The organism is Pseudomonas sp. P97.38 (assembly GCF_001269745.1).
Taxonomy (GTDB): domain Bacteria; phylum Pseudomonadota; class Gammaproteobacteria; order Pseudomonadales; family Pseudomonadaceae; genus Aquipseudomonas; species Aquipseudomonas chlororaphis_E.
The window spans coordinates 229,341-419,717 of the sequence record NZ_LHVJ01000014.1; the positions used below are offsets into that span (position 1 = coordinate 229,341).

Annotated in this window: 181 protein-coding genes, 5 tRNA genes, 1 rRNA gene and 4 pseudogenes (1 of these 191 cut by a window edge); 123 read left to right on the forward strand and 68 right to left on the reverse strand. The window is 62.8% G+C overall.

The features are described 5' to 3' along the window. The 5 genes from lpdA to AD664_RS09400 all read left to right on the forward strand — a co-directional run. Positions 1–211 carry the 3' portion of a dihydrolipoyl dehydrogenase gene (gene lpdA, locus AD664_RS09380; protein ID WP_053146083.1) on the forward strand. 1,226 nt of this gene lie to the left of the window's left edge, so the window shows 211 of its 1,437 coding nt (coding positions 1,227–1,437); the start codon falls outside the window, past its left edge; it ends in the stop codon at positions 209–211. Positions 212–408: 197 nt separating this feature from the next. Continuing rightward, positions 409–1,575: an ADP-forming succinate--CoA ligase subunit beta gene (gene sucC, locus AD664_RS09385; protein WP_003179235.1), complete on the forward strand. Its 1,167-nt coding sequence runs from the start codon at positions 409–411 to the stop codon at positions 1,573–1,575. Next, positions 1,575–2,459: a succinate--CoA ligase subunit alpha gene (gene sucD, locus AD664_RS09390; RefSeq protein WP_003179236.1), complete on the forward strand. Its 885-nt coding sequence runs from the start codon at positions 1,575–1,577 to the stop codon at positions 2,457–2,459. The genes sucC and sucD overlap by 1 nt, the downstream gene beginning before the upstream one ends. 391 nt (positions 2,460–2,850) lie before the next feature. Continuing rightward, positions 2,851–4,164 (forward strand): branched-chain amino acid transport system II carrier protein, encoded by a 1,314-nt coding sequence (brnQ, locus tag AD664_RS09395; RefSeq protein ID WP_053146084.1) that lies wholly within the window; start codon positions 2,851–2,853, stop codon positions 4,162–4,164. A gap of 276 nt (positions 4,165–4,440) precedes the next feature. Next, positions 4,441–5,178, forward strand: a complete 738-nt coding sequence (locus AD664_RS09400) for a DUF599 domain-containing protein (RefSeq protein ID WP_053146086.1) — start codon at positions 4,441–4,443, stop codon at positions 5,176–5,178. 73 nt (positions 5,179–5,251) lie between these two features. Here AD664_RS09400 and AD664_RS09405 read toward each other — a convergent pair whose 3' ends face one another. After that, a complete protein-coding gene (locus AD664_RS09405) occupies positions 5,252–5,503 on the reverse strand; it encodes a hypothetical protein (RefSeq protein ID WP_041024944.1) in 252 nt (83 codons plus the stop codon). Between the two features lie 157 nt (positions 5,504–5,660). Here AD664_RS09405 and AD664_RS09410 point away from each other — a divergent pair, with 157 nt between their 5' ends. The 4 genes from AD664_RS09410 (at position 5,661) to AD664_RS09425 (ending at position 9,385) form a co-directional block, all read left to right on the forward strand. Next, positions 5,661–6,137 carry a PaaI family thioesterase gene (locus AD664_RS09410; protein ID WP_042732019.1) on the forward strand — a complete coding sequence of 159 codons (477 nt, stop codon included), beginning with the start codon at positions 5,661–5,663 and terminating at the stop codon, positions 6,135–6,137. Further along, entirely contained in the window at positions 6,134–6,595 is a 462-nt protein-coding gene (locus AD664_RS09415) for a PaaI family thioesterase (protein WP_053146088.1), read from the forward strand. Before AD664_RS09410 ends, AD664_RS09415 begins: the two co-directional genes overlap by 4 nt. Before the next feature lie 87 nt (positions 6,596–6,682). Continuing rightward, positions 6,683–8,587, forward strand: a complete 1,905-nt coding sequence (gene htpG, locus AD664_RS09420; RefSeq protein WP_053146324.1) for a molecular chaperone HtpG — start codon at positions 6,683–6,685, stop codon at positions 8,585–8,587. 69 nt (positions 8,588–8,656) lie between these two features. After that, complete coding sequence (locus tag AD664_RS09425) at positions 8,657–9,385, forward strand: dienelactone hydrolase family protein (protein ID WP_042732021.1); 729 nt, start codon at positions 8,657–8,659, stop codon at positions 9,383–9,385. A 134-nt stretch (positions 9,386–9,519) separates the two neighbouring features. Here AD664_RS09425 and AD664_RS09430 read toward each other — a convergent pair whose 3' ends face one another. Next, on the reverse strand, positions 9,520–10,380 hold the full coding sequence (locus AD664_RS09430; RefSeq protein ID WP_053146090.1) for a pirin family protein: 861 nt from the start codon (positions 10,378–10,380) through the stop codon (positions 9,520–9,522). Between the two features lie 142 nt (positions 10,381–10,522). Here AD664_RS09430 and AD664_RS09435 point away from each other — a divergent pair, with 142 nt between their 5' ends. Together AD664_RS09435 and AD664_RS09440 are read left to right on the forward strand one after the other, a co-directional pair. Next, complete coding sequence (locus AD664_RS09435; protein WP_172679714.1) at positions 10,523–11,515, forward strand: amidohydrolase family protein; 993 nt, start codon at positions 10,523–10,525, stop codon at positions 11,513–11,515. Positions 11,516–11,591: 76 nt separating this feature from the next. Beyond that, positions 11,592–12,056, forward strand: a complete 465-nt coding sequence (locus AD664_RS09440; RefSeq protein ID WP_042732938.1) for a DUF3859 domain-containing protein — start codon at positions 11,592–11,594, stop codon at positions 12,054–12,056. A 223-nt stretch (positions 12,057–12,279) separates the two neighbouring features. Here AD664_RS09440 and fabB read toward each other — a convergent pair whose 3' ends face one another. From fabB to AD664_RS09465, 5 genes are all read right to left on the reverse strand, one after another. Further along, a complete protein-coding gene (gene fabB, locus AD664_RS09445; protein WP_053146094.1) occupies positions 12,280–13,500 on the reverse strand; it encodes a beta-ketoacyl-ACP synthase I in 1,221 nt (406 codons plus the stop codon). Positions 13,501–13,511: 11 nt separating this feature from the next. Continuing rightward, entirely contained in the window at positions 13,512–14,027 is a 516-nt protein-coding gene (gene fabA / locus AD664_RS09450) for a 3-hydroxyacyl-[acyl-carrier-protein] dehydratase FabA (RefSeq protein WP_003204400.1), read from the reverse strand. Positions 14,028–14,263: 236 nt separating this feature from the next. Next, a complete protein-coding gene (locus AD664_RS09455; RefSeq protein WP_053146096.1) occupies positions 14,264–16,165 on the reverse strand; it encodes an ATP-binding protein in 1,902 nt (633 codons plus the stop codon). Then, the gene (locus AD664_RS09460; protein ID WP_053146098.1) at positions 16,162–17,094 is read right to left on the reverse strand and encodes an ABC transporter substrate-binding protein; all 933 of its coding nucleotides are present in this window, start codon (positions 17,092–17,094) and stop codon (positions 16,162–16,164) included. Before AD664_RS09460 ends, AD664_RS09455 begins: the two co-directional genes overlap by 4 nt. Next, positions 17,095–19,221: a TonB-dependent siderophore receptor gene (locus tag AD664_RS09465; protein ID WP_157061559.1), complete on the reverse strand. Its 2,127-nt coding sequence runs from the start codon at positions 19,219–19,221 to the stop codon at positions 17,095–17,097. It abuts the gene before it with no gap. Between the two features lie 200 nt (positions 19,222–19,421). Between AD664_RS09465 and AD664_RS09470 the strand changes: the two genes are divergently transcribed. The 8 genes from AD664_RS09470 (at position 19,422) to AD664_RS09505 (ending at position 25,629) form a co-directional block, all read left to right on the forward strand. After that, entirely contained in the window at positions 19,422–20,447 is a 1,026-nt protein-coding gene (locus AD664_RS09470; protein ID WP_053146101.1) for an NAD(P)H-dependent glycerol-3-phosphate dehydrogenase, read from the forward strand. 28 nt (positions 20,448–20,475) lie between these two features. After that, positions 20,476–20,823 (forward strand): DUF4389 domain-containing protein, encoded by a 348-nt coding sequence (locus AD664_RS09475; RefSeq protein WP_042732571.1) that lies wholly within the window; start codon positions 20,476–20,478, stop codon positions 20,821–20,823. Then, positions 20,820–21,272 (forward strand): phosphohistidine phosphatase SixA, encoded by a 453-nt coding sequence (gene sixA / locus AD664_RS09480; protein ID WP_053146103.1) that lies wholly within the window; start codon positions 20,820–20,822, stop codon positions 21,270–21,272. Before AD664_RS09475 ends, sixA begins: the two co-directional genes overlap by 4 nt. A gap of 73 nt (positions 21,273–21,345) precedes the next feature. Next, on the forward strand, positions 21,346–21,789 hold the full coding sequence (locus tag AD664_RS09485; protein ID WP_042732569.1) for a hotdog fold thioesterase: 444 nt from the start codon (positions 21,346–21,348) through the stop codon (positions 21,787–21,789). Between the two features lie 151 nt (positions 21,790–21,940). Continuing rightward, positions 21,941–22,735: an alpha/beta fold hydrolase gene (locus AD664_RS09490; protein ID WP_042732568.1), complete on the forward strand. Its 795-nt coding sequence runs from the start codon at positions 21,941–21,943 to the stop codon at positions 22,733–22,735. After that, entirely contained in the window at positions 22,732–23,583 is an 852-nt protein-coding gene (locus AD664_RS09495) for an alpha/beta hydrolase (protein ID WP_053146105.1), read from the forward strand. Before AD664_RS09490 ends, AD664_RS09495 begins: the two co-directional genes overlap by 4 nt. 129 nt (positions 23,584–23,712) lie before the next feature. Further along, the gene (locus AD664_RS09500) at positions 23,713–24,531 is read left to right on the forward strand and encodes a DUF4892 domain-containing protein (RefSeq protein ID WP_047736448.1); all 819 of its coding nucleotides are present in this window, start codon (positions 23,713–23,715) and stop codon (positions 24,529–24,531) included. Positions 24,532–24,591: 60 nt separating this feature from the next. Next, positions 24,592–25,629: an AI-2E family transporter gene (locus AD664_RS09505; RefSeq protein WP_047736447.1), complete on the forward strand. Its 1,038-nt coding sequence runs from the start codon at positions 24,592–24,594 to the stop codon at positions 25,627–25,629. Between the two features lie 138 nt (positions 25,630–25,767). On the opposite strand, the gene xopAW is transcribed toward AD664_RS09505, so the two are convergent. The 3 genes from xopAW to AD664_RS09520 form a co-directional block, all read right to left on the reverse strand. Continuing rightward, positions 25,768–26,502: an EF-hand domain-containing protein gene (gene xopAW, locus AD664_RS09510; protein WP_042729945.1), complete on the reverse strand. Its 735-nt coding sequence runs from the start codon at positions 26,500–26,502 to the stop codon at positions 25,768–25,770. Between the two features lie 143 nt (positions 26,503–26,645). Then, positions 26,646–27,689, reverse strand: a complete 1,044-nt coding sequence (locus tag AD664_RS09515; protein WP_042729944.1) for a cell wall metabolism sensor histidine kinase WalK — start codon at positions 27,687–27,689, stop codon at positions 26,646–26,648. After that, positions 27,689–28,447, reverse strand: coding sequence for a response regulator (locus AD664_RS09520; RefSeq protein ID WP_042729943.1), 759 nt, complete (start codon positions 28,445–28,447; stop codon positions 27,689–27,691). The genes AD664_RS09515 and AD664_RS09520 overlap by 1 nt, the downstream gene beginning before the upstream one ends. Positions 28,448–28,737: 290 nt before the next feature. Between AD664_RS09520 and pyrF the strand changes: the two genes are divergently transcribed. Then, positions 28,738–29,436 carry an orotidine-5'-phosphate decarboxylase gene (gene pyrF, locus AD664_RS09525; protein WP_161796108.1) on the forward strand — a complete coding sequence of 233 codons (699 nt, stop codon included), beginning with the start codon at positions 28,738–28,740 and terminating at the stop codon, positions 29,434–29,436. A 125-nt stretch (positions 29,437–29,561) separates the two neighbouring features. Here pyrF and AD664_RS09530 read toward each other — a convergent pair whose 3' ends face one another. Further along, entirely contained in the window at positions 29,562–30,566 is a 1,005-nt protein-coding gene (locus tag AD664_RS09530; protein ID WP_047736445.1) for an NADP-dependent oxidoreductase, read from the reverse strand. 224 nt (positions 30,567–30,790) lie between these two features. On the opposite strand from AD664_RS09530, the gene AD664_RS09535 reads away from it, so the two are divergent. The 4 genes and pseudogenes from AD664_RS09535 to AD664_RS28170 form a co-directional block, all read left to right on the forward strand. Further along, the gene (locus AD664_RS09535) at positions 30,791–31,552 is read left to right on the forward strand and encodes an SDR family oxidoreductase (RefSeq protein ID WP_042729940.1); all 762 of its coding nucleotides are present in this window, start codon (positions 30,791–30,793) and stop codon (positions 31,550–31,552) included. 205 nt (positions 31,553–31,757) lie between these two features. After that, positions 31,758–33,155: a PLP-dependent aminotransferase family protein gene (locus AD664_RS09540; protein ID WP_053146107.1), complete on the forward strand. Its 1,398-nt coding sequence runs from the start codon at positions 31,758–31,760 to the stop codon at positions 33,153–33,155. Between the two features lie 149 nt (positions 33,156–33,304). Beyond that, positions 33,305–34,321: pseudogene (locus AD664_RS28165) on the forward strand (methyl-accepting chemotaxis protein); the annotation flags it as partial. 315 nt (positions 34,322–34,636) lie between these two features. Then, positions 34,637–35,230 (forward strand): annotated as a pseudogene (locus tag AD664_RS28170) (methyl-accepting chemotaxis protein); the annotation flags it as partial. Positions 35,231–35,372: 142 nt separating this feature from the next. Here AD664_RS28170 and AD664_RS09550 read toward each other — a convergent pair. Further along, entirely contained in the window at positions 35,373–36,131 is a 759-nt protein-coding gene (locus AD664_RS09550) for a hypothetical protein (RefSeq protein WP_042729937.1), read from the reverse strand. Positions 36,132–36,502: 371 nt separating this feature from the next. Here AD664_RS09550 and AD664_RS09555 point away from each other — a divergent pair. The 4 genes from AD664_RS09555 to AD664_RS09570 all read left to right on the forward strand — a co-directional run bounded on the left by AD664_RS09555 (position 36,503) and on the right by AD664_RS09570 (position 36,917). After that, a tRNA-Glu gene (locus tag AD664_RS09555) sits at positions 36,503–36,578 on the forward strand. 2 nt (positions 36,579–36,580) lie between these two features. Continuing rightward, positions 36,581–36,656 (forward strand) — tRNA-Gly (locus AD664_RS09560). Between the two features lie 106 nt (positions 36,657–36,762). Continuing rightward, a tRNA-Glu gene (locus tag AD664_RS09565) sits at positions 36,763–36,838 on the forward strand. Between the two features lie 3 nt (positions 36,839–36,841). Beyond that, positions 36,842–36,917: transfer RNA gene (locus AD664_RS09570), tRNA-Gly, on the forward strand. A 194-nt stretch (positions 36,918–37,111) separates the two neighbouring features. Here the strand turns inward: AD664_RS09570 and AD664_RS09575 are convergent. Together AD664_RS09575 and AD664_RS09580 are read right to left on the reverse strand one after the other, a co-directional pair. Further along, entirely contained in the window at positions 37,112–37,519 is a 408-nt protein-coding gene (locus tag AD664_RS09575; protein ID WP_024776930.1) for a PA2817 family protein, read from the reverse strand. A gap of 140 nt (positions 37,520–37,659) precedes the next feature. Beyond that, positions 37,660–40,107, reverse strand: a complete 2,448-nt coding sequence (locus tag AD664_RS09580; RefSeq protein ID WP_053146109.1) for an acyl-CoA dehydrogenase — start codon at positions 40,105–40,107, stop codon at positions 37,660–37,662. Between the two features lie 275 nt (positions 40,108–40,382). On the opposite strand from AD664_RS09580, the gene AD664_RS09585 reads away from it, so the two are divergent. From AD664_RS09585 to AD664_RS09600, 4 genes are all read left to right on the forward strand, one after another. After that, a complete protein-coding gene (locus AD664_RS09585) occupies positions 40,383–41,042 on the forward strand; it encodes a transglutaminase family protein (RefSeq protein WP_053146111.1) in 660 nt (219 codons plus the stop codon). A 46-nt stretch (positions 41,043–41,088) separates the two neighbouring features. Continuing rightward, entirely contained in the window at positions 41,089–41,712 is a 624-nt protein-coding gene (locus tag AD664_RS09590; protein ID WP_053146112.1) for a glutathione S-transferase family protein, read from the forward strand. 132 nt (positions 41,713–41,844) lie between these two features. Continuing rightward, on the forward strand, positions 41,845–42,777 hold the full coding sequence (locus tag AD664_RS09595; RefSeq protein ID WP_053146114.1) for an ABC transporter ATP-binding protein: 933 nt from the start codon (positions 41,845–41,847) through the stop codon (positions 42,775–42,777). Beyond that, on the forward strand, positions 42,774–43,553 hold the full coding sequence (locus AD664_RS09600) for an ABC transporter permease (RefSeq protein ID WP_042728805.1): 780 nt from the start codon (positions 42,774–42,776) through the stop codon (positions 43,551–43,553). The genes AD664_RS09595 and AD664_RS09600 overlap by 4 nt, the downstream gene beginning before the upstream one ends. 93 nt (positions 43,554–43,646) lie before the next feature. On the opposite strand, the gene AD664_RS09605 is transcribed toward AD664_RS09600, so the two are convergent. Next, entirely contained in the window at positions 43,647–44,162 is a 516-nt protein-coding gene (locus AD664_RS09605) for a DUF2062 domain-containing protein (protein WP_042728806.1), read from the reverse strand. Between the two features lie 144 nt (positions 44,163–44,306). Here AD664_RS09605 and AD664_RS09610 point away from each other — a divergent pair, with 144 nt between their 5' ends. The 12 genes from AD664_RS09610 to AD664_RS09665 all read left to right on the forward strand — a co-directional run bounded on the left by AD664_RS09610 (position 44,307) and on the right by AD664_RS09665 (position 55,801). Next, entirely contained in the window at positions 44,307–46,553 is a 2,247-nt protein-coding gene (locus AD664_RS09610) for a DNA internalization-related competence protein ComEC/Rec2 (RefSeq protein ID WP_053146116.1), read from the forward strand. A gap of 95 nt (positions 46,554–46,648) precedes the next feature. Continuing rightward, the gene (locus AD664_RS09615; RefSeq protein WP_161796100.1) at positions 46,649–47,284 is read left to right on the forward strand and encodes a MotA/TolQ/ExbB proton channel family protein; all 636 of its coding nucleotides are present in this window, start codon (positions 46,649–46,651) and stop codon (positions 47,282–47,284) included. Continuing rightward, positions 47,281–47,709: a biopolymer transporter ExbD gene (locus AD664_RS09620; protein WP_042728809.1), complete on the forward strand. Its 429-nt coding sequence runs from the start codon at positions 47,281–47,283 to the stop codon at positions 47,707–47,709. Before AD664_RS09615 ends, AD664_RS09620 begins: the two co-directional genes overlap by 4 nt. Further along, positions 47,709–48,719 (forward strand): tetraacyldisaccharide 4'-kinase, encoded by a 1,011-nt coding sequence (gene lpxK / locus AD664_RS09625; protein ID WP_053146118.1) that lies wholly within the window; start codon positions 47,709–47,711, stop codon positions 48,717–48,719. The genes AD664_RS09620 and lpxK overlap by 1 nt, the downstream gene beginning before the upstream one ends. A 25-nt stretch (positions 48,720–48,744) precedes the next feature. After that, on the forward strand, positions 48,745–48,930 hold the full coding sequence (locus AD664_RS09630; RefSeq protein WP_042728811.1) for a Trm112 family protein: 186 nt from the start codon (positions 48,745–48,747) through the stop codon (positions 48,928–48,930). Then, positions 48,927–49,691, forward strand: a complete 765-nt coding sequence (kdsB, locus tag AD664_RS09635) for a 3-deoxy-manno-octulosonate cytidylyltransferase (RefSeq protein WP_053146120.1) — start codon at positions 48,927–48,929, stop codon at positions 49,689–49,691. The genes AD664_RS09630 and kdsB overlap by 4 nt, the downstream gene beginning before the upstream one ends. Then, positions 49,691–50,155: a low molecular weight protein-tyrosine-phosphatase gene (locus AD664_RS09640; protein WP_042728813.1), complete on the forward strand. Its 465-nt coding sequence runs from the start codon at positions 49,691–49,693 to the stop codon at positions 50,153–50,155. The genes kdsB and AD664_RS09640 overlap by 1 nt, the downstream gene beginning before the upstream one ends. Then, positions 50,152–51,171, forward strand: a complete 1,020-nt coding sequence (gene murB / locus AD664_RS09645; protein WP_053146122.1) for a UDP-N-acetylmuramate dehydrogenase — start codon at positions 50,152–50,154, stop codon at positions 51,169–51,171. Before AD664_RS09640 ends, murB begins: the two co-directional genes overlap by 4 nt. Positions 51,172–51,436: 265 nt before the next feature. After that, positions 51,437–51,907 carry a (2Fe-2S)-binding protein gene (locus AD664_RS09650; RefSeq protein ID WP_053146124.1) on the forward strand — a complete coding sequence of 157 codons (471 nt, stop codon included), beginning with the start codon at positions 51,437–51,439 and terminating at the stop codon, positions 51,905–51,907. Beyond that, positions 51,904–54,219, forward strand: a complete 2,316-nt coding sequence (locus AD664_RS09655; RefSeq protein WP_053146126.1) for a xanthine dehydrogenase family protein molybdopterin-binding subunit — start codon at positions 51,904–51,906, stop codon at positions 54,217–54,219. The genes AD664_RS09650 and AD664_RS09655 overlap by 4 nt, the downstream gene beginning before the upstream one ends. Beyond that, positions 54,219–55,190, forward strand: a complete 972-nt coding sequence (locus AD664_RS09660; RefSeq protein ID WP_053146128.1) for an XdhC family protein — start codon at positions 54,219–54,221, stop codon at positions 55,188–55,190. The genes AD664_RS09655 and AD664_RS09660 overlap by 1 nt, the downstream gene beginning before the upstream one ends. Before the next feature lie 20 nt (positions 55,191–55,210). Then, positions 55,211–55,801, forward strand: coding sequence for an NTP transferase domain-containing protein (locus AD664_RS09665; RefSeq protein ID WP_053146130.1), 591 nt, complete (start codon positions 55,211–55,213; stop codon positions 55,799–55,801). Positions 55,802–56,061: 260 nt separating this feature from the next. Here AD664_RS09665 and rne read toward each other — a convergent pair whose 3' ends face one another. Next, a complete protein-coding gene (gene rne, locus AD664_RS09670; protein ID WP_053146132.1) occupies positions 56,062–59,286 on the reverse strand; it encodes a ribonuclease E in 3,225 nt (1,074 codons plus the stop codon). Positions 59,287–59,984: 698 nt separating this feature from the next. Here rne and rluC point away from each other — a divergent pair. The 3 genes from rluC to AD664_RS09685 are packed head-to-tail and all read left to right on the forward strand — an operon-like array spanning position 59,985 to position 62,602. Then, the gene (gene rluC, locus AD664_RS09675; protein ID WP_042728826.1) at positions 59,985–60,941 is read left to right on the forward strand and encodes a 23S rRNA pseudouridine(955/2504/2580) synthase RluC; all 957 of its coding nucleotides are present in this window, start codon (positions 59,985–59,987) and stop codon (positions 60,939–60,941) included. Beyond that, on the forward strand, positions 60,931–61,593 hold the full coding sequence (locus AD664_RS09680) for an HAD-IIIA family hydrolase (RefSeq protein WP_053146134.1): 663 nt from the start codon (positions 60,931–60,933) through the stop codon (positions 61,591–61,593). The genes rluC and AD664_RS09680 overlap by 11 nt, the downstream gene beginning before the upstream one ends. A gap of 19 nt (positions 61,594–61,612) precedes the next feature. Beyond that, positions 61,613–62,602, forward strand: coding sequence for a S49 family peptidase (locus tag AD664_RS09685; protein ID WP_053146136.1), 990 nt, complete (start codon positions 61,613–61,615; stop codon positions 62,600–62,602). Between the two features lie 76 nt (positions 62,603–62,678). Here AD664_RS09685 and AD664_RS09690 read toward each other — a convergent pair whose 3' ends face one another. Next, complete coding sequence (locus tag AD664_RS09690) at positions 62,679–63,257, reverse strand: nucleoside triphosphate pyrophosphatase (RefSeq protein ID WP_053146138.1); 579 nt, start codon at positions 63,255–63,257, stop codon at positions 62,679–62,681. Between the two features lie 106 nt (positions 63,258–63,363). Between AD664_RS09690 and AD664_RS09695 the strand changes: the two genes are divergently transcribed. The 23 genes from AD664_RS09695 (at position 63,364) to araH (ending at position 83,657) form a co-directional block, all read left to right on the forward strand. Continuing rightward, positions 63,364–63,891 carry a YceD family protein gene (locus tag AD664_RS09695; protein ID WP_003204262.1) on the forward strand — a complete coding sequence of 176 codons (528 nt, stop codon included), beginning with the start codon at positions 63,364–63,366 and terminating at the stop codon, positions 63,889–63,891. Positions 63,892–63,904: 13 nt separating this feature from the next. Then, complete coding sequence (gene rpmF, locus AD664_RS26945; protein WP_003179396.1) at positions 63,905–64,087, forward strand: 50S ribosomal protein L32; 183 nt, start codon at positions 63,905–63,907, stop codon at positions 64,085–64,087. A 3-nt stretch (positions 64,088–64,090) separates the two neighbouring features. Then, positions 64,091–65,101: a phosphate acyltransferase PlsX gene (gene plsX, locus AD664_RS09700; protein WP_083454169.1), complete on the forward strand. Its 1,011-nt coding sequence runs from the start codon at positions 64,091–64,093 to the stop codon at positions 65,099–65,101. Between the two features lie 123 nt (positions 65,102–65,224). Continuing rightward, the gene (gene fabD / locus AD664_RS09705; RefSeq protein WP_042728824.1) at positions 65,225–66,163 is read left to right on the forward strand and encodes an ACP S-malonyltransferase; all 939 of its coding nucleotides are present in this window, start codon (positions 65,225–65,227) and stop codon (positions 66,161–66,163) included. A 15-nt stretch (positions 66,164–66,178) separates the two neighbouring features. Next, positions 66,179–66,922: a 3-oxoacyl-ACP reductase FabG gene (fabG, locus tag AD664_RS09710; RefSeq protein ID WP_042728825.1), complete on the forward strand. Its 744-nt coding sequence runs from the start codon at positions 66,179–66,181 to the stop codon at positions 66,920–66,922. A 191-nt stretch (positions 66,923–67,113) separates the two neighbouring features. Next, positions 67,114–67,350: an acyl carrier protein gene (acpP, locus tag AD664_RS09715; protein ID WP_003175607.1), complete on the forward strand. Its 237-nt coding sequence runs from the start codon at positions 67,114–67,116 to the stop codon at positions 67,348–67,350. 108 nt (positions 67,351–67,458) lie between these two features. After that, positions 67,459–68,703 carry a beta-ketoacyl-ACP synthase II gene (gene fabF, locus AD664_RS09720; RefSeq protein ID WP_047736424.1) on the forward strand — a complete coding sequence of 415 codons (1,245 nt, stop codon included), beginning with the start codon at positions 67,459–67,461 and terminating at the stop codon, positions 68,701–68,703. Further along, positions 68,703–69,518, forward strand: a complete 816-nt coding sequence (gene pabC / locus AD664_RS09725) for an aminodeoxychorismate lyase (protein WP_053146141.1) — start codon at positions 68,703–68,705, stop codon at positions 69,516–69,518. The genes fabF and pabC overlap by 1 nt, the downstream gene beginning before the upstream one ends. 3 nt (positions 69,519–69,521) lie before the next feature. Next, positions 69,522–70,682 (forward strand): endolytic transglycosylase MltG, encoded by a 1,161-nt coding sequence (mltG, locus tag AD664_RS09730; RefSeq protein WP_053146142.1) that lies wholly within the window; start codon positions 69,522–69,524, stop codon positions 70,680–70,682. 19 nt (positions 70,683–70,701) lie between these two features. Continuing rightward, a complete protein-coding gene (gene tmk, locus AD664_RS09735; RefSeq protein ID WP_042730327.1) occupies positions 70,702–71,334 on the forward strand; it encodes a dTMP kinase in 633 nt (210 codons plus the stop codon). Then, positions 71,327–72,313 (forward strand): DNA polymerase III subunit delta', encoded by a 987-nt coding sequence (locus AD664_RS09740; RefSeq protein WP_053146143.1) that lies wholly within the window; start codon positions 71,327–71,329, stop codon positions 72,311–72,313. Before tmk ends, AD664_RS09740 begins: the two co-directional genes overlap by 8 nt. Positions 72,314–72,355: 42 nt before the next feature. After that, the gene (locus tag AD664_RS09745) at positions 72,356–72,712 is read left to right on the forward strand and encodes a PilZ domain-containing protein (protein ID WP_042730325.1); all 357 of its coding nucleotides are present in this window, start codon (positions 72,356–72,358) and stop codon (positions 72,710–72,712) included. An 11-nt stretch (positions 72,713–72,723) separates the two neighbouring features. Continuing rightward, the gene (locus tag AD664_RS09750) at positions 72,724–73,518 is read left to right on the forward strand and encodes a TatD family hydrolase (protein WP_053146144.1); all 795 of its coding nucleotides are present in this window, start codon (positions 72,724–72,726) and stop codon (positions 73,516–73,518) included. A 385-nt stretch (positions 73,519–73,903) separates the two neighbouring features. Continuing rightward, positions 73,904–74,542: a TetR/AcrR family transcriptional regulator gene (locus AD664_RS09755; RefSeq protein ID WP_042730323.1), complete on the forward strand. Its 639-nt coding sequence runs from the start codon at positions 73,904–73,906 to the stop codon at positions 74,540–74,542. 136 nt (positions 74,543–74,678) lie between these two features. Next, a complete protein-coding gene (locus tag AD664_RS09760; RefSeq protein WP_042730322.1) occupies positions 74,679–75,647 on the forward strand; it encodes a GTP 3',8-cyclase MoaA in 969 nt (322 codons plus the stop codon). A gap of 210 nt (positions 75,648–75,857) precedes the next feature. Beyond that, positions 75,858–76,463, forward strand: coding sequence for a DUF4823 domain-containing protein (locus AD664_RS09765; RefSeq protein ID WP_053146146.1), 606 nt, complete (start codon positions 75,858–75,860; stop codon positions 76,461–76,463). Positions 76,464–76,478: 15 nt separating this feature from the next. Next, positions 76,479–77,039: a DUF1285 domain-containing protein gene (locus AD664_RS09770; protein ID WP_053146148.1), complete on the forward strand. Its 561-nt coding sequence runs from the start codon at positions 76,479–76,481 to the stop codon at positions 77,037–77,039. A 175-nt stretch (positions 77,040–77,214) separates the two neighbouring features. After that, complete coding sequence (locus AD664_RS09775; RefSeq protein WP_042730319.1) at positions 77,215–77,961, forward strand: FadR/GntR family transcriptional regulator; 747 nt, start codon at positions 77,215–77,217, stop codon at positions 77,959–77,961. After that, positions 77,958–78,833, forward strand: coding sequence for an SMP-30/gluconolactonase/LRE family protein (locus AD664_RS09780; protein WP_053146151.1), 876 nt, complete (start codon positions 77,958–77,960; stop codon positions 78,831–78,833). The genes AD664_RS09775 and AD664_RS09780 overlap by 4 nt, the downstream gene beginning before the upstream one ends. 236 nt (positions 78,834–79,069) lie before the next feature. Next, the gene (locus AD664_RS09785; protein ID WP_053146153.1) at positions 79,070–79,888 is read left to right on the forward strand and encodes an SDR family oxidoreductase; all 819 of its coding nucleotides are present in this window, start codon (positions 79,070–79,072) and stop codon (positions 79,886–79,888) included. A gap of 175 nt (positions 79,889–80,063) precedes the next feature. After that, entirely contained in the window at positions 80,064–81,068 is a 1,005-nt protein-coding gene (locus AD664_RS09790) for a substrate-binding domain-containing protein (RefSeq protein WP_053146155.1), read from the forward strand. Positions 81,069–81,134: 66 nt separating this feature from the next. Further along, the gene (gene araG, locus AD664_RS09795) at positions 81,135–82,679 is read left to right on the forward strand and encodes an L-arabinose ABC transporter ATP-binding protein AraG (protein WP_053146157.1); all 1,545 of its coding nucleotides are present in this window, start codon (positions 81,135–81,137) and stop codon (positions 82,677–82,679) included. 9 nt (positions 82,680–82,688) lie between these two features. Next, positions 82,689–83,657, forward strand: coding sequence for an L-arabinose ABC transporter permease AraH (araH, locus tag AD664_RS09800; RefSeq protein ID WP_053146159.1), 969 nt, complete (start codon positions 82,689–82,691; stop codon positions 83,655–83,657). Between the two features lie 216 nt (positions 83,658–83,873). Here the strand turns inward: araH and AD664_RS09805 are convergent, their stop codons facing one another. Further along, positions 83,874–84,254, reverse strand: coding sequence for a Rho termination factor N-terminal domain-containing protein (locus AD664_RS09805; RefSeq protein ID WP_053146161.1), 381 nt, complete (start codon positions 84,252–84,254; stop codon positions 83,874–83,876). 32 nt (positions 84,255–84,286) lie between these two features. Then, on the reverse strand, positions 84,287–84,634 hold the full coding sequence (locus tag AD664_RS09810; protein ID WP_042730312.1) for a hypothetical protein: 348 nt from the start codon (positions 84,632–84,634) through the stop codon (positions 84,287–84,289). A gap of 188 nt (positions 84,635–84,822) precedes the next feature. Here AD664_RS09810 and AD664_RS09815 point away from each other — a divergent pair, with 188 nt between their 5' ends. Beyond that, positions 84,823–85,305, forward strand: a complete 483-nt coding sequence (locus tag AD664_RS09815; RefSeq protein ID WP_053146163.1) for a GNAT family N-acetyltransferase — start codon at positions 84,823–84,825, stop codon at positions 85,303–85,305. Positions 85,306–85,310: 5 nt separating this feature from the next. Here AD664_RS09815 and AD664_RS09820 read toward each other — a convergent pair whose 3' ends face one another. Beyond that, positions 85,311–85,943: a glutathione S-transferase family protein gene (locus AD664_RS09820; RefSeq protein WP_053146164.1), complete on the reverse strand. Its 633-nt coding sequence runs from the start codon at positions 85,941–85,943 to the stop codon at positions 85,311–85,313. Between the two features lie 188 nt (positions 85,944–86,131). Here AD664_RS09820 and AD664_RS09825 point away from each other — a divergent pair, with 188 nt between their 5' ends. From AD664_RS09825 to AD664_RS09845, 5 genes are all read left to right on the forward strand, one after another. Then, positions 86,132–87,115 (forward strand): 2-dehydro-3-deoxygalactonokinase, encoded by a 984-nt coding sequence (locus tag AD664_RS09825; RefSeq protein WP_053146167.1) that lies wholly within the window; start codon positions 86,132–86,134, stop codon positions 87,113–87,115. Between the two features lie 19 nt (positions 87,116–87,134). Then, positions 87,135–87,755, forward strand: coding sequence for a 2-dehydro-3-deoxy-6-phosphogalactonate aldolase (locus AD664_RS09830; protein ID WP_053146169.1), 621 nt, complete (start codon positions 87,135–87,137; stop codon positions 87,753–87,755). A 49-nt stretch (positions 87,756–87,804) separates the two neighbouring features. Then, the gene (gene dgoD, locus AD664_RS09835) at positions 87,805–88,953 is read left to right on the forward strand and encodes a galactonate dehydratase (RefSeq protein ID WP_042732129.1); all 1,149 of its coding nucleotides are present in this window, start codon (positions 87,805–87,807) and stop codon (positions 88,951–88,953) included. A gap of 187 nt (positions 88,954–89,140) precedes the next feature. Next, a complete protein-coding gene (locus AD664_RS09840; RefSeq protein WP_042732128.1) occupies positions 89,141–90,451 on the forward strand; it encodes an MFS transporter in 1,311 nt (436 codons plus the stop codon). Positions 90,452–90,510: 59 nt separating this feature from the next. Further along, on the forward strand, positions 90,511–91,314 hold the full coding sequence (locus AD664_RS09845) for an IclR family transcriptional regulator (protein WP_053146171.1): 804 nt from the start codon (positions 90,511–90,513) through the stop codon (positions 91,312–91,314). Positions 91,315–91,369: 55 nt separating this feature from the next. Here the strand turns inward: AD664_RS09845 and AD664_RS09850 are convergent, their stop codons facing one another. Continuing rightward, positions 91,370–92,422 (reverse strand): NAD(P)-dependent alcohol dehydrogenase, encoded by a 1,053-nt coding sequence (locus tag AD664_RS09850; protein ID WP_053146173.1) that lies wholly within the window; start codon positions 92,420–92,422, stop codon positions 91,370–91,372. 179 nt (positions 92,423–92,601) lie between these two features. Here AD664_RS09850 and AD664_RS09855 point away from each other — a divergent pair, with 179 nt between their 5' ends. Continuing rightward, on the forward strand, positions 92,602–93,492 hold the full coding sequence (locus AD664_RS09855; RefSeq protein ID WP_042732993.1) for an AraC family transcriptional regulator: 891 nt from the start codon (positions 92,602–92,604) through the stop codon (positions 93,490–93,492). Between the two features lie 183 nt (positions 93,493–93,675). Here the strand turns inward: AD664_RS09855 and AD664_RS09860 are convergent, their stop codons facing one another. Beyond that, positions 93,676–95,340 carry an electron transfer flavoprotein-ubiquinone oxidoreductase gene (locus tag AD664_RS09860; protein WP_047736412.1) on the reverse strand — a complete coding sequence of 555 codons (1,665 nt, stop codon included), beginning with the start codon at positions 95,338–95,340 and terminating at the stop codon, positions 93,676–93,678. Between the two features lie 542 nt (positions 95,341–95,882). Between AD664_RS09860 and AD664_RS09865 the strand changes: the two genes are divergently transcribed. The 11 genes from AD664_RS09865 (at position 95,883) to AD664_RS09915 (ending at position 103,916) form a co-directional block, all read left to right on the forward strand. Next, complete coding sequence (locus tag AD664_RS09865; RefSeq protein WP_028620627.1) at positions 95,883–96,632, forward strand: electron transfer flavoprotein subunit beta/FixA family protein; 750 nt, start codon at positions 95,883–95,885, stop codon at positions 96,630–96,632. Between the two features lie 2 nt (positions 96,633–96,634). Then, positions 96,635–97,564, forward strand: coding sequence for an electron transfer flavoprotein subunit alpha/FixB family protein (locus AD664_RS09870; protein WP_053146175.1), 930 nt, complete (start codon positions 96,635–96,637; stop codon positions 97,562–97,564). Between the two features lie 179 nt (positions 97,565–97,743). Beyond that, positions 97,744–98,568, forward strand: a complete 825-nt coding sequence (locus AD664_RS09875) for an ABC transporter substrate-binding protein (RefSeq protein ID WP_053146177.1) — start codon at positions 97,744–97,746, stop codon at positions 98,566–98,568. Positions 98,569–98,577: 9 nt separating this feature from the next. Next, positions 98,578–98,937 carry a DUF4398 domain-containing protein gene (locus AD664_RS09880; protein WP_042732091.1) on the forward strand — a complete coding sequence of 120 codons (360 nt, stop codon included), beginning with the start codon at positions 98,578–98,580 and terminating at the stop codon, positions 98,935–98,937. Next, positions 98,934–99,743, forward strand: coding sequence for an OmpA family protein (locus tag AD664_RS09885; RefSeq protein WP_053146179.1), 810 nt, complete (start codon positions 98,934–98,936; stop codon positions 99,741–99,743). Before AD664_RS09880 ends, AD664_RS09885 begins: the two co-directional genes overlap by 4 nt. A gap of 196 nt (positions 99,744–99,939) precedes the next feature. After that, positions 99,940–101,382 carry a PLP-dependent aminotransferase family protein gene (locus AD664_RS09890; RefSeq protein ID WP_014339472.1) on the forward strand — a complete coding sequence of 481 codons (1,443 nt, stop codon included), beginning with the start codon at positions 99,940–99,942 and terminating at the stop codon, positions 101,380–101,382. 86 nt (positions 101,383–101,468) lie between these two features. Beyond that, positions 101,469–101,942 (forward strand): hypothetical protein, encoded by a 474-nt coding sequence (locus AD664_RS09895; RefSeq protein ID WP_053146181.1) that lies wholly within the window; start codon positions 101,469–101,471, stop codon positions 101,940–101,942. Between the two features lie 145 nt (positions 101,943–102,087). Further along, positions 102,088–102,342 (forward strand): YkgJ family cysteine cluster protein, encoded by a 255-nt coding sequence (locus AD664_RS09900; protein WP_042732239.1) that lies wholly within the window; start codon positions 102,088–102,090, stop codon positions 102,340–102,342. Between the two features lie 48 nt (positions 102,343–102,390). Continuing rightward, positions 102,391–102,999 (forward strand): START domain-containing protein, encoded by a 609-nt coding sequence (locus AD664_RS09905; RefSeq protein WP_042732240.1) that lies wholly within the window; start codon positions 102,391–102,393, stop codon positions 102,997–102,999. Between the two features lie 138 nt (positions 103,000–103,137). Continuing rightward, the gene (locus AD664_RS09910) at positions 103,138–103,374 is read left to right on the forward strand and encodes a hypothetical protein (protein WP_042732241.1); all 237 of its coding nucleotides are present in this window, start codon (positions 103,138–103,140) and stop codon (positions 103,372–103,374) included. Positions 103,375–103,574: 200 nt separating this feature from the next. Next, complete coding sequence (locus AD664_RS09915; protein ID WP_042732242.1) at positions 103,575–103,916, forward strand: ribonuclease E inhibitor RraB; 342 nt, start codon at positions 103,575–103,577, stop codon at positions 103,914–103,916. 110 nt (positions 103,917–104,026) lie between these two features. On the opposite strand, the gene AD664_RS09920 is transcribed toward AD664_RS09915, so the two are convergent. Next, positions 104,027–104,833 carry a cytochrome c gene (locus AD664_RS09920; protein WP_053146182.1) on the reverse strand — a complete coding sequence of 269 codons (807 nt, stop codon included), beginning with the start codon at positions 104,831–104,833 and terminating at the stop codon, positions 104,027–104,029. 596 nt (positions 104,834–105,429) lie between these two features. Here AD664_RS09920 and AD664_RS09925 point away from each other — a divergent pair. The 3 genes from AD664_RS09925 to AD664_RS09935 all read left to right on the forward strand — a co-directional run bounded on the left by AD664_RS09925 (position 105,430) and on the right by AD664_RS09935 (position 109,624). Beyond that, on the forward strand, positions 105,430–106,635 hold the full coding sequence (locus AD664_RS09925) for an acetyl-CoA C-acetyltransferase (RefSeq protein ID WP_047736408.1): 1,206 nt from the start codon (positions 105,430–105,432) through the stop codon (positions 106,633–106,635). Positions 106,636–106,659: 24 nt separating this feature from the next. After that, complete coding sequence (locus tag AD664_RS09930) at positions 106,660–108,804, forward strand: 3-hydroxyacyl-CoA dehydrogenase NAD-binding domain-containing protein (RefSeq protein WP_053146184.1); 2,145 nt, start codon at positions 106,660–106,662, stop codon at positions 108,802–108,804. Positions 108,805–108,892: 88 nt separating this feature from the next. Further along, positions 108,893–109,624 (forward strand): amidotransferase, encoded by a 732-nt coding sequence (locus AD664_RS09935; RefSeq protein ID WP_053146186.1) that lies wholly within the window; start codon positions 108,893–108,895, stop codon positions 109,622–109,624. 102 nt (positions 109,625–109,726) lie between these two features. Here AD664_RS09935 and AD664_RS09940 read toward each other — a convergent pair whose 3' ends face one another. From AD664_RS09940 to AD664_RS09950, 3 genes are all read right to left on the reverse strand, one after another. Then, positions 109,727–110,698: a magnesium and cobalt transport protein CorA gene (locus tag AD664_RS09940; RefSeq protein ID WP_053146188.1), complete on the reverse strand. Its 972-nt coding sequence runs from the start codon at positions 110,696–110,698 to the stop codon at positions 109,727–109,729. A gap of 133 nt (positions 110,699–110,831) precedes the next feature. Then, positions 110,832–111,554 carry a 1-acylglycerol-3-phosphate O-acyltransferase gene (locus tag AD664_RS09945; RefSeq protein ID WP_053146190.1) on the reverse strand — a complete coding sequence of 241 codons (723 nt, stop codon included), beginning with the start codon at positions 111,552–111,554 and terminating at the stop codon, positions 110,832–110,834. 248 nt (positions 111,555–111,802) lie between these two features. Beyond that, entirely contained in the window at positions 111,803–112,492 is a 690-nt protein-coding gene (locus AD664_RS09950; RefSeq protein WP_053146192.1) for a crotonase/enoyl-CoA hydratase family protein, read from the reverse strand. 307 nt (positions 112,493–112,799) lie between these two features. Here AD664_RS09950 and AD664_RS09955 point away from each other — a divergent pair. Beyond that, positions 112,800–112,889: transfer RNA gene (locus AD664_RS09955), tRNA-Ser, on the forward strand. Positions 112,890–113,051: 162 nt separating this feature from the next. Here AD664_RS09955 and AD664_RS09960 read toward each other — a convergent pair. Then, positions 113,052–114,704 carry a hypothetical protein gene (locus AD664_RS09960; RefSeq protein WP_053146326.1) on the reverse strand — a complete coding sequence of 551 codons (1,653 nt, stop codon included), beginning with the start codon at positions 114,702–114,704 and terminating at the stop codon, positions 113,052–113,054. Between the two features lie 396 nt (positions 114,705–115,100). On the opposite strand from AD664_RS09960, the gene AD664_RS09965 reads away from it, so the two are divergent. Next, positions 115,101–115,592: a nuclear transport factor 2 family protein gene (locus AD664_RS09965; RefSeq protein ID WP_371260953.1), complete on the forward strand. Its 492-nt coding sequence runs from the start codon at positions 115,101–115,103 to the stop codon at positions 115,590–115,592. Positions 115,593–115,599: 7 nt separating this feature from the next. Here AD664_RS09965 and AD664_RS09970 read toward each other — a convergent pair whose 3' ends face one another. The 3 genes from AD664_RS09970 to AD664_RS09980 form a co-directional block, all read right to left on the reverse strand. Beyond that, positions 115,600–116,415, reverse strand: coding sequence for a DUF1206 domain-containing protein (locus AD664_RS09970; protein ID WP_053146197.1), 816 nt, complete (start codon positions 116,413–116,415; stop codon positions 115,600–115,602). A 138-nt stretch (positions 116,416–116,553) separates the two neighbouring features. Further along, complete coding sequence (locus tag AD664_RS09975; RefSeq protein WP_053146199.1) at positions 116,554–117,612, reverse strand: alpha/beta fold hydrolase; 1,059 nt, start codon at positions 117,610–117,612, stop codon at positions 116,554–116,556. Positions 117,613–117,792: 180 nt separating this feature from the next. Then, on the reverse strand, positions 117,793–118,725 hold the full coding sequence (locus AD664_RS09980; protein ID WP_042730342.1) for an AraC family transcriptional regulator: 933 nt from the start codon (positions 118,723–118,725) through the stop codon (positions 117,793–117,795). A 566-nt stretch (positions 118,726–119,291) separates the two neighbouring features. On the opposite strand from AD664_RS09980, the gene AD664_RS09985 reads away from it, so the two are divergent. The 4 genes from AD664_RS09985 to AD664_RS10000 all read left to right on the forward strand — a co-directional run bounded on the left by AD664_RS09985 (position 119,292) and on the right by AD664_RS10000 (position 123,282). Then, positions 119,292–120,641 carry an MFS transporter gene (locus AD664_RS09985; protein ID WP_042730343.1) on the forward strand — a complete coding sequence of 450 codons (1,350 nt, stop codon included), beginning with the start codon at positions 119,292–119,294 and terminating at the stop codon, positions 120,639–120,641. 99 nt (positions 120,642–120,740) lie between these two features. Next, positions 120,741–121,433 (forward strand): fumarylacetoacetate hydrolase family protein, encoded by a 693-nt coding sequence (locus AD664_RS09990; RefSeq protein WP_047736403.1) that lies wholly within the window; start codon positions 120,741–120,743, stop codon positions 121,431–121,433. A gap of 41 nt (positions 121,434–121,474) precedes the next feature. Next, a complete protein-coding gene (locus AD664_RS09995) occupies positions 121,475–122,233 on the forward strand; it encodes an SDR family oxidoreductase (RefSeq protein ID WP_042731620.1) in 759 nt (252 codons plus the stop codon). Positions 122,234–122,325: 92 nt separating this feature from the next. After that, positions 122,326–123,282: a 2-hydroxyacid dehydrogenase gene (locus AD664_RS10000; RefSeq protein WP_053146201.1), complete on the forward strand. Its 957-nt coding sequence runs from the start codon at positions 122,326–122,328 to the stop codon at positions 123,280–123,282. 49 nt (positions 123,283–123,331) lie between these two features. Here AD664_RS10000 and AD664_RS10005 read toward each other — a convergent pair whose 3' ends face one another. Further along, the gene (locus AD664_RS10005) at positions 123,332–124,285 is read right to left on the reverse strand and encodes a LysR family transcriptional regulator (RefSeq protein WP_053146204.1); all 954 of its coding nucleotides are present in this window, start codon (positions 124,283–124,285) and stop codon (positions 123,332–123,334) included. A gap of 133 nt (positions 124,286–124,418) precedes the next feature. Here AD664_RS10005 and AD664_RS10010 point away from each other — a divergent pair, with 133 nt between their 5' ends. Both AD664_RS10010 and AD664_RS10015 read left to right on the forward strand, forming a co-directional pair. Continuing rightward, a complete protein-coding gene (locus tag AD664_RS10010; RefSeq protein ID WP_053146205.1) occupies positions 124,419–125,156 on the forward strand; it encodes an AzlC family ABC transporter permease in 738 nt (245 codons plus the stop codon). Next, on the forward strand, positions 125,153–125,479 hold the full coding sequence (locus tag AD664_RS10015; protein ID WP_053146208.1) for an AzlD domain-containing protein: 327 nt from the start codon (positions 125,153–125,155) through the stop codon (positions 125,477–125,479). The genes AD664_RS10010 and AD664_RS10015 overlap by 4 nt, the downstream gene beginning before the upstream one ends. Positions 125,480–125,482: 3 nt before the next feature. On the opposite strand, the gene AD664_RS10020 is transcribed toward AD664_RS10015, so the two are convergent. From AD664_RS10020 to AD664_RS10080, 13 genes are all read right to left on the reverse strand, one after another. Then, positions 125,483–126,235, reverse strand: coding sequence for an ABC transporter substrate-binding protein (locus tag AD664_RS10020; RefSeq protein WP_053146211.1), 753 nt, complete (start codon positions 126,233–126,235; stop codon positions 125,483–125,485). Positions 126,236–126,369: 134 nt separating this feature from the next. Continuing rightward, positions 126,370–127,749, reverse strand: coding sequence for a J domain-containing protein (locus tag AD664_RS10025; RefSeq protein ID WP_053146214.1), 1,380 nt, complete (start codon positions 127,747–127,749; stop codon positions 126,370–126,372). Between the two features lie 3 nt (positions 127,750–127,752). Continuing rightward, complete coding sequence (locus AD664_RS10030; RefSeq protein ID WP_053146217.1) at positions 127,753–129,444, reverse strand: Hsp70 family protein; 1,692 nt, start codon at positions 129,442–129,444, stop codon at positions 127,753–127,755. A 238-nt stretch (positions 129,445–129,682) separates the two neighbouring features. Further along, on the reverse strand, positions 129,683–130,789 hold the full coding sequence (locus AD664_RS10035; protein ID WP_053146220.1) for a glycosyl transferase: 1,107 nt from the start codon (positions 130,787–130,789) through the stop codon (positions 129,683–129,685). Next, the gene (wecB, locus tag AD664_RS10040) at positions 130,780–131,889 is read right to left on the reverse strand and encodes a non-hydrolyzing UDP-N-acetylglucosamine 2-epimerase (protein ID WP_053146222.1); all 1,110 of its coding nucleotides are present in this window, start codon (positions 131,887–131,889) and stop codon (positions 130,780–130,782) included. Before wecB ends, AD664_RS10035 begins: the two co-directional genes overlap by 10 nt. Before the next feature lie 13 nt (positions 131,890–131,902). Continuing rightward, positions 131,903–133,477 (reverse strand): GMC oxidoreductase, encoded by a 1,575-nt coding sequence (locus AD664_RS10045; protein ID WP_157061560.1) that lies wholly within the window; start codon positions 133,475–133,477, stop codon positions 131,903–131,905. Then, on the reverse strand, positions 133,467–134,750 hold the full coding sequence (locus AD664_RS10050; RefSeq protein WP_083454170.1) for an NAD(P)-dependent oxidoreductase: 1,284 nt from the start codon (positions 134,748–134,750) through the stop codon (positions 133,467–133,469). The genes AD664_RS10045 and AD664_RS10050 overlap by 11 nt, the downstream gene beginning before the upstream one ends. Positions 134,751–134,752: 2 nt before the next feature. Continuing rightward, positions 134,753–135,160 carry a GtrA family protein gene (locus tag AD664_RS10055; protein ID WP_053146224.1) on the reverse strand — a complete coding sequence of 136 codons (408 nt, stop codon included), beginning with the start codon at positions 135,158–135,160 and terminating at the stop codon, positions 134,753–134,755. Beyond that, positions 135,157–135,948 (reverse strand): class I SAM-dependent methyltransferase, encoded by a 792-nt coding sequence (locus tag AD664_RS10060; RefSeq protein WP_256207091.1) that lies wholly within the window; start codon positions 135,946–135,948, stop codon positions 135,157–135,159. Before AD664_RS10060 ends, AD664_RS10055 begins: the two co-directional genes overlap by 4 nt. Beyond that, positions 135,945–136,958, reverse strand: coding sequence for a glycosyltransferase family 2 protein (locus AD664_RS10065; protein WP_053146227.1), 1,014 nt, complete (start codon positions 136,956–136,958; stop codon positions 135,945–135,947). Before AD664_RS10065 ends, AD664_RS10060 begins: the two co-directional genes overlap by 4 nt. 12 nt (positions 136,959–136,970) lie before the next feature. After that, positions 136,971–139,379: a glycosyl transferase gene (locus AD664_RS10070; RefSeq protein ID WP_256207092.1), complete on the reverse strand. Its 2,409-nt coding sequence runs from the start codon at positions 139,377–139,379 to the stop codon at positions 136,971–136,973. A 54-nt stretch (positions 139,380–139,433) separates the two neighbouring features. Next, complete coding sequence (locus AD664_RS10075) at positions 139,434–141,884, reverse strand: glycosyltransferase (protein ID WP_053146232.1); 2,451 nt, start codon at positions 141,882–141,884, stop codon at positions 139,434–139,436. A 55-nt stretch (positions 141,885–141,939) separates the two neighbouring features. Then, complete coding sequence (locus AD664_RS10080; protein WP_053146235.1) at positions 141,940–142,758, reverse strand: ABC transporter permease; 819 nt, start codon at positions 142,756–142,758, stop codon at positions 141,940–141,942. 478 nt (positions 142,759–143,236) lie between these two features. Between AD664_RS10080 and AD664_RS27840 the strand changes: the two are divergent. The 4 genes and pseudogenes from AD664_RS27840 to AD664_RS10095 all read left to right on the forward strand — a co-directional run. Next, positions 143,237–144,502, forward strand: a pseudogene (locus AD664_RS27840) (ABC transporter ATP-binding protein); the annotation flags it as partial. 93 nt (positions 144,503–144,595) lie between these two features. Then, positions 144,596–145,945 (forward strand): annotated as a pseudogene (locus AD664_RS27845) (polysaccharide pyruvyl transferase family protein); the annotation flags it as partial. Next, entirely contained in the window at positions 145,945–146,631 is a 687-nt protein-coding gene (locus AD664_RS10090; RefSeq protein WP_053146240.1) for a 2OG-Fe(II) oxygenase family protein, read from the forward strand. The pseudogene AD664_RS27845 and the gene AD664_RS10090, both read left to right, overlap by 1 nt. Continuing rightward, positions 146,624–148,756 carry a glycosyltransferase gene (locus AD664_RS10095; protein WP_053146243.1) on the forward strand — a complete coding sequence of 711 codons (2,133 nt, stop codon included), beginning with the start codon at positions 146,624–146,626 and terminating at the stop codon, positions 148,754–148,756. The genes AD664_RS10090 and AD664_RS10095 overlap by 8 nt, the downstream gene beginning before the upstream one ends. A gap of 6 nt (positions 148,757–148,762) precedes the next feature. Here AD664_RS10095 and AD664_RS10100 read toward each other — a convergent pair whose 3' ends face one another. Together AD664_RS10100 and AD664_RS10105 are read right to left on the reverse strand one after the other, a co-directional pair. Beyond that, positions 148,763–149,614 (reverse strand): NAD(P)-dependent oxidoreductase, encoded by an 852-nt coding sequence (locus tag AD664_RS10100; protein WP_053146246.1) that lies wholly within the window; start codon positions 149,612–149,614, stop codon positions 148,763–148,765. A gap of 2 nt (positions 149,615–149,616) precedes the next feature. Then, positions 149,617–150,576 carry a glycosyltransferase family 2 protein gene (locus tag AD664_RS10105; protein WP_053146249.1) on the reverse strand — a complete coding sequence of 320 codons (960 nt, stop codon included), beginning with the start codon at positions 150,574–150,576 and terminating at the stop codon, positions 149,617–149,619. Between the two features lie 418 nt (positions 150,577–150,994). On the opposite strand from AD664_RS10105, the gene AD664_RS10110 reads away from it, so the two are divergent. The 6 genes from AD664_RS10110 to AD664_RS10125 all read left to right on the forward strand — a co-directional run bounded on the left by AD664_RS10110 (position 150,995) and on the right by AD664_RS10125 (position 155,718). Continuing rightward, positions 150,995–153,184, forward strand: a complete 2,190-nt coding sequence (locus tag AD664_RS10110) for a response regulator (RefSeq protein ID WP_042729289.1) — start codon at positions 150,995–150,997, stop codon at positions 153,182–153,184. Between the two features lie 128 nt (positions 153,185–153,312). Beyond that, positions 153,313–153,525, forward strand: a complete 213-nt coding sequence (locus tag AD664_RS10115; protein WP_234407979.1) for a hypothetical protein — start codon at positions 153,313–153,315, stop codon at positions 153,523–153,525. 499 nt (positions 153,526–154,024) lie between these two features. Continuing rightward, on the forward strand, positions 154,025–154,183 hold the full coding sequence (locus tag AD664_RS27635) for a hypothetical protein (protein WP_172679709.1): 159 nt from the start codon (positions 154,025–154,027) through the stop codon (positions 154,181–154,183). A 30-nt stretch (positions 154,184–154,213) separates the two neighbouring features. Next, complete coding sequence (locus AD664_RS27640) at positions 154,214–154,375, forward strand: hypothetical protein (protein ID WP_172679710.1); 162 nt, start codon at positions 154,214–154,216, stop codon at positions 154,373–154,375. A gap of 92 nt (positions 154,376–154,467) precedes the next feature. Then, on the forward strand, positions 154,468–154,839 hold the full coding sequence (locus AD664_RS10120; RefSeq protein WP_053146253.1) for a hypothetical protein: 372 nt from the start codon (positions 154,468–154,470) through the stop codon (positions 154,837–154,839). Between the two features lie 183 nt (positions 154,840–155,022). After that, a complete protein-coding gene (locus tag AD664_RS10125; protein WP_053146256.1) occupies positions 155,023–155,718 on the forward strand; it encodes an HAD-IA family hydrolase in 696 nt (231 codons plus the stop codon). 70 nt (positions 155,719–155,788) lie between these two features. Here the strand turns inward: AD664_RS10125 and AD664_RS10130 are convergent, their stop codons facing one another. Next, positions 155,789–156,535, reverse strand: a complete 747-nt coding sequence (locus AD664_RS10130; protein WP_053146259.1) for a 3-oxoacyl-ACP reductase family protein — start codon at positions 156,533–156,535, stop codon at positions 155,789–155,791. A 125-nt stretch (positions 156,536–156,660) separates the two neighbouring features. On the opposite strand from AD664_RS10130, the gene AD664_RS10135 reads away from it, so the two are divergent. Then, positions 156,661–157,584, forward strand: coding sequence for a LysR family transcriptional regulator (locus tag AD664_RS10135; RefSeq protein WP_047736387.1), 924 nt, complete (start codon positions 156,661–156,663; stop codon positions 157,582–157,584). A gap of 144 nt (positions 157,585–157,728) precedes the next feature. On the opposite strand, the gene AD664_RS10140 is transcribed toward AD664_RS10135, so the two are convergent. The 3 genes from AD664_RS10140 to AD664_RS10150 form a co-directional block, all read right to left on the reverse strand. Next, positions 157,729–158,457 carry an aspartate/glutamate racemase family protein gene (locus AD664_RS10140; RefSeq protein WP_053146262.1) on the reverse strand — a complete coding sequence of 243 codons (729 nt, stop codon included), beginning with the start codon at positions 158,455–158,457 and terminating at the stop codon, positions 157,729–157,731. Positions 158,458–158,513: 56 nt separating this feature from the next. Next, positions 158,514–160,043, reverse strand: a complete 1,530-nt coding sequence (locus AD664_RS10145; protein WP_053146265.1) for an NCS1 family nucleobase:cation symporter-1 — start codon at positions 160,041–160,043, stop codon at positions 158,514–158,516. Positions 160,044–160,510: 467 nt separating this feature from the next. Further along, entirely contained in the window at positions 160,511–161,251 is a 741-nt protein-coding gene (locus AD664_RS10150) for a phosphoadenylyl-sulfate reductase (RefSeq protein WP_042732464.1), read from the reverse strand. A gap of 171 nt (positions 161,252–161,422) precedes the next feature. On the opposite strand from AD664_RS10150, the gene thrH reads away from it, so the two are divergent. Then, positions 161,423–162,040 carry a bifunctional phosphoserine phosphatase/homoserine phosphotransferase ThrH gene (gene thrH / locus AD664_RS10155; RefSeq protein ID WP_042732465.1) on the forward strand — a complete coding sequence of 206 codons (618 nt, stop codon included), beginning with the start codon at positions 161,423–161,425 and terminating at the stop codon, positions 162,038–162,040. A gap of 130 nt (positions 162,041–162,170) precedes the next feature. Here the strand turns inward: thrH and pabB are convergent, their stop codons facing one another. The 4 genes from pabB to AD664_RS10175 form a co-directional block, all read right to left on the reverse strand. Beyond that, entirely contained in the window at positions 162,171–163,514 is a 1,344-nt protein-coding gene (gene pabB / locus AD664_RS10160; protein ID WP_053146267.1) for an aminodeoxychorismate synthase component I, read from the reverse strand. Between the two features lie 270 nt (positions 163,515–163,784). Further along, positions 163,785–164,771, reverse strand: coding sequence for an alpha-L-glutamate ligase-like protein (locus AD664_RS10165; RefSeq protein ID WP_042729215.1), 987 nt, complete (start codon positions 164,769–164,771; stop codon positions 163,785–163,787). Beyond that, positions 164,771–166,303: an inactive transglutaminase family protein gene (locus AD664_RS10170; protein WP_042729216.1), complete on the reverse strand. Its 1,533-nt coding sequence runs from the start codon at positions 166,301–166,303 to the stop codon at positions 164,771–164,773. Before AD664_RS10170 ends, AD664_RS10165 begins: the two co-directional genes overlap by 1 nt. A 5-nt stretch (positions 166,304–166,308) precedes the next feature. After that, complete coding sequence (locus AD664_RS10175; RefSeq protein ID WP_042729217.1) at positions 166,309–166,845, reverse strand: ATP-dependent zinc protease; 537 nt, start codon at positions 166,843–166,845, stop codon at positions 166,309–166,311. A gap of 282 nt (positions 166,846–167,127) precedes the next feature. On the opposite strand from AD664_RS10175, the gene AD664_RS10180 reads away from it, so the two are divergent. The 5 genes from AD664_RS10180 (at position 167,128) to prpF (ending at position 173,924) form a co-directional block, all read left to right on the forward strand. Further along, positions 167,128–167,841 carry a GntR family transcriptional regulator gene (locus tag AD664_RS10180; protein WP_042729218.1) on the forward strand — a complete coding sequence of 238 codons (714 nt, stop codon included), beginning with the start codon at positions 167,128–167,130 and terminating at the stop codon, positions 167,839–167,841. Continuing rightward, a complete protein-coding gene (gene prpB, locus AD664_RS10185) occupies positions 167,838–168,728 on the forward strand; it encodes a methylisocitrate lyase (protein ID WP_047736385.1) in 891 nt (296 codons plus the stop codon). Before AD664_RS10180 ends, prpB begins: the two co-directional genes overlap by 4 nt. Before the next feature lie 55 nt (positions 168,729–168,783). Continuing rightward, the gene (prpC, locus tag AD664_RS10190) at positions 168,784–169,911 is read left to right on the forward strand and encodes a 2-methylcitrate synthase (protein WP_053146270.1); all 1,128 of its coding nucleotides are present in this window, start codon (positions 168,784–168,786) and stop codon (positions 169,909–169,911) included. Between the two features lie 200 nt (positions 169,912–170,111). Beyond that, a complete protein-coding gene (gene acnD / locus AD664_RS10195) occupies positions 170,112–172,703 on the forward strand; it encodes a Fe/S-dependent 2-methylisocitrate dehydratase AcnD (protein ID WP_053146273.1) in 2,592 nt (863 codons plus the stop codon). A gap of 27 nt (positions 172,704–172,730) precedes the next feature. Beyond that, positions 172,731–173,924: a 2-methylaconitate cis-trans isomerase PrpF gene (gene prpF / locus AD664_RS10200; protein ID WP_053146274.1), complete on the forward strand. Its 1,194-nt coding sequence runs from the start codon at positions 172,731–172,733 to the stop codon at positions 173,922–173,924. Between the two features lie 108 nt (positions 173,925–174,032). Here the strand turns inward: prpF and AD664_RS10205 are convergent, their stop codons facing one another. From AD664_RS10205 to soxR, 10 genes are all read right to left on the reverse strand, one after another. Continuing rightward, positions 174,033–174,932: a metal ABC transporter solute-binding protein, Zn/Mn family gene (locus AD664_RS10205; RefSeq protein WP_053146277.1), complete on the reverse strand. Its 900-nt coding sequence runs from the start codon at positions 174,930–174,932 to the stop codon at positions 174,033–174,035. Then, positions 174,933–175,832, reverse strand: coding sequence for a metal ABC transporter permease (locus tag AD664_RS10210; RefSeq protein ID WP_053146279.1), 900 nt, complete (start codon positions 175,830–175,832; stop codon positions 174,933–174,935). Further along, positions 175,832–176,584, reverse strand: a complete 753-nt coding sequence (locus AD664_RS10215; protein WP_053146280.1) for a metal ABC transporter ATP-binding protein — start codon at positions 176,582–176,584, stop codon at positions 175,832–175,834. The genes AD664_RS10210 and AD664_RS10215 overlap by 1 nt, the downstream gene beginning before the upstream one ends. Next, on the reverse strand, positions 176,581–177,510 hold the full coding sequence (locus AD664_RS10220) for a metal ABC transporter substrate-binding protein (protein ID WP_053146281.1): 930 nt from the start codon (positions 177,508–177,510) through the stop codon (positions 176,581–176,583). The genes AD664_RS10215 and AD664_RS10220 overlap by 4 nt, the downstream gene beginning before the upstream one ends. Before the next feature lie 35 nt (positions 177,511–177,545). Further along, complete coding sequence (locus AD664_RS10225; RefSeq protein WP_053146283.1) at positions 177,546–178,121, reverse strand: DUF6162 family protein; 576 nt, start codon at positions 178,119–178,121, stop codon at positions 177,546–177,548. Then, a complete protein-coding gene (locus AD664_RS10230; RefSeq protein WP_053146285.1) occupies positions 178,118–178,444 on the reverse strand; it encodes a hypothetical protein in 327 nt (108 codons plus the stop codon). The genes AD664_RS10225 and AD664_RS10230 overlap by 4 nt, the downstream gene beginning before the upstream one ends. After that, positions 178,441–178,986, reverse strand: coding sequence for a hypothetical protein (locus AD664_RS10235; protein WP_042729229.1), 546 nt, complete (start codon positions 178,984–178,986; stop codon positions 178,441–178,443). Before AD664_RS10235 ends, AD664_RS10230 begins: the two co-directional genes overlap by 4 nt. Continuing rightward, entirely contained in the window at positions 178,983–180,197 is a 1,215-nt protein-coding gene (locus tag AD664_RS10240) for a PepSY domain-containing protein (protein WP_053146288.1), read from the reverse strand. The genes AD664_RS10235 and AD664_RS10240 overlap by 4 nt, the downstream gene beginning before the upstream one ends. 229 nt (positions 180,198–180,426) lie before the next feature. Continuing rightward, positions 180,427–180,885 carry a VOC family protein gene (locus tag AD664_RS10245; protein WP_042729231.1) on the reverse strand — a complete coding sequence of 153 codons (459 nt, stop codon included), beginning with the start codon at positions 180,883–180,885 and terminating at the stop codon, positions 180,427–180,429. Positions 180,886–180,987: 102 nt separating this feature from the next. Continuing rightward, the gene (gene soxR, locus AD664_RS10250) at positions 180,988–181,440 is read right to left on the reverse strand and encodes a redox-sensitive transcriptional activator SoxR (RefSeq protein ID WP_053146290.1); all 453 of its coding nucleotides are present in this window, start codon (positions 181,438–181,440) and stop codon (positions 180,988–180,990) included. Between the two features lie 97 nt (positions 181,441–181,537). Between soxR and AD664_RS10255 the strand changes: the two genes are divergently transcribed. The 5 genes from AD664_RS10255 (at position 181,538) to AD664_RS10275 (ending at position 186,182) form a co-directional block, all read left to right on the forward strand. Then, the gene (locus AD664_RS10255; protein WP_053146293.1) at positions 181,538–181,897 is read left to right on the forward strand and encodes an antibiotic biosynthesis monooxygenase; all 360 of its coding nucleotides are present in this window, start codon (positions 181,538–181,540) and stop codon (positions 181,895–181,897) included. Between the two features lie 116 nt (positions 181,898–182,013). Beyond that, positions 182,014–182,280 carry a hypothetical protein gene (locus AD664_RS10260; RefSeq protein WP_042729234.1) on the forward strand — a complete coding sequence of 89 codons (267 nt, stop codon included), beginning with the start codon at positions 182,014–182,016 and terminating at the stop codon, positions 182,278–182,280. Positions 182,281–182,382: 102 nt separating this feature from the next. After that, the gene (locus AD664_RS10265; protein ID WP_053146296.1) at positions 182,383–182,997 is read left to right on the forward strand and encodes a LysE family translocator; all 615 of its coding nucleotides are present in this window, start codon (positions 182,383–182,385) and stop codon (positions 182,995–182,997) included. 160 nt (positions 182,998–183,157) lie between these two features. Beyond that, positions 183,158–184,324: a cysteine desulfurase family protein gene (locus AD664_RS10270; RefSeq protein WP_053146299.1), complete on the forward strand. Its 1,167-nt coding sequence runs from the start codon at positions 183,158–183,160 to the stop codon at positions 184,322–184,324. A gap of 49 nt (positions 184,325–184,373) precedes the next feature. Beyond that, the gene (locus AD664_RS10275) at positions 184,374–186,182 is read left to right on the forward strand and encodes an aminopeptidase P family protein (RefSeq protein WP_053146302.1); all 1,809 of its coding nucleotides are present in this window, start codon (positions 184,374–184,376) and stop codon (positions 186,180–186,182) included. Positions 186,183–186,191: 9 nt separating this feature from the next. Here the strand turns inward: AD664_RS10275 and AD664_RS10280 are convergent, their stop codons facing one another. Further along, positions 186,192–186,782: a 2-hydroxychromene-2-carboxylate isomerase gene (locus tag AD664_RS10280; protein WP_053146305.1), complete on the reverse strand. Its 591-nt coding sequence runs from the start codon at positions 186,780–186,782 to the stop codon at positions 186,192–186,194. Positions 186,783–186,815: 33 nt separating this feature from the next. After that, a complete protein-coding gene (locus tag AD664_RS10285; protein ID WP_053146308.1) occupies positions 186,816–187,544 on the reverse strand; it encodes an SDR family oxidoreductase in 729 nt (242 codons plus the stop codon). 89 nt (positions 187,545–187,633) lie between these two features. On the opposite strand from AD664_RS10285, the gene AD664_RS10290 reads away from it, so the two are divergent. Next, positions 187,634–188,197, forward strand: a complete 564-nt coding sequence (locus tag AD664_RS10290) for a TetR/AcrR family transcriptional regulator (RefSeq protein WP_042729240.1) — start codon at positions 187,634–187,636, stop codon at positions 188,195–188,197. Positions 188,198–188,202: 5 nt separating this feature from the next. Here AD664_RS10290 and AD664_RS10295 read toward each other — a convergent pair whose 3' ends face one another. Both AD664_RS10295 and rhtA read right to left on the reverse strand, forming a co-directional pair. After that, positions 188,203–188,487, reverse strand: coding sequence for a hypothetical protein (locus AD664_RS10295; protein WP_053146313.1), 285 nt, complete (start codon positions 188,485–188,487; stop codon positions 188,203–188,205). Between the two features lie 167 nt (positions 188,488–188,654). Beyond that, positions 188,655–189,542 (reverse strand): threonine/homoserine exporter RhtA, encoded by an 888-nt coding sequence (gene rhtA / locus AD664_RS10300; RefSeq protein WP_053146316.1) that lies wholly within the window; start codon positions 189,540–189,542, stop codon positions 188,655–188,657. A 683-nt stretch (positions 189,543–190,225) separates the two neighbouring features. Here rhtA and AD664_RS10305 point away from each other — a divergent pair. Beyond that, positions 190,226–190,377: ribosomal RNA gene (locus tag AD664_RS10305) — 16S ribosomal RNA — on the forward strand; the annotation flags it as partial.

Sequence of the window (190,377 nt, forward strand, 5' to 3'; positions counted from 1 at the left end):
CAAGACGGACCGCGTATTGGGCGTTCACGTCATTGGCCCAAGCGCTGCCGAGCTGGTACAGCAAGGCGCGATCGGTATGGAATTCGGCACCAGCGCTGAAGACCTGGGCATGATGGTCTTCTCCCATCCGACCCTGTCCGAAGCCTTGCACGAAGCGGCCCTGGCCGTGAATGGCGGCGCCATCCACGTGGCCAACCGCAAAAAGCGTTAATAAACAATAAGAAACCACGGCGGTACGGCCCGTCGTGAGCCTTGCGAGCAAGACTCACCGCGGAATGTCCGCTGGACGCAGTCTTGCGTAGCTCTGCCGGTTCACCGGAAGGCTACGCGAGCAGCAGTCACAGGTGGTGCGGCACTAAAAATGGTGCAGCACCGAATGCGCAGTACCTAACGAAGACGGTAATAAGCATGAATCTTCACGAGTATCAGGGTAAGCAGCTGTTCGCTGAGTACGGCCTGCCAGTATCCACAGGCTACGCGGTAGACACCCCGGAAGCGGCAGCAGAAGCTTGCGACAAAATCGGCGGCAGCGAATGGGTTGTCAAAGCCCAGGTTCACGCCGGTGGTCGCGGTAAAGCGGGCGGCGTCAAGCTGGTTCGCAGCAAAGAAGACGCCAAAGCCTTCGCACAGCAATGGCTGGGCAAGCGTCTGGTGACTTACCAGACTGACGCCAACGGTCAGCCAGTCACCAAGATCCTGGTCGAGTCGTGCACTGATATCGCTAAAGAGCTGTACCTGGGCGCTGTCGTTGACCGTTCGAGCCGTCGCATCGTGTTCATGGCTTCCACCGAAGGTGGCGTGGACATCGAGAAGATCGCGCACGACACCCCTGAGAAAATCCTCAAGGCCACCATCGATCCACTGGTTGGCGCACAGCCATTCCAGGGTCGCGAGCTGGCTTTCCAGCTGGGCCTGGAAGGCAAGCAAGTCACTCAGTTCGCCAAGATTTTCGTTGGCCTGGCCAAGCTGTTCCAGGACCACGACCTGGCGCTGCTGGAAGTGAACCCGCTGGTGATCAAGGCTGACGGCGACCTGCATTGCCTCGATGCCAAGATCAACATCGACGCCAACGCCATGTACCGTCAGCCTAAGCTGAAGACTTTCCACGATCCGTCCCAGGACGATCCGCGCGAAGCGCACGCTGCCAAGTTCGAACTGAACTACGTGGCCCTGGAAGGTAACATCGGCTGCATGGTCAACGGTGCCGGCCTGGCCATGGGTACCATGGACATCGTCAACCTGCATGGCGGCAAGCCAGCCAACTTCCTCGACGTAGGCGGTGGTGCTACCAAGGAACGCGTGACCGAAGCGTTCAAGATCATCCTGTCCGACACCAATGTGGCCGCGGTACTGGTCAACATCTTCGGTGGCATCGTTCGTTGCGACATGATTGCCGAAGGCATCATCGGCGCCGTGAAAGAAGTGGGCGTGAAAATCCCGGTTGTTGTTCGCCTCGAAGGCAACAACGCTGAGCTGGGCGCTAAAGTACTGGCAGAAAGCGGTTTGAACATCATCGCTGCTACCAGCCTGACCGACGCTGCTCAACAAGTTGTCAAAGCTGCGGAGGGCAAATAATGAGCGTCCTGATCAATAAAGACACCAAGGTTATCTGCCAGGGTATTACCGGTTCGCAAGGTAGTTTCCACACCCAGCAAGCCATCGAATACGGCACCAAGATGGTTGGCGGCGTAACGCCAGGCAAAGGCGGCACCGAGCACCTGGGCCTGCCAGTGTTCAACACCGTGAAAGACGCTGTAGCCGCGACTGGCGCCACCGCCAGCGTGATCTACGTTCCAGCACCTTTCTGCAAGGACTCCATCCTTGAAGCAGCGTTCGGCGGCATCAAGCTGATCGTTTGCATCACCGAAGGCATCCCGACCATCGACATGCTGGAAGCCAAGGTCAAGTGCGACGAGCTGGGTATCACCCTGATCGGCCCTAACTGCCCAGGCGTGATCACTCCAGGCGAATGCAAGATCGGCATCATGCCAGGTCACATTCACTTGCCAGGCAAGGTCGGTATCGTTTCCCGCTCCGGCACCCTGACCTACGAAGCGGTCAAGCAGACCACTGACGCCGGTTTCGGTCAGTCGACTTGCGTCGGCATCGGCGGTGACCCGATCCCAGGCTCGAACTTCATCGACATCCTGAAGCTGTTCCAGGAAGACCCGAAGACCGAAGCGATCGTCATGATCGGTGAGATCGGCGGTTCGGCCGAAGAAGAAGCGGCTGCCTACATCAAGGCAAACGTGACCAAGCCGGTTGTTTCCTACATCGCTGGTGTGACTGCTCCTCCGGGCAAGCGCATGGGCCATGCTGGCGCAATCATCTCTGGCGGCAAAGGCACTGCAGACGAGAAATTCGCTGCACTGCAAGACGCAGGCGTGAAAACCGTGCGTTCGCTGGCAGACATCGGCAAGGCCCTGGCCGAGCTGACTGGCTGGGAAATGAAGAAGTAAGCTTCGGCTGACTGATTCGTTCCAGCAACAAAGGCCACCTTCGGGTGGCCTTTGTCGTTTTCGGCCTTTGAGAATCATGTGCTGTGGCGGCGGGCCCCCGTGGCGCGGGAGCAAGCTCCCTCGCCACGGGGGCGCTGGGTCCTGAAGACTGCGGCGCGAGTCGAAAAATAGATACGTAAACGCGACACAAAAATGTCGTGTATCGGATACTTCGCCCCGTAACAGTGCGTTTGTCGGGCAAATTCGTTAGGCTAGCAGCCATTTTTGCGCTCGCGGCCCACAAGGCAGCGACGCGCTAAACGGGTCGGTCTGATGCGGATCGGCAGCATTTCCCTCTACCCCTAAGGGAAATCCCTCTCTAAATTCCGATTCAGCAGTGTGGTTTCCTTAAATGAAAGTGTTGAAAGGCCAGGACATCCTGGCGCTTGGTTTCATGACATTTGCCCTGTTCGTCGGGGCTGGCAACATCATCTTCCCACCTATCGTCGGTTTGCAGTCCGGGCCTCATGTCTGGATGGCGGCGCTGGGCTTTCTGATCACGGCAGTCGGCTTGCCGGTCATCACCGTCGTTGCCCTGGCCAAGGTCGGTGGCGCGATGGATGCCTTGAGCAGCCCCATCGGCAAGATCGCCGGAGGCTTGCTGGCAGCGGTGTGCTACCTGGCCGTCGGTCCGCTGTTCGCCACGCCGCGTACCGCCACCGTTTCGTTCGAAGTCGGCCTGGCGCCGCTGACCGGCGAAAGCCCATTGGCGTTGTTCCTCTACAGTGCCGTGTATTTTCTGCTGGTGTTCTTCATCTCGCTCTACCCGGGCCGCCTGCTGGACACCGTCGGGCGCTTTCTCGCGCCGCTGAAGATCATTGCCCTGGCCGTGCTGGGCATCGCCGCGTTCGCCTTGCCGGCGGGCGACATCGGCGTGGCGACTCCCGAGTACGTCGCGGCGCCGTTTTCCCAAGGTTTCATCAATGGCTACCTGACCATGGATACCCTGGGTGCGCTGGTGTTCGGCATCGTCATCGTCAACGCGATCCGTTCCCGGGGCGTCGAGTCCCCGGCCCTGATCACCCGCTATGCCATCATTGCCGGGTTGATCGCCGGGGTGGGCCTGGCGCTGGTCTACGTCAGCCTGTTCCGCCTGGGTTCCGGCAGCCATGAAGTGGCGGCGGGGGCGACCAACGGTGCGGCGGTGCTGCATGCCTACGTGCAACATACATTCGGCAGCCTGGGCAGCGGTTTCCTCGCGGTGCTGATTTCCCTGGCATGCCTGGTGACGGCGGTTGGCCTGACCTGCGCTTGCGCCGAGTATTTCAGCCGCGTCCTGCCACTGTCCTACAAGACCCTGGTGGTGATCCTGGCGGCGTTTTCGCTGCTGGTGTCCAACCTGGGCCTGACCAAGCTGATCGCATTCTCGATCCCGGTCCTCACGGCGATCTACCCGCCGTGCATCGCCTTGGTGGCGCTGAGCTTCTGCAAGGACTTCTGGCACGCCCAGGGCCGCATCGTCGGCCCGGTAATGATGGTGTCGTTCCTGTTCGGCCTGGTCGACGCCCTCAAGGGCGCAGGGCTGGCGGACTGGATGCCGGCCCAAATGGCCCACCTGCCGCTGAGCGACCAGGGCCTGGCCTGGCTGGTGCCGTCGGTGATGACCCTGGCGGTGGCCGTGGTCTGCGACCGGCTGCTGGGCAAGCGCAGCGAAGCGCTGGCCTGACCCGGCTTTTGCGCCAATGACGAAATGCCCCGTATCAATCGATACGGGGCATTTTTTTTGTGTGCGGTGTCTTTTTTCGTGGGCTAACGTCGAAGCAGTGTCTCGAAAGGCTTGTACACAACCCTGTGGGAGCGAGCTTGCTCGCGATAGCGCCCGATCAGCCAACATCCATGTGTCTGCTGGACCGCAATCGCGAGCAAGCTCGCTCCCACAAGGTCGGCATTTCAAGACACGTCTGGCTTTAGACGTCATGTTTTTGGACACACAGGAAATCGAATGTCATTCATCCAAGCCAACCTGATCCATCTGCTTGCCGCCGCCTGGTTCATCATCTGCTGGGCCGGCTACACCCGCTATGCCACCTGGAAGGCCCGCGACACGGCGTGCCTGGCCAGCGTGATGCACTTGTACCGCGAGGACTGGATGCGCCGCATGCTGCTGCGCGAGAACCGCATCGCCGATGCCAGCGTGATTGGCAATCTGGAGCGCAATGCGTCCTTCTTCGCCTCCAGCACGTTGATCATCCTCGCCGGCATCCTGACCGTCCTGGGGGCGTCTGACCGAGCGGTGTCGTTGCTGGCGGACCTGCCGATGGTGCAGCAGGCGTCCCAGGGCATGGCGGAAGTCAAGTTACTGTGCCTGGCGCTGGTGTTCGTGTATGCGTTCTTCACGTTCAGCTGGTGCATGCGCCAATACAACTTCGCGGCGGTTTTGGTAGGGTCGGCGCCGATGATCGGCGAGCGTCATGTGTCGGAGCAGGAGCGTAAGGCCTTCGCCCTTCGGGCTGCGCGGGTTATTTCGATGGCCGCCAACCAGTTCAACTTCGGCCTGCGCTCTTATTATTTCGGCATGACCATGTTGGCCTGGTTCGTCAGCCCCTGGTTATTCATGTTGATGAGTGCGGGCGTGGTGTTTGTGCTGTATCAGCGTGAGTTTCACTCCGATGTACTGGACGTCATGGTCTATACACCGACGGAAGTCCCGGCGCCGGAAGTCTTCAAGGACGCGGCATAACGGCTTCGCTCACTGAATGGCAGGCAAAGAAAAACCCGCACCAGGCGGGTTTTCTTTTGCCGCTAAAACCGGATCAGTTGGTTTTAGGCGCTGTCGCGGGGGCTTGTTCCTGCGCGGCGGCTTTGTTCGCTTCGGCCTGATCTTTGGCAGCTTCGGCGTTTTCTTTCGCGGCGTCGTTCACTTTATCCTGTGCTTTGTTCATGTCTTGCTGAGCTTGCTCAGCGTGTTGGTTGGCATCTTGAGCTTTGTCCTCGGATTTTTTATCGCAGGCAGCGAGACCCAGGGAGGCGGCCAACATCAAGGCAATAGCTAAAGTCTTACGCATGGGGTGTTTCTCCTTATGGAAATAACTACTGGCCTTTTGAGCACAGCCCCGGAGATTAAGTTCCAGCGTTGTCACAGATATATAACGTTGCCGTGCAATGGAACTTTATCGGTCACGGCTGATATCAGCTTTCGTCACTTATCCGAGCATTGATCACATGGCCGAAGACCCCGTTTTTGAGCGTGCGACACGTTTTCTGTCGGCGCTGCGGCATTGCCAGGTATTGGGTTTGAAACTGCACAGTGCCAGCCCTGAAGGTTTAACGGTGATCCTGCCGTTCAGCCCCCGAATCGTCGGAAATCCCCTGACCGGCATCATCCACGGTGGCGCATTGACGTCTCTGATGGACACCGCGTGCGGCATGTCGACCCTGTGCGTGCTCCCGCAATTCGAGGTCTGCCCGACCCTGGACCTGCGCATCGACTATATGCACGCCGCCGAACCCCACAAGGACGTCTACGGTTTTGCCCAATGCTATCGGGTGACGCCGGATGTGATCTTCACCCGTGGAATCGCCTACCAGGACGATCCCGAGCAACCTATCGCCCATGTGGTGGGCACGTTCATGCGCCTGGGCCAGCATGCCAGGGGCATCCCCCCGCGCAGCCCGTCCGTCGCGGTGGGCACGCCATGAGCGAGATCACCCGCGAACACCTGCGCCAGGCCTGCGAGCAGGGCGACTACGCGCTGCTGCTGGCCTCGATCCCTTACGCGCAACTGATTGGCGTCGAATGCTCGCGCGAGGGCGAGGGATTGCTGTTTCGCCTGCCGGCCAACCAGGACAACATTGGTAACCCTTTACTCCCGGCGATCCATGGTGGGGTCATCGCCGGCTTCATGGAGCTGGCGGCAGCCGTTCATCTGCTGATCGCCACCGGTGTGCCGAGCGTGCCGAAGATCATCGATTTTTCCCTGGATTACCTGCGCGCCGGCCAGTTTCGCGACACGTACGCCCGGTGCCAGGTCTGGCGCCAGGGACGCCGGGTTGCCAACGTCGCGATCACGGCCTGGCAGGACGTCGAGGCCGAACCGATCGCCACCGCTCGGGCGCATTTCAAGATCCAGGAGCCCGGGAAAGCCGATCGCCCTTGAAATCATCCGGGTTGCCCCCACCTTGTGGACATCCCGCCGCCTATCTCAGCGAGGCGGACACCACCATCCACTTGGAGTTTGATGACCATGAGCGTGGAAACTCAAAAGGAAACCCTGGGCTTCCAGACCGAGGTGAAGCAACTGCTGCACCTGATGATTCACTCGCTGTATTCGAATAAGGAAATTTTCCTTCGCGAGCTGATCTCGAACGCCTCTGACGCCGTCGACAAGTTACGTTTCGAAGCCCTGTCCAAGCCTGAACTGCTTGAAGGTGGCGCCGAACTGAAAATCCGTGTGAGCTTCGACAAGGACGCCAAGACCGTCACCCTCGAAGACAACGGCATCGGCATGAGCCGCGAAGAGGTGATCACGCACCTGGGCACCATCGCCAAGTCCGGCACCGCCGACTTCATGAAGAACCTGTCGGGCGACCAGAAGAAGGATTCCCACCTGATCGGCCAGTTCGGCGTCGGTTTCTACTCGGCGTTCATCGTTGCCGATCACGTGGAAGTGTTCAGCCGCCGTGCCGGCCTCGCCGCGAGCGAAGGTGTGCACTGGTCGTCCAAGGGCGAGGGCGAGTTTGAAGTCGCCACCGTCGACAAGGCCGATCGCGGCACCCGCATCGTGCTGCACCTCAAGTCCGGCGAAGACGAGTTCGCCGATGGCTGGCGCCTGCGCAACATCATCAAGAAGTACTCCGACCATATCGCGCTGCCCATCGAGCTGCCGAAGGAAGTCACCGCCGCCGAGGGCGAAGAGAAGCCTGAAGTGGAGTGGGAAACCGTCAACCGCGCCAGTGCCCTGTGGACCCGTCCACGCACCGAGGTGAAGGATGAGGAATACCAGGAGTTCTACAAGCACATCGCCCATGACTACGAAAACCCGCTGAGCTGGAGCCATAACAAGGTCGAAGGCAAGTTGGAATACAACTCGCTGCTGTACGTGCCGGCCCGCGCGCCGTTCGACCTGTACCAGCGCGAAGCGCCACGCGGCCTGAAGCTGTACGTGCAGCGTGTGTTCGTGATGGACCAGGCCGAATCGTTCCTGCCGCTGTACCTGCGTTTCATCAAGGGTGTGGTGGATTCCAACGACCTCTCGCTGAACGTCTCGCGGGAAATCCTGCAGAAAGACCCGATCATCGACTCGATGAAGTCGGCGCTGACCAAGCGTGTCCTGGACATGCTGGAGAAGCTGGCGAAGAACGAGCCCGAGCAGTACAAGAGCTTCTGGAAGAACTTCGGCCAGGTGATGAAGGAAGGCCCGGCCGAGGACTTCGCCAACAAGGAAAAGATCGCCGGCCTGCTGCGCTTTGCCTCGACCCAGGGTGACGACGGCGAGCAGATCGTGGGCCTGGCCGATTACCTGGCTCGCGCCAAGGAAGGCCAGGACAAGATCTACTACCTGACCGGCGAGACTTATGCACAGGTCAAGAACAGCCCGCACCTGGAAGTCTTCCGCAAGAAAGGCATCGAAGTGCTGCTGCTGACCGACCGCATCGACGAGTGGCTGATGAGCTACCTCAGCGAGTTCGACGGCAAGAGCTTCGTGGACGTGGCGCGGGGCGACCTGGACCTCGGCAACCTGGATTCGGAAGAAGACAAGAAAGCCGCCGAGGAAGTCGCCAAGAGCAAGGAAGGCCTGGTCGAGCGGATCAAGACCGCCCTGGGCGATGCCGTCAGCGAAGTGCGAGTCTCGCACCGCCTGACCGACTCCCCGGCGATCCTGGCCATCGGCGAGCAGGACCTCGGCCTGCAGATGCGCCAGATCCTCGAAGCCAGCGGCCAGAAAGTCCCGGACTCCAAGCCGATCTTCGAATTCAACCCGGCCCACCCGCTGGTGGAGAAGCTCGACAACGAACAGAGCGAAGAGCGCTTCGGCGACCTTTCCCACATCCTGTTCGACCAGGCCGCCCTGGCGGCGGGCGACAGCCTGAAGGACCCGGCGGCCTATGTGCGCCGCCTGAACAAGCTGTTGGTTGAGTTGTCAGCTTAAGCAGTGCAGGAAAAACCCGCTTCGGCGGGTTTTTTCATTTCTGGTGTTCCATTTAAAAAGGAGTGGATCATGAGTCAGGTAACGGTTCGTCCGCTGGTCTATCAGATCGAAGGCCAAACCTATGAAGGTCGCCTGGCCTTCGACGTCAGCCAACAGGGTTCGCGTCCGGGTTTGTTGATGGCGCCCAATTGGATGGGCGTGGGGGCAGGGGCCGAAGAGATCGCCCGGTCGGTGGCGGCCAATGGCTACGTGGTGTTGATTGCCGACCTGTATGGGCAGACGGTGCGCCCGGGCAATGCCGACGAGGCCGGGGCGGCGATGATGCCCCTCAAGAATGATCGCGCCCTGCTGCGCAAGCGCATGCAAGCGGCGTTCGAGCAACTGCAAAGCCAGGGCGAGGCGCAGGTCGACACGTCCAGGCTGGCTGCGTTCGGCTTCTGCTTCGGTGGCTGCTGCGCCCTGGAACTGGCCCGCAGCGGTGCACCGCTCAAGGCCGCCGTCTCGTTCCATGGCTCATTGGATACGCCTAACCCGGCGGATGCGCACAATATCAAGGGCGCGGTCCTGGTGATGCACGGCGCGGCCGACCCGTTGGTGCCGAAAGAGCAACTGCCGGCCTTCGAAGACGAAATGACCGCTGCCGGTGTGGATTGGCAACTGCTGAGCTACGGCGGCGCGGTGCATTCGTTCACCGACCCTCACGCCAACGTCCCGGGCAAGATGATGTACAACGCCAAGGTTGCCGCGCGTGCGTTCAGGTCGATGCATAACTTGCTGGACGAAGTGTTCAAGGGCTGAGGTTGTGCCCGGCTTGGCACATTTTTAGTGTCAAGGCTGGCCCCTTCGCGAGCAAGCTCGCTCCCACAATGATCGAGCTATCCAATGTGGGAGCGGGCTTGCTCGCGAAGGGGGCCTGACATCCAACATGGGATTCAGGGCAACTCGATCCGCTCGTTTTCCCCTGGCACTGTCGGCCAGTCCCCGGCACCCCAGCGCCGGCGGGCTTCATCGATGCGGGCCGGGTCGCTGGAGACGAAATTCCAGTTCATCCGTCGCGGCCCGTCCAGCGGCGCGCCGCCGAACAGCACGGCATGGCAGTCGCTGTCGGCGAACAGGGTCATTGTTTGCCCGGCCGGCAGGATCACCAGCGCATGGGGCTCCAGCGGCTCGCCGTCCAGCAGCGCCTCACCGCTCAACACATACAGTGCCCGCTCCTCATGTTCGGTGGGGATCAGCAGGGTCGTCGCGGTTTGCAGGTTCAGTTCGGCATACAGCGTCGGTGACAGCACCGGCACCGGCGACTCCAGGCAGAAACCCGAGCCGGCGATCATGCGGATGCGCACGCCCAGGTTGTCGCTGACCGGCAGGCTGTGCGCCGGATGATGGCTGTAATGCCCGGGGCCCTGTTCGTGGGCCTTGGGCGAAGCCAGCCAGACTTGCAAGCCGTGTAGGCTGAACCCATTGGCCAGCAACGGGGCGGGAGTGCGTTCGACATGGGCGATGGCGCTGCCGGCGGTCATCCAGCTGACATCCCCGGCGTTCACCATCTGGTCGGAGCCGAGGCTGTCCTTGTGCTGTAACTGGCCCTCGAACAGGTAGGTGAGGGTGGACAGGCCGATGTGGGGATGTTGGCGAATGTTCATGCCTGTACCGGCCGGGTAGTGGGTCTGCAGCATGTGGTCGAAAAACACGAAGGGCCCGACGCTGCGGCATTGGGCGGACGGCAGCGGACGCAGGATCGGCTGGCCTTCGACATCTTCGGCGCGGGGGCGAACGATCAGGGGGGCGGTCATGGGGCTTCCAGGTTGAGCAATGGAGGCTCGCAGCATAACCCGCCGTCGCCTTCCACGGCACAGGCGGCTGAACCCGAGCGGGACGAGAGGGGTCTATGCTGTTCATGGCCTTTGGAGTCTGCCTGTGTCCTTGTCCCGCCTGATGGTTGCCGGGTTGCTGGCGGTGTCCAGCAACGCCGTTCTGGCCCGCGAATACGCCTACAGCGATGCGCACCTGCACTATGTCGATTTTTTCCAGGAAACCGCCGGGATGCCCAAGCTGCTCCAGGCGATGGCCGACAATCGCATCGAACATGTGATGATCTCCGGCATTCCGGTGGCCAAGAAATGGCACGAAGACGAGCCCAAGCGCCCGCGCTACTACGCCGGTGACGATGCGGACGCCTACTGGTACAGCGCCACCGATGTGATCGTGGCCGCGGCGGTGAGCAAGCTGACCGCCGAGCAACGCCCGCATTTCCATCCGTTCCTGTCGGGCTTCAACCCCAACGACAAGAATTCCGACGCCCACATCCAACGCATGCTCGACCTGTACCCGGGGCTGTGGCAGGGCATCGGCGAAGTGTTCACCCGCCATGACGACCTTACGGCATTGACCTCGGGCGACACGCCGCGCGCCAACAACGAGGCCATGACACGGATCTATCATCTGGCGGCCGAGAACGACCTGCCGGTGATGCTGCATTCGAACATCACCTCCAAGCGTGAGAAAAATCCGCTTTACCTGGCCGAAATCGAAGAGCCGCTGCGCAATCACCCGCACACGCGCTTCATCTGGGCCCACGCCGGCACCAGCAAGGAAATCCATCGACACCAGAAGCAGTTGGATTTTCTGCTGCCGACCCTGACCCGTCTGCTGGAATCCTACCCGAACCTGTACATCGACCTGTCCTGGAGCCTGCTCACGCCGTATCTGCTGGACGAGGCAGGCAAGCCCCGTCAGGCCTGGGTGGAGCTGGTAGAGCGTTTTCCAGAGCGGTTCATGGTGGGGTCGGACGTGGTGGGCCGTTTCAACAAGGTAGGCAAGGAGCTGCGCAGTTTCGACCCGTTCCTGGATGCCTTGCCGGAAGACGTGGCCAGGAAGGTGGCGCGGGACAATTTCCTGGCGGTGTTGCCGCGTTCCGTCCTCCAATAAGCATGTAAAGCCTTTTGTCATCAGTCTGTCACCACGGCGTCATACCCTCGCGCTCATCTCAATCAAGGAGCGCACTATGCACCTCACCCGTTCAAGCGCACTGGTCGCGCTGTTGTTGACCTGCGGCCTGGCGCAGGCCGAAGTCCGTGTCGAAGGCCCGGTGGAATACGGCGTGTTCGAAGGGCCCAAGGCCGAGCTGCAATCGGGGGAGCGGGTCCTGCGTCGCAGCAACGAGCAGATCCGCCAGACCGAGAGCGTACCGGCCAAGCTGGGCACCAAGTTCGGCATGCGTTACCAGTTGGCGGGCAAGGTCGCGGATGACCAGCCATTGACGCTCCTGTACTTCACCCCGGGGATCCGCACCCCTGATGGCGTGCGTCACGACAAATTCGAAGTCGTGCAGAAGCTGGTGCCTGGTGCGCCACAGGATGTCATGGCCTATGAGTTCACCGAAAGCCATGAGGTGGTGCCGGGGGAGTGGCGATTCATGGTGTTCCAGGGGGATCGCTTGTTGACCCAGCAGCGGTTCGTGGTGCGCTGATACCCATTCATCTATTGGAGTGTGGGAGCGGGCTTGCTCGCGAAGGCGGAGTGTCAGCCAGCCTGTCTGTAGCTGATGCACCGCCTTCGCGAGCAAGCCCGCTCCCACAGGGAGTCGCTGTGAATGCACCCTTCCCACAGCGGGACTGTGCTGCGTTCAGCCGGCACAAAAAAAACGCCCCGAACCAGTCGGGGCGTTTTTTTGTGTGACGTAGCGGTGGGGCTTATTTGCCCTGCCAGCGCTTGAGGACCAGGGTGGCGTTGGTGCCGCCGAAGCCGAAGCTGTTGCTCATCACAGTATTGATGGTGGCGTCTTCGCGCGTCTTGGTCAGGATCGGCAGGTCGGCCACTTCCGGATCCAACTCGTCGATGTTGGCCGAACCGGCCATGAAGTTGCCTTCCATCATCAGCAGGCAGTAGATCGCTTCGTGAACGCCGGCGGCACCCAGGGAGTGACCCGACAGGCTCTTGGTGGAGCTGATGGCCGGCGCCTTGTCGCCGAACACTTCGCGCACGCCTTTCATTTCCGCGACGTCGCCGACCGGGGTCGAGGTGCCGTGGGTGTTCAGGTAGTCGATCGGTGCATCGACGGTGGACATGGCCATCTGCATGCAACGCACGGCACCTTCACCGCTTGGCGCGACCATGTCATAGCCGTCGGACGTGGCGCCGTAGCCGACGATTTCCGCGTAGATCTTCGCGCCACGGGCCAGGGCATGTTCCAGCTCTTCGACCACGACCATGCCGCCACCGCCGGCGATGACGAAACCGTCACGGTCGGCATCATAGGCACGGGAAGCTTTTTCCGGGGTGTCGTTACGCTTGCTGGACAGCGCGCCCATGGCGTCGAACAGGAACGACTGGCTCCAATGCTCTTCTTCACCGCCGCCGGCGAACACGATGTCCTGCTTGCCCATCTGGATCTGCTCCATGGCGGTGCCGATGCAGTGGGCACTGGTGGCGCAGGCGGAGGAGATCGAGTAGTTCAGGCCCTTGATCTTGAACGGGGTGGCCAGGCATGCCGAAACGGTGCTGCCCATGGTGCGGGTGACGCGGTACGGGCCCACGCGCTTGACGCCTTTTTCGCGCAGGATGTCCAGCGCTTCCATCTGGTTCAGGGTCGATGCACCGCCGGAGCCGGCGATCAGGCCGGTACGCACGTTGGAAACCTGCTCGTCGGTCAGCCCGGAGTCAGCGATGGCGTCCTTCATGGCCAGGTAGGCGTAGGCCGCCGCGTGGCCGACGAAACGGTAGATCTTGCGATCGATCAGTTCTTCGAGATTGAGGTCAATGGAGCCGGAAACCTGGCTACGCAGACCCATTTCGGCGTATTCCGGGTTGAACCGGATGCCAGGGCGACTTGCACGCAGGTTAGCGGTGACGGTCTCTTTGTCATTGCCCAGGCACGAAACGATGCCCAGACCAGTGATAACGACGCGGCGCATGCGGATAACCCTTAGAAGTTGTCAGTGGAGGTGAAAACGCCAACCCGGAGGCCTTCGGCGGTGTAGATCTCGCGCCCGTCCACGGCCACCGAACCATCGGCAATGGCCATGTTCAGCTTGCCCTTGAGGACGCGTTTGATATGAATGTTATAGGTGATTTTCTTCGCGGTCGGCAGGACCTGACCAAAGAACTTCACTTCGCCCGAACCCAGGGCGCGACCACGGCCCGGCAGACCCTGCCAGCCGAGGAAGAAACCGACCAGTTGCCACATGGCATCAAGGCCGAGGCAGCCCGGCATCACCGGATCGCCTTCGAAATGGCAGGCGAAGAACCACAGGTCCGGAGTGATATCCAGCTCGGCGACCAATTCACCTTTGCCGTACTTGCCACCCTCTTCGCTGATATGGGTGATGCGATCCACCATCAGCATGTTCGGGGCGGGCAGTTGCGCGTTACCTGGGCCGAACAGCTCACCGCGACTGCAGCGCAGCAGATCTTCCCGGGTAAAGGCGTTTTGTTTGGTCATGCGAGCTCCTCAATAGTCCCCTGCGGCAGGGTGGGGCAAATCTTCCCGGTCGATCGAAGCGGTCATGCCTCGAATCGACAGCCTACTCATAGACTATTGCGTTGTAGTGAAAGTCACAGCACACGGGAAATGAATGTACACCTGTGCACTGAAATTTTTAATCAAGCCCCAATCGAGGCATGTTCGGGTGCCTAAGACTGCCGCACTTTCGCCTTTCACGCCAGTCGCAGATGGTCCTAGCCCACCCAGCGCTGCAGAATCTGCTGCAGGTCAATCCGTTTGAACGGCTTGGCCAGGTAATCGTTCATGCCGGCGGCCAGGCAGGCTTCGCGGTCGCCCTGCAAGGCATTGGCGGTCAGGGCGATGATCGGTACTGCATCGCGCCCGGGCAACCGACGGATCTGGCGCGTGGCCTCGTAGCCATCGATGATCGGCAGCCGGCAATCCATGAGGATCGCCTCGAATGCCTGGCTTTCGGCAGTGCGCACGGCCTGGGCGCCGTCGGTGGCGACACTGACGGTGAAGCCCAGGCTGCGCAGCATGGCCTGGGTGACGGTCTGGTTCACCGGGTTGTCCTCCACCAGCAGTATGTTGCGGCCCGCGCCGTCGCCTTCGTCGGCCGGTTGCTGCGCCGCCAGCACCGGCGGCGTCTGCCGCGATAGCGCCAGCGGGATCTCCAGGGTGAACACCGAGCCGTGGCCCTCCTCGCTCTGGGCGCGCAGCGTCCCGCCCATGCGTTCGGCCAGGGTGCGGGCGATCGGCAGACCGAGGCCGGTGCCGCCGTAGCGCCGGGAAATCGAGCTGTCGGCCTGCTGGAAGGCGTCGAACATGCGCTCCAGGGTCTCGGCGGCAATCCCGATACCGCTGTCGCGCACGGTGCAGGTGAACCACAGCAGTTCGTGGTCGAGGGCCTGCCACTGGCATTGCACGGTCACTTGGCCTTGCTCGGTGAACTTCAGGGCATTGCCGATCAGGTTCACCAGGATCTGGCGTATGCGCGTCGGATCGCCCTGGACCTGCAAGGCCTGCATGTCCTCGGGAATCAGCAACTCCAGGCCCAGCTGGCGTTGTGCGGCGCTGTGCTGGAACGACTGGGCGCAACTGCCCACCAGTTCCGCCAGGTTGAACGCAATGTGTTCCAGTTCCAGGGCCGAGCGTTCGATGCGCGAGAAGTCGAGGATGTCGTTGATCACCTTGAGCAGGTGCTCGGTGGACTCCGACGCCAGGGCCGTGTACTCGTGCTGCTCGTCGCTCAGGCGGGTGGTTTCCAACAGTTGCAGCATGCCCAGCACGCCGTTCATGGGCGTGCGCAATTCATGGCTCATCATCGCCAGGAACTCGGACTTGGCGCTGTTGGCCTTTTCCGCTTCCTCCCGGGTCTGGATCAGTTGCGCGATGGTCTGGTGCTGCTCCCGGCTGGCTTGCTCCAGGCCGTCGGCCAGGTTGTTGATGTGCCGTGACAAGGCCCCCAGCTCCGCATCGTCGACGATGGGCAGCGGGGTGCTGTAGTCCCCTTGCTGGATGGCCTTGACCGCGTTGCCGATGTCGCGGATCGGCTGCGACAGGTCGGTCGCCAGGCGGCGCGCCACCAGGAACGTGAACAGCAGGGCGAACAACGCCAGGATCGCCGCCTTGAACAGGATCTCCTGTTGCCGCTGGCTGAAGGCGTCGCTGGACATGCCGACGATCACCCGGCCCAGGTAATCCTCCACCGGCGCCTCGACGGATGTGCTGTTGCCCTGCAGGAAATCGTTGTTCAGGGTGATGCGTTGCAGGCGTACCGGGGACTGGAAGACCTCGATCTGCTGGGAGTGGCTGCGGGCCTGCTCGGGTTGTTCAACGTACACCAGCACCTTGCCGGTGCTGTCCTGCACTTCGAGAAAGCGCACGTGGGGCGTCGCCAGGGTCGCCGTGAGCAGGCTTTCGAGGACGTCGTTGTTACCGGAAATGACCCCGTACTCCGTGGCCGGCGCCAGTTGGTTGGCGATCAGTTGCCCGGTGTGATTGAGTTCCTGGCGCAAGTCCTGGATCCGCACGAAGGTGAAGAAGCTGATCAACAGGACGGTCAGCAGCAACGCCGGGCCGAGGGCGATGAGCTGGGTGCGGGTGTTGATGTCCCAACGGCGACGCAAGGTCATGGGCGGTGTTCTCCTTCGGCCAACGTTGCAGCGACGGATTCGGCATCAATCGGTTCGATCCCCAGCGAGCGGGTGACCTGGCGGTTGCCCAGGACCTTGAAACGGGCCGGGTACAACGTGCGCGGCCAGGTCGTGGCGGGGCGATCGAGCAGTTCGTCGAGGATCGCCAGCCAGTCATCCTGGTCGCTGTAGGTGCTCGCCAGGCTGCCGGCCTTGACGAAGGCGGCGCTGGGGCCGATCAACGGTCGTTGTCGGGCGTAGCTGCTGAGCAACAGGTTTTTCACGGTCTTGGGGTTGTACAGGTCGGGGTCGTCGAGGCCCAACAGCACGTCGCTCTGGCCCAGCAGGTTTTGCAGGGGCCGGCTGTCACCGGTGTCGTCCCAGCGTTCGGTGACGATTTCCAGGCCCAGCGGCGCGGCAGCCTGGCGGATGTCGTTGAGCAAAAACTCGCTGTGCCCGTCGTACAGCACGCCGACCCGACGCAACTGCGGCAGGATCGCGCGGATCAGGCGCAACTGCCGCGCCACCGGCGGGTCGCTCCACAGCAGGCTCAGGTGATTGGGCGTTGCCTCGCCCAGGCGATCGCGGGCTTGCAGGCGGCTGATGCGCAACACCAGGGTGGCCGGCCCGCGGGTGTCTTGCAGGCGCCAGTCCAGGCTGGGCAGGTCGAGCAGGACCAGGCGGACATTGGCGGGCAGCTTATCGGGCGCCGGCAGGCTGGCCAGCGGCGTGAACCGCACGCTGTCTTCCGGGCGCAGGGCTCTCAGGGCCTGGGTAAAGGACTGCACGCCGGGGCTGTCCTCGGCGCCGGTGAGCAGGATCTCGGCGGCCCGGGCCTGGATCGTCGCCAGCCCGACCATGAGCAACAACCCCAGCGCCAGCCTTCGGCAGCCACGCAATGGCGTCCTGCGTGCTGGGGGTCGGCACATTTAGAAGGACAACTCTGCGCTGAAATACAGCACATGGCGGGAATCGTAGCGGTTGTCGACGAACGTGGTCGGTTCGTCGTCCAGGCGCTGTTGCAGGGTGCCCGCCAATTCCAGGCTGGCCTTGCCCAGGGGAATGCGCCGGGCGACCCGCGTGTCGACCCGTTCGAAGCGGTAGCCGTCCAGGGCGTTGGCGGCGTAGTAGAACACCGCGCTGTTCCAGCCCTGGCCCCAGTCCCGCAGCCAGCCGGCCGAACCGCTGTTGCGGGCGGTCAATTGCTCGTCGAGGGGATTGCTCGCCTGGGCGTCGACGTAGGCGTAGGTCAGGCGCAGGCGGTCGGCGCCGCTCATGCGCCAGTCGAACTGGGTTTCGGCCCCGGAGAACTGTGACTGGTTGCTGTTGCTGGCGATGTATTGGTTGTTGCGCAGCGGTTCGCTGATCATGCCGGTGATTTCGTCGTGGAACAGCTTGACGTCGACGGTCAGGCCCAGGTCCATGAAATAGCCGTTGTAGCCCAGCTCCCGGGAGCGCATGTGTTCCTGCTCCAAGTTGCCCGGGCCACGGGTCACGACGAAATAGCGGGCGCTGCGCTGGCCGAAGGCGGACGGCTGCAGGTTGGTGACCTGGTAGCTCCAGTTGACGTTGTTCTCGAACATGTCCGGCGAGCGCACGGCTTCGGAGTACACCGCGCGCAGGCCATGGCGCGGGGTGATCAGGTAGTTGACGGCCACCCGGGGCGTCAGCGAGCTGCCGGTCAGGCGCGCGTCCTCGAACATGGCGCCGCCCTGCAGCAGCCAGTGTTCGCTGGCCCGCCATTCGAGTTGGCCGAACAGGCGCCAGGTGGTGTCGTCCAGCGTGCCGTTGAAGTACGTCTCGGAGTCGGCCCGGTCGTAGCGGTAATTCGCCCCGGTCACCAGTCGCAGGCTGTCGGACAGGCTCAGGGTGTCCTGGATTTCCAAGTCGTAGCGCGATTCACGGGTGCTCTGGTCGATGTCCCCGCACAGGGTTTGCGAGGCGCCGTTGCGCCACTGGTCAATCACCTGGTTGGCCAGTGCCTGTTCCTGCGGCGTGCCGCCGGGTGGCGCGCCGGTGCGGGTGAAGGACGGCATGTTGCGCGCCAGCTTCTCGGCGTAGTTGGGGTTGAGCTGCCACAGGTCGGTCAGTTGCGGGCTGAAGGAGACTTCGGCGTCACAGGCCCGCCAGGTCTGCTGGCGATCCCAGTGCTGGATCGAGCCTTGTACATAAAGGCTGTGGTCGGGGTCCAGGTCGAGGTTCCAGCGCAGCGAACCGGCGTAGTCCTTGGCGATGACGTCGGAGTTATCCCCAGCGGCGGTGATCCCGGCAAACACCGGGCGGTAGGTGTAGGGCCGCTGGTTGGTGCCGTCCTTGGCGTTCAATTGCCAGTCGATGCTCTGTCGTTCGTCCAGGGTCTGGCTGACCGACAGGTTGAAGCGCTCCAGGCGACGGCTGTCGCGGTAGTCGGCCCCGTTGCGGTCACTGTCGAAGCCGTCGTCTTCCTGGCCGGACAACGACAGGCGCAGGTCGCCGCCTTCCCAACCGCTACCCTGGCTGGCGTACCAGTCGCTGATGCCGCGCTGCCCGCGCGTGATCTTCAGGCGGGTGCCATGGCTGTCGGCCGGGGCGCGGGTGATGATGTTGACCACGGCCATCAGCGCGTTGGCGCCGTAGCTGACGGTGTTGGGCCCCCGGAAGACTTCGATCCGCTCGATGTCTTCCATGGCCACCGGAATGTCGCTCCAGTCCACGGTGGCCAGGCCGGCGCGGTACACCGAGCGGCCGTCGATCAGCACCTGCATGCGCCGGGCTTCGCTGGCGTTGGTGCCGTGGTAGTTCACGGTGGCCTGGTTGCCGCTGATGTTGCCGACCATCATGCCCGGCACCAGCCGCAGCAGCTCGCTGATGTCGCGGGCGCCGCTGGCCTTGATCAACTCGCTGTCGAGCACGGTCATGCTGCCGGGCACCGCCGCCGGCGATTGCTTGAGCCGGGTGGCCGTCAGCACCTGGGGCAGGGGCTGGCTGTCCACGAACAGGTCGTCGCCCAGCACCGGCGGGCTGATGATCAGCGCCAATAGCAGGGTCGAACCGGAGCGGGAAGGGCCAACGGGCACGGTGCAGCCTTTGAATAAGAGGAGAATGGCGCGCATGGTAACTGAGCTGAACGACTTTTCCATTCACGTTGACAGCATTTTCCTAGGAATTGATGGTCAGCTTCCTACAGTCGTCGGTAATTGTTGCCGGGACTGGTCGCGCTGCGGCCGCTCCGTATAATGCCCCGCATTGCCACTTGGTATGGATGAACGGATTGCATATGACTGATCAGCGCCCGATTGCGGTCCTGGGAGGCGGGAGCTTCGGAACCGCCGTGGCCAACCTGTTGGCCGAGAATGGCCACCCGGTGCGCCAATGGATGCGTGACCCGGAGCAGGCCGAGGCCATCCGGGTCAACCGCGAGAACCCGCGTTACCTCAAGGGCATCAAGATCCGCTCGGAAGTGGAACCGGTCACCGACTTGCAGGCGACCCTCGACGACTGCGAGCTGTTTTTCGTCGCCTTGCCATCCAGCGCCTTGCGCGCGGTCCTGGCGCCCCACGCTGAACGCCTGAGCGGCAAGTCGCTGGTGAGCCTGACCAAGGGTATCGAGGCGCAAACGTTCAAACTGATGAGCGAGATTCTCGAAGACATCGCTCCCAAGGCCCGCATCGGGGTGATTTCCGGGCCGAACCTGGCGCGCGAGATTGCCGAGCACGCGCTCACCGCGACGGTGGTGGCCAGTGAAGACGAAGCGCTGTGCCAGCAGGTCCAGGCTGCGCTCCATGGCCGCACCTTTCGTGTCTATGCCAGCGCCGACCGTTTTGGCGTGGAATTGGGCGGGGCGCTGAAGAACGTCTATGCGATCATCGCTGGCATGGCGGTGGCGCTGGGCATGGGCGAGAACACCAAGAGCATGCTGATCACCCGGGCGCTGGCGGAAATGACCCGCTTTGCCGTCAGCCAGGGCGCCAACCCGATGACGTTTTTGGGCTTGGCCGGGGTCGGCGATCTGATCGTCACCTGTTCGTCACCCAAGAGCCGCAACTATCAGGTCGGGTTTGCCCTCGGCCAGGGCCTGAGCCTTGAAGAAGCCGTCTCGCGCCTGGGCGAAGTGGCCGAGGGGGTCAACACCCTCAAGGTGCTCAAGGCCAAGGCCCAGGAAGCCGGGGTGTACATGCCACTGGTGGCCGGGTTGCATGCGATCCTGTTCGAGGGGCGTACGCTGGAGCAGGTGATCGAATTGCTGATGCGCGGCGAGCCGAAGACCGACGTCGATTTCATTTCCACCAGCGGTTTCAACTGAGTCTTTTGACCGCAAGCAGGAGCGAGCCATGAACGATCCGAAAGGACAACCCCAATACGAATCCATCCTGCTGCGTGTGCTGTGGATGGTGATCTACCTGCTGGTTTGGCAGGTGGCGCAGTTCATCCTGGGCGCCGTGGTGCTGGTGCAGTTGATCTATCGGCTGATCTACGGCGCGCCCAGCGCCAGCCTGATGAATTTCGGTGACAGCCTGAGCCAGTTCCTGGCGCAGATCGGCCGTTTTGGCACTTTCCACAGCGACCAGAAGCCATGGCCGTTCGCCGATTGGCCGACCCCGCGCACGCCCGAAGGTGAAGCGCCGCACGTCGTGGCACCGGCCGCGCATCCGGTCCGGGACGAAGAGCCCAAGCTATGAAACTCTGGGTATTGCGTCATGGCGAGGCCGAGCCCTACGGCAACTGTCCCGATCCCGAGCGGGCCCTGACCGAACACGGGCGCGAGCAAGTGCTGCGCAGTGCCGCGCACTTGATCGGCCAGCCGTTGGCGGCCATTTACGTCAGCCCGTACCGGCGTGCCCAGCAGACCGCGCAGTTGGTGCGCCAAGCGCTGGGGTTCGAGCCGCAGCTGATCACGGTCAACTGGCTCACGCCGGAGACACGGCCGCAAAAGGTTTTGGAACACCTGGCGGACCAGGCCCCGGTGCTGCTGGTCAGCCACAATCCGCTGGTGGGCAGCCTGCTGGGCCTGCTGCAACACGGTCATCTGCAGCAACCGGAACAGGTACAGACCGCCGGCCTGGCCGAACTGGAAGGCGACCTGCCGCTGGCCGGGGCGATGACGCTCAAGGCCCTGCGACACCCCTAGGCTTTTCAGACAGAGCCTAGGCTGTGTACGAAATGCAAGCGGCCACAATAACAACGATAAAGGAATGAACACGATGAGTCTGTGGCGCAACACCCCCAACCTCGAACAACTCAACGCCGCCGGTAAAAACACCATCAGCGAAGTGCTCGACATTCGTTTCGAGTCGTTCGACGACGAGTCCCTGACCGCGAGCATGGTGGTCGATCACCGCACTCACCAACCCTTCGGCCTGTTGCATGGCGGCGCTTCGGTGGTGCTGGCCGAGACGGTCGGGTCCATGGCCGCCTACCTGTGCGTGGACACCAGCAAGTTCTATTGCGTGGGCCTGGAGATCAACGCCAACCACCTGCGTGGCGTGCGCAGCGGACGGGTCACCGCCACGGCACGGATGGTCCACCTGGGCCGCACCACGCAGGTCTGGGACATCCGCTTGACCAACGACGACGGCAAGCTCAACTGCGTATCGCGCCTGACCATGGCGGTGGTGCCGCTGGGCGAGCAACCGCCGGCGCGGTGAAGCGCTGGGAGCTGCAAGCTATCAACTTGAGGCTTGCAGCTTCTGTCTATAGCCCAAGCTCGACTGTCATCATTCCTGGCAGTTACGGTCATTGCCGCGTCGGTGGCTTGTGCGCAGAATCGGTGCCAGTTCCCCCAATGGATCGGCTGTCATGTCGCAACAGGTATTTTTCGCCCACGCCAACGGTTTCCCCTCGGCCACCTACGGCAAGCTGTTCGCCGCGCTGGCGCCGCAGTACGAGGTCGCGCACCTGGAGCTGCACGGCCACGATCCGCGCTTTCCGGTGGACGACAACTGGCACAACCTGGTGGACGAATTGATCCATCACCTGGAACGCCAACCGGCGCCGGTATGGGGTGTCGGCCATTCCCTGGGTGGCGTGCTGCACCTGCACGCGGCGTTGCGATGCCCGCACTTGTACCGAGGCGTGGTCATGCTCGATTCGCCGGTGCTGACCCGCACCGACCGGTGGGTGATCCTGGCCGCCAAGCGCCTGGGCTTCATCGATCGCCTGACCCCGGCCGGCCGGACCCTGGGCCGGCGCGAGGAGTTCGCCGACCTGGCCTCGGCGCGGCAGTATTTCGCCGGCAAGACGCTGTTCCGCGGCTTCGACCCGGATTGCTTTGACGCTTACCTGCAACACGGCCTGCAGCCGGTGGGCGACCGCTTGCGGCTGCGCTTCGACCCGGCCACGGAAATCAGCATCTATCGCGGCGTGCCGCACACCAGCCCGGGCCGGCCCCGCACGCTCCAGGTGCCGCTGGCAGTGGTGCGTGGCCGGCAGAGTCGCGTGGTGATGCGCCATCACACTCGATCGGTGCGGCGCATGCCCCATGGCGAAGCCCTGAGCATGCCCGGCGGCCATATGTTCCCCCTGGAGCGGCCGCAAGACACGGCCAACCTGCTCAAGGACCTTTTCCAGCGTTGGCAGGGGCATCGCCCATGAGCACGGTCGAAGAGGTCCGCCTGAGCCTGCCGCATATCGAGTTGGCGGCCCACCTGTTCGGCCCGGAAGAGGGCCGTCCGGTGATCGCCCTGCACGGCTGGCTGGACAACGCCAACAGTTTCGCCCGGCTGGCCCCGCGGCTGGCGGGCCTGCGGGTCATCGCCCTGGACATGGCCGGCCATGGTCATTCCGGGCATCGGCCGCCCGGTGCCGGTTACGCGCTCTGGGACTATGCCCACGACGTGCTGCACGTCGCCGAACAACTGGGCTTGAAACGTTTCGCCCTGTTGGGGCACTCCATGGGCGCCATCGTTTCGCTGGTGCTGGCCGGCGCCTTGCCGGAACGGGTGACGCACCTGGGGTTGATCGACGGCGTCATCCCGCCCACCGCCCCGGGCGATGGCGCGGCCGAACGCATGGGCATGGCCCTGCAGGCGCAAATGGATTTGCAGCACAAACGCAAACCGGTCTACAAAACCCTCGACAGGGCCATCGAGGCACGCATGAAAGGCCTGGTGGCCGTCAGTCGCGAGGCGGCCGAGCTGCTGGCCCAGCGCGGACTGATGCCGGTGCCTGGTGGCTACACGTGGCGCACCGACAACCGCCTGACCTTGCCATCGCCGCTGCGCCTGACCGACGAGCAGGCCATGGCGTTCGTGGCACGGGTCGCCTGTCCCGCGCACCTGGTGGTGGCGGCCGACGGCATGCTGGCGCGGCACCCGGAGTTGCTGGAGCGTCTACCCTTCAGTCATGAGCAGTTGCCGGGCGGCCATCATTTGCACCTGAATGACGAAGGCGGCGCCGCGCTTGTAGCAGACTGTTTCAATCGGTTCTTCAGCGTTTCTTGACTTGCGCCGGGCAACTGTCGAGGCTGGGCGGGTTGAAAGGGAGACAACCATGACAGACCGCTGCTTACCCGCCCCGTGGTGCACCGACGACGCTTGTCGCGTCCGGGCGCTCCAGGCCACGTCGATCCGATGAAATCATCCGTCCATTCACTCGTCCTGCTGGCGCTGGCCTGCTTCAGCCCGGCATCGTTCGCTGCCGATGTGCCGGGCAGTCGCGACCTGGAGGGCGTGCCACGCATGCCCGATGCCCAGATCGTCGATTACCGGCAAACCAATGACCTGGAACGCGTCTATCCCATGGGCTCGATCCGCCGAATCAGTGGCCAGTTGCGTTTCGACGGCCAGGTCGACGCCCGGGGCAACGTGACCTCGGTCACCTACGAACTGCCGCCCGAACATTCCGCGACCCAGGCCTTCACGGCGGCGCGCGAAGCGTTGCAGAAGCAGGGTGCCGAGCTGTTGTTCTGGTGCCAGGCCCGCGATTGCGGCGAAAGCAGCCTGTGGGCCAACGAGGTCTTCGGCAACGCCAAGCTCTACGGTGCCGACAACGGCCAGGCCTACCTGCTGTTGCGCCTGGCGCCCCCGGCGGACAACACCTTGATTGCGCTCTATGGCATCACCCGCGGCAATCGCAAGGCCTACCTGCACGTCGAACAGTTTGCGGCGAATGCCGCGCTGGGGGATTTGCTGCCCACCTCGGCGACCCTGCTGCGCCAGCTCAAGGACACCGGGGTGCTCGACTTGCCGCGCCTTGGCGGTGAGCCGGACGATACCTGGCTGCGCCTGTTGTCCCGGGCATTGAACCTGGATACGGGGCTGCGGGTCAGTATTGCCGGCCCTCGGGCCGAAGAGTGGCGGCAGGCGCTGGCGGGCCAGGGGGTGCGGGCCGCGCGCCTGGAAACCGCCAGTGGCGACGCGGCGGGCCTGCATCTGGAACTGCTGCGATAAGCTGTGGCGGGTCGCGGGCCTCACGCCGTGGCCCGCCCTGGACATTTTTCGAGACCTTACATGCTCAATAACGATCGGCTGTTGGTGCAGATTCTGCTCCTGGTGTTGTTCGGCGCAAGCCTCTGGGTGATGGCGCCGTTCTGGTCGGCGCTGTTCTGGGGGGCGGTGCTGGCGTTTGCCAGTTGGCCGTTGATGCGCCTGCTGACCCGCTGGGTCAATGGTCGCGAGTCCCTCGCGGCGGGGCTGTTGACGGTGGGGTGGATGCTGTTGGTGGCGGGGCCGCTGGTGTGGCTGGGGTTCAACCTGGCCGATCATGTGCGCGATGCCACGGCGTTCATCCGCGACGTGCAGGTCGATGGCCTGCCCGACGCACCGGCCTGGCTGGGCGGCTTGCCGCTGGTGGGTGGGCGGCTGGTGGCGATCTGGAACAGCATCGACCAGCAGGGCGCGGCGATGATGGTCACCCTCAAGCCGTACCTGGGACAGGTCGGCAACTGGTTGTTGGCCCGCAGCAAGCAGATTGGTGGCGGCATGCTCGAACTGACCCTGAGCATCGTGTTCGTATTTTTCTTCTATCGCGATGGCCCGCGCCTTGCGGCGTTCGTCCATGGATTGCTGGAGCGCCTGATCGGCGACCGCGCCGGTTACTACATCGAGTTGGTGGCCGGGACGGTACAACGGGTGGTCAATGGCGTGATCGGCACTGCGGCGGCCCAGGCCCTGCTGGCCTTGATCGGCTTCCTGATCGCTGGCGTGCCGGGCGCGCTGGTACTGGGGATTGTCACGTTCCTGCTCAGCCTGATCCCCATGGGCCCGCCGCTGGTCTGGATTCCGGCCACGGCCTGGCTGGCGTGGAAAGGCGAGTACGGGATGGCGGTGTTCCTCGGCATCTGGGGCACGTTCATCATCAGCGGCGTGGACAACGTGCTCAAGCCCTACCTGATCAGCCGGGGCGGGAACCTGCCGTTGGTCATCGTGCTGCTGGGCGTGTTCGGCGGGTTGATTGCCTTCGGCTTCATCGGCCTGTTCATCGGCCCGACCTTGCTGGCGGTGGCGTACAGCCTGTTGACGGACTGGAGCAAAAGCCAGGCACGCTAGCTTGAACAGCACCTTCCGGAACCCAAAACCGTGGCGAATCGGGCGGCCCAGCGGGCGCCGGCGCCCTCGCCACGGAGTCTTCTAAGCCCTGAGGTCGACGCGTAGCCTGACGCCCTCGCCGCCAGGTTCGCCGTCGTCTCAGGTCGCCACGTTCAGGTGCTTGCCCACGGTCGCGACGCTGTCCAGCGAGTACTGCCGGCTGAGGTTGGCGATCATCCTGCCCAAGGCCTCGCTGGCACTGTCCTGGTCGGTGGTGCTGTCGCTGTCGCGGTTCGCCTGCAAGGCGCTGGTCAGTTCGCTGGCGGTGATGCTGCCGTCGTCATCGGCATCGAGCTGGCTGAACAGCTCGTCGCTGGAGGCCTGTTGAGGGGGCGGCGGTGGGGCGAGGCTGGCGGCGAGTTCGTCGGCGCTGACGGTGCCGTCCTCATTCTTGTCCAGGGCCGAGAACACCTGTTGGCTGTCGGCATTGCTGCCGGCACTGGCCAGACCGCTGCTCAATTCGTCGCTGCTGACCACGCCGTCACCGTCGGTGTCCAGGGCGCTGAGCAACGCATCGGCCAGTTCGGTATCGGGCGCCTGGCTCCGCGGTGGCGGTGGTGGCGGGGCCATCGCCGCCATTTCCTCGCTGCTCAAGTCACCGCTGCCGTCACTGTCCAGGTCGTCGAAGTTGTCGCTCAGGCTGACCAGGATACCGTCGTCGCTTTTTTGCGACAGGGCGCTGCTCAGTTCATCCTGGTCGATCGAACCATCGTCGTTGCTGTCGAGCCGGCCAAGCAGTTCCTTCTGGAATGACTGGCCGTGGGCACTGTGGGTCGAGGTATTGCTGGTGCTGGTGTATGACGCGTAATTGCTGGCGCTGACGCTGCCGATCATGGGCACTCTCCTTGGGCTGGTGTTGCCGGCGGGTGCACCGGCTCAAGCAGCGTCGGCGGGCCAGTTGTCGTGGGTGTGTGGCGTTTGTATCGCAGGCCATACACAGCCCCGGCTCACCCTTGAACCCTGTGGGAACTGAGGGCTCAGGTGCGTGGCAGGTGGATGACGGCCGTCAATCCGCCGCCCGGTGTTTCTTCCAGGTTCAACTGCCCGCCGAGGCGTTCGGCGGCTTCCCGGGCGATGGTCATGCCCAGGCCGACGCCGCCGGAGTTGCGGTTGCGCGAGCCTTCCAGGCGATAGAAGGGTTCGAACACCGCTTCACGCTTGTCTGGGGCAATGCCGGGGCCGTGGTCGATGACCCGGATCAGCACCCGGTCGCCCTGGTCGTCCAGGGTGATCAAGGCGTGGCCCGCATAGCGCAGGGCATTGTCCATCAGGTTGTTGACGCACGAGCGCAGCGCCATCGGCTGCACGTGCAGCGGCGCGCACGCGCCACTGGCCTGTACGTCGGCGCCCTGGTCCTGAGCGTTTTCGCTCAGCGATTCCACCAGGGCCTGCACGTCCATCCATTGCAAGGCTTCGCTGGTGCGCTGTTCATGCAGGTAGGTGAGGGTGGCATCGAGCATGCCGATCATGTCGTCCAGGTCCTGGCGCATCTGGCCTTGCAGCTTTACGTCGTCGATCTGCTCCAGGCGCAGCTTGAGCCGCGACAGCGGCGTGCGCAGGTCGTGGGACACCGCGCCGAGCATGCGTGAACGCTGCTGCACCTGCTCGCGAATCCGTTGCTGCATCAGGTTGAACGTATGGGCTGCCTGGCGCGCCTCGCGTGGGCCGTCCTCGGCCAGCGGCGGGCTGTCGAGGTCTTCGCTCAGGCGTTCGGCGGCGTTGCTCAGGCGCTGGATCGGCCGGGTCAACAGCTTGGCGCCATACCAGGCGGCCACGATCAGGAACACGAACTGCAACGTCAGCGGCACCACCGGCCCGCCGAACCACGGACGCTCGGCATGCTCGGGCGGAGGGCCGAAGGGCGGAGGGCCGTCGCCATGCTGGGTAAACCCGGGTGGCGGGCCGGGCGGCGGTTTGTCGTAGACGGAAAACCAGGCAAAGGCCAACAGGTGCGCCAGGACAATCGCCAGCAGCAGGACGCCAAACAGCCGGCCGAACAGGGAGTCGAGGCGCAGCCGCATCAACCGATGTCCCGGGCGTCGAACAGATAGCCCTCGCCACGCACGGTCTTGATCAATTGCGGGGCCTTCGGGTCGTCGCCCAGTTTCTGGCGCAGGCGCGAGACCAGCAGGTCGATGCTGCGGTCGAACGCCTCGATGGAGCGTCCACGGGCGGCGTCCAGCAGTTGTTCGCGGCTGAGCACCCGGCGCGGTCGTTCGATGAACACCCACAGCAGGCGGAACTCGGCGTTGGACAGCGGCACCACCAGCCCGTCGAGGGAAATCAGTTGGCGCAGCACGCTGTTGAGCCGCCAGTTATCGAAGCGGATGTTGGCCCGTTGTTCGCTGCGGTCGTCGCGTACCCGGCGCAGGATGGTCTGGATACGGGCCACCAGCTCCCTGGGCTCGAACGGTTTTGCCATGTAGTCATCGGCACCCAGTTCCAGGCCGATGATGCGGTCGGTGGGTTCGCAGCGGGCGGTGAGCATCAGGATCGGGATGTCCGATTCGGCCCGCAGCCAGCGGCACAATTGCAGGCCGTCTTCACCGGGCAGCATCAGGTCGAGCACGACCACGTCGAAGTGCTCGGCCTGCAACGCCTGGCGCATGGCCGCGCCATCGGTCACACCGCTGGCGCGTATGCCGAAGCGGGCCAGGTAATCGATCAGCAGTTCGCGGATCGGCACATCGTCGTCGACGATCAGCGCCCGGGTGTTCCAGCGCTTGTCGTCGTCGCACGCTTTGTGATCATCGGCATTTGCAACAGGGGTGTTCTGCATGGATGCATCATCTGCCAGGTAAGCTGCCAATCGCAAAGGAGGCGGCAAGGTTGAGGCTTCAGCATAGGCTTCGGACCGCGAGGCGTGAAGCGCTGAAAGGACGGGGTGCGGCGGCAGACGGTAGCGTGCCGGCGTATTGGGGGCGTGTCAGCCCTGTATCGACTTCGACACAAAGGTCGGGATCGTCCATGCTCGGGGTGACGCGGTGAGATTTACCGATCATCGGGTCCCCCACCGGCGCTGGTTCCGCTACAATGCGCGCCGATTTCGACTTGCCTGAGAGCCCGCTCATGTCCGCCTGCCAGACGCCCATCATCGTCGCCCTGGATTTCCCTACCCGTGACGCCGCCCTGAAGCTGGCCGACCAGTTGGACCCCAAGCTCTGCCGGGTCAAAGTCGGCAAGGAACTGTTCACCAGTTGCGCGTCTGAAATCGTCGGCACCCTGCGTGACAAGGGGTTCGAGGTGTTCCTGGACCTGAAATTCCACGACATCCCCAACACCACCGCCATGGCCGTGAAGGCCGCGGCCGAGATGGGCGTCTGGATGGTCAACGTGCACTGTTCCGGCGGCCTGCGCATGATGGCGGCCTGCCGCGAAGTGCTGGACCAGCGCAGTGGCCCGCAACCGCTGCTGATCGGCGTAACCGTGCTGACCAGCATGGAACGCGAGGACCTGGCCGGGATCGGCCTGGACATCGAGCCTCAGGAACAAGTGCTGCGCCTGGCAGCGCTGGCCCAGAAAGCGGGTCTGGACGGTTTGGTCTGCTCGGCCCTGGAAGCCAATGCACTGAAGACCGCGCACCCGTCGCTGCAACTGGTGACCCCGGGGATTCGCCCGGCGGGCAGCGCCCAGGACGACCAGCGCCGTATCCTGACCCCGCGCCAGGCGCTGGACGCCGGTTCCGACTACCTGGTGATCGGCCGTCCGATCAGCCAGGCCGTCGATCCGGCCCAGGCGCTGGCGGCGGTCGTGGCCGAACTGGCCTGACCTGATACCGAAGATCCCTGATGTGGGAGCGAGCTTGCTCGCGATAGCGGTATGTCAGTCAATATCAATGTTGACTGACAGGGCCCCTTCGCGAGCAAGCCCGCTCCCACATCAGGTGTTTTGTGTCAGACCTTGAGTACCAACTTTCCGAAGTTCTCCCCGCTGAACAGTTTGGTCAGGGTTTCGGGAAACGTCTCCAGGCCTTCGACGATATCTTCCTTGCTCTTGAGTTGCCCCTTGGCCATCCAGCCCGCCATTTCCTGGCCGGCGGCGGCGAACTGCGCGGCATGGTCCATGACCACGAAGCCCTCCATGCGCGCCCGGTTGACCAGCAGCGACAGGTAGTTGGCAGGGCCCTTGACCGCTTCCTTGTTGTTGTACTGGCTGATGGCGCCGCAGATCACCACGCGGGCCTTGAGGTTCAAGCGGCTGAGCACGGCATCGAGGATGTCGCCGCCGACGTTGTCGAAATACACGTCCACGCCCTTGGGGCATTCGCGCTTGAGGCCAGCCTGGACGTCTTCGCTCTTGTAGTCGATGGCCCCGTCGAAGCCCAGTTCATCGATCAGGAACCTGCATTTGTCGGCCCCGCCGGCGATCCCCACCACGCGGCAGCCCTTGAGCTTGGCGATCTGCCCGGCAATGCTGCCTACCGCACCGGCGGCGCCCGACAGCACGACCGTCTCGCCGGCCTTTGGCGCGCCCACATCCAGCAGGGCGAAATAGGCCGTCATGCCGGTCATGCCCAGCGCTGACAGGTAGCGCGGCAGCGGGGCCAGTTTCGGATCGACTTTGTAGAAACCCCGTGGCTCGCCGAGGAAGTAATCCTGCACCCCCAGCGCGCCGTTGACGTAGTCCCCCACCGCAAACCCCGGGTTGTTCGACGCAATCACCTGGCCAACCCCCAGGGCTCGCATCACTTCGCCAATGCCCACTGGCGCGATGTACGACTTGCCCTCGTTCATCCAGCCGCGCATGGCCGGGTCCAGGGACAGGTATTCGTTTTTCACCAGGATCTGGCCGGCGGCCGGTTCGCCGACCGGTACTTGCTGATAAGTGAACGTCTCGCGGGTCGCCGCGCCCACCGGGCGCTTGGCGAGCAGGAATTGGCGATTGGTCTGGGCAGTCATGGCTGGCACTCACGATGAATGAAGCCTTGTTGATAGCCCTTCGAGACAATTGCCGCAAGGTTTGCCGGCCCAGCGAATGCACTTCGATCCAACGCAGTGATAGTGGCGCCGGGCTCGTTATCACTGGCGCCCATGAGCCACCCACCGGCGCCTGGATAGTGCTGCCGCGCTGCACGGGGCCGTGGCTACACTGGCGAAACATCGCATTCTTCGAGGAACTGACAATGAGCATGACGTTTTCCGGGCAGGTCGCCGTGGTCACGGGCGCTGCCGCAGGCATTGGCCGGGCGACCGCCCAGGCCTTCGCCGCGCAAGGCTTGAAGGTGGTGGCGGCCGACCTGGATGTGGCGGGCGGCGAGGGCACGGTGCAGGCGATTCGCGAGGCGGGCGGCGAGGCGGTGTTCGTGCGTTGTGACGTGACGCAGGAAAGCGATGTGCAGAACCTGATGAATGAGGTGATCCACGCCTACGGTCGTCTCGACTACGCCTTCAACAACGCCGGGATCGAGATCGAGAAGGGCAAGCTGGCCGACGGCACCGTCGATGAGTTCGACGCCATCATGGGGGTCAACGTGAAGGGCGTCTGGCTGTGCATGAAATACCAGTTGCCGTTGCTGCTGGCCCAGGGCGGCGGGGCCATCGTCAATACGGCCTCGGTGGCGGGCCTGGGTGCGGCACCGAAAATGAGCATCTATGCGGCCTCCAAGCATGCGGTGATCGGCCTGACCAAATCGGCGGCCATCGAGTACGCCAAGAAAAAAATCCGCGTGAATGCGGTGTGCCCGGCCGTGATCGACACCGACATGTTCCGACGAGCCTATGAAGCGGACCCGAAGAAAGCTGACTTCGCTAATGCCATGCACCCGGTGGGACGGATCGGCAAAGTCGAAGAGATTGCCAGCGCCGTGCTGTACCTGTGCAGCGATGGCGCGGCCTTTACCACCGGCCATTCCCTGGCGGTGGACGGCGGTGTCACGGCGTTCTGAGGACGTATAACCTGGCTTGTAGGAAAAAGCCCGCACTGGTTGCGGGCTTTTTCTTGGTTGGTCGAAAAAGCACCGACGCGGTCCATCAAAGTATTTCAAAGGGTGTGAAACGGCTGCTTTGGCGGGTTTGTCGTACATCGTCGCAGGGCCGCCTGTGCTTAACTGTTTCCGGAAATAAAACAAACGCTTAGGAGTCTGGTCACTCATGGAATTGAGAATCGACCGACAGGCCCTGGTGCCTGTCGTGCAGCAAATTGTCGACGCGCTGACCGGGTGGATCCGCCAGGACGCCGTGCAACCGGGCACGCGCTTGCCGTCTATCCGGCAACTGGCACGGCAGAACCTGCTCAGCCAGTCGAGTGTCAACGAGGCCTGTGAGCGTCTGGTCGCCCAAGGGGTGTTGGCGTCCCGGCATGGCTCAAGCTTCTTCGTCGCGCCACCGCCTTCCCTCGGCCTCGCGTCCAACGACGGAACCTGCCCGGAACACCCGCCGCTGGCACGCGGCGGCCTTGCCGACAGCCCGGCGTGGGCGCTGAAGCTGGGGGCCGGCGGGCTGCCTGAGCGCTGGCGCGAAAGCGACGACCTGGGCTATGCGATCCGCCAGGTCACCCGCACCGACATGGCGGGGCTGTTCAGCTATAGCACGCCGTTGGGCTTGCCCGCCCTGCGTGAGCAACTGTCCCGGCGCTTGAAGCAACTCAATATCGAGGCCGCGCAAGACCTCATCCTGACCACCCACGGCGCTACCCAGGCGTTGGACCTGATCGTGCGGACTCAACTGGCGCCGGGCAACTGCGTGGTGGTGGAGAGCCCCGGCTACCCGAAACTGTTCGAGCTGCTGAGGCTGCACGGCATCGACATGCTCGAACTGCCCAGGACCCCGCGAGGCCCGGACGTCGAGGCCTTGCAGACCCTGCTGGTGACGCATCGGCCCCGTGCGCTGTTCGTCAACAGCGCCTGCCATAACCCGACCGGCAGCAGCCTGTCCCTGGGGGTGGCGCAACGCTTGCTGGCGCTGGCCCGGGAACACGGGATGCTGGTGATCGAAGACGATGTCTACGCCGATTTCCAGGGTTCGACACGCACCCGCCTGGCGGCCCTGGACGCCGATGTGATCTATGTAGGCAGTTTTTCAAAAACCCTGAGCAGTTCGTTGCGAGTCGGGTTCGTGGTGGCGCCTGCGCCCATCATCGCCCGGCTCAGTGAGGTCAAGGAGGTCACCAGCCTGGGCGTTTCACGGTTCAGCGAAGCGGTGCTGGCCAATCTCCTGGCCAACGGTGCCTATCGCAAGCTGGTGCAGCGCCAGCGGCAGCGTTTGGGGGGCGACATGGCGGCTGTGTTGCAGGTGCTGGAGGAGGCCGACTGGGAGGTGTTCGGCAAGCCGACCGGGGGGCTGTTCATCTGGGCACGCCCACCGTTATGCGACTACGCTGGAGTGCAGCGTCTGGCCAAACGGTTCGGTGTGCAGCTGTCTTCGCCCACGGCCTTCAGCCCTTCAGGCGCCGACAGCCAGTGGCTGCGGATCAATGTGGCTTATGCCTGTGATCCGAGGGCGTTGGCGTTTTTCCGGGGCGCGGCCCTGGATCGACCTCGAGTGTCCTGAAAACGACGCGGCTGTAGCTTTTTGCCATTATTCCGACGCCAGCATCTTGTGTTGCAGGGCGTCTCGTTGCGAATCTGCGAACAACACACACTGGCAGAGGACTGAGCGCAATGATTTCGGCCGTGCAAGGACGTTTTGCCAACCTGGGTATGGCAAAGAAACTGGGTATCGGGTTTGTCCTGGTATTGTTGCTCACGGCCGTGGTCGCGGCCATTGGCGTGTGGTCCTTGCGCACCATCAGCCTGCGTTTCGACGGACTCAAGCAGATGTCCTCCCTCAACAGCGAACTGCTGAAGGTGCGCTTGCTCGAGCAGGAATACGCCTTGCGCTCCGACCCCAAGACGGCCGACACCCTGCGCAAGGGGGTCGACGGCCTGGTGGCCCAGGCCGATGCGCTCAAGGCCCAGACACCTGAAAACCTGTCGGTGATGAACGATGTGCAACAGGCACTGGCGGATTACCGCAAGGCGTTCGATGAATTCGTCGGGTTGAGCCAGAGCAAGGACCTGGCGCTGGAAATGGCCAGTTGGTCGGTGTCCAGTGTCGCCAACAACCTGGACGTGCTGCAGGCCGGTCTGGCGGACGACGGCGCCTACACCCTGAAGGATTCCGAGGGCAAGGAGGGCGCCGAGTTCATCGAGCAGGCCAACCAGGTCAGCGAAGTGTCACGGTTGATGCTGCAGGCCATGAACGAAGCGCGCGTACGCCTGGACCAGAGCCGCAAAGGCAGCGAGGACGCCGGGCAAGGCCCGATCGAGCAGGCCGAGCAAGCCATGAAGCAGGCCGAAGCGCTCAAGACCCAGGTCAAGGACCCGGGCTACCAGACCGTGCTCAACGAGGTGGCCGGGCACATTGCCGGTTTCAACACGCAACTGGCCGAGTACACCGGCCTGTTGGCGAAGGAAAAAGGCGTCTACCAGGAACTTCACGAGCGTGCCGGCCAAGTGGTGGAGCGGGTCAACCAGGCCTACGCCGCCGAAGACCATGCCATGCAGGCGGAGTTGAAAAAGAACTCGCTGTTGATCATTGGCTCGTCGGCCCTTGCCCTGCTGGTGGGGTTGATTGCCGCCTGGGTCATTACCCGGCTGATCGTCGCGCCGCTGCGCAGCGTCATCCGCGTGGCCCAGCAGATCGCGGCGGGGGACCTGAGCGCCACGGTTCAGGTGACGCGCCGGGATGAGATCGGCCAGTTGATGCTCGCCATGCAGCAGATGGGCGCGGGGCTGAGCGGCATCGTCAGCGGCTTGCAGGCGGGTATCGAACAGCTCGCCAACTCCGCGCAATCGCTGTCGGCCGTGACCGAACAGACCAACCTGGAAGTCAGCAGCCAGAAAGAGGAGACCGAACAGGTCGCCACGGCCATGAACCAGATGACCGCCACGGTGCATGACGTGGCCCGCAATGCCGAAGAAGCGGCCCTGGCGGCGCAGACGGCCGATGACAAGGTCGAGAGCGGCCAGCAGGTGGTGCGCCAGAGCATGGTGCGTATCGAGCAGTTGGCCGACTCGGCCACGTCGGCCAGCTCCAGTATCGAAAGCCTCAGTGCCGAGATCCAGAACATCGGCACGGTGCTGAGCGTGATCAAGAGCGTCGCCGAGCAAACCAACCTGCTGGCGCTCAACGCTGCCATCGAGGCCGCCCGGGCTGGCGAGCAGGGTCGGGGGTTTGCGGTGGTGGCCGACGAGGTGCGGGCCCTGGCCAGGCGCACGCAGCAGTCCACGGAGGAGATCGAGCGGTTGGTGAGCGCATTGCGTTCAGCGGCCCAGGCTTCCGTGCAGCAGATCCAGAGCAGCGGCGAGTTGGTGAAGATGGCCGTCAGCGATGCGCTGCAAACCGAAAGTGCCTTGGGCAGCATTGCCGCGGCGGTGTCGTTGATTCAGCAGATGAACCAGCAGATCGCGGCGGCGGCCGAACAGCAGAGTTCGGTGGCCGAAGAGATCAATCGCAGCGTCACCAGTATCCGCGCCAGTGCCGATCAATCATCCCTGGCGATGCAGGGCAATGCCGCTTCCAGCATCGAGCTGGCGCAGTTGGGGGTTGAGTTGAAGGGGATGGTGGGGCATTTCAGGCTGTGAGCCGCCATAGCTGGCTCACCGATGCAGGAGCGCGTAGCGAGGAGGGGATCCACTGTCGAGCATGCAGCGCTCGTACATTCCAGGGCTGCCGCGCAGCCCTGCGGGGATAAATCCCCTCGCCACCCTGAGGTTCGACGAAGTCTCAGTCGTAGACCTTCTTCTTCTTCCACTCGTCGTTCATTTCGTCTTCCTTCAAGCCTTCGGTCAACTGGTTGACCTCGCCTTCGACCGGCTTGGTGCTGGCCAGGACCATTGCATTGGCGCGGGCCAGGAGCTTTTCGAGGTAGTCGAGCTGTTCGGCGTAGACCTGGGGCTCCTGCTGCTTGCGCAGGTACTGCACGCCGCGTTCGAACGCCAGACGGGCCTGGCCCGGTTGTTCCTGTTGCAAGGCTTGCTGGCCGAGGTTGTTGAAGAACTCGATGTGCAGCAGGACCAGGATGTGCCGCACTTCGCGGACCCAGCGCTTGGCTTCGTTGGGCGGCAGGAAGCCGTCCTGGGCGGCACGGGTGATCTGGCCGTGCAGGGCTTCGAGCAGGAAGCGCACGTCCTTGGCCTTGGCTTCGGTCAGGATCGGTGCCGGCGGATTGCCCACCGGGATCGATTCACCTTGTGCTGCCAATGCGGTCAGTTCGTCCAGGCGTGCCTTGACCGCGGTGTTGGTCTTGTCCAGGTTCAGCAGGCGCTGGCAGACGTTCATCTCAAGGCGCGTCAGCAGCAGTTTCAAGGCCGGCGTCATCAATTGCCCGGGGAAGGTTTCGGTGAGCTCGCCACAGCGCCGCATCCGGTCGTTGAGTTCAACCTTGGTACGGACCTTTTCCAGCTTGTTGTTTTCCACCACATGGTTCATGTAGCCAATGGCGATCAACAGTGCGATCCCGGCTACGACGAGCAGGGTGATCATGAGTGGTGTCACCGGTAAGACCTCTTTATTGGGGTACGCATGTCATGAGTGTAGTGGCTTGGCTTTTAAGCGCATAGGCCTGAGCGGCGCGATTAGACGGGCGTCGTGCTGTTTATAGGGAATCCGGCTCAATGGCTGCACATTGCCACTATTTGCCGGATGCGACTATAGCGCCTTGGCGGGCGACAGAATATAGGCGTCAGAGACCGGGCGGGCAAAATCGACGAATCGCCCTCAAACCCTGGGAAGTCATTGATTTAAATAAATTTATATCTGGGGGTTGACGACCTCCCAATCCATCCATAGAATGCGCGCCACTTACAGCGTAAAGCACTCAGCGAAACGCGGTAAGCAGTGAATGTTGTACGTGTGTCCCCTTCGTCTAGTGGCCTAGGACACCGCCCTTTCACGGCGGTAACAGGGGTTCGAGTCCCCTAGGGGACGCCAATGCGGGAATAGCTCAGTTGGTAGAGCACGACCTTGCCAAGGTCGGGGTCGCGAGTTCGAGTCTCGTTTCCCGCTCCAATTTTAAACAGCGTTGCTTTCGGGCAGGGCTGAGTGAAACCAGAAACGTCATCTTCGGATGCGGGTCTGGGCACATGGAACACACACCATGTGTTCCGGGCAGCGTGTCCCCTTCGTCTAGTGGCCTAGGACACCGCCCTTTCACGGCGGTAACAGGGGTTCGAGTCCCCTAGGGGACGCCATTTGCGGGAATAGCTCAGTTGGTAGAGCACGACCTTGCCAAGGTCGGGGTCGCGAGTTCGAGTCTCGTTTCCCGCTCCAAATTCAGAAAAACGCCGCTCATTGAGCGGCGTTTTTTTATGCCTGTAGAAAAGCCATCCAGGTCTGGCCTGATAGTCAGGTCGAAATCCGTTGGAGCGAGCCTGCAGCCGAGAAGCCTGGCAACCCCTATCTGACAAATCCATAAAAAAGGCCCGCTGGGTGATCCAGGCGGGCCTTTGTGTGTCACGGCGCAATCAATGCTTGCTGTCCTGGTCGGACATTGCCAGCAACTGCTTTTCCTGGTTCCAGTCGAACGGCTCGTCGTTTTGTTCGGCTTCGAAACGACGCTCCTCCAGGGCCTGGTACAGGTCGATTTCTTCGTCGGGCATGTAGTGCAGGCAATCACCGCCGAAGTACCAGAGCAGGTCGCGCGGCACCAGGTGGGCGATCTGTGGATAGCGCACGATCACCTGGCACAAGAGGTCCTGGCCCAGGTACTGGCTTTCGATCGGGTCGACGGGCAACTGGGCACGCAGTTCGTCGAAGCGCTCCAGGAACAGGGCATGGCTTTCTTCGGGAACCTGTTCGGCCTCACCTACGGCGACCAGGATGCTGCGCAAGTGGTCGAGCAGGACAAGATGATCGGCAACGACATTGGACACGAGATAAGTCCTCAAGAGCAAAACGGGCGCAGGAGTATAAAGCCCCCGCGCCGGCTTTTACATGGCCGCGGATCAGTGGGGCATCGCGGCGAGGGAGCCTGCTCCCGCTGGAGGGTGCAGCAGGCCCTCTCGTCACGGACTCAGCGAACCTTGGCTTCGGCCAGTGTCAGCGCCTCCTTGTCGAAGTCATCCACGTCGATGACCTTGCGCCGCGCCGCTTCGGCCACGCGCAGGGCCTCGGCTTCGCCGGCTTGCAGCACCCCGGCTTCGAGGGCGGCATCGATGAGGGGTTCGCCCGGCGCCGGGTCGAGCTGACCTTGCTTGAGCGCGACGTGGAGTTTTTTCTGCGCCGGATGCGCGGCGCCCAGCAGGTCGGCGGCGTGTTGCAGGGCACCCACCGGATCGTCCGCCGATTGTGGACGGTAGCAACCCTGCAGCAGTTCTTCGAGGGTCGGGTCCCCCTTGGCCCGGCCTATCACCGCGGCCACCTCGGCATCCAACCTGTCGCTCGGCCCCTTGTGGCGACGGCCGAACGGGAACACCACTCCACGCAACAGACAACCCAATACCCGGTTCGGGAAGTTGGCCAGCAGTTCGTCCAGCGCACGTTCCGACTGGCCGAGGCTTTCCTCCATGGCCCAGGTGACCAGCGGCGCCATGTGGTCCGGCGAATCCAGGTCGTGGTAGCGCTTGAGTGCCGCGGACGCCAGGTAAAGATTGCTCAATACATCCCCCAGGCGTGCCGACAGCCGCTCGCGACGTTTGAGCTCGCCTCCCAGCAGCATCATGCTCAGGTCCGCCAGCAGGGCGAAGGCCGCCGCCTGCCGGTTGAGGGCGCGGAAGTAGCCCTGGCTCAAGGCATTGCCCGGTGCGTGTTCGAAGCGGCCGAGGCCCAGGTTCAACACCAGCGTGCTGGCGGCGTTGCTGATGGCGAAGCCAATGTGCTTGAGCAACAGGCCGTCGAATTCCACCAGGGCCTGGTCCTTGTCCTCACGGGTGGCCAGGGCCATTTCCTTGAGCACGAACGGATGGCAGCGGATGGCGCCCTGGCCGAAGATCATCAGGTTGCGCGAGAGGATGTTCGCGCCTTCGACCGTAATGAAGATCGGCGCCCCTTGCCAACTGCGGCCCAGGTAGTTGTTGGGGCCCATGATGATGCCCTTGCCACCGTGCACGTCCATGGCTTGGCTGATGCATTCACGACCGCGCTCGGTCAGGTGGTACTTGAGGATCGCCGACAGCACCGAGGGTTTCTCCCCCAGGTCCACGGCGTTGGCGGTCAGCATGCGGGCCGCGTCCATCAGCCAGGCGTTGCCGCCGATGCGCGCCATGGCTTCCTGGATGCCTTCGAACGCCGACAGCGGCACGTTGAACTGCTCGCGCACCTGGGTGTACTGGCCCGTCACCAGGCTGGTGAACTTGGCCGCGCCGGTCCCCACCGCGGGCAGGGAAATCGAGCGCCCGACCGACAGGCAGTTCATCAGCATCATCCAGCCTTTGCCGAGCATCGGCTGGCCGCCAATGAGGAAGTCCAGCGGGATGAACACGTCCTTGCCCCAGTTCGGCCCGTTCATGAACGCCGCGCCGAGTGGCAGGTGGCGGCGGCCAATGTGCACGCCCGGGGTGTCGGTGGGGATCAGCGCAAGGCTGATGCCCAGGTCTTCTTCGTCACCCAGCAGGTGGTCGGGGTCGTACGCCTTGAAGGCCAGGCCGAGGAGGGTGGCCACCGGGCCGAGGGTGATGTAGCGCTTTTCCCAGTTCAGGCGCAGGCCCAGGGTTTCCCGGCCTTGCCATTCGCCCTTGCAGATAATGCCGGTGTCGGGCATCGCCCCGGCGTCGGAGCCGGCCAGCGGCCCGGTCAGGGCAAAGCAGGGGATATCGTCGCCCCGGGCCAGCCGTGGCAGGTAGTGGTCGCGTTGTTCATCGGTGCCGTAGTGCAGCAGCAGTTCCGCCGGGCCGAGGGAGTTGGGGACCATCACCGTGGACGCCAGGTCGCCGCTGCGGGTCGCCAGCTTCATCGCCACCTGGGAGTGAGCGTAGGCGGAGAAGCCCTTGCCGCCGTACTCCTTGGGAATGATGAGGGCGAAGAAACCGTGCGTCTTGATATGGGCCCAGGCTTCGGGCGGCAGGTCCATGGCCTGGCCGATCTGCCAGTCACTGACCATCGCGCAGAGTTCTTCCGTCGGGCCGTCGAGGAACGCCTGTTCTTCCTCGGTCAACTGCACCTTGGGGTAGGACAGCAGCAGGTCCCAGTCCGGGCGACCGCTGAACAGTTCGCCGTCCCACCACACCGTGCCAGCGTCGATGGCGTCGCGTTCGGTCTGGGACATGGGCGGCAGGGTTTTCTGGAACCAGTCGAACATCGGCGCGCTGAAATACCGGCGACGCAGGTCTGGCAGCAGCAGGGGAGCCGCGACGGCGGCGAGCATCACCCACAGGACCAGCATCAGCCACCCGGGGGCGTGGCTGAAAATGCCCATGGCCAGCAGGTAGACCGCGACGATGCCCAGTGCGGGCAACGGGGCGGTGCGCCGATGGGCCAGCCAGGCGATCCCGATGACCAGGACCAGTATCCACAACAACAGCATAGGTAATCCTCCGTGAACCAGGGCAAAACCGACCCACAGAGCTTAGACGGCCTCTGCAAAACCGGCGGTCGGCGCGATGTGATTGATTTCGTGGGAAACCCTGGATGCAGTGCGCCAGTCTGGTTGGCAACAGCCGTGGGAAATCGTTCGTTATCCAGGTGAGAAAACGCCATTGTTTGGCCGAAACGCCGTTATCGCTGCAACGGGGCTGTGGATAGACTCGGGTTTTGCCGATGCCAGCCACGATGGCCGGCGTTTCCCGGAGGCCTTCCTGCATGCAGTCGTACCTGACGCCCAGCCGCTTCATCGACAGCGATCATCCACAGGTCATCGCCTTTGCCGAGACGCATCGCGGTGCCGACCGCGACCCTGTGGCGCAGGCGGTCAACCTTTACTACGCCGTGCGCGAGGCGGTGCGGTACAACCCGTATACCTTCAGTCGCGATCCGGCGACCCTGCGTGCCAGTCATGCGCTGAGCCACGGGGAAAGCTATTGCGTGCCCAAGGCCACGCTGCTCGCCGGCTGTGCCCGGCATTGCGGTATCCCGGCACGCATCGGCCTGGCGGATGTGCGCAACCACCTGTCCACGCCCCGTTTGCTGGCGTTGCTGCGCAGCGACGTGTTCGCCATGCACGGTTACACCGAGCTGTACCTGGACGGCCGCTGGGTCAAGGCCACGCCGGCGTTCAACCAGGGCTTGTGCGAGCTGTTCGACGTCGCGCCGCTGGAGTTCGACGGCCGCCACGACAGCGTTTTCCACCCGTTCAATCGCCAAGGCGCGAAGCTGATGGAATACATCACCGACCATGGACAGTTCGCCGATGTCCCCGAAGCGTTCTTTTTCGAGCACCTGGAGAAATGTTATCCACACCTGTTCGGCGATCAGGCGCCGTCCTTGCTCGGCGATATGCGGGACGATTTGAGTCGCGGCTGATCCGGCGTATGCTGCTGCGGCACTTTGTCCATTGAAGGAAACCGTGATGCTGAAGATCTGGGGTCGCAAGAATTCGTCGAACGTGCGCAAGGCGCTCTGGTGTGCCGAAGAACTGGGGCTCGCCTACGAGGCCATCGATGCGGGTGGCGCTTTTGGCGTGGTGGACACGCCCGAGTACCGGGCGAAGAACCCCAACGGCCGCGTGCCCATGATCGAGGATGACGGTTTCGTGCTGTGGGAATCCAACACCATCGTGCGTTACCTGCTGGCCCGCCACGCGCCGGATTCGGCCTGGTATCCGGCCGATGCCCAGGCACGGGCCACCGCCGAGAAATGGATGGACTGGGCCACTTCGTCCTTTGCCGCACCGTTTCGGACGGTGTTCTGGGGCGTGCTGCGCACCCCGGCCGAGCAACAGGACTGGCCTGCCATCCATGCGGCTATCAAGGAATGCAACGCTTTGCTGGCGATGGCCGACCGTGCATTGGGCGAGCAGCCTTATTTGAGCGGCGCGCAGATCGGCATGGGCGACATTCCCTTGGGCAGCTTCATTTATGCCTGGTTCGAAATGCCCATCGAGCGGGCTGCCTGGCCGAATCTGGAAGCCTGGTACCAGCAGTTGAAACAGCGTCCGGCCTACCGCAAGGCGGTCATGACCGCGTTGACTTAATACTTACTATCGACACGCGTGACTGTACTTGTGCGGCGACGCCCAGCACCATGGCCATCGTGCGCCGTGGTTGTTTTGCTCGCCTCGCGCCCTCATGTACTTCTTTCTTCCCTTCTTGGTGCGTAATCCGATATGAGTTCCGCTCTGTCCATCCGGCAGCTAACCAAAACCTACGGCAACGGTTTCCAGGCCCTGAGTGGTATCGATCTGGACGTCGCCGAAGGCGATTTCTTTGCCTTGCTCGGCCCTAATGGCGCCGGCAAATCCACCACCATCGGCATTCTTTCCACGTTGGTGAACAAGACCAGCGGCACGGTGAATGTCTTCGGCCATGACCTGGACCGCGAGCCCGCCGCCCTCAAGCGTTGCATTGGCGTGGTGCCCCAGGAGTTCAACTTCAACCAGTTCGAGAAGACCTTCGACATCGTCGTGACCCAGGCGGGTTACTACGGCATCCCGCCGAAGATCGCCAACGAGCGCGCCGAGCAGTACCTGACCCAGCTGGGGTTGTGGGACAAGCGGGACGTGCCGTCCCGTTCGTTGTCCGGCGGCATGAAGCGCCGCCTGATGATTGCCCGCGCGCTGGTGCATGAGCCGCGCCTGCTGATCCTCGACGAACCGACGGCGGGGGTGGACATCGAGTTGCGTCGTTCGATGTGGACCTTCCTGACCGAGCTGAACCAGAAAGGCATCACCATCATCCTGACCACCCATTACCTGGAAGAGGCCGAGCAGTTGTGTCGCAACATCGGCATCATCGACCACGGCACCATCGTCGAGAACACCAGCATGCGGCAGTTGCTCGGCCAACTGCATGTGGAAACCTTCGTGCTGGACCTCAAGCACGACCTGAAGGCCGCGCCCCAGCTCGCCGGCTACCCGGCGCGCCTGGTCGACAGCCATACCCTGGAGGTCCAGGTGGACAAGGCCGTCGGCATCACCGGGCTGTTCGGCCAGTTGGCCTTGCAGAACATCGAAGTGCAGAGCCTGCGCAACAAGACCAATCGCCTCGAGGAGTTGTTCGTGTCCCTGGTGGAGAAAAACCTGGCGAAGGTGGCGGTATGAGTTCCGAACTGCGCCCCAACCTGATCGCCCTCAATACCATTGTCTACCGTGAAGTACGGCGCTTCATGCGCATCTGGCCGCAGACCCTGCTGCCGCCGGCGATCACCATGGTTCTGTACTTCGTGATCTTCGGCAACCTGATCGGCCGGCAGATCGGCGACATGGGTGGCTTCACCTACATGGACTACATCGTGCCGGGGCTGATCATGATGTCGGTGATCACCAACTCCTACGGCAACGTGGTGTCGAGCTTCTTCGGCAGCAAGTTCCAGCGTTCGATCGAAGAGCTGATGGTCTCGCCGGTTTCCCCCCACACGATCCTTATCGGCTACACCTTGGGCGGCGTCCTGCGTGGCCTGGCAGTGGGGTTGATCGTGACGCTGCTGTCGCTGTTCTTTACCCATCTGCAGGTGCATCACCTGGGGGTGACGGTCCTGGTGGTGGTGCTCACGGCGACGATCTTTTCGCTGCTGGGCTTCATCAACGCGGTGTTCGCGCGCAACTTCGATGACATCTCCATCATCCCGACGTTCGTGCTCACGCCGTTGACCTACCTGGGCGGGGTGTTCTATTCGATTTCCCTGTTGCCGCCGTTCTGGCAGACCGTTTCCCTGGCCAACCCGGTGCTGCACATGGTCAACGCCTTCCGCTACGGCATCCTGGGGGTTTCCGACATCAAGATCAGCATTGCGATCACCTTCATGCTGGTGGCCACTGTGGTGCTGTACATCGGTTGCTCGCGGTTACTGGTCAGCGGGCGCGGCATGCGCACCTGACGTTCCTCTTGGGGAGCCAGCCTGCTCGCGAAGGCGTCAGCCAGCACGCCCCAAAAAAAGGGCCTCCAGCAATGGAGGCCCTTTTTTTGCCGGTCACATCCGGCTTTTCTTGCGCCGTTTCCACTGCCGGGTCACCCACCAGCGCCAGTAACTCATGGTGACGAAGTAGGCCAGGGCACCGAGCACCAGGCCGGTGACCACCGAACCGAGCAGGAACGGCTGCCACAAGGTCGACAACTGGCCACTGATCCATTCCCAGGTCAGTTCTTCCGGCAGCGTCCGGGCAGGTACGTCCATCAGCCAGGCGCCGGTCTGGTAGGTGCAGAAGAACACCGCCGGCATGGTGATCGGATTGGTCAGCCACACCAGGCTCACGGCAATCGGCATGTTGCCGCGTACCGCGACGGCCAGTGCGGCAGCCAGCAGCATTTGCAAGGGAATGGGCAGGAATGCGGCGAACAGGCCGACGGCCATGGCGCGCGCGACGGAGTGACGGTTGAGGTGCCAGAGGTTGGGGTCATGCAGCAAGGTGCCGAGAAAGCGTAAGGATTTGTGTTCCCGGATGCTCTGCGGGTCAGGCATGTAACGTTTGAATAGGCGCCGGGGCATAAGGCTTCTCGGTCGGTTCAAAGCAGTAAGGCGGCAAGTATGTCCGGATTCTACGGTCGGCAGATTCAGACTTTGTGACAATTGATAACGCCCGGGGTGCCGCACAACGGCTAAGCCTTGAGAGGGCACTCTCAAGGACGGGTCATGCGCACAGGATTGGTCGCGCTTGCGCTGGGGCTGGTGGCCCCGGTTTTTTTCCCGGCGTTGCCGCCGCCGTGGCTGATGGTGGCGCTGCCGGTGCTGGCACTGATGGCCGTGCCGTTTCGAACCTACCCGCTGGGCTTCTTCCTGGGCGGATTGGCCTGGGCCTGTCTGTCGGCGCAGTTTGCGCTGGACGATCGGTTGCCTGCCGCGCTGGAGGGGGAAACCCGTTGGGTCGAAGGGCGTGTCGTCGGCTTGCCGCAATACGGCGACGGCGTGGTGCGCTTCGAACTGGCCGATGCCCACGGTCGTCGCGACCGGTTGCCGGCGTTGATGCGCCTTGCCTGGTTCGGTGGGCCGCCGGTCAGCAGTGGCGAGCGTTGGCGATTGGCGGTCAAGCTCAAGCGGCCCGCCGGGCTGTTGAACCCTCACGGTTTCGACTATCAGGCCTGGCTGTTGAGCCGGGGCATCGGCGCCACCGGAACCATCAAGGACGGTCACCTGCTGCAGCCGGCCCAGGGCGCTTGGCGTGATGGGGTGCGCCAGGCGCTGGCGCGGGTCGATGCCCAGGGCCGCTCCGGTGCGCTGATGGCCTTGGTGCTGGGGGATGGTGCCGGGTTGAGCCGCGAAGACTGGCGGGTGTTGCAAGACACCGGCACGGTTCATCTGCTGGTGATCTCCGGGCAACACATTGGCCTGCTCGCCGGCCTGGTGTACCTGATGGTGGCGGGTGCGGCGCGCCATGGCCTGTGGCCGGCAAGGCTGCCATGGTTGCCCTGGGCCTGCGGCCTGGCCTTCATGGCGGCGCTGGGCTACGGCTTGCTGGCTGGGTTCGAGGTGCCGGTGCGGCGGGCCTGCGCGATGATCGGCCTGGTGTTGCTGTGGCGCTTGCGCTTCAAGCCTGCGGCCTCCTGGTGGGCCTGGTTGCTGGCGTTCGACGGGGTGCTGTTGTTCGATCCGCTGGCCTGCCTGCGGCCCGGATTCTGGCTGTCGTTCGCCGCCGTCGCGATCCTGATGTTCACCTTTGGCGGCCGCCTGGGGCCCTGGCGCTGGTGGCAGACCTGGACCCGTGCCCAATGGCTGGTTGCGCTCGGCCTGTGCCCGTTGCTGTTGATCCTGGGGTTGCCGGTGAGCCTCAGCGGGCCGCTGGCGAACCTGCTGGCGGTGCCCTGGATCAGCCTGCTGGTGCTGCCGCCGGCATTGCTTGGCACGCTGTTGTTGCCGGTGCCGCTCGTGGGCGAGGGCCTGCTGTGGATCGCCGGCGGGCTGCTCGACGTGTGGTTCAGGGGGCTGGCGTGGGTGGCCGGGCAACTGCCCGCCTGGACCCCGGCGGCGGTTCCGCCCTGGGCCTTGGGCATCGCCGCCCTCGGTGCGTTTGTGCTGCTGTTGCCCAAGGGCGTGCCGCTGCGTCTTTTGGGTTGGCCAATGTTGAGCTTGATGGTCTTTGCACCGCGGGAAAACCTGCCGCACGGGCAGGCCGAGATCTGGCAACTGGACGTGGGCCAGGGGCTGGCGGTGCTGGTGCGTACCCATGGTCATGCCTTGCTTTATGACGCCGGGCCACGCTGGGGCGACGCCGATGCGGGCGAGCGTGTCGTGCTGCCCACCTTGCGCAAGCTGGGGGTGCGCGAATTGGACCTGATGCTGCTCAGCCATGCCGATGCCGATCATGCCGGTGGTGCCCTGGCGGTGCGCAACGGGCTGCCCACCCGGCAACTGATCAGCGGCGATCCCGACGCGCTGCCCGAGGCGTTGCACGCCGGGCCTTGTGACAGTGGCCAGCGCTGGGAGTGGGACGGGGTCGGTTTCGCGCTGTGGCAATGGTCATCGGCCGAGGACAGCAACCAGAAGTCCTGCGTGTTGCGGGTGGAGGCGGGCGGCGAGCGCTTGCTGTTGACCGGCGACATCGACCGCCATGCCGAGCGCGCCTTGCTCGATGGCCCCCTGGCGGTGCCGATCCACTGGCTGGCCGCCCCGCATCATGGCAGCCGCAGCTCATCGTCGATGGCGCTGCTGGCGCGTCTCAAGCCTCACTCGGTGCTGATTTCCCGCGGACAGGGCAATGCCTTCGGCCATCCACATCCCCAGGTGATGGCCCGTTACCGCCGGGCGGGGATGACGATCTACGACAGTGCCGAACAGGGTGCCATTCGTCTGCAACTGGGGGCCTTCGCCCGGCCGCGTACCGAGGCCGGGCATCGCCGCTACTGGCGTGATCCACTGCCCGCCGGCCCCCCGGGCCGACATTGATCCAGCGCAAACGGGCAAGCGCCTATCGGCGAGTCGGGTCTTCCAAGGCGAGTCTGTGTGATAAAGTGGCGCACTTTTTCGAGGGGGCAGTCACTGTGTGGGAATTGGTCAAATCCGGCGGCTGGATGATGTTGCCGATCATTCTGAGTTCCATCGCGGCACTGGGTATCGTGGCCGAACGCCTGTGGACCCTGCGGGCCAGCCGTGTGACCCCGGAGCATCTGCTCGGGCAGGTCTGGGTCTGGATCAAGGACAAGCAACTGAACAAGGACAAGCTCAAGGAACTGCGCGCCAGTTCGCCCCTGGGGGAAATCCTCGCCGCCGGCCTGGCGAACTCCAAGCATGGTCGCGAGATCATGAAGGAGTGCATCGAGGAAGCCGCCGCCCGGGTCATCCATGAGCTGGAACGCTACATCAATGCCCTGGGCACCATTGCCGCCATGTCTCCGTTGCTGGGCTTGCTGGGTACGGTGCTGGGCATGATCGATATCTTCAGCGCCTTCACCGGCTCCGGCATGACCACCAACGCCGCCGTGCTGGCGGGGGGCATCTCCAAGGCGCTGATCACCACCGCTGCCGGCCTGATGGTGGGTATTCCGTCAGTGTTTTTCCATCGCTTCCTGCAACGCCGCGTCGACGAGCTCGTGGTGGGCATGGAGCAGGAGGCCATCAAGCTGGTCGAGGTGGTGCAGGGTGACCGTGATGTAGACCTGGCCGGGGACAAGAAGTGAAATTCCGCCGCAAACCCCGGGAAAACATCGAGATCAACCTGGCGTCGCTGATCGACGTGGTGTTCATCCTGCTGCTGTTTTTCGTCGTGACCACCACCTTCACCCGGGAAACCCAGCTCAAGGTCGAATTGCCGCAGGCCGTCAGTGGCTCGCCGGCCGAGGACCAGCAACTGAAGAACCTGGAAGTCACCATCAGCGCCGAAGGCGCGTTCTCGGTGAACAACCAGTTGTTGCCCAAGAGTGATTTGGCGAGCCTGATCGACGCCTTGCAGAAGGAGTCCGGCGGCGACACCAACCTGCCGCTGTCCATCAGCGCCGACGGCAAGACCCCGCATCAATCGGTGATCACCGCAATGGATGCGGCCGGCAAGCTCGGCTTCAGTCATCTGCGCATGACCACCGTCGAGGCGGCGCCCGCACCCTGATGGCCATGTCCGATCGTTTGCTTGCCGCCTGGTACCAGGGGCATCCGGCCCTGGCGCTGCTGCGGCCGTTGGAATGGTTGTACCGGCGGGTGGTGGTGCGCAAGCGCGAGCGCTTCCTGGCCGGTGACGGCCAGATCTACCAGCCGCCCGTGCCGCTGGTGGTGGTCGGCAATATCACGGTCGGCGGCACCGGCAAGACGCCCATGATCCTGTGGCTGATCCAGCATTGCCAGCGCAGCGGCCTGCGGGTTGGCGTGGTGAGCCGGGGCTACGGCGCCCAGCCGCCGCAATTGCCCTGGCGGGTCGAAGCCAGCCAGGGCGCCGACGTGGCCGGCGATGAGCCACTGTTGATCGTCCAGCGTACCGGCGTGCCACTGATGATCGACCCGCAGCGCAGCCGCGCGGTCCAGGCGCTGTTGGAAACCGAACCGCTGGACCTGATCCTGTCCGACGACGGCATGCAGCATTACCGGATGGCCCGGGACCTCGAACTGGTGCTGATCGACAACGCCCGCGGCCTGGGCAACCGCCGGTGCCTGCCGGCCGGGCCGTTGCGCGAACCGGTCGAGCGCCTGCAATCGGTCGACGCCGTGCTGTACAACGGCGCCAGCGCGGATCGCGACGACGGCTTCGCCTTTGAACTGCGGCCCACCGCCCTGGTGAACCTGGCCAGCGGCGAGCGGCGCGACCTCGACCATTTCCCGCCCGGCCAGGCGGTGCACGCAGTGGCCGGCATCGGCAATCCCCAGCGTTTCTTCAAGACCCTCGAAACGCTACACTGGCGACCCATACCGCACGGGTTTGCCGACCATGCCCAGTACAGTGCCCAGGTCCTGGACTTCACGCCTGCGCTGCCATTGGTCATGACGGAAAAGGACGCGGTCAAATGCCGCGCCTTCGCCGGCCCGCACTGGTGGTACCTGGCGGTGGATGCTGCGCCGTCGCCGGCCTTCGCGGCCTGGTTCGACACCCAGCTGATGCGCCTGTTGCCGGATCGCCTTTTGCCTTAAACACCTTTTACCCAAAGGAATTTCCATGGACACCAAACTGCTCGATATCCTGGCCTGCCCGGTCTGCAAGGGGCCGCTCAAGCTCAGTGCCGACAAGACCGAACTGATCAGCAAGGGCGCTGGCCTGGCCTATCCGATTCGTGACGGCATCCCGGTGATGCTCGAGAGCGAAGCCCGCACCCTGAGCACCGACGAGCGCCTGGATAAATGACCACCGCCTTCACCGTTGTCATCCCATCGCGCTTCGCCTCGACGCGTCTGCCGGGCAAACCTTTACTGTTGATCGCCGGCAAGCCGATGATCCAGCATGTCTGGGAACAGGCTTGCAAAAGCAGCGCCCAGCGCGTGGTGGTGGCGACTGACGATGCACGCATCGTCGAGGTCTGCAAGGGGTTTGGCGCCGAGGTCGTGCTGACCCGCGAGGACCACAACTCCGGCACTGATCGCCTGGCGGAAGTCGCGGTGAAGCTGGGCCTGGAACCGGAGGCCATCGTGGTCAACGTGCAGGGTGACGAGCCGTTGATCCCGCCCAGCGTGATCGATCAGGTCGCCGCCAACCTCGCGGCCCACACCGAGGCGCGCATGGCGACCCTGGCCGAGCCGATCGAGGATGTACAAGCCCTGTTCAACCCCAACGTGGTCAAGGTGGTCAGCGACCTCAACGGCCTGGCCCTGACCTTCAGCCGCGCGACATTGCCATGGGCCCGCGATGCATTCGCCCAGGGCCGCGACGTGATGCCCGAAGGCGTCCCGTACCGTCGCCACATCGGCATCTATGCCTACCGCGCCGGCTTCCTCCAGGACTTCGTCGCCTGGGGCCCGTGCTGGCTGGAAAACACCGAGGCGCTGGAGCAACTGCGTGCCTTGTGGCATGGCGTGCGGATTCATGTCGCCGATGCGCTGATCGCCCCGCCGACCGGTGTCGACACCCCGCAAGACCTCGAACGCGTTCGTCGCCTGCTGGAGGCCTGATGCGGGTCCTGTTCGTCTGCCTCGGCAACATCTGCCGTTCGCCCACCGCCGAAGGCATCCTGCGGCACAAGTTGCGCGAGGCCGGGCTGGCCGGCCAGGTCGAGGTCGCTTCCGCCGGTACCGGCGACTGGCATGTCGGCAAGGCCCCGGACAAACGCAGCCAGGCCGCTGCCTTGCGCCGGGGTTACGACTTGTCGGCCCAGCGGGCCCAGCAGGTGACCCGCGCCGACTTCGCCGCCTATGACCTGATCCTGGCCATGGACAACAGCAACCTGCGCAACCTCAAGGCCCTGCAACCGGCCAACGGCAGGGCCGAGCTGGACCTGTTCCTGCGCCGCTACGAAGCGGAACTGGACGAGGTGCCGGACCCGTACTACGACGGCGAACAGGGCTTCGAGCAGGTGCTGGACTTGATCGAGCAGGCCACCGATCGCCTGGTGATCGAATTGAAGGGACGGTTATGACCTTGCAGATACAGGCCGGCGTCAGCCTCAAGCCGTTCAACAGTTTCGGCGTCGATGTGACGGCGCGCCTGTTCGCCGAGGCCCAAGACGACGGTGATGTTCGCGAGGCCCTAGCCTATGCCCGTGAACACGAGGTGCCGCTGCTAGTGATTGGCGGCGGCAGCAACCTGCTGCTGACCGGTGACATCGACGCCTTGGTGCTGCGCATGGCCAGCCAGGGTATTCGCCTGCTCAGCGATGACGGCGGGCGGGTGGTGGTCGAAGCCGAAGCCGGGGAGCCCTGGCATCCCTTCGTCCAGCACACGCTGGCGCAGGGTTGGTCGGGCCTGGAAAACCTCAGCCTGATTCCCGGCACCGTTGGCGCGGCGCCGATGCAGAACATCGGCGCCTATGGCGTAGAGATCAAGGACGTGTTCGCCGGCCTCACGGCGCTCGACCGCCACACCGGCCAGCAACGCGAGTTCAGCCTCGAAGAGTGTCGTTTCGCCTACCGCGACAGCCTGTTCAAGCAACAGGCCGGGCGCTGGTTGATCCTGCGGGTGCGTTTTGCCCTCAGTCGCGCCGTCCACCTGCACCTGGAATACGGCCCGGTCCGCCAGTGGTTGAGTGAGCAGGGCATCGACCAGCCGACCCCGACGGATGTCAGCCGAGCGATTTGCAGCATCCGCAGCGAAAAACTCCCGGACCCTGCGGTGCTGGGGAACGCCGGCAGTTTCTTCAAGAACCCGCTGGTGCCGGCCGAGCACGTTGCGCAACTCAAGGTGCAGTACCCGGACCTGGTGGCTTATCCACAGCCCGAAGGGCAGATGAAAATCGCCGCCGGGTGGCTGATCGAGCGGGCCGGCTGGAAAGGTTTTCGCGAGGGCGACGCCGGGGTACATGCGTTGCAGGCGCTGGTGCTGGTCAACTATGGCACCGCCACGGGGCCGCAACTGCTGGACCTGGCCCTGCGTATCCAGAAGGACATCGCCGAGCGGTTCCAGGTCGAGCTGGAAATGGAACCCAACCGGTACTGAACCTGTCATTTGTAATCATCTGAAAACGCCCTGTCCCATCGCGCACATGGATCATTTGTGCAGGATTGTGCAGGGCGTTTTGCGTGATCCTGGGTTAATTTAGCCTCCAACCGATGCGACCATTGCATCTGCAAGGCCCCGTGCAGACGCCTGTGTGCGTGTGCATAAGAGAGCCCAATAGCCTGAGCCAGTCTGCGGTACCCGAACCGTTCCCCACGCGGCAGATTGCTCGACCCCATAACCCGACCACTATGCGGGCGTGCCCATGATTACCCTGAAACTCAATGGAAAAGACCATCAACTGGATGTGACCGAGGACATGCCGCTGCTCTGGGCGATCCGCGATGTCGCTGGCTACAACGGCACCAAGTTCGGCTGCGGCATGGGCCTGTGCGGCGCGTGCACCATCCACATCGACGGCGCCCCGGCGCGCAGTTGCATCACCCCCATCGGCTCGGTGCAGGGGCAGGCCATCAGCACCATCGATGCGCTGCACGCCGACCCGGTCGGGCAGGTCGTCCAGCAGGCCTGGCTCGATACCGCCGTGGCCCAGTGTGGTTACTGCCAGGGTGGGCAGATCATGTCCGCGACGGCCTTGCTCAAGACCAACCCCAACCCCAGCGATGAGCAGATCGAGGAGGCCATGGTCGGCAACATCTGCCGCTGCGGCACCTACAACCGGATCAAGACCGCCATCCGCCAAGCCTCCACCCACCTGAAGGAGGCCAAGGCATGAGCCGCTTGCCCAAGGATTTTGTGCTGAGCAACCTCAGCCGTCGCGGTTTCCTCAAGGGCGCGAGCGCCACCGGTGTACTTGTACTGGCCGCCAGTTGGGGTTTGCCGGATGCCTTTGCCGAGGACAAGAAGTTCGGTGCCGAAGGCATGCCCCATGGCGTGATCGACGACCCGAAGGTGTACGTGAGCATTGCCGCCGACGGCAGCGTGACGGTGATCTGCAACCGTTCGGAAATGGGCCAGGGGGTGCGCACCAGCCTCAGCATGGTGGTGGCCGACGAGTTGGACGCCGACTGGGCCTTGGTGAAGGTGCAACAGGCGCCGGCCGATGAAGCGCGTTTCGGCAACCAGGACACCGATGGCTCGCGCAGCATGCGGCATTGGTACGAGCCGATGCGTCGCTGCGGGGCCGCCGCGCGAACCATGCTGGAGCAGGCCGCTGCCGCGCAGTGGGGCGTTGCGGTGACTGAATGCCGGGCGCAACTGCATAAAGTGTTGCACCAGCCGTCCGGTCGGGAGTTGGGCTATGGCGCGCTGGCCGCTGCCGCCAGCGCCTTGCAGGTGCCGGCCCGGGACAGCTTGCGCCTCAAGCAGGCGTCGGAGTTTCGCTACATCGGCAAAGAAGCGAGCCGGGCCATCGATGGCGCGGACATCGTCAATGGTCGCGCGGTGTTCGGTGCCGATGTGCATTTTGAGGGCATGCTCTACGCCGTCGTGGCCCGTCCGCCGGTCTATGGTGGCAAGGTCAGGACCGTGGACAGCAGCGCGGCGCTGAAAGTACCCGGCGTGGTCAAGGTGGTGGCCATCGAAGGGCGCCCATTGCCCTCGGAATTCCAGCCCCTGGGCGGCGTGGCGGTGGTGGCGAAGAACACCTGGGCGGCGATCAAGGGCCGTGAAGCGCTGAAAATCGAGTGGGACGATGGGCCGAACGCCGGCTATGACTCCATCGCCTACCGCAAGGAACTGGAAGCGGCGGCGCTCAAGCCCGGCAAGGTCGTGCGCAGCAGCGGCAACCTCGACGACGCGCTGGCCAAGGCCGATTCGACCCTGGAGGCGGCGTATTACCTGCCGCACCTGTCCCAGTCACCGATGGAGCCGATGGTCGCCATCGCTCGCTTCAAGGACGGCCAGTGCGAAGCCTGGGCGCCGAGCCAGGCCCCGCAGGTGACACGCGAGCGCATTGCCGAACGCCTGGGCATTGGGTTTGACAAGGTCACGGTGAACATCACGTTGCTGGGCGGCGGTTTCGGCCGCAAGTCCAAGCCGGATTTCGTCGTTGAGGCCGCGGTGCTGGCCAAGGAGTTTCCCGGCCAGGCGATCCGGGTGCAATGGACCCGCGAGGACGACATCCATCATTCGTATTTCCACACCGTATCGGCCGAGTACCTCAAGGCCGGCCTGAACCAGGACGGCATGCCGTCCGGCTGGCTGCACCGCACCGTGGCGCCGAGCATCACTGCGTTGTTCGCGCCGGGAATGACCCACGAAGCACCGTTCGAGATAGGCATGGGCGTGACCAACATGGCCTACGCCGTGCCGAACATGCGTATGGAAAATCCCGAGGCGACGGCCTACGCCCGGGTGGGCTGGTACCGCTCGGTGTCGAACATACCCCACGGGTTCGCGATCCAGAGTTTCATCGACGAGCTGGCGCACAAGGCGGGCCAGGATCCGCTGAAGTACCAGCTAAAACTGCTCGGCCCGGACCGCAGGATCGACCCGCGCACCGTGAGTGACGAGTGGAACTACGGCGAATCGCCCGACCGTTATCCGATCGACACGGCGCGGATCCGCACCGTGCTGGAAACCGCGGCGAAGGCCGCCGGTTGGGGCCGCAAACTGCCCAAGGGTCGGGGGCTCGGCCTGGCGGTGCACTACAGCTTTGTCACCTATGTCGCCGCGGTGATCGAGGTGGAGGTCAAGGACGACGGTACGGTGATCGTGCACAAGGCGGATATCGCGGTGGACTGCGGCCCGCAGATCAACCCCGAGCGGATTCGTTCGCAGTTCGAAGGGGCCTGCGTCATGGGTCTGGGGAACGCGATGGTGGGGGAGATCAGCTTCAAGGACGGCAAGGTCCAGCAGGATAACTTCCACATGTACGAGGTGGCGCGCATGTCCCTGGCGCCCAAGGAGGTGGCAGTGCACTTGGTTACACCGCCAGGCGAGGTGCCGCTGGGTGGCGTCGGTGAGCCGGGTGTGCCGCCGATTGCGCCTGCGCTGTGCAATGCGCTCTTTGCTGCTACCGGCAAGCGCATTCGTAGCTTGCCCGTGCGTTATCAGTTGCAGGGTTGGCAGCAGGCCAGTGCCTGATGGACAGCGTTGATCTGAATGTCCTGCGCAGCGTGCTCCAATGGCGCCGCGCCGGGCAGCGAGTGGTGTTGTTCACGGTGGTCCAGACCTGGGGCACCGCGCCGAGGCCGCCGGGGGCGATGCTGGCCCTGCGCGAAGATGGCGTGGTGATCGGCTCGGTGTCGGGCGGTTGTGTCGAAGATGACTTGATCGCTCGGCTGCACGACGGTCGCATACCGGCGGACGGTCCGCCGGTGCAGATGATCACGTATGGCGTCACGCGTGAAGAAGCGGCGCGCTTTGGCCTGCCGTGCGGAGGCACCCTGCGCTTGACCGAGGAACGGGTCGGCGACCCTGAATGGGTCGCCGAATTGCTGCGACGTTGCGATGCCCACGAAATTGTCGCCCGCCAGTTGAATATCGCCGACGGCCAGGTGACGTTGACGCCGGCCGATAAGACTGACGCGCTGGTTTTCGACGGCCAGGTGCTGCGGGCCATTTATGGTCCGCGCTGGCGTCTGCTGTTGATCGGTGCCGGACAACTGTCGCGCTACGTGGCGGAAATGGCCCGCTTGCTGGATTTTGAAGTGCTGATCTGCGACCCGCGCAAGGAATTCGTCTACGGTTGGGAAGAGCAGCATGGACGCTTCGTCCCGGGGATGCCCGACGAAGCCGTGTTGAATATCCGGACCGACGAGCGCACGGCCATTGTCGCCCTGACCCATGACCCGCGCCTGGACGACATGGCTTTGCTCACGGCACTGGATTCCAGGGCGTTTTATGTCGGTGCCCTGGGGTCGCGCGTCAACAGTCAGAAGCGCCGGGATAACCTGGCTCAGCTAGGCTTGTCTGAGGAAGCCATCGAGCGACTGCATGGGCCGATCGGCTTGCACATCGGCAGCCACACCCCGGCGGAAATCGCCGTGTCGCTGTTGGCTGAAATCGTGGCGATCAAGAATGGCGTCGAACTGCGTCAGAAAAAATCGCTGTAGGTCGCAGGCAAGGAGGGCGTATGCAGGAGTCCATTGGGGTGATCATTCTCGCCGCCGGGGCGGGCAGTCGGTTCCGCCAGGTGGCGGGCCCGGACAAGGACAAGCTGCTGGCTGACTGTACAGGGCGGGACGGCGGTGTGCGCTCGGTGATCGAGCAGGTGCTGGTGAATCTGCCGGCCCATCTGGACAGGCGCGTGCTGGTGACCCGCGAAGACCGTCACCAGACCGTGCGCATGGCCCAGGCCTACGGGTGCGATTGCGTGGAACTGGATTCCCCCGGCCTCGGTGACAGCATTGCCGCCGGTGTCCAGGCCTGCCCGGACCTTGGCGGGTGGCTGATGGTGCTGGGGGACATGCCGTTCATCCTGCCAGCGAGTATCGAACAGGTGGCGGCCGGGATCCGCGAGGATGGCATCAGCGTGCCGGTTTTTGCGGGAGAGTATGGACACCCGGTAGGGTTCGGCCGGGCGTTCGCTCCAAAGCTTATGGCATTGACCGGAGACCGTGGCGCCAAGGCCTTGTTTGCCGGGGCGCGAGTGGTTGAAGTGCCGGTGGATGATCCGGGCGTGACCTGGGATATCGACGTACCCGAAGCGCTGGTTTTCAAGTGACAGTCGACATACTCAATCCACAAGGGCCGTTGCTGAACGCAGATTTTATGCTTCCTAAGATCCAAGGTAGGAGCGAGCTTGCTCGCGAAGGCGGCGTCACAGCCAACCACCCTGCAAGCTGACCCATCGCTTTCGCGAGCAAGCTCGCTCCCACAGGAAGGGGCGGCTGTTGAAATCCGGCAGCGTTTGATTGGGTCGGGACAGGCATAAAAAAGCCCCGCCGGGCATGACCGGGCGGGGCTTTTTACTGGGCGGTGGAATCAAGCGTGAGGTTTAGGCTCGTGCTCTTTTTCCAGGGCTTCAGTGTGACGCGGAGCGACTTCTTCAGCGCTGTGACGCGGTTCGTCGATCACCGGAGCCGATTCAGCCGGGGCCGGTTCAGCGGCGGTTTCAGCGGCTGGGGCAGGTGCCTCGACGACTTCCACGACCGGCGCAGGCTCGGCGACAGGCGCTTGAACAGTGGCAGCGGCAGCTTGTTCGGCTTCCTTCTGCAGACGCTCGGCTTCACGCTTGCGGCGACGCACTTCACGTGGATCGTTCGGTGCACGGCCGTTTTCAGTCAAGGCGCTGGCAGGTGCCGGCTCTTGCACGGGGGCGGGCGCCGGGGCGACCACGGGTGCTTCGACCACTGGCGCGGCCTCGACCACGGCAGGCTCGATCGCCTTCACTGGCTCTGGTGTCGGCTCTGGCTCGACCGCCGGTGCCGATGCGGCTGGCTCGGCGTTCCAGTTGAACGCGGTTTGCTCTTCGCGCACCGGCTCCGCTGCTTGTTCGACGGCGGGGGCTTCAACGACCGGCTCAGCGGCAACCACAGGCTGCTCGACGACCGGTGCAGGCTCGGCGGCGACTGGCGTTTCTGGTTGGGATTCAACCGCCGGGGCCACTTCCACTTCCGGTGCAGCGACCGCTTCTACCGGCGTGGTGGCTTCAACCACGGGCGCTTCAACAACCGGGGCGCTTTCCACGGCAGCGGTGGCGCGTTCGGCCTGCTGGTGAGCCTCGGCTTCGGCGTTGGCACTGATGGCGCTGCTGGCAACGGCCGCGGTCACGGCCAGGCCGGCAGCCAGGTCGGCAGCGCTTGGGGCCGGGGCGTTCTCGGTGGATTCGGACTCTTCCGAACCTTCGATCACGTTGCCGTTGGCGTCGCGCTGACGCTCACGACGGTTGCTGCGACGACGCTGGCCACGGGAACGGCGGCGTGGACGATCGCCTTCGGCGGTGTCCTGGCCATCTTCCTGCAGTTGCTCTTCGGCGTTCAGCACTTCTTCTTCGCTGGCCGCGGCGGCTTGCTCGGCACGTGGCTGACGCTCTTCGCGTGGCGGACGCGGTGCGCGCTCTTCACGAGGCTGGCGGGCCGGACGCTCTTCAGTCGGGGCGGCGGTAGCCGGGGCAGCATCCAGTGGCTCACGCAGCTCGCGCACGCGTTCTTCACGCTCGCCACGTGGCTTGCGGTCTTCACGAGGTGCGCGCGGCTGGCGCTCTTCACGCGGCGGACGCGGTGCGCGTTCTTCGCGAGCTACGGCAGGTGCATCCTCACGCAGTTCGCGCGGCTGGCGCTCTTCACGTGGGGCGCGCTCTTCACGCGGTGCACGCTCTTCGCGTGGGGCGCGTTCTTCACGAGGGGCACGTTCTTCACGCGGCTTGCGCTCTTCGTCGCGACGACCGTTGCGGTTGCGGGTCTGCTGGCGACCGTTGCGGCGTTCCTCGTTGCGGGCAGGGCGCTCTGGTGCGGCAGGCTTGGCAACGACGGCCGGTGCGGCGGGCTCTTCCTTGGTGGCGAACAGGCTGACCAGCGACTTCACCAGGCCTTTGAACAGGCTTGGCTCCGGCGCGGCGGCCGGTGCGGCAACCGGGGCAACCACTTCGGTCGGCACCGGAGCGTTGGCGCGAGCCGGTGCAGTCTTGACCGCGGCTTCCTGGCGAACCAGGGTGCGGGTGGCGGCGGCCGGCTGGACGTCTTCCACTTCGGCAGCGGCAGCGGCGATTTCGTAGCTGGACTGGTTGGTGTGGGCTTCCGGGCTGTCATCGCGCAGGCGCTGCACTTCGAAGTGCGGCGTTTCGAGGTGATCGTTCGGCAGGATGACGATACGGGCGCGGGTGCGCAGTTCGATCTTGGTGATCGAGTTGCGTTTTTCGTTGAGCAGGAACGCGGCCACCGGGATCGGCACCTGGGCACGCACTTCGGCGGTGCGGTCCTTCAGGGCTTCTTCTTCGATCAGGCGCAGGATTGCCAGGGACAGCGACTCGACGTCACGGATGATACCGGTGCCGTTGCAGCGTGGGCAGACGATGCCGCTGCTCTCGCCCAGGGATGGACGCAGGCGCTGACGAGACATTTCCAGCAGGCCGAAGCGCGAGATGCGACCGACCTGGACGCGGGCGCGGTCGGCTTCCAGGCATTCACGGACTTTTTCTTCCACGGCGCGTTGGTTCTTGGCCGGGGTCATGTCGATGAAGTCGATGACGATCAGGCCGCCGATGTCGCGCAGGCGCAATTGACGGGCGATTTCCTCGGCCGCTTCAAGGTTGGTCTGCAGGGCGGTTTCTTCGATGTCGCTGCCTTTGGTGGCACGGGCCGAGTTGATGTCGATGGACACCAGGGCTTCGGTCGGATCGATGACGATGGAGCCGCCGGACGGCAGTTCGACCACGCGCTGGAAGGCGGTCTCGATCTGGCTTTCGATCTGGAAACGGTTGAACAGCGGAACGCTGTCTTCGTAGAGCTTGATCTTGCTGGCGTACTGCGGCATCACCTGGCGAATGAAGGTCAGGGCTTCGTCCTGGGCTTCGACGCTGTCGATCAGCACTTCGCCGATGTCCTGGCGCAGGTAATCGCGGATGGCGCGGATGATCACGTTGCTTTCCTGGTAGATCAGGAACGGCGCGGAGCGATCCAGCGAGGCTTCTTTGATGGCGGTCCACAGTTGCAGCAGGTAGTCGAGGTCCCACTGCATCTCTTCGCTGCTGCGGCCCAGGCCGGCGGTGCGAACGATCAGGCCCATGTCGGCGGGGGCGACCAGGCCGTTGAGGGCTTCACGCAGTTCGTTGCGCTCTTCGCCTTCGATGCGACGCGAGATGCCACCGGCGCGCGGGTTGTTCGGCATCAGGACCAGGTAACGGCCGGCCAGGCTGATGAAGGTGGTCAGGGCGGCGCCCTTGTTGCCACGCTCTTCTTTCTCGACCTGGACGATGACTTCCTGGCCTTCGCTCAGGACGTCCTTGATGTTGACGCGGCCTTCAGGGGCCTTCTTGAAGTATTCGCGGGAGATTTCTTTGAGGGGCAGGAAGCCGTGGCGCTCGGAGCCGAAATCGACAAAGGCAGCCTCAAGGCTTGGTTCGATGCGAGTGATCCGGCCTTTATAGATGTTGGCCTTCTTCTGTTCGCGTGCACCGGATTCGATATCCAGGTCGTAGAGGCGCTGGCCGTCTACCAGTGCAACACGCAACTCTTCGGGTTGAGTTGCGTTAATCAGCATTCTTTTCATGTAGTACCGTCGGTTTCCGGGCTGCCGGAAACGGCGTTCGGCACACACGACTTCTCACGGTCGGTGTCAGGTGCGTCCTGGAAGTGGCAGTGCCACCCCAGTGTCCAGCGAGTTCGACCCAATGATGGCGAAGTCGCGACGGACGCGTCCTGCTTGCTGGTACTCAAGCACTCAGTCAGGAGGAGGAATCAACCGACGCCTGTGGACGAGATGAAGCGTCTAAATATAAGCCTAGTGCTACACAGTCCGACGGTTGTACATCTCCACCCTACACGTATCCCTGATAATTCGGGTGCTGCCGCGCGCAGAATCCGCAGCGGGTTGGCATTTACCGTGAGCTCCGAAAGGGGAGGTCACGCATCATGGCTAATTTAGGCGTTGTTTCCGAAGCTCTCGCTCGGGGTCGTTCGTAGCTGACTGCACTTTGTGAACTGGCCGTGAATGTGGCGCGCAAGGCGAGTCAGAACTCTGCTTTGCGGCGTATTTCAGGCCTCATGTCACCTGCGCTCGTTACACCTGCAAACTCTACCGTTCGTAGCGAAAGCCCCGTAGGACGGCCTCTCGTCCTCGTGAATTGCGTTGGTCAGGGCCGGTTTTTGACCGTTAGTCCGCTGTCCAGCCACTTTTGGCGGCGTTCGCGACTATAGCAGCAATGATTAAGTGCTTCAATTCCATAAAAAATTGTTATGATCGCCGCCATGACAACGACTGCCCCCTCGACCCCTGGCGTTCAACTGCTTGAGGTCTCGCCGGAATATGCCGGCCAACGAATCGATAACTTCCTGCTGGCCCGGCTCAAAGGCGTGCCCAAGACCTTGATCTACCGCATTTTGCGTAAAGGCGAAGTGCGGGTGAACAAGGGACGGATCAAGCCCGAATACAAGCTCCAGGCCGGTGATGTCGTGCGCGTGCCGCCCGTCCGGGTGCCCGAGCGCGACGAGCCAGTGCCCCTGGCCCAAGGCCTGTTGCAGCGCCTCGAAGCCTCGATTGTCCATGAAGACAAGGCCCTGATCGTGATCAACAAGCCCGCGGGCATTGCGGTTCACGGTGGCAGCGGGCTGAACTTCGGTGTGATCGAAGCCTTTCGTCAGTTGCGCCCGGATGCCAAGGAACTGGAGCTGGTCCATCGCCTCGACCGCGACACCTCCGGTCTGCTGATGATCGCCAAGAAACGCAGCATGTTGCGGCATTTGCATGAGCAATTGCGCGGCGATGGCGTCGACAAGCGCTATATGGCCCTGGTGCGCGGGCGTTGGGAGACGTCCGTCAAACAGGTGCGCGCACCGTTGCTCAAGAGCAACCTGCGGTCCGGCGAACGCATGGTCGAGGTGAATGAAGAGGGCAAGGAGGCCTTGACCGTGTTCAAGGTGCTGCGCCGCTTCGGTGATTTCGCCACGATGGTCGAGGCCAAGCCGGTGACCGGTCGCACCCACCAGATTCGTGTCCACACCCTGCATGCCGGACATAGCATCGCCGGTGACAGCAAGTACGGGGATGAGGATTTCACCAAGGAAATCCGCGAACTGGGCGGCAAGCGCCTGTTCCTTCACGCCTACATGCTCACTGTGCCGTTGCCCGATGGCAGCGAGCTGAAATTGCAGGCCCCCGTGGATGAGATGTGGGCCAAGACCGTGGAGCGGTTGAGTGCATCCTGATTACAAGCTACTGATCTTCGATTGGGATGGCACGCTGGCGAACTCCATCGATCGGATCGTGGAGGCGATGCATGCCGCCTCGGATCGCATGGGGTTCGTGCGGTGCGACGACAGTGCCGTCAAGGGCATCATCGGTCTGGGATTGCCGGAAGCCATCCGCAGCCTTTATCCGGAGATCGACGACGCTGCGTTGCCGGTTTTTCGTCAGCACTATGCCGACCACTATATAGCGCTGGAGGCCGAGCCTTCGCCGTTGTTCGATGGCGTGGCGGATACCCTGCATGCCTTGCGCGCCGAGGGCTATCGACTGGCCGTGGCGACCGGCAAGGCTCGTCGCGGGCTGGATCGGGTGCTCAAGTCCCATGGCTGGAACGATTATTTCGATATCACCCGCGCTGCCGATGAAACTGCCAGCAAACCGCACCCTCTGATGCTTGAGCAGATCCTGGCGCACTGCAACATGCGCCCGGAGCAAGCGCTGATGGTGGGCGACTCGTCGTTCGACCTGCAAATGGCGCGCAATGCCGGCATGGGGTCGGTGGCGGTCAGCTACGGGGCCCAGTCGATCGAGGCGCTGCAGGCATTCGAACCACGGTTGGCCATTGATCATTTTCCTGAGTTGCACGCCTGGCTGAGCCGGCGGGCCCATTAAGTTTGCTGGGGAACCACGCATGACCGATGAATGGAAGGCACCAGCCAAGGCGAGCGCCGAGGGCGGGGATGACAAGAGCTGGAAGCTGTTGGAAAAGACTCTGCTGGCCAGCGTGCAGGAACAGCGCCGTTCCCGTCGCTGGGGCATTTTCTTCAAATTACTGACGTTTACCTATCTCTTTGTGGCATTGGCGCTGTTCACGCCGTTGATGGACATGGAGAAAAGCGCTGTCAGCGGATCGGCCTACACCGCGTTGATCGACATCGAAGGCATGATCGCCGACAAGGAGCCCGCCAGCGCGGACAATATCGTCGGCAGCCTGCGGGCTGCGTTCGAGGATCCTAAGGTCAAGGGCGTAGTTTTGCGCATCAATAGCCCTGGCGGCAGCCCGGTGCAGTCGGGCTACGTTTATGACGAGATCGTGCGGTTGCGCGGATTGCACCCGGATATCAAGGTATACGCGGTCATTTCCGATCTCGGTGTCTCCGGCGCCTATTACATCGCCAGTGCGGCGGACCAGATCTACGCCGACAAGGCCAGCCTGGTGGGCTCCATTGGTGTGACGGCGGCCGGCTATGGCTTTGTCGGGACCATGGAAAAGCTGGGCGTGGAGCGTCGGGTGTACACCTCCGGCGAGCATAAATCGTTCCTTGACCCGTTTCAGCCGCAAAAGCCGGAAGAAACCGCTTTCTGGCAGGGCGTGCTCGACACCACTCACAAGCAATTCATCGCCAGCGTCAAGAAAGGCCGGGGCGAGCGCCTGAAGGACAAGGAGCATCCCGAACTGTTCTCCGGGCTGGTCTGGTCGGGGGAGCAGGCGCTGCCACTGGGCCTGATCGATGGCCTGGGCAGTGCCAGCTCGGTAGCGCGTGATGTCATCGGGCAGAAAGACCTGGTGGACTTCACTGTCGAAGAGTCGCCGTTCGACCGCTTCTCGAAAAAACTGGGGGCGAGCGTCGCCGAGCACTTGGCGATGTGGATGGGCTTCCAGGGGCCGACGCTGCGCTGATTGGTGTGCGCTGTCTCATGTGGCGAGGGGATGAATCCCCTCGGCACAGGTTCAGTGTCTGTTGTGAGCTGATGAATCAGGGAATTTGCACGCCCTCGGCCAGCAGCATGTCCACGAGGCGGATCAGCGGCAGGCCGACCAGGCTGGTGGCATCAGGGCCTTCGGTGCTCTGGAACAGGCTGACGCCAAGCCCTTCGGCCTTGAAGCTGCCGGCGCAATCATAAGGTTGTTCGATCCGTAGGTAGTGTTCGACGCGCGCCGCGTCCAGCGTGCGCATATTGACGGTGAACGGAACGCAATCAACCTGGCAGGCTCCGGTCTGGCTATTGAGCAGCGCCAGCCCCGTCAGGAAGGTGACCCGAGTGCCGCTGGCGGCGAGCAGTTGCTCGCGAGCGTTCTCGAAGGTGTGCGGCTTGCCGAGGATGCGCTCGCCAAGCACCGCCACTTGGTCCGAACCGATGATCAGGTGGGCCGGATAGCTGCCGGCCAGTGCCAGGGCTTTTTCCCTGGCCAGGCGCTTGACCAGTTCCTCGGCGGGCTCACCAGGGTGGTGGCTTTCGTCAATGTCTGGCGAGCTGCAGACGAATGGCAATCCGAGGCGGGCCAGCAACTCCCTGCGATAGACTGAGCTGGAGGCAAGTAATAAAGGCAGCATGGGCATCTCCAAGAGGCAGGGGGGGAATTCTAGCGAGGCGTGCAAGTGACGGACAGGGCTGAATTTCCTTTGACATGGCAGGGTGTATCCCTATAATGCTGCGCCTATGTTGAATGACCCGATTCCACCTCACGTTGACCCGCGCAAATTGGCTGACCGTGGCACCACCCTCCAGGGTGAACTGCTGCTGGCTGATTTGAAGAGACTCTGCGACCCGCTTTCCGACGACGTCGGGACGGTCCAGGCTAAATTCGTTTTTGAACGAGATGAACGTAAATCTGTGGTGATCCACAGCTTTATCGACACTGAAGTCAAAATGGTTTGCCAGCGTTGTCTTGAGCTGGTCACCCTGCCGATCCACAGCGAATGCAGTTACGCCGTGGTGAAGGAGGGTGCGAATACCCAGTCGTTGCCGAAAGGTTATGACGTGCTGGAACTGGGCGAAGATCCATTGGATCTGCAGTCACTGATCGAGGAGGAGCTTCTGCTCGCCTTGCCCATTGTGCCTGCTCATCATCCGGAAGAATGCCAGCAGCCGGCGGGAGCAGATGAGCCCGAACCGAGCGAGGACGAGGTAACGCGGTCCAACCCGTTCAGTGTATTGGCGCAGTTAAAGCGTGACCCAAACGTTTAGGAGTTAATCAATTATGGCTGTTCAGCAGAACAAAAAATCCCGCTCTGCCCGTGACATGCGCCGTTCGCACGACGCTCTCGAGGCTAGCACCCTGTCTGTAGAAAAAACCACTGGTGAAGTTCACCTGCGTCACCACGTATCGCCGGAAGGCGTATACCGTGGTCGTAAAGTGATCGACAAGGGCGCTGACGAGTAATCCTTGTCTGCTCAAGTCATCGCGATTGACGCAATGGGCGGGGACTTCGGTCCCCGCAGCATTGTTCAGGCCAGCCTCGCTTGCCTGAAAGCTACGCCCTCGCTGCACCTGACCCTCGTCGGTCAACCCTCTCTCCTTGAAGACATGCTCAACGGCCAATCGGCTGTCGATCGCGCGCGCCTGACGATTACCCCGGCGTCCGAAGTCATCACCATGGACGAAAAGCCGGCGCAAGCCTTGCGCGGCAAGCCCGACGCCTCGATGCGGGTGGCCCTTGAGCTGCTGCGCGATGGCAAGGTGCAGGCCTGTGTCAGTGCAGGAAACACCGGTGCACTGATGGCGCTGTCGCGTTATGTGCTCAAGACCCTGCCCGGTATCGACCGGCCGGCGATGGTGGCGGCGATCCCGACCCAGCGCGGTTTCTGTCAACTGCTTGACTTGGGTGCCAACGTCGATTGCAGCGCCGAGCACCTGCTGCAGTTCGCGGTGATGGGCTCGGTCGCGGCGCAGACCCTGGGCATCGCGCGCCCACGGGTGGCGCTGCTGAATATCGGCACCGAAGACATCAAGGGCAACCAGCAGGTCAAGCTGGCGGCCACCCTGCTGCAAAACGCCCGGGGCATCAATTACATCGGTTTCGTCGAAGGCGATGGGGTGTACCGCGGCGAGGCGGACGTGGTGGTTTGTGACGGCTTCGTCGGCAACATCCTGCTTAAATCCAGCGAAGGCCTGGCAACGATGATCAGCGAGCGCATCGAAGCACTGTTCAGGCAAAGCCTGGCCTCGCGCGTGGTGGGCGCCCTGGCGTTGCCCTTGATGCGCCGGTTGCAGGCCGACCTGGCGCCGGCTCGGCATAACGGCGCCAGCTTTCTCGGATTGCAGGGCATTGTGATCAAGAGCCACGGCTCGGCGGGCGTGCAGGGGTTTCAGAGTGCGATCAATCGCGCGGTGATCGAGATCCAGGAGAACCTTCCCGAGCGCCTGCATGGTCGCCTCGAAGATTTGTTAACTTAGGCGTTTTCTTCCGAGAATGCTTAAATGTGACCGGCTGGTTCAACCGGCCATCCAACTGTCAGTTTCCTAGCGCCTCCAGGGGCGTCACTTTCTGACGACAAGATCATTAGGGGCTTTGTTTTCATGTCTGCTTCCCTCGCATTCGTCTTTCCAGGACAAGGTTCGCAGTCCCTCGGCATGCTGGCCGAGCTGGGCGCGCAATACCCGCTGATCCTTGAAACATTCAAAGAAGCTTCCGATTCCCTTGGCTATGACCTGTGGGCGCTGACCCAGCAGGGACCGGAAGAACAGCTCAATCAAACCGATAAGACCCAGCCGGCCATCCTTACCGCCTCGATCGCGCTTTGGCGCCTGTGGCTGGCTGAAGGCGGTGCGCGTCCGGCATTCGTCGCGGGTCACAGCCTGGGCGAATACAGCGCCTTGGTAGCCGCCGGCAGCCTGAGCCTCGGCGAGGCCGTCAAGCTGGTGGAGCGTCGTGGTCAACTCATGCAGGAGGCCGTTCCGGCCGGACAGGGCGGCATGGCCGCGATCCTGGGCCTGGAAGATGCCGATGTGCTGGCTGCCTGTGCCGAAGCGGCGCAAGGTGATGTGGTCAGCGCGGTGAACTTCAATTCGCCGGGTCAGGTGGTGATCGCCGGTGCCAAGGCGGCAGTCGAGCGCGCCATCGAAGGTTGCAAGGCTCGTGGTGCCAAGCGCGCCATGCCGCTGCCGGTCAGCGTGCCATCGCACTGCGAGCTGATGCGTCCGGCCGCCGAGCGCTTTGCCGAGTCCATCGCGGCCATCGATTGGCAGGCGCCGCAGATTCCCGTGGTGCAGAACGTCAGCGCCGGCGTGGCGGCGGACCTCGAGACGCTCAAGCGTGACCTGCTGGAACAGCTTTACAAGCCGGTTCGCTGGGTCGAGTCGGTACAGACCCTGGCCGCCAAGGGCGCCACTGAACTGGTTGAATGCGGCCCTGGCAAAGTGCTTGCTGGCCTGAATAAACGCTGCGCCGAAGGCGTGTCGACTTCCAACCTCAATACCCCAGACGCTTTCGCTGCCGCCCGCGCAGCGCAGGCCTGAACAGGAGAAGCTTGCATGAGTCTGCAAGGTAAAGTTGCACTGGTGACCGGTGCAAGCCGTGGCATCGGCCAGGCCATCGCCCTGGAACTGGGTCGCCAAGGCGCCATCGTCGTGGGCACCGCGACCTCCGCCGCGGGCGCCGAGCGCATCGCCGCGACCCTGAAGGAACATGACATCCAAGGTACCGGCCTTGAGCTGAACGTCACCAGTGACGAATCCGTTGCGGCCGTGCTGGCCAGCATTCAGGAGCAGTTCGGTGCACCGGCGATCCTGGTCAATAATGCCGGCATCACCCGCGATAACCTGATGATGCGCATGAAAGATGACGAATGGTTCGACGTTGTCGATACCAACCTGAACAGTCTGTACCGGCTGTCCAAGGGCGTGTTGCGTGGCATGACCAAGGCTCGTTGGGGCCGAATTATCAGTATCGGTTCGGTTGTGGGTGCCATGGGCAACGCAGGCCAAGTAAACTATGCTGCGGCGAAAGCCGGCCTGGAAGGCTTCAGCCGTGCACTGGCGCGTGAAGTGGGTTCGCGGTCGATTACGGTAAACTCGGTGACCCCGGGTTTCATCGACACCGACATGACCCGCGAATTGCCGCAAGCGCAACGTGAAGCCCTGCAGACGCAGATTCCGCTGGGTCGTCTGGGGCAAGCTCAAGAAATCGCGTCCGTGGTCGCTTTTCTTGCATCGGACGGTGCGGCATACGTGACCGGGGCTACAATCCCGGTGAACGGCGGGATGTACATGAGTTAAATGTGACGGATTGCTTCAAAAAAATGTCATACGAGCTGTCTAAAATCCGTTATAAAGCTGCAATCAATTTATAGACAGCCGGCCACAGGGTTTGAGGAGCGAAGCTTTCGGTTGAAAAACCGAAAAGTTCTTCTATACACTTACCCACTGGCCAGCTGCCTGAATTTGTCCATTAGGAGTGAAAACAAGGTATGAGCACCATCGAAGAGCGCGTCAAGAAAATCGTTGCCGAGCAACTGGGCGTTAAAGAAGAAGAAGTTGTGAACACCGCTTCCTTCGTTGAAGACCTGGGTGCCGACTCCCTTGACACCGTTGAGCTGGTGATGGCTCTGGAAGAGGAATTCGAGACCGAGATTCCTGACGAAGAAGCTGAGAAGATCACTACTGTACAAGCTGCTATCGACTACGTTACCAGCCACCAGGCGTAATCGTTTTTAGTCGTTGCTCGCTGTCATGGAAAAACCGCACTGCCATAACGGCGTGCGGTTTTTTCTTTAGGCCTGATGCAAAGTCGTCATTAGAAAAAGGAGAGTGCTGTGTCGCGTAGACGCGTCGTAGTCACCGGTATGGGTATGTTGTCCCCACTGGGCACGGATGTGCCGGGCAGTTGGCAGGGCATTCTGGCTGGCCGCAGTGGCATTGGTCTGATCGAACACACCGACCTTTCTGCCTATTCCACCCGTTTTGGCGGCTCGGTAAAGGGTTTCAATGTCGAGGAATACCTGTCGGTCAAGGAAGCCCGCAAGCTTGACCTGTTCATTCAATACGGCCTGGCAGCCGGTTTCCAGGCAGTGCGCAACGCCGGCCTGGAGGTCACCGACGCCAACCGTGAACGCATCGGCGTGGCCATGGGCTCGGGTATTGGCGGCTTGACCAATATCGAAGAGACCAGCCGCACGTTGCACGATTCGGGGCCGCGACGAATTTCTCCGTTCTTCGTGCCGGGCTCGATCATCAATATGATTTCCGGTTTCCTGTCCATTCACCTGGGCGCACAGGGACCCAACTACGCCATCGCCACGGCGTGCACCACCGGTACTCACTGCATCGGCATGGCCGCGCGCAACATCATGTACGACGAAGCCGACGTGATGATTGCCGGCGGCGCCGAGATGGCGGCCTGTGGCCTGGGCATGGGCGGCTTCGGCGCGTCCCGTGCGTTGTCGACCCGCAACGACGAGCCGACCCGCGCGAGCCGGCCGTGGGATAAGGGCCGCGATGGTTTCGTGTTGTCCGACGGTGCCGGTGCGCTGGTGCTTGAGGAGCTGGAGCACGCCAAGGCGCGTGGCGCGACCATCTATGCCGAACTGATCGGCTTTGGCACCAGCGGCGACGCCTACCACATGACGTCGCCACCCGCCGATGGCGCCGGTGCAGCCCGCTGCATCGCCAATGCCCTGCGTGACGCGAAGATCAATGGCGACCAGGTGCAGTACATCAACGCCCACGGCACCTCGACCCCGGCCGGCGACCTGGCCGAGGCGCAGGCGATCAAGACGGTGTTCGGCGATCACGCCTACAAGCTGGCGGTCAGTTCGACCAAGTCCATGACCGGTCACCTGCTGGGTGCGGCAGGGGCGGTTGAAGCGATCTTCAGTGTGCTGGCAATCAACAGCCAGGTGGCGCCGCCGACCATCAACCTGGACGAGCCGGACGAAGGCTGCGACCTGGACTTCGTGCCGCACACGGCCCGCGGCATGGACATCGACGTGGTGTTGTCCAACTCCTTCGGCTTCGGCGGGACCAACGGTTCGCTGGTGTTCCGCCGGTTCGCCGGTTGATGGAGAGCTGGGTCGACGGTCTGCCGGCCGACGTCCTGTCGCTGAAAGATCGCGGCCTGGCTTATGGCGATGGGGTGTTTGAGACCATCGCCGTGCGCGGTGGCCAACCGGTGCTGCTGGCGCGCCACCTGCAACGCCTGGAAAATGGCTGCCGGCGGCTGGCGCTGAAGGTTGACCCGGTGGCGCTGCGCACCGAGCTGGAGGCCTACGCCCTAGGGCTGGGTGACGGCGTGCTGAAGTTGATCGTGACCCGCGGCGACAGCCTGCGCGGTTATGCGGCGGACCCATCCGCCCCGGTACGGCGAATCCTGCAGGGCAACCCGCCGCCGGCTTATCCTGCCGCCCATGCCGAACAAGGCGTGCATCTGTTTCCTTGTACCGTGCGCTTGTCCGAGCAGCCCTTGCTCGCCGGCCTCAAGCACCTCAATCGCCTGGAGCAGGTGCTGGCCCGGGCCGAATGGACCGATGCACAGTACGCCGAAGGCCTCATGCTGGATGCGTCCGGGCGAGTGATCGAAGGGGTGTTCAGCAACCTGTTCCTGGTGCGCGATGGCGCATTGATCACCGCTGACCTGAGCCGCTGCGGCGTGGCCGGGGTGATGCGCGCGGAATTATTGTCTCAAGCCGAGTCCCTGGGCATTGTCACCTGCATCACCGATATTCCCCTCGAACAACTGCACCAGGCCGATGAAGTGTTTGTCTGCAACAGCGTCTATGGCGTGTGGCCCGTGCGCGCATGTGGTTCGGCACGCTGGTCGGTTGGGCCGCTCACCCGTAAACTGCAGACCCTTGCCCGCGCGTTATTGGATGCCTGATTCGTGAGACGTAAATTCTTGCTGCTGCTGGAGACCGGACTGGTTCTGGCAGGGCTGCTGATGGGCGTTTCTGCCTGGAAGATTCATTCGGCGCTGCAACAGCCGCTGAACATCACCCAGGAAGAAATGCTGGACGTACCCAACGGGACCACCCCGACCGGAACCCTCAAGCGCCTGGAGGCCGACGGCCTGATCAGGGACGCTTTCTGGCTGCGCATCTACTGGCGCTTCAACCTGGCCGACCAGCCATTGCACTCCGGTGAGTACCGGATGGTGCCGGGCATGACCATGGAAGGCCTGATCAGTGTCTGGAAGCGCGGCGAAGTGGTGCAGTACGGCGTGACCTTCGTGGAAGGCTGGAATTTCCGCCAGGTGCGTGCAGCGCTGGCCAAGACCGACAAACTGCAGCAGACCCTTGCCGGGCTGAGTGACAGCCAGGTCATGGAGCGCCTCGGGCATCCCGGCGTGTTCCCCGAGGGGCGGTTCTTCCCCGACACTTATCGCTTCGTGCGCGGTACCTCGGATGTCGAGCTGTTGGCCAAAGCCTATGATCGGCTGGAAGACGTGCTTGCCAAGGAGTGGGCCCAGCGTGCCGCCGATGTGCCTTACACCCAGCCCTATCAGGCGCTGATCATGGCGTCGCTGGTGGAGAAGGAAACCGGGGTGCCCCAGGAACGCGGCCAGATCGCCGGCGTATTCGTACGGCGCATGCGCCTGGGCATGTTGCTGCAAACCGATCCCACGGTCATCTACGGCCTGGGCGAGCGCTACACCGGCAAGCTCACCCGTGCCCACCTCAAGGAAGAAAACCCGTACAACACCTATCTGATTCCGGGCTTGCCGCCCACGCCGATTGCGATGGTGGGCCGCGAAGCGATTCATGCGGCGTTGAACCCGACACCGGGCGACAGCCTCTACTTCGTCGCCCGAGGCGACGGCAGCCATGTGTTCTCCGACGACCTGGAGTCGCATAACAACGCTGTGCGCGAGTTCCAGCTCAAGCGCCGTGCCGATTACCGTTCCAGCCCGGCCCCGACCGCGCCGGACGGGCCGGCCCCGATTCCGGCGGCCTCGCCCGACACGCAACCTGAAGCCGTGCCCCAGGTGCCGGCGCAGCAACCGGCCCCCGAGCCGGATGCCAGCGAGCCGCCGAGCCCGCAATGACTCTGATTAAGGACTGCCCGTGACTGGCTTGTTTATTACGCTGGAAGGCCCGGAAGGCGCCGGCAAGAGTACCAACCGCGACTACCTGGCCGAGCGCCTGCGGGCCGCTGGCATCGAAGTGGTGTTGACCCGTGAGCCGGGCGGTACGCCTTTGGCCGAGCGGATTCGCGAAGTGCTGTTGGCGCCGATCGAAGAAGTCATGAACCCGGACACCGAGCTGTTGCTGGTGTTTGCCGCACGCGCGCAACACCTGGCCGAAGTGATACGCCCGGCGCTGGCCCGTGGCGCGGTGGTGCTGTGCGACCGCTTCACCGATTCGACCTATGCCTACCAGGGCGGCGGCCGGGGCTTGTCCCTGGAGCGGATTGGCGCACTGGAAACCTTCGTCCAGGGCGACTTGCGGCCGGACCTGACCCTGGTGTTCGACCTGCCGGTGGAAATCGGCCTGGCCCGCGCCAGCGCCCGTGGCCGACTGGATCGCTTCGAGCTGGAAGGCCAGGCCTTCTTCAATGCGGTGCGCAACGCCTTCCTGGGCCGTGCCAAGGCCGATCCGGCGCGCTACCTGTTGATCGACGCCGCTCAGCCGCTGGCCCAGGTCCAGCAGTCCCTGGACGCGTTGTTGCCAGGTTTGCTGGAGCGCGCCCGTGGCTGAAGCCTATCCCTGGCAAGACGGGCTCTGGCAGCAACTGGCCGGTCGTGCCCAGCATGCCCACGCCTATCTGTTGCACGGCCCGGTCGGGATCGGCAAGCGGGCATTGGCCGAGCGCCTGATGGCGAGCTTGCTGTGCCAGCGCCCGACGGCCTCGAACGCGTGTGGCGAGTGCAAATCCTGCCTGCTGCTCAAGGCCGGCAGCCATCCGGACAATTACGTGCTGGAGCCGGAAGAGGCGGACAAGGCGATCAAGGTCGACCAGGTTCGCGACCTGGTCAGTTTCGTGGTCCAGACCTCGCAGATGGGCGGGCGCAAGGTGGTGCTGATCGAGCCGGTCGAGTCGATGAACATCAATGCCGCCAACGCCCTGCTCAAGAGCCTGGAGGAGCCTTCCGGCGACACCGTGCTGTTGCTGGTCAGCCACCAGCCTAGCCGTTTGCTGCCCACCATCAAGAGCCGTTGCGTGCAACAGGCCTGCCCGCTGCCAAGCCCGGCGATGAGCTTGCAATGGCTGGCCCAGGCCCTGCCCGACAACACCGACGAGGAGCGTGCCGAGTTGCTGACCCTCGCGGCCGGCTCGCCCCTGGCGGCGGCCAGCCTCCAGGCCCAGGGCGTGCGCGAGCAGCGAGCGCTGGTGGTGGACGGGGTCAAGAAACTGCTCAAGCAACAGCAATCGCCCACGCAACTGGCCGAAGGCTGGAACGCCATACCGTTGCTCCTGCTGTTCGACTGGTTCTGCGACTGGTCGAGCCTGGTCCTGCGCTACCAGCTCACCGAAGACGAGGCCGGCCTGGGGCTGGCGGACATGCGCAAGGTGATCCAGTACCTGGCGCAAAAAAGCAGCCAGGACAAAATCTTGAACATTCAGGACTGGATACTTGCCCAACGTCAGAAGGTGCTGAGCAAGGCGAACCTCAATCGGGTACTGTTGCTCGAAGCGCTGTTGGTGCAGTGGGCGAGTTTGCCTGGTCGCAACTGACAGACACCGCCTAGACTGAGCTCAATCGCAGCGGAGATCAGCATGAACGAACCTGTCAGTCCTGGCCCACGCAATGGCATCCTGTCCCTGACCATCAAGGACAAGTCGGTGCTCTACGCGGCCTACATGCCCTTCATCAAGAACGGCGGCCTGTTCATTCCCACCAACAAGCATTATCGCTTGGGCGACGAGGTGTTCATGCTGCTGAGCCTGATGGATGAAGCGGAAAAAATCCCGGTCGCCGGCAAGGTGATCTGGATGACGCCCAAGGGCGCCCAGGGCAATCGCGCCGCCGGTGTTGGCGTGCAGTTCAGCGATGGCGACAATAGCGCCCGCAACCAGATCGAAACCCACTTGGCCGGCTCCCTGAAGTCCGACCGTCCTACCCATACGATGTAGCCCAGCCCTTTATGCTTGTAGATTCCCATTGTCACCTCGACCGCCTCGACCTCGCCGCCCATGATGGCTCCCTGGATGCCGCACTGGACGCCGCCCGCCAGCGAGGTGTTGGTCATTTCCTGTGCATCGGCGTCAGCGCCGACAACGCCGCCGACGTCAAGGCGCTGGCCGAGCGTTATGCCGATGTCGATTGTTCGGTCGGAGTCCACCCGTTGGATGTCCAGCCTGACGCCGCCCCTGCGCTCGACTGGCTGCTGCGTGAGCTCGATCATCCTCGGGTGGTGGCCATTGGCGAGACCGGCCTGGACTACCACTACGAGCCCGAAGCCGCCGAAGTCCAGCAGGCATCGTTCCGCCTGCACCTGGACGCGGCTCGGCAGACCGGCAAGCCGGTGATCATCCACACCCGAGGTGCCCGGGCCGATACCCTGGCCTTGCTGCGCGAGGCTGCGCTGCCCCAGGCCGGTGTGCTGCACTGTTTCACCGAAGACTGGGACATGGCCAGGGCTGCGCTGGACATGGGCTATTACATCTCCTTGTCCGGGATCGTCACGTTTCGCAATGCCGACGCCCTGCGCGACGTGGCCAGCAAGGTGCCGGCCGATCGGTTGCTGGTGGAAACCGATGCGCCTTACCTGGCGCCGATTCCCTATCGCGGCAAGCCCAACCTGCCGCAATACGTGCGGGAAGTGGCGGAGTTCCTGGCGATGCTGCGCGGCGAGACGTATGAGCGTTTCGCCGAGCAGACCACCGAGAACTTTAAGAAATTGTTTCCACTGGCCCACGTCCGCGCGGCGCAGGCCTGAATTTCATGCAAAAAAAACCCGGGTTCTGGGGGGTGAATCCGGGTTAAGACCATTAGGAGTAAAACAAAGGCACGCGGTCCTTTGGTACCTTTATCAGCGCGTCACTTGGGGGAGATGTCGCGCCGACAGTTGAAGTATTGATCACTATGCCGACGCGTCCAGTCGGGCCCGGACGGTTTTTAAACAAATTTGGAATACGCTCGCTTCGGATAGGTTCTCACTGTGGCTGCGGCCTGGGAGGTAGAGCCTATGAAGCTTGATCCCGGGAAGCGGGGGATGCACGGTTTTCTGAAGAACTACGGCCGTCAACGGATGATCCGTGCATTTTTGCGTAAGTTAGGCATAATACCCGGCTTCGAATTTTGACCCTTCAGACCTTTTTCTTATGCACAAAGAACCCCGTAAGGTCCGTGAGTTTCGCCGCCGCGAGCAGGAAATTCTCGACACCGCGCTCAAGTTGTTCCTCGACCAGGGTGAAGACAGTGTCACCGTCGAGATGATTGCGGATGCCGTGGGTATCGGCAAAGGCACGATCTATAAACATTTCAAATCCAAGGCGGAGATCTACCTGCGCCTGATGCTTGACTACGAGCGCGATTTGAACGAGCTGCTGCATTCGGCCGATGTGGACAAGGACAAGGAAGCGCTGTCGCGGGCCTACTTCGAGTTCCGCATGCGCGACCCGCAGCGCTACCGCCTGTTTGATCGCCTGGAAGAGAAGGTGGTCAAGGGCAACCAGGTACCGGAAATGGTCGAGGAGTTGCACAAGATCCGTGCCTCGAACTTCGAGCGCCTGACGTTGTTGATCAAGGGTCGGATCACTGAAGGCAAGCTTGAAGACGTGCCGCCTTATTTTCACTACTGCGCGGCCTGGGCGCTGGTGCATGGCGCGGTGGCGCTGTATCACTCGCCGTTCTGGAGCAACGTGCTGGAAGATCAGGAAGGCTTCTTCCAGTTCCTGATGGACATCGGCGTGCGCATGGGCAACAAGCGCAAGCGCGATACGGACGTGCCGAGCAACTGACATTCAGCTGCCTGATTGCGCCATGCCCGCTTACATGGCGCAGTGCCCCAGGAATATACTCAGGCATGGGCCTTGCGCAGACTTGATTTCTAGGTCAAGTTTTATCAGCCCCATTATCCTTTCGCCGGAGTGATCCATGATCGTTGACCGTCAAGGCAGGCGTTTCCGCAATCTGCGGATCAGCCTGACTTCAGCCTGCAATTACGCCTGTACCTACTGCGTGCCTGACGGCAAGCGGCTGGTGGCTGCGCAGGATGAACTGTCGGCCGACGCGATGGCGCGGGGCGTGGCCTACCTGATCGAGGCCGCCGGCATCGAGCGGCTGCGCATTACCGGCGGTGAGCCGCTGGTCAGTCCGAAGCTCGAGCGGTTCATGGCCGCGGTGGGGCAGATGGGCCTGGAAGACATCAGCCTGACCACCAATGGCCAGTTGCTGGCGAAAAAGCTGCCCTTGCTGGTCGACGCCGGGATTCGCCGCATCAACGTTTCCCTCGATACCCTCGATCCCGCGGCGTTTCGCAGCATCGCCCGGGGCGGTGATCTGGCGACCGTGCTCGATGGCATGGAGCAGGCCCGGGCCGCTGGGATGAAAATCAAAGTCAACATGGTGCCGTTGCGCGGGCAGAACCTGGACCAGGTGATGCCGTTGCTCGAATACTGCCTGGCGCGCGGCTATGAACTGCGGTTCATCGAGCTGATGCGCATGGGGCACCTGGCCAGCGACTCGAATGCATTCTTGCAGCAGTTCGTCAGCCTCCAGCAACTGCTCAGCCTGATCGGCGACCAGTACGAATACCTGCAGGCCAACGCGCCCGTGGACGCCACGGCGGTGCGCTACGAGATCCCGGGGCTGGGGTATTTCGGCGTAATTGCCAACGAAAGCGTGCCGTTTTGCCGTACCTGCTCGCGGCTGCGGTTGTCGTCAACGGGTTGGCTGCACGGCTGCCTGTCGTCGAGCAATCGGCACTTTGTCGGCGACCTGCTGGACAAACCCCGTCACCAGGCGTTGCCGGCGCTCCAGCGATTGTTGGTCAAGGCGCTGGGGGACAAGCAGGAAGTCGCGTTTTCCGGCGGTGCAACCATCATGAAAATCATCGGTGGCTGACGGCCGTTGTGGCGGGGGAGCTTGCTCCCGCTGGGCTGCGCAGCAGCCCTCTTCGGTCTGAAGTCTTACGACTGCTTCGCAGCCGATCGGGAGCAAGCTCCGTCGCCACGGCTATCCGAGACTGAAATTCCGACAAGTTCCTGAGCTGGCGCAAAAGCTGCATCCCACGGCCATTCGCCGGTTTTCCGACACCGGTTCTTGGAGGGTAGGATGCGTAGCCTGGTTTTGCTGCTGGCCGTTTTGGCGCTTGGCGGTTGCATGAATGTCAGCGACATGGGAGAGGGCGTTCGTTATCACATGAGTGATGCCGGCCTGCTGGACCACAGCGACAGCCGTCGGGTGAACAACCTGCGTATTCAGCCTGACTCGTTCATCTTCATCGCCCAGGGGGCCTTCGCTCCGCCGGGTGGCGCTTATCCGCGGCCCAACGTGGTGGCCGAGGAAGCCTTCAACGGCTTCATCGAATACTTCCCCATGGTTCGTCGCGCCCGCGCCCCCGAAGGCCTTGACCAGGCCATGGGCGAAGCCCGTGCCGCCGGTGCTCACTACTTGCTGTACACCCGTTTCGCCAAGGCGGATAACCGCATCGGCAACACCGATGAATGGGCGGACGAGGAAGCGGTGGATCGCCTGGGGGTCGACACCAGCGTGATTCAGATCATGTTGATCGAGACCAGCACCCAGTATTTGATTGATACTGCACGTATCAAGAGTCGTGGCGGTTTACTGACGTTGCACGACAAACAGCCCCAAGACCTCATCGCCGCGCCGTTGCGTGAGTATGCCCGCAGCCTGCTGGGGATGAGCGACGAGTAACCATTAGGAGTCACCATGAGCGGACCGCAAAAAGCCAATCACCTGCTGGGGCAGATCCCCAAGACCAAAGGCCTGCCGCCGGTCCACTTGTGGAACCCCGACTTTTGCGGCGACATCGACATGCGCATCGCCCGGGACGGCACCTGGTACTACCTGGGTACACCCATCGGGCGCAAGCCGATGGTCAAACTGTTCTCTACCATCATCCGCCGCGACGGCGATGATTATTTCCTGATCACCCCTGTGGAAAAAGTCGGCATCCAGGTCGACGACGCGCCGTTCGTGGCCGTGACCCTGGACGTCGAAGGCGAGGGGGAAGGGCAGCTCCTGCGTTTTACCACCAATGTCGAGGAAACCTCCGAAGCTGGCCCCGAGCATCCGATGCGGGTGGTGATCGATCCTCAAACCCAGGAACCTGCGCCCTACGTCCATGTACGCAGTAATCTCGAAGCGCTGATCCACCGCAATGTGTTTTACCAACTGGTGGAATTGGCGGTCAGTCGTGAGATGGATGGGCAGCGCTGGCTGGGTGTGTGGAGTGGTGGCGAGTTCTACCCGATAGGCCTGGAGCCTTAGATCCTGTGGGAGCGGGCTTGCTCGCGAAGGCGATAAGTCAGTCAAATCAATGTTTGCCGATCTACCGCCTTCGCGGGCAAGCCCGCTCCCACATTGTTTTGTGCAAGATTCGCATTGACACCCAATCATATGATGATTAGCGTGGGCCACCACAAGAACAGCCCACGGGGTCTCCATGTCCAGCAGTTTTCATGCATCGACCGTTGATTGGTTGGGTGGCTGGATAGCCGCCGGCCAGGTTAAGCCTGGGCAAACCATCAAGGTCGAAGCGGATCTGGGCGAACAGCTGGGCGTCAGCCGCACGGTGATTCGCGAGGCGATCAAGACCCTGGTGGCCAAAGGCATGCTGGAGGTCGGGCCGAAAGTCGGCACCCGGGTATTGCCGGTGCGCCGCTGGAACCTGTTCGACCCGCAGGTGGTCGGCTGGTTGTCGCGCAGCGGCCTGCCGGAAAACTTTGTCGATGACCTGCTGGACCTGCGTCGTACCATCGAGCCAATGGCGGTCCGCTGGGCCTGCGAGCGCGCCACGGCCGACCAGGTCACGGCGATTCGCCTGGCCTACCATGCCCTGGAACGGGCGGTGGACAGCGGCACCGATTACAACCGTGCCGACCAGTTCTTCCACGAGTGCATCCTCGCCGCCAGCCATAATCAGTTCATCGAACAAATGGTCCCGGCCCTCGGGGCGTTGCTGGCCGTGTCGTTCGAGGTGTCGGCCGCCGACCCGGATGAACTGCGGCGCACATTACCCATCCATAAGGACATCGCCGAAGCCATCGCCGCCCGTGACGCGGCGCGAGGCGTGTGGGCCTGCATGACCCTGATCGATAACGCCGACCTGGCGATCAAACGCTTTTACCCCAATGTCATGGCCGGTCGCACGGAGACCGCGGGACCCATCGGGAACAGGAGATTTCAATGAAGTGCAAGGCTGTGACGGAACACCGTGCGCAACTGGGCGAAGGGCCCTTCTGGGATGAACCGACCCAGGCGCTGTACTGGGTCGACATCGCCGGCAAGCAGGCGCTGCGGTTGATCGGCGCCAATGTGCAGATCTGGCAGATGCCCGAGCATGTCTCGGCCTTTATCCCGACCCAGAGTGGCGATGCGTTGGTGACCCTGAGCAGCGGTGTCTATCGGCTGGACCTCGACTCGCCGGGGCTGGAACCGCGCCTGACGCTGCTGTGCATGGCCGATCCCCAGCCCGGCAACCGCCCCAATGAGGCCCGCTGCGACGCCCAGGGCCAACTCTGGCTCGGCACCATGCAGAACAACATCGGTGACGCCGGCGAAGACTTGCCCATCGAACGACGTTCCGGCGGGTTGTTTCGCGTCGGCGGCGACGGCCGGGTGATGCCGCTGTTACGCGGGCTGGGCATTCCCAATACGCTGCTGTGGAGCCCCGACGGCACCACGGTGTACTTCGGCGACAGCCTCGACGGCACGCTGTATCGGCACTTTATCTACCCTGAAGGTCACCTGGCGCCGCCCGAGGTCTGGTTCGGCCCTCACCCGCGAGGCGGGCCCGATGGTTCGGCAATGGACGCCCGTGGCTACATCTGGAACGCGCGCTGGGATGGCAGTTGCCTGCTGCGCTTGCACCCGGACGGCCATGTCGACCAGGTGATCGAGTTGCCCGTCAGCCGCCCGACCAGTTGTGTGTTCGGCGGCGAAGACCTCAAGACGCTGTACATCACCAGTGCGGCAAGTCCACTGGGCCACCCGTTGGATGGTGCCGTGCTGTCGATGCGGGTCGATGTGCCAGGGATAGCGTGCACGAGGTTTGCTGGTTAAATCCCAAAATATGGGATGTAAATATATATATTGAGATTGTTGGCCGGCCGGGTTTATAGTCGGCTCCATCAGCAAGACGCACTCACACTAAAAAAACAAGACAGGTGAAGTGATGCAACGATCCTCCCCCGTGCGCCCCGGTGGCGTACGCGAGCCAGTGTTTTTCCAAGCGCCTCTGGACCGGTCATCCGTGGATGCCCGGTTTTCGTCATGCCTGGAAACAGGAGATTTGATCCATGGCTGATGCGCTTTGCCTGCCGCCCGTGCCGGAGCCGCCCAAGGGCGAGCGCCTGAAGGGCAAGGTCGTGTTGCTCACCGGCGCGGCCCAGGGGATTGGCGAGGCGATCGTCGCCGCGTTCGCGTCGCAACAGGCACGGTTGGTGATCAGCGACATCCAGGCGCAGAAGGTCGAGCAGGTGGCCGCGCTCTGGCGTGAACGCGGGGCGGATGTCCACGCCATGAAAGCCGACGTGTCGACCCCGCAGGACCTGGACGCCATGGCCCGCCGGGCTGTCGAACTGCACGGTCGCATCGATGTGCTGGTGAACTGCGCCGGCGTCAACGTCTTCCGCGACCCGTTGGAAATGACCGAGCAAGACTGGCGGCGCTGTTTCGCCATCGACCTGGATGGCGCCTGGTACGGCTGCAAGGCGGTGTTGCCGCAGATGATCGAGCAGGGCGTTGGCAGCATCATCAACATCGCCTCGACCCATTCGTCCCACATCATTCCCGGCTGTTTCCCATACCCGGTGGCCAAGCACGGCCTGCTGGGCCTGACCCGCGCCCTGGGCATCGAATACGCACCCAAGGGGGTGCGCGTGAACGCCATCGCCCCGGGGTATATCGAAACTCAACTGAACGTCGACTACTGGAACGGCTTTGCCGATCCCCATGCCGAACGCCAGCGAGCACTGGACCTGCACCCGCCGCGGCGTATCGGGCAACCGATCGAAGTGGCCATGACGGCGGTGTTCCTGGCCAGCGATGAAGCACCTTTTATCAATGCCTCATGCATCACCATCGATGGTGGGCGTTCGGTCATGTATCACGACTGAACGAACCTGGATGACAGGGTGAAACTTCGCCTGTCATTCAATCATCATACGATATGACTATTTAGGCCTATGCTGTGTAGCAACGTGCTGTAACCGCCCAGCCTGCGTTTTTTCACCCACGGTGGAGCAGGGCCCTGGACGTCTGGCTTTCAATAAAAAAAACAAGGAGTCAACTATGAAGCATCGTCGTGGGATCCGTTCCCTGTGCCGCGCCGCCCTGGCGGTTACCGCGGTCAGCCTCAGCAGCAGCTTGCTGGCGGCTGATCCCGTGAAAATCGGTTTCCTGGTCAAGCAGGCCGAGGAGCCTTGGTTCCAGACCGAATGGGCGTTCGCCGAGAAAGCGAGCAAGGATAAAGGCTTCGAATTGATCAAGATCGCCGTGCCCGACGGCGAGAAAACCCTCTCGGCGATCGACAGCCTGGCCGCCAACGGCGCCAAGGGTTTCGTGATCTGCCCGCCGGACGTGTCCCTCGGCCCGGCCATCATGGCCAAGGCCAAGCTCAACGACCTCAAGGTCATTGCCGTCGACGACCGTTTCGTCGACGCCAGCGGCAAGTTCATGGAAGACGTCCCGTACCTGGGCATGGCCGCGTTCGAAGTGGGCCAGAAGCAGGGCGCCGCCATGGCTGCCGAAGCGAAAAAACGTAACTGGGACTGGAAGGACACCTACGCGGTGATCAACACCTTCAACGAGCTGGACACCGGTAAGAAGCGCACCGACGGTTCGGTCGATGCCTTGAAGAAGGCCGGGATGCCGCAAGACCATATCCTTTATTCGGCGCTCAAGACCCTCGATGTACCGGGCAGCATGGACTCCACCAACTCCGCCCTGGTGAAACTGCCCAGCGGCGCGAAAAACCTGATCATCGGCGGCATGAACGACAATACCGTGCTGGGCGGCGTGCGCGCCACCGAAAGTGCCGGCTTCAAGGCGGCGAACGTGATCGGGATCGGCATCAACGGCACCGACGCCATTGGCGAGCTGAAGAAACCCGACAGCGGCTTCTTTGGGTCGATGCTGCCAAGCCCGCACATCGAAGGCTACAAGACCGCCGAGATGATGTACGAGTGGATCACCACCGGCAAGGAACCGCCGAAGTACACCGCAATGGACGAGGTGACGCTGATCACCCGCGAGAACTTCAAGCAGGAGCTGGAAAAAATCGGCCTGTGGAACTGACGGTCGGTTGATTCAAGAGTGGCCCTGGCAACGGGGCCGCTTGATCTCTGTGAGTTCGAGGTGGTTATGCAAGCGCAAACAGCGACACAACAACACAATATCGGCGGCAGCTTGCGGTTCAACGGGATCGGCAAATCCTTTCCCGGCGTGCAGGCGCTGGCCAACATCAGTTTCGTCGCGCATCCGGGCCAGGTCCATGCCTTGATGGGCGAGAACGGCGCGGGCAAGTCCACGTTGCTGAAGATCCTCGGCGGCGCCTACATCCCGAGCAGCGGCGAACTGCAGATCGGCGAGCAGACGATGGCCTTCAAATCCACCGCCGACAGCATCGCCAGCGGCGTGGCGGTGATCCACCAGGAGTTGCACCTGGTGCCGGAAATGACCGTCGCCGAGAACCTGTTCCTCGGCCATCTGCCGGCTCGCTTCGGCCTGGTCAATCGTGGGTTGTTGCGCCAGCAGGCGCTGAACCTGCTCAAGGGCCTGGCCGACGAAATCGACCCGCACGAAAAGGTCGGCCGCCTGTCCCTCGGCCAGCGCCAATTGGTGGAAATCGCCAAGGCGCTGTCCCGTGGCGCCCATGTCATCGCCTTCGACGAACCCACCAGTAGCCTCTCGGCGCGGGAGATCGATCGGTTGATGGCGATCATCGCGCGCCTGCGGGACGAGGGCAAAGTGGTGCTGTACGTCAGCCACCGCATGGAAGAGGTGTTCCGCATCTGCAATGCGGTGACGGTGTTCAAGGACGGTCGCTACGTGCGCACCTTCGAGAACATGAGCGAGCTGACCCACGACCAGTTGGTCACCTGCATGGTCGGTCGCGATATCCAGGACATCTACGATTATCGCGCGCGCGAGCGCGGTGAGGTGGCGTTGCGGGTCGAGCGCCTGCTCGGGCCGGGGCTGCGCGAACCGGTGAGTTTCCAGGTGCACAAGGGCGAGATTCTTGGGCTGTTCGGGTTGGTGGGGGCCGGTCGGACCGAGCTGCTGCGCCTGCTCAGCGGTCTGGAGCGCCAGACCGAAGGGCGCCTGGTCCTGCATGGCCAGGAACTGACGCTGCGTTCGCCCCGGGATGCCATCGGTGCCGGCGTGCTGCTTTGCCCGGAGGACCGCAAGAAGGAAGGCATCATGCCCCTGGCGAGCGTGGGCGAGAACATCAACATCAGCGCCCGCAGCGCCCATTCCACCCTGGGGTGCCTGTTGCGCGGCGATTGGGAGCGGGGCAACGCCGACAAACAGATCAAGGCGTTGAAAGTGAAAACCCCGACGGCGGGGCAGAAAATCATGTACCTGTCCGGTGGCAACCAGCAGAAGGCGATCCTCGGTCGGTGGCTGTCGATGCCGATGAAGGTGTTGTTGCTGGACGAGCCGACCCGCGGCATCGACATCGGCGCCAAGGCCGAGATCTACCAGATTATCCACAACCTGGCGGCCGACGGCATCGCGGTGATCGTGGTGTCCAGCGACCTGATGGAAGTGATGGGCATTTCCGACCGGATCCTGGTGTTCTGCGAAGGGGCCATGCGCGGCGAGCTGCCGCGCGACCAGGCCAATGAATCCAACCTGCTGCAACTGGCGCTGCCACGCCAACGCGTTGCCGACGCGGCGAACTGAGAGGTAATCATGACCATTCAAAACAATGCACTGCCAACGGCGCGCAAACCCCTGGATATGCGGCGTTTTCTCGACGATTGGGCCATGTTGCTGGCGGCCATCGGGGTCTTCGTGCTCTGCACGCTGTTGATCGACAACTTCCTGTCGCCTTTGAACATGCGCGGCCTGGGCCTGGCGATTTCCACCACCGGCATCGCCGCCTGCACCATGTTGTATTGCCTGGCGTCCGGGCATTTCGACTTGTCGGTCGGCTCGGTGATTGCCTGTGCCGGCGTGGTCGCGGCAGTGGTGATGCGCGACACCAACAGCGTGTTGCTGGGCGTCAGCGCGGCGCTGGTGATGGGGCTGATCGTCGGCCTGATCAACGGCATCGTCATCGCCAAGCTGCGGGTCAATGCGTTGATCACCACGCTGGCGACGATGCAGATCGTCCGCGGCCTGGCCTATATCTTTGCCAACGGCAAAGCGGTGGGCGTGTCCCAGGAAGCGTTCTTCGTGTACGGCAACGGCCAGTTGTTCGGCGTGCCGGTGCCGATCCTGATCACCATTGCCTGCTTCCTGTTCTTCGGTTGGTTGCTGAACTACACCACTTATGGGCGCAACACCATGGCCATCGGTGGCAACCAGGAAGCGGCGTTGTTGGCGGGGGTGAACGTTGATCGCACCAAGATCATCATCTTCGCCGTGCACGGTGTGATCGGCGCCCTGGCCGGGGTCATCCTGGCCTCGCGCATGACCTCGGGGCAACCGATGATCGGCCAGGGCTTCGAGCTGACCGTGATCTCGGCCTGCGTCTTGGGTGGAGTGTCGCTCAGCGGTGGTATCGGCATGATCCGCCACGTGATTGCCGGCGTGCTGATCCTGGCGATCATCGAAAACGCGATGAACCTGAAGAACATCGACACCTTCTACCAATACGTCATCCGCGGCTCGATCCTGTTGCTGGCGGTGGTGATCGACCGCTTGAAACAGCGCTAACCCTGCCAAAGGATTGGCGTACACCGCCAATCCACTGTGGGAGCGGGCTTGCCCGCGAAGGCGGCGGTACATCCAACATCGTTGTTGCCTGACCCACCGCTATCGCGAGCAAGGCTCGCTCCCACAGGGTTTTTGCGTAGGTTGCAGAACTGGATACACCGCCAATCCACTGTGGGAGCAAGCCTGCTCGCGATAGCGGTACGTCAGGCGCCGGCATTACCCTGCCTTGCGCAACGCCTCGACCAGTTCCTGCTTGCGCATCTTCGAACGCCCGGGGATGTTCTTCGCCCGGGCTTGCTTCATCAGGCTGTCCACCGTTTGTGTCTGGTGGGAGGCCTTGCTGGAGCGCGGATGCCCTTCACGGGTCTTGGCGGCGCGACGGGCGGATTCCTTGCGATCGGTTTTCTTCTGCGCCGTCGGCTTGTCCTTCCCCGAACCGCCGGCGCGTTCGCCACCACCCGATTGCTTGTTCACCGTCGCCCAGGCCCGGGCCTCGGCCTTCTCTTCGGACAAGCCTTTCTTCTCGTAGCTTTCCTCGATGTGCTCGGCCTTGCGCTTTTGCTCGGCGGTGTACTTGTCTTTGCTTCCACGAGGCATGGGACCTTCCTCCTCCGGTGTGTGAGCCGCGCTTACTGGCTGGCGCCGCCGCCTTCGGAACCCGAACCGCCGGTGGTGGTTTTCGAGCCCACGCCGGTCCCGGCGTTGTCGGGGGCGGTGGCGTCCGGGGTATTCATCCCGCCCTGACGACCCATGTCATTGCCCTGCACGCGCGGGTCGGTGCCGGTGGCCGGTGGCTGACCATTGTTCAAGGTGCCGCCGCCGGTTCCGTCGGTGTTCAACTTGGGCAGCCCTTGGGTGGCCGGGGAGTTGGGCGCCTGCACGGGGTCGGTCGGCCCGGTGCCGGAAGTGGTCGCCGCGAACGCCGCCGAGGACAGCAGCGTGGCAAGGGTAAATGCAGTCAGCCTTGAAGTGATCATGGTGTCGCCTCCATTTTTTTGAATGCTTGCCTGATCTTGGGCCTTGGCGGTTCGAGGTTGGTGCCTGGAGGGCGACGAATGGCGCATTGGAAAACCGCCTGTCTATCTGCCAGAAGCTGGACGCTGCCCGTGACGAGCGCGACGTAGCGGCTTAGTATGGCGTTTTCAATTGGCTACAAGGCCTGTCCATGTCGATCGAGATCCGTCCCGCGCAACCCAGCGATGCGCCGCAAATCCTTGCTTTCATCACCGAATTGGCCGATTACGAAAAGGCCCGTCACGAAGTCATCGCCAGTGTGGCCGACATCGAGCGCAGCCTGTTCAGCGAAGGCGCGACTGCCCACGGTTTGATCTGTCTGCGCGATGGCGTGCCGATCGGTTTCGCGGTGTTTTTCTTCAGCTATTCCACCTGGCTGGGCAGCAATTGCCTGTACCTGGAGGACTTGTACATCACCCCCGACCAGCGCGGCGGCGGGGCGGGCAAGACGCTGTTGCGGCATCTGGCGAAGATCGCCTGTGACAACGATTGCGGCCGTTTCGAATGGAGTGTCCTGGACTGGAACACTCCGGCCATCGAGTTCTACAAGTCCCTGGGTGCGCAGCCTCAGGAAGAATGGGTGCGCTACCGCATGGACGGCAAGGTGCTACGGGATTTCGCCCTGGGCAACTGAAAGGTTCAGGAATACCCGTCCCCGCCGTATTCGGCGAACCCCGGCCGTTGCTCCAGGCGTTTGCAGTAGGCCGCCACGGCTGGGTAGTCAGGACGCTCCATGGGCGTCTGGCGCCAGCGGTGGACGGACAGGCCGATCAGCACATCGGCTAGGGAAAAATCCGCACCGGCCACGTAGGCGCCGGTACGGCTCAACTGCTGCTCCAGCAAGCCCATCTTCTCGTTCCAGCCCTTGACCCCGGCAGCGATGCGCTGCGGGTCCTGGCAATCCGGATCCTTGCGCACCAATGCATAAAAGGGATAACCCCATGACGGGTTGAGCTCCGTGGCCTGCCAATCCATCCACTGTTCGACCCGCGCCCGGGCGGCCGGCTCGGTGGGCAGCAGATCGCTATGCCCGTGCTTGCCCACCAGATAGCGGCAGATGGTGTTCGACTCCCAGAGCACACCATTCTCGTCAATGATCACCGGCACCTGGGCGTTGGGGTTCAGCGCGAGGAATTCCGGGTTCTGGGTCGAGTTGAAGCCGATGCCCCAGTCTTCCCGGTCGTAGTCGATGGCCAGTTCCTGGCAGGTCCACAGCACCTTCCTGACGTTGATCGAAGAGGTCCGACCGAGAATCTTCAGCAGTTGTCCCATTACGTTTTCCCTGAGAGTAGAGGCATCCGACGCAGAACGTAGCAGGGTCGCGGGCGGATGGCGATGGGTTTGGAGGAGGGTGGTCTTAATCCCAATATATGGGAGAGTTATTTATATATTGAGATTTTTCTGTGCCCAGGTTTATAGTCCGCCTCACTCACTGCCAAAAAACAGAACAGGTGAAGCGGATGCAGGCGCAATTGATCGCGCTCGATTGGGGGACCACCTCACTACGGGCTTACAAACTCGCCGCCGGCGGCGAAGTGCTGGAACAGCGCGCGCTGTCGTCGGGGATCATGCAGTTGCCCGCCGGGCCGCGCACCGTGGCCGGCCAGGTGTGTGTCGACGGGTTCGAACTGGCCTTCGACGAGGCGTGCGGCGATTGGCTCGACGCCCAGCCAGGCCTGCCCGTGATTGCCTGCGGCATGGTAGGCAGCGCCCAAGGCTGGCGCGAAGCGCCTTACTGCGACACGCCGGCCAACGTGGCCAATCTCGGACATTCCCTGCAAACCCTTCGCAGTCTGCGTGGCGTTGACGTGCACATCGTACCCGGTGTGATCCAGCGTTCACGGTTGCCGAACGTCATGCGCGGCGAAGAGACCCAAGTGCTCGGCGCCTTGCACAGCTTGCCGAACGAAGCCGTGCTGATCGGCCTGCCGGGCAGCCATTCGAAGTGGGTGGAAGTGGCCGACGGCTGCATCGTTCATTTCGACACCTTCATGACCGGCGAGATCTTCGCCGTGCTCAGCGATCACAGCATTCTCGGCCGCACCCAGCAGCGTGGCGCGGCGTTCGACGGCGTGGCCTTCGACCGCGGGGTGCAGGTGGCACTGTCGGCAGACGGTCAGGTCGGTCCTTTGTCCACGGTGTTCAGCGCCCGCAGCCTGGGGCTGACCGGCGAACTCGCTGGCAGTGCCCAGGCCGATTACCTCTCCGGCCTGTTGATCGGCCACGAATTGACGGCGCTGGCCGCCGTGCAACGCCAGCGGCGCAACAGCGTCCACCTGCCAACGGTGGTGCTGATCGGCAATTCCCAACTCTGCGCCCGTTATCAACGAGCGCTCGACGCCTGCGGTTTTACCCGGGTGACCCTGGCCGAACAGGCCACCGAACGTGGTTTGTGGCAATTGGCCGTGGCGGCCGGGCTGCTCGATTCCACCGCATCGCGTTAACCCTGACTGGAGGTCTGACATGCTCACTCAAGCACTGGCGCACAACGGGCTGATCGCGATCCTGCGCGGTCTGCGTCCCGAAGAGGCGGCAGCCATCGGCGAAGTCCTGTACAGCGCTGGATTTCGCGTCATCGAAGTACCGCTCAATTCCCCCGAGCCGTACGAAAGTATCCGCATCCTGCGCGACACCTTGCCCGCCGATTGCCTGATCGGGGCCGGCACCGTGCTCACGCCGGAACAGGTGGCACAGGTCAAGGCCGCCGGCGGCCAGGTGATCGTCATGCCCCACAGCGATGCCAAGGTCCTGCGGGCAGCGAAAGCAGCCGGGCTGTACCTGTCGCCAGGCGTCGCCACGCCCACCGAAGCCTTCGCCGCCCTGGCCGAAGGCGCCCATGTCCTGAAGCTGTTTCCCGCCGAGCAAATGGGCCCGGCGGTGGTCAAGGCCTGGCTCGCCGTGCTGCCGGCCGGGACTGTGCTGGTGCCGGTGGGCGGGATCACGCCGGACAACATGGCGGTGTTCGTCGAGGCCGGCGTCAAGGGCTTTGGCCTCGGTTCCGGGCTGTTCAAGCCAGGCCTGACGGCCGAGGAGGTCGCGGTGCGCGCCAAGGCCTATGTGGCCGCGTGGAATGCCCTGAACTGAAGATTTTTCCGGCGCTGCAGGCGCTGCATCCGATAAGAGAGACAACAAGATGAAAATCACCAAACTGACCACCTTCATCGTTCCGCCGCGCTGGTGCTTCCTCAAGGTCGAGACCGACGAGGGTGTCACCGGTTGGGGCGAGCCCGTGGTCGAGGGCCGTGCTCACACTGTGGCGGCAGCCGTTGAAGAATTGTCCGACTACCTTATCGGCAAAGACCCACGCAACATCGAAGACATCTGGACCGTGCTCTATCGCGGCGGATTCTACCGCGGTGGAGCGGTGCACATGAGCGCCTTGGCCGGCATCGACCAGGCGTTGTGGGACATCAAGGGCAAGGCCCTGGGCGTGTCGGTCAGCGATTTGCTCGGAGGCCAGGTGCGCGACAAGATCCGCGTGTATTCGTGGATCGGCGGTGACCGGCCGGCGGACACCGCCCGCGCCGCGAAAGAGGCCGTGGGCCGCGGCTTCACCGCGGTGAAGATGAATGGCACCGAAGAGCTGCAGTTCCTCGACACCTTTGAAAAAGTCGACCTGGCCTTGGCCAACGTCGCCGCCGTGCGCGATGCGGTCGGGCCGAACGTCGGCATCGGCGTGGATTTCCATGGCCGCGTGCACAAGCCGATGGCCAAGGTGCTGATGAAGGAACTTGACCCGTACAAGCTGATGTTCATCGAAGAGCCGGTGCTCAGCGAAAACTACGAAGCCCTCAAGGAATTGGCTCCGCTGACCAGCACCCCGATTGCCCTGGGCGAGCGGCTGTTTTCCCGTTGGGATTTCAAGCGGGTGCTCAGCGAAGGCTACGTCGACATCATCCAGCCGGACGCCTCCCACGCTGGCGGCATCACCGAAACCCGCAAGATCGCCAACATGGCCGAGGCCTACGACGTGGCGCTGGCGCTGCACTGCCCGCTGGGGCCGATCGCCCTGGCGGCGTGCCTGCAACTGGACGCCGCGTGCTACAACGCGTTCATCCAGGAGCAGAGCCTGGGCATCCACTACAACGAGAGCAACGACCTGCTGGACTACATCAAGGACCCGCAGGTGTTCGACTACGACCAGGGTTTTGTGAAGATCCCCAACGGCCCGGGGCTGGGCATCGAGATCAACGAGGAGTACGTAATCGAGCGCGCGGCCATCGGCCACCGCTGGCGCAATCCGATCTGGCGGCATGCCGACGGCAGCTTCGCCGAGTGGTAACTGCCTGACACTCCGCCAATCCCTGTGGGAGCGGGCTTGCTCGCGAAGGCGGTGTGTCAGCCGCACATTCGTCAGCTGACACTCCCTCTTCGCGAGCAAGCCCGCTCCCACAGTTTGATCTCCGTAGGTCAGGAGATCGCTCATCAAGCGCCCGTTTCCTCAATAACCATAAAAAGAGGCACCTCAAATGCAAGCGCACACCCTGAGCGCGCAGGCGTCGTTGGTGACGCCCAGCCGCAAGCGTTTTTTCATCATGGTCCTGCTGTTCATCACCGTGGTGATCAACTATCTGGACCGCAGCAACCTGTCGATCGCCGCTCCCGCACTGACCAGTGAACTGGGCATCGACCCGATTCATGTCGGGCTGATTTTCTCGGCATTCGGCTGGACCTACGCCGCCATGCAGATTCCCGGCGGTTGGCTGGTGGACCGCGTGCCGCCGCGCATCCTGTACAGCGTGGCGCTGTTGCTGTGGTCGGCGGCCACGGTGATGCTCGGTTTCGCCGCCAGCTTCATCGCGCTGTTCGTGTTGCGCATGGCGGTCGGTGCCCTGGAAGCGCCGGCGTATCCGATCAACAGCCGTGTGGTGACCACCTGGTTTCCCGAGCGTGAGCGAGCCACGGCCATCGGTTTCTACACCTCCGGGCAGTTCGTCGGGTTGGCTTTCCTGACGCCGGTGCTGGCGTGGCTGCAACACGCTTTCGGCTGGCACATGGTGTTCGTGGTGACCGGTGCCGTGGGCATTATCTGGGCGGCGATCTGGTACGCGGTGTATCGCGAGCCACGGGATTTCAAAGGCGCCAACGCCGCCGAAATCGAGTTGATCCGCGAGGGCGGCGGGCTTGTGGACATCCAGGCCGAAACCACCCGGGCCAAGGCGAAGTTCAGTTGGGCCGACCTCGGCATCGTCTTGACCCAGCGCAAGCTGTGGGGCATCTACTTGGGGCAGTTCTGCCTGAACTCCACGTTGTGGTTCTTCCTGACCTGGTTCCCGACCTACCTGGTGAAATACCGCGGGATGGACTTCATCAAGTCTGGCTTGCTGGCGTCGTTGCCGTTCCTGGCAGCGTTTGTCGGTGTGCTGTGCTCGGGGTTTTTCTCCGACTGGCTGATCCGGCGCGGCGCCACCGTCGGCTTCGCACGCAAGTTGCCGATCATTGGCGGGTTGTTGATCTCCACTGCGATCATCGGGGCCAACTTCGTCGAATCGACACCGCTGGTCATCGCCTTCCTGGCCCTGGCGTTCTTCGGCAATGGCCTGGCGTCGATCACCTGGTCGCTGGTTTCCACCCTGGCGCCGGCACGCCTGCTCGGGTTGACGGGCGGGGTGTTCAACTTCATCGGCAACCTGGCGGCCATCGCCACGCCCATCGTCATCGGCTTCCTGGCCAGTGGCGATTCGTTCGCCCCGGCCATCACCTACATCGCCGTTCTGGCACTGGTTGGCGCGCTGTCCTACATCCTGCTGGTCGGGAAGGTCGAGCGCATCGAGTTGTAGTCCGACGGGGCGGGCGACCATAATGCCGCCCGTTCCCCGCTCACTGTTGAAGGCCGGCTATGCAGCAAGACGAACCAAAAACCACCAAGGACGCAGCGCCTACGGGCACCCAGACATTGCTGCGCGGCCTGGGGGTGGTCCAGGCAGTCGCCAGCGGCGCCCGTGACCTGAAGGAAATCGCCCGGCTGATCGGCACTACCCGCAGCACCACCCATCGCCTCGCCAGTTGCCTGGTGGAGGAACGTTACCTGCGCGTGGTGCCGCAAGTGGGTTACCTGCTGGGGCCGAAGTTGATCGAGCTGGGTTTCCAGGCCCGGGAAGAACTGCCGCTGGTGAACCTGGCGGGACCGTACCTGGACGAATTGTCGGCGCTCACCGGGGACACCGTGCACCTGGCGATTCGCGAAGGCGACGAGGTTTTGTACCTGCTGAAGAATCCGGGGCGCAACGGCCCGGAAATGCGCTCGCGGGTGGGCCATCGCATGCCTTTGGCGCGCACCGGGATCGGCAAGGCGCTGATGCTCGATGACACCCAGGAGCAATGGCAACGATTGTATGAAATCAGCCTGCCAGCGGGTGGGAAGAATCAGTTCTGGCCCCAGCACCAGGAGCAGTCCTGGGAGCAGTTCCAGCAACGGATGCTGGAGTACGTGGCGGGGGGCTATGCGTTCGACCTGGAAGACAACGAACCGTCGATTCGCTGCGTGGCGGCGCCGATTCGTGACGCCGGCAAACGGATTGTCGCCGGTATCAGCATCGCCAGCACCGTGCCTTACATGCCGCTGGAAAAAATGGCCGAGCTGATTCCCCTGGTCAAAGGGGTCACAGCCCGGCTCTCGGCGGAGTTGGGCGCCAAGGTCTGATGAGTGGCCGGTGTGGTTAATTCGAGTACTCGAATGAACCGTACAGGCTAGTGCGTCAGGCCTTGAGCGTGGCCATGTCGATGACGAAGCGGTATTTCACGTCACCGGCGATCATGCGGCTGTAGGCCTCGTTGATCTGGCGGATGTCGAGCATCTCGATGTCGCAACTGATGTTGTGTTCGGCGCAGAAGTCCAGCACTTCCTGGGTTTCAGCGATGCCACCGATCAGCGAGCCGGCCAGGGCCCGGCGTCCCATGATCAAGTTGGCCGCATGCACCGGCGGATCGATCGGCTCGACCAGGCCCACCAGGATGTGCACGCCGTCGAAGCGCAGGGTGCCGAGGTAGGGGTTGAGGTCGTGCTGTACCGGAATGGTGTCCAGCAGGAAGTGGAAGCGCCCGGCTGCGGCGGCCATCTGCTCGGCGTCGGTGGACACGATCACATGATCGGCACCCTGGCGACGGGCTTCTTCGGCCTTGCTGGCCGAGCGGGTGAACAACGTGACTTCCGCGCCCATGGCCTTGGCGAACTTGATGCCCATGTGGCCGAGGCCGCCCATGCCCAACACGCCGACCTTGTCGCCGGCTTTCACGCCGTGGTGTTTGAGCGGGGAGTAGGTCGTGATGCCTGCGCAGAGGATCGGTGCGGCGCTGGCCAGGTCCAGCCCAGCCGGGATGCGCAGCACGAAGTGCTCCTGGACCACGATGCTGTTGGAGTAACCACCCATGGTATGGCCGCCACTCACGCGGTCCGGGCTGGCGTAGGTCTGGGTCATACCCTGATAGCAGTATTGCTCCAGGTTGGCATGACAGGCTTCGCACTCGCGGCAGGAGTCGACCATGCAGCCCACGCCCACCACATCGCCGACCTTATGGCGGGTCACGTTCGCACCGACGGCGGTAACCTTGCCTACGATCTCGTGGCCAGGCATCAGCGGGTAGACGGCAATGCCCCACTCGTTGCGTGCCTGGTGGATGTCGGAGTGGCAGACGCCGCAGAAGAGGATTTCGATCGCCACGTCGTCGGCCCGTGGGCTGCGGCGTTCGAACTTCATAGGGGCGAGGGGCGCGGTGGGTGATTGAGCGGCGTATCCGATGGCGGTGTACATGATGGACCTCGCTAAGCAGTGAACAGTGAGGTGATCTATTCTGGGAGCCGTGGCGGCCTGCGGCGATGGCGATTCCTACGGGTGTCATGCCTAATCCTCCGACCTTGGCCGTGGATTGCTCCTATGGGGCGCCAGACCTGCGATGATGTCTTCATCCCTTTTTCCGTGAAGTTTTCCCCATGTTGCTGACTCGTCATCTCGATGCCAACGCGGCGCTGGTTTCGCTGATCGAACCCTTGGCGACCCGTGACGGCTTTATCCCTACACGTCTTGCGGGCGTGCAAGTGCTGCGGTGCAGCCAGGACATTGCCCGTGGCCCGCAGCTCTACGAACCGAGCCTGGTGATCATCGCCCAAGGCAGCAAATTGGCTTATCTGGGCCCACGCACGCTGGAGTACGGCGCCGGGCATTACCTGATCCAGGCACTGCCGGTACCGTTCGAATGCGAAACCTATGCCATGCCCGATGCTCCGTTGCTCGGGATATCCGTGGCGATCGATCGGGCGCTGTTGGGCGAGCTGGTGCTGGCCATGGGGTTGATGCCGGGGCGAAGTCTCGCGGCCCAGACGCCGGAGTCCATGACCAGTGCCGTGCTCGATGGCGCCATGCGCGGATGCGTCGAACGTCTGCTGCAATGCTTGCATGATCCGCTGGAGTGCCAGGTCATGGGCCAGGCGCGACTGCGCGAATTACTCTTCGCCGCCTTGCGCGGGCCCCAGGCCGATGTGCTCAGGGCGCTGGTGGAACAGCACGGCCAGTTCGCCCGGATTGCCGCGGCCCTGAGCCATCTGCACGCGCACTTCACCGAGCCGCTGAACGTCGAGACCCTCGCCAACTGCGCCAACATGAGTGCTTCGACGTTTCATGAGCATTTCAAGCGCAGCACGCTGCTCTCGCCGGTGCAGTACCTCAAGCGCTTGCGTTTGCTCAAGGCTCAGCGGCTGTTGCTCATCGATGGCATGGGGGTGGCGCAGGTGGCGCATCAGGTGGGGTATCAGAGCTCGTCGCAGTTCAGCCGGGAGTACAAGCGTTATTTCGAGCGCAGCCCAGGGGAAGAACGCGCAGCTTGATCCACTGATGTCATCCTGTGGGAGCGAGCTTGCTCGCGATAGCGGTGTGTCGGTCGACATCTGTGTTGAATGAAAAATCGCTATCGCGAGCAAGCTCGCTCCCACATCGGGCTGTGGCGCTGCTTGGATGGCACGCAACAAAAAGGCCCCCATTGTGGGAGCCTTGATGTTCAGCGGGTCGGCTTACATGTTCGGGTAGGTCGGTCCGCCAGCGCCTTCCGGGGTCACCCAGGTGATGTTCTGGGCCGGATCTTTAATGTCGCAAGTCTTGCAGTGCACGCAGTTCTGGGCGTTGATCTGGAAGCGTTTCTCGCCGTCTTCCTTGGTTACCACCTCATACACGCCGGCCGGGCAGTAGCGCTGGGCCGGTTCGTCGTACAGCGGCAGGTTCTTGGCCAGCGGGATGCTTGGATCGGTCAGCTTCAGGTGGCAGGGCTGTTCTTCTTCATGGTTGGTACCGGAGATGAACACCGAGCTGAGTTTGTCGAAGCTGATCTTGCCGTCCGGTTTCGGGTAGTCGATCTTCTTGCAGTCGGCCGCCAGCTTCAGGCAGGCGTAGTCAGGCTTGTTGTCGTGCAGGGTGAACGGCAGCTTGCCACCGAAGATGTTCTGGTCGAGCCAGTTGAAGCCGCCGCCGATGATCGCGCCGTACTTGTGGATCGCCGCGCCGAAGTTACGGCTGGCGAACAGTTCTTCATACAGCCAGCTGTTCTTGAAGCCGTCGACGTAAGCGGTCAGTTCATCACCGCCTTCGGACTCGGCGAACAGGCGATCGGCCACCGCCTCGGCGGCGAGCATGCCGGACTTCATGGCGGTGTGGCTGCCTTTGATCTTGGCGAAGTTCAACGTGCCGAGGTCGCAGCCGATCAGGGCGCCGCCCTTGAAGACCATTTTCGGCAGCGAGTTCAGGCCGCCCTTGCAGATGGCACGGGCGCCATAGCTGACGCGCTTGCCGCCTTCCAGGTACTGTTTGAGCACCGGGTGGTGCTTGAGGCGCTGGAATTCGTCGAAGGGCGACAGGTAGGTATTGCTGTAGGACAGGTCGACGATCAGGCCGACCACCACCTGGTTGTTTTCCAGGTGATAAAGGAAGGAACCGCCGGTGTTCTCGGTGCCCATGATGTCCAGCGGCCAGCCGGCGGTGTGAACCACCAGGCCTGGTTGATGCTTGGCCGGGTCGATCTCCCAGATTTCCTTCAAACCGATGCCGTAGTGCTGGGCATCGGCGTCGCTGTCGAGGTTGAAGCGCTTGATCAGTTGCTTGCCGATATGGCCACGGCAACCTTCGGCGAACAGCGTGTACTTGCCGCGCAGTTCCATGCCTGGGGTGTACAGGCCTTCTTTCGGGTGGCCTTCGCGGTCGACACCCAAATCGCCGGTGATGATCCCGCGGACCACGCCATTTTCGTCGAACAGCGCTTCCTGGGCGGCGAAGCCCGGGTAGATTTCCACGCCCAGGTTCTCGGCCTGCTGGGCCAGCCAGCGACACAGGTTGCCCAGGGAAATAATATAGTTGCCTTCGTTGTGCATGGTCTTGGGCACGAAGAAGTCAGGGACTTTGCTCGCACTGTCGGCGTTCTTCAGGACATAAATGTCATCACGCTTGACCGGGGTATTGAGCGGCGCGCCCAGTTCCTTCCAGTCGGGAAACAGCTCGTTCAGGGCTCGGGGTTCGAACACCGCACCGGAGAGAATGTGCGCACCGACTTCGGAGCCTTTTTCGACCACGCAGACGCTGATTTCCTTACCGGCTTCGGCGGCCTTCTGTTTCAGTCGGCAAGCGGCAGACAGGCCAGCGGGGCCGGCACCGACGATGACCACGTCGAATTCCATGTATTCGCGTTCCACAGGCTATCTCCTACTCAAGGCTCACGGTTTTTTCTAATTGGAGGTTTGGCGTTGCATCCGTTGTTGACTCGCAAAACTGACGAAAGTGACAACGGATCAGACGCGGGTCTCTCTGGGTGGCGCATTATATCTACACCACTCTCAGGGTCCAATACAAACGTTTGTTTGAAATTGCCGCAGCCCAGATAAATCACTGACGTACGGCTTATGACTGGCCATTTTGCCGTATTGACCGGAATAGGCGTTCCGGTCAAGATACGGGCGGTTTTGCGCTCGCCGTAGGCTGACTGTTGGTTTCAAGAGCACCTCTAAAGACAGGGCGAAGGCAGCACGAAGTGACGTATTGCGTGGCTCGGATGCGCAGTTTACACGCCGCGATATTGAATGACTCATCGGTCTCGCCGACCAATGGTCTTCACTCCCGTGAGCAGGGTCATGTGTGGTTCATGCCGGCGTTTTTAGAGGTGCCCTTGCGCCCATGAGCATCAACCGCCAGGTTCGCCTAGGCGACTTTCTTTTCACCGGAGAGTAACGAGGAATCCATGAAGGTTCTTGTAGCTGTCAAACGAGTGGTCGACTATAACGTCAAGGTTCGCGTCAAGGCGGACAACTCCGGCGTCGACCTCGCCAACGTCAAGATGTCGATGAACCCTTTCTGCGAAATCGCCGTAGAAGAAGCCGTACGCCTGAAAGAGAAGGGCGTGGCGACTGAGATCGTCGTTGTCTCCATCGGCCCGACCACCGCCCAGGAGCAACTGCGCACTGCGCTGGCGCTGGGTGCCGATCGCGCCATCCTCGTCGAATCCGCCGAAGACCTGACCTCCCTGGCCGTGGCCAAGCTGCTCAAGGCCGTTGTCGACAAGGAACAGCCACAGCTGGTGATCCTCGGCAAACAAGCCATCGACAGTGACAACAACCAGACCGGCCAGATGCTCGCTGCATTGAGCGGCTACGGTCAGGGCACGTTCGCGTCCAAGGTCGAAGTCAGCGGCGACAGCGTTGCCGTGACCCGTGAAATCGACGGCGGCGCGCAGACCGTTTCCTTGAAGCTGCCAGCCATCGTCACCACCGACCTGCGTTTGAACGAGCCGCGCTACGCGTCCCTGCCAAACATCATGAAGGCGAAGAAGAAGCCGCTTGAAGTGCTGACGCCTGACGCTTTGGGCGTTTCCACCGCCTCCACCAACAAGACCGTGAAAGTCGAAGCGCCGGCGGCACGCAGCGCGGGCATCAAGGTCAAGTCGGTGGCTGAACTGGTCGAGAAACTGAAAAACGAAGCGAAGGTAATCTAACTATGACTATCTTGGTAATCGCCGAACACGATAACAAGGCGCTGGCTCCGGCCACGCTGAACACCGTTGCTGCCGCGGCCAAAATCGGCGGCGACGTTCACGTACTGGTCGCCGGGCAGGGCGCTGGCGCCGTAGCCGAAGCCGCCGCGAAAATTGCCGGCGTGGCAAAAGTGCTGTCGGCCGACAACGCCGCCTACGCAAACCAGCTGCCGGAAAACGTTGCGCCACTGGTCACCGAGCTCGGCAAGGGCTACAGCCACATCCTGGCCGCTGCTACTTCCAACGGCAAGAACATCCTGCCGCGCGTTGCCGCTGCCCTGGATGTCGACCAGATCTCCGAGATCATCTCGGTAGAAAGCGCCGACACCTTCAAGCGTCCGATCTACGCCGGTAACGCCATTGCCACCGTGCAATCGACTGCCGCGATCAAGGTCGTCACCGTGCGTGCCACCGGTTTCGACCCGGTTGCCGCCGAAGGTGGCTCGGCTGCCGTCGAAGCCGTAGGCGCTGCCCACGACGCCGGCATTTCCAGCTTCGTCAACGAAGAACTGGCCAAGTCCGACCGTCCTGAGCTGACCGCTGCCAAAATCGTCGTTTCCGGCGGCCGCGGCATGCAGAACGGTGACAACTTCAAGCACCTGTACGCCCTGGCCGACAAGCTGGGCGCTGCCGTAGGTGCTTCCCGCGCCGCGGTCGACGCCGGTTTTGTTCCGAACGATATGCAGGTCGGTCAGACCGGCAAGATCGTTGCGCCACAGTTGTACATCGCCGTCGGTATCTCCGGCGCGATCCAGCACCTGGCCGGTATGAAAGACTCCAAAGTGATCGTTGCGATCAACAAGGACGAAGAAGCGCCGATCTTCCAGGTGGCCGATTACGGCCTGGTCGCTGACCTGTTCGAAGCAGTCCCCGAGTTGGAGAAGCTGGTCTAATCCGGCGTCTTCACTTATAAAGAGCCCGGCTTTGGCGGTAGCAGTGTTCATTTGAGGGTTGTCTGGATCATCGTGGCGAGGGAGCAAGCTTGCTCGCCACGGATTCATTCCCTTGATGACACTGCTATGGCCCTGGCCGGGCTTTTTATCGTCTGCATTTTGAAGGGGAGCGTATCGCCATGGATCTTCGCCGTTTGGCCGGCTGGCCGTTGTTGGGCCTGTTGATGGTCGGGCCTGGGTTGGCGCTCGCTGCCGGCAAGTGTGAACGACTGATCGCCACCGGCAGCCCGGATGCGCCGCCTTATCTCTGGCAAGACCCCCAGGACCCCAAGCATCTGATTGGCGCCGGTGCCGACCTGCTGACGCAAGTGGCGGCGCAACTGGGCATCAAGATTGAGCTGCTCTATGCCGGCAAGCGTGCCCAGGCGCTGGACGAAGTGCGCAGCGGGCGCATGGACTTGCTCACCGATGCACCGCTGACCACGACCGGGCTCGAAGCCCTGGACTACGTGCATCCGCCGCTGCTGGAAAACGATTACCTGGTCTGGACCCGCAAGGACTCCACGCTGGTCATCAACCGCCCCGAAGACCTTCATGGACATACCGGCGCCTTGTCGGAAAAGTCACGTATGACTGCAGGATTCGGCGTTTTTGCAGAGCAGCAATTGTCCCTCACCCGTACGCCAAACCTGACCCAGGCCTTTCAGAAATTGCTGTTGGGGGAGGTGGAATATGTCCTGGCGGGACGCTACTCGGGCCTGGCCATGGCGCAGACACTGGGGATGGCGAATGACCTGCAGGCCGCGCCGCAACCGGTGGATAAACCCGGCCTGTTCCTTGCGGTTTCCCATAACTCGGCCTGCAATGACCCATGGTTACGCGGACAGCTGGCGCAAAAGATGACAGAATTGGCCGCGTCCGGCCTGGCAGAGGCTGTGTTGCAACGCAATCTAGAGCGCTGGAACACACAGTTGCAGTCTCCTGTCGGCGCCCCAAAACAGTAGGGAACATTAGTGACTATTCGACCTCTTTTCGCTGCCCTGGCCGTTCTGGCTCTGGCGGGCTGCGCAGCCGATCCGGCGCCGAATGAACAGATCCGCCTGACCGAACAGGCCCTGGAGCAGGCCCGGGCCGTGGGCGCCAACGCCGACGAAGTGCCCGAGTTGAAACTGGCTGAAGAAAAGTTCGCCCGGGCCAAATCCAACATGGCCGACGAGTCCTACAAGAAGGCGCGCATGCGCGCCGAGCAGGCTGAACTGGATGCACGCCTGGCGGAAGCAAAGGTGTTGACCCTCAAGAGCCAGGAGCAACTGAACGTGCTCGACACGCGTATCAAGCGCTTGCGCAAACAGCTGAGGGAGGATGCCCAATGAAGTCGTCCCAACTCCTCAGCGGCCTGGTCCTTGCCGGCCTGGCGAGCCTGTATGGCTGTGCGGGCCAGCGTAGCGAAGCGGCGCTCGACCAGGCCAGCGCCGATTTCCAGAAGGTCAAGGAAGACGCCAATGTGTTGCGCGCCGCGCCAAGGGACGTGATCCGCGCCGGCGAATCCCTCGCCCGTGCCGATCGCTTGTCCACCTACTGGGGCAGCGGGGAAGACGTGCAGCATTACGCTTACTTGAGCCAGCGCTACAGCGCGATCGCCCGTGAACACAGCAACCAGGTGCTCAACGAAGAACGTGCGGCGAAGCTCGAACTGGAGCGCCAGCGCCTGCAACTGGCCTTGCGCGAATCCAAGCTGCTCAGCGTGCAACAGCAGGGCAAGTGGCTGGAGGAACAGATCATGGCCATGGCCACCACCCAGACCGATCGCGGCCTGGTGATGACCTTGGGCGATGTGCTGTTCGACACCGGCGAAGCGGAGTTGAAGAATTCGGCCAATCGGGTCGTGCTCAAGATCGTCCAGTTCCTGCAGCTCAACCCCAAGCGCGTGGTGCGCATCGAGGGGTACACCGACAGCACCGGCGGTCGCCAGGAAAACCTCAAGCTGTCCCGCGACCGCGCACAGGCGGTGGCGGATGTGCTGGTGGACCTGGGCATTGATGAGAAGCGCATCGAAGTCCAGGGCTACGGTGACGACTACCCGGTGGACGTCAACGCCACCGAGCGTGGCCGGGCCCAGAACCGTCGCGTCGAGATCGTGTTCTCCGACGAGAAAGGCCAGCTCGGCGCCGCCCGCTGAGGGCGGCGTCACTGGAAAGCCCGGCGCCTTGAAGGTGCCGGGTTTTTTTTGCCAGTGAATCGGGGCAATGAGTACAGTTGGGGCTGTCACTGCACTGTACGGTCGAGTAATCTGGCAACTGTCCCAGTACACTTCTAAACTGTTCCGGTATCGTTTCCGACAAGAATAAAATGCCCGTGAAATCGAGTGCTGCGTCATGACCAACCTTCTGCTCTATCAACGTATTGCTCAACAGCTGGCTGAAGACATCCGGCGCGGTGTGTACCAGCCCGGGGAGCGCGTGCCGTCGGTGCGCAAGATGAGCTCGCAGCTCAATGTCAGCCACGCCACGGTATTGCAGGCCTACGCGAACCTTGAAGACCAGGGGTTGATTCGCGCGCGGCCGCAATCGGGTTACTACGTGCACCAGACGCCGGCCCTGACGGCGCCGACGCCGGACATCGCCCGAGTAGAGCGGCCGGGGCTGGTGACGCGCAGCAGCATCATCCAGCAGGTACTGGTCGAATCGCGCCGCGAGGGGGTGTTTCCCTTGGGAGCGGCGGTGCCGAGCGTCGACTACTTGCCGGTGCGGGCGTTGCATCAGCAGTTGGCGAAGGTCACGCGTTTCCACAGCCCACGGGCCTTCAGCTACATGTTCAGCCCGGGCTTCGAGCCGTTGCGACGCCAGGTGGCGATTCGCATGCGCGATGCCGGCGTGGTGGTGGACCCCTCCGAAGTGGTGATCACCCACGGTTGCGTCGATGCCTTGCAGATGTCCTTGCGGGTACTGACCCGACCGGGGGACCTGATCGCCGCCGAGTCGCCGACCTACTATGGCCTGTTGCAACTGGCCGACTTGCTGGGCCTCAAGGTCATCGAGATCCCCAGCGACCCGGTCACCGGCATGAGCCTTGAAGCCCTGCAACTGGCGGCCAACCAATGGTCGATCAAGGCGCTGGTGCTTACCACGCGCCTGAGCAACCCGTTGGGCGGCACCATGCCCGAGGAGCGGCAGAAACAATTGTTGCGCCTGGCATCGGACTTCGACATTCAGATCGTCGAAGACGATATCTACGGCGAACTGATGTTCGAGCAGGGACGGACCAAGGCGCTCAAGGCCTACGACCGGCTGGACCGGGTCATCTATTGTTCGAGTTTTTCCAAGACGTTGTCGCCGGGCGTGCGCATCGGTTGGATGATCGCCGGCAAGTTCCAGCAGGAAATCCAGCGCTTGCAGACCTTCAGCACTCATTCGGCATGCAGCGTCACGCAGATGGGCATCGCGGCGTACCTGGAAAATGGCGGGTATGACCGCCACCTGCGCTACATCCGCCAGGAGTACCGAAAGAACCTCAGTGCTTTCCAGTTGGCGGTGCAGCAGTACTTCCCCGAAGGCACCCAGATGAGCCGTCCCACCGGCGGTTTCATTCTGTGGGTCAGCCTGCCGGGCCGGGTCAACACCCAAGAGCTGCACGTCCGGGCATTGCAGCAGGGCATCAGTATTGCGCCGGGGCTGATCTTCAGTAACACCGAGCAGTTCAACCATTGTATTCGCCTGAACTGTGGTACGCCGTGGAACCGCGAGGCAGAGCGGGCCTTGATGACACTGGGGCTATTGGCCACCCAACTGTGCCAAGAGACCGCCAACGGGTTTTTATAGGAATCAGCACCTTAGCCTGATGTGCTTGTCAGCGCCTCATTATCAGGCGAGCATGGGGGCCTCTGCCGTTATTGCCGTTGTGTGTTATGAAAGCCATTGCTCCTGCTGCCTGGGTTTTGATCGGCCTGCTCGCCGCGTTTCAGGCGGGAGGTGTCATGGCGGCTTCGGCGCAGGACAAACCGGCCGCCAGCGCCACCCGAGATGCCTCGAAGAAACCCGCCGTGACCAAGAAAGCCCCGGCGAAGAAACCCACCGCGACGAAGAAAAAACGCGCGCCCATCGCGTCCAAGAGCAAATCCGCCCGTGAGGTCGCCAAGACCCCGTTGCCGCCCGCCAAGCTGGACTTGAGCCTGCCCCACGACATGGTCGAGGCGTTGCAGCCGCCGGGCAAGGTGGTGACGCCCAAGCATGAGCCGCTGTTGCCGTCCATGTTCGGCCAGAAGCCCGGCCCCTTCCAACTCAATGGCCGTCTGTTGAGCAACGAGATGCAACTGCCCCTGCGCAACCCCGAGCGCAGTGAGTTGGAGGGCGCGGCACTGGACTTCGAGTTCAAGCAATAAACCGGTGCCATCATGCAGTTCGTCGCTGACCGATCGGTCATGTGTGCCTTGGTCAAAAAAACACGCAGCCAGTAATTTAAAACAGGTGTTTTAGCCGTTACTCTGTGTTTGTTACCAACCATTACCGCCGTGAGGATGTCGTCGCATGAAATGCCGTGAAGGCTGTGGCGCCTGCTGCATCGCCCCTTCCATCAGTTCGCCCATCCCTGGCATGCCCGACGGCAAGCCGGCGGGAGAACGTTGCGTGCAGTTGTCGGTCGATAATCTGTGCCTGATTTTCGGTCAGCCGCAGCGTCCGGCCGTGTGCTCGGGGTTCCAGGCCGACATCGAGGTGTGCGGCAGCAGCCGTGAAGAAGCCATCCGCCTGATCGACTGGTGGGAGCAAGTCACGGCGGCGTAATGGGGCACTGTGCGCAATTCAAATGAACGAACAATAAGGAAAAAAACCATGGGTTCGCTGCATCGTATGGCCATGTTGTGTGGGTTGACCGTGTTGATGGCAACCGCAACCGCTCAGGCGGAAGACTGGCAGGTCGCCAAGGAGCAGGACGGCATCAAGGTTTCGCTCAGCGAAGTGGCCGGCTCCAAGTACAAGGCCTATCGCGGCGTGACCGTGATGAAAACCACCATGGCCAAGCTGCGCGCCCTGCAGGAAGACGTGCCGGGTGCCTGTGCGTGGATTCATGAATGCAAGAGCCAGAAGCTGCTCAAGCACGAAGGCAATCAGAGCTGGACCTACACCCAGTTCAACACGCCATGGCCGGTGACGTCCCGGGACTCGGTGCTGGAAGTCACCACCGAAGAAGGCGCCGATGGCAGCCTGACCCGCAAGCTCAAGGGCGTGCCGACCTACCTGCCGGAAGAAAAGGGCTTCGTGCGCGTCACCCAGGTCGACGGCTACTGGAAGTTCGCGCCCAAGGGCGCCGACCAGATCGAGGTGACCTATCAGGTCCACACCGAGCCTGGAGGCGATGTACCGTCCTGGCTGGCGAACAAGTTCGTGGTGGATGCGCCGTTCAACACCTTGAAAGCCCTGAGGGACCGCGCCGAAAAATAATCGCCGCATGAGCCTCGCGAGACCGCCCACGTGGCGGTCTTTTCATGTGTGCCGTCCACCGGCCTGGTGGAACGATTGTTCAGCCCTCAATGTCGAGATAAAGGTAATCCCGGCCCTGAATTGATCAAGGAGACACCGATGCAAAAGTGGGAAATCACTTTCGTGGATGATCATGGCGAAGCCATCGCCGAGCAGTTCGACTATGAACAGGAGCCCACGATGGAGCAGGCGGCGCAATTGATTCGCGAAAAACTGCTGCCGGTGCCCGCAAAGCTGGACCTCAACGATCTGGAAGGGCGCACCGAAGACCCAACGGTCAAGAATCTCAAGTCCCAGCACAGTATTGAAATCATCAGCATCAAATCGATTTCATGAAATCGTTGGCTGGCCTCGCTTGGCAGTGGCCATCACTTGAAGCTACTCTGCAATTGAGATCAGCGAAAGGATCGCCAAGATCCGGTCTTGTCAGCTACATGCTTGTGTCCCGACGGCAATTTGATGCCGTATCGCCTGAAACCTCCGGGTGGCACGCACGGGAAGACGGAAAGTCTATCCATCTGTTAGGAGGACGTTTCATGAGCACAGCCTATCAAGAAGACATCAGCACCCACGTGTTGCGCCGCATGAAAGAAGGCGGTTTCGATTTTTCCCGATTCCATCCCATCGAGTTCTACGCCATTTTCCCGGACGAGGAGCGGGCGCGCAGGGCGGCAGGTCAATTTCGGGGCGAGTCGTTGAACGCGCAGGTCAGTGCCCGGGACGACGGGGCATGGTCGTTGGAGTTGAGCCGGGTGATGTACGCCACCTACGATGACATTGGCGACTTCGAGCAAGATTTCGAGGCCGTCGTCGAACCTTTGGGCGGCGTCATCGAGGGGTGGGGAGTCAAGCAGGAGATCCGACGCCTGCAGGGCTGATCGCCCACCGGCGTAACCCGAACAACGGCTGACCTTGAGGTCGGCCGTTTTCATGTGCGGGCCAGGCTGGCCTCGCAACCGCTGTCGAGCACGACCCACCCGCGCCAGGTTCATTGGGGTTGCTTGCGCCCCGCCATGTGCTTGAGGTAGCCCACCAGCAGGTCCAGTTCCGAATCCGGCAGCACCGCCGCCGAAAACCCCGGCATCTTGCCCTGGGGCCAGCGGCGCAGGCCTTGCGGGTCACGGATGTAGCGCTTGAGGAAATCGCCGGAGAAGTACTCGGTCGGATTGAAGGGGATGTTCAGGTCCGGCCCGAATTGCGCGTCGCCTGCGCCGTTGAGTCGATGGCACGCCAGGCAATGCTTCTGGAACAGTTCGAAACCTTTGTTGACCGGGTCGTCCTTGGCCAGGCTGGCGGCCGGCAGCAGGGCAGGGAAGCGTTCGGCCACCGCCGGCAAGCGCTTGATGGTGGCGACCGCGTAGGGCCATTGCTCGGGGCTGATGGGGCCCGCCTGGGGATCCGTCCAGACCAGGTAGAAAGGTCCGGCGCTGGACTTGCCTTCACTCAGCGGTGGCCATGGGCTGGCCGGGTCTTCGATCGCGAGCCAGGCTCGCGCACCGTGGCGTGCGAGCAGCGGCGCGGCGGGCATTTCTGCCGCGAAGCCATCCAGGGCAACGGCCTGAAGATGATCGCTTGACTGCACCCCCGTTAACAGCGCCGCCAGCGGCACGGCGCGATATGTCATCGGCTTCTTGTAGGAAACGTCCTCAGCGATCCGGATCGTCCGGGCTTCTGGGTGCTTGAGCAAGGCCTCGGTTTGCCAGGTGCGCGCATTCGCGCCGAGGTCCAGCACCAACTGCGCGGCATACAAGGGCGTGCTGAGCAGCAGCGCCCCGATCATGAGGAGAGCTTTCAAGGGGGGCGCCTTCCGTGTCGAGGGGGGCCGCAAAGATTGGCACAGCCACCCCGACCCGAACAACGAGCCCCGCTACTTTTTTGGTGATGCAGATGTCTGGATGCAGGCGGCGCGCGTACGACTCAGCCGATCACCTTGGTGATGTTCGGCAAGATCAACAGCAGCGTCGTGGCAAAGAGAATGAGCCCGGCTTGACGAACTTTCGAATGTTTGAACATGGCTGACCCGCCTTTATTGTTATTTCCTGAGGCCAGCCTGCATCTCCATGACGGCTGGCGTTGCACTTCCTGTTTGACAAGTGCCTCGGCAAAACCCGACGACTTTCTTGTACAAGGATTACATTAGGGGCCGCAGCCGGCTTGGCTTAGATCCAATTCGTATCAATGGCTGTATTTTATCTATTAAAACGGCATGAGGCCTATTGCCACCTTCTTGAAGGCCCTTTGGCTAGACAGCTCGCTCTCCTGAAACGGTTAACCCGATAGCTCGCTACCGTTCGTCTGAGCGTGGCCGTCAACGTCATTGAGCGCTGCGGTCATTGAATCCGACGCCGTTGGGCTTATGGTGAAGACCTCGCATTATGCCCCGAGGACGTCATGACCCAAGCTTTGATTTTCGATGCCGTGCGTACACCCCGTGGCAAGGGCAAGGCCGACGGTGCATTGCACAGCGTCAAGCCAGTGAACCTGATGGGCGGCTTGCTCGGCGCCTTGCAGCAACGCATGGACCTGGACACCAGCCAGGTCGACGACATTGTGCTCGGATGCGTGACGCCGGTGGGCGAGCAGGGCGCCGACATCGCCAAGACCGCCGCGTTGGTGGCCGACTGGGATGTCAGCGTTGCGGGTGTGCAGCTCAACCGGTTCTGCGCCTCCGGCCTGGAAGCGGTGAACCTGGCGGCCATGAAGGTGCGCTCCGGGTTCGAGGACCTGGTGGTGGCGGGCGGCGTCGAATCGATGTCCCGGGTGCCCATGGGCAGCGATGGCGGCGCGTGGGCTCTGGACCCGCAATCCAACCTGCACGGTCATTTCATTCCCCAGGGGATTGGCGCCGACCTGATCGCCACGCTCGAAGGTTTCAGCCGCGAGGCGGTCGATGCCTATGCGCTGCATTCCCAGCAAAAGGCGGCGCGGGCCCGGGCTGAGGGGGCGTTCGACAAGTCCCTGGTGGCGGTACGGGACCAGAACGGCATTGTGCTGCTGGACCATGATGAATTCATTCGTGCCGACTCCACGCTCGAAGGCCTGGGCCAGCTCAAGCCGAGTTTCGAAGCCATGGGCCAGATGGGGTTCGACGGCACCGCGCTGCGGGTCTACAGCCATGTCGAGCGCATCCACCATGTGCACACGCCGGGCAACAGTTCCGGCATCGTCGACGGTGCGGCGGCGATGTTGATCGGCTCCGAAGCCAAGGGGCGGGCAATGGGCCTGCAACCGCGGGCGCGCATCGTCGCCACGGCCGTCACCAGCACCGACCCGACCATCATGCTCACCGGCCCGGCCCCGGCCACCCGCAAGGCCTTGGTCAAGGCCGGGTTGCGGGTGGAGGACATCGACCTGTTCGAAGTCAACGAAGCCTTCGCCTCGGTGGTGCTCAAGTTCATCAAGGACATGGCCATCGACCCTGCCAAGGTCAACGTCAATGGCGGCTCCATTGCCTTGGGGCATCCGTTGGGCGCCACCGGGTGCGCGATCCTCGGCACCTTGCTCGATGAATTGGAGGCACGGCGCCTGCGTTATGGCCTGGCGACCCTGTGTGTCGGCGGCGGGATGGGCATTGCCACCGTCATCGAACGCCTCTGAGCCCGACTTCAAGGAACACTTTTCATGACCGATGCCATCCGTTACGAAACCGGCGCCGACCGGATCGTCGTCCTGACCCTCGACCTGCCGGGCCAGAGCGCCAACACCATGAATGCGGCGTACCGGGAGGCCATGGCGGCCTGCCTGTCCCGTCTGATCGCCGAGAAGGCGTCAATTGCCGGCGTGATCATCACCTCGGCCAAGAAAACCTTTTTTGCTGGTGGCGACCTCAACGAGCTGATCAAGGTCGGCAAGCCCGAGGCCCAGGCGTTCTACGCCAGCGTCCTGGATCTCAAGGCGCAATTGCGCACCCTGGAAACCCTCGGCAAACCCGTAGTGGCGGCGATCAACGGGGCGGCGCTGGGGGGTGGTTGGGAGATCTGCCTGGCTTGCCATCATCGGGTGGCGCTGGATCATCCGTCAGTGCAGATCGGCCTGCCGGAAGTCACCCTCGGCCTGTTGCCGGGCGGCGGCGGGGTGGTGCGCATGGTCCGTCTGCTCGGCCTGGAGCAGGCGTTGCCGTATCTGCTGGAAGGCAAGAAGGTTCGCCCGCAACAGGCGTTGCAGGCAGGATTGATCGACGCGCTGGCGGCAGACCGTGACGAGCTGTTGGCCAAGGCCCGGGCCTGGATCCTGGCCAACCCCAGCGTGGCCCAGCCATGGGACGTGAAGGGCTACCGGATTCCAGGTGGCACGCCGACCGAGCCGAAAATGGCGCAGATGCTGGCGATCATGCCTTCGATCCTGCGTAACAAGACCCAGGGCTGCCTGCCTGCACCGGAAAAGATCCTTTGCGCGGCCGTGGAAGGGGCCCAGGTGGATTTAAACACCGCCCACCTGATCGAAACCCGCTATTTCACTGAATTGGTCACCGGCCAGGTGGCCAAGAACCTGATCGGGACCTTCTGGTTCCAGCTCAACGAGATCAAGGCGGGCGGCTCTCGCCCACACGGTTTTGCGCCCTATCTGACCAAGAAGGTCGGCGTCCTGGGGGCCGGCATGATGGGCGCCGGCATTGCCTACGTCAGCGCCGTGGCCGGTATCGACGTGGTGCTCAAGGATGTCGACCTGGCCGCAGCGCAAAAGGGCAAGGCCCGTTCGGCGGCGCTGCTGGACAAGAAGATCGCCCGCGGCCAGCTCACTGTCGAGCAGCGCGACGCTACGCTGGCGCGGATCCACGCCACCGGCAGCGACGCGGACCTGGCCGGTTGCGACCTGATCATCGAGGCGGTGTTCGAGGACCGCGCCCTGAAGGCCCAGGTGTCGGCGGCCGCCCAGGCCGTGGCGGGGCCTGAGGCGGTGATCGCTTCCAACACCTCGACCTTGCCCATCACCGGCCTGGCCACGGCGGTGCCTGACCCGAGCCGGTTCATCGGCCTGCATTTCTTCAGCCCGGTGGAGAAAATGCCTCTGGTGGAGATCATCAAGGGGGCACGCACCGGCGATGAAACCTTGGCGCGGGCCTTCGACTTTGTCCTGCAGATCAACAAGACGCCGATCGTGGTCAACGACAGCCGCGGCTTCTTTACCTCCCGGGTGTTCGGCACCTATACCAGCGAGGGCATCGCCATGCTCGGCGAAGGTGTGAGCGCGCCGATGATCGAGACCGAGGCGCGCAAGGCCGGGATGCCGGTCGGTCCCCTGGCGGTCTCTGACGAAGTGTCCCTCAGCCTGATGAGCCATATCCGCGTGCAAACCGCCAAGGACCTGCGGACCGAAGGGACAGCACCGAGCGAACACCCGGCCTTCGCCGTGATCGACGTGCTGCTCAACGAATACAAGCGACCGGGCAAGGCCGCGGGCGGTGGTTTCTATGATTACCCGACCACCGGGTCGAAGCATCTCTGGCCGGGTCTCAAGAGCCGCTTCGAGCAAGCCGGCGGGCAGATTTCACCGCAGGATGTCCGCGATCGCCTGCTGTTTATCCAAGCCTTGGAAACCGTGCGTTGCGTGGAGGAAGGTGTGCTCACGTCGACCGCCGATGCCAACGTCGGCTCGATCTTCGGCATCGGCTTTGCGGCCTGGACCGGCGGCGCCTTGCAGTTCATCAATCAGTACGGCTTGCCGGATTTCGTCGCTCGCGCCCAATACCTCGCCGAGCAGTACGGTGAGCGCTTCTCGCCGCCGGCCCTGCTGCTGGAAAAAGCCGACCGCCAGGAACCGTTCTGACACGCCGTGAGGGGCTTGCCTTGGGACCGTGTTTCAGGGCAGGCTCTTGGGGGTGTGCAATATTCCCATCACGTGTCAGGTATTTTTTATGTCGTTACGCATCTGCATTCTGGAAACCGATATCCTGCGTCCGGAACTGGTCGACCAATACCAAGGGTACGGGCAGATGTTCCAGCGGCTGTTTTCACAGCAGCCCATCGCGGCGCAATTTATCGTGTACAACGTGATGGAGGGGCATTACCCCGACGATAGCGAACAGTTCGACGCTTATTTGGTGACCGGCAGCAAGGCCGACTCCTTTGGCACCGACCCTTGGATTCAAACCCTCAAGACCTACCTGCTGGACCGTTACCAGCGTGGCGACAAGCTGCTCGGTGTGTGCTTTGGTCATCAATTGCTGGCCTTGCTGCTGGGCGGCAAGACCGAGCGCGCCACCCAGGGCTGGGGTGTCGGTACCCATCGCTACAAACTCGCCGCCAAGGCGCCGTGGATGAGCCCGGTGAAGGAAGAACTCACGCTGCTGATCAGCCACCAGGACCAGGTCACCGAATTGCCCGAAAACGCCACCGTGATCGCTTCGAGTGATTTCTGCCCGTACGCCGCCTACCACATCAACGACCAGGTGTTGTGCTTCCAGGGGCATCCGGAATTCATCCACGATTACTCCCGTGCCTTGCTGGACCTTCGTCAGCAGCACTTGGGCGAGCAGGTCTACAGCCAGGGTGTGGCCAGCCTCGACCAGGAGCACCATGGCACGACCGTGGCAGAGTGGATGATGCGCTTCGTCGCCCACAAGCCTGAGGCTGCGACCCAGGGTTGATGCCATTGGGCTGACCCAAGTGCCACAGTCACCGCCAGTCACTGTGGCAGTGAGCCTGCTCGCGAAGAGGTCGGCCCAATCCCCGCGCCGCGGGCTGAACCGCTACAGCCAACCCGACCGCTTGAAGCTGGCCCACAACGCCGTGCACCCAATGGTAATCACCCCCAGCACCGTGAAGTAGCCGTAGTGCCAGCTCAACTCCGGCATGTCCTGGAAATTCATTCCGTAGATCCCGGCCACCGCCGTCGGAAACGCCAGGATCGCCGCCCACGCCGCGAACTTGCGCTGGACCACGCTCTGGCGTGACGCTTCGAGCAGCACACCGACTTCAATGGTCTGGCTGGCGATGTCCGCCAGGGTCGTCAGGTCCTCCATCTGCCGCGTGACGTGAATCTGTACGTCGCGGAAGTATGGGCGCATGTTCTTGTCGATGAACGGAAAGTTGAGCTTCTGCAACTCTTCGCTGATCTCCACCATCGGCGCCGCATAACGACGCAGGCGCAACACGTCACGGCGCAGGCTGTGCAGGTTCTGGATGTCCCGCTCGTTCAAGGCGCTGCACAGCACGTGGTGCTCCAGTTCATCGATCTCGGCATGAATGGCTTCGCCCACCGGCTGGTAGTTTTCAATCACGAAATCGAGGATGGCATAGAGCACGAAATCTTCCCCGTGCTCCAGCAGAAGTGGACGCGCCTCACAGCGTTGTCGGACGTGAGCGTAGGACGCCGAGTGGCCGTTGCGGGCGGTGATGATGTAGCCCTTGCCGGCAAAGATATGCGTCTCGATGAACTGCAGCTTGCCGTCCTTGCGAATCGGCGAATAGGTCACGATGAACAGGGCATCGCCGAAGGTTTCCAGCTTGGGGCGGCTGTGCTTTTCCATCGCATCTTCAATGGCCAGTTCGTGCAGGTTGAACTGGCGTTGCAAGTTGTTCAGCTCCTGGGCGCTGGGTTCTTCCAGACCGATCCAGACAAAATGGCCAGGTTTCGCAGCCCAGGCGCTGCCTTCGTCGAGGGTGATATTGGTGACTTTCTTACCGGCGCTGTATACCGCAGCAGCAACGACTCTACCCATGGTGATGGTTCACTTCTTGGAAAATGGCAGTGGCACGCAACGTCCAGCTTAGCGTGCGCTGTCATTTGAGAGTCAGCAAAATCTGCCGAGTTTCCGCGGGCAAAAGAAAACCCGCCATCAGGCGGGTTTGCACTCAAGCGGTTTGCGCTTGCCGGTCCAGCGAGGCGATGCACTCGCGCATCTGTTCACGGCACTGCGCGATGAGCTGGGGCATGTCATCCATACTCAGCCCGGCTGTAGGAATTGCCGGTAGTGAGCGTATGAAGATGTCACCGCTGCGCCAGCGATTGAGGTGCATGTGCTTGACGTAGTTGCTCACGCACACCGGGACAATCGGCACCCCGGCCGCGATGGCCATTTGAAAGGCACCTTTCTTGAACGGCAGCAGGTCGGCCCCGAGGTTGCGTGTGCCTTCCGGGAACACCCAGATCGAGGTGTCCTCATGTTGCAGCGTATGGGTGGTGGTCAGCATCGCCCGGCGTGCCCTGATGGCATTGCCACGGTCGATCAACACGTTGCCGGCCAACCAGAACAACTGCCCGAACAGCGGCACCCACTTCAGGCTCTTCTTGCCGATGCACACGGTACGGTGCGGCACCACGTTGCCGAACACGAACAGGTCATAGTTGGATTGATGATTAGCGATGATCACGCAGCTCGGGGGTTTATCCATCAACGAGGTGACGTCGGCCCTGACCCGCAGGCGCAGGATCCACATCGCCGGCAGCGCGTACAGCCGGGCGCACAGACGGCTGTTGTCCGGGTTGAACGGCCGGCAGATACCAAGGATCAACCCCAGCACACCTGCCAGGACAAAATGCAGTCCCATCAACAACATACGCAGTACAAACAGCATCTACAGGCCCTGTTGGGACAAAAGTGGGCGCAGTGTACGGTTGTGCACTGTTTTCGGCAATTGTCCCTATAGAGGTAGGAGATGGACGACGTTCACGGGGAACGCTCCCCGCAGGCATGGCGGAAACAGGCTAAGCCGGTCGCTGATTTTTAAACAGGGCAGGTGGGAAAAGTCGACAGAGGACCGTGGCGAAGGCGCATGATCCTTCGCCACGGGGTTGATCCAGCCATGTTGGCTGGTGGAAGGGGTTAACCCAAGTGTTCCTGATCCTGCAGGATCGCACTGTCCAGTGTCTCCAACAGCGCCTTGCGCACCTTCAACTTGGTGTTCTTGTGGGCGGTCATGTTGAGTTTCTTCAACTGACGCGCCGCCTCCAGCGCGGCTTCTTGCAGGTCCTGCGCCGACACCACCTTGTCGAGGAAGCCCGCACCCACCGCGTCCTGCGGGTTGAACATCTCGGCGTTGATCACCGAGCGGTGAAAGGCCGACTTGCGCAAGCGGTCACGGGCCAGCTCGATACCGGCGTGGTGCATGGTCATGCCGATCTGCACTTCATTCAGGCCGATGCTGAACGGTCCGTCCACGCCAATGCGGTAGTCCGCCGACAGCAGCAGGAACGCGCCCTTGGCCACGGCATGCCCCGGGCACGCGACGACTACAGGGAAGGGGTGCGATAACAGGCGACGGGCCAGCGTCGAACCGGCCGTGACCAGGCTCACCGCTTGCTGGGGGCCGGCCGTCATGACCTTCAGGTCATAGCCACCGGACAGGATCCCCGGTTGCCCGGTGATGATCACCACCGCCCGATCCACCGTCGCCTGATCCAGCGCAGCGTTGAACGCGACAATCACATCGGGCGAGATGGCATTCACCTTGCCGTTGTTCAAGGTCAGGGTCGCGATACCGTCTTCGAGATGGTAGCCAATCAGGTCGCTCATCACGCTATTCCTTGTAAGAGAAGTGAGGCAGACGTTACCCACCGCCGCAGGTCAGGTAAAGCGCCGTGACTGACTCACCGGTCAACCCTGACATCGACAAACCCTCTGGCCTGCCCATCCGGCCTTACCTTCATCCCTGGCCTCGCCCCCACGCACACCCGGAGATTGGCCGGTTTGCCATGTTCCGACGCGTTTGAAACGCCCGAACACCTTAACCGCATGAAAATTCTGAAAAAAACCTTTGCCATCGGAAAGCCTTTCGACTACATTAGCGCGCCTCGACAGACTGAACAGTTTGCCGAGACACGGTGAAGTGTCCGAGTGGCTTAAGGAGCACGCCTGGAAAGTGTGTATACAGGAAACTGTATCGAGAGTTCGAATCTCTCCTTCACCGCCAAATTCTACAAACACAAACCCCCGATTTTCCTAGAGAAAGTCGGGGGTTTGTGGTTTTTGGCGTCTGGAAAAAAGCGATCTGGAACCAAACGACCCTGTTCGCGCCAAGCCGAGGCGGTCCATATCCGTGCTTTCCCCTCGGAACTAAAGGCGCCAGCGGACCTTACACAATGTCGCCATCATCCTGGGCGGCGGGGCGTGTGGGCGCTGAGGACGTTGCTGGGGTCTGCGCAGCGGCGAGCGGCTGCAGGGGTATGTTCTGACCTTGAACGGCTGGGCCTTGGGAGGAGGCCACCGTGCGTTGCCGCAGCGCTCCAATGCTTTTGTCCCAAGCCGATTGGGAGGTGGAGCCAATGACGCCAGCGGCGCTGATGACTCCATCCCCTGCCGCTTGAACTGCACTTTTGGTGTGGCTGGCCCCTGAAACAGCGACCTCTTTGGCAAACTTGGCGCCGCTGAGCGATGTCTTGAGTGCAAGCTCACCGCCTTTGACGGCCACTCTGCCCACGGCATCTGCGCTCCCTTCTACTGCTTTGGGTACATGGGCATCGACAGCCTCGGTGGCTTTTTTCGGTAATGAGCCACCTAGCGAAGCGCCGGCTGCCCACAGCCCGAAAGCCAGAGTACCCAATACGTTTTTTACCCCCTCCGAGGCAGCGGTAGCGGCCATTGCTCCCAGTTGCCTGGACTTGGCCAAGTTGGCCGTGGCGGTTGTTGCCGCGCCCATCGCAGAAAATCCCCCAGTCAGGAGGCCATTTCCCAGGACACTGACCGGGTCCAGGATCTCTTTCAGGGCGTCGCCGCTGATGATTGCATTCAGCGCCGTAGCCGAGCCTTCACCAAGCCGCGCGGAGACCATCTTGACCAGGGCGGTGGCATCGAGATCCTTTAAAGTCTCGAAGTCATCCAGCCATTCGGTCTCTTGATCAAGAGGCTTATGAGGCTGCCCCTGCGGTACAGCATCTCGACGACCATAGAGCATTGCCGGCTCGGCCAAATGGTTCGTGCGATCGCGGCTCACAGCGTAATGCTCAATTGCCATGCCCACGAGGATAGCCGTGACGGGGCGTAGGGCGGGCTGCAGGACTGCATCCAGCTCCTCTCGGCCAGCAGCCGTCATGGCCAGCGTCGATGCGTACATTGCAGTATTACGGACGGCAAACCCCACGAGCCACTTATTGGCTTCGTCGAAGGCGTTGCGCAATGGGCCTTTGTCCAAGGCCAGCAGCTTTTGCGCCACTGACGCTTGAAGCGCCGGGTGCAGTGTTTGGCTATCGGGCTTAAGGTAGTAACCCGGCTTGAGGCCTGCAATCATCTTGTTGCCGGCAGCATCAGCCATACCGGCATACAAGCATGACATAGCGTTCTCTATCGCCGCTTGGCGTACGGTATTGGCATGCTGGCCCCCTACCTGAAGGATGGACGGGCTGAAATTACCTGCCTCGGTAAGCGCTGCAAAGGGCGTCCCCCCCATCCCCGACTTTATTGATGCAAACAATCTGTCGGCTCTGGCCGCGTTTTTTTCCACCTTCTCCATGTCATGGACGTTATAGCCCTTCGCCTCTAACCGCTCTGCACGGTCATCGCGAATCGCGTTCAGCTCCCTGTTGTGGGGGCTTGCGGTCGCGGCAAGGGGGTGGCCGGAGTCGGCATCTCTCTCCAGGTGAGCCTCGAAATGGTCTTGAAGCCGGCTGCTCATCGCCAGCCCGGTAGGGCCGAGGTTGGGAGAGTGGGAGACCGGTGGCGCTGCATCGGGCTGTAGCTCATCAGGTACACGCGTCATCTCGCGGTTTGCACTCACATTAATCGTATCCATGGCATTACCCTCTGGTGATCGGCAGATAGAAGCATGCAAATGACTTCGGTGGCCTACGCGCCCACCCGCCATCATTCCCCCGCCCCGACACATCTCGATCTGGACGCTATGAGCGGCGACATCCTTGCCCTGAGTGGCGATGACGGAAGAAACGTTCCAAAGGAGAGCGGTTTTATTCCACTTGAACGGTTTGGCCGAGAAACCCCTTGCGGGCTTCGATGAATCGGCGACAGCTGGCTTGAGGTCGGCAACGTTGTGTCCGGTCTCCAATCGCGCCAGCACTCATCGCCAGGCAGCATCAGGCAAATACGCAACAGTATCGAGCTACAGGGGCCCGGCGCATGCCGTTAAGGTTTTCCTGCGACTTCCTATCAACGGCATTGTTGGGAGAACAACATGACCACTCGGATGAGTTCGGCTTTGCGCCCTCTAGCGATCGCACTATCGCTGGCTCTTTCAATGAGCTCAGCCTGGGCGTCGGAAAACGCCAATGCAGATCGGCTGCGCCAGGCATTCACGAACTGGCAGCAAGGCAAAGGCACCGTGTTCGATCTATTGGCGCCCAATGTCACATGGACGGTCGCCGGATCCAGTCCTGTGTCGGGCGTGTACAAGAGCAAGGCCGATTTAATGGAACAAGCCGTACGGCCGATCAGTGCTCGGTTGGCGACGCCTATTTCGCCCACCGTTCAAAGCATTGTTGCCGAAGACGACGTTGTGGTCGTGCTGTGGAGCGGCCAGGCAACCGCACTGGATCGTAAACCCTACAACAACACGTACCTATGGCACATGACATTCACGCAGGGGCAGATCACCGAGGTAAAGGCTTTTCTCGACACGTATGCGCTGAACGATCTTATGCGTCGCGTGGAACCTGCACAGCAATAAGCCAGTGTCAGGTGTCCGGCACTCCAGGCACGTCCATGTTGATCTTGCGCCAGGCGGCTTCGGAAAAGCTGTAGACCGAAAAAGCGATCAAGCCCAAGGCCATCACCATCAGGGCTATACCGCCGGCCGGCAGGTTCTGGAGCGCATTGAGGGCCTCTTTCATCCCCGGTGGGTCCATGGCCTGGTAGGCCGAGCCGCTGACCAGCAACAACAGGGCGATCTCGATGAAGACCACACCGCGCGCGATCAGGCCAAAGCGCGACACGGGGCGCACGTAACGCATGACGTCTTCGTCAGCTTCAAAGTACTTTTCGAACGATGCTTTCCAGCCCTTGATGATGTGCGCGATGCCTACGCCCAGCGGCACCAGGGCGATGAGGTAGATCAACAGGTTCGAGTGGTCCCAGGACAGCAGGCGGGCGAGCAGGTCGGGGGTATGATCACCGCCGGAGCCGCTCGAACGCCTGAGGCCGCTGATGAGCAGGCTCAATGCGAAGAATGCCAGCGCACCGTTGACCAGGCCTCCTGCGAACAAGCCTGCACGAATGACCCAGCCCTTGAGGTCGTGGCCGTGGTGGTCGACATCGCGGGTGGCTTGCAACACGCGCCAGCCGGCGAAAGCGAGCAACCCTGCCACCACCAGTCCCACCAGCGCGTGGCCGAAAGGTTGGCTCAGCAACGCTTCCAGGCTCTTGTGACTGTCTTTCGGGTTGCTTGAGTCTTTGGTGGCGAGCAGGGCGAACAGGCCGATGATCAGGTAGATGACGCCACGAGCGGCATAGCCACCGCGGGCCAGCAAAACCAGGCTCTGGTGTGGGGACATGGGTTGCGATTCCGTAGACGTGATACAGGAGCAGACCCATGGTGTTGCGAGGGGTTCGATTGGCGTTGCGGGCGAAACCCCAGCGCCGGGTGCCTCAGGCGCTACCCGGCGCTGTTTTCCCCGACGTTCGGCCTGGCCTCACAGATGATCGGCATCGATCACGGCCTTGGCGAAGGCCTGCGGGTCTTCCTGCGGCAGGTTGTGGCCGATGCCGCCGTTGATCAACCGGAACTCGTATTTGCCGGTGAAGCGCTTGGCATAGTCCTCGGGCGCCGGGTGCGGTGCGCCGTTGGCATCGCCCTCCAGGGTGATGGTCGGCACGCTAATGGCCGGCGCCGTGGCCAGTTTCTGCTCCAGTGCCTCGTAGCGGGCTTCACCCTTGACCAGCCCGAGGCGCCAGCGGTAGTTGAAGACGGTGATGTCGACATGGTCGGGGTTTTCCAAGGCCTTGGCGCTGCGGTCGAACGTGGCGTCGTCGAACGTCCACTTCGGCGAAGCGGTTTGCCAGATCAACTTGGCGAAATCGTGGGTGTTCTTCGCATACCCGGCGCGGCCGCGATCGGTGGCGAAATAGAACTGATACCACCACTGCAACTCGGCCTTGGGCGGCAGCGGGTTCTGGCCGGCCGCCTGGTTGCCGATCAGGTAGCCGCTGACCGACACCAGCGCCTTGACCCGTTCCGGCCACAGCGCCGAAACGATGTCCGCCGAGCGTGCGCCCCAATCGTAGCCGCCCAGCACGGCTTGCGGGATCTTCAGTGCATCCATGAAATCGATGACATCGCTGGCCAGCGCGGCCGGCTGGCCGTTGCGCAGCGTGGTGGCAGACAGGAACTGCGTATCGCCATAGCCTCGGGCATACGGCATCAACACCCGATAGCCCTTGGCGGCTAGCAGGGGAGCGACCTGGTCATAACTGTGAATATCGTAGGGCCAGCCGTGCAGGAGGATCACCACCGGCCCATCCGCCGGGCCTGTCTCGGCATACGCCACGTTCAGCAAGCCGGCCTTTACATGCTTCAGCGGGCCGAAGGGCGAGGGCGTTGCCTGGGGAGCGCTCGCTTCGGTCGAGGCGGGCTGCGCCGCGGTTGCCGATTGCGCGTTGGCTGCGCCGAAAGCGCCGAACAGGGCGAGCGCCAGAATCGATGAGCCGAGCAGGTGACGCTGGGGTGTGCTGTGCTGCAATGCCTTGTTCATGGTGATGCCTCCGTCGCGTGTCGTGGCCAGGGGTGCTGGTCGAACCCCTTCAAACCGTGGAGACATTTGAACGCGACGAGGTATCCGGGCTGTGTCGGGCCAGGGGCTGGGTGAAAGGTTATGTACCGGGAAGCCTGCCTGATACAAAGCGATACATGCACGCAGCCCGCTCGCCGCGGATCAGGTGTTCAACGGCAACTGCGGCGTGTCCGGATTCAACTGCTGTTTCCTGAACTGTCCCGGCGGCTGCCCATGGATCTGGCGAAAGCGCCGGGAGAAATAGGCCTCGTCGGCAAACCCGCACAGGCGCGCCACTTCGCCCACCGGGCGCGTTCCGTTGAGCAGGTAATTGCGGGCGGCGTGCATCCGTCGCTCAAGCACCAGCTCGGTGAACGTCTTGCCGATTTCCTTGCGCAGCCAGTGGGTCAGGTAAGTGGGGGACAGGTAGGTCGCGGCGGCCACCTTGATCAGGTTGAGGTCCGGGTCGGCGATGTTCTTGCGCAGGTATTCGGACATGCGGCCCAACGCATCGCGGCGGCTGACTTCAGCGGCATTTTCCTCGGCCAAGCGCTTGAGCGGTTCGGCGTACAGCGCACAGACGCTGCCGATCAGTTGCAACAGCAAACCCTTGAGCATTTCGCGGGTGCCGAACTGGCGGTGTTCATCGAGTACGCGCATCTGCTCGATCAAGCCGCAGACCCGGGCGAAATCCTCGTCGGCCAGGATGAAGTCCAGGTGCTCCTGGAAGCGGAACGGCGACAACTCCGGTGCCAGGAGGATCGAGACTTCCTCCAGGTCCATCGGGTCGCACTGCAGGTGCGGCAGCAGGAAGGTCTGGGAAAAATTGATCACCATGAAGTTGCTGTTGGCCGGATGCGGGATCACATGCACGCGGTGGGGCAGGATGAAGGCCAGGGTGTTGCGCGGGAACGGACGTTCGACGTTGCCGATGTGCTGCACCGTATCGCCGCCCAGGTTGATCTGGATCTGGAAATACTCGTGCCGATGAGGGCTGGTTTCAGCGCGCCGGCCTTTTTTGTCACGTATGTAGAAGTCCGTCAGTTCGCTGCGTTGCTGCATGACATAAGTGGGGACTCGGCTCGGTGCTGGCATCTCCTGGGAATCCTGTGCAGGGCATGGCGATGACGGTGATTGTGACGGTGCATCTGGCAGGTTTTCAAGAAGTTATACGATGAGATACGCAGGGCGCTGATTTTCTGCCCTGCTTGGACGCAAGGCGAGTGTCCAAAACCAGAAAGGCCAGCCTCTTAATATTTTTCTATATAAAACAGTTAGTTAGGTTTATTCGTAAAAGATCATGGAAAAACCGGAGGTTTTGCATTTTCTTGGACAGGGCCCCTCCTCAGGGCATTCTTCGAAAAAAACGATCTAACGCCTCGGTTGATTTTGCAAGGTTGTACGACCACTGTAGGTGCCACGCAACCCGACCTTTTCCAAAAACAATCCAGAGGTGCGCTCATCATGACGTGGTTCCCATCGTTGGCAGATCCTCCTGCCGTTTCCCCCGGCAACCCCTGGCGCCAGGCATCTTCGCCCGCCTGACACAGGCTGTTCGCATTTCCTTATTCCAGTCGCGACTGTGCTGCCCCGACATCGAGGGCAATGGCTTCGGCTGCTCGTAGACATTTCGACGCTTCTAACAATAACGAGGTCCACCCATGTCGAATTCCCACACCTCCCAGACCGCCTCGGCGCCGGTGATCGCCGCCGCCCGGGACGCCGCAGTGCCTGGGCGACTGCCGTCACGGCGGCGCTGGTTCATGCTGTCGTTGCTGTTGATCGCAACCATCATCAACTACATCGACCGGGTCAACATCTCGATCGCCGCGCCTTTCCTGGCCAAGGACCTGGGCCTGGACAAGATCGAGATGGGCCTGATTTTTTCCGCCTTCGCCTGGACCTATGCGCTCGCCCTGGTTCCCGCCGGGTTCATTGCCGATCGCTTCGGCTCACGGTTCACCTACGGGGTGTCGTTGATCAGTTGGTCGACGGTCACCGTGTGCCAGGGCTTTGCCACCGGGTTCGCTTCGTTGTTCGGCTTGCGCCTGGCGGTCGGTGCGATGGAGGCGCCGGCGTTTCCAGCCAACAGCCGGGCCGTCACGGTGTGGTTCCCGGCGCGGGAGCGGGGCATGGCCAGCAGCATCTATGTCTGTGGCCAATACCTGGGCACGGCGTTGTTCACCGGTGCGCTGCTGTGGCTGGCCACCACCTACGACTGGCGGCATGTGTTCTACAGCACCGGCGCCCTCGGCATCGTCTTCGGGGTGGCCTGGTTGTACCTCTATCGCGACCCGATGAACTGCAAGAAAGTCAGCCCGCAGGAACTCAAGTACATCGAAGCCGGCGGTGGGCTGGTCAAGAGCAGCCAGGAGCGTACCCGCTTCAACTGGCGGCAGATTGCCGAGCTGTTCAGCTATCGGCAGGTCTGGGCGATTTGCATTGGCAAGTTCGCCAGCACCTCGGCGCTGTACTTCTTCCTTACCTGGTTCCCGACGTACCTGATCGAAGAACGCCAACTGACCATGATCAAGGCCGGGATCTTCGCCGTGCTGCCGTTCGTGGGCGCGACCGTCGGTATCCTGCTGGCCGGGATCATCTCCGACCTGTTGATCCGTCGCGGCTATTCGCTGTCCTTTGCACGCAAGTTGCCGCTGGTGGTCGGGTCGATGCTGGGCATGTCCATCGTGCTGGTCAATTTCACCGATTCGAACGTGATCTGCATTGCCATCCTGACCGTCGCCTTCTTCGCCCAGGGCATTGCCTCGTCCTCGTGGGCGGCGGTGTCGGAGGTGGCGCCCAAGGAACTGATCGGGCTGACCGGAGGCATCACCAGCCTGGCGGCGAACATCGGCGGCATCGTCACGCCCATCGTGATCGGCGCGATCGTCCACAGCACCGGCTCGTTTGCCCTGGCGTTCTGGTTCATTGGCGGCGTGGCACTGATGGGCACGTTGTCCTATTCGCTGCTGCTCGGTCGCCTGTACCGCATCGAACTGCGGACGCGCTGAGCCAAGAAAACCGTTTTTCTCCAAGACAAGGCGGCATTCCTCCAACTTCGCCACGGATTGCCGCCGTACGCTGACGCAACCAAGAGGACTTTTATCAGGATGAACATGCCCGAGTACGTCTTTACCCCGGACTTGCCAGTGACCTTGCCGGTGGTCGGAACCGCGCAACGCTTTCCCGTCGGCCGGGTGTTTTGTGTCGGTCGCAACTACCCGTGGCCCGACACCCAGGGCCAGAACCGCCAGCCGCCGGTGTTCTTCATGAAGCCGGCCAGCAGTGTGGTGGATGCGGTCGGTGAAGTGCCGTACCCGCCGGTGACGGAAGAATTCGTTCACGAAATCGAACTGGTCGTGGCCATCGGCGAAGGTGGCGCGAATATTCCCGAGGATCAGGCGCTGGCCTATGTCTGGGGCTACGCCGTCGGGCTCGACCTGACCCGGCGTGATGTCCAGCGCCGGGCCAAGCGCAACGGCCTGCCCTGGGAAGGCGCCAAGGTGTTCGAGGCCGCAGCGCCGATGACCGCCATCGTGCCGGTCTCGCGGGCGGGGCACCCCGAAGGTGAATTGTGGCTCAACGTGAACGGCCAGGAGCGCCAGCGCGACAGCCTCGACAGCCAGATCTGGTCGGTCAGTGAAGTGATCAGCCGGATCTCGCAGTCGGTGGCGCTGCGGGCCGGCGACCTGATCATGACCGGGAGCCCGGCAGGCGTGGACCTGTTGGAGCCGGGCGATGTCATCAACGCCGGCATCGATGGCCTCGGCCAACTGGAAATGCGTGTCGGCCAGCGACCTTGAGCCCTGCGCGCGTCAACTGATTCGAGAAAGGAAGGAACACTATGTCCCACCCATTGAAAGTGGCTTTGGTCACCGGTGCCGGTAGCGGAATTGGTCGTGCGGTGGCCCTGGGGCTGTTGGCTGACGGCTACACCCTGGTACTGGCCGGTCGGCGGCCGGAGCCTTTGCAGGCGCTGGTCGAATCAGCGGCGAGCGAGGGGCACCAGGCCCTGGCCGTGCCCACCGACGTGCGTGACCCGGCCAGTGTCGATGCACTGTTCGCCACCATCGCCGAGGTCTACGGACGCCTGGACGTCGTCTTCAACAATGCCGGGGTCAACGCGCCGGCGGTGCCACTGGATGAACTGACGTTCGAGCAATGGCGCAACGTGATCGACACCAACCTCAACGGTGTTTTCCTCTGCGCCCGTGGCGCCTTCGGCCTGATGCGCCGGCAACAGCCCCAGGGCGGCCGGATCATCAACAACGGCTCGATTTCGGCCCACACCCCGCGGCCGTTCAGCAGTGCCTACACCGCCAGCAAACATGCGGTGCTGGGCTTGACCAAATCCCTGGCGCTGGACGGGCGCGAGTACAACATCGCTTGCAGCCAGATCGACATCGGCAACGCCCTCACCGAGATGTCGGTGCGCATGACCAAGGGCGTGCGCCAGGCCAACGGCACCATCGCGGTCGAGCCGATGGTGGACGTCAAGCACGTGGCCGACGCGGTGCGCTACATCGCCGGCCTGCCGTTGTCGGCCAACGTCCTGAACATGACCGTCATGGCCACGGCCATGCCGTTTGCCGGTCGCGGTTGAGCCGTAACGCTGCTCATGAACGGCGTCCAGCACGCCGTACGCGAGCAGCAAGGTACTCGATCGATCTTTTTATTTAGCGACACGAGGTCCACATGAAGCCAGAAGTCTTGCAGCTCAGCCCGATCCTGATCCCTGAAATCAACACCCGGCTCAGCGAGCTGTTCACGGTGCGGCGCTATTTCGAACAGGCCGATAAACCGGCGTATCTGCAGGCGCATGGCGCCAACATCCGCGGGGTCATCACCGGCGGGCATACCGGCATCAGCCGGGCTGTCATGGAGCAACTGCCCAAGCTGGAAGTGGTGGCCGTCAACGGCGTGGGCACCGACGCGGTAGACCTGGCCTACGCCAGGGATCGCGGCATCCGCGTGACCGCCACCATCGGCGCGTTGACCGAGGACGTCGCCGACCTGGCCATGGGCCTGTTGATCGGCGTGTGCCGTGGCCTGTGCGCCGGTGACCGCTACGTGCGCTCGGGCCAATGGCCGCAGAGCCCGACGCCCTTGGCCCCGTTGCCCCTGGCGCGCCAGGTCTCCGGCATGCGTATCGGCATCGTCGGCATGGGGCGGGTCGGTCGCGCCGTGGCGAGCCGGGCAGCAGCGTTCGGGTGCCCGATCAGCTACACCGATCTACAGCCGATGAGCGACGTGCCCTATACCTTCGTTGCCGATCTCAAGGCGTTGGCGGCCGACAGCGACGCGTTGATCCTGGCGGCCGCCGCCGACAACGCCCAGGCCATCATTGACGCACGCGTGCTGCAAGCGTTGGGCAAGGGCGGCTACCTGATCAACGTGGCCCGGGGCAAACTGGTGAACGAGGCCGACCTGGTGGCGGCGCTGGCTGCCGGTGACATCGCCGGTGCCGGGCTGGATGTGTTCGTCGATGAGCCCAACGTGCCCGAGGCGTTGTTCGCCCATGAAAACGTGGTGCTACAGCCTCATCGGGCCAGCGCGACGCTGCAAACGCGCACGCGCATGGGCGAAATGGTGGTGGCCAGCCTGGTGGACAGTTTTGCCGGGAAGGTGCCGCAGGGCTGTGTGACGGGCTGAATGCCGGGCGACCTCAGGGAGCACAGGCTGCCTGAGGTCGCCACACACGCTAATGGAACTGATCCACCAGCCACGCCTTCAAGCGCTTGCACGCCGGATCATCCACCTTGTCTTCGTTGATCATCAGGTACTGGATCGACTCCCTGAGCGCCAGCTCTTGCGGGACAGGCCGGACCAGGCGGCCCTGTTGCACCAGGTGCCGGACCAGATGGTCCCAGCCCAGCGCGACGCCCTGGTCATCCAGGGCCATTTGCACCAGCAGGCTGTAGTCGTTGCTGCTGAACGACTGCGGGCTGTCCGACACCGGCAGTTGCAGGTCGTGGGATTGGTAGGCGAACCACACGTTCCAGTCGATCAGCTCCGAGAGTTGCGAACGGCCATGGGGGTTGAGGTCCAGCAGCGTGTTGCTGCGCAGGCCGGCAAGCGTTCCCAGTTCCGGATGGGCCTGGAGATAGCGCGGGGTGCACACCGGATAGACGACTTCGTGCAGCAACGGCACCCGTAGGTAGCCGGGGCAGTGGTCGTTGAGCTTGGCGATGAACAGGTCCGGGTTGATGCCCGACTCCATGGCCAGGAAATGTTGGGTGGTGATGACCTTCAGGTCGATGTCGGGGTTGGCGCTGAAAAAGTCCTTCAGCCGGTGGGCCAGCCAAAGCGTCGACAATGCGGGGGTACAGCACAGGGTCAGGACGTGCTTGTCGCTTTTCTCCCGGCGGATCCGTTCCGTGGCCTGGAAGATATTGAGCAGCGATAACTGCGCCGCATCGAAGAGCGCGGCGCCCGATGGCGTCAGCTTGAGTTCTCTGCCGCTGCGGATGAGCAACTCGGTGCCCAGGTAGGTTTCCAGGTCACGGATCTGTCGGCTGATGGCCGCCTGGGTGACGCACAACGCCTCGGCCGCACGGGTGAAGTTGCGGTACCGGGCAGCGGCCACGAAGGATCTCATGGCCTTGAACGAAGGCATTTTCATCAGCGCCTGGTCTGGCGGATCGTTTCTGGCCATAACAAAAACTACCTGCTTTCTCGGAAAAAAAGTTGGTTCTGCCGGTCGGGCCCGCATGCCTACACTCTACCTCACGATGCCCAGGGCAACGCCAATGGCCTGTGTCCGAACGAATCCCGCACGAGGAAACCAGATGCCGTACCGCAGTGGCGCACACGCCTTCATGCAAGGGGCCCGGGCGCTCCTTCCGTTGACGCCGGGCGTCATTCCGTTCGGGTTGGTGACCGGGGTCATGGCGATCGAGATGGGCCTGTCGCCGGGCATGGCCATGGGCATGACGATATTGTTCTACTCCGGCTCTGCCCAGATGGTTGCGCTGCAGTTGCTGCACAACGGCGTGCTGCCCGTGGCGATTGTGGTCACGGCCCTGATCATCAACCTGCGTTTCATCATGTACAGCGCGTCCCTGGCGCCTCACCTGCACCACTTGCCCCGACGCTGGACGTGGCCGCTGTCCTACATGCTTTCCGATCAGTCCTACGCCCTCTGTTCTTTGAAACTGTCGTCCGGTGAACTGGGGCCCTTTGCCCATTATTTCTATGCCGGTACCGCGGTGACCATGTGGCTGGCCTGGCAGCTGTCGGTGCTGGCCGGGGTGTACCTGGGCGCGAGCATTCCCCAGGACTGGTCATTGAGCTTTGCCATACCGCTCTCGTTCCTGGCGTTGCTGATTCCCGGCCTGCAAAGCCGCGCCAGTTGGTGCGCCGCGGCGGTGGGCGGAACGCTTGCCGTGCTGGCGATCAAGCTGCCCTATAACCTTGGCCTGGTCACCGCCTCCCTCGGGGGCGTGCTGGCCGGGCTGGTGGTCGAGCGTCTTCAGGCCTCGTCAAACAGCGCGAGTGTCGAAGGCGTCGAAGGAAAAGCCCAATGAGCGACCTGGCCCTGTGGGGGTTGTGCCTGGCGGCCGGCCTGGGCACCTTTGCCATGCGCTTGTCCTTTGTCGAGCTCTATGGCCGCTGGCGCATCCCGCCGCTGATGCGCCGGGCATTGATGTACGTACCGGCCAGCGTCTTGGCGGCCCTGGTGCTGCCTGCCGTGGTGTACCCGGCCGGGCAGGCTGAATGGGTGCTTAACAATCCCCAGGTGCCGGCGGCGATGGTTGCTGCGTGGGTGGCCTGGCGCTGGCGCAATACGCTGTTGACCCTGGCGGTGGGGATGGCGGCGTTGTGGGGGTTCAAGTTTCTGATCGCGTGAATATCAGTGCCCGACCGGCTGCGTGTAGCGCTGCTGGATACGCGCCAGCTCACCAGACTGGCGCAACTGTTCCAAGGCGGCGGCCCAGGCGGCGACGACCTTGTCTTCGGAGTCGGGGCTGAAGGCGATGTACAGCGATGAGCGGTAGATCTCGACGGGAATCTGTCGCAGCAGGCCGGGGGCGATGGCCAGCTGGCGGCTGTAGTACGCCACCCCGGCATCGGTGTCGCCGACGATGATGGTCGTGCGTCCGGCGAGCAGCATGCGGTAGAGCTGCAGGCTCGACGTCGCACTTTTGTCGAGGTTGCCGAAGCCCATCGATTGCAGCTTGGCGGGCACCGAGCCGGCGTGCCGCGTGGTGATCTGCGGGACGTGCCGCAGTTGTTCGAGGCTGTTCACCGGCGGCGTGCTACTCAACTGGTAGGGGTGGATGGACTCTTCCACGATCGGCCCGACCCACTTGTACAACGCCTCGCGTTCCGGGGTGCGGAACAGCGAGTACATGATGGTCTTGTCCCGGGTGTTCAGTGCCTGGGTGGCGCGCATGCTGGGCACCATCGACACCTCGAAAGCGTCTCCGGTGCGCGCCATGATGGCCCGGACAATTTCCGTGGTCATGCCGGTGAGCTGGTCGTTTTCCCGATAGTTGTACGGTGCCCACTCTTCGGTCACGACCTGATACTGCTCGGCCTGGGCCTGGGCCTGCGTGCCGAGCAACAGACAAAGCAGCACTGCCGTCGGTGCCGAGTGTTTCACGTATTCACCTGGGGGCCTTTCGCCGTTGAGGGCGGTTTTGAGAAGGGGGCCAAGATAAGCATAGACGCAAAAAACCGTTCAATGCCGGTTGGCACTGAACGGGGTAGTCCGTCCTAGGCTGTGTACGAAATAGCCTAAGCCACGGCTTTCAACTTCGAATACACCCACGCCGCCGTCGCCGCCACTGCCAGCACGGCCAGGACGCCTTCGCGCTTGAGCAGGTGCCAAGGCAACCGTCCGATTTTCAACTTGATGGCTCGCGCTGCCCGACCCCAGATCGAGACCCGACCGCCGCTCAGGGCCAATTGGGTGAAATACAGCGTGCCGAAGAACACCACCGCCGGGCTGACCCAGCGTAGCCACGGCACACCGTCGGACCAGGCGCAGGCCAGGGCCGCGGGCACCGCAGCAGGGACAACGTGACGCAACACCAGCAGGCCAGCGCCTTGCCGGTACCAGCGGCGGGGGACCAGCCTCTGGCTCAGCCACACATCGAACTGTGCGGCGGCCACGGCCACGTAGCTCCAGACGTGGTAGAGCTTGACGCCCAGCCACAGCAATATCGGCATCAGGAACGGCATCAGCAGCACCGCCAGCGGTTCATCCCGGTTGACCGGCACGGTGAACAACGTTGCCACGAGTAACGCGGACAACGCGAACCAGAGGAACAGGCTGACCCCTCGATAGCTGGTGGCCGGCAGCCAGTCCCGCCAGTTGTCCAAGGGTTGCAGTTCCAGGCGTTCGGGGACCTCGGGGTACTGGTACTCGATGGTTTCAGCGAGCTGGGTGAAGCGTTGCCAGTCGAGGCCGGTGAAGTGGTCGGCCATTGCACGACGGCGGGCGTCGCTCATGGGTTTGAGCAGCAGGGCGGCGGCCTGTCCATGGAGTTTATCGGCGTCGAAACGGTCGAGGTCACTGCGCAGGGTTTCCTCGAAGGCTTGTACTTCGCAGCGCCGGATCAGCCGATCCCAACGCCAGTATGCACAGGGCAGGTTGCCCTGGTCTTCGTTCCACCCCATGGCCTGGCACACGCCCTCGAAGAAGGCCGGCGACCAACTCGGGGCGGACTCGAACCAGTCCAGTACACATTGCTCGAACTGCTGGCGGTGCTCGAACGGCACCAGCCATTCACTGCTCAACCAGTGACGCAGGGCCTCCATGAGTTGGCGCTCCTTGCCTTCGAGCAACCATTGCGCCATCTGCCCCAATGATGGCTCCGGAGGGCTGACAACCGTGGGGATTTCGATCCGCTCCACGTGGATGTCCCGCACGGGTATCTCCACCACCTCGGGGGCGGGCGGCAGGGGCTCGGCCAACGGTGTCTCAAGGGTTTCTTCATCGGCCTGCGCGCGCCAGCGGGCCTCGGCCAGCGACGTTTCATAGGCTTCACGCAGGCGCTGGAATGCGTCGGGGTTTTCGTCCGGGCGATGGACCTTGAGCAGCCGCGCATAAGCGCGCTTGATGCTGCGCTCGTCCGCGTCCGGGGTCAGGCTAAGCAGCTGCCAGTGGCTCATGGCTCAAATCTCCCGCTCGAAGTGCACAAGGCGCTGGGTAATGTCGCTGCGGGCTTCGCGTATCTGGTGTTCATCCTGGGTGTCGAGCATTTGCTGGAAATGGTTCGCCAGGCTGGCGATGTACTCGCGGCCCTCCCCGAGGCTTTCCTGGTACAGCCGGTCGAGCCGGGCGAGCAGCAGGGTGTTGATCTGCTGGTCGCGTGGGTGCACTTTCAGCGCTTCGAGGGCGGCCAGCCGCTGGGCGATCTCTTCGGGGGCCAGCACCCCCGGGTTGTTCTCGATCACCAGCCGCCGGGTTTCGCCATTGATCGGCAGGTGCACCTGGGCTTCGAGCAAGCCGTTGTTGTCGTAGGTGAAGCGCACATCCAGGGTCACTTCACCGGCCTTGCGCGGCGGTACGGGGATCTCCAGCTCACCCAGGAAAATGTTGTTGCTCACCAGGCGGCTTTCGCCCTGGTAGATGCCCAGCCGCACCACTTTCTGGTTATCGCTGAGGGTGGACACGTTGCGGGAACGGCTCACCGGCACCACGGTGTTGCGCTCGATGATCGGCAGGTAATGACCGCTCTGGAAGCCGCCGCCCACCTGTACGGATGTCTCGATGCCCAGGGTGTAGGGGCAGACGTCGGTCAGGACGACTTCTTCCAGGGACGCATGCCGTGCCTGCAGCGCCGCCTGGATGGCCGCCCCTTGGGCAACCACTTCGTCCGGGTTGAGCTGCATGGCCGGGATCCGCCCGAACAGCGTGGCGACCAGCTTGCGCACCAGTGGCATGCGCGTTGTTCCGCCTACCAGGAGGATTTCATCCAGGTCCGCGACCTTGATCCGGGCATCGCGCAACGCCCGTTCGATCGGCGCGCGCAAGCGGTCCAGCAAGGGTTGGACGAGCGTCGCGAGATCGCCCTGGGTCAGTTCCAGGTGCCATTCACGGGACTGTTCGCGAAGGGTGAAGCGCGCAGCCTGGGCCTGGCCCAAGGCATGGCGGACCCGCTGCGCTTCGCGTCGCAAACGCTGGGTGATGGCCGGCTGGTTGAGGTCGGGCAGGTCGGCGGCGCCGATCTTGGCGATGAAGTGCTCCACCAGCAAGTCATCGAAATCCTCGCCGCCCAGGAAGTTGTCGCCGGCGCTGGCGCGAACCTCCATCACGCCTTCGAACAACTCCAGGATCGACACGTCAAACGTGCCGCCGCCCAGGTCGAACACCAGGAACGTGGCTTCGTCCCGCTGTTCGAGGCCGTAGGCCAAGGCGGCAGCGGTGGGTTCGTTGATCAGCTTCTCGATCTTCAGCCCCGCCAGCTCGCCGGCGATACGCGTCGCCTTGCGCTGGGCATCGCTGAAATACGCCGGCACGCTGATCACCGCTTCGTGCACCGGCTCGCCCAAGGCGCGCTCGGCATCGGCCTTGAGGCTGCGCAGCAGCATCGCCGAGAGTTCTTCGGCGCGATAGACGCGGGCGCCGAGTCGCGTTTCACGGGCGCTGCCCATGTAGCGCTTGAACAGGGACGCGGTGAGGTGGGGGTGGGTGTGCAACCGCTCGCGGGCGATGTCCCCGACGACCAACTGGCCCTCATCGTCGAGGCCCACGACGCTCGGCGTCAGGAAGTTGCCCAAGGCGTTGGGGAGGATCCGGGCATGTTCGCCATCCCACGCCGCCACGAGGCTGTTGGTGGTGCCCAGGTCGATACCAATGATCACAGTCACTTTTCCTTAAATGACGCGCCGGGCCATGCAGCGCCCTGGTCGCGGGTCAGTCATTACAGTTACGGAGGGCGCAGCACCCTGGCTGGGGTTATCGGCAGCGCCGGCCAGGCGCTTTAATTCACCCACCGCTTCACACCGATTTGGTCCGCGCGCCATTATCCAGAGGTTGGAGAACAAGCTCCAGTCGTTCGTCGTGGCGAGGGGCGGCGGTGGCATGGCCAACCGAGCCCCATCAGGTGGGCGCGAGGACCTGCGTCGCTGCGAAACGGTCTGCCCAGCGGTTGTCCTGGCGAAACTGCTCGATGGTGGTGCGGTCACTGGGGCAGGCCAGTGCCTGGAGGGCGGCTTGACGCAAGTCGGTGCCTTCATCCACCAACCAGACCCCCGGCGCTTCGCCGCGCAGGGCCATCTCACCGAATCGGGTGGATATCACGGGCAAGCCGAGGGCCCGGTACTCATAGTATTTGATCGGGTCCACTGACGCGGTCAGCTGGTTGAGCTTGAAGGGAATCAGCCCTACCGAGAACGTCGCCATGGCGGCAATGGCCTCGGCATGGTTACGCTCGGGAATCAGCTCGATGTTGGCCGGCAACGCGCCGGGCGGCGGAGTGAACAAGGGGCCGATCAGGCGAACCGGGTTGGCCGGGTTGGCGCGGGCCAGGGCAATGACCAGGTCCCAGTCGAACCAGTGGCCCATCGTGCCGACATAGCCGAGCACCTGTTGCTTGTGGCCCAGGTCCAGTTGCTCCACCGGTGCCAGATGCTGCAGGTCGCAAGCGTTGAGGGCCAGTTCGACGCGCTTTGCCACAGCCTGGTGCCGGTCGCGCAGGGCCGTGGAGGACACCAACAGGTGAGGCACCCGTCTAATCAACTGCGCCTGGCGCCGCGCCATCGACCGTCGAGACAGGCCTTGGTAGAAGGCCGGGAAATCATCCATGGCGTCATACACCGCCGGGCTGTCCGGCAGGCGCGCGAGCAACTGCAGCGCCAGTTCCGAAGGCTTCGCGACACAGATCATGCTCGGCCCTTCGGCGCAGAACTGCGCGACGCGCCTGAACGTCTTGCGCCATAACGGCTTGAGGACCAGCGCCGCGCCGGGGATGGGCTCGATGGGCAGCGCCGGGGGCTGGCAAAGGCGCAACCAGGGCGGTACGGCGGTGTGTTGTGGGCCGGCTGATGGAGGCTTGCGCCTGAAGTCGTTCAGCGAGGGCAGGCGGGTCGGATACGGATCCACCCACAGCACCGGTTCCCCGGTCTGCTCGTGATACCAATGGACGAAATGATGCGGGCGCTGGCTGAAGCTGGCCCATGGCACCGGCGACAGATAGATCAGGCGCATGGCGACAGGTGCTGTCTCAGCACATCGACGATCCGCCCGGCGGCCTGGCCATCGCCGTAGGGGGAAATCCCCCGGGCCATGCTCTGGTACGCCTGAGGGTCATCGAGCAAGCGTTGGGCCTGTTCGAGGATCGCCTGCGGGTTGGCGCCCACCAGCTTGACCGCCCCCAGGTCCACCGCTTCCGGGCGCTCGGTTTCCTCACGCAGCACCAGGACTGGCTTGCCCAGCGCCGGCGCTTCTTCCTGCACGCCACCGGAGTCGCTGATGATCAGGTAGGCGCGTTTCATGGCCGCGATGAACGGGGCATAGTCCAGGGGCGCGCACAGCAGGATGTTGGGGATTTGGCCGAGCACCTGGTGGGCCACTGCCTGGACGTTGGGGTTGGGGTGTACGGGGTAGAGGATCTGGATGTCCGGGTTGCGTTCTGCCAGGCAACGGAGTGCCTGGCAGATATGCAGGAAGGGGGCGCCGAAGTTTTCCCGCCGATGGGCCGTGACCAGCACCAGGCGCTTGCTGGCGTCCAGTTCGATGTCCAGGGGCACGGGGTGCGCCGCGGTCATCAACAAAGCATCGATCACGGTGTTGCCTGTCAGGATGACATCGGCGGGGGCGACGCCTTCACGCAGCAGGTTGTCCACCGCGCCCTGGGTCGGCGCGAAATGCCAGCGGGTCAGCTTGCCGGCGATCACCCGGTTGGCTTCCTCAGGGAACGGGTTGTGGATATCCCCGGTACGCAGGCCAGCCTCGACATGGCCGAAGGGAATCTGCAAGTAGAAGCATGCCAGGGCCGCGCTCATCACGGTGGTCGTGTCCCCCTGGGCCAGGACGACATCCGGTTTTTCGGCCTTCAGTACATCGTCGAGCGCCAGCAGCAAGCGTGCCGTCAACGTCGCCAGCGACTGGTCGGGCTGCATGAGGTCCAGGTCCAGGTCCGGGGTGATTGCGAAAAACGCCAGCACCTGGTCGAGCATGCCTCGGTGCTGGGCGGTGGCCAGCACCCGGCAGTCGATGCCGTCCTGTGCCTGGAGTGCCTTGATCACCGGGGCCATCTTGATGGCTTCCGGTCGGGTGCCGACGATGCAAAGTACCTTGCGGGTCATGCCTGTTGATGTCCTATCGTTGTGTTGCAAGGGCGCGTCCGATCCGGTCCGCGTTGGCCATGAGGGTCAGGGTATGGGATTTCTCGGAGAGACCGGGCAGGCAGGCACCGTCGACAACGTGCACGCCGGGCAGCCCGGCGACCTCTCCCAGGCTGTCGGTCTGTCCGACGTCGGGCCGTGCCCGCATGGGCAAAGTGCCCGCGTAATGGATGTCCGCCCCCGGCTGGGCCAGGGTGAAACTCATCGGCATCAACAGCGCACCCATTTTCCAGTAGATCCGACGCAGCCTGGCCTCGGCGTTCTTCATGAGCCCTGGCGCCTCGGGTTGCAGGCCGCCGGTGATGCTCAACGAGCCATCGGGGCGTAACCTCGCCGTGTTGTCGGACAGATGGCCAGGCAGGAAGATATTGCCGACCAGGCAGGCACTGAGCAGCTTGTTCGACAGCTCGATGGCCAAGCGTTTGCTCATCGGGATCCGGCTGACGAATTCGCTCATCGGCAAGCCCGTGGTGCTGAACGTCGAGCCGAAGGCACAGGTGCCGGCCGCCAGCTCCAGGGCGAACGATAGCTGACCCAGGCCAAATGTCGAAACCCTCGGCGTGCCGAGCATGCTCGGCAGCCATAGCAGGAAGGCGGCCGTGGGCGAGGACAGCAGTCGCACCGCCGCGGTGTGGTTCAACTGTTTGAGCACGAGCCGGGTAGTGGCCAGCGTGCCTGCCGCCAGCAGCAGGCGCCGTGCGCCCACCCGTCGGGAGGCATGACGGTCGCTGATCACCCACGAGCCGTCCGGTTGACGCGAAAGATCATCCACCAGCACACCCTGGACGTGCTGGAAGCCTGGGTACTGCTTGAGCGTTGCCAGTTCCTGCGCTGCGCTGTACAGCGCCTGGTTCTGGCACCCCCACAGGCAGTTGCCGGACAGATCGCACGCCTTGCGTTCCCCCAGCGGTTGGCTCAGCGCCGCCACCCGCGAACGGCCCAGACGAAACCCCAGGGCGGGAAAACTCGGTTGACGGCGTGTGTAGCGATCAAGCAGCCGTTGATGCAAAGGGTCCATCGGCAAGGGCGGTTGGGACCACTCATCGAGGCCGAAGTAGCTGGAAAGATCATCGTCGGCTTGGCCGCTGATCCCGATTCGCCGCGACACCGCTGCATAGGATCGTTCCAGTTCGGCGTAATCGAAGGGCAGCGCGGGCAAGTCGCTGGCGTCCAGGCGCGCCACGCCACAGCCCCAGGCATTCGACAGCCCGCCGGTAGCCAATGAGCCGATCCCGATGAAATGTCGGGTGTCGATGCGGTTGCCTTCGTTGAACCCGCGAAACACATGCGCGTGGGTGGGCGTCTTCAGCTTGGGTGAGACCGCTTCCTGCTGGTTCAGGCCGTGGAAGTCTTCGCCAATCAACCATTTCCACTGGACTTCGTCCCGGGTGCGGCTTGTGAGGTACGGGGCCAGCGGCGCCGCCGAGGTGCCGCCGTCGACCTGGGCATCGACCATGAGCACGGTCAGGCCTGCCTTGACCAAGGGGTAGGCAGCCGAGGTGCCGGCAGGGCCACTGCCGACGATGATCACATCGAATTCAGGCGTCACGCGGGGCTCCAGCGTCAAGGATCAAGCGGCGCGCCAGTGGACGACACAGCGGGGTCACAGCCCGCCATACGAGGGCCTTGGCCGCGATCCATCCCAGCGCCATCGACGTCAGGACGAAGCCACGGGGCTGATGCGTGCCGAGAAACCGCCTGGCGCCGACGGGGCTGGCTTCGGCCAGGGCGAGCGCGGCCTGCAGGCGCCAGGCGAGGTCCTGACCACCGGGCGTCGCGAGGACGCCGGGGTTGTCCAGCAGGCTCACCAGGACCGGCCAGCGTTTCAACCAGGGCGAGCGAATGGCCGGTCGGGTTCTGCCGGCCTGTTCCAGGGCTTTGACGTAACGGCTGACCAGGCTGCTCGGCGGTGTGCTGCCGAGCAGGTAGCCCAGCAGCACGTTGCCTTCTTCGAGGCACTGCCGACGTTGTCCCCGGTCGGAGCGGTGCAGGCCGTCCGCCAGGGGCCGCAACACGATGCCGAGTTTTTGCAGGCTGGGGGCGGTGTCCAGGGTGGGCAGGTGGATCAGCGAAAAGATCCGCTCCAGCCCCAGCTTCGTGCCCAGCGATTGGCCGAGGCACCTGCGCAGCAGGGCGAGCAGTGCTACCGGCACGGGAACGGGCAGGCGCATCGTGTGGACCCTGTGTGTCGCGATCGCCATGAGAAAGCGGCCAAAGGAAATCGGCTGCACCGCGCCCAGGCTCAGCACCTCGGCGCGAATGTCCTCACGCTCGACCACGGCCAGGATCGAGGCGGCCAGGTCATCGACATGAACCGGCTGTACGCAAGGCGCCGGCACCAGCATCGGGATGACCGGGAAGCGGCGCACCAGCCTGCACAACAGGCCAAAGAGCCCACGCTCGGGACCGCCATACACCTGGCCCGGGCGAATCACCACGCCTCCGGCCGCCAGCACCGCTTGTTCGATCCGCCATTTGACCTGGCCGTAGACCGTTGGCGCGCTGGCCTGGGCCGTCTGGCTGGACATGAAAATGAACCTGGCCGAGGCTTGTCGGGCGCGCTGGATCAGCGCCTCGGCGGCCAGGACCTCGGCGTCCGCGCCCATGCCGGACTCGGGCGCGGTATTGGCCGCCAGGTGGATAAACGCCTGGACACCGGCCGGACATTGCGGCGCGGGTGCCAGCAGGTCGTAGGGCAGCCAGGCATGGGGGCGGGCACATGACGTGCGCGTGGCGCAGATCACCTCATGGCCGTCCGCCGCCGCGCGGTCGGCCAGTTGTAGGCCGATGTAGCCCGTTGCACCGGTAATCAGCAGCTTCATGATCAGGCGCCTTCCACGCGGTTCGGCCGCTCGGACGCGGGCGTCTTGGCGGTGAACACGAACCACTTGCTGATCCAGTACGTCACGAAGACGCAGGCCACGTCGGCAACGAATTTCACCGCGCTGGGGTGGTCGACGACATACAGGCCGGCGCTGAGCAGGGCCGAGGCGAGCGGAATGTTGACCGCCAGCAACGCGAAGTAGCTCAGTGCCTGGGCCTTGCCGTTGCCCTGGTTCGACTTGAACGTGAAGTGGCGGTGCAGGAAGAACGCGAACAGCCCAGCGACGCCTTTGCCGGCAATATTGGCCAGCACCGGCTCATCCCGGAAAAAAACCAGGAGCAGCAGGAACGTGCCCATGTCCAACGCATAGGCCAGCAGTTGGATGGCGCCGTACCGAGCGAAGGTCAAGGCTTGCTCCTGATGACGACAATGTGATGCAGGCCCAGCACCCGTCGCAGGGGATAAAGCAGTTTTTCAACGACTTTCATCAAGGGGATCAGCGCGTCGGGCAGCAGTTGACGGAAGTTCAAGCCGCCCGAGACCAGGTACCGAGGATAGTTGCCGCAGATTTCCTGGTGGAGGATTTCCAGGCCAGGGTACTTGCGTTCGAAGGCTTCGCGGTCCCGCACGAAAACGATGTAGCTGAGCGCCTGGTTGGCACCGTTCATGGGGCCGGTGGAAGGTGTTTCCCACGATGGGAAGTGCCTGTCGAAGCCCTCGGACTTGAACAGGCGCTTGTACAGGAACGCGGCAAGCGGGCCGTGAAAGGGCTCGATCAGGATGGCCCCGCCACCGGGCACGAGGGTGCGTTCAAGCTCGCTGAAAAACCTGTCAGGGTGAGGAAAATGGTGGAAGCAGTTCTGGCCGTAGAACGCCCTGACCGAGTGATCGCCCAGGCTCATCGATTCTGCATTCAGGGCCATGTCCAGGTGCTCGGTGGCGACGATGTCGGTGGCCAACACGCCAGGGTAGGTGTCGCGCATTGGCGCGATCCCGGCGCCGATTTCCACTTGCAGGCCTTCGACCTTGAAGTGACGCTCGGCCAGGCGATGAAAGGCATGGTGGAACTCGACAAACACGTCCTTGAGCATCCGCTTGCGTTCGAGAATTCGCTTATGCAGCTCAAGGCGCTCGACGCCGTCGACATCTAATGTCTTGAGCGAAGGGTCGGCCAGAAAATCCCTGAGCGCCTTCACGGCTGCTTTTTCCGCAACGAGGTGGCATGGCGGCGTCTCGAATGCCTTGGCCGGTTGGGCACCGAGGCGATGTCGTAGCCGAGGAAGGCCATGACCAGTTGCAGCCCCAGCAGCAGCGGCAGCGCACTGAGCATCACGGTCCCGGCGGGGGTCTGGACGCCATTTTGCGCCGATTCGTACCAGTGGTAGCTGCCGAACACGGTGCCGAACAGGAGCATGAGTAGCCCGATGGGCAATTCGATCGAGGCCAGGGACATGTCCCGCAGGTAGTAGTTGTAGAACACGCGCTTGGTGAAGTTGCGCAGGTGCTTGAACAGGAACTCGCCAATGATTTTCGAGACCGCCAGGTGACTGGTTTCGTCGCCATAGCGCGCCTCCATCGGAATATCGACCACCACGGCGCGCACGGTATTGAGGCGGAACAGGATGTCGGTCTCGAAGAAGTAGCGTTCGCTGACCTTGTCCAGGGGCAGGAGCCGGGCGACGTCACGATGGATCGCGGTGTACCCGTTGGTGGGGTCGAACAGGTCCCAGTAACCCGTCGACAGCTTGGCCATCAGTGACAACACGGCGTTGCCGAACAGCCGGACCCGTGGCATCGACTGGACTTGCTCCAGGTTGAAAAAGCGATTGCCCTTGGTGTAGTCGGCCTCGCCGGCCAGGATCGGCTCGATGAACAGCGGGATCAGGGCCGGGTCCATCTGACCATCGCCATCGATCTTGACGATGATGCTTGCGTTGTCCGCGATGGCTTCCCGGTACCCGGTCATCACGGCTCCTCCGACACCTTTGTTGACGGCATGGGGCAGAACCCTGACCCTGGGGTCGGTGCAGGCCTGCAACACCTGCTGGCCGGAGCCGTCCGGGCAGGCATCGTCGATCACGTAGATGCGCCACACCTGCGGGCCGATGGCCTCGATGACATCGATGATGTGCGCCGTCACCCGGTAGCAGGGGATGACGACCGCGACTCGAGGTTCTTCCGTGAAAAGCTCTGTTTTTGAGTTCATCGATATCGCTGGCTATTGTCTGAATGAAAGGGACTTGAACGCCACGGGCGTATCGGTATGCCCGGAGGCATAGACGATCGCGACGACGGCTTCCTCGGGCGCCACCACGGTCATTTCATGGGTCGCCCATTGCGGCGTGCAATCGAACGTTTCGATGCTGGCGGAAATGAACCGGCCTTGGGCATCCATCCAGTTGGCCTGGATTCTTCCGGACGTGGGCTGCGTCGCACAGCGTGCCGACACTGCGCTGGTGAAGCTCTGCCCTGGCGCCACCTCGACACGTTGGGTGGCCGGCGTGTTGACCGTGACCGTAAGGGTTTTGCGCGATGCGTCATAGGACGAGGGCTCGGTCAGGTGCCAGCCTTCGAGGTCGGACAGGTCGGGGTTGAGCAACCGTTCGAGAGGGACCTGATGGACTTTGCGCAGCTCCAGCCCGCCCATTTTGGCATACGGCTCGGACACGGCCAGCAGCCGCTCGCGTTGCGCGGTGGGTGTGCTGGCATGGTCGATGATCAACCAGTCCACCTGGCGCTGTCGCAACCGCTGCAGCAGGGCCGGCGGCGTGGTTGCCTGGTCGACTTCACGGGTCCATTTCACGTTGTACCAGGAGGCGTATAACGCATCGCTTTTCAGACCCGCCATCGAAGGTGGCGCAAAGACTGCCACGGGCCGATTGGCCACGTTCAGCGCGTTGACGACGTCGACCATTTTGCGGATCGGCAGGTTCTGCGCCAGGTAGGCATCCCGCCCGGCCGCACTGAACAGTGCGGCCGGCTTGATCTGGCCATAGTAGGTGGCCGCCTGGATGAACAGCACATTGGCCAGCACCAGCACGGCGCCCACGATCATTCCCAGTGTCCTCGGGAAGTGTCTGTGGTCGGAAAAGGGCAGGGCGAGGACCACGGCAAACAGGGCAAAGGAAGGAAATATGTAGCGCAGGTAGGCCGTCGAGTGGAACGACAGGACAATCGCACCGGCGCCGAGCAGGAGGATGCACCAGGCCTTGCGGTTGGCCCCCAGCAGCAGGGCGACGGCCGCGGTGGGCACCAGCAGCCATTGGAAGCCGGCGGCACCGTCCTTCCCTTCGATGAACCGGGGGGCCTTGAAAACCATGCGATAGAGGGTATCCCACGTGACCCCCTTGTCGAAGATGGCCGGCGCCTCGAAGTTGACGCTTGGCCAGAGTGGCGATTGAAAAATCGCGTTGAAAAACGGGAACACGGGATTGCCGGTCAGGAACCACGCCGAGAGGTACGGTGTGAGCCCCGCCACCAGCAGGCCGAGGCTGCCCAACAGCAGCGCCCGGATGACGCCGGGGCGGATCCAGGCCCGGTACTGCACCAGCAGGAGCACCAGCAGGACCGGCAGAATGCTCAGGGTCACCGCTTTGGTCGCCAGGGCAAACCCCAGCAGCAGCCCGGCCAGGATCAACTGTGAATGACGCTGCGCAACTTGCGAGGTGAAGCGTGAGGTATTCAGGATGGCCAATGACCCGGCCAGGACGAACGCGGTCCACGTTGATTCGATGAACAGGCTGCTGCTCTCGGCGAAGGCCAGGGGCGTGGACAGGAAGAACAGGCTCGCCCATCGGGCACTGGTGGCCGTGCCGCCGGCCCAGATCGTCAGGTGTCGGACCTGCCACGCCACCAGCAGCGTGAACGCGCAGTTGGTCAGGCGCGAAGCGGTTTCGCCGGCCAGCATGTAGACGATGCTGTAGATCCAGTCGGCCAGCATGGGCATGACCGCCCACACGTAGGTGCTGGCGTCGAAACCCCATTGGTGCCGCTGGGCCAGTTGAGACGGGACGAACAGGTGCATCGCCAGGGCGTCGTAGCCGACCTCCGGCATGAAGGCGACCGCTGCGTGCAGGCAGGCGATGGCGACCAACAGGCTATCGAGCAGGGTCGCCAGCGGTGCCTGCGGCGCGCGTTCGGTGCGGACCTGCGCCAGGACTCGGCGAACACTCGCCGCGGCGTCGGCATGCCCGAACACGAGGGGCAGCAACAGCAGCGTGGCATACAGCCCGGGGTAATTGATCGGGAAGTAGGCGGCCAGGCCCGTCAGCGTACCGAACGTGCCCATCCCGACCAGCAACGGGACCGTCCAGTCGGTGGGGGTTCGCTGGCCCAGTATCCATTTGCCGAGAGTGTGGGCGGACAGCGCCAGCACGGCGACCACGATCATCGGCCAGGCCTGGCCACCGGCAATGGACAAGCCCGCGATAAGGCCCAGGCCGAGCACAAACGGCGGTTTGCGGGTGAGGGCGGTGAGCGCGCCAATCGCCAGTGCGGCCAACAGGATCGTTCCGGTGGCGCTGTTCATCGACGGCCATGGCAGCGTCGAGAAACCGTACAGGCTGACCACCGTGCTGGCCAACAGCACCAACACCACCGTCGCGTACTTCAAGCTGTCTGTGTGCAAGGTATCGTCTCTGCGGTTCAACACGTCAGTGGCTTGGGAAGGACCATGGGCGGCCTATACGTCCCGGTACACATGCGGGACCCAAGGCCCCCATTTGCTTTCGTAGAGGGCTTTGTTCTTCTCGAACAGCACGCGTTTTTTCTGCGCGCCCAACTGGTTGAACGCGGCGGACAAATGATGGTGGACGAACACGTCCTCGGCACAGAAGGCGCGCAGGCCAAGCTGCTGGACGCGGCGACAGTAGTCGTCATCTTCGAAAAAGCCCAGGCCATACTCTTCGCAAAGGCCGCCGATCCGTGCGTAGGTGGTGCGCGGGAACATCACGCAGAAAAAAGCCAGGGTGTTGATCTCGAAGCTCTCGCCCATGCGCCCACAGGTCAGCTCTGCCGACTCGATGTGCATGTCCTCGATCAGGTTGTAGCGGGTGCTGACCTTGGCTTCATTGCCGATGTTGTTGGTGATCGGGCCGATGATCCCGATGTTCTGGTTGTCCCGCAGATGCCGGAGCAGGCCCTTGACCCAGCCGGCCGTGACCACGGTGTCGTTGTTGAGGATCACCAGGTAGTCGCCGCTGGCTGCGGCGAGGCCCACATTGTTGCCTGCCGCGAAGCCCTTGTTGTCGGGGTTGAGGATGACGATCCGGTCTGGGTGTCCTTTCGCCCAATCGGTGAGGAAGGCAGGGGTTTCGTCGCTGGAGTGGTTGTCGACGACGATGATCTCCAGGTTCGGGTAGTGGCTGTGGGTCACCAGGCTGTCGAGGCAGGCCTGGGTGAGCGCGAGGTTGTTATAGGTCAGCACCACGACGCTGACCTTGGGCTGGGGCAAGGTGTCGATGGCCTGGCGCAGGCTCGCGGCGCGATGTCGCCAGGTCTGCTGCTGGGCGAACGAGCGACGCGCCTGCAGCGTGGATTGCGCCTCTGGCAGGGCCTGCAGAACCTCGCGTATGGCCGCGACGAAATCCGTCGGGTTTTCGGCCGCCCGCACCAGTTCGCCGAACTTGCTCAGTTCCGGCAGTTTCACCGAGACCACCGGTTTGCCCGCGCTCAGGTATTCATAGACCTTGACCGGGTTGGTGGCGAGGGTCAGTGGAATGACCTTGAACGGCAGCAGGCACACGTCCATCGCATGCAGGTAGTAAGGCAGCGAGGCGTAGGGGACCTCGCCTTCGAAGACCACGTTCGGACAGGCCTTGAGGGCTTTTTTCGCCTGGGTCGTGTCATTGCCGATCAGCAGTATCAGGTGCTGTGAAAAAGTCTGGGCGACGTGCTGAATCAGGTCCAGGTCGAACCATTCGGCGATAGCGCCGTAATAACCGATGATCTTGCGGCCCTTGGCGTCCTGGTAAATCTGCTCGGGACGCTGGCTGAAGAAAGAGTATTCACTGGCATTGCGGATCACCGCGACGTTGGCGTTTTCGCGCCGGGCGTGTTGTTCGATCCAATCGGAGGTGGCGACCAGCAGGTCTGCCCGGCGCATCAGGGCGATTTCCAGGTCGAGCAGTTCCTGCGCCACGTTGCCAAAGCCTTCGTGGTGGTCCATGCAGTCATAGATCAGCGTGGAGTTGGGGATACGCCTGGCCAACGGAAACCAGTAGGCATGCTGGACAATGCAGTCCACCGCGCCGACCTTTGCCCAGCGCAGCAGCATGGCGATGCTCTGGCACAACTGGCCGATTGCGGCGGCCGAAGGCGGGGCGTGATAAATGGCCGGCGCGCCGCAGACTTTGAGGCGGATCTGGAACAACCGCCTGGAGGCATCCAGCGCCTCGACCTCGAAGCCGGGCGCCTGATCGTCGATAAAATTGTTCGAGATGTAGAAGGTCGTCTGGCCGGCCTTGGCCAGTTCCTTGGCCAGGTTCTGCGGACGCTGGATGCGGAAGTGCCAATCGATGACGCCGAACATCACCACGCAGGGTTGCGTAGTGAGAGGCGGCGGAGGGAGGTTCACCAACAGGGCTGGCAGCGGCTGGGACGCTTGCTCCGGTGATGCCGCTGACTGGCCGGGCACGGGGTTACGTCGCTTGAGCCAGCGTCGAAGCTGGCTCGCCAGCCGGCTTTTGCGCTGGGCATCGAGCGGCAGCAGGGCGAAGACCCGCCGGGACCATCCATACAGGAATTTGCGGATCGAATAGCGCAGCGGAGCGCGCTCGATGGCATGGCTCCAGTCCGACAGCTTGAGGAGTTCGGCATGCTTGCCGGCCAGGCGATCTTGCAGGTCCGTGGCCTGATCGGCGAGAGCGGCCGCTTCATCGGTTTTTGCCTGTAGCGACGTCGTGGCCGCAGCCAACTGCTGTTGCTGTTCGCGCAACTGCGCGCGCAGCCGTCCGGTCTCGCGCTCCTGGAATGCCGTACGGGCAGTGACCTCTTTCAGGTCCCGACGCAACTGAGCGATAAGCTGGTCGCGGTTCTCTATTTCCTTGACCAGTTGTACGGCTTCCACGGACCGGGTTTCTGTCGAGCGCCTCAGTTGGTCGATGCAATCAGCCAGTCGGTTGAGCTGTTCCATGCGGTTTAAAATCCCTTGGTTAATGCTGTTGGCTCAGTGTTGGCGGGCGGCATTTTCATATGACATCGGCAAAGCCTTTGCGTGTCCTCTGGAACCAGGTAAATCCGGCCCATGCGATCAGTACAGACGCCGCCGCGTAAATTGCCAAGCTGCTCCATGGCGGCATCCTGCCCCAGAACAGCAGGTCACGGGCGACTTCCACCGGCAAGGTCAGCGGGTTCGCCTGCAAGGCCGCCTGGTAGTTTTGCGGGAGCGTTGAGCGTGGGTAGAAAATCGGTGAGAGGAACAGCATGGCCGTGGTGATGATGCCAGTGAACTGGCCCACGTCCCGCAAATAGACGCTGATGGCGGCGAGAAACCAGGAAACACCGAGTGTCAGCAACACCAGGGGCAGTACCACCAAGGGCAGCAGGAACAGGGTCGCGGGCGGCAGGCCAAACAGCAGGACGTAGAAGATCAGCCATGCCAGCAGGCTGACCGCTGCATGGAACAGCGCCGCGCCCAGTGACACCAGGGGGAGGATCTCCAGGGGAAAGACAATTTTCTTGACGTAGTTGGTGTTCGCCAGCACCAACCCTGGCGCGCGGTTCACGCATTCGGAGAACAGGTTGAACACCAGCAGGCCCGCGAACAGGATCAGGGCGAACTCGCTCTTGGATTCGCCGCCACCGGCCCAGCGGGCCTTGAACACGACGCTGAAGACGAAGGTGTAGACCACCAGCATGAGCGCGGGCGTGAAGAACGACCAGAATATGCCCAGCACCGAGCCCTTGTAGCGACCGCTGACTTCTCTGCCAATCAAGGTCCTGATCAGGTTTCGGTGGGTGAATGCACTCTTGATCATGGCGATGGGCGAAGCGTTGAACGGCTGCATCAGTGGCGGGGTCCTTAAGGCAATGTCGATCACAGGCGCCCTGACGAACATCGTCATGCACAGGTGAATCGACGGATCGAATCACCTCAATGGCAGGGGGCCGGCGTTCCTTTCGAGACGGCGGGTTCTGGTGATTATTCGTGGCCCCAAGGCCGCTGTCGTACAGCCTGCAAGAGGGCTACACCTTACGTCCGTTGGGGCTTGTCGACAATAAAAACTCCCGGCTGCAGACGTCTTTCTGGATAAGAGGAGTGCACGCGCAATGGCCGCGGGCAGGGCGGTTAATTGACGCCAGTTCCTTGTGCCGGATCGACTTAAATGAGCCCGTCGCAGCGAACGTGAATTAATTGCCAGCGCCACGCACGCAAGGCTTTTTTTTCGTGGCGTCTGTGCTTAACTGCCCGCAACGTTCTGTTACAGCACATGTTCCTGCACGCCGGTACGAACGGCAGTGATTCACGGATGGGTCTTTTTGCCGATGTCGAATGAAGTGGCGATCAACGCCGAAAACCTGAGCAAGTGCTACCAGATCTACGATGCACCCAAGGACCGCCTGTTGCAGATGGTGATGCGTGGCAAGAAGCGCTTCTATCGCGAGTTCTGGGCGCTCAACGATGTCTCCCTGAGCGTCGCCAGGGGAGAAACCGTCGGCATCATCGGCCGCAACGGCAGTGGCAAGTCGACGTTGCTGCAACTGATCTGCGGGACACTGATGCCGACCCACGGCAGTGTCCGGGGCAACGGCCGGATCGCGGCATTGCTGGAGCTGGGGGCCGGTTTCAATCCGGAGTTCACCGGGCGCGACAACGTCTACATGAACGCCGCCGTGCTGGGTTTGAGCCGCGCGGAAATTGACGCGCGCTTCGAGGACATCCTGGCCTTCGCCAACATCGGCGACTTTATCGACCAGCCGACCAAGATCTATTCCAGCGGCATGCTGGTGCGCCTGGCCTTCGCCGTTTCCGTTGGCGTTGAGCCCGATATCCTGATCGTCGACGAGGCCCTGGCCGTCGGTGATGCGTCCTTCCAGTTCAAGTGCCTGAGTCGCCTGGAAGAACTGACCGCCAAGGGCACCACATTGCTGTTCGTCTCCCATGACATGAGCATGGTCAAGCGGTTCTGCCACCGGGTCATCTACCTGCGCGAAGGCCAGGTGGTCGCCAGCGGCGCGCCGGACGAGATGGCCGAGCTGTACCTGCTCGACATGCGCGACGAGCAGCGTCGCTGGGCCAGTGGCGGGGTCATACCGGTGACCCGCAAGCCCTTCATGGGCGGCCAGGACGGCATCGCGTTCGGCACCGAGGAAGGGCGCATCACGGCGGCCTGCTTCACCGATACCCAGCAGCTTACCTCCAGCTACTTGTATGGGAACGACATCGAGATTCGCGTGGAGGCAGTGCTGCATGAGTCGATTCGCCAGCCCAATATCAGCTTCACCATCCAGGAGGCGCGGCTGCTGGTCATCGGCGGGGCGAACTTTGCCTTGCCGATGGGCCCCGTCGAAAATGGCTGGCGACGGGCGGCGATCAACGTGCGCTTCCCGGCCAATCTCGCCGCGGGGCGCTACCATGTGACCCTGAAGCTGTTGCACGGGGTGACCGAAGACACCTCGCAATTGATCGAAAAACAGGTCGCGCCGCTGGCGTTCGACGTGTTGCCCAGCGCCCGCCATTTCCTCGGCATGGTCGACCTGGGCCTGCACAGCGTTGGCCCCGGTGCGCAAGCGTGCCTGGCCGAGGACGAATTCAAGGAGCGTGACGCGTTGACCGAGCCCACCCGCAAGCCCGACTGGCAGGTCGCGATATTCGGCACCTTCGATGTCGAGAATTACGGTGACCTGCTGTTCCCCATCCTCGCCGAGGCCGAGCTGGCCCGGCGCTTGGGCAACGTCCACCTGCATCGGTTTTCCTATCACGCCAAGACCCCGCCCGAGTGGCCCTATGCGGTGACCTCGCTGACCGAGCTGCCGCGTGTCGCCGAGGACCTGGACGGCGTGCTGATCGGCGGCGGATTCCTGATCCGCTTTGACAAGGTCGTCGCCCCTGGCTATGGCCCGCCGACCCCGGACATCCATCACCCCACGGGGTACTGGCTCACGCCGGCGCTGGTCGGTTTGCAGCATGGGATCCCGGTCCTGTGGAATGCCCCAGGGATGCATTGCAATCATATTCCCGACTGGGCCAGGCCGCTGTTGACCATGGCCCTGGAGCAAAGTCGGTACGTGCGCGTGCGCGATGCACCGTCCCGCGATGCCCTGGCCGCCTTGACCTCGCGGGCCGAGATCGACGTGCTGCCGGACACCGCCTTCGGCCTGCCGCGCCTGATCGATGAGCAGCAGCCTTCCCCGGCGTTCGTGCAACTGCGCGAACAGGTGGGGTTGGACCGGCCGTACATCGTGATCCACGCCATTCATGTGGTCGAGTCGTTCGTCCGGTTGTTCGAAGAGCATCCCCAGGCGTTCGAGGGTTATCGCTTCCTGGTCGTCCCCATTGGCCCGGTGCTGGGCGACGATCCATCGGTCATTGCCGCACGCCTGCCGGGGGCGGTCACCTTGCCGTTCTGGCCGCAACCGCTGTTGATGGCCGAGATACTCAGCCAGGCGCAAGCGGTGATCGGGCACAGTTATCACCTGGCGATCAGCGCGTTGGCGTTTGGGGTCCCGGTGTTTTGCTCGGCGGACCTGACCACGGGCAAGTACACGGCCCTGGCCGAATTCGATTCGCTCCATGCGTTGCCCGACGTGGCGACCATCGACCCCCAATGGTTTCTCTCGCGCGTTGGCAAAACGGCCCCGTCGCCGGCGGCGCGCGCAGCGGCGGACACCCTGGTGGCGCATTGGGACCGGGTGGCCGACATCATTCGCCAGGGCCGTACGGCGTCCCGGCCGGCGCTGGGCGCGTTTTTGCAGCACCTGCCCAATCTGCTCGAAGAAGCCGCCGAGCGCGGCGTTGCCCCGCATGCCCAGTGCGCACCGGAGCCGGTCGCGCCCCTGGCCGTCGCTCCAGCCCCCGGCCCGTCGGCCCAGGAGGTTGCCCAGCAGGCGCTTATTTCCCAGCTCAGCCAGCAACTGGCGTCGAGTAATGCTAGGGTTCTGCAACTAGAAGGTTCCAGTTCGTTCCGAATGACCGCACCACTGCGCTCCATTGCCCGTGGTATCCGAAAACTGACAGCGACCCAGAATAAATAATGCTAGAACTTTTTCGCCTCGAATCGACTGCACTGAAGTCCTATCCATTCTCCTGGGCTGAAATCGCGAATCTGTATTCGGCCAAGGACGCCGCGGCGTTGGCCGAGACCTTTCCCCATGATCACTTCAAGACCGTGAGTGGCTATGGCGGCGAGAAAAACTATGACTACGAGGCGCGGGCATTGGTGGAGATGGGCACCCAGACCATCGCCTTTGCCGAGTCACTGAGCGATGTCTGGCTGAAACTGGCCCGGGACCTGGGGTCGGCGCCTTATCGCGAAGCCATGTCGCGATTGACCGGGATCGACCTGCGCAGCGTACCGATGGAGGTCAACGTCTTTCACTACGGCCCGGGTGCCAGCCTCGGGGCGCACCCGGATCTTCCGGACAAGCTGGTGACCCACATCCTCTATTTCAACGAGTCCTGGAACCGTGACGACGGCGGTTGCCTGCAAATCCTGAGCAGCAACGACCCCACCGCCGTGGTGGCCGAGATCGAGCCCCTGGTGGGCAACTCGGCGGTCCTGGTGCGCTCGGCCAACTCCTGGCATGCGGTGTCGCAGGTGGTGGGCAACTGCAACGCCTCGCGCCGTAGCCTGACCGCAACGTTCTACCGCCCTGGCTCCGTCAGTTCCATGTGGCCGCAAGGTGAGACGCCGGCGTTGCATGGCTACCCACGTGCATAAGCCCGACAGCAAGTTGGCCGAGCGCGAGGGTGTCGCGGCCCAACGGGATGCCGCCCTTCATGAACGCGATATCGCCCTGGCGAAAGTCGACTTCCTGCAGAAGACCAGTTCCTGGCGTTTTACCCAACCGCTGCGCACGCTTGCCCAATTGCTGCGCTATGGCTTTGCCGCCCGGCGAGACCCGCCCAAGCTGATGGAGGCCATCGTGCGCCCGGCCGGGCAGGAACTGTGGCCGATACCCGAGGTTGAACCGGACTTCGAGGCCTCGGGGCGCCTGGACATCCTCTGTTTCGCCAACATCGCCTGGGCGGCGCGATTCCAGCGGCCCCAGCAGTTGATGAGCCAGTTCGCGCAGCAGGGCTACCGGGTGTTCTATGTCGTGCCGTCCAGCGTGCCCGAACAGGGCCAGCCCTATCAGCTGACCGCCGTCGCGCCGAATGTCTATGAGGTCGCGCTGCAACGCGACACCCAGGACAAGTACTACGAAACCACGCTCTCGCCCCAGGGCGTCGAGCTTTATCGGCAGGCCCTGGCCGCGCTGGCGGCCGATTGGCAGATAAAGACGGCGCTCTCGGTGATCCACCTGCCTTACTGGAGCCCGTTGGCACTGGCATTGCGCGCCGAGCGTGGCTGGCGGATCCAGTACGACTGCATGGACGACTGGGACGGTTTTCCGAACATCGGCGAACCGCTGCTCAGAGAAGAGCAGACCCTGGTGGCCGAGGCCGACCTGGTGACGGTGTCTTCCGCCTTGCTGCACGAAAAATGGTGCGCCAGTACCGCCCGATGCGTCCTGGTCAGGAACGCCGTGGATTTCAACTTTTTCCATCAGCATTGTTTCGCCAATGACGTGCTGGGAGGGCTCGTCGGCCCCGTCATTGGCTACTATGGCGCCTTGGCGCAGTGGCTGGATTTTCCCCTGCTGGCGGCCTTGGCAGACCGGCGACCGGAGTGGAATTTCGTGTTCCTGGGCGATGTGTTCGTCGACGACATGGCAGGCCTGGAGGACAAGCCCAACGTGCATTTGCTGGGCATCAAGCCCTACACCCAAATGCCTTTGTACCTGCATCATTTCGATGCCTGCCTGATCCCTTTCCGGCTGTATAACGTGACGCATGCGGTAGACCCGGTGAAATTCTACGAGTACATCAGCGCCGGCAAACCGGTGGTCTCCACGCCGCTCAAGGAAATGAGCCTTTATGAGGACCTGTTGTATTTCGCCACCGGCATCGATGAGTTCGTCGCCCAGCTCGAGCGGGCGCTGGCCGAGCGCGATCTGGCCACCTACAAGAAACGCCTCGAGCTGGCCCGGGCCAATGATTGGAAGGATCGATTCGCCGCCACGCAACAGGCGATGGTGGCGCTGCACGAAAAAGTCTCCATCGTGGTGGTCACCTTCCACAACCTCGCGCTGACGGTTCAGTGCATCAACAGCCTCTTGCGCAACACCACCTGGCCCCACTACGAACTGGTGGTGGTCGATAACGGTTCTGACGATGGCACCCGTGACTACCTGGAGCGCCTGCACCAGCACGTGCCGTGGGTGAAGATCATCCTCAACGACGAGAACCGCGGCTTTGCGGCGGCCAACAATCAGGGTTTGAGGCAAGCCGACGGCGACATTCTCGTGCTGCTCAACAATGACACCGTGGTTCCCAAGGGATGGCTGGACCCGCTGGTCGGTCATTTGCGCGATCCCGCTATCGGCCTGGTCGGCCCTGTCACGAATGCCGTGGGCAACGAAGCGAAGGTCCCGGTGAGTTATACCGACATGGCGCGGATGCAGCGTTTTGCCGATGAGTACACGGCCGCCCATGCGGGGCAGTGTTTCGACATCGCGATGCTTGCCATGTTTTGCGTCGCCTTGCGCAGGGACGTCCTCGAGGCCGTGGGGTGGCTGGACGAAGCCTTCGGCATCGGCATGTTCGAGGACGATGACTACAGTCGCCGCGTCCAGGAGAAGGGCTACCGCACCGTTTGCGCCGAAGATGCGTTCATCCATCATTACGGGCAGGCTTCGTTTCGAAAACTGATCGCCAGTGGCGAGTACCAGGCCCTCTGGGATAAGAACCAGGCGTACTTCGAAAGCAAATGGGGACGCTGGCAGGCCCACGTGCAGCGCTGAATGGCGTCAGCGCCCGGGCAGGTCCTCGTGGGTCAAGTGGAACGGCCTGGGCGAAAAGCCCAATCGATCGCGGGCGAGCGCGTGGTCAAACACCAGGTCCTGGTTCATGCGCTGCACCAGCGCGCTTGAAAGGTGCCGGTAGCGCGGCAGGCAGCGCATCAGCGAAACCGCCATGCTCAACGCCGGGGCGGGCAGGGGCAGGGTGCGTTCCGGGCGCTCCAGGGCCTGGAAGATCCGGCTGACCATGGCGTGGTAGGGCAGCGTTTCGCCTCCCGAGAGGTTGTAGCCGCCATTGGGCAGGTCGTCGATACTCATCGCGGCCAGGCACGCCTGGACCACGTCGTCACCGTGCACCGGCTGGCGCAACCCGACACTGCCACCGACGAGCGGGAAGCAGCCGAAGCGCTGGATGAACCGCGCCACTTGCGCAACGCTCTTGTCACGGCCAAGCCCGTAGATGAGCGTCGGTCGCAGAACGACCCACTCGATCCCTCGTGCCGTTGCCCATCGTTCAAGGTGCGTTTCGGCATCGACCAGACGTTGTGCTATGTCCCTTTCCCTGGGATCCGGTGACATCGCCTTGGCGAAGCGGCTCGTGGAGGACAAGACAACGATGCGCTTGAGCTGTGTGTCGGCCAGGCGTTGCAGATAGTCCGGCAGAACCCAGAGGGGCGCAAAGGACAGGCATGCATCCAGCACCAGCCCTTGCCAGTCGTCGGTACGTCGCCAGCCGGCGCCAGGCAGCGGTGTGTTGGGCAGCGCTCGGGTAAAGGGGGTCACGGCATGACCCGCGTGGCCCAGCAGCGCCACGGCACGCTCACCCCATACGCTGGAAGCTCCCAACAGGCCGACGCGCAACTTCAGGCGCCTGCCAGTCGTTTCAAGGCCTTCACCAGTCGGCTGGCAGCGTGACGGCAGACCATCAGGCCGAATCGGAACCAGACGCCAACGACCACGCTGACCCACAGAAACGCCGAGTACTTCTGGCGAAAAAACTTGCCATAGAACCGCAGGATGCCCTGGTGCTTGTGCCACTCGACGAAATACGGACGATGCCGGCTGCAGCCGCCGAACACATGCATGACCCGGGCATCCGGTACGAACAGGACGTTCCAGCCGGCCTGGCGAAAACGCATGCACCAGTCCAGATCCTCGCAATGCAGGAAGTACTGCTCATCCCATGGCCCGACGCTCTCGATGGCCTCGCGCCTGACCAGCATGCACGCGCCGGAGATGGCTTCGACGACGACGGGGGCGGCCGGTAGCGGCTCTTTATGGAGCAGGAAGTCGGAACAGGCCGAGGGAAAGATTGTGGCCATACGTGAGAGCCCGAAGGCCCGCATGAACGCCCGTCGTGGGGTGGGGAATACCCGACGGCCACCGGGTTGTTCACTGCCGTCCGGATTACACAGAAAGCCGCCAACCATCCCGATCCCCGGTGAGCTGTGCAGCGCCAGCAGCAGGCGGTCTATGGCGTCGACGGCCAGCACCGTGTCCGGGTTCAGGAAAAACACATTGGGTGCCGTCGTCAGGCGTGCACCCTGGTTGCACGCGACGGCGAAGCCGAGGTTGGCGGTGTTCTTCACGATCTGGAGCGAGCGGCCGCTGCCGTGGGCGCTTTGCAGCCTGGCCAGGCTGTCGTCGTGGGAGTCGTTGTCCACCACGATGACCCGGGCTGCACCCGCGGCTAAGACCGAATCGACACACTCAACCAACAGTTTTCCCGCGTTGTAATTGACGATGACCACATCACACTCATCGCGTCGAGGTGTCTCGTGCCGCTCATCCGTGGCGGCCAGTTGCACTGCTTCCAACTTCATCACTCCGTTTGCCGGGCTGCGGCACTGATAGGGAAGCTACGTCCAGGTAGCGCGGAACAGGGACCAATGGCTATTGGATCTCCGGGACCGGCGAAAGGTGCCATCGTATCAACAGCTGTTGTTTTCTGTTGCGAAATAAGACGTTGCACGGAGGGATGACGTCCCTGGAACAGGCGATGTCCACGGACCGTCGATGGGCTGGCAGGTTTATTCGCGGGGTGCGCCTGGCAGAATTTTCCCGTTGACGTGTAGGACTTGGTTGTAGGTTTGTGTGCCATTTCGCCCAAGGATCGCGAACGATGGCGCGTTGTACGCCACAATACAATCGCGCATTCGAACCCGGCACGGGATAATACGGGCCGGTATGGAGTCTCAAGCGCTCCCTGATGGCAATTGCAGTACGCAAGGATCGAACGCAATGACAGATTGGCTGCAGAGCTACGGAGAGATGGCCGAACGGGTGCGCCGCCATGATTGGGACAACACGTCGCTCGGACCACCGAAACAGTGGCCCGATGTGTTGAAGACGACCGTTGCGCTGAGCCTTGCCTCGCATTTTCCCCAGGCCATTATCTGGGGCCCGGACCTGATCACGCTGTACAACGATGCCTTCCTGCCCATCCTGGGAAACAAGCCCGAGGCCTTGGGGCGGGGGTTCGATGAGGTGTGGCGGGAAGTCTGGAGCGATATCAGCCCCATCGTGCGGGCCGCCTTCGAGGGGCAGGCCACGTACATCGAGAACTTTCCCCTGGTCATCGAGCGCGGGGGCGGCCCGGAACAGGCCTACTTCACCTTCTGCTACAGCCCTATTCGCGACCAGTTCGGCAAGGTCGTCGGCATGGTCGACACCGTCACCGAGACCACCTCCACGGTGTTCATGACCCAGCGCCTGGCCGTGCTGGATGCCATTGGCAACGCGGTGGCCAATGCCACCGACCCGCAGGTCATCATGGCCACCACCACGCGCATCCTGGCGGCGCACCTGAACCTGTCCAACTGCGCCTATGCCGACGTGGACGAGGACGAGGACGGTTTCACGATCCGCGGTGACTGGGCCCGTGCGGGATCGCCGCATATTCTGGGACATTATCGCCTGGCCGATTTCGGTCGGCTGGCGGTCGGCAACCTGCGCGCCGGCAAGCCGTTGGTGATCAACGACAACCAGGTGGAGCTGGCGCCGGAAGAAGCGGCGACCTTCCAGGCGATTGGCATTGCCGCGACCATCTGTGTCCCGTTGATCAAGAACGGGCGTTTGACGGCGCTCATGGCGATCCACGATAACAACCCGCGCGTCTGGTCCTCCAACGACCTGGCGCTGTTGATGGAAGTCACCGAGCGATCCTGGGCCCACATCGAGCGCTCTCGGGCGGACGCCGCGGTGCGTGAAGGCCTGGCCGCACTGGCTGAGCTCAATGCAACGCTGGAACAGCGGGTCGAAGAGCGCACTACGCGGCTGAAACAGACCGAGGCGGCGCTGCGCCAGTCCCAGAAGCTCGAGGCCATTGGTCAGCTCACCGGCGGCGTGGCCCACGACTTCAACAACCTGCTGACGATCATTCGCTCTTCGGTCGATTTCCTGCGCATGCCCAACCTGTCCGAAGAGCGTCGGCAACGGTACATGACCGCGGTCTCCGAGACGGTGGAGCGCGCCGCGAAACTGACCAGCCAGTTGCTCGCGTTTGCCCGGCGCCAGCCGCTGAAGCCGGAAGTCTTCGAGGTGGGCAAGCAGGTGCAGAGCCTGGGTGACATGCTGGAAACCGTCACCGGCGCGCGAATTCAGGTCAAGGTCGAGCTGTGCGGGCGTCCTTGCTACATTCGCGCCGACCTGAGCCAGTTCGAAACGGCCCTGATCAACATGGCGCTCAATGCCCGGGACGCCATGGACGGGCAGGGCACGCTGTGTCTCAGGCTTCATTGCGGCAACGGCATGCCTCCCATCCGCGGCCACGCCGGGGCCCGGCAAGCGTTTGCCGCCATCGCCCTGGCGGACACCGGCACCGGCATCGCGACGCACGTGCTCGAACACATCTTCGAGCCGTTCTTCACCACCAAGGAAGTGGGCAAGGGCACCGGGTTGGGGTTGTCCCAGGTGTTCGGTTTCGCCAAACAGTCAGGCGGCAACGTCGATGTCTCCACCGTCGTCGGCGGCGGCACGGTGTTTACCTTGTACCTGCCGGAAGTGGAGGCCGAGGACGTTCAAGAGCCTGGCCGGGAAGAGGTCACCCAGATGGTGCTGGAAAAAGGCACTCGGCGCGTGTTGGTCGTGGAAGACAACCTCGAAGTGGGGCGTTTTGCCAACCAGATCCTCCAGGACCTGGGTTATGAAACGGCCTGGGCTACCAACGCCGAGCAGGCGCTGGAAATGGTGGGGCCGGATGCGATGGCCTTCGATGCGATCTTTTCGGATGTGGTCATGCCGGGCATCAGCGGGATCACCCTGGCCAAGGAGCTGCGCGCGCGCCGTCCGGACTTGCCGGTGGTCCTGACGTCCGGCTACAGCGAAGAGCTGGCGCTGAAGGGGCATGAAGGCTTCGAGTTCTTGCCCAAACCCTACTCGGCCGATCAGGTTTCGCGGATTTTACATCGCACCCTGCTGGGCTCCGAATGACCGTTTCCTTTCTGAAACAGTGAGTTCCATTCGTCGGTGAAGGGCGTTATCGGACTGTCAGTCTGTTGCTGACCGACTAGTCTGAAGCGCGTAGGGCCGATATTTTCCAGGCAATGGTTGTTGCCGGTATGGGCCTCGATGAAAGGGGAATGGCAATGGGAGCAGCGTACAGCGAGGACAATGCAGCCGTGTATCCGATCAACGAAGGGCTGCAGTGTGGTCAGTCGGCCTATCGGTCGGACTTTGGCGATGAACCGATCAAGTCCATCAGAACCAAGGTGTCGAAGGTGCAGCGAGGCGAAAAAGCCAAGTTCCTGCCCAGGATCCCGGTCAAGAAGTAACCGTGCAGCCCCGTTATCGAACGGTAATGCTGTTCACTTGAGGTTTATCACTTGTCGTGGCGAGGGAGCTTGCTCCCGCTGGAGCGCGCAGCGGTCCCAAGCTTATGGGGCTGCTGGGCAGCCCAGCGGGAGCAAGCTCCCTCGCCACGGGGCCGTTGACGTTCTTACCTTAAGTGAGCGGTATTACGTTATCGAACGGGGCTTTTTGTTGAGTTGCCGAAAATATTTTTCATCTTTTTTCAACGGAGTGTTTCTTTCACGTTTCTTTCACAAGCGGGCACGTAGGCTGAACTCATCCGTTAGAAAGCAGTACCTGCCCGTTTCCCCAGCGGGCTTTTTTTTGCCTGTCATAAAACGACGGCCTTCCCAGCGGCAAGAAGCACGAGAGAAAGCGCCGCTTGGCCCCACTGTTTTGCATCTGAGCACCTGAAATCATCCGGAACGTTTAGCGTTCTCTCGCCTCGAATTGTTACATCCATCAACAATTGCGAGGTATGCCATGACCCCGGAAACCGAAGGCAAGGAAGAAAAAGGCCCGTCGGGTCTTCCTTTCGTCAATGACCCGGGCAATGAAGACCCCGGTTCGCTGATGGACGACGCCCAAGTCCCGCTGATCGACGACGAAGACGCCGAGCTTGAGGATGAGTCCTACGATTGAGGCGGGTTCGATCCGCCTCTGGAGGCTGTCATGACTGCCGATTCGCCCGCGCCCGATGACGAAACCCCGGAGTACCCGCTGCCATCACCCACCAATCCGCTGAGTCGCGACCAGCTTCCGCCCGATGACGACGCGGCGGCAGAACAGGCGCCTCCCGAGGACGATGATGACGGCGAGGCCGGGCCGGGCTGATCAACCCGGTCCACCGCCTGTCGATCCGGCGGCACCATCGGCCTGCTGCCCTTGCCACACATCAGGTAAGTACCTCGAAAAGGAGACTCACCATGATGAAGTCCAATCTCACCGCGCTGACACTCGCCGGGATTCTTTCGGCCAGCTCCCTGAGCGTTTTCGCCCAGTCCTCAAGCGACAACCCGCCCGTGGACAAGGGTGGCATGCCACCTTCCACCCAGATGAACGCTGACGCCAACGGCAATGCCTTGCCACCGGGCTCCGTGAGCGGCGGCAATGGCGGCGACGCCAGTGGCAGCAGCACCAGCCCTGGCACCGGCGGCGGTTCGACCAGCGGCAGCAGCACCATGGGCGGTGATTCGGCCGGCGCCAGCACCAGTGGCGGCACAGGCACCAGCGACAGCGGGGGCAGCGGTGGCGGCTCGGGTGGCTCGGGCGGTGGCTCGGGCGGTTCCGGCCAGTAACCGTCAACGCCCTTCAACTGCGAGGCCGCCCGTAGGAGCCAGCTCCCAGGGGCGGTATCGTCGATTACCCGTTGCCTGCGCCAAGCCCCCCTCGTTATGCTGCTGAATCCTTTAAGGCGAATACCTTCCCTGGCCGCACCTGAGCCATCCCTGGAATGTTGTGTTGATAACGGATCAGATGCGATGAATGCACCGCTGAAAGAGTTTGGCCCGATCAAGGCTGTGATTTTCGACATGGATGGGTTGTTGCTGGACACCGAGGGCATCTACACCGAGGTCACATCCATCATCGCCGAGCGCTACGGGCGTACGTTCGACTGGAGCGTCAAGCAGAACATCATCGGCCGCGGCGCTGGCGACCTGGCCCGCTATGTGGTCCAGGCCCTGGAGTTGCCGATCACCCCCGAAGAGTTTCTGGTGATTCGCGAGCCGCTGATGCGCGAGCGTTTCCCCCATGCCCTGGCAATGCCGGGGGCCGAGGAACTGGTGCGGCACCTGAAGGCCAGCGGCGTGCCCATCGCGGTGGGCACCAGCTCCTCGCGGCACACCTTCGCCTTGAAAACCACCCTGCACCGGGACTGGTTCGCGTTGTTCGACTTCATTGTCACGGCGGATGACCCGCAAGTGGGCGCCGCGAAACCGGCCCCCGATATTTTCCTCGTCGCGGCCCGTCGCCTGGGCGTCGCCCCGGCGGATTGCCTGGTGTTCGAGGATTCTCCATTTGGCGTGACGGCTGCGAAGGCGGCCGGCATGACCGCCATCGCGATCCCGGACCCGGCCATGGCGGATGAAAAATACGCCCATGCCGACGGGATCATTCGCTCGTTGAAGATGTTCCAGCCAGGCCTTTGCGGTTTGCCCGAGCTGGAATGGGCCTGACAGGCCCGCGCTAGACAGCAGGACGCCGGTCAGGGTCGAGAACCCTGGCCGGCGTTTTTGCATGCCTCGATCAAGCCCCGAAGCCGCCGTCGATGGTCAGGCTGGCCCCGGTGATATAGGCCGCTTCCGGGCCCGCCAGATAGGCCACGAAGCTGGCGATTTCATCCACGTTGCCGTAGCGCCCGATCGCCATCAGCGACAGCAGGCTGGAGGCGAAGTCGCTGTCGGCCGGGTTCATGTCGGTGTCCACCGGGCCGGGCTGCACGTTGTTGACCGTGATACCGCGGGGCCCGAGGTCGCGTGCCAGGCCTTTGGTCAGGCCCACCAGGGCGGATTTGCTCATGGCGTAGGCGGCGCCGCCGGCAAAGGGCATGCGATCGGCGTTGGTGCTGCCGATGTTGATCACCCGGCCACCCTCGCTCATGTGGCGCGCGGCGGCTTGCGTGGCGACGAACACGCTGCGCACGTTGATGGCCAGGGTCCGGTCGAAATCCTCGAGGTTGAATTCTTCCACCGGCCCCATGGCCAGGACGCCGGCGTTGTTGACCAGGATGTCCAGCCCGCCGAAGGCCTCGGCGGTGGCCGCGACGGCATTGCGGATGGCCTCGACGTCGGCGCTGTCGGCCTTGATGGCCAGGGCCTTGCCGCCCGCTGCGGTGATGCTGTGCTGCAGCTCTTCAGCCTTGGCGGCCGAGCTGACGTAGGTGAACGCCACGGCGGCGCCCTCGGCGGCCAGGCGTTTGACGATGGCGGCGCCGATGCCGCGGGAACCGCCCTGGACCAGGGCCACTTTACCGTTCAGTGCTTGCGTGTTCATGGTGTTCTCCAAAAGGTGCCGGGGCGAGATGCCGCGGTGATGGGAGGAGTATCGACATCGCGTCGTGGGTTGTGTAGACCGCCCTTGCTATAGTCTGTGTAAACCAAAAGTTTGGAATGGCGCTCATGGAAACATTTAGTAGTATCGAATGCTTCGTCCGCAGCGCCGAGGTCGGCAGCTTCGCCGAAGCGGCGCGCCGCTTGAGCCTGACCCCGGCGGCGGTGGGCAAGAGCGTGGCCAAGCTTGAAGCGCGGCTGGGCGTGCGGCTGTTCCAGCGTAGCACTCGTCGACTGACCCTGACGGAAGCCGGCCAGTTGTTCCTGAGCGAAGTGAGCGGCAGCCTGCACACCATCCAGAACGCCGTCGCCAACCTCGCCAGTGCGGGCGGACAACCGGCGGGTACGCTGAAGGTGAGCATGGGTACGGCGTTCGGCCGTTTGTACGTGGTGCCGTTGCTGGGCAGTTTTCTACGGCGCTACCCGGCGATCAATCCCGATTGGCATTTCGATAATCGGCAAGTGGACCTGATCGGCCAGGGCTTCGATGCGGCCATCGGCGGTGGTTTCGAGCTGCCCCAAGGGGTGGTGGCGCGCAAGCTGGCGGTGGCGCATCGAGTGCTGGTGGCCTCCAGGGATTATCTGCAGGACCATGCCGCGGTGATCGAGCCGGACGATCTGGCGCACCATCAGGGCATCCTGATCCGTTCACCGCAGACCGGGCGCGTCCGTTCCTGGCAACTGACCCATCGCAGCGGGCAGCACAGCCCGCTCGTGCTCAAGGCGCGCATGACCATGAGCGACTCGGAGGCCGACTGCGCCGCCGCGGCCCAAGGGTTGGGCATCGGGCTGGTGAGCATGCCGGTTGCAGTGCCTTACCTTGATTCCGGCGCGTTGTTGCGGGTCCTGCCGGACTGGTACGTCGACGATGGCAACATTTCCATTTACTACGCCGAGCACAAGTTGCTGCCGGGCAAGACCCGGGCGTTCGTAGACTTCATCATCGAGCAGTTCGCGCAGCAGGGGTTGGCGGCGCGGTTCAGCGCGGTTTGAGCCTGGCTTCAGGCCGACGTGTGCCTATCGCGAGCAAGCTCGCTCCCACAGGGTTATGGTGTTTGGAAAAATCTTCTAATCACCCAAAACAACTGTGGGAGCGGGCTTGCTCGCGAAGAGCTCAACTCGGTTCAAGGCTGGAACTCACCGCCCAAACCGCCCCGGCCAGCCAATGATGGTCTTGGGCCGGGGTGTTGCATAGGTGCGCACTTTCGACGTCGACAGTCCCAGCCGCACCAGGGACTCGGCGATGGTCACGGCGGCGGTGACGCCATCGACCACCGGCACCCCGGCGCGCTGGCGGATTTGTTCGTCGAGCCCGGCCATGCCGCCGCAACCCAGGCAGATGACCTCGGCCTTGTCCTGGCTGACGGCCTGTCCCGCCTGCTGCACGATAGCTTCCACCGCCCGTTGCGGATCCTGTTCGAGTTCCAGCACCGCCAGGCCGCTGGCCCGCACTGAGGCGCAGCGGTCGAACAGGCCGGATAGCTTGAGGCGGTCCTCGATCAGCGGCACGGTGCGGTCCAGGGTGGTGACCACCGAATAGGCATGGCCGAGGAACATCGCGGTGCTGGCGGCGGCATCGGTGATGTCCACCACGGGCACGTTCAGCAGTTCCTGCAAGCCTTCGCGGCCATGCTCGCCGTAACCGGCCTGGATCACCGCGTCGAACGGCTGGTCGTAGGACATCACCCGGTCCATCACCGCGATCGCGGCCAGGTAGCTTTCAAAGTTGCCTTCGACCGAGTCGGCGCCAAAGTGCGGTGTCAGCCCGATGATCTCGGTGCCCGGCGCCGCCACGGCCTGGGCCTGTTGGGCGATGGCCTGGGTGATGGACTCGGTGGTATTGACGTTGACCACAAGAATTCGCATGAGCAGTTTCCTTAACGCAGAAAAGACGGCGGCCCGCGGTGGGGCCGCCTTACAGATCAATGGCTGACGTTATCCACAGCGATGGATTCACCGCTGACGTCTTCGTAGTAGGGCTGGCGCTTGGCGATGATCAGGTACAGCAGGCCGGCAATCGACGCGCCGATCAGCCAGGAAAACGGTGAGACGCTGTCGAAACCGGGCACCAGCGCCAGGACGATCGCGATCAGCGCCGCCGGAATGAACGCCGCGACGGCCCGCAGGTTGACGCCGTTGCTGTAGAAATACGCGCCACTAGGGTCTTCGCTGTACAACTGCGGCACGTTGATACGGCCTTTTCGCAGCAACCAGTAATCGACCATGATCACGCCGTACAGCGGGCCGAGCAGGGCACCCAGGCCCGACAGGAAATACACGATCACCAGTGGGCTGTTGTACAGGTTCCACGGCAGGATCAGCACGGCAATGGCGGCGCTGATCAGCCCGGCGCGGCGGAAGTTCAGGTACTTGGGCGCCAGGTTGCTGAGCACGAACGCCGGTGCGACGAAGTTGGCCATGATGTTCACCGCCACGGTGACAATCAGGAACGCCAGGCAACCGAGCACCAGGAAGAACGTGTTGGGAATCGAGGCGATGACCTGCGTCGGGCTTTCGATGACCTGGCCGTTGATCTGGAATTGCGCACCGCACAGCAGGATGGTAATCGCGGCGAACACCAGGATGTTCACCGGCAGGCCCCAGAAATTGCCGACCACGATGGTCCGCCGGCACGGCGAAGAGCGGGCGAAATCGCAGAAGTTGAGGATCAACGTGCCGTAGATCGCCAGCCACAGCGCGCCGCCGGCAAAGATGTTGCGCCACATCTCACCGCCGGTGAGGGGCTCGCGGATCGACCAGGCGATGGTTGCGCCGGCCTGGTTGTACATCCATCCGGCGAGGGCGGCGACGGTGACCAGGATCACCGGGCCGGCAAAGCCTTCGTAGCGGCGCACCGTTTCCATGCCGTAGGCCAGGATCACCAGTTGCACGAACCAGATCACCACGAAGCACACCCAGCCCAGGCTCGACAGGCCGAGGATCGAATTCTGGTCGTATTCGGCGAAGCCTGGATGGATCGCGGTCAGCAGCACACGGAACACCACCGATGCCAGGTAGGTCTGGATGCCGAACCAGGCAATGGCGATGACCGCCCTGATCAAGGCCGGGATTTGCGCCCCGTGGATACCGAAGCTGATCCGGCTGATGACCGGAAACGGTACCCCGGTCTTCTGCCCCATGTACCCGGACAGGTTCATGAAACCGTACACCAGCGCCGCCCCGATCCCCAGGGACAGCAGGATCTGCCAGCCCCCCAGGCCTAGCGCATAGAGGCCGATGGCGAACGAATAATTGGCGATGTTGTGAACGTCGTTGGTCCACAGGGCAAAGATGCTGTAGCGGCCCCAGCGCCGGCCTTCGGCCTTGGTCGGGGCCAGGTCCTTGTTATGCAGCCGGGGGCTCAGAGCCAGGGAGGCCGCCTGTTTGTCAGTATGGGCGGTAGTGGAGGAGGGCAGATCCAGCGCGATGTTATTGGAGAGGCTTGTACGCATTCCGGCAGGCTCCTGATTCTTGGCGCAGCGATGACTGGGCATGAGCGCAAGGCTCGACAATCTTCGTCGCGGCGCGGCGAGCATCTTGGTTATGGGGCATCTGCAGCCTGTACGGGATAGGGCGCTTCAGGCTTGCGGATCTAAAAGTGTGTGTAGGTTTTATTTGGGTTGTATACAAAACACTTGTCGACTCAAGCCAGATCTATGCCAGCCGCGGATCTAAACGACGCGCCTGTCATTTCGTTTGGTTATTGATTTTGAATAAGTAGCTGAAAAATAGACGGTATAAATTGACCGTTTGAACAGGTATTTATTTTTTCAGTAGGCGTGGCAGGGCGCAGAAGGGAGGCGGGGTAGGGAGGCAGGTGTAACTTTTCAGGGCATTGCTGGATAAAGTGCACACAAAAATGGCACCTGTGGTGACATTTCTGTGTACAAGGTCGAGGCGGGCGTCGGCCTGTTCGGTATCAGGCCTTGGATTTGCTGATGATATTGCCGGCGTGCAGCCCGCACTCCTTCTGGGTCGCTTCTTCCCACCACCAGCGCCCCTCGCGCTCGTGCTGGTTGGGCAGTACCGGGCGGGTGCAGGGTTCGCAGCCGATGCTGATGAAGCCTCGCTCATGCAGGCTGTTGTAAGGCAGCTCCAGCATACGGATGTAACCCCAGACTTCCTCGCTGGTCATTTGCGAGAGCGGGTTGAACTTGTACAGGGTGCGCTCCGGGGTGGAGAACGCCGTGTCGATTTCCAGCACGGCCACCTGGCTGCGGGTGCCGGGGCTCTGGTCGCGGCGCTGGCCGGTGGCCCAGGCGCGCACACCGGTGAGTTTGCGGCGCAGCGGCTCGATCTTGCGAATGCCACAGCACTCGCCATGACCGTCCTTGTAGAAGCTGAACAGGCCTTTTTCCTTCACGAAGGGTTCAAGCTTGGCGTGGTCCGGCGAGATCAGCTCGATGTCGATCTTGTAATGGTCGCGCACCTGGTCGATGAACCGATAGGTTTCCGGGTGCAGGCGACCGGTATCGAGGCTGAACACCTTGACGTTCTTGTTCAGTTTCCAGGCCATGTCCACCAGCACCACGTCTTCGGCGCCACTGAAGGATATCCACAGCTCGTCACCGAACTCGGCGAAGGCCAGCTTGAGAATGTCCTGCGGGGACTTGTTGGCATAAGTCGTGGCGAGTTCCACGACGTCAAACGATGGGCTCATCAGGGCGGTTTCCTACAGGTCGGTGGCGCTGAGCGCTCTATAGGGGGCTGATGGTAACAAAAGCTGTCGGCACTGGCGCGCCCTGTGCGTTGCGCCGGCACCGGTGAATGGCTAGAGTCGGCAGGCCTTTTGTTCCCTCAACCGATAAACATCAATAAATGGGAGTGTCCTGTGGAAATCGCCTGTCTCGACCTGGAAGGTGTGCTGGTCCCGGAGATCTGGATTGCCTTCGCCGAAAAAACCGGGATTGAATCCCTCAGGGCAACCACTCGGGACATTCCCGACTACGACGTGCTGATGAAGCAGCGGTTGCGTATCCTCGACGAGCACGGTCTCAAGCTGTCGGACATCCAGGAGGTGATTGCCACGCTCAAGCCGCTGGACGGCGCCATCGAGTTCGTCGATTGGCTGCGCGAGCGCTTCCAGGTGGTGATTCTTTCGGACACGTTCTATGAATTCTCCCAACCCCTGATGCGTCAGTTGGGTTTCCCCACCTTGCTCTGCCATCGTTTGATTACCGATGACAGCGGGCGAGTGACGGGCTACCAACTGCGTCAGAAAGATCCCAAGCGCCAGTCGGTCCTGGCCTTCAAGAGCCTGTACTACCGAGTGATTGCGGCCGGGGATTCTTATAACGACACCACGATGCTCGGTGAAGCCGACGCCGGCATCCTGTTCCATGCGCCGGACAATGTGATCCGGGAGTTCCCGCAGTTCCCGGCGGTGCACAGCTTTGCCGAGTTGAAGCAGGAATTCCTCAAGGCTTCGAACCGCAATCTCAACCTGTAACCCCAATCCCTTGTGGGAGCGCCCCTTGTGGGAGCGGGCTTGCTCGCGAATGCGGTTTGTCAGAAATTTTGATGTTGACTGACCCACCGCATTCGCGAGCAAGCCCGCTCCCACAGAAGATGTGTGGTCACTAAAGGTTCTGCAGGGTATCGAGCAGCACCTTGACCTTGGTAATCGACTCCTGATACTCCGCCTGCCAGTCCGAATCCGCGACGATCCCGCCGCCGCCCCAGCAGCACACCTGCCCATCCTTGACCAGCAGGCTGCGGATCGCGATGGAACTGTCCATTTCCCCGCGCACGTCCAGGTACAGCAGCGAGCCGCAATACAGGCCACGTCGGGTCGGTTCGAGTTCATCGATGATCTGCATGGCGCGGATCTTTGGCGCGCCGGTGATCGAGCCGCCGGGGAAGCTACCGGCGATCAGGTCCAGGGCATCCTTGTCGGCGGCCAGCTCGCCGGTCACGCTGCTGACCAGATGGTGCACGTTCGGGTAGCTTTCCAGGCTGAACAGCTCCGGCACCTGCACCGTGCCGATGCGGCAGGTGCGGCCCAGGTCGTTGCGCAGCAGGTCGACGATCATCAGGTTCTCCGCGCGATCCTTGGGGCTGGCCAGCAGGTCGGCGGCGTAGGCGGTGTCCTCGGCGGGCGTCGTGCCCCGGGGGCGGGTGCCCTTGATCGGCCGGGTTTCCACGTGGCCCTGGCTGACCTTGACGAAGCGTTCGGGTGACAGGCTCAGCACGGCGCCGCCCTCCGGCAGGCTCTGGAATCCGGAAAAGGGCGTCGGGCACGCAGCCCGCAGTGCCACGTAGGCCGCCCAGGCATCGCCCTGGCAAGGTGCGCGAAAGCGCTGGGCGAAATTCACCTGATAGCAGTCGCCGGCCTGGATGTACGCGTGGATCTGTTCGAGCGCCTGGCGATAGGCGTCGGCGCTCAGGTCGGGTGTCATCGGCCCGGCCAGGCTGAAGTTGTCCACAGGCCGTGGGGCCGCCTGGCTGAACAGTGCAATCAGGCGCTGGCGTTCGGCTTCGGCGCAATGGGGGTGGAACACCAGTTGGCTGGTGCCGGCCTGATGGTCGCTGACCAGCGCCCAGTCGTACACGCCGAAACGCGCGTCGGGCAGGTGCAGGTCGTCCTTCGCATGGGACGGCAGGGTTTCGAGATGTCGGCCGAAGTCGTAGCTCAGGTAGCCGATCAGGCCACCGGCGAAGGGCAATTGCACCTTGGCCGGCAGGACAGCATGCCCCAACCGGGTCAGTTGGGCGCGCAAACGTTGCAGGAAATCGCGACCACTCTCGTCCGGCAGCACCGCCAGTTGCGCCAGTGGCCAGGCGCTGAGCACATCATAGCGGCCGCGTTCGGCACTCGGCCGGCCGCTGTCGAGCAGCACGCTGCCAGGGGCATGGCGGATGGCCGCGAAGTACTCGGCGGGGTTGGCGCGGTAGGGCAGTGGGTGTACGGAACAGGTCGGCATGGGCGGGGCGGATCAGCCATTGAGGCGGGGGAGCGATTGTAATCCCTGTGTAGGATTTGCACCTAGAGGGATGTCGGAGATGGGTAAGTTTGGCGACAGATACAACCCTGCACAACCCGTGGCGAGGGAACTTGCTCCCGCTGGGTTGCGAAGCAACCCCCAACCAGATACCTCGGTGTGTCAGCTGGATCTCGTTGAATGTATCAGGGGTTGCTGCGCAACCCAGCGGGAGCAAGCTCCCTCGCCACAAGGGGGAGACTGTTTCAGGGTTTATCCTTCAACCGGCGGAATATGCCCAAACAACTCCTGGGCAAAGGCCACTCGTTCTTCCACGGTCTCAACCACGCCGCGGGCCTTGAGTGCTTCCAGGTGCGCTTCCACGGCGTGGGTGCGCAGGGTCAGGCCGCAGTCGTTGGCGATCTGGATGTTCAGCCCCGGCCGGGCATTGAGTTCCAGGATCAGCGGGCCTTTTTCCTGGTCCAGCACCATGTCCACGCCGATGTAGCCCAGCCCGCACAGTTCGTGACAACCGGCGGCCAGCTTCATGAAACCGTCCCAGTAGGGCAGTTGCACGCCGTCCACCGCGTTGGTGGTGTCGGGGTGCTTGGTGATGATGTTGTTCAGCCAGGTGCCGCGCAGGGTCAAGCCCGTGGCGAGGTCGACGCCCACGCCGATGGCGCCCTGGTGCAGGTTGGCCTTGCCGCCGGACTGGCGGGTCGGCAGACGCAGCATGGCCATTACCGGATAACCCATCAACACGATGATGCGGATGTCCGGCACGCCTTCGTAGCTGATGCTCTTGAAGATCTGGTCCGGCACCACCCGGTATTCGATCAACGCCCGGTCCCGATGTCCGCCCAGGGAATACAGGCCGGTGAGGATGCTGGAGATGTGGTGTTCGATTTCCTCATGGCTGACGATCTTGCCGGAGACCGTGCGATAGCGGCCCTCGAAGCGGTCGGCGATGACGATGATGCCGTCGCCGCCAGCGCCTTGGGCCGGCTTGATCACGAAGTCGGTGCGCCCGCCGATGATCCCGTCGAGCTTGTCGATTTCCTTCTCGGTGGAAATGATCCCGTACAACTCCGGCACATGGATGCCGGCCTCGATCGCCCGTTCCTTGGTGATGATCTTGTCATCGACGATGGGGTACAGGCTGCGCTTGTTGTACTTGAGCACGTAGTCGGCGTTACGCCGGTTGATGCCCATGATGCCCCGCGCTTCGAGGGCCTTCCAGGTCTTCCAGAAACCGAACATTACGAGTCAGCCTTGAGGAAGGCCTTGAACCGTACCAGCTCGGTCAGGCGGTAGCCGCGATAGCGCCCCATGGCCAGCATGAAGCCCACCAGGATCAGCAGGATCGCCGGGAATGTGAACACGAAGTACACCAGCTCCGGCACGCTCATGATCAGGTGCGCCAGGGAGGCGGCGAACAGCGTGCCGATGGCGACCTTCATCGCATGGCCGGCGCCGCGCTCTTCCCAGGTAATGGACAGGCGTTCGATGGTCATGGTCAGGATCACCATCGGGAACAGCGCCACTGACAAGCCACGCTCCAGGCCCAGCTTATGGCTGAACAGGCTGATGGCGGCGATCAGCACCACCACGAAGGTCAACACCACCGAGAGCCTGGGCAGCATCTGCAACTTGAGGTGTTCCAGGTACGAGCGCAGCGACAGCCCCAGCGCCGTGATCACCGTGAACAGGATGATCCCGAAGCCCAGTTGGGTTTCCCGGAAGGCCAGGGCAATCAGCACCGGGGTGAACGTTCCCAGGGTCTGCAGGCCGATCAGGTTGCGCAGCACCAGGATCACCAGCACGCCGATCGGGATCATCACCATGATCATGAACGTCTGCTGGGTCTGCAGGGGCAGGCCGTAGAGCGAGTATTCGAGGAAGTTGGCGTCGGTGTTCTCGTCCGTCAGCTTGGCCAGGCGGATCGCGTTCATCTCGCTGTTGTTCATGCTGAAGGTTACGGTGGCTTTCTTGCCGCCATCGACGGTGATCAGGTTTTCATCGCCGGTCCACCACAACAGCCGGTCGGTGGGCAGGCCCTGCTCGCCGGTGTCAGGGCTGAAATACAGCCAATCGGTGCCGTTGAAGCTGCGCAGCCACAGCTCGGGTGTCTGCGGCTGGTCGGCCACCAGGCGGATGGTGTGGACTTTTTCCACCGGGACGTGGGCAATCGACAGCACCAGTTCGACGATGCGCGCTTTGTTGCTCGACGACGGATCGCCGGCCAGCAGCAGCTTGACGTTGTCGTCGTTGAGGTTGTTGACCCGCTTGATGGCCTCGCTGATGAAGGTCTCGACGTCGGCCGAATGCTGGCGGATCGGGGCGAGCAGGGCTTCGGCGGCGAGTTTTTCCGGGCCCTCGACGGCGATGCTGTCACGGAAGGTCGGGCCCTTGACCTTGGTTTTTTCGGCGCTGTAGCGCTTGGTCAGCACCAGGCGGTAGTAGAGCGTCTGATTACCCTTGGCACGACGGGCCGACCACGTCACCTTGCGGTTACCGTCGACCCGGTTCACCGCCACACCGTAATTGTTGGAAATGAAGCTCTCGTTGAGGCTCACGTAGTCGCGGCTCAGGGGCGGCACGAACATCTGGACCTTGACCGGATCCTTGGCGTTGGGCACGAACTCGACCTTGGCGTCGATGTTCCACAAGTCGTCGGTGGCGTCTTCGGTCACCGGGATGCCGAGCACGAAAATCTGATAGGCCGTCACCGACAGGCCCAGCACCACCAGGATGGCGATCAGCATTTTCAAATGGAGGGTCAGGGAGCGCATTGGAATTACTCTGCGGTTTGAGCGGCATTGGCGCAGGCGGGTTTGCCGGCAGCGTATTTGAGACTGGGGTCGACCAGCGCGTCGAAGCGCTTGAGCGCTTCGGAGCCAATCAGCAACGGGTATTGGAAAGCGCTGCGGTCGGTCAGGTTCACTTCAATACTGCGCAGGGCCGAACCCATGCAGATGTCCAGTTCGATGACCGGCCGAGCCGTGTACTTCTTGCCTTCTTCCGGGTCGTAGTCACCGGCGCGGCGCTTGATCTTGCTGACCCTGGCCAGCGGACGTTCGATGGGGTGCGAGTGGGCCGCGTCGATGGCCAGGTAGAAACGCACCCAGGATTCGCCGTTGCGCTTGAAGCGCTTGATGTCGCGGGCACTGAGGGACGCTGTCTTGGCCCCGGTGTCGAGCTTGGCGGCCACTTCCAGGTCGATGCCCTGCAAGGCCGCGTATTCGTTGAGGCCGTACACGGTTTTTTCGCCCGCCGCGGCAAGCCCCGGCAGGCACATGAGATAGAGAGCAGCAGATAAGGGCTTGAGTGTCATAGATCCTGGTGCGCAGCATTCCGTTCATCGGTTCAGGCCCTGGCATTACTGCGCAAGCTCCTTCAGGCGCTTTCCCTATATAGAGGAGAGCGGCAAACAGCGGCGGCATTCTAGCACGGTGGTTTTCTGACGCCACCGCTGGCCGGAGGCTACGATTGAACCATGCGAGCGGTTATGGAGAAGGTCGTTATTAGACGATTGTCGACAATATTGATTTTTACTTTGACGAATAGTTCTTGATTGGTTAGTTTTTGGCACATTGCTTTTAAAGGTGTCGACAATATGCTCGGTCAGCTCGAAACCCCGGTGATGGCCCAGGACGACTCGGAAACCCTCTCCGAGAACGTGTTCCGGCGTATCCAGGCGGCCATTGTCCAGGGCGACATCGCCCCCGGCAGCAAGATCTCCGAGCCGGAGCTGGCCCGCACCTACGGCATCAGCCGCGGGCCGTTGCGCGAGGCCATCCATCGCCTGGAGGGCCAGCGCCTGCTGGTGCGAGTGCCTCATGTCGGCGCGCGGGTGGTGTCCCTGAGCCATGCCGAGCTGTTGGAACTCTACGAAATCCGTGAATCCCTCGAAGGCATGGCCTGCCGCTTGGCAGCCGAGCGCATGACCCTGGAAGAAATCGACGAACTGCGCCGGGTCCTGGAAACCCACGAGCGCGATGCGGCGTTCCAGGCCGGTGTCGGTTACTACCAGCAGGAAGGCGATTTCGATTTCCACTACCGGATTATCCAGGGCAGCGGCAACCGCACCCTGACGCAAATGCTCTGCGGCGAGTTGTATCAACTGGTGCGCATGTACCGCATCCAGTTCTCCACCACGCCCAACCGTCCGCGCCAGGCCTTTGCCGAGCACCACCGGATTCTCGATGCCATCGCCGACCGTGACGGCGAATTGGCTGAATTACTGATGCGCCGGCACATCGGCGCCTCCAAACGCAACATCGCGCGTCATTTCCAGGACAGCGCCGCCACTGAACGAGGTGAGTCATGAGTTCCAGCAAGAGCACGCCAGGCCAGCGATTCCGCGACGCGGTCGCCCAGGAGCATCCGCTGCAGGTGGTGGGCACGATCAACGCCAACCACGCGTTGTTGGCCAAGCGCGCCGGCTTCAAGGCGATCTATCTCTCGGGCGGCGGCGTGGCGGCCGGCTCCCTCGGTGTGCCGGACCTGGGCATTACCGGCCTGGACGACGTGCTGACGGATGTGCGTCGCATCACCGACGTGTGCGACTTGCCGCTGCTGGTGGACGTGGACACCGGTTTTGGTTCCTCGGCGTTCAACGTGGCGCGCACGGTCAAGTCGATGATCAAGTTCGGCGCGGCGGCGGTGCATATCGAGGACCAGGTCGGCGCCAAGCGCTGCGGTCATCGGCCGAACAAGGAAATCGTCTCGCAACAGGAAATGGTCGACCGCATCAAGGCGGCGGTGGACGCGCGCACCGATGACAGTTTCGTGATCATGGCCCGTACCGATGCCCTGGCCGTGGAGGGGCTGGAGTCGGCCCTCGACCGTGCCGCCGCGTGCATCGAGGCCGGTGCCGACATGATTTTCCCCGAAGCGATCACCGAGCTTGAGATGTACAAGCTGTTCGCCAGCCGGGTGAAGGCGCCGATCCTGGCCAACATCACCGAGTTCGGCGCGACCCCGCTGTACACCACCGAGCAGTTGGCCGGGGCCGACGTGTCCCTGGTGCTGTACCCGCTGTCGGCCTTCCGTGCCATGAACAAGGCGGCCGAGAACGTCTACACGGCGATTCGTCGCGACGGCACGCAGCAGAATGTCATCGACACCATGCAGACCCGCATGGAGCTTTACGATCGTATCGACTACCACACCTTCGAGCAGAAGCTCGATGCGTTGTTCGCGGCGAAGAAATAAGGCCCGCTCCCGAAACTTGCCGATTCCCTACAAATTCAACAATTGGAGACAGCAAATGGCCGAAGCAAAAGTACTCAGTGGCGCCGGGCTCCGTGGCCAGGTGGCCGGGCAAACCGCCTTGTCCACCGTGGGCCAGTCCGGTGCCGGCCTGACCTACCGCGGCTACGATGTCCGCGACCTGGCGGCGCAGGCGCAATTTGAAGAAGTGGCGTACCTGCTGCTGTACGGCGAGCTGCCGACCCAGGCGCAACTGGACGCCTACACCCGCAAGCTGCGCCAGCTGCGGGACCTGCCCCAGGCCCTGAAGGAAGTGCTCGAGCGCATCCCCGCCGACGCCCATCCGATGGACGTGATGCGCACCGGCTGCTCGTTCCTGGGCAACCTGGAACCCGAGCGCGATTTCACCGAGCAGCAGGACAAGACCGACCGCCTGTTGGGCGCATTCCCCGCGATCATGTGCTACTGGTATCGCTTCAGCCACCAGGGCCAGCGCATTGAATGCGTCACCGACGAAGCCTCCATCGGTGGCCACTTCCTGCACCTGTTGCACGGCAAGAAGCCGAGCGAGCTGCACGTCAAGGTGATGAACGTGTCGCTGATCCTCTACGCCGAGCATGAGTTCAACGCCTCGACCTTCACCGCCCGGGTCTGCGCCTCGACCCTGTCGGACCTGTTCTCTTGCATCACCGCGGCCATAGGCTCGCTGCGCGGCCCGCTGCATGGTGGGGCCAACGAGGCGGCGATGGAAATGATCGAGCGCTTCGACTCGCCTGAAGCGGCGATCAAGGGCACGCTGGCGATGCTTGAGCGCAAGGACAAGATCATGGGCTTCGGCCACGCGATCTATAAGGACAACGACCCGCGTAACGAGGTGATCAAGGGCTGGTCGAAAAAGCTTGCCGACGAAGTGGGCGATACGGTGCTGTTCCCGGTCTCCGAAGCCATCGACAAGACCATGTGGGAGCAGAAGAAACTGTTCCCCAACGCCGATTTCTACCACGCCTCGGCTTACCACTTCATGGGCATCCCGACCAAGCTGTTCACACCGATCTTCGTGTGCTCGCGCCTGACCGGCTGGGCCGCCCACGTGTTCGAACAACGCGCCAACAACCGCATCATCCGCCCGAGCGCCGAATACACCGGCGTCGAACAGCGCAAGTTCGTGCCAATCGAACAACGCTGAGCTGGAGGGCGCTGGCGCTGTAATTGAAGGAACCGCCTCCTCTTGTGGGAGCGGGCTTGCTCGCGAAGACGGACTGACATTCAACATGGATGTCGACCGACACATCGCTTTCGCGAGCAAGCCCGCTCCCACAGTTGACCGGGTTCACTTCAATAGCCACGCCAGCCCCCTCTGAAACCACCGTGACCCGAGTCCTGACGATGAACACAGAATTTCGCAAACCGCTGCCCGGCACTTCGCTGGATTATTTCGACGTTCGTGGGGCCGTCGAGGCCATCCGTCCCGGCGCCTATGACGGCCTGCCGTACACCTCCCGCGTGCTGGCCGAGAACCTCGTGCGCCGCTGCGATCCGGCGACGCTGGGCGAGTCGCTGCTGCAACTGATCGAGCGCAAGCGTGACCTGGACTTCCCCTGGTTCCCGGCCCGCGTGGTGTGCCATGACATCCTCGGCCAGACCGCCCTGGTGGACCTGGCCGGTCTGCGTGATGCCATCGCCCAGCAGGGCGGGGACCCGGCCCAGGTCAATCCGGTGGTGCCGACGCAACTGATCGTCGACCACTCCCTGGCCGTGGAAAGCGGCGGCTACGATCCCCAGGCGTTCGCCAAGAACCGCGCCATCGAAGACCGGCGCAACGAGGACCGCTTCCACTTCATTAACTGGACCAAAAAGGCCTTCAAGAACGTCGACGTGATCCCGCCAGGCAACGGGATCATGCACCAGATCAACCTGGAGAAAATGTCCCCGGTGATCCAGCAGCGTGACGGCGTGGCATTCCCCGACACCTGTGTGGGCACCGACAGCCACACGCCTCACGTCGATGCCCTGGGGGTGATCGCCATCGGTGTTGGCGGCCTGGAAGCGGAAAGCGTCATGCTCGGCCGCGCCTCGTGGATGCGCCTGCCGGAAATCATCGGCGTCGAGCTGACCGGCAAGTTGCAGCCGGGCATCACCGCCACCGACATGGTGCTGGCACTGACCGAGTTCCTGCGCAAGCAAAAGGTCGTCGGCGCCTGGCTGGAGTTTTTCGGTGAAGGTGCCCAGGCCCTGACCCTGGGCGACCGCGCGACGATCTCCAACATGGCCCCGGAATACGGCGCCACGGCGGCGATGTTCTACATCGACCAGCAGACCATCGATTACCTGAAGCTCACCGGTCGTGAAGACCAGCAGGTGCAACTGGTCGAGACATACGCCAGACAAGTTGGCTTGTGGGCCGATCACCTCAAGGGCGCGCAGTACGAGCGCGGCCTGAGTTTCGACCTGTCGTCGGTGGTGCGCAACATGGCAGGGCCGAGCAACCCTCACGCCCGCGTGGCCACCACGGACCTGGCGGCCAATGGCATTGCCGGGCAATGGACCGAAGTGCCGGGGCAGATGCCCGACGGCGCGGTGATCATCGCCGCCATCACCAGTTGCACCAACACCAGCAACCCGCGCAACGTGATCGCCGCCGGCCTCTTGGCGCGCAACGCCAATCGCCTGGGCCTGATGCGCAAGCCGTGGGTCAAGTCCTCCCTGGCGCCCGGTTCGAAAACCGTAGCGTTGTACCTGGATGAGGCAGGCCTGACCAAAGAACTGGAGCAACTGGGCTTTGGTGTCGTGGCCTTTGCCTGCACCACCTGCAACGGCATGTCGGGTGCATTGGACCCGGTGATCCAGCAGGAAATCATCGACCGCGACCTGTACGCCACCGCCGTGCTGTCGGGCAACCGCAACTTCGACGGCCGCATTCATCCGTACGCCAAGCAGGCGTTCCTCGCGTCGCCGCCACTGGTGGTGGCCTATGCCATCGCCGGGACCATCCGCTTCGACATCGAGAAGGACGTGCTGGGCGTGGTGGACGGTCGGGAAATCCGCCTCAAGGACATCTGGCCGAGCGACGAAGAAATCGAAGCGGTGGTCAAGGCCTCGGTCAAGCCGGAACAGTTCCGCCAGGTCTACATCCCGATGTTCGCCATCCAGGAAGACACCGGGCCGAAAGTCACGCCGCTGTACGACTGGCGTCCGCAGAGCACCTACATTCGTCGCCCACCCTACTGGGAAGGCGCGCTGGCCGGTGCCCGGCCGCTCAAGGGCATGCGCCCGCTGGCGGTGCTGCCGGACAACATCACCACCGATCACCTGTCGCCGTCCAACGCGATCATGCTCGACAGCGCCGCCGGTGAATACCTGGCCAAAATGGGCTTGCCGGAAGAGGACTTCAACTCCTACGCGACCCACCGGGGCGACCACCTGACCGCGCAGCGCGCCACTTTCGCCAACCCGAAACTGTTCAACGAAATGGTCCAGGAAAACGGCAAGGTCAAGCAGGGCTCCCTGGCCCGGGTCGAGCCGGAAGGCCAGGTCATGCGCATGTGGGAAGCCATCGAAACCTACATGCAGCGCAAGCAGCCGCTGATCATCGTCGCCGGTGCCGACTACGGCCAGGGGTCCTCCCGGGACTGGGCGGCCAAGGGCGTGCGCCTGGCCGGTGTCGAGGCGATTGTGGCCGAGGGCTTCGAGCGCATCCATCGCACCAACCTGGTGGGCATGGGCGTGTTGCCACTGGAGTTCAAGCCCGGCACCGACCGCAAGACCCTGGGCATCGACGGCAGCGAGGTCTATGACGTGATCGGCGAGCGTACGCCGCGGGCGACGTTGACGCTGGTGATCACGCGCAAGAACGGCGAGCGCGTCGAGGTGCCGGTGACTTGCCGTCTCGACACCGCCGAAGAGGTGTCGATTTATGAAGCCGGGGGCGTGTTGCAACGCTTCGCCCAGGACTTTCTTGAATCGGCGGTCGCCGTTTAAATCTCACGATAGGGAGTAGGAGCGTCCATGGCTCACGCACCACAAGTCAGAATCCCCGCCACCTACATGCGTGGCGGCACCAGCAAAGGCGTGTTCTTCAGCCTGCAAGACCTGCCCGAGGCCGCCCGCGTCCCGGGTCCGGCGCGCGATGCCCTGTTGTTGCGGGTCATCGGCAGCCCCGACCCGTACGAGAAACAGATCGATGGCATGGGCGGTGCGACGTCCAGCACCAGCAAGACGGTGATCCTGTCCAAGAGCTCACGCGCCGACCACGATGTCGATTACCTGTTCGGCCAAGTCTCCATCGACAAGCCGTTCGTGGATTGGAGCGGCAACTGCGGCAATCTGTCGGCGGCGGTGGGCTCGTTCGCCATCAGCAGCGGCCTGGTGGAGGCGGCGCGCATTCCGCACAACGGCGTGGCCGTGGTGCGGATCTGGCAGGCCAATATCGGCAAGACCATCATCGCCCATGTGCCGATCACCGACGGCGCGGTGCAGGAAACCGGCGACTTCGAACTCGATGGCGTGACCTTTCCGGCGGCTGAAGTGCAGTTGGAGTTCCTGGACCCGGCGGCTGACGAGGAGGGCGGTGGCGGTTCGATGTTCCCCACCGGCAACCTGGTGGACGACCTTGAGGTGCCGGGTGTCGGTACGTTCAAGGCGACCTTGATCAACGCCGGGATCCCGACGATTTTCATCAATGCCCGAGACGTCGGTTATACCGGCACGGAATTGCAGGGGGCGATCAATGGCGACCCCAAGGCACTGGCGATGTTCGAAACCATTCGGGCCCACGGCGCCTTGCGCATGGGCTTGATCAAGCACCTGGACGAAGCTGCCCAGCGCCAGCACACGCCGAAGGTGGCGTTCGTCGCACCGCCGGCGGACTACGTCTCGTCGAGTGGCAAGGCGGTGGCTGCCGGCGACGTTGATTTGCTGGTCCGGGCGTTGTCCATGGGCAAGCTGCACCATGCCATGATGGGCACCGCGGCCGTGGCCATCGGCACCGCGGCCGCCATTTCCGGCACCTTGGTCAACCTCGCCGCCGGCGGCACCGAACGCAACGCCGTACGTTTCGGCCACCCCTCCGGCACCTTGCGCGTCGGCGCCGAAGCCAGCCAGGTCAACGGTGAATGGACCGTGACCAAGGCCATCATGAGCCGCAGCGCGCGGGTATTGATGGAAGGGTTCGTGCGTGTGCCGGGGGATGCCCTGAACTAAGTTGAAAGCCTGTGGGAGCGGGCTTGCCCGCGAAGCGGTGTATCAGCCAGCACAAAGGTTGGAGGCGCTGGTTTCTTCGCGAGCAAGCCCGGTCCCACAGCGGCGCTGTCAGTCGCCTGCCAGTGCCGCGATGACCTGTCCAATATTGCCCTCCAGCTCCGCCACCGGGTCGGCGGCATCGGTGCTCAGCACCAGCAATTGGCTACCGCCTTCGCGGATGGCCGCTTTCACGGCCTCCGACGGTTGGCGATGGTGCAGCACCAGTGCCACTTCGTTGTCTTTCAATTGGGCGGTCAGTTGGGCGAGGGCCTCGGGTGTCCATTCGGCGTCGGGGCGGGCGTCGGTGCCGATTGTGTCCAGGTTCAGCCCACTGATCAGGTAGCCGAAATGTTCGCTCAGGCTGACCACGCTCAGGTTGTCGGCACTGGCGAGGCGTTTTTCGCTGTCGGCGCTGAGCTTGAGCAGGCGTTGCTTGAGGGTCGCCAGGTTGCTGTCGATGCTGGGCTTGGCCGAGGGCGCCAGGCGTACCAGGTCGGCGGCGATCACATCGGCCATCCGCCCGAGGTTATGACTGGCCATCCACGGCTGGCTCGCCAGGCCATCGGCCGTGCCCGGTTGCACGGCGATCCCCGGCAAGGCACCGTCCACCGGGCGGGCGGCATCGACTTCGACAATGCGGATGTTGCTGCGCCGGGCCATGGGGTACAGCGGATCGTCCGGCCACAGCGAGCGCAGGCCGATCACCGCGTCGGCGTCACGGGCCAGTTTGCTCAATGCTGGTGCACCCCGGCCACTGAAATAGGCGCTCTGCCGGGTGCCGGGCAAGTTGGCCGGGGCCGCTCGGTCCAGCTTGACGTCAGTGCCCTTGAGCAAGGTCTCGCTCAACCCGTAGGTGACAGGCAGCGAGGCCAGCAGGTGCACGGGCCGGCTGCTTTCGGCGGCGAATGCGGGGAGGGTGATCAGGCCGCCCAGCGCCACGGCCAGGCTCAAGCGTCGAAGCATCATCATTTATCCAAGGTTCCCTTTGAGGCTGGGGACGACACCGCGGGCGATGGCGCTCAAGGCGAAGGCGATGCCGGCCACCAGGATGATCGCGGCACCGGAGGGGATCGGCAGGTCGAAAACGATCGGCGCGAGGATTCCGCACAAGGTACTGACGGTGGCGATCAGCACCGAGCAGCCGAAAAAGCCTTTCAATGACTGGCTGAGCAAGCGCGCCGCCGCCGCCGGGATCACCAGCAAGGCGCCGACCAGGATCGCGCCGATGACTTTCACCGCCGCCACCGTGATCAACGTCACCAGGACCACGAACAGATAATCCAGGGTCTTGACCGCCACGCCTCGCACCGCCGCCAGTTGCGGGTTGAAACTGGCCAGCATGATGCGGTTGTACAGCGGCAACGCCAGGGCCATCACCAGCGAGCCGACCACCGCCAGCACCAGCAGGTCGTTGCCGTTGACCGTCAGCACCGAGCCAAACAGCACGTTTTCGAGGATGTGCACGTTGATCTTGCCCGCCAGGATCAGCAGCAGGCTGGCGCCCAGGGCCAGGGACACGGAAAGGAAGACGCCGATCAAGGTGTCCGGTGCCAGGCCGGTACGGTTGCGCAGGTAATTGAGCAGGATGCCGAACAGCAGGCAGTAACCGAAGAGGCTGCCGTACGGCCCGGTGTAGGGCTCGCCCAGCAGGATGCCGATGGCGACGCCGGTCAGCGCCGCGTGGCCCACCGCCTCGGAGAAAAACGCGAAGCGCTTGACCACCACCAGTGTGCCCAGGCCGCCCAGCACCGGGCCGATCAACAGCCCGGCCAGCAGCGCATTGACCACGAACCCGTAGGCCAGCGCCTCGGGCAGGTAGCCGGACGAGGCCCAGCCCTGGACCATCAAGCGAAAGGTTTCATAGCTCATCAGGCGGCGCTCCCGTTCGTCCGTGGATGGGTGGAAAACAGCGACAGCAAGCGTTCGGGGGTGAGGGTCTGGTGCGGTGGACCGTCGAACAGCACTCGGCGGTTCAGGCCGGTGACCCGGTCGGCCAGGCGTGCGACGGCTTCCAGGTCATGCTCGATCCAGAGCACGGTGATCCCGGCTTCGCGCCAGTCCCGCAGCAACCGTTCGAAGACCTGGATCCCGGCCTCGTCCAGCGCCGACATCGGTTCATCCAGCACCAGTAACTGCGGCGGTGGGATCAGACCCTGGGCGAGCAGTACTCGCTGGCGTTCGCCGCCAGACAGCGCGCCCATGCGTCGCTTGCGTTTGTCCTGCATGCCGACCCGTTCCAGGGCCGCGCCGATGGCACCGGCGTAATGCCGGCTCAGGCCGAGAAAGGCTGGGCGCCGCTGACACATCGCCGCCATGAAATCATCCACGGTCATGGGCAGGCCCCGGTCGAACTCCAGCGCCTGGGGCACGTAGCCAATCACGCCGGGGTCGCCCGGCCATTGCAGGCTCAAGCGGCCCTGGTGCGGCATCTGCCCGAGCAATGTCTTGATCAGTGAGCTCTTGCCGCCACCGTTGGGCCCCACCAGGGCGTGGATGCTGCCGGGCGCCACCTGGAACGCCACCTCATCGAGGATGGTGGTGCGACCGAGGTCCAGGCGGATGCCGGCGAATTCAATCAACGGCCCGGTGTGAGGCCGGGTGAGGGTTTGCTGGGCGGTCATGCGCCGGACTCCTGGATGGCCCGGACCACCGTGTCGAGGTTGCCGGTCATTTCCTTCTCGTATTTCTCGGCGCTGTAGTCGCCGTAGGAAATGTGCGAGAGCGGGTACAGCTTCACGCCGGACTCACGTTGGATGGTGTCGACGTAGGTGGACGGAAAATCCATCTCGGAGAAGATCACCTTCACGTCCAGCTCGCGCAGTTGGTCGATGGTCTTCTTCAGTTGGCTGGGGCTCGGCTCGATGCCATGGGCGGGCTCGACCACCGCGGTCACTTCCAGGCCGAATTCACGCAGCAGGTAGTCGTAGGCGGCATGCACCGTGGCCACCCGCAGCTCGGCGTTGGGCGCCTGGGTCAGTTTCGCCAGGGCGGCGGCGCGCATCTGCCGCAGGCGCTTGCCGTAGGCACGGGCGTTCTGGGTGTAGGTCTTGGCGTTGTCCGGGTCGAGCTTGCCCAGTTCCCGGGCGATGTTGTTGACCTGGGCAATGGAGGCGCTGATGGACAGGAACGTGTGCGGGTTCACCACCTTGCCTGCGCCCCGGGCCGCGGTACCGGTGGCCGCCAGCAGCGGCACGTTCTCGTTGGCTTCGATCACCTTCACGTCCGGGGTTTCGCTGGCGGCGATCATGCGGTCGGCGAAATCGTCATGGCCCACGCCGTTGAGCACGATCACGTCGAGGCCGCCGATGCGTTTGATGTCTTCGGCCCGTGGCTCGTAGGCGTGGGGGTTGAAACCGGCCGGGATCAGCGGGACGACCTCGGCCTTGTCGCCGACGATGTTCGCCACGTAGCTGTAATAAGGGTGCAGGGTAATGCCGATGCGCAGGCGCTTGGCTGTTTCGGCGCTGGCCGGCGCGGTGAGCAGGCAGGCCAGCAGGCTGATCAGCAGCAGGCGCAGCAAGGAGCGGCGTTGAGGGGCGATAGGCATGGGCGAAGGGTCTTCTCTCGAATCAGGGGCGTGGGTCAGTGCCGATGCTGGCGGGTCACGCCGGCGTCGAATTGCGCGACGATCTGCTGCCAGCCGGCGGCGGACAGTGCGGCATCGTCCAGCGCCGTAGGCACCGTGGGGCGACTGCCACGGTTGAGCCAGATGTCCGGTGCAGCGTCGGAAGCTTCGCCGATGCGCATCAGAAACGAACCGGCGACGGCGGGATTGCCACTCGTACCGAAGTAGGCCCGATCCTCCAGCGATTGCCAGGCGTGGCCGCCGCGGCTGACGGAACTGGCGTCCTGGGCGAACGGGGCAAAGCCTTCATCCGCCAATGCCTGCGGGGTGGGCAGCGAGGGGTTTTCTTCACGCAGCAGGCGAATTTCATCCAGGGTCACTCGCAGGTCCGCATAGAGGCCTTGTTCCGCGGCGCTGAGGTCGCGGCGGGCGTCGAGCTGGTTCGAGGCCAGGACGTGCGTGTCTTCGGCCTTGCGGTGCCAGCTCACGACCGACCCGGCCACCAGCACGATGACCAGGCACAACAGCGCGACGTAGAGGGTTTCATGGCCCGCGCCGGCAGGCCGGACGACTTGAGTCGTGGACGGGTTCATGGGGCCTCGATGTCCGCTTGGTCGATTTCCACCACGTGGCCGGGGCCGGCGTCGAAGAGCACATAGAATTCAGCGCTCGGTTTCTTGAAGGTCAGCGTTGAATCCGCCCCCAGCTTGCCCGGAACCAGGATGGTTTCGTCGTAGCCAATGACGTCCAGGGTCACCCCAGGCGCGCCGCTGCCGTCGGAAAAGCCACCGGTGCACTGGATCTGCTCGGCGTCGATGGCCTTGCATTCGCACATCGGGTTGTGGGCCAGGACACTGGAGCTGAAGCCAGCGCAGAACAGCAGCGCCAGGCCCTTGAAACAGGCGCGGGAAGTCATCGTTGGGTTCCTTGGGTGTTCAGCCAGGCGACGGTGGCCGGTGACGCCTGGCTCAGGGGAATGGAAGCCTGGTGCATCGAGCCGTCCCAACCTTCGAGGGTTATCCACAGCTCGGCGTCCGGCTGAGTCTTGGACGGCACCGGCAGCAAGGCGCCCATGCGATAGGGCGAGCCGAAGAAAATCACCCCGGCGGCCCGCAGGCTGCGAGGCTTGCCGATGCGCAGGTAGGTGGCCTTGACCTGGCCGATGCAACGTTGGCACAGGGCCGCGTTGAAATGCTTCATGGGCCCGGCCGGGCCCTCCTGGCGTGGCGCTTCATTGCGAAACTCGGCCAGGCGCAGGCTCCAGGGCCCGACCTGGATTTCACCGACGTCCCGTTGACCCAGTCCCTCGTCGCCACGGAACAACGCCGCTTCGGAGAAATACTTGGGCATGAACCCCAATGGAATCAGCAACAGCAGTACGTTGAGGTGAAAGCGCCATTTACGCCAGATCAGGTTCAGGCGTGATGGTGTCGATGGGTGGGTAGTGGACTGGCTCACAGGCTGCCCTCCGATGATTCACTGCCCATGGACGGCTGCAGTGACCGTGCAGCCCGTGTTCCTCGGCTGGGCTTCTGGCTGCGCTTGAAGGCGTTGGCGGTGGCGAGGGCCGTGCGCTTGGTCCAGATCAGCAACCCACTGAGGACCATCATGCTCAGGATCAGGCCGAAGAAGAACCAGATCAGCTTGATCCATAGCCCGCCGAAATCCCCTGTGTGCAAAGGCCGCATGGATTCGGTGACGAACTCCAGGGTGGTGCGGTCCGACAGCAGCCGCAAGGCCGCCACGTCACCGTCGTAGGGGTTGAGCGTGGCGGTCTGGAACATCAGCGGGTACCAGCCGCGTCCGCTGATTTCCAGATGGCTGTAGGCATTGCCGGGCAGGTTGATGAAGCTCGCTTCCAACCCGGGGATTCGCTGCTGGGCAATTTCAAGGGCCCGGTCCAGGTTCAACAGGGGCGGTGCCGTGCCGTCGGCCGACAGGGGCACGCTTTCCCGGGCAACCACCGGCAGCACGGGCTCGCTGGAAATGGAAATCTGGTTGTCGAACAGAAAGGCCTGGATCAGGAACCAGGTGCCGGTGATGGAAATGACCGCGATGAACCAGATCGACCAGATGCCACTGAGGCGGTGGAAATCACCCCAGAAAATTCGTGCGCCGTGGCGAATGCGCAGGGTTGGACGAAAAAAGCCTTTCCAGAAGCGCTTGTAGACCACCAGCCCGGTGACCAGGGACGCCAGCAGCGGCAGGCCGAGGAATGACACCAGGTACCAGCCCCAGCTGAAACCGTTGGTGAACGGGACCAGCCACCAGCCGTGCAGGGCGCGGGTGAACGCCTGGAAGTTGAACGTCGGCGCCGAGCCCTGGATGACGCCGCTGTAGGGGTTGACGTAGACCGTGTCGGGACGGCCATCAGGGTAGGTGACCCGGACCTCCAGGGCGAAATGCGATTCATCCGGGCGGGTGATGCTCTGCACCTGGGTAAGCGGCTGGGCTTGCCTGATCGCCGCGACCACCTGCTCGTAGCCGAGCAGCGGTGCATCGTCTGTCGGCTTGCTGGCGCGCATCTCCGGGTTGGCCAGCCAGACGATCTCCTGGCTGACCACGGCAAGGGTGCCGGTGACACACACGATGAGGACGAAAAACCAGATGGGCAATGCCAGCCAGCTATGGACCAGGAACCAGAGTTTGGAGCGGGACTTCTTGGACATGATTGAACGTCTTGATTCGATGAAAGGCTCTGTATTACGGGCTTCGCAACACGGTGAACCCTGGACGGGCGGGCCGTGGCTTTTGCCGACGCGGCCCGCTGCATCTAATAAAGACGAACGAGAAACTGAAATCCCGAAGGGAAAGATGAAAGAAAATGTTTCGCAATCAGTTTTAGTCCTGTCCGTGGGAGCGAGCAGGTTTGCTCCCACAGCGGGATAGGGCTTCAGGTCAGCCTGATTGGAACATCTCCCGGGCCCGTTGCTCGATCTGTTCCTGGGTCAGGTCCTCCTTGTGCGTTGCCAGGAACCACACATGCCCATAGGGATCCTTCAGGCTGCCGGTGCGATCCCCATAAAACTGGTCTTTCACCTCCGAGATCACCGTACCGCCCGCGTCGATGGCCTGGGCAAATGCACTGTCCACGTCCTCGACGTACAGGTGCAGGCCTACCGAGGGCGATGCGTCCGGATTGCGCAGCGGGCCCTGGTCGCAAGGCGTGCCGAGCATGATCGGGAAGTCGTTGATCCGCAGTTCGGCGTGTCCGACGCTGCCATCGGGCATCGGCAGGCGCATGACCTCGGTGGCGTTGAAGGCCTTTTTATAGAACTCGATGGCTTCGGCCGCTTTTTGAATGCCCAGGTAGGGCGTGATGCAATGGAAACCTTCAGGAATGGTTTTGGCACCCATGACGTTTCTCCTTGTGGGGTAGGGCGAAGAGCACCTTCGCTGACTGGCGCCCATCCACTATAGGACAGCGTTCTGGCACCTGGTCGCGCGCCGACGAACGTCTCACGGCGCGTCCAGCAGATGAGCGCCCGGCCCGCGCTTGCCCAGCACATCGCCCTGGTTGCGCAGGGGGCAATGCTCCATCGACAGGCAGCCGCAGCCGATGCAGCCGTTGAGCCGGTCGCGCAGTGCCACCAGCTGGTTGATGCGCTCATCCAGCGCCTGGCCCCATTGCGCCGAGAGGCGTTGCCAGTCGGTCGCCGTGGGCGCGCGGCTGTCCGGGAGGTTTTTCAAGGCCTCGCCAATTTCCGCCAAGGGAATGCCCAGGCTCTGGGCGACCTTGATCAGCGCCACGCGGCGCAACACTTCGCGTGGGTAACGCCGTTGGTTGCCCGAATTGCGCGTGCTGTTGATCAAGCCCTTGGCTTCATAGAAGTGCAGGGCGGTGACCGCCACGCCGCTGCGGGCGGCGACTTGGCCGACGGTGAGTTCCTTGTGGACATCGATCGGTTTCATTGGCCTGAATTTCTCGCTTGACCTTGACTTAACTAGAGGTTTTACCCTGCAGGCCTTCGGATCTCAAGATCCGCCTTACGCACATCGGGGACCTTTCATGCAAACGCCAAGGAACAATCGCAGTTTCACCCAGTTGATGGAATTCAACATCGAACCTCAATGGCAGCAGGCCCTGGTCTCGGCGCTGTCGGAGCAGACCGAGCGCCTGGCCCGTGACCATCAGGGATTGCTGAGCGCCAGCATCCAGGCCAGCGAAGACGGTCGGCGGGTACTCAACTATTTGCAGTGGCAAACCCGTGAGGCGGGCGAAGCAGCGCTTCGTAGCGTCGAAGCCGGCGAGCAGGACTTCTGGCAACTGGTACACCGGGCCAAGGCCGTCACGTTCGGCTCATTCGAGGTGCTGTGCAATATCGAGCGCAGCCTGGACAACGCCTTGCATTGTCAGTTGGTCGATTAAGCGCAACGGTCGATTCGAGGACGCGATACCCACTATCGAGAGGGTTGATTTCTGCCCGGCAGGGCCCGCGAGTAGCCTTTGTTCATCGCCCAACTCCAGAACACCGGACACTTGCCATGAACCGTACCCTTGCCGTTTTGCTGCTATTGACTGCCACCGTATTGAGCGGTTGCGCCACCTCGTCGCCGGAGCTGCGTCCCTACAGTGCCGATGAAACCCGCGAGCTGGCCCTCGAGGCCTTGAATCGCCGCGGCCTTTCGTTCGAGGAATACCACGCGAAGAAAACCGAGTTGCTCGGCACCGCGCAAAAGAATGTCGGCTTCGACGACCAGGGCGAGATGAGCGCCGAACTGGGTGTGCAGACACCTGGCCGCTCAAGCTGAGGGACTGTACTGCTCGAAGTTTTGCCCAACTGTCCATGGGTTTGCGCCAGGACGTGGGGTAGGGTCATGGCTTGACTGACCGCCCCGATGGACTGACTTCACATGACCCTCTCGCTCGACCTCTTGCTGGGCTTCGCCCTGTTTGCCCTGGTGACCTCGATCACGCCGGGTCCCAACAACACCATGCTGTTGGCCTCGGGTGTCAATTTCGGTTTCAACCGCACCATTCCTCACATGCTGGGCATCACCTGCGGCTTCTTTTCCCTGGTGCTGGCGGTAGGCCTTGGTCTGGGCGCAGTGTTCCAGGCATACCCGTTGCTCTATAGCGCATTGCGCTACATCGGGGCGGCGTACCTGCTGTACCTGGCGTGGAAAATCGCCCACTCCGGCCCGGTATCGGACAGCCAGCCGGGAGAGCAAACGCCCATCAGCTACTGGGGGGCGGCGGCCTTCCAGTGGGTCAACCCGAAGGCCTGGATCATGGCCATCGGTGCCATCAGCACGTACACCCCTTTGCAGGGCTATTTCTTCAACGTGGTGGTGATCGCCGCGGTGTTTGCCCTGATCAACCTGCCGAGCGTGAGCCTCTGGGTGGTTTGCGGCAGCCTGTTGCGCAACCTCTTGCGTGATCGTCGCTGGCTGCGCCTGTTCAATTGGGGCATGGCGCTATTGCTGGTCGCTTCGTTGTATCCGCTGTTGCTCGAAAGCATCAGTTGAGGGCTGAGCTTCGACGCGATGCCTGCTAAGCTCGCTGTTCAGGAGCGTTCCTACGCACTTTTAAATGAAGTCCGACTTCTTTAAGGTCTTTGATCAGGTATTGCTAGTCTCGAACCCCAACGAGGGCGCCTGATCCCGGAGCAGGCTCTGCGAGTTTCCCATGAATAAACGTCCGCTATATTTCGATTACGCCGCCACCACGCCGGTGGATGAGCGGGTCATACAGGTCATGGTCCAGTGCCTTGGCTTTGACGGCAACTTCGGCAACCCGGCTTCCAGTTCCCATGCTTTCGGGCAAGAGGCCCGTCGCTCGGTCGAACGGGCCCGCCAGCAAGTGGCGCATCTGGCGGGCGCCCAGCCCGAGCAGATCGTCTGGACCTCCGGCGCTACCGAATCCAACAACCTGGCCCTCAAGGGCGTCGCCCAGGCCCGCGCCGGGGGCGGCGGCCATGTCATCACCAGCCTGATCGAGCACAAGGCGATCCTCGACACGGCAAGACAGCTCGAGGAAAGCGGCGTCGAGGTCACATGGCTGGCGCCGGACGCCGAGGGGCTGATCAGCCCTCAGGCGGTTCGCGAGGCTCTGCGTGAAGACACGTTCCTGGTGTCGCTGATGCTGGTGAACAACGAGTTGGGCACCGTCAATGATGTCGTGGCCACGGGCGAGATCGTGCGTGAGCACGGTGCGCTGTTTCATGTCGACGCCGCCCAGGGTGCCGGCAAGGTGAAGATCGACCTGGCCCGCTGGCCGGTGGACCTGATGTCGTTTTCCGCCCATAAAATCTATGGCCCCAAGGGGATCGGTGCGCTGTACGTCGGCGACCGTGCCCGGCCGCGGCTGGCGGCGCAGATTCACGGTGGCGGGCACGAGGGCGGCCTGCGTTCCGGGACCCTGGCGACCCATCAGATCGCTGCCATGGGCGCCGCGTTCGAACTGGCCGCCCAGGCGTTCGACGAAGAGCTGGCCAAGATCGCCCGGTTGCGCAATCGTTTGCTGGAGCCGCTGCTGGCCTTGCCCGGGGTTTGTATCAACGGCAGCGCCACCTGGCGAATTCCCCACACATTAAGCCTCACGTTCAATGAAGGGACGTTCGACCCAGCGACCCTGGGTGCGTCGATTGCCTTTTCCGCGACCTCGGCCTGCAACTCTGCGCATAACACGCCGTCCCACGTGCTGCTGGCCTTGGGGCATGATGCACGCGCGGCGGGACGCACCGTCCGTCTGAGCCTGGGGCGTTTTACCACCGAGCAGGACATCGATGAAGCGGTACGGCTGATCAAGGCTGCATGTGCGACGGCGCCGGCGTTTTGGGCCTCCACCCCATGAGCCGAGCGTCTTCGGCAGCGAACAACAACATGAATGAGCAGGAGAAACGATGAGCACCGAGCCTTTGACCCACGGACTGGTTCCCCAGCGCCTGGCCCGACTTCGCCAACGGATGAATCAGCAGGGTATCCATGCGCTGTTGGTGCCATCGGCCGACCCGCATCTGTCGGAATACCTGCCGGGTTACTGGCAGGGGCGGCAGTGGTTGTCGGGGTTCCATGGCTCGGTGGGCACATTGATCGTGACCGCCGGTTTTGCCGGCGTCTGGGCCGACAGTCGGTACTGGGAACAGGCCACTCATGAGCTGGAAGGCAGCGGTATCGAGCTGGTCAAGCTGATCCCGGGCCAGCCCGGTCCCCTGGATTGGCTCGCCGAGCAAACGCCCAAGGGTGGGGTCGTGGCGGTGGACGGTGCGGTGATGGCCGTGGCTTCGGCCCGGACCCTGAACGGCAAGTTGGCGGAACGAGGTGCGCGGTTGCGTACGGACATCGACCTGCTTGACGAAATCTGGACCGATCGCCCGAGCCTGCCCAATCAACCGGTCTACGCGCATTTGCCTCCCCAGGCGACGGTCAGCCGGGTCGAGAAACTCGCCAAGTTGCGCGAGGCCCTCAAGGAACGTGGGGCCGACTGGCATTTCATCGCCACGCTGGACGACATCGCCTGGCTGTTCAACCTGCGCGGCGCCGATGTGTCGTTCAACCCGGTGTTCGTCTCGTTTGCCTTGATCAATCAGCAGCAGGCCACGTTGTTCGTGGCCCTGGACAAAGTGGATGCAGCGCTGCGTGCCGTGCTTGAACAGGACGGGGTGTGCCTGCGTGACTACAACGAAGCGGCCCCTGCATTGCGTGAAGTGCCAGGCGGGGCGAGCCTGCTGGTCGATCCGGCGCGGGTCACGGTCGGGCTTTTGGATAACCTGGGCAGCGATGTAACGCTGGTCGAAGGTCTCAACCCAACGACGTTGGCCAAGTCCCGCAAGAGCCTGGCCGACGCCGAGCACATCCGCAAGGCCATGGAGCAGGACGGCGCGGCGCTCTGCGAGTTCTTTGCCTGGCTGGAAACGGCGTGGGGCCGCGAGCGCATTACCGAGCTGACCATCGATGAACACCTGACTGCCGCCCGCACACGCCGGCCGGATTATGTGTCGCTGAGCTTCAATACCATCGCCGCATTCAATGCCAATGGCGCGATGCCGCATTACCACGCCACACCAGAGGCTCATGCGGTCATCGAAGGTGATGGCCTGTTGCTGATCGACTCCGGCGGACAGTACCTCGGCGGCACCACGGATATCACGCGCATGGTGCCGGTCGGAACACCCACTGCCGAACAGAAGCGCGATTGCACGCGTGTGCTCAAGGGCGTGATCGCCTTGTCCCGGGCCAGGTTTCCGCGGGGCATCCTGTCGCCGTTGCTGGATGCCATCGCCCGCGCGCCGATCTGGGCCGAGCAGGTGGATTACGGTCACGGCACCGGCCACGGGGTAGGGTACTTCCTCAACGTCCACGAAGGTCCGCAGGTAATTGCCTACCAGGCCGCGGCCACGCCGCAAACGGCGATGCAGCCGGGCATGATCACTTCCATCGAACCGGGAACCTATCGTCCCGGTCGTTGGGGCGTGCGCATCGAGAACCTGGCGTTGAACCGCGAGGCGGGCAGCAGCGAGTTCGGTGAGTTCCTCGAATTCGAAACCCTGACCCTGTGCCCGATCGACACTCGTTGCCTGGAACCATCGTTGCTGACCCAGGAAGAAAAAGACTGGTTCAACGCCTACCACGCCGAGGTTCAGCGTCGGTTGAGCCCATTGCTGGACGGGGCGGCGCTGCAATGGCTGAACGAGCGGACGGTGGCCATCTGACCGGCAGGATCAGGCCAGGGCTTCACGGACGAAGTCCAGCCGATCCTGGCCGAAGTACAGCTCGTCGTCGACAAACATGCTCGGGGCACCAAACACACCCCGTTCAATGGCGGCTTCGGTGGCCGTCTTGAGCGCCTGCTTGACCTGATCGTTGGCGGTGAGGGCCAGCACATACTCAGGATCGAAACCGCCTTCTTCCAACACCGCCGCCACCGTCGCCTGGTCGTTGAGGTTGCGGGCCTCAACCCACAAGGCGCGGAACAGGCAATCGAGGAAGGTTTCGAAGCGCTCGGGCCGGTGCAATTGCATGCCGGTGACGGCGCGCATCAGCAGCAACGTATTGATCGGGAAGTAGGGGTTGAGCCTGAAGGGGACGCCGTAACGGTCGGCGAAGCGTTTCAAATCCTTGAACAGGTAAGGGCCCTTGGCCGGTATGGTCACCGGGGACGCGTTGCCTGTGGCCTTGAACACCCCACCCAATAGCATCGGGCGATAGATCAACTGGCTACCGGTCTCTGCACACAGCGTTGGCAGTTGGGTATAGGCCAGGTACGTGGTCGGGCTGCCGAGATCGAAGTAGAACTCCACCGATTTGCTCATGGCGCAGCTCTCTTGTTGTTTGTACGGGAGGGTTTACCAGCGTTCGTTCCAGGGGCGCAGGTCCAGTTCGAAGGTCCAGGCGTCACGGGGTTGGCTGTGCAGATACCAATAGTTGTCGGCAATGTGCTCGGGGTCCAGGATGCCGTCCTGATCCTTGGTCGCGTATTTCTCCGGAAAGTTATCGCGAATGAAGTCGGTGTCGATGGCACCGTCCACCACCACATGGGCCACGTGGATGCTCATCGGCCCCAGCTCACGCGCCATGCTCTGGGCCAGCGCCCGAATGCCATGCTTGGCCCCGGCGAACGCGGCAAACCCTGAAGCGCCGCGCAGCCCTGCCGTTGCGCCGGTGAATAGAATCGTTCCACGCTGACGCGCGACCATGCGCTTGGCCACTTCCCGCGCATTGAGGAAACCCGAGAAGCAGGCCATCTCCCAGATCTTGAAGTACTTGCGGGCGGTCTCTTCGAGGATGCTGCAAGGGACGTTGGCACCGATGTTGAACACAAAGGCTTCGATCGGGCCGATCTGGTTCTCGATGTGTTCGACCAGCGCGATGACATCGTCCTCTTTGCGCGCATCACAGGCGAAGCCATGGGCTTCACCGCCCAGGGCGCGGATCCCTTCCACCAACGGTTCGAGCTTGTCGGCGCTGCGGCGGGTGACGCATGCGATAAAACCTTCCTGCGCGAAACGCCGGGCAATCGCTCCACCCGTTGCATCGCCCGCGCCCACGACCAGTACGACCTTGTTGTTATTCATGATTAGCCTCATTGGTAAACGATCGTTAGCTAAACGGACGTTATGCTAAGATCCGGCAAGCGTCAAGGCAGGCAATCAGGGGCAGGACCATGCGTTATTCAGCCAATCACAAGATGGAAACCCGAGAGAAGCTGCTCGCCAGCAGCGCTGCTTCCGCCAAGACATTGGGGTTCTCCACGGTGGGGGTCGATGGCCTGATGAAAGCGATCGGTTTGAGCGGCGGGGCGTTCTACAGCCACTTCTCATCCAAGGATGAGCTTTTCAAGGCCATCGTCGAGCGTGAGCTGGCCCAGAGCCTGGATCGCCTGAGTGGCGAAGGGGCCATGGACCAGGCGAAGCTGGCGCGCTGTCTCAAGCAGTACCTGAGCATGAGCCACGTCGAACAACCCGAGGTGGGCTGTGCGTTACCCGTGCTGGGCGCTGAGATTGCGCGATCGGATGAGCAGGTGAGAGACGTGGCGCAAACGTGGGTTTGTCGCTTGCATGAAAGCTGGGCGCGGGTGTTGGGCAGTGAAGCCCTGGCCTGGGCCATCCTGTCCCAATGCGTGGGGGCGATGGTTGTTGCGCGGATGATGGCTGCACCTGAGGTCCAGCAGGAGGTCCTCGAGTCCAGCCGTGCCGAAATTACTCTTCGGCTGGCCGGGCTCGACTGACGTGCTTACTTGCAGATCACGATCATGCTACGGCTGGTGTAGCCGGCGGGGTTGAGCCCGAAGGGATAGTCACCGGGTTCTTCCACGGCATCACCCGACTTGGCAATGACCTTGTAGCCCTTGGGGGCACAGGAATTGGCAGCACTGGCAGCGCATTGATCCCAGGAAGAGGAAAGGCCGGAGCAATTGATGTGCAGGCCTTTTTTACCGCGCTTGACTTCGGTTTTCGTCGTCGTCGCCGCGCAACCAGCAACGGCCAATACGGCGATCAGTATCAAAATTCGTTTCATTCCCGTCCTTAACACCGTCGTGGGTCTTATGCCTGCGTACGGTTGCGTTCGCTTGCGCTTGAAGCGTTCATGACGTCCTGTATGAAAAATCCATGTCTGACATTGGGTTACGGACCTAAACATGGCCTAAATGCGCGGCAAATGCCAGACCTTCGTTAAATCCTGCTTCAATCCGCCGCGACGGCTGGCGTTGCCTTGCTGTCCATGGTCAGTGTTGCGCCGACCGACGCCAGAATGATGCAGGCAATGGCGGACCATTGTGCCAAGGACAAGAACTCCTGGAGAAAAATGAAACCGGACATGGCTGCGATCGCGGGTTCAATGCTCATCAGGGTGCCGAAGGTACGGGCCGGCATGCGGGTCATTGCGACCATCTCGAGGGTGTAGGGTAGGGCGGTGGACAGTACGGCCACGCCGATGGCGACAGGGATCAGGCTCGGTGTCAGCAATGCAGCGCCCGCGTGGACGATGCCGATCGGCGCGACGAACAGAGCGGCGATCACCACCCCGAGTGCGGCGGTTTGCACGCCATGGTCGGCACCGGCCTTCTGGCCGAACAGAATGTACAGCGCCCAGCAGACGCCCGCGCCCAATGCGTAACCGGCACCAACCAGGTCGATGCCGGCGCTGGAGGCGCCTGTAGGTATCAACAGCAGCAGGCCGATCACTGCCAGGGCAATCCAGAGGAAGTCGATTGCCCGGCGCGACGCGTAGATCGCCACGGCCAGGGGGCCGGTGAACTCCAGCGCCACGGCGATTCCCAGGGGAACCGTACGCACCGACATATAGAACAGAAAATTCATGCCGCCCAGTGCCATCCCGTAGACGATCACCGTGCGCAGGGACTGCACGGTGAGCTTGGCGCGCCAGGGGCGCAGCAATATAAGCATGATGATGCTGGCGAAGATGAGGCGCAGTGTCGTGGTTCCTTGTGCACCCACGATCGGGAACATGCTTTTGGCCAGGGAGGCGCCGGACTGGATGGAGGCCATGGCTACTAATAGCAGGGCAACCGGGAACAAGGTGGTTACCAGGCTGCGAGAAGGGGGAGTCATTACTAACGGTCGTCCAGAGATAAAGGCAGGAAGGCAGGTTTGAGCAGTATATTGCGCATTCGAAAGCCTTCCGTCTATATACAGTCGTGAATTTAGAAGAACGGCTTGCGTGTTGATAGGAAAGTTAAATTAAGTGTTGACGGCAGATTCCAGACGTCTATAATTCGCCCCACTTCCGGCGCAGTCGAAACGGAAAACTCCTTGAGTTTCAATGAGTTAAACGATTTTTCGGCGGCGCGGGGCTTCAGTTCATCGAAGTCCGGAAGCCGTGGATAAGGCGCTGTCGTTTGGCTTTATCAGCGGTTCGATCCTCCCGGTCGAAAGCGGTGAAAAAGAGGTGTTGACAGCAGCGAACAGCGCTGTAGAATTCGCCTCCCGCTAACGAGAGATCGAAAGCGCAAGTGGTTGAAGTTGTTAATGTTTCCCATGGGAAACTTTGAAAAAACTTCTCAAATAACCGCTTGACAGCAACACCAGGCGCTGTAGAATGCGCGCCTCGGTTGAGACGAAGGAATCAACCACCGCTCTTTAACAACTGAATCAAGCAATTCGTGTGGGTGCTTGTGGGGTCAGACTGCTAGTCAACAGATTATCAGCATCACAAGTTACTCCGCGAGAAATCAAAGATGTAACCAACGATTGCTGAGCCAAGTTTAGGGTTTTCTCAAAACCCAAAGATGTTTGAACTGAAGAGTTTGATCATGGCTCAGATTGAACGCTGGCGGCAGGCCTAACACATGCAAGTCGAGCGGTAGAGAGGTGCTTGCACCTCTTGAGAGCGGCGGACGGGTGAGTAATGCCTAGGAATCTGCCTGGTAGTGGGGGATAACGTTCG

Bases quoted from the DNA above. Each gene is read 5' to 3' on its own strand.
- sucC (WP_003179235.1), top strand. From the start codon at position 409: ATGAATCTTCACGAGTATCAGGGTAAGCAGCTGTTCGCTGAGTACGGC.
- sucD (WP_003179236.1), top strand. From the start codon at position 1,575: ATGAGCGTCCTGATCAATAAAGACACCAAGGTTATCTGCCAGGGTATT.
- brnQ (WP_053146084.1), top strand. From the start codon at position 2,851: ATGAAAGTGTTGAAAGGCCAGGACATCCTGGCGCTTGGTTTCATGACA.
- AD664_RS09400 (WP_053146086.1), top strand. From the start codon at position 4,441: ATGTCATTCATCCAAGCCAACCTGATCCATCTGCTTGCCGCCGCCTGG.
- AD664_RS09405 (WP_041024944.1), bottom strand. From the start codon at position 5,503: ATGCGTAAGACTTTAGCTATTGCCTTGATGTTGGCCGCCTCCCTGGGT.
- AD664_RS09410 (WP_042732019.1), top strand. From the start codon at position 5,661: ATGGCCGAAGACCCCGTTTTTGAGCGTGCGACACGTTTTCTGTCGGCG.
- AD664_RS09415 (WP_053146088.1), top strand. From the start codon at position 6,134: ATGAGCGAGATCACCCGCGAACACCTGCGCCAGGCCTGCGAGCAGGGC.
- htpG (WP_053146324.1), top strand. From the start codon at position 6,683: ATGAGCGTGGAAACTCAAAAGGAAACCCTGGGCTTCCAGACCGAGGTG.
- AD664_RS09425 (WP_042732021.1), top strand. From the start codon at position 8,657: ATGAGTCAGGTAACGGTTCGTCCGCTGGTCTATCAGATCGAAGGCCAA.
- AD664_RS09430 (WP_053146090.1), bottom strand. From the start codon at position 10,380: ATGACCGCCCCCCTGATCGTTCGCCCCCGCGCCGAAGATGTCGAAGGC.
- AD664_RS09435 (WP_172679714.1), top strand. From the start codon at position 10,523: ATGGTTGCCGGGTTGCTGGCGGTGTCCAGCAACGCCGTTCTGGCCCGC.
- AD664_RS09440 (WP_042732938.1), top strand. From the start codon at position 11,592: ATGCACCTCACCCGTTCAAGCGCACTGGTCGCGCTGTTGTTGACCTGC.
- fabB (WP_053146094.1), bottom strand. From the start codon at position 13,500: ATGCGCCGCGTCGTTATCACTGGTCTGGGCATCGTTTCGTGCCTGGGC.
- fabA (WP_003204400.1), bottom strand. From the start codon at position 14,027: ATGACCAAACAAAACGCCTTTACCCGGGAAGATCTGCTGCGCTGCAGT.
- AD664_RS09455 (WP_053146096.1), bottom strand. From the start codon at position 16,165: ATGACCTTGCGTCGCCGTTGGGACATCAACACCCGCACCCAGCTCATC.
- AD664_RS09460 (WP_053146098.1), bottom strand. From the start codon at position 17,094: ATGTGCCGACCCCCAGCACGCAGGACGCCATTGCGTGGCTGCCGAAGG.
- AD664_RS09470 (WP_053146101.1), top strand. From the start codon at position 19,422: ATGACTGATCAGCGCCCGATTGCGGTCCTGGGAGGCGGGAGCTTCGGA.
- AD664_RS09475 (WP_042732571.1), top strand. From the start codon at position 20,476: ATGAACGATCCGAAAGGACAACCCCAATACGAATCCATCCTGCTGCGT.
- sixA (WP_053146103.1), top strand. From the start codon at position 20,820: ATGAAACTCTGGGTATTGCGTCATGGCGAGGCCGAGCCCTACGGCAAC.
- AD664_RS09485 (WP_042732569.1), top strand. From the start codon at position 21,346: ATGAGTCTGTGGCGCAACACCCCCAACCTCGAACAACTCAACGCCGCC.
- AD664_RS09490 (WP_042732568.1), top strand. From the start codon at position 21,941: ATGTCGCAACAGGTATTTTTCGCCCACGCCAACGGTTTCCCCTCGGCC.
- AD664_RS09495 (WP_053146105.1), top strand. From the start codon at position 22,732: ATGAGCACGGTCGAAGAGGTCCGCCTGAGCCTGCCGCATATCGAGTTG.
- AD664_RS09500 (WP_047736448.1), top strand. From the start codon at position 23,713: ATGAAATCATCCGTCCATTCACTCGTCCTGCTGGCGCTGGCCTGCTTC.
- AD664_RS09505 (WP_047736447.1), top strand. From the start codon at position 24,592: ATGCTCAATAACGATCGGCTGTTGGTGCAGATTCTGCTCCTGGTGTTG.
- xopAW (WP_042729945.1), bottom strand. From the start codon at position 26,502: ATGATCGGCAGCGTCAGCGCCAGCAATTACGCGTCATACACCAGCACC.
- AD664_RS09515 (WP_042729944.1), bottom strand. From the start codon at position 27,689: ATGCGGCTGCGCCTCGACTCCCTGTTCGGCCGGCTGTTTGGCGTCCTG.
- AD664_RS09520 (WP_042729943.1), bottom strand. From the start codon at position 28,447: ATGCAGAACACCCCTGTTGCAAATGCCGATGATCACAAAGCGTGCGAC.
- pyrF (WP_161796108.1), top strand. From the start codon at position 28,738: ATGTCCGCCTGCCAGACGCCCATCATCGTCGCCCTGGATTTCCCTACC.
- AD664_RS09530 (WP_047736445.1), bottom strand. From the start codon at position 30,566: ATGACTGCCCAGACCAATCGCCAATTCCTGCTCGCCAAGCGCCCGGTG.
- AD664_RS09535 (WP_042729940.1), top strand. From the start codon at position 30,791: ATGAGCATGACGTTTTCCGGGCAGGTCGCCGTGGTCACGGGCGCTGCC.
- AD664_RS09540 (WP_053146107.1), top strand. From the start codon at position 31,758: ATGGAATTGAGAATCGACCGACAGGCCCTGGTGCCTGTCGTGCAGCAA.
- AD664_RS09550 (WP_042729937.1), bottom strand. From the start codon at position 36,131: ATGATCACCCTGCTCGTCGTAGCCGGGATCGCACTGTTGATCGCCATT.
- AD664_RS09580 (WP_053146109.1), bottom strand. From the start codon at position 40,107: ATGCTGTTGTTGTGGATACTGGTCCTGGTCATCGGGATCGCCTGGCTG.
- AD664_RS09585 (WP_053146111.1), top strand. From the start codon at position 40,383: ATGCAGTCGTACCTGACGCCCAGCCGCTTCATCGACAGCGATCATCCA.
- AD664_RS09590 (WP_053146112.1), top strand. From the start codon at position 41,089: ATGCTGAAGATCTGGGGTCGCAAGAATTCGTCGAACGTGCGCAAGGCG.
- AD664_RS09595 (WP_053146114.1), top strand. From the start codon at position 41,845: ATGAGTTCCGCTCTGTCCATCCGGCAGCTAACCAAAACCTACGGCAAC.
- AD664_RS09600 (WP_042728805.1), top strand. From the start codon at position 42,774: ATGAGTTCCGAACTGCGCCCCAACCTGATCGCCCTCAATACCATTGTC.
- AD664_RS09605 (WP_042728806.1), bottom strand. From the start codon at position 44,162: ATGCCCCGGCGCCTATTCAAACGTTACATGCCTGACCCGCAGAGCATC.
- AD664_RS09610 (WP_053146116.1), top strand. From the start codon at position 44,307: ATGCGCACAGGATTGGTCGCGCTTGCGCTGGGGCTGGTGGCCCCGGTT.
- lpxK (WP_053146118.1), top strand. From the start codon at position 47,709: ATGGCCATGTCCGATCGTTTGCTTGCCGCCTGGTACCAGGGGCATCCG.
- AD664_RS09630 (WP_042728811.1), top strand. From the start codon at position 48,745: ATGGACACCAAACTGCTCGATATCCTGGCCTGCCCGGTCTGCAAGGGG.
- kdsB (WP_053146120.1), top strand. From the start codon at position 48,927: ATGACCACCGCCTTCACCGTTGTCATCCCATCGCGCTTCGCCTCGACG.
- AD664_RS09640 (WP_042728813.1), top strand. From the start codon at position 49,691: ATGCGGGTCCTGTTCGTCTGCCTCGGCAACATCTGCCGTTCGCCCACC.
- murB (WP_053146122.1), top strand. From the start codon at position 50,152: ATGACCTTGCAGATACAGGCCGGCGTCAGCCTCAAGCCGTTCAACAGT.
- AD664_RS09650 (WP_053146124.1), top strand. From the start codon at position 51,437: ATGATTACCCTGAAACTCAATGGAAAAGACCATCAACTGGATGTGACC.
- AD664_RS09655 (WP_053146126.1), top strand. From the start codon at position 51,904: ATGAGCCGCTTGCCCAAGGATTTTGTGCTGAGCAACCTCAGCCGTCGC.
- AD664_RS09660 (WP_053146128.1), top strand. From the start codon at position 54,219: ATGGACAGCGTTGATCTGAATGTCCTGCGCAGCGTGCTCCAATGGCGC.
- AD664_RS09665 (WP_053146130.1), top strand. From the start codon at position 55,211: ATGCAGGAGTCCATTGGGGTGATCATTCTCGCCGCCGGGGCGGGCAGT.
- rne (WP_053146132.1), bottom strand. From the start codon at position 59,286: ATGAAAAGAATGCTGATTAACGCAACTCAACCCGAAGAGTTGCGTGTT.
- rluC (WP_042728826.1), top strand. From the start codon at position 59,985: ATGACAACGACTGCCCCCTCGACCCCTGGCGTTCAACTGCTTGAGGTC.
- AD664_RS09685 (WP_053146136.1), top strand. From the start codon at position 61,613: ATGACCGATGAATGGAAGGCACCAGCCAAGGCGAGCGCCGAGGGCGGG.
- AD664_RS09690 (WP_053146138.1), bottom strand. From the start codon at position 63,257: ATGCTGCCTTTATTACTTGCCTCCAGCTCAGTCTATCGCAGGGAGTTG.
- AD664_RS09695 (WP_003204262.1), top strand. From the start codon at position 63,364: ATGTTGAATGACCCGATTCCACCTCACGTTGACCCGCGCAAATTGGCT.
- rpmF (WP_003179396.1), top strand. From the start codon at position 63,905: ATGGCTGTTCAGCAGAACAAAAAATCCCGCTCTGCCCGTGACATGCGC.
- fabD (WP_042728824.1), top strand. From the start codon at position 65,225: ATGTCTGCTTCCCTCGCATTCGTCTTTCCAGGACAAGGTTCGCAGTCC.
- fabG (WP_042728825.1), top strand. From the start codon at position 66,179: ATGAGTCTGCAAGGTAAAGTTGCACTGGTGACCGGTGCAAGCCGTGGC.
- acpP (WP_003175607.1), top strand. From the start codon at position 67,114: ATGAGCACCATCGAAGAGCGCGTCAAGAAAATCGTTGCCGAGCAACTG.
- pabC (WP_053146141.1), top strand. From the start codon at position 68,703: ATGGAGAGCTGGGTCGACGGTCTGCCGGCCGACGTCCTGTCGCTGAAA.
- AD664_RS09745 (WP_042730325.1), top strand. From the start codon at position 72,356: ATGAACGAACCTGTCAGTCCTGGCCCACGCAATGGCATCCTGTCCCTG.
- AD664_RS09750 (WP_053146144.1), top strand. From the start codon at position 72,724: ATGCTTGTAGATTCCCATTGTCACCTCGACCGCCTCGACCTCGCCGCC.
- AD664_RS09755 (WP_042730323.1), top strand. From the start codon at position 73,904: ATGCACAAAGAACCCCGTAAGGTCCGTGAGTTTCGCCGCCGCGAGCAG.
- AD664_RS09760 (WP_042730322.1), top strand. From the start codon at position 74,679: ATGATCGTTGACCGTCAAGGCAGGCGTTTCCGCAATCTGCGGATCAGC.
- AD664_RS09765 (WP_053146146.1), top strand. From the start codon at position 75,858: ATGCGTAGCCTGGTTTTGCTGCTGGCCGTTTTGGCGCTTGGCGGTTGC.
- AD664_RS09770 (WP_053146148.1), top strand. From the start codon at position 76,479: ATGAGCGGACCGCAAAAAGCCAATCACCTGCTGGGGCAGATCCCCAAG.
- AD664_RS09775 (WP_042730319.1), top strand. From the start codon at position 77,215: ATGTCCAGCAGTTTTCATGCATCGACCGTTGATTGGTTGGGTGGCTGG.
- AD664_RS09780 (WP_053146151.1), top strand. From the start codon at position 77,958: ATGAAGTGCAAGGCTGTGACGGAACACCGTGCGCAACTGGGCGAAGGG.
- AD664_RS09785 (WP_053146153.1), top strand. From the start codon at position 79,070: ATGGCTGATGCGCTTTGCCTGCCGCCCGTGCCGGAGCCGCCCAAGGGC.
- AD664_RS09790 (WP_053146155.1), top strand. From the start codon at position 80,064: ATGAAGCATCGTCGTGGGATCCGTTCCCTGTGCCGCGCCGCCCTGGCG.
- araG (WP_053146157.1), top strand. From the start codon at position 81,135: ATGCAAGCGCAAACAGCGACACAACAACACAATATCGGCGGCAGCTTG.
- araH (WP_053146159.1), top strand. From the start codon at position 82,689: ATGACCATTCAAAACAATGCACTGCCAACGGCGCGCAAACCCCTGGAT.
- AD664_RS09805 (WP_053146161.1), bottom strand. From the start codon at position 84,254: ATGCCTCGTGGAAGCAAAGACAAGTACACCGCCGAGCAAAAGCGCAAG.
- AD664_RS09810 (WP_042730312.1), bottom strand. From the start codon at position 84,634: ATGATCACTTCAAGGCTGACTGCATTTACCCTTGCCACGCTGCTGTCC.
- AD664_RS09815 (WP_053146163.1), top strand. From the start codon at position 84,823: ATGTCGATCGAGATCCGTCCCGCGCAACCCAGCGATGCGCCGCAAATC.
- AD664_RS09820 (WP_053146164.1), bottom strand. From the start codon at position 85,943: ATGGGACAACTGCTGAAGATTCTCGGTCGGACCTCTTCGATCAACGTC.
- AD664_RS09825 (WP_053146167.1), top strand. From the start codon at position 86,132: ATGCAGGCGCAATTGATCGCGCTCGATTGGGGGACCACCTCACTACGG.
- AD664_RS09830 (WP_053146169.1), top strand. From the start codon at position 87,135: ATGCTCACTCAAGCACTGGCGCACAACGGGCTGATCGCGATCCTGCGC.
- dgoD (WP_042732129.1), top strand. From the start codon at position 87,805: ATGAAAATCACCAAACTGACCACCTTCATCGTTCCGCCGCGCTGGTGC.
- AD664_RS09840 (WP_042732128.1), top strand. From the start codon at position 89,141: ATGCAAGCGCACACCCTGAGCGCGCAGGCGTCGTTGGTGACGCCCAGC.
- AD664_RS09845 (WP_053146171.1), top strand. From the start codon at position 90,511: ATGCAGCAAGACGAACCAAAAACCACCAAGGACGCAGCGCCTACGGGC.
- AD664_RS09850 (WP_053146173.1), bottom strand. From the start codon at position 92,422: ATGTACACCGCCATCGGATACGCCGCTCAATCACCCACCGCGCCCCTC.
- AD664_RS09855 (WP_042732993.1), top strand. From the start codon at position 92,602: ATGTTGCTGACTCGTCATCTCGATGCCAACGCGGCGCTGGTTTCGCTG.
- AD664_RS09865 (WP_028620627.1), top strand. From the start codon at position 95,883: ATGAAGGTTCTTGTAGCTGTCAAACGAGTGGTCGACTATAACGTCAAG.
- AD664_RS09870 (WP_053146175.1), top strand. From the start codon at position 96,635: ATGACTATCTTGGTAATCGCCGAACACGATAACAAGGCGCTGGCTCCG.
- AD664_RS09875 (WP_053146177.1), top strand. From the start codon at position 97,744: ATGGATCTTCGCCGTTTGGCCGGCTGGCCGTTGTTGGGCCTGTTGATG.
- AD664_RS09885 (WP_053146179.1), top strand. From the start codon at position 98,934: ATGAAGTCGTCCCAACTCCTCAGCGGCCTGGTCCTTGCCGGCCTGGCG.
- AD664_RS09890 (WP_014339472.1), top strand. From the start codon at position 99,940: ATGACCAACCTTCTGCTCTATCAACGTATTGCTCAACAGCTGGCTGAA.
- AD664_RS09895 (WP_053146181.1), top strand. From the start codon at position 101,469: ATGAAAGCCATTGCTCCTGCTGCCTGGGTTTTGATCGGCCTGCTCGCC.
- AD664_RS09900 (WP_042732239.1), top strand. From the start codon at position 102,088: ATGAAATGCCGTGAAGGCTGTGGCGCCTGCTGCATCGCCCCTTCCATC.
- AD664_RS09905 (WP_042732240.1), top strand. From the start codon at position 102,391: ATGGGTTCGCTGCATCGTATGGCCATGTTGTGTGGGTTGACCGTGTTG.
- AD664_RS09910 (WP_042732241.1), top strand. From the start codon at position 103,138: ATGCAAAAGTGGGAAATCACTTTCGTGGATGATCATGGCGAAGCCATC.
- AD664_RS09915 (WP_042732242.1), top strand. From the start codon at position 103,575: ATGAGCACAGCCTATCAAGAAGACATCAGCACCCACGTGTTGCGCCGC.
- AD664_RS09925 (WP_047736408.1), top strand. From the start codon at position 105,430: ATGACCCAAGCTTTGATTTTCGATGCCGTGCGTACACCCCGTGGCAAG.
- AD664_RS09930 (WP_053146184.1), top strand. From the start codon at position 106,660: ATGACCGATGCCATCCGTTACGAAACCGGCGCCGACCGGATCGTCGTC.
- AD664_RS09935 (WP_053146186.1), top strand. From the start codon at position 108,893: ATGTCGTTACGCATCTGCATTCTGGAAACCGATATCCTGCGTCCGGAA.
- AD664_RS09940 (WP_053146188.1), bottom strand. From the start codon at position 110,698: ATGGGTAGAGTCGTTGCTGCTGCGGTATACAGCGCCGGTAAGAAAGTC.
- AD664_RS09945 (WP_053146190.1), bottom strand. From the start codon at position 111,554: ATGCTGTTTGTACTGCGTATGTTGTTGATGGGACTGCATTTTGTCCTG.
- AD664_RS09950 (WP_053146192.1), bottom strand. From the start codon at position 112,492: ATGAGCGACCTGATTGGCTACCATCTCGAAGACGGTATCGCGACCCTG.
- AD664_RS09960 (WP_053146326.1), bottom strand. From the start codon at position 114,704: ATGGATACGATTAATGTGAGTGCAAACCGCGAGATGACGCGTGTACCT.
- AD664_RS09965 (WP_371260953.1), top strand. From the start codon at position 115,101: ATGACCACTCGGATGAGTTCGGCTTTGCGCCCTCTAGCGATCGCACTA.
- AD664_RS09970 (WP_053146197.1), bottom strand. From the start codon at position 116,415: ATGTCCCCACACCAGAGCCTGGTTTTGCTGGCCCGCGGTGGCTATGCC.
- AD664_RS09975 (WP_053146199.1), bottom strand. From the start codon at position 117,612: ATGAACAAGGCATTGCAGCACAGCACACCCCAGCGTCACCTGCTCGGC.
- AD664_RS09980 (WP_042730342.1), bottom strand. From the start codon at position 118,725: ATGCCAGCACCGAGCCGAGTCCCCACTTATGTCATGCAGCAACGCAGC.
- AD664_RS09985 (WP_042730343.1), top strand. From the start codon at position 119,292: ATGTCGAATTCCCACACCTCCCAGACCGCCTCGGCGCCGGTGATCGCC.
- AD664_RS09990 (WP_047736403.1), top strand. From the start codon at position 120,741: ATGAACATGCCCGAGTACGTCTTTACCCCGGACTTGCCAGTGACCTTG.
- AD664_RS09995 (WP_042731620.1), top strand. From the start codon at position 121,475: ATGTCCCACCCATTGAAAGTGGCTTTGGTCACCGGTGCCGGTAGCGGA.
- AD664_RS10000 (WP_053146201.1), top strand. From the start codon at position 122,326: ATGAAGCCAGAAGTCTTGCAGCTCAGCCCGATCCTGATCCCTGAAATC.
- AD664_RS10005 (WP_053146204.1), bottom strand. From the start codon at position 124,285: ATGGCCAGAAACGATCCGCCAGACCAGGCGCTGATGAAAATGCCTTCG.
- AD664_RS10010 (WP_053146205.1), top strand. From the start codon at position 124,419: ATGCCGTACCGCAGTGGCGCACACGCCTTCATGCAAGGGGCCCGGGCG.
- AD664_RS10015 (WP_053146208.1), top strand. From the start codon at position 125,153: ATGAGCGACCTGGCCCTGTGGGGGTTGTGCCTGGCGGCCGGCCTGGGC.
- AD664_RS10025 (WP_053146214.1), bottom strand. From the start codon at position 127,749: ATGAGCCACTGGCAGCTGCTTAGCCTGACCCCGGACGCGGACGAGCGC.
- AD664_RS10035 (WP_053146220.1), bottom strand. From the start codon at position 130,789: ATGCGCCTGATCTATCTGTCGCCGGTGCCATGGGCCAGCTTCAGCCAG.
- wecB (WP_053146222.1), bottom strand. From the start codon at position 131,889: ATGACCCGCAAGGTACTTTGCATCGTCGGCACCCGACCGGAAGCCATC.
- AD664_RS10050 (WP_083454170.1), bottom strand. From the start codon at position 134,750: ATGAAGCTGCTGATTACCGGTGCAACGGGCTACATCGGCCTACAACTG.
- AD664_RS10065 (WP_053146227.1), bottom strand. From the start codon at position 136,958: ATGAACTCAAAAACAGAGCTTTTCACGGAAGAACCTCGAGTCGCGGTC.
- AD664_RS10075 (WP_053146232.1), bottom strand. From the start codon at position 141,884: ATGGAACAGCTCAACCGACTGGCTGATTGCATCGACCAACTGAGGCGC.
- AD664_RS10080 (WP_053146235.1), bottom strand. From the start codon at position 142,758: ATGCAGCCGTTCAACGCTTCGCCCATCGCCATGATCAAGAGTGCATTC.
- AD664_RS10090 (WP_053146240.1), top strand. From the start codon at position 145,945: ATGCTAGAACTTTTTCGCCTCGAATCGACTGCACTGAAGTCCTATCCA.
- AD664_RS10105 (WP_053146249.1), bottom strand. From the start codon at position 150,576: ATGAAGTTGGAAGCAGTGCAACTGGCCGCCACGGATGAGCGGCACGAG.
- AD664_RS10110 (WP_042729289.1), top strand. From the start codon at position 150,995: ATGACAGATTGGCTGCAGAGCTACGGAGAGATGGCCGAACGGGTGCGC.
- AD664_RS10115 (WP_234407979.1), top strand. From the start codon at position 153,313: ATGGGCCTCGATGAAAGGGGAATGGCAATGGGAGCAGCGTACAGCGAG.
- AD664_RS27635 (WP_172679709.1), top strand. From the start codon at position 154,025: ATGACCCCGGAAACCGAAGGCAAGGAAGAAAAAGGCCCGTCGGGTCTT.
- AD664_RS27640 (WP_172679710.1), top strand. From the start codon at position 154,214: ATGACTGCCGATTCGCCCGCGCCCGATGACGAAACCCCGGAGTACCCG.
- AD664_RS10120 (WP_053146253.1), top strand. From the start codon at position 154,468: ATGATGAAGTCCAATCTCACCGCGCTGACACTCGCCGGGATTCTTTCG.
- AD664_RS10125 (WP_053146256.1), top strand. From the start codon at position 155,023: ATGAATGCACCGCTGAAAGAGTTTGGCCCGATCAAGGCTGTGATTTTC.
- AD664_RS10130 (WP_053146259.1), bottom strand. From the start codon at position 156,535: ATGAACACGCAAGCACTGAACGGTAAAGTGGCCCTGGTCCAGGGCGGT.
- AD664_RS10135 (WP_047736387.1), top strand. From the start codon at position 156,661: ATGGAAACATTTAGTAGTATCGAATGCTTCGTCCGCAGCGCCGAGGTC.
- AD664_RS10140 (WP_053146262.1), bottom strand. From the start codon at position 158,457: ATGCGAATTCTTGTGGTCAACGTCAATACCACCGAGTCCATCACCCAG.
- AD664_RS10145 (WP_053146265.1), bottom strand. From the start codon at position 160,043: ATGCGTACAAGCCTCTCCAATAACATCGCGCTGGATCTGCCCTCCTCC.
- AD664_RS10150 (WP_042732464.1), bottom strand. From the start codon at position 161,251: ATGAGCCCATCGTTTGACGTCGTGGAACTCGCCACGACTTATGCCAAC.
- pabB (WP_053146267.1), bottom strand. From the start codon at position 163,514: ATGCCGACCTGTTCCGTACACCCACTGCCCTACCGCGCCAACCCCGCC.
- AD664_RS10165 (WP_042729215.1), bottom strand. From the start codon at position 164,771: ATGTTCGGTTTCTGGAAGACCTGGAAGGCCCTCGAAGCGCGGGGCATC.
- AD664_RS10170 (WP_042729216.1), bottom strand. From the start codon at position 166,303: ATGCGCTCCCTGACCCTCCATTTGAAAATGCTGATCGCCATCCTGGTG.
- AD664_RS10175 (WP_042729217.1), bottom strand. From the start codon at position 166,845: ATGACACTCAAGCCCTTATCTGCTGCTCTCTATCTCATGTGCCTGCCG.
- AD664_RS10180 (WP_042729218.1), top strand. From the start codon at position 167,128: ATGCTCGGTCAGCTCGAAACCCCGGTGATGGCCCAGGACGACTCGGAA.
- prpB (WP_047736385.1), top strand. From the start codon at position 167,838: ATGAGTTCCAGCAAGAGCACGCCAGGCCAGCGATTCCGCGACGCGGTC.
- prpC (WP_053146270.1), top strand. From the start codon at position 168,784: ATGGCCGAAGCAAAAGTACTCAGTGGCGCCGGGCTCCGTGGCCAGGTG.
- acnD (WP_053146273.1), top strand. From the start codon at position 170,112: ATGAACACAGAATTTCGCAAACCGCTGCCCGGCACTTCGCTGGATTAT.
- prpF (WP_053146274.1), top strand. From the start codon at position 172,731: ATGGCTCACGCACCACAAGTCAGAATCCCCGCCACCTACATGCGTGGC.
- AD664_RS10205 (WP_053146277.1), bottom strand. From the start codon at position 174,932: ATGATGATGCTTCGACGCTTGAGCCTGGCCGTGGCGCTGGGCGGCCTG.
- AD664_RS10210 (WP_053146279.1), bottom strand. From the start codon at position 175,832: ATGAGCTATGAAACCTTTCGCTTGATGGTCCAGGGCTGGGCCTCGTCC.
- AD664_RS10215 (WP_053146280.1), bottom strand. From the start codon at position 176,584: ATGACCGCCCAGCAAACCCTCACCCGGCCTCACACCGGGCCGTTGATT.
- AD664_RS10220 (WP_053146281.1), bottom strand. From the start codon at position 177,510: ATGCCTATCGCCCCTCAACGCCGCTCCTTGCTGCGCCTGCTGCTGATC.
- AD664_RS10225 (WP_053146283.1), bottom strand. From the start codon at position 178,121: ATGAACCCGTCCACGACTCAAGTCGTCCGGCCTGCCGGCGCGGGCCAT.
- AD664_RS10230 (WP_053146285.1), bottom strand. From the start codon at position 178,444: ATGACTTCCCGCGCCTGTTTCAAGGGCCTGGCGCTGCTGTTCTGCGCT.
- AD664_RS10240 (WP_053146288.1), bottom strand. From the start codon at position 180,197: ATGTCCAAGAAGTCCCGCTCCAAACTCTGGTTCCTGGTCCATAGCTGG.
- AD664_RS10245 (WP_042729231.1), bottom strand. From the start codon at position 180,885: ATGGGTGCCAAAACCATTCCTGAAGGTTTCCATTGCATCACGCCCTAC.
- soxR (WP_053146290.1), bottom strand. From the start codon at position 181,440: ATGAAACCGATCGATGTCCACAAGGAACTCACCGTCGGCCAAGTCGCC.
- AD664_RS10255 (WP_053146293.1), top strand. From the start codon at position 181,538: ATGCAAACGCCAAGGAACAATCGCAGTTTCACCCAGTTGATGGAATTC.
- AD664_RS10260 (WP_042729234.1), top strand. From the start codon at position 182,014: ATGAACCGTACCCTTGCCGTTTTGCTGCTATTGACTGCCACCGTATTG.
- AD664_RS10265 (WP_053146296.1), top strand. From the start codon at position 182,383: ATGACCCTCTCGCTCGACCTCTTGCTGGGCTTCGCCCTGTTTGCCCTG.
- AD664_RS10270 (WP_053146299.1), top strand. From the start codon at position 183,158: ATGAATAAACGTCCGCTATATTTCGATTACGCCGCCACCACGCCGGTG.
- AD664_RS10275 (WP_053146302.1), top strand. From the start codon at position 184,374: ATGAGCACCGAGCCTTTGACCCACGGACTGGTTCCCCAGCGCCTGGCC.
- AD664_RS10280 (WP_053146305.1), bottom strand. From the start codon at position 186,782: ATGAGCAAATCGGTGGAGTTCTACTTCGATCTCGGCAGCCCGACCACG.
- AD664_RS10285 (WP_053146308.1), bottom strand. From the start codon at position 187,544: ATGAATAACAACAAGGTCGTACTGGTCGTGGGCGCGGGCGATGCAACG.
- AD664_RS10290 (WP_042729240.1), top strand. From the start codon at position 187,634: ATGCGTTATTCAGCCAATCACAAGATGGAAACCCGAGAGAAGCTGCTC.
- AD664_RS10295 (WP_053146313.1), bottom strand. From the start codon at position 188,487: ATGAAACGAATTTTGATACTGATCGCCGTATTGGCCGTTGCTGGTTGC.
- rhtA (WP_053146316.1), bottom strand. From the start codon at position 189,542: ATGACTCCCCCTTCTCGCAGCCTGGTAACCACCTTGTTCCCGGTTGCC.